Source organism: Sedimentibacter sp. MB31-C6, assembly GCF_035934735.1.
In the GTDB taxonomy this organism is placed as follows: Bacteria; Bacillota; Clostridia; order Tissierellales; family Sedimentibacteraceae; genus Sedimentibacter.
Genome location: NZ_CP142396.1, coordinates 403,701 through 634,386 on the forward strand (window position 1 = coordinate 403,701; position 230,686 = coordinate 634,386).

Sequence of the window (230,686 nt, forward strand, 5' to 3'; positions counted from 1 at the left end):
CTTTAACCTTATCAAGCACTGAGAAATTTTCAATATGTTCTTTTCCGGGATTAGAAGTTTTTTTAATTTCTATAGGATACAGAGTGCCATTTTCTTCTATAATAACATCAATTTCTTTAGCATCCTTATCCCTGTAATAATAAATTGATGGTTCTAAGATACCTGCATTATAGTAAGATTTAAGTATTTCTGCAATTACAAAACTTTCAAAAAATGCACCGGACATAGCTCCGGCTTCTATTACTTCCGGCGAATTCCATTTTGTAAGATAGGCTGCAAGTCCTGTATCCAGAAAATATAACTTAGGGGTTTTGACAGCTCTTTTCATAATGTTGTTATAATAAGGCTTAAGCAAATAAACTATATTAGATGAAATTAAAACCGAAAGCCATCTATCGGCAGTCGGCACGCTTATTCCAACTTCATTAGCAACAGATGTTAAATTTAGCATTTGGGAAGTTCTGCTTGCAATAGCTGTCATAAATTTAATAAATTTCAGCTCATCTCCAACCTGTGTAAGATCTCTTACATCACGTTCAATATATGTTTTAGTATATGAAGCGTAAAACATCTGCCAATCTAAATCATCAGCATACATGGCTGGCATGAATCCTTTATGTATATATTCCCAGATTTCCTTATAGCTTAATTCTTGGACTGTAGGTCTTCTTTTATCTATATACTCTATAGTTGGAATGAATGCTTCATTAAAATTTGCACCTTTAATTTCACGAAGAGATAAACCTAATAGATTAATAATACCTATTCTTCCCGCAAGACTTTCACTGACATTTTTCATCATCTTGAATTGCTGCGACCCGGTCAAATAGAATTGTCCCTTTTCACCACTTTTATCGGCTATCATTTTAATGTAAGTAAATAAATTTGGAGCATACTGAATTTCATCAATAATTACTGGCGGCGGCATAGTTTTGAAAAAGTTACCTGTTTCTTCAAGAGCACTTTGCAGTATTATTGGATCGTCTAAAGTTAGATATGGAGTATCCCTTTTGATATGCTTCAAGACTGTTGTTTTTCCTACCTGTCTTGCTCCTGTTACTAAAACGGCTGAAAACATCTTAGAAGCTTTTTCTATAGTGGTTTCGATATTTCGCTTTATATAACTCATTTCATCACCCTCCGACTAATTTAACATTCAATATTATTATAACCAACAGGTGAGAAAATATCAATAAAAAATTAATGAGCAAGATTATTATGTCAACAACCTTGCCCGTTTGCATGCTATTTAAATCCTACCTTCAGAAACTCTAATGACAGATTTTATATTTACTTGAATTGTTCCCTAACTTAGTTTACTTCAAATGTTTGAAGTGGGTTATTTTCCAATATGTCTTCAACTTCTTCAAATCCTGTTAAAAATTCATAATTATATCTGGCAGGCAATGTAAAAACATATTCTGAATTTTCACCTAATTTACTGGGCATAATAGGTGCAGCACCTACACTGAAATCTCCATTATTAAGTGACTTCCATTGTTCCTGAGTAAATAACATAACAGGAATATCCTGTCTTGGATTTTCTTCAGCCCACTCAGGATGCCTAATATAAATTATTGAACCAGATTGGTTTTCTTTTGAATCTATTAATGATACACCTTCCCATTTATCTTCTACAATACTATATCCTTGCCAGCTCTCAGGTAATGTAAAATAAAATCCATATTCTTTGTTATTATATATAGATGAATTAACATCAATATAATTCCCATATACTACATCATCTATAACCCATTTACCATCTATCATTTGTATTTTTAAAGTTACAGGTTTGCTGGCGGCTATTCCTCCTTGTGTCATTTCAACACTTGTCATTTCAATTATGTTTCCATTTACTTTATACTCAGAATCTGATAATTTCTCAACTGATAAAATATCTATACATTCAGGCCATGGACTGGAAGATACTCGCCCTGGAGCATTAACAGAATCATTTTGCCACTTTTCAAGTAATTTAGTTGAAACAAATTCCCCATAACTTTCTTTTAAACTATCTTTAATTATATCTTCCGGTGCCAACAGAGAAACCATTTTTAGATTTTCTCCAAACTCTTTAACCAAATTTTCTATTTGTATTTTTTCTTGTTCATCTATTTTAGATTCATCTACATCATCTGTTAAATCCCATAGAATGTCAATTATATCACCCTTATTGAACTTTACCAAAGTATTGGGATAAGTTAACACTTGCGTTACCATACTACCTTCTGCAGGAGAAGTTAAAGTTGCATGAATATATGCAGTACCCTTTGTAACTTCTGTAATACTGTCTACAGTTAAACCATATCCTCCTGTTGGTTTTTCGCCTGCTGATACTAATACATAAATCGAATCTCCATCAATCAATGAATAAATGCCTTTTATCTTATGATTATTGTCATATAATTTTTTTAGCAACTCATTATCCAAAATTGATTGATTATCTACAACTTCAAATTCAATTGGCCTTTCAACAGTTATATCAGATGCTACATCAATTATAACCGCACGTAATGTATTATCCCAGCTAACTTGTGCTCCCAATGTTTCAGCTAAAAAACGTATAGGAATAAATGTTTGATTATTAATTATTTTAGGTGATACATCTAAGTTATAAGTTTCTTCAGTCATTTCTCCATTAAGGGCTTTTATTACCTTAGCAGTTTTATTGCCTATAGTTAAAATAATTGTAAAATCATCGTTATAAATTTTTACTGTATTTGTTACAGAATCACTTTCGATTCTTAATCCAAATTTTTCTATTATACCGTCTATTGGAATCATTGTACGGTCATTTTCAATAAAAGGATTTTGTGCATCCACCCATTCATTATTTATTTGTATTCTGATTTCTTTATTTACATCAACCTTGTCTGTTAAAGCAAATACCGCACTTGTAGAAATAATTGTACAACATAATCCAACAACTGCAACTTTCTTAATATTTGATTTTTTCATGTCTTTTCCTCCTGTGACAATTGATATATAAATAAGACGTAAATTATCCAATTTTGTTCCATCTACTGACAACTCTCTACTGACAACTCTTATTTTAAGCGCCTAACATGTAGTATATACAATAACAACTGAACCGTAGCCTTGTTTCTGTAGATTATTTAAATTTAAACCAGAAGGCTGCACCATCTTCTTTGTTTTTTACACCATATGAAAACTTGTGCAATTCTAAAATTGAACGTGCAATTGAAAGTCCAAGTCCTGTGCCCTTTGTATTGCCTCGCTCTTTGTCCCCTCTTTTGAAAGGAAGCCAAATATCTTTAATAATATCTTCCGGTATATGACTGCCGCTGTTATATACTTCGAATGTATCTTCAATTATTTCTATGTTTATTTTTCCGCCCTCTAATGTATTTTCAATAGCATTAATAAAAAAGTTATCAACAACACGCTCTAATAATATTTTGTCTGCTTGTATAACTGCCTCTCCCGCAATGCTGACAGTTATAGATTTTTCATCACAAATACTTTTGTAACGATTTATAATTTTGCTGCTTATTTCACTCAAAGATACTTCATCAAATTCAATTTTGAAAGAATCTGACTCTAACTTAGACATATCAAGCATTTGGTGTATAATTTTGTCCATGCGTTCCACATTTTTTTGAATATTGCTTGCATAATGCTCTCTTTTCTCAGTATGAACATCTTCCTGCAAATTTTGAGCATAACCAGAAATTATGCTTAAAGGTGTTTTTAAATCGTGAGCTAAGGCATCTGTTGTTTCTTTTCGCTGTTTTTCAATTTTCTCTTTTTTCAAATATGTTTTGTATGTTTGATTAGAAAGTATAAGAGAAGCGATACCAAATACTATTAAGCATGATATCCAAACATATATTAGCGTAGAAGAAATGCGCTCCCATATGTTAATGTCAATACCTACAGCAGTATAAAATTCACTGTATAAACTTTGATCATCTAACATCCGAATTGAATTTTGATAAGGCACTACCAAGTAATAGCGATATGTTAATATATTTACTCTTTCAACAGGCTTAATGTAATTAGGAAACCACCATTTTTCCACTGGTTGTAAATAATTCATTAAATTTGATTCATCTGTAACCATTTCACGAAGTTCATCTTGATTTTTACTGTTTAAATTTTCGTTATACTCAGGAATAATACTGCCAAATTCATAATACGGTAAGTTCTTAATATTATTATAATCTTTGAAGTAGAAATTTCCTTTGCTAATTGTTCCGCTTCTTGAGGTTACATTACCTTCTTCATCAAACTCACAAGCATACATACGAGAAGCAGATATACTATGGGGAATAATCATTTCATCATCCACCCAAAAACTATCTATATGTATTGAATATCCAGCAAGGTCTCCAACATTCTCTGCCTTAGGTTTAGCATATAAGTAATTTTCAAGTTTTTTTATTTCTTCCTCACTAAACCAATCATCTATTTTTAATAACCCAACTCTGTCCTTTGATTGTTTCCCTTTTTCAAACTCTCTATAAATACATTTCCAATAATCTTTTGTACTATATGTACTGTAAATTAGCTCATAATCACTTGTAAATATTGCAGTTTCAGCACCATTTAACAAATATACAGGTGATTTCTCTACAAACTCCTTTTTTACATCAGCTAAATCAATAATTTGTTTGTCATTGTCAATATTATTATTTAATATTTCCTCCACCCTATCATTGATCTGTTGGGCCCGATTTCCAAATTCTTTTCCTGCAGCTTCCTTTTCCATAGATACTAAAAATGCTGTAAAGCCAATCATCAACACCATGTAAGTTAATAAAAACGTGCTAAATATACGAATATAAATTGAGTGCTTCATCTTATTTTTTTTCATTAATAGCCTCCAATTTATAACCCTTCTTAAAAATGGTTTTAATTTGAGTGGAAGATGTGTCTAAGGCTTTTCGTAATTTCTTTATATGGTTATCAACTACTCTGTCATTGCCATCAAAATCATATCCCCAAATTCTGATTATAAGACTGTCACGACTTACAACTTTACCTTTGCTTTCCATAAGAATTTTTAATATCGCAAATTCTATAGGGGCAAGTATTACCTCTTTATCGTTTACATAAACAGTGCAGCCATATGGGTCTAATGTTATACTACCTGACATCATTGTCTCTTTCCGTACCATTCCTTTTGAGCGTCTCAAAAGAGCAGTTACTTTTGCATAAAGCTCTGCCAAGGAAAATGGTTTAGTGACATAATCGTCGCATCCTAACTGATATCCGTGCAATCTATCGTGTTCATTATGCTTTGCAGTAATAAATATAATTGGAACATCGCTGTTTACTCTTAATTCTCTGCATATTGTAAATCCATCAACCTCAGGTAGCATAACATCCAAAAGTACTAAATCATAACCATTGTCCATGGATTTTAATTGACCTTCAATTCCTGTCTCTGCTGTATTAATATCTAAAGCTCCTTCACTTTTGTCAATAAAATAATCTATAATTATTTCCCTTATTTCCGGGTCATCTTCAACTAAGAGAAGTTTAAATGCCATGTTACCACCTCCAAGAGTATAATAACATATAAATATATCTTTTTTGTATCCAAATAAAAATTTTTAGGACTCTCTTAAGACTGTCCTAAAACATCCCCACTTACTTCAATACAATTCCATATCGGTATACCTGTTTATAATACTATTTCTGGTGCCAACATATGATACAATGATTAAGCCTAACAATATTATTACTACCGAGGCATCTAAAATTATGTCTTGCCCCAGCTGCAATTCTACATCCATATTAATAACTACTACAGCTTTTTAAGCTACTAATTAATTACTTAAATCTCTATTCATTTTTTCTAAGCATTTTTCTGGATTAAGATTTGTTAATTTCCAGTCTTGGTCTTCAATTTTTATATATTGAGCAATTTTGCCTGGCCTAGTGTTCCACACCCTGCAGATTTACCCTTTTGTGGATTAGCAGTTTCTCTTAATAAAGAGCCTGTAGAAGCAAAACACCCACAAGCAATTTTCTATTTATTATTCATATTTAATAAAAGCATTTTAAATTCAGAGCCTTTACAAGTTGTGCCTCATATCTATTTCTTAATATGCTGATAACAAAGCTGAACAACACCTGAAGAGAATCTCCTAGTGTCAACTAGTTTGAGCTCTTGTCTCTGCTTTATATCAACAAATAAGGGTTTGCCTGCTCCTAAAATAACAGGGTGAACCGAAAGCCTATACTCATCGACAAGTCTTAAGTTCATAAATGTTTTTATAAGACTGGCTCCCCCATATAGCCAAATATCCCTACCCGGTTCTTCCTTTAATTTGTTTACTTCTTCCGCTATATTGTCATTTATTATCATTACGTTATTATCTATTTTGGTTAGCGTTTTTGAAAACACATACTTCTTCTTACTATGAACCAATTCCCAAATCTCTCTTTCCATAGCAGAACTTTCTTTTCCTGGAATATATGTTCCCCATAAATCATAAGATTTCCTACCGTATAAGATTGCATCAACGCTACTTAAAAATTTAGTAAAGTTCATTTCTTCATCCATTATACACCAGTCAGTTTCTCCGTTTATGCCCTCAATAAATCCATCTAAAGAAACTGCCAAATCCAAAACTATTCTTCTTGACATAATGATTTACCCCCTTAAATATTGTCTATTTCCAATGCTTTCTTCGCCATCCGGACATATTCCTCAACACCAGATACCACTGCAAATTCAGCAATTGAAACCGGATACGCAGCTACCAGTTCAATAATATGTTCTTTCATCTTAGGCCAATAATATCCACCTGCTTCTTTATAAGCAAGAATCAGAGCTTCTAGTCCTTCTTCTCCAAAAGCCTTATAGTTGAAAACAAAGTCATTTGAAATATCTGTAACCTTAGCTTCAGTCCAGTCGATTAATCCAGTCACGTTAGCATCCTTATCAATCATAGTATGGCCGGCATGTACATCCCCATGAATCAGTCCAGTTTTCTTTGGCCACATATCATCATCATTAATCCATATCTGCCACCTGTTCCATAGATTATCACCCACACCATACTTTGCTTTTACCGCATCCATGCGCAACTTCATGGTCATTCTTACTTCTTCAGGCGTTTGAACAACTAGACCAAGTTCAGCGGCTTTATCACTAGGTATGCTATGAAGCTCTGCCAACACCCTACCTAGCGACTTGTGAAATGATTCTGGAACATTATTTATGTCTATCTCCCAAACATAGTTACCTATGTTATGATCTATCGTTCCTGCTGGCACACCATCTAACTTCTTATAAGCTATTAGTTCATCTGTGTAAATAATCCAGTTTGGTGCCTGAAAAGATTTAGCATACTGATTTACCAAATCCAAAGCTTGTTTTTCTACCTTTGTTCTAGGCATTACATCTTCCCTTCTAGGCAATCTTAGAACCCAATCAGTTCCATTTTCATCTTGTGCAAAAACAGTTTGAAAATCAAGCCCAGATTCATTAAATTGCATTGTTCCTTCTTTTAGAAAAAGATTTTTCTTTTTTATTATCTCAATAACTTGTTTAATATCTTTACTCATAAAAAATCACTCCTGACTTTAACTTTAATATATCAATTATGAACTTAATACATGCTTTGATATAGCATTAATAAGTTTATTCCAATCTGTCATAACTTATCACCACTTTTCTACCTTCAGTTTATAATATAATTACTTAATTATGTCCGCGCAATTTGATTGGCAACAGCTTCGAATAATAACTCTCGAATCCTCTCATAATTATATTGCTGCAAATCTCCTTTTTGAGAACCTATTAATAAAGTTGATCTTAAAACTCCAGCTATAACTTCTGGATCTTCATCGATAATCTCCTTGGAATCTTGACGTATCTTTATAAACTCAATAAGAGGGCGTATACTTCTAAGATTCTCTGAACCAACATACTCTGGGCTTAGCTTTCTAGATACTATTTTATACTCCTCAATATCGTAAACCAACCTTTGAGTTAAAATCTTAGATTCTAGTTCCAAAACCATTTTATTTAAGTACATCTTTATAGCTGAACGTATATCCTCAGTAGCTATCACCTCTGGCCAAACCTCTTTTTTAATCTGCTCTCCCTCGTGTGCTAACAAATCCATATATAACATCTCTTTTGACTCAAAAAACACATAAAAGGAACTCTTCGCAATCCCAACAGAAGAAGTAAGGTCTTCAATAGATGTACTTTTAAAACCTTTATCTATAAAAAAATGATACGCCACATCAAATAATTCTTCTCTAATTTGTTCTTTCTCAGCTTCATTGAATTTTGCCATTTTCAGTCTACCTCCTAGTAAAAAAACATAAAAACATATTATATATTTGTTTTTATAATAGCAAAAAATAATATAATTGTAAACAGTTATTTCTAAAATAAAACTTTTCTATTTTATCTAATTTTAATTTGTTCACTGCAATTATTGTAAAACCCTTATGCTCTTTCTATCTATGCTATATTCTCACTTCCTACTTCACTATATAACAAATTCCCCATGTCTTCATTTAATATTATTCATATAATTTAGATAACTTCTTTTTCAATACTATTATATCAATTTCAATTATCTCCCATATCAACTTTAGATTTACCCCTTCGTAATCATGTACTAAACGGTTTCTTAAACCTTTCATTTTAAACCATGGAATTTCCGGATTGTTAACTATATATTCTTTATCAAGTTTATTGACTAACTCACCAATTTGACTTAGATTAAACACGCACGCTTCTGCCATCATACTATTATTTCTAAATTCATCATATGTAGTATTACTTGTGTACTTTAATACTGAATCAATATAATTAATTATCTTTTGTATAATCTTCTGATTTTTCATATATTACCGTCCCTCCACTTTCAATCTCTTGAATAATTAAAGAATCAGGGTCAATATGTGACTTATCAATTAAATCTATATCTTTTCCAAAAGCTTCAACAAGTATTTCAAGCAATCCAACAAAATCCAGTCCCCTTAATTTATTATTTGAGTCTATGTATAAGTCAATATCGCTGCCTTTTTCAGCTTTTCCATTAACATATGACCCAAACAATATTGCCTTACTGATAGGATATTTTCTTAATATTGGATTTATTATTTCTTTTATTTCTTCAATTGAAATAGTTTCAAAGCTCATGGTTTTCACTCCTCATTGTTAAGACCTAAAGATAATTCAGTTAAACTTCTAATTTATGTCAATTTTATTATACCCGGAAAAGTTGTAATATTCAATAAAAATATCGTCCTTTAGAATTTTTATACCTCCCCTCCGGGTTGCAAATTTCAACTTTTAGGGACGTCAACTTTTAGCAACTTTTAGGGACGGTTAGGTTAGAGGCGAATTGTAGTTTGCCCACGAAGAGTGAAGCCACGTCTACTTGAGATTATATATGGACATTCAATAATTATCCCTGTCTTTATTTTGACACAAATTATTTATTTGTCAATGAAATAATCCCTAATTCCATAGCTTTTTTACTTCTTTTTATGCTATATTAGCAATTTTTTGTACACTAAATAAAACTGCACACTTCTTTATTTATGGTTCTTAAAAATATATTTATTTTATATGTATAACCTTGACAGGTCTCTTCTTTAAGACCGCTCATTTCTAAACATCTTTGTAACTTTTCTATTGGATCCATTTTTTCCTCCCATGATTTTTAATTTGTATTGATTAAAAATCATAAAAGGTGGCCCTCTTGTAAATTCTAGTATTGATTTTTTTTGATTTATATGATATATTTTTTTCATAAAAGTAGGTGGTTTAAATGTTTTTTTATATTTTTTTGTGGTGATTAAATATTAATTGAAAATTTAAAACTTGTCTACTTTTATTTTGTAAAAAACAAAAAATGTTGAAGTGTATTTTTGTATACCTCAACATTTTTATATATTATCTTAATATCTTCTCCATATGACCTTTTGCGGGATTTTGTTTAAATACAACATAAAGCCATTGAAAAATCAATGGCTTTATAAGCTTTCTAACGTCTTTTTATCAGTCTTGTTTTTTATATATTTTTTGGCGTTTTTCATGCCGCCGAATTCTTTGAACATAAGACCTGTTTACCCACAGCCTCAAGTGTTATAAATAAGAATATATTCTTAAAATAAAAGCAAGAATAAAATAAAAGCAAGAATAAAATAAAAGCATGCTGCTATTTTATTTTGCCTTTCAGATAACTCAAAAACACCAAACAATATAGTACATATAAACATTAATACCTTCCATATAGTGTCAAATACACGTCCTATATTTGTATTGTAATAAAATAGTGATAATATTCCAGTTAGCCCCAGAGCTATACCAAATATAATTATTATTTTTTTAATAGGTTTCATCCCAGAACCATCTCCCTTTTTATTATAATATTCTCTCGGAATCTCCATCCCTTGAATTTCAAGGGTTTAAAGATTCTTTTTTATTAAAATCCCCCACTTTTTTATCAAAAAACACTTGACAAAGTCTCCAAAATATGCGGCGCTTCTCGCCCTTTACTTGTAAGGTATATTTTTTGATTGGAGGCGATTTTCATTTTACCTGTTAACTCTGGCGGTCATGCCGCCTATCAAAATCTTGTTGTTGAAATGTTTCGTAAATATTATCCTAATCCCGATGCGCTTGCTCGTTCTACTTGGGATATTATTGATCGTTTCTGGAACCTCGACCTTTCCTATACCGATATTTGTTTGAAAAACAAGTATTCTGTTTATGGTCTGAAACCCAGAACTCCTTCTTGTATGCATCGTTCTTATCTTCTATCTATTGACTTTAAAGTTACTTCTGTTACTGATTGGGTAGCACAGCTTAAGATTAATCCTCTTTATGCTATTCTTAGTGGTTTTGAAGTTGGTGACACTCCTGGTGTCGGTACATTTTATGATTTCTTTAACCGCCTGTGGGATTTTGATGGTGATAATCTTTCTTCTCCTCTGCATCCTCTTAAGGTTTCTGTAAAAAAACAAAAAAGAAAGGTGATAACGCTGCTCCTGTTGATAAAACAACTGTAGAACAACTACTTAATGAATTGGCAGATACAACTTTTTCACTGGAGGAACAGCCTTATTGTTCTCTTTTCAACATCTTTAAAAATGAGTTCCTTAATGTCTCTATTCAAAAAGGTCTCATAAATTCTGATAGTCTTGCTCTTGCAGGCGATGGCACTCCAGTTGTTACTTCTGCAAGAGAACGAAAATATCGAGTTTGTGACTGTGTTTCTAAAGGTATCACCAACTGTAACTGTGATAGGTACTTTTCACAGCCTGATTGCGACATCGGTTGGGATTCCTCAAGAGACTGTTTTTACCATGGTTATGATCTTTACATGCTTGTTGCCTCTGATTCTGAGAGTGATCTTCCTGTTTTTCCTTTGCTTGGTCCGGCTTCAAGGCATGATTCTCATGCATTTGTACATGCTTTTTTTCGCATGCAGAACTTTGCGCCTGAGTTTACCGTGAATAAACTTCTTCTAGATTCAGCTCATGATGCAATGCCGTTGTATAAATACTTTAAACTAAATGGAATCTAATCATTCATTGACTTAAATGAGAAACGTGGCATTAAAGTAAAATACAAAAATGACTTCACCATTGGCAAGGATGGTGTTCCTGTCTGCAAAGCTGGACTGAAGATGAACCATGATGGTGTTGAAAAAAGCAAATACCGTATTAAATTTCGCTGTCCGCTGGCAAGCAGAAAATATGGCTGTTCTTGTGAACATCCCTGTTCTGATTCCAAGTATGGAAGAACTGTGCACCTTGCTATGAAAGATAACCCTCGGCTGATAAACATACCGCCAAGAGATAGTGAAGAATGGAAAGCTGAGTATAATGCAAGAACATCTGCTGAGCGTTCTAACAAACGCCAGAAATTAGACTTTCTATTAGAAAGCGGCAGGCATCGCTCTACTAAGATGTGGTACTGCCGCCTCTATAGCATCTTGATGCTGCAACATCTCGATGCCTGGGATCTGCCTTATCAGTCAGATCTCAAACGATTAATTTTACATACTGCTTAGTTTAAGCAGTACATTTATTTTAAAACATAGTGACGGCTATGTCTATTTCTTATTCTCATTTTTCTAAATTTTCCACTTTTTTATTTCATTTTAGATAATATTTACTTTTCTAAGTTCATTAGTCCTTTGGGCTTTAATAATCACTCATGATTCCGAGAGATCATTATATTTATATTATAGATATAATAAATCAAAAAGTAAAGGTCTATCAAGTGACAGACCTTTTTCTTAATCTTAATTCAATTATTACAACATTTCCCAACCAGCGGGATTTGTGCAATGTATGGCAACAACTTCGAAATTTATTGGTATTTCATATGTTTCGTTGCTATATACTACTTTTCTTATTGTTTCTTCAACTCTAATCATGTTGTAATCCGAATGATTTTGAAGGAAGTCTTCCATATCTTCTAATTCGGATATAGCGTTTGTACATAAATCTTCCAAATCCTGTAATTCACCCGCATAACCTCCAGATATTATACTCGCAGCCCAGATAGCCATAGCAGCCGGAGTTGCCATGAATAATATAGGTATCCCAACCAATGCGAAAAATTTGGACGCAATATTTGCTTCTTTTTCAATATCATCCTGGATACTCCTAGCTTCTTCTAACTCGCTTATCATATCTTGAATATCATTATAACTTAAATTTTCAGTTTTCTTATAAGTAGCCATTTTTATTTCTCCTTTATTTTATTTTTTGTTCGACACAATTCCCGGGTTAATTTTGTCTTACACTATATAGAAACGATTTTTAAAGAATAAATGTAAAGTGTTTTCAAAATTATTTTATTTTTTTATGTAATTTTTAATTTCGTTGACGCCAGTCCGTATATCTTCAACAATATCAAGCTTATCATTTAATGTGGCTATTATATTCTGATATGATTTTTCCCTTTCTTCTTGCTTTGCATCTCTTTTTTCTTGAGCTTTAAGTATATAAAATATCAGAATAATGGACAATAGTGCCCATATTCCCTGCGTTGTCGCAAGTTCATACAGATTCTCCTCCATATCAGTCATCCTCCAATTCTTTTTTTAACTTTTGCAATGCTTTTTTCTTCTGTGTATAAATCGTTTGCCTTGAAACATTCAGTATTTTTGTCAACTCTTTATAAGAGTAGTTATACATATATTTTCCTATGATTATTTTTTTCTGGATACTGTTCAGATTTCTAAGCATTCTGTAAAAGTTCTCCTCTTCCAGTCTTTCATAGCAATCATGACAAATAAAATCTGTTTCAAATGCTGTTATTTCAATATGTTTATTGATATTTTGTCTGACAATATCTATGTACTTGCTTCTAAAAAACCGCTTAATATAATTGATTATTTCGCCGTCTTGCCTGTTTTCAAATTTTTTCAAGTCCAAATTGTCTATAAATTCCAGCAGAAATATGGTAAGATCGGTTTGAGCCTCTTCATAATACAATTTCTTCCCATAATACTTAATACATGGGACAAACTTTTTTTATAATTCTTCCTTTGCCCCGATATCCCCGTTTTGGGCATTCTTTAAAAGTTCCAACACCCTTTTCATTTGTATATACCTCCCTATATAATAGGACCGTTTTTTTTGATGAAAATGTAACGGAGTTGGCGAAATTTATTATTAAGCTTATTTAACAATTTGGGTGAATCTGTAAATCTAAATATCAAATTTTCATTGAAAAACAGTGGTATTTTATAGGTATTCAATGGTTTAATATTTTGAAATCACCTTAATCCGTACCGCAAAATTCGACAAAGCAGTATAATTTTAAATGCTTTTTTCATTTATGGTACAATATAATTGCCACAAAGCTTTTTAAGAAATGTTCGGTCCAATTCACGGTTCAATTTTGCCTTATACCTATAGAAACAATTTTTTAATATCGAATGTAAACCTGTCTTAAAAATATTTATTCTTATACATTTACATTAAAGCAGTTATTTTTTATGTGAACTTTCCTTATTAAAATATAATATTGAATTTCTATAGCATGATATACTGTATTATTGTAAATTTAAGAAGATATAGTCTAGAATAAAAAAGTGTAAACAGGTCGTAAGACTTGTCTACCCTTTTTAAAAAACTGCTGAGTCACTGCGAATTTTTGTTTAAATACAATCGAGTAGGAGCTAAATAATTAATTTATTTAGCGTCCTCTCAGTCGAGTAGCAAAGAGGAGCTTCACCTCGATGCTCTCACAGAACCGTACGTGAATCTCTCGATTCATACGGCTCTTATCATTTTACCTTATGGTGTGAACCCAAAAGCCCAATGTGCAAACATGTTGGGCTCTCTTTTTGCAATTTCTTTTAGCCATTTATCAGCATTAGAACGATGATTTCTAAAGTGCTTGTATTTGGACATTGCCCATTTAACAAGTCTTCGATTTATACAGTCCATTGTATATTTCACAGCAGATTTATTATATTTGCTAAAATAATTCAACCATCCACGAATCATCGGATTAAGAATTTCAGCAACCTTTTCAATCTTGCTTCCTGACATAGAATGTATATTCTTTTCTTTTATTTTGTCCCTAAAGGACTTGGCTGATTTCCTGCTCACTTGTGGCAAAAAATTAAAATGTAATCTACCAGTTCTGTCTTTTATGAATATTCTTCTAAATGTGTAACCAAGAAAGTCAAACTCTGTATTCAGATATTCAAGTTTCCTGTCTTTATCCTTGCAATACACTATCTTAGTCTTTAGAGGATGTAATTCTAATTTACACTCATTCAGTCTTATATTCAATGCACTTAAAATTTCTTGAGCAACCTTTTCATTTCTACAATGAATAATCGCATCATCAGCATATCTTTCAAATGGTGCGTCCTTGTAGTTTCTTGTCAACCAAACATCAAAAGCATAGTGCATAAACAAATTCGCAAGAATTGGGCTTATTACCCCTCCTTGTGGAGTTCCACTAGTTCTTTCTATCATTTCCTTACCAACAATAAATGGTGCTTTTAGCCATCTTTCAATATAGAGCAAAATCCATGGTTCTTTAGTATGTAGCTTAACTGCTTTCATAAGTAATTTATGGTCGATATTATCAAAAAGTCCTTTTATATCAAATTCTATGACATAATCATATTTCCAACATCTTTGTCTTGCTTGCCCTATGGCATCAAGTGCCGATTTATTTGGTCTATATCCATATGAATCCTCATGGAAAACAGCCTCAATCTTAGACCCTAGATACATTTTAACAACCATTTGTGCTATTCTATCACTTATTGTAGGTATGCCAAGTCTTCTAGTACCTCCCGATTTCTTGGGAATTTCCACTGCTTTAACAGGCGGCGGAAAGTAGCTACCAGAACTCATCCTATTCCAGATTTTATACAAGTTTCCTTTCAGGTCTTTTTGAAAATCTTCTATATCCACTTCATCAATACCTGCACTTCCTTTATTTCTTTTCACACTTTTAAATGCTTCTAATACTACTAACTTTGAAATTTCATAAGGTTTGCTGCCTTTCATTTGTTCCTCCTGTTATTTACAGTTGTCATTTGAACTCAGCTAAAATGATACAATCCCTTCGCTCCATTGCCATTACAGCAACTTCTTAACTACTACGAATTGTTCCGCCCCTGTACTACCCATTGCTATTTCAGCCTTGCTTTTCTGTGACTTGTGCTTTTTCGCTTAACATTGTAGTGCAGGTTCCTGTGTTTCGCAACAGAGCCTATTGTACGCTCATGCCATCTTAATACCGGTTACCAAGTAAACAGCTATCAGGTTTCCTTTACTCTTATCCTTAGTTAGTGGTGAAAACTAAGTTTTGACAACTTCTTACGCTATCGATACTTCATCAATGGTTCACTCTCGTTCATCTTCGTACAACCCACATGACTATTTTTAGTATAGCCTTTTCCCTAATCGCTCACTACCATAGCTCTTTACTACAGCAGCATTAGGGCTGTTTGGAGAGTTTGCCTGTTCAATTCTCTCCGAAGGACCTTCCTTCATCTCTGCTGCAACTTGCACAGCACACCACCACCGTACGTACCGTTCGGTATACGGCGGTTCAATAGAATTAACATTTTGATGTGTATATTTTAAATAAAGACACTAATCCAGCTTTTTCAAGTCTTGCATTAGTGATGGAACATTGAAGAATAGGACTTTTGGCTGTGCGCCAAAAGCTCTTTCTTGTATTAGCAAATTCCCATGCTTTGTATTTTGACACGCCAAGTTTTTGTAGATTCGTAAATTTCGTACTAACTTTCTTCCACTGTTTCCAATAGCACATTCGTATTCTTCGCCTTAACCATTCATCAAGCTTTCTCATTGCAGATTTCATGTCAGCAAGTTTGAAATAATTTACCCATCCTACAACTAATTGCTTAATCTTTTTATAGGTTGTTTCGATATTACCAATTTTGCTTCTGCCAGTTAATAGTTTTAGTTTATACTTGAGTTTACGCACTGACTTTTTATGCACCTTCATTTTAATTTCATTATCTTTCCTGTAAAATGACCTCTGCTGACTTCTCATGTCCCAGCTATACATCACTGCATAGGTTGTTATTTCTAAATTCATATCCATAACTTGCACATGAGACCTCCCCAGGTAAGAACGACCGCCTTCATCTCATATATCTGCCATATTTACTGCATACACTTCGGGTAGTATTGGACTTTGTTTTGTGATGCAAACTCATCCAATGTAAATCAGCCTTTTATATGGTTCGTGTTCCTCAGACCGAGACTTTGCCTTAAGCTTCCTTCAGATTCCACCTCACGATGGACACCCTTGCTCTTGGCTAATGGTTGCTACTACCAAGCCCCATAACGGACTTTCACCGTCAAGCTGTCGCCCATGCTGGGCGCACATCAAAACCACAAGGAAATTAATCCTTGTGGTCGGATGCTTACAGAAGCACGAAAAATTTAGTTCGGAAGGAAAAATTTTTAAGTAACCCTTAAGAATATAAAAGAACTATCAAACACAGAGCTAAAACCACTCCAAAAATGTATATGGAATAAGTTATACTATTCATTTTATATCTTGCTTTTTTTGCTTCTATGGTAATATCAGTTGTGTATTCAATATTAGGATTATTTATATTGCTAATAGAATCGAATTTTTTAGCAATCATATCTTTAGAATTTTTTTTATATTTTAGCGGCATCTTTAGTAATGAACTCATGCTATTGTTTATTAAAATAATTAGCTTTAACAGTCCAACATCAAATAAATTCAATATAAAAGAACTTATTTAAAAGACCTTTCGATAATGCTGATGCGATAATAGAATATTTAGCGAGATATACACATAAAATTGCAATAACCAATAGCAGAATAGTTAAAATAGAAGATAATAAAGTAGTGTACAAAAAATTGCTAACATAGCATAAAAAGAAGTAAAAAAGCTCTAAGTCCTGATGAATACATGGTGTATAGCATAACTTTATATATTTCTTTCGGCATTAACTCAATAAATTCTATTACTTCTTCTTTACTTAATACTGATGGTAAAGGGTTGTATCCTTTTAAATGTGGTATCTTTTTATTTATCCATTGTTTTTCAAGTACAACTTCATAGAAATATTTAATTGCATTTCTATAGCTATTTACTGTTCCAATGCAATATTCTTTAACATATCGGAGATGTCTTAAATATTCTAATATATCATCTAATGTTATTTCATTAGTTTCTTTATTTATGGTTCTTAAAAATATATTTATTTTATATGTGTAACCTTGACAGGTCTCTTCTTTAAGACCGCTCATTTCTAAGCATCTTTGTAACTTTTCTATTGGATCCATTTTTTCCTCCCATGATTTCTAATTTGTATTGATTAAAAATCATAAAAGGTGGCCCTCTTGTAAATTCTAGTATTGATTTTTTTGATTTATATGATATATTTTTTTCATAAAAGTAGGTGGTTTAAATGTTTTTTTATATTTTTTTGTGGTGATTAAATATTAATTGAAAATTTAAAACTTGTCTACTTTTATTTTGTAAAAAACAAAAAATGTTGAAGTGTATTTTTGTATACCTCAACATTTTTATATATTATCTTTTTCCGCTTTAGCGTCAGATGTTAGAATCTCTATATCCTACTTATTTTGTTTTTGTTTGAATAACGCGAAGCGCCGCCACAAAGAACCGTCCCCGTTATTTCCCGTTATTTCCTTATTTCCTTAGCTGTATCATCTCCAACACCGGGTGCATAAAGACGTCCGTCTTTATTTTTTACTAGTATTTCATCTTCATCTCCAAAAACAATGTCCGTGTATGCCATAAAAACAATAATTTCGTCAGTAGATTCACAGTTAATTGGGATACTACGTTTTTTGCATCATCATTATATACATTTTCTGCACCTTTCTTTTCTAACCACTGTTTACAAAACTCAGCTCTTTTATCTTCTTTATGAGAAGGTGCTGGTATTTTAGCAAGACTAATTAGAAGCTTTAATTGCTCTTTTTTATCATTCTAAAAAATAATGGTATATATATTTATAAAACAATCTTTTCTACAAAAGGAGATGTCATTGATGAAAGTAAAGCAGAATAATTTAAATCAAAGGAAATAACATCTCCAACATTTACGTTGGTTTCATTTGTAGCGTTAATTAATAAATGGTCGCTTGTAGCGCCTAATATTTCTAAAGTAGATTTTCGAGGTATCAATCCATCTATATTCGTGTCTTGACGTCCAACATTCAGAATACATCTTTTCATAATGCCTTTGTCCTGAACGGATGGAATATTACCAAAGGCATCTTGACCAATTTCTCCAATTGGAATAGATGGTTTTAATTTCTTTTCAATTACTTCAGCTGATAAAGTGAATGCATCTTGATATGTATCAGGATATTTTTCTCTATAAATTGTTTCTCTTCCTAATAGTATTCCTTCCCCGATTCTAAAATGGTTAATTCTACTTGGTATTTTACCTGATTCAAGTAATTTTAAAGAACTTGAGTTACCTGCGGATAGGTACTCTAATTTTATATTAAATTTATTCTCAACTTCTTCTGCAAGTTCTACTAATTGATTATTGTTTTCTATGGTAGGTATAGTACCGTTTAAGTCAGTCAAATTAGTTCCCAGACCAATTATTTTTACACCTTTCATATTAATAGTCTCTTTAACTAGAGGAATCAATTCATTAGGCCAAATTCCTTCTCTTAAGTCGCCAAGATCAATCATAATAATAATTTTATGTATGACACCATTTTTAATACTTGCTTCAGAAAGTGCTTCAATTATTTCATACTCTGTATTTAAACTAACATCAGCAAGTGATATTACTCTTTCAATTTCTGATTTATGTGGAGATCTCATTAATAAAAACGGGACATTAATGTCATTTTTTCTTAATCGTTCTATATTATCAAGGCGAGACTCACCTATCCAGGAAACACCTCCACGAATCATAGCACTTGCGATCTCTGGCATACCTAATGCACCTTTTGTAACGCCTGCAACAGATATTCTATTTTTTTTACATAAATTCACAATAACACTGGTATTATGCTCTATCTTTTTTAAATCAATATAAATACATGGTGTTTTCAAATTTATTCTCCTTGCAAAGTTTATTAATTATTAATGTGTTCTTTTAAATCGTTGATAGTTATTTTTTTAAATTTAACTATATAAAGTTCCCTCTTAATATTTTCTAACCTCTTTACTCTCAAATTCATTTTTTACATTATATTACATTTTGCTGTTCTTTACAACGTCAAAATAATAAAGATAAAATAAAATTAACTATAGGCGACTTTTAGGAACGGGTCTAATTTTATACTACCTGACATCATTGTCTCTTTCCGTACCATTCCTTTTGAGCGTCTCAAAAGAGCAGTTACCTTTGCATATTTTAAAAATAGGAATATCACTTTGTTCCTTTAATAAAGTAACAAAGGTATCCTCTCTGTCATAAACACTCCCATCCCATTTATTCTTTTCTGAAATATATTCAATCTCTTTGTTATCGATAGATATTGATATGACTGGTGGCTCCTTCATGGTTGAAGAACACCCTGCTATAAAAAATGTCGATACCATGATTAATACAAATAGAAATATAGTTTTTTCATTATATCACCCCTCGTATAATATATTATTAATATAATATATTTAAAAAGAGAGTAAATAGACTCAGGTGTATTATTTGAACAGATTACTGAAAAAGAGGATACTAAAATATTTATTGATAACTCAAAAGTTATTTGTTATACTTTTATTATGTATATTTATTATAAATCATGTACAAAACAAAATAAATATAAATTAGCAAAGAATAAGGGAGGTAAATCAATGGAACAATTTTCGAAAAAGAAATTTTCATTAAAAGAATTTAATAAATTAGAAACTAATAATGAAAACAAATATGAGCTAATTGACGGAATTGTTTTAATGTCACCTCGACCAAATTACAAGCATCAAGAAATCATGAGTAAATTAACTCTCGAAATAGGAACATATCTAAAAGGAAAACAATGTATGATATTTACGGAAGCAGAATTAGAATTTAATAATGATGTTTTAATTCCTGACTTATCTGTTATATGTGGATTAGAAAACAGTAATTTTCAAAGATATAAAAGTGCACCTGAAATAGTAATTGAAATTATAAGCCCAAGCAGTCAATATACGGATACCTTTACTAAACTCTATAAATATGAATTATTTGGAGTTAAAGAATATTGGATTGCTAATCCTAAAACAGAATCAATTACAGTATACAATTTTCAAAACAAAACAAATAAGGATTATTGTAAGCATGAAAATTTAACTTCCTCAGTATTTGGTGACTTATTACTTGATTTGTCGAATATATTTTTGTAAACTTTAAGTATTGGTCAAAAAAAACCGCATAAGCATTATTACTATGCGGTCAATACCTTCATTCTATTCGATTTCAATATCATAGAATTCTACAATACTGTTCATAAGCTCTAAGTCAAGGTCATACAATAATTTTTTGTCAAGATTATCATTAAGATATGATTCTTTTATTTTTGCAGTAAATTCTCCATCCAATGAATTTAAGAATTCGTCAAACTTCTCATTAAACTCTTCCTTATATTCACGTGACTTTGCTGAATAATAAACATCGTCATGTCCTCTATCATCATATTTTACAAAGCTAAATCGCGGATTATTCTTGTAAATGTCATGAAATACATCAAAGCTCTTATCTTGTGAAATCATATCATCATCTGTGCTGTGAATAATCATTACTCCTGCATCAGTGTTTTCAAATCCGCTAATGCAGTTGTATGAGGCATACTTTCCAAATTTAATTTTTTCATATAATGATATGTATGGCAAAAGAACACTAATTCCATCGCCGGCAATTTTTCTACCCTCTTCATTAATTATATCCATAGACTTGTTAAAACCTGCAACCATAACAACTGCTTTAACATCAGGATGTAGGTTTAAAACGCTACCAACGGAATATCCACCCCAACTATGTCCAAATAGCACGATAGGTAAGCCATCAAAGTCAGGTGTCTGTTTTACGAATTGAATTGCATAATCTAAATCTATTAAGCCTTGAGGCATTCCTTTTACTGAACTGCCTTCACTTTCATCATTTCCTGTTGCATCATAAGCAAAAACAACATATCCGTTTATAGTAAAGAAGTCTGCTATATTCATATATGCGTTATGTCCACCTCCGCCAAGGCCATGAGCGATAACTACAACTCCTTTGATATTTTCAAGTTTTCTGTAATATTCATAACCAACAAGTATCTGACCTTCATTTGAAGTGAAAGTATATCTTTTTGAATTTAATCCCTCAAATTCATCAATGTGTCGAGCCATTGGCGCATATTTTTCATAGCGACTGCCAAAATTATCTTTGTAAATTAGTGCTGAAATAACAAAGGGAAGTATAAAAAGTAATACAACTAAGACTATACCCAGAATAATAATGATTTTTCGTTTGTTGCCTTTCATCAAGTTTGCACCTCTTCTTACAGATTGCATCTCTGCAAATATTTTATTTATCTCATAATACAAACGAAACAACTATTACAAAAAGGGTACTTATAAGAGTCCCTAATAAATAATATTCTGCAAAATCCTTTTCCTTAGATATTTTGTCATATCTGGCTATAGACTTTGCTGTTAATACCAAACCAATTGCGGAATATTGTTCAATAGATAAGAAAATCAACATGATTATTCGTTCCACTGTACCTATAAACCTTCCGGCATTATTAACTTCTTTCATATCACTATTATTGCTAACAGGCTTATATATTGACAATAATTTTTGTATCACTATATTAGCTGGTTTATGTATCAATAATAACGCAAACGTCCATGAAACAATCACAAATCCAGATACTCCGACAATATCTAAGATGTCAGTAATTAATCCCCATTCATTAATACTTATATTACTTTTTGCTAACCAATATGCAACTCCTATTAAACAAATAAAATGAAAAAATTGATCTGTAAAGAATAGATTTCTTTCTATAACTTGAGACATTTTACCTTTTTTGTTTATTGCTGCTATATACACAAATTTTATCAGGTCAATCAACAAATGAAATATAGCTGCCATTGTTACTCCTAATATAATCTTAAAAGAAATTATAGGCAAGGCGACCAATATCATCATCCCAAAATACGAAACACCATGAATTAATAGCCATTTTAAGCTTTTATCTTTTTTAATAGCCACTTTTTCTGTTTGTATATAAAAATCTGCAATGATATGTGCCAAAAGCAATAAAATAAGATATTCTTTAAACATTTTATCTCCTTATTTCTGCTAGTGCTTTCACTATAGTATCCAATGCATCTTTATATGCATAGTATTTTCCTTTTGATAAACTCTTTTGAACCGCCGGTTGCTTAATTTTAAACCTTTTAGCAACATTAATTTGACTATCTTGGTGTTTTAGCATGTCCCAGATTATTTCCCTCTGTCTATCACTCCAAGATTCCTTGATTACAGTTAACAATAATAAAATCGTATTAATCATTATTGTTATTGCTTGATTGTCACCTTCAACCTCAATTCTTATATCTGCAGCATTTGTCTGTTTTTTATTTTCATTATCTTTCAAAGTTTCAATAGCATTTCTTGCTTTATAATATGCCGGTCCATCAGCTCCTACGGACATTTCCTTGTTAACATCTGTTGTAATAGTTCCTACTCCAATTCCAAATCTTATTTTAACAGGATACATTTTTCTCTCAATTTCAGATATTATATCCATTATATTTGAACCATTACATAACAAACCTTGAAATTCATCACCCAATGTTATCATAAACTTAGATGATATATCATTAATATATTTTTCATTTATTTCTTCCAAAACTTGTTTTAGCTTTTTTTGCACTTCACTTCTGTTTTCAATTCTTTTTGACTCTTTAATATCGCCGATAACTGCAATATATGGATCATTTTTAAAAGAGAAAAACATAATTTTACCTCCGATTTTAATATATTCATTATATAACCCTATAGACGAATATGCAAACATTATTCATGTAATAGGTTATAATGTTAGAATATAACCGCTTAAAGTAAAAATAAAATTAAAATTCTAAAATCATATCATACCATACACTACCGCCGTGCTCAGATTTTGAAATGCCTTTATTTTTAAACCCAAACTTTGTATAATAGTGAATGAGCTTATCTTTACACGTTAGAATAACACCTTTTCGACTATTTAATCTTGATACTTCTATCATATGATTCATTAATTGTGCAGCAATTCCTTGTTTACGATAATCAGAAATTACATCAAGTCCAAAAATAGCCTGATAATCTCCATTGGGAATATGTAGGGTAGCATCACTAAACAGTTCATCAAAAATAGTCATTTCATTGGTTACACAACCATTGATGAACCCAATTATTATTCCATCAATTTCTGCTACAAAAAAACTTTCTGGAAATGTCTTAATTCGTTGTTCTATCGATGATTTCGTAGCTGCTTCTGCCTCTGGAAAACATCTCGTTTCCACTTCTGATACCGAATCTAAGTCTTCTATAGACACTCTTCTTATTTTAATATCCATTATACTTCTCCTTTTTGAATAAAATTTTTACACTAATATTTAAAATTCTCTAATAAGACTTTACCATTTTTATCTTTGATTTCTACCATACTTCCGTTAGTCCATTCAGGACGCATCCGTACTAATTTTCCAACACTGTCAATTTTATCAGCTAAAACTATATATTTATAATTTAGACCATATTTGTCTTGAACACTAATATATATTTCAATTTTATCATTAGCGGAAAGTTCAACTTCATCCTTTACAGAGTGCATTCTGTGCGAATCAAATTTTGACTTATTGCCATTTATATCTAATTCTTGTTCATCAATTAAATCACCGTTTACGTATTTTAAAATACTTATTTTTTTAGGATTTTCATATGTTGGTCCAGAAAAATCTATTATTATATCTCCATCATATTGATACTTGCCTGAACTATATTTAGTGTTACCTGCAAAGTGTCCATACAAATCCAATAAATATTTGTATTGCAAGTCGTTATATTCATCTATGGTTTCTATTTTTTCTGTTCCGTTATCATTTAATACAATCATTATTTTAAAAGGGTCAAATACATATGCGTTTACTTGAGTGATGAATGTTGTTTTATTTTTAATCATTGAATGTCTTTCATTGTTTATCAATAATTCGGCAGTTAAATTCTCTGAATTTTCTTTAGGTGTTACTGATATTTTAACGGGAACCGTTAGATTATCAGCATTTAATTCGTCTCCAAATGTTACATCATAGCTGTCAAACATACTTGCTTGTTTTTTAAGCTTTTCATCAACATTTGAATAGATATTGTTTATTTCATTACTTAGATTGTTCTGCTGATTAAATATTTGTTGTATATTTCTATCAATGTTACTTACTTTATTTAATGTATATATATTAAATAAAATTAGAGCTGCTATGATAATATAAAGATAATTTTTTTTCATTTTAATACCTCATTTTTAACCAACTTAGTATAGTTGGTATAATATTCACATAATTAGTTGCCATCTAGTGCTCAAACTTCGTACCATAATCAATGATAATTTACTATATAATTGTAACTTATTTACAAGTTAAAATCAAATCAATTGAGAATTAAATTTAGTATTGATTTTATTTTACCTATGTAATATAGTTATTTATATCTATAAGCAATCAGCAACACATTTATTTTAAATAATATTAAAAGTAAGATCGGTAGGGTTTATATGAGAAAATTACATGATATAAAAAAACAAAAACATATTGCTTTGATAGCTCATGATGGCAAGAAAATTCAACTTATTAACTGGATTAAAGCAAACAAAGAAATTCTTTCAAAGCATTTCCTTTGTGGAACAGGCACCACAGCCAGAATGATAATTGAAGAATTATCTCTGCCGGTTAGGGCATTTGAAAGTGGTCCTTTAGGCGGAGATCAGCAAATTGGAGCTTCCATCGTTGAAGGCAAGGTAGATTTTATGATTTTCTTTTGGGATCCCTTGTCATCACAGCCACATGATCCTGACGTAAAGGCACTATTAAGAATATCTGCACTTTATGATATTCCTGTTGCAACTAATGAATCAACAGCAGACTTTCTTTTAAATTCAAGCTATATGAATGATGACTATATAAGAAAAGAAAACAGTTCTATATAAGATTAAAATAATTGAAATCCATTTAACAAGGGAAGTCATTAGACTTCCCTTGTTTCGCATTTGTAAAAGATGCTTACATTCTTTGAGTCAAAAGTTGCACTCGTGAAGTCATAGCATAGCTATTTTCTACAGATTTTACATCAACGGTTATTTTGTCACCTACTACTAAATCTTCAAATTCTATATCAGTCACTTCCCCTGATGTATTGTCAACATAGATAAAATATGTATATGGATCTAATACCTCCAATAATAGGTAAGTCTCCCTCTAACTTATTTAACATTAAAAACATATTTATCTAATCTATCAAATGCTTCAATTACCTTTGATTTTGGTAATGCAAGGTTTATACGTATTGCATAAGGGTGATTGAAAGGACGTCCATCCTGCCACATTACACCTACATCAGTACCTGCTTTGTAAAGTTGTTCAAGCGTAATGTTATGTTGCTTACAATACTCTTCACAGTCCAGAAACAGCATATACGTTGCCTGAGGTTTTGCAAATTTTATTCCTTTATAGTTCTTTTGGATATGATTACTTACATAGTCAATATTTTCAGCAATAACCTGACGAAGCTCATCAACCCATTCATAACCTTCTGGTTTGTAGGCTCCAATCAATGCATGAATTGACAAAACATTTACATCATTGTAATGAGGTTTGCTGCTTTGTGCTCTTACACGGTCTCTTAAATATTTACTATAAATTATATGATATGATCCAACTAATCCAGCAAGATTGAATGTCTTACTTGGTGCATATACTGCGATTGTGCGGTTACGAGCATCTTCATTCACACTTTGAGTTGGAATATGTTTATTGTTATATAGTATTATATCACTCCATATTTCATCAGATATTACTATACAATCATTATTCTTGTAAATCTCCATAGCTTTTTCTATCTCTTCACGTTCCCATACACGTCCACATGGATTGTGAGGAGAACAGAATACTGCAACATGAATCTTGTACTGCTTTAACTTAGCATCCATATCTTCATAGTCCATACGCCAAATTCCATCATCATCATGAATAAGTTGTGTATGAATTATTTTACGTCCATTATTTTCTAATGCCATAGTGAATCCAATATATATAGGAGAATGAATCAACACGCAATCACCAGGTGCAGAAAAAGCATTAATTGCTGATACAACACAGCCAAGGACACCATTCTCATAACCAATATGTTCAGCTGTCAAACCAGATACTTCATTACGTGTTTCCTGCCATTTTATTATAGAATCAAAGTATTCCTTCCTTGGCACAAAATAACCAAACATCGGATGCTTTGCACGTTCAATAATTGCCTCCTGAATTGTTGGTACAGTAGGAAAATTCATATCTGCAATCCACATAGGAATCATATCAAATCCCTCTTTAGCTGGCTCAGGACCAAACCCCTGCATCAAATCAACAGCTATAGAATCTCTACCTCGACGGTCAATAATACTTGTAAAATCAAATTTCATATTAAGTCACCCCTCCTATTATAATTCATATACTTTATTTACGGAATCTACTTGGTTAAATCTCTAATTTTATCTTGAAATTTTTTATATAAGCTTTTTCTTATCCTCTGTTACTGTTATCTTATTTTAAATGTTTTTATTACCTTAACTTCTCGCCAAATAAATAAAAACTTTTCCATTAAAGAAATTTAATATTGATTCAGAATCTGCAGGATATCATCACCATATTTATTCGCCTTAATCTCCCCAAATCCAGACACAGTTTTCAATTCTTCTTTGCTTCTAGGCATCTTAGAAATTAAATCCTTTAATTGATTATCATTATAGATAAAATAAGGCTTTACCTTTTCTTCTCGGCTTTTTCTTAATCGGTATGCCCTTAATTCTTTGAATATATTTGTTTCCTCCAATGATGATACAACATCTACTGCATCACTACTTTCTCCTTTAGCTGGAGTTGCTTCTTGTGGGCTCTTCGATTTGTTAATTTTATACATCTCATATTTTTCTGTATAGTCTTTTACGACTTCCTTATGTAAATCTATGTAGTATTGTGCCCATTCAAGCATTCCCTCATCCGAAAATGCTGGTTCTTTAGACTTTTCGTACATAGTTTTTATATATTTAACTAATTGATCAGCACGTATCACTTTATTACTTATTTCTTTTTTTGCAAATCTAGCATCAAGGACCGTCTTTGGATTCGCAAGTACCACTAGTGATTTAGTGAAATCTTCAAAGTATTTGTCCAACATAAACTTGGCAAGAATATTATTTTTATTATCTATCCTCATTTTTTTCATCAGCTCTAAGTGTCGTTGGTTCTGTGTAATAGGTGAATATATACCTTCCCTCTTCTTCCTTCCACTAAATTCAATGGTACGTATAAAATCCCCCACACTGTTGATTTCAATATCCCCATATAAATTTTTACATTCAATTACAAAACAGATTTTCTTTGTAAACACAAGATAATCTATCTGTGCACTTAAATCTCCATCTTCCAAATAAATATCATGTATTATGTACATAGGCATGTGACTGTTTTTTAGTTCAAATGCTATATTCTTCTCTCCAATTATTCCATATTCCAAGTACTTTATATCTTGTCTTATTATACCTTGTCCTTCTATATTTAATAATGGCTCCAAAGCTTTAAGCTTTTCTAATTGCTCCTCAGCGTTACTATTCTCTTTAAGAAAGATAGGTTCTTTCATTCTATTTAATAGACCCATATGGTGGCTCCTCCTGTAATGTTAATTATAATAAGTTACGTTATTGTTCTTCTGGATAAGTAGAAGTGCTTTCAGTTATAACCTCATCTACTATATTAGAAATTATATTTCTAATAACTGTCTAAGCATACTTTCAAGTATTTCTTTTTCTTGACTACCGTTTGTCTTAAAGCGCAATATTGGAATATTATATTTCTTTAAAATTTCATCTTTCATTATATCCCTATTTGATTGTATAGTTCCTTCCTTATGAAATTGATATCCATCAACTTCTACAGCTAGAACCGGTAACTTATCTAACTTATTAAAAATTAAAAAGTCCAAATGTGTAGCGCAATTCATTGCGTATTTGCATTCATCATCAGACAGTTTCTTTGGGTCATGAATTAACATATTTAATGGTTGATGAACAATAACATCTAATTTTTTAAAACAATCCTTATTTAATACATCTTTAATTAATCCATACATTAAATTTTCAGAATCATATTCAGAAATTCTATTATGTTTTTTTAAATATTTTTTACGCTGCTCTGTATAGTCTGAATATAGCAAATCGAAAACGGAATAAATATCTCCATTAATTATTTCAAAGTTATTATATTGAATATACTTAACAAGATCTCCTATGTTGGTATTTTCATTTTTTTCATTATCAGATACTACTAGTCTAAGTCTATTCTTCGCTCTAGAAACAGCCACATTTAGCATATTTGGATTATCTGTAAAATCAGTAATTTCATTATCAACAGAAGAAATAATAATATCATCTTTTTCTCTTCCTTGATATTTATGAACTGTAGAAATATCTATATCATTTGATAAATCATTTTGCATAGCTACAGTTTGTTTTCGATATGGTGAAATAATTCCAATATCCACTTTTTGTTGACCATTTTGTAGTTCTGGAATAACTTCTTGTTTAATTTCATCAATTTGACGTTGATTATAATGACCTCTTGCATGATTTCCCGCTATAGTTTTATATACTTTAATTACATCTCTCTCATTATGATCCTCTGTCATTATAACAAGCTGATTATCATAAAATTTTCTATTACAGAAATCTATAATCTTAGGATGACAGCGATAATGTTCTCTTAACATAGTCCTAGGTACATTAGGAATAATTGAACATATTGATGATAGCAGACTATTATTATCGTAATTATATCCCTCTTTTAAAATATAATGTTTAGAAATTGGTCTTGTCATTAACTTTACTTGGTCTGGAATTACATTTGGTAATTGCATTAAATCTCCTACAATTACAATGTTTTTAGCGCATGATAACGTAAGAACACCAGTAATTAAATCTACTTGTGATGATTCATCTACAATAACATAATCATATATGTAGTCTTTATCCAAACAATTTTTCAATGAATAGGTTGTACTTAAAATTATTGGGTATTCATTATTAAATTTTTTTGAATCTCTCCATAAATCATTCTCGTTAAATTTAATTCTTTCTTTATTTTTTGAGTATTTTTTATACAAACTATTTTTAAATACAATATGCGATTTGTCTGTTAATTCTGTTAATTTATCTTTGAATTTATATGTTTCTAAACTTTTTTCAATTCTTTTAATTTCTTTTTCTAATTCATCAACTTTAAGTATATAAAATAAATTTTGAAATGATGGTATTATATCACTTATAGGTTTCTTTAAAAATTCCATATCAAATATACCATAAAAGAATATACATCTCAATTTAAACCATAAACTTATCTTTTTATTTTGTTCGCTTAACATCTGACATTCGTTCCACAGCTCAAGTATTTGATTTGACTTAAGTTTTGATATATTTCTTATTTTAATGTTATCATCGTATGTTTCTTTAAAAAAATCTTCGAAATATTTCTTTTCAACTGTGTATTCTGATAACTTTGATTTCAAACTTGCTATTCGATTTTTATCACTTAACATTTGTTTTAATTCGCTTTGAAGCTTTATGATTTCATCCAATAAAAAACTTAATTTATCAGTATCATATTTATATTCATTAAAATCAGGATAATCTGATTGCTTACTTTTAATAAATTCTTTCTTATTATCAGATTTGCCCAAAGGTGCTGCAATAAAATCAAAACCATATTTTTGTAGTTTTTCGTACACATTTTCCGTTGCAGAATTATTATTAGAAACAACAGCAACTGTTTTATTATTTATTATTGCATTTGCAATAATATTAAGTATAGTTTGCGTCTTGCCTGTTCCAGGCGGACCTTCAATAACACTTATTTTATTAGACATAGCATTAGATACAGCTTGCATTTGACTTAAATTACATCCAAAAGGAAAATATACTGTGGATGGTGAAGAAACTTTTAAAACTTGATTATCTGGATTTAAATATGTTTCTAATGCTGATTTTGAACTAATAAAATTCATTTTTTCAAATTGATTTGATAGTACTTTTTTACCCTCATCAGTTACAATGCTAACTTTATCAGCAATACATTTAAAGTATTCAAGACAATTGCTTGTCCCCTTATTTAATAGACTATTTTTCTCTATATCAAGATCACGTATATTATATAAACTTGTTTTTCCATTACCAAAAAAAATACGATAATAATCATTAAACTGTAATATCTGCTTAATATCAAATAAAACCTTACCACCATGTGATATCTTTATTGAGTTTGCATCTATATTTTGCGGGTTTCTAAACCATTTTACACTTAAGTAAGAATATGTATATACTTGTTTTGAAGTGTTAAAAATCACTTCGTACTTTCCATACAAGTAATTACATCTAACTATATCTTTAGTAACATCTTTATCTTTAATAAGAACTAAATTATTTAATATGTTCATTTGTTCCACCTAATTTAATTTTTAACAGCACAGGAGTTTAAATTCACTCATATAATTGTCAATATTTAAATCCCAACCTTTTATAAAACTTTTTCTCTCAAATATCCTAATATTAATTTCGTCAATCATCTTTTTAACAATTCCAAAGATATAATCAGCTTTTTTTATGCTATCGATAATTAAGTTAGCTCGTTGATTGTCCTTTGTATAAACTTTTTCAAGTTCATTAACATTATAACCGCCCTTTTTCCATTCAATTTCTTTTAAAGAAGCTTCATCTGTTACAGCAAAAATATGACTTGGAATGAAGTCGAGTTCTATTTATATCATATGAGATTTTGATTTCTGTATTAGGTAATTTTGACAATTCTAATATAGCCTTATAATCTGTTGCTCCCATATAGGATGTGGTTATAACACGTAATTTTTTATCTTTTGTGAATTCTTTTAATGCTTCTAATATTTGAACTAGCCCACTCCACTTTATAAATGAAACAAGCATATCGATTCTATCTGCAGTATTTATTTCCTTAACTAACTCACTACCAAGAGATGGTTCATTTTTTGACCCTGTAAATAAAGAATTAGCTGCAATTGATGTAATTGGTCTTATTTTATTACTTTTATAATCACCAATTAATGTATTATCCATGCTGATCAAGACAGCAAACAATAACTCTGCATTTTCATTAATATGAAATACATCAAAATCTTCTAATTGTAATTCATCAATTAAAAGATTAATCATCTTATTGCAGATTTCAACTTGTTTATTTAGTTTATCTTCACCGGAAATTCTATTTAACGATTTGTTTATGACATTAGACATGTATTTACTAAGAATTGAGATTCCTTCTTCTTTGTCAATATCTCTTTTATCTATATATTTATCTTTTTTTGAATAGAATTTTTGTATTTCTTCATCTATAAGCTTATTTATTACGGACTCATAGAAACCATTATTAAGTGTCATACCCCTGTACCCCTGACTTATAATATGTTTCTTTTTTATTAATAATCTTTTTTAATAATTTTATTTATAATTTATTATATAAACAAATTATACCATATTATTACAATGCTTGCAATGGTGATTACGTTTTAAGTTTCCCCATTTTCAATTTTTAAAAACTTATGAAGCCACTAATTTAAAGTAGTTGAAGATATCAAATTGTTGTGATTTAATGTTTTTAGGTATAAAGCTTTGAATTCCAACTTTAGTTTTAACTAAAATGCTTTCTATAGCATAGCCAATGGCATAGTAAATAAACTTAGGAATGTCATAAATTCTCTTTGAACATTCCTTAAGTTCTTTAAAAAATATACTATCAGCTTTTTCAGATGTCATTATACCAATGTACCCAACAGTAATAGTTGCAAATAGATTAAAATTACGTATAGATTTTAAAGACCAAACTCTAATATCTTCAAAATCAAACTGCTGTTTTTTGAACTTAAAATATTCTTCAATACGCCATCTCGTTAAATACACTTTAGTTACTATAAGCGATATCTTTTTCTTTTCAGATGATTTTAAATTTGTAAGTAACATCATAGGAATCTGTCCAAAACCGTAAACTACTATTAAGGTTAATTCTTGTTTTGGAAATTCGCATAAACTAACAGGGATATAACTAATTTTACAGTCAATATTTTTTTATTTTTTCCCTTGAATTTTAAACAATAATTACCTTTATACTTACTAACTACATCAAGAACATTTTGAGTTTTATCATTATAGATAACATTACGATTCATTTTTATACGTATTACAAAACGTTCTTTATTCTTAATAAAATATCTAAAATATTCATTTGCATCAAAGCCTCTATCTAATGTCCTTATGCATTTGTTTCCAAAATTTTCGCTAAGTGACTTTAAACATTTAATATTTTCATGAGTTTCACTGATAAATCCCTTTTCTTCTGCTGAAAATACTTTTTCATAAACGGGAAGAGGCATTTTTCTATTAGAAGTTAATACAGCAGCTTCGATTGTTTGGTACCCCTTTACTATTTTACCGGTACTACCGTCACGTACGTCAGCTAAAGCTTCTAACTTTTTACTGCATGGTTTTGCTATGTCTGAATTATCAACGACAATTACAGAATAATCATCTTTAATATTTTGTTTAACTATATCAACATAATTTTCCATAACCTGATCACCATCATCAAAATCATGAAGATTTCTTGACAAACGTTCAATAGTTTTTTTAAGAGTTATAGATTCTTTTAAAGAACGTGCAATTTCACTTAAATGAGTTTTATTTCCTTCGAGTAAACCGTAAATCATCTGTGTTAAGAACTTTATTTTAGGACGTTTTAAACCAGTAGAAATTTTATTTGAAAAATTTGAAATATCCCGTTTTAATTCATAAGCTAATCTGTTATAATTAATCATGCAAGAATGCTCCTTTGTTTAGTTTTTGGTTGCACATTAATTATAACATATAGGTGAGCATTTTTGCATTTTTTATTGTAAAATCAACAAATCTGTGTTTAACATTTTATTTTTTTTCTTAAATTGTGGATAACTAATATTATTTTCATTCTTTTATTTTAATCATGGTCTTGAAAAAATGGGGAAACTTAAATGATTACGTATACCCTAAAGTGATAAAAATACAAACATAGAAAGTAAAAGTACAGATTGAGGTTAAAGGAGCAGTTCTATAGTGTCTTTTTATGTAGGATATTGTGGACAAGGATAACGTTTATTGATATACTATATGAGGTACTTAATTTTACTTTAATTATTAATGGAGATAAAGATGGATAATGTAAAGAGTATAAACTCATTAATGGCGTATATGAGAGACAAACATAATATTGCTATAAATGGAAGCTCACAAAAAATTAAACTTAAGAATATAGGGTATTACCATGGATATAAAGGGTATCGATATATTACAAATCCATCAAACAGAATACCATACACCGATTTTAATGAGATATTGGCGATTAACAACTTTGACATGAAACTAAAAGCTAATATATATTCTCAGATAATGTTTATTGAAACAGCGTTAAAAAATTATGTATTGGAAGTGGTATTAGATAAATCAAACAGCAGTAGTTTTAATACTATCTATAATAAATTATTAACGGATTATAAAAGCTACAGTGTTGGATCTAATAATTATAAAGATTCTTTATCTCGTAGACTTAGACTGCAAGATAAAATTTACAGCACCTTAACAAAAAGCTATAGTAATGACAAAAAAGTTGTTGTCCATTTTTACAATAAGGATGCGAATGTACCAATATGGGCAATTTTTGAAGTTTTAAGTCTCGGAGAGTTCGGATCATTTGTTTCTTGCTTAGATAGAAGTGTTAAAAAACAAATATCTATGAACTTAGGACTAAACCAAGCGTGTGACTCTAATGGTAAGCTAACCCAATCAATAATATATACATTAAAAGACCTAAGAAACTCTGTAGCTCATAATGACGTTATTTTTGACACTAGATTTAAGAGTGGTTATATAAACGGTTCTCTTACTTCATGCGTGCAACAATCTACAGGAATAACTAATATTACTTTTGACAGTATTGTCGACTATATTATTTTAATTTCATATATGTTGAAGATATTAAATGTGTCTAAAACTGAAATAAACAATTTTATAAATGAGTTTGTTAATTCGGTTGAAAACCTAAGAAAACTAATTCCGATAAATATATACAATAGAATCATTCATACAGATACTAGAAACAAGATAATTGCTTTAAAGCAATATATTAAGTTATAAAAAGCAAAAAATTATTGCATATTTTAATTTATGTGGTATACTATATATAGTGAATAGCGGTGAATGTCTTCGGACATCACTTAAGGGAGTCGGATGCGTCCGGCTTTCTTTTTTTATAGGCTATGTAAATGTTATTCTTATTCAATGCAATTACAAACTATTCTGTAGGACAATAAACCAGGTGTAAACGAAAAAGCAACAAATACTATATTACTATCCTTTATCTTTGTTAATATAACGTCTTTTCCCCACAGTGTTCTTCCCATACTCAATCGCTTGTTTCGGACAGCGATGAATACATTTAAGACAGTGTTGGCACTTGTTCTTTATCCATTGTGGTTTTCCATCTATTAAATGGATTGCTTGATCTGGACATCCAATTTCACAAAGCTTGCAAGATATACATTTATCAGTTGTATAAAATAGCTTTGTTCTTCTTTGTTTTTCATATAATGTTTTAAATATCTTACCAAGTGGCATTAAGTAAAAAGGACTATGATAAGTTGAAATAGAGGACTTAATTTGTGATGCTATTGATTCTAATTCAACATCCGCTTTTTCTAATTTATCGCACACTGTTTTATCATCATCTAATTTATGCCAAACAATATAGTTTGTTTGCATAGGAAGTTGATAAACTAACGAATTTGCTGGATGAACTAGGTTTTTCACATCTCTATCGGCTGTTCCAATATAACCACCACATGTAAAAACAACAATCACTTCTTCATTATAAACCCAAGAATTTCTGTCAAAAAGATTCCGCACTATAATTGGTAAGGTCCAAAAATATAAAGGGATTACAAAAATCATCTTAGAATTCTTTTCTATTTCTGTATTATGATTAATTTCTATAGTTATTTCATTTAACAATTCTGCCAAACGCATTGCTATATGTTCACTGTTCCCTGTAGAACTAAACCAATAAATCATTATTGTAGTTCACCTCACATAAATTAGTATATTTTGATATTTATTTTATATTTAATTTAATTATATATTACAATTCCACAAATCAAAAGAAATATATGCTCATAATCCATAGAATTTTAAAAGTATATTATATAATAGTATGCAAGGTGGTGGTGTTATGAATTATAATAATGTTGTTATATAAAAGATTGACATCCTTGTAAATTCAAAATGGTATATCCACAAAAGACATGTTATATAAAGGGAGTTTATTAAATTATGGAGATTAAATTCGAAACATCTAAAACATGTTGCTTCACTGGACACAGACCGCAAAATTTACCTTTTTGGTATAATGAGAATAGTATCAATTATTTGAAAATGAAAAATATTCTTAAGAAATCAATTGTGCAGTTAATTAAAACTTATGATGTTAATCATTTTATTAGTGGTATGGCACTGGGAGTTGATCAATATGCTGCTGAAATTGTTTTAGAACTAAAGAAACAATATCCACAGATAACCTTAGAATGTGCAATACCTTGTGAAACTCAAGCAATAAAATGGACAGAAACTCAACGTGACAGATACTTTTCTATTATTGAACATTGTGATAAAGAGACTCTACTTCAAAAGCATTACACTTTTGACTGTATGGAAAAACGCAATGAATATATGGTTAATAGTAGCAGCTTTGTGATTGCAGTATGTAGCGGAAAACCTAGTGGTACTTACAAAACTATTATATTAGCTAAATTTTTAGGTAAATATATTATAGTTATTGACCCGTTTACATTAGAAGTTACTACAATTAATAGCTAATTAGCCTGTTTACATCATTCATATGTTTAAATAAATATTCCTTGGGTAGAATTTAAATATATTTAAATGAGGTAGGATGAATGATGAAAAGATTTTTTATAATACTATTTGTGATGACTATAATTTTGACAGGGTGTAATATGGATAATAATAAAACAGGTTTAAAAGACACAGCTTATAAAAAAATTAGCGCAGAGGAAGCAAAAAATATAATTGACAGTGAAGATGTTATTATATTGGATGTTCGAACACCAGAGGAATACAATGGTGGTCATATTGAAAATGCAGTATTGCTGCCAGTAACAGAAATCCCAGACAAGGCAGAGGAAATTCTTCCTGACAAAGACTCTAAAATACTTGTATATTGCAGAAGCGGAAACAGAAGTGCTACTGCAGCTAAGGATTTAATTAACATGGGTTATACTAATGTATATAATTTTGGGGGAATAATGTCCTGGCCATATGATATTGTAAAATAAATATTGAAAATAAATATAACTACTTTAACTTTTCAGTAACTTTTAAAAAATGGTATGCATATTAAAATTAGCATACCATTTTACATGTTTACTAAACTTATTTTAATATTTCTGTCTAAATCCCTAATAACAGAATCTGAAACAATAATATTATAATTCATATTTACTCCTCAGATCATTTATAACTTTGAATCCGTCTTTTGTTTTTCCTTCTGCTATTTCACTTTCTGCGACTTCTAATTTTTTATATACATTATTCATAAACATAGTCTTCTCATAAGTTTCAATACTCATTATTACCATATCTCCATAACCATTTTTAGTTATAAAAACTGGCTAAACATAAGGGTCTTGTTTTGAAGGTCATTCTACAGATTAAATATCACATGCATTTCTGTATTTTTAATTTATATTTTACAATAAAAATAATGCTATTAACTTAACTTCATATTATGCCATACCAAAAGGTTACTCTAGATCTTGGACATTCATTTTTTCAAGTTCGCTTTTTCTTTTTATATTTTCCCTACAAGCAAAATATATAGCTATTAAAATTATGGTAGGAATATTTGATATTAAAAACACTGGAGTGACCATAGCAAGCATTTCACCAATGCTTGGTTTTACTATATTATCTTCAACTTGTACTTCTTCAATTAACACCCCTTCAGCGGTTTCTGTACTAATTGATGTACTTAATGTTGTAAACATAGATATTGACAGCACAGACATAAATGAAAATATAAAACAAATCAAAGGAATAACTAAACCAAGCCATTTATTTCTTTTTTTTGATAAAAAGATTTGTAACAAGATGATACCTGCTAATATTAGCAAAAATACTATAATTATGATTGAACTATTTTTCATTTATTGTCATCCTTTCTTGCTTTTTTATATTCACTAATTAAAATCTTTGCAGTATCAAAATCAACCTTTTCGTTTACTGCAAGTCGCTTAATTAAGGCAATATATGGTTCACTTGCAGTATCTTCACTAATTTGAATTTTTTGAATTAGCTTATCAAGTCTAAGTCGTACAGTAGGATATGTAACACCATATTGTTTTGCAATCTCTTTTAAAGAACCAGATGCCATTATAAATTTTTTCATAAATGAAATATCTTCATCATCAAGATTAACCATCCATTCTGGAACTACTTCTATTGACATATTAAACCCTCCTTTAATAAAATTAATTATACCCTTTAATATTGTTAAAGTCAATATTAAAATATTTTTAAACAAAAAGTGTAAGCATTGAATTTTATCCATAATAAAAGAATGCAAAACTTGTTGTGATTTTGCACTCTTAATTCATTATAATATCACTTGATTCTAAAAATGGTGAATACATCATCAATGCATGATTTTGAGTTATATATTCTTCATCCATTAAAATTCCATCAATGGAATACCTTCTGCGATAAAGTTCATTGTGCCTGCTACACCCACCCCAGAACTCGCTCTTAAACTGATGATTTTTTTCTAAAATTTCATATTTATAAATAGGTTTACTATTACTTAACCAACTTCCTTCTAGATAAAACTTTCCAACTTTAACTTTTAATTGAAAGCACTCATCGGTATCATTTCTTATCATTAAATCTCTATATGGAAAAACACATGTAGCTCCGCTTCCAAATGGTTGAGTACGGTTAGAATCAGGAAAAACATCAAAAGAATGTCTATAACGTTCAACAACTGTCAGTGGAGTATGCAGAGTCATCCAATAAATCAAATTAGAAAGCTGACATAAACCGCCTCCTATTCCCATAGTAAAGGTACCACAATATAATACCATACCAGGAACATATCCTTTTTTAGCAGAAGGTTTCCCAATAAGTTTCCAATAACTGAAAGTTTCTCCAGGTCTAATTACAATACCATCAAGTTTATTTACTGCCAACTTAAGATTAATAATTTTATTATATTGATATTGCATATCTACATCTTTTAGTTCTCTCAATAGTGGAGTTTTATGAGAAAAATAAACACATTCTAAATTCTTTTCACTTCGGTTATCAGCAAACTTAAACTTTCCTGAAAACCATAGAATATATCGAGCTAAAGAATAATATATTTTACCGGCTATTAATCGAATTTTACTTCGTTTAATTGGTTTTAAACTATTTTGAGTATCAGTATTATTCAAGTTTTGCTCCTCCTATAATTGTCTAATTATTATTATTTTATTTTCTAACATATAAAGATTCAGCTATCTTTATTATTTCTTCCCTGGTTTCATAGCCGCTAATCAGGTGTACATAACGGTTGTCATTAATGATTATTGTGGTGAGTCCTCTTTTAGTATATATTATTCCATTCATTTTGTTTATTGTTATATCTTCAGTAGTTATTCCCTCTGTATCGACTGCCATGCTAACACTTAATGTAAATTGCTCAACCATAATTTCCTGTTCATTTTCATTGGAGTAAACCATAAAATGCATCAGTTTCATATCTTCTTCTTCTAACAGAGTATATCCGTCAGGAATATATGAAGGTACGTAAACATCTTCAATTGTTTCAGGTACTTCAATATTTTCTTCATTATTGAATAGAATTTCCGAAAATTCAGTATATATTTTTTCCGTCAACTTTATTACAGGAAGTCTTAACGCTTCAACACTCATTGACGCTGCTATAATAATTATAATTAATGATGCTGCCACAATACTTCTTCTAACTCTGAATTTATTTATATTTACATATTTTATATTTGCTTTCCTTATTAAATGCTTCATTTTTTGTTTAAATTCAGAAGAAAAATTGTGATAATCTTTTAAATCCGAAGGAATGGCTTCTAATTCTCTTTTCATTGATATTTCTAACGCTTCTGTTAATAATTCATTAGCCATGTCGAACCACCTTTCTAATATTTTAAATCAGTTTCTTTCAGCATTTCAAAAGCTTCAAAGTTCTCAAGACTAATATAATCTTTCAATTCTTTTCTTCCACAAATAAGCTCCCTAAGCAGCTCATCATAAGAATAATCTACTATAGGTATATTATCTGATACTTTATATCCTAACATATCTTTCCAAATAATTACAGCTCTGTTTATAGGTTTAAGTTTTAATAAGGCATTTTGAATTCCTTTAAAATTATCATTATAATGTGAGCTTGGTGTATTAAGGAATATTCTTATTAATTCTAAAATTGTTAACTTAAAACTACTTTCTATAACCTTATAATCTTCGCTCAATTCTATAATAGTATTAATAATTGCTGATGTAGCTATTTCCCCGGCAATTTCTTTATCACCAGTTAGCCTAAAAGCAATTGTATAAACTTTTCTAAAAAATATTTCCATTTTCATAAGCTCCCCTATCTAATATATTGTTAAGAAATTCATAATAATATTTTCCCTATACTATATAAACAATTTAAAAGCAGTTTTGGGGACAAAATTTATTAAAAAATTTACAATTATTTTCTAGTTAAGATAGCTCTTAAAATTATGTTACCATCTATTGAAATTAGTATATAAATAAAAAAGACATTTCACTTGCCTATCGACATCAGAAACATCCTCTATTTCATACCTATAAACTCATCCTTTTAGGAAGTCATATATGTTAAAACACCACATTAATATTCTCAAGTAACTTTTGTCTTCCTCTTTGAAGTCTTTTTTTTACTGTTTCATTTGAAACGTTTATCAATCCCGATATTTCCTGTGTTTTTAAATCCTCAACATATGTTAAATATAAAACATCCTTATAAATTATTGGCAAACTCATAATTTTTTCAACAATGAAATCAAAGGATAATTTTGATAGTACCTCATCTTCAAGATTTAAATCATCTTTTGTATTTTCTACAAAACCATCAATATCTACAATGTTTTTTTGTTTTTTCAGCATATTTAAAGAAATATTTCGAACTATAATAACAACATATCCCTTAGTTCTATTACTATTAACTTCCGATATGTTGTCCATATTTTTGGCGATTTTAATAAATGCATTATGAACGGCATCTTCTGATAAATAATCATCCTTTAAAATGCTTTTCGCCACATAAAACATTATATGCCTATAATAATTATATATTTGTTCAAATTTGCTTTTCTCTTGTTCTGTGTCTAGTAGATTTAAATAAATAAGCATTTCTACCTCTTTTGTTTACTTAATACTATTCAGCACTAATCTAATAATAAATTTATCAAGTATATGTAATATTACTTTTGTATTATACTTCATTTTATCCTCTTCTTTAATTATATTACTATTACAACTATATTATATAATTTTTCATTGTATCGGTCAATACAATATTTTCCAATTCATCACACAACCAACATTTTCCTAATGTGAACAAGGTAATTTAGAGGTGGGGCAATCCTTGAAAAGGCAAGTACTTTTTCATTTGATTTCTACATTCAATGGAATTCTATTTTGTTTTTCTTTCAATTAATCTAAAATTGATTGTTCCCATAATCCATGATGATTACAATATGCATAAAGTTTGCCATTGCCGCGCATTATAGGAAATCTTACTGCAGAAGTTTGTTCTGGATATAACTTATTCAAAAAAACCTTATCATCTGCAACATAGGCTACAAAAGAAATATAATGAGATTTTCGCATCTCATGGTCAAAGGAAATATAGTAATCAATATCCATCACCTGTACATCCATACTATGTTCCTTTACTTCCTTTGGAATCAATGCAGTTAACTTCCTACCGCAACAGAAGATAGAGGCAGGACTTGTGCTAACTAAAATATTGCCACATAAGGGACACACATAGAATTTAACTTTGCGTATATTTCCATGGTCAGGTGAATTTGGGTTAAGCTCTCCTTCTAGCATCTTCTGAATGTCTGCACCAAGGATACTTGACAATTCAGACCAAAGTGAAGCATCAGGACAACCCATACCACATTCCCATTTAGATATGGTTTTGTTACTAATATTTAGTGCATCTGCTACATTCTTTTGTGTTAAACCCTTCTCTTTACGTAACTGTAGAATTAGTTTTCCAACTTTTGCACAATCCATCTAATTCACCTCCATTAATGAACAACTTATATCTTAATTAGAATATCATCTACTCAAATATCTTGCAATTATTTTTACCAATTGTATAGGAAATTGACTTAAATCAGTTATATCAAGAAAAGATTCTTTACCATAAATATCACAGATTGTATCTTTATCCTGTCCAATAGCAGCTGCCAAAAATGTAATTCCTTTTCGTCTATATTCCTTTAACACCATTTGCATATCACTAATCGCCACATCACCCGAATAATCTGGCATGGCTTTGGGCTGCCCATCACTGATGCTTATCATTAACTTCGTTTGTTCTTTTGCCATTAACAATTTTTCAGCCAAAATCCGTATAGCCATTCCGTCACGATTATTACTTCTACCTTTTATATTCATTAATCTAAAGCGATCATCCTGTTCTAAATGTACGAAATCACAATAAGCATATAGTGACATCTGTTCCAGTGATGAACGATCAGCTGTATCCCCATAAATAATTATAGGAATCTTACACCATTCACAAAACTCATAGACAGCTATAGCAGCACATTTTGCCGCTTCTAATCTCCCAAACGCAGACATAGATGCTGATTCATCAATACGTAAGGCAACCACCAATGATGGGGATTCATCAGGAGGGAGTTTTTTTGTAAAGTATCTGAAATCTTTCTTCGCAATACTATCAGCATTGAAATGACTACCATATAAATGATTTTTAGAAACAGAAGTTGAATTTTCATGTATCAATAATGGCATTGTTTTTCGGACAAGTTCACTGACTACCGGCATTAATTCACTATACAACTTATAATATTTTTCTTTCAATTCTGGCGAAATCTCCGGTCGATGAACGATTAATTTAATTCCCTGATGATTCGTACCTGAAACTATATCACGAATACTCTTGTTTAGCTGTTTTCTGAAAGCTTGTTCCTCTTGTTTCTTTTCTTGTTCCGTGGTTTCTAATTGATGATAATAAGGATTGCCATCTTCACCCATATCAGTACTTATAGTAGTTTGTGTATCCTCTGAATTTTTATTATAATGCCCTTCACTATCGGCTGACTTTCTAAGTGGAATTGCATCTTCACTTATTGGAACATCATCCGTGTCACTTATTGTTCCATCATCCCAAGTATGAATCTCTATAGCATCTTTATTCTGTTTTTTTTTTCGTGGTTTGAAATCTCATCTAACTCTTCCATTATCCCTTGCTTTGAAAGCGACTCTTCTAATATTTTAATTTCATCAGAATCTGTTGTTATTTTATAAATTACTTTTTGGTACAAAGATTCTATTATATCAATACCATTAGCTACGGAATCTATCCAGAAAAAATATGAGCGCATTCCAGCAACTCCTTTAATTGCATTAGCTCTTGCAGTTTCATCCAAAATAATTATGACATTTGCCAACAATTTTAAAACTTGCTCATCTTTATATCCTGTCTTAGCTATAGCACGCTCTATCATTACCTCAATAGAAGGCAAATCCATTTTTTCAACATGTTGAATACGATCTCGAAGTGCTTCATTAAGAAGACGGGTTCCATTATATCCTCTATTTGTAGTAATTACCGCTATAAAGTCAGGGTGACGCTTAATTATGCGTGTTGGTAGATTTATCGTTCCATCCGGCTCCAAAGCAGAGTTTAATGCCATAAGAACAGCAGCATCACGAATAACAGTTGGTTCTTGAATCTCCAATAGATATCCATTTTCAAAAGCTCGCACAATTTCTGATGGATAAAAGTTGTACGAAACATCTTTCTCATCTATTTGAGATTGTTCTTCTCCTGAAAGGACTGGTAAAATAGCGCCGATGATATCTGACTTATCCATATCAGCAAAACATGTAACCTTTGTATATGGTAAACCAAAATTGGCCGATAATGCCTTAGCCATCTCAGTCTTTCCTGATCCTGCATCTCCTTCTAATAGAATATTTGTTATTTTCATCTCTGTATTATTCCAATTTCTCTTTATTTCATTGCTAACACGAATTTCTTGTTCACTAATTTTATGTGATAATGGTTTTTTCCAGACAAGCTTTTTCTCTTCTTCTGTCAACTGTCTACTTGGTGATAAAATCCATTGCCTGTTCATATTATTTTCCATTATTTAATTCTCCTTACGTTAGGTATGCTCCTAAATTTACGTTCATAAAGTGCTTCTAATTCCTCAGTATAGTCATCTTTATCTTTGTCTTTTTCGTCATAAGGTAAAACTTCAAGTACCCCTACTTCAAAGCTATTTTCTTTATAATCATTCCATAACTTTTGCATTATTGGGTTAGGGTGTAAGTTTCCTCTCAACTTAAAACTATTGCTATTAATACTAGCTTTTGTATCCTTTGAAATATCTATAAATATATCCCCTGTTAATTTACATTTAAAATATATAATTCCCATTTCAGGTTTTCTATACTTGTATTTTAATAAAAGTTTCTTTTTCATATTTTCATTCATTTTTTTCACCTCCATGTTATTATAGCCACCTTCTTTTTTAATAACAATCCACGCTCCGTAGACTGACCTAGTTAACTGATATACGTGAACTCGTTCAGCTAAAGCTAAACATCGAGGCTTCAGAAAATGACTTACCTTTCAAAAGTAAGTCATTTACATAACAATTGATGTATTTTTTGATTTATTTCAAAAAAATACGGAGCAACTTATCCTTCAACTTCGAATATGGCCTGTATCGTATTGGAATATCAAGCCAAGTTGCCTTTTTTACAATACTTCTATAATGAGTAAATGTATCAAAACTTCTTTTTCCGTGATAGCTTCCCATACCTGAATTTCCTACGCCACCAAAACCCATGTTAGAATTGGCAAGGTGAATAATGGTATCATTAATACAACCTCCCCCAAAAGAACATATATCTAACACATACTTTTCAACAGAGGAATCGTTGGTAAACAAGTACAGTGCCAATGGTTTTGGGTTGTTCATGATGTAATCTGTGCATTCTGAGATATGGATGAAGGAAATCATAGGGAGAATAGGGCCAAATATTTCTTCCTGCATAATAGGCGAATCAAGTGGCACCTCATCCAACAATGTGGGTTCCACAAACCTTCTTTCCTGATCGGTATTTCCACCTGAAACAATCTTTCCGCTCTCTAATAATCCTGATACTCTCTTAAAATGTTTCTCGTTAATTATTGTATTCATATCCGTCATCCTACCATTAGGAAAAAATTCTTGCAAAGCAGACTTATACCATTTTATAAACTCATCCTTTACATCTCTGTGTATAAATAAATAATCCGGTTCCACACAGGTCTGCCCCGCATTAAGTACTTTTCCGAATGCAATCCGTCGTGCAGCAACCTTTAAATTTGCTGTTTTATCAACAATAACCGGACTTTTTCCGCCAAGCTCCAGTGTTATTGGTGTAAGATACCTTGCTGCGCTCTCCATTACAAGACGTCCAACCGCTGGGCTTCCTGTAAAAAATATATAATCAAACTTTTCTTCCAACAATGCCCTGTTCTGATCTCTACCACCTTCTACAACAGCTATATATTCTTCAGGAAATATCATTCTTAAAATTTGGGCAATTGCCTTGCTTGTGGCTGGAGCATATGCTGATGGCTTAACTACAGCGGTACATCCAGCTGAAATAGCACCAATTAATGGTAGAAGACATAACTGTATAGGATAATTCCATGGAGACATAATCAATGCTACTCCATAGGGCTCCGGAGATATAAATGATTTAGCTGGAAACTGTGCAATAGATGTGGAAACCCTTTTATTACGCATCCATCTAGACAGATGTCGAATATGAAAACTTAACTCTTCTAATACCATCCCAATTTCTGTCATGTAAACTTCCGTAGGGCATTTATTCATATCATTTTTCATTGCTTCATTAAATAAGCTTTCATATTCTTTAATCACACTTTGTAATTTTTGCAGCATTGATAATCTAAACTCATAGCTTTTAGTACTGCCCTTTTGAAAATAATTCCTTTGCTTTTCAACTAAACTGCGAAAGTTCATTTTTAGACACCTCAACACTCTTATGTAAATCTTTAAAGTTTCTTTTATTGCACTTATAAAGTCTCTTAAATACCTGAAAATTCCTATCATACATGACTTTTGTTCTTCTTTGAGGAACAAAAATGTGTTCTGCTGTAACATAGTCTTTTATAGATTTTAGGTCTGGAATAATTCCCAAACTAACTCCCATAACTGCTGCTGCACCTACAGAACCCACGTTCTGTGGATTTGTTGTAACATCAATTTTATGACCTGTTATATCAGCCAAAATTTGACCAGTTATAGTTGATAGAGCTCCTCCTCCTACAAACCTTATTGTATCAGAAACCTTTATTTTTTTCTCCTGACACTCAAGCATCCATCTCAAATGATAGCAAATACCTTCTACCACAGCTCTAATAAGTTCAGTCTTTCCTGTATTAATTGTAATATTGAAAAACATCCCAGAGGCATTAGGGTCTTCAAAAGGACATCTATTTCCGTGAAGCCAAGGTGTAAAAATTACGCCTCCAGCTCCTGGCTCAACCATGTTTATGGTCTCCATCAGATAGTCATATAAATTAGTATAAATTGTTTCTTGGCTTTCTGCCACATTTTTCTTATCCAAATAAATACCTATTTCATCCAAAGCAAGATGATCCTTAACCCACTCAAGACATTTTCCGGCGGTTTCCATTTCAGCAAAATAATTAAAATTTTCACTTTGTGCTCCAACAATTGCAGCAATCATATTGAATACATCAACTTTTTGTTTGTCTACAATTGTTGAAACCCATCCAGAAGTTCCCAAGTATATATGAGTATCTCCAGTCTCAACACATCCAGCTCCAATTCCTATAAGAGATGCATCTCCTCCACCGCCAAAAACGGGTATGCCTGGTACAAGACCCAAATCTGCTGACGATTTTTGAGTAAGACATCCTGCTTGGTCTGTGGATTTTATTACATTAGGTAAATGCTGCATATTGATGCCATACATTCTGCACAGTGATTTACTCCAACCTCTTTTTCCATTTCTGGTATCATAGAGAAGTGATGCAAATGCTGAATCTTCTGTCATAACAAATTGTCCGGTGCACCTATAAATTAAGTATTCTTTTACATCCAGCCATTTATATATTCTTTCAAAATTTTGCGGTTCGTTATGCTCTACCCATTTGTACTTCCAGACAGGATCTTTCACGCTAGTAGATGCTGCTCCTGATATTATAAGACTTTTTGCTAGCTTAAAAACATTGCCTCCTGCAATTTGGATTCCATGTGTTATTCCTTCTTTTATTTCTTTAACTGCACGTTGGTCCATATAGCTCATTGGTTTTCTGACAGTTATACCGTTTTCATCAACTAAAACAAGCCCCTGCATTTGAGAGCAAAAAGATATCCCTACTATTTCCGATGGATTAATGCTAGTGATATCAAACAATTTTTTTGTGGTAGTGCACATAGCACTCCACCATTCACCTTCATCTTGTTCTGCTCCACCGTTCTCGACAATATAAAGGCCGTATCCTTCATGAACACCGGCTATCAGCTCTATTTTTTTGTCAATACCAAAAAGGCAGGTTTTTACACCTGTAGTTCCTATATCATAAGCAATTACATATTTCATAATTTATCCTTTTCTACGTGCATCTGCACGTTAACTACTTTTATGAACAATCTCAGACTTAGAAAAAGTAAATGCTGATTCCAAAAATTTTAGTAATTCAGTAACGACCTTTTCTTCATCATTCAAAAAATCTTCTCCACAGTATATCTTTGCCCTTTCTAAATAATAATCACAACAGTATGAAAACTGTAGCATAGTAAGCAGATTATCAAAGAAAAATGCAAACATTCTTGGATTAATATCACTTCTTATGTCTCCGTCCTTTATAGCCTTTTCGATAAACTCTGTATATACTTTTGCTGTCAGACTTTCTATTTCTTTAGCATAAAGCAGTGCATATTTTTTACCACTACCGGAAGTAATAGCATTATACATTTTAATATAATTATTATATTCTCTTGAACAACGCTGCACTGCTCGTATCATTTTTTCCGCACGAACCAAAATCTTGTCCTCACATACAACAACGTCATGCAATACTGATTCTAAGACACTGAGACTTTTTTTAAGGCAAGCTTGAAAAAAAACTTCTTTATTTTCATAATACTTATAAAGTACTCCTACACTAATATTGGCTTTCTTGGCAATCAAATTGACATTTGCACCATCCAAGCCTTTCTCAGCAAATTCTTCTATTCCAACTTCAAGAACCTCTGCCAATTTATCTTCTGTCAGTTTTTTTAACATACTTAACCTCTCTATCTTTTCATCTTCGAATATTTAGTTATATAGAAAAATCGTTGAACATATGCATCAGCTATGCTTATATGGTCTGTAATATTCAGTGCTGAAGCATATAAATCTGCCGCACACCCTTTTCTTAGAATCATGGACGCTGCTTCTGTATCGCTTTTTGTCGCACCTGTGCAAAGAGCACCTTCATTCTCCAATAAAACAGCATTTTTATTCTTTAATTCTTTTGAGATAGCTTTCATATTTATTAATCCTTTTTTCACTGTCTTTATATTTACACCAACAATCTGTGCAAGGTCATCTAAAAATGGTCTTAAAACCTTTCCTGTACTGCTAACTTTTACTACCTCTTCATCAGTAGAATGAATAATATGACCTGCATTACCTAATTTATAAATGTCAGCATGCAATAAAGCCACTTTTGGGGTATCTTTAGGCAGTTCATCTATCCTATATTCAAAAGTCTTACCGTCGCATTCCAAAATAAATGTGTCTTCTTTTCGCCAGCTCTTTCCGTAATCAAGAATTTGTGTAATTTGCTCTTTATCATCTCCACATGCAGTTTCATACATCTCTTTTGCCATCTTTTCAAGAGTCAGTGCAATTTCAAAAGAATGTTCAAGGTTAAAGCCCATACAAATTGTTCCGTGATTCTTCATTAGTATAGATTGACTTTCAGGATAATTACTTATAGCTTCTGCCACTCTTTTGCGCAGTTTCTTCGTTGACGATATTCCGTAAGCCGCACAGTGAACTTTGTCTCCCAAAATTCTTTTATATTCATCATTATGCACCTCAATATCTTTTCCTTCTATGCTGAGTACAGATGCCATTACTTGATGAGTATGAATTATAAAGTTAACTTCTGGACACAACCGGTAGATATCTGCGTGTATTCCTTTTTCGCTTGAAGGTTTTATGTTTCCATCATAGGAGCAATCTGCAATATTTACCACAACTATTTGTTCCGGTGTCAACGTTTCATAAGCCAAACCGCTTGGAGTTATTGCAAATTTTTTATCTGAAGTCCTTGCACTAATATTCCCCCATGTCCTTGCTATAAGACCGCTTTCTGCCAGCATTTTTCCAGCGCTAATTACTAGTTCTTTTGCTTTTTCTATTGAATATTCCATATTTACTCCTATCTATGTTTTTAATCACATCTTCAAGAAATATCTATAGGTCCACATTTAGATAAAACTCTGTCAAATCTCACTAATACATCATCAATCATTTCTTCTGTATAAGCGGCACTTGTATATAGTCTTGAACCAGCTAATGTTACAATTCCTTCTGCCATATATGCGGCTCCCATATGCTCCATTTCTTTTTGACGGATACTTGTTTCTTTTAAAACATTTGGTATTTTCCACGGCCTTTTCCATTCTACGCAAAAATGCATGGTTCCTGCATTATCCAAATGACAAATAGAACCTTGATTAAAAGCCACAAAAGGCAGATTATATTTTTCAATCATTGCCTGTAGACCATTAGTCAGACGATCACCCATACGTCCAGCAACTTCACAGGCATTAGTCTTCTCAATCTCACATAGTGTATAATACCCTGCTACACAAGATATAGGAGTTGCCGCCATTGTACCACCACACATGGCCTTAGGCACTTTTTTGCCTGATGAATCAAGTCCTGCACCCAAATGAGCCATACAATCCTTGTGACCTCCTACTCCACCTGCACCGGGATAACCTCCAGCTATTATCTTCCCAAAGACTGTCAAATCAGGGTCAACGTCAAAATATCCTTGAGCTCCACTCATTCCAATACGAAATCCAGTAACTACTTCATCAAATATTAAAAGCGCTCCATATTTATGAGCTAATTTCTCCACTCCCTTTATAAACTCCTTAGAAACAGGTCGAGTTCCACTTTCTGGCCCCATAGGTTCAATATATACGGCTGCAGTACCTCCAAACATTTTATTCTTTCTTAATTTTCTTTCTAAGTCCTCAAGGTCATTAGGGAAGAATTCATCTGTATGCTTAAATACAAAATTAGGTACACCCTTTGACATAAGACCTTTTGTCCCTGGAACGCGCATGCCGTATGCAAGCTGGTCAGACCATCCATGATATGCTCCTCCCATTTTCAATATATTTTTCTTTCCTGTTTTCAACCGTGCTATACGAGCAGCACACATACATGCTTCAGTTCCAGAACCCAACATACGAAACATTTCAACAGACGGCACCATCTCTGACATTTTCTTTGCCAACTTATATTCATATTCATGAAAAAGTCCAGTTGAAGGACCGCATGTGTTCAATAGTTCTATAACCTGCTCTCTTACAGCAGGAGGGTTGCTGCCTAAAATCGTTGGTCCACCAGCCTGTAATAGGTCGTAATACCAATTTCCATCAACATCATACAATTTTGCTTTTTCAGCTTTCGTTATTACAATAGGAAAAGGATAATTAAACGCCAGATTATGTTGTACTCCACCAGGAATTATTTCTCTAGCTTCATCAATCATAGACTTGGATTTAGTACATTTCTTATTAAAATAGTTTTCAACATAATCATTCAGAGATGATTTCTGAATTGAATACACCGGCTTTCTGATTAATTCATCAAGTTGTTTGGTAACCTTTTCCGCATCAAGATAATTATCAATAGCAAATCCGTTGTAAGCCATTGTTATACGCCTCCTTTTCTCGTGAATTTATATTCACGTCTTATATATATTATATGATTCCATTAATTTCCTGTCAATAAGAATTTCATATTATTAAATTTAATACCTTTTATTTCTATCGTAATATAAGATAACCTTAATATTTTTTATTATTAGCCGATATAGTTTTTAAGGAGGAGTAAATTATGATAAATAAAATAAATTCAGTTAAATCATCATTAGCTGAAAAAGCAAATAACAAAAATGCTGTAGATAACGCTGAAAATGACATAAAACGCTCTGACTCATCAATAAAAGGATATAAAAAATATGAAAAGTATGACAGTATAAAAATAAATAAGCTTATCTCAGACAATGAAAAAAGAATAAATGAATTTAAAGAAACAATACGCAGAATGATTGTAAAACAAGGTGAAAAATCCAACTTAACCTTGTTTGGAAAAAACCTAAATGTTTCTATTGAAGATTCACAAAAAGCAGCAAAATCCATAGCAGATGGCGGAGAGTATTCTATTGATGCAGTGGCTACAAGAATAATTGATATGGCAAAAGCTTTATCTGGAGGAGATAAATCTAAAATCGGATTATTGAAATATGCTGTTAAAAAGGGTTTTAAAGAAGCAGGATTAGAATTTAATAATGGAGCAGGACTTCCTGATATATGTAACAAAACCTACGACGAAATCATGAAACGATTTGATGAATGGGAAAAAGAATAATTATTAAAAAGGATGCCTCGAAACTATAGACTAAGGGCATCCTTTTTTAATTTTAAAATTTTATCTTCTTCTATTTCTAATTAAAATCAATCTCATAAGTTGTGCTAATCCACTCGCCATAGCTGCCACGTAAGTTAAAGCTGCTGCTCTAAGTACATTCTGTACTCCCCTTTTTTCTTCATCAACAATAAATCCATTATCATCAAGCATCTCTAATGCTCTTCTACTTGCATTAAACTCTACTGGAAGAGTAATAAGTTGAAAGACGACGGCTGTTCCAAATAGAAAGATTCCTATATCCATTAAACCTCCAAGGTTAGGGATTAATAACCCAATCATAATAAAACCCCAAGCAGCTGAAGAACCAAATCTTGCAACAGGAAAAACCATATTCCTTAAGGATAATGGTATATAGCCATTTGAATGCTGTATAGCATGCCCTACCTCATGGGCTGCCACACTAGTAGAGGTAATAGAACTTCCTTGATATACTTCACCTGATAACCTTAGAACACGTTTTGTAGGGTCATAATGATCACCTAATTGTCCCTTTGCAAATTCAATAGGTATATCCCGTAAACCATTTCTATCTAAAAGCATTCTGGCAACTTGCGCTCCTGTGTAACTCCTTCGTGTTGGTACATTTAAATACTTCCCAAAGCTAGATTTTACTTTACTTTGAGCATACAAGGTAAATATTATTGCTGGTATCAAAATAATCATTGTTGGATCAAATGGGAAAAAACCATATTGATTAAACATTTTATATCACTCCTTTTTCTATATAACAAAAACCTTAAAAGTAAGTTTGTTTACACCACCATAACAAAAATTCCCTAAACTACCCTTAAGAATAAAATTAGTTCTAGTATTCATATGCATAATATATCATAACCTCTAATTGCTCAACTGAATAAATGCTAACTTTAATTAATTGTATGCATATAATTCTCTGCTTCATACCAAGGTACAGTAAAAGAAGTTCCCTTTGTACAAAATACAGATGTTGAAGTATTCTCCACATCTCTTTCTTTATCATATCCTATTCTTGGAATTACATCATTTGCGTTTTCACATACATCGTATCCATCATACATTAAACTTATGCTCCCGGTTCCTTTTGTAAATGAAATTAACTCAACACTATAATCCATAAAAGATTCTACAGGACCTCTGCCTTTTATAAAAATATTTCCACAATTAAGAACAGGTGGTTCACATGTACCCCTTAATTTTTGTATATCAGACATTATTCTTCCCATATAAGTTTCTTCGGCATAAATTTCAAAACTGTAAAATGGTTCTAGTAAAATGGACTCAGCTTTTTCTAACCCTTGTCTTATTGCTCTGTAGGTAGCCTCTCTAAAATCACCACCTACAGTATGTTTAATATGAGAACGTCCATCTTTTAAAATAATATTTATATCCGTTATAGGCGAACCGGTTAAAATTCCTTTATGAACTTTTTCAAACACATGATTTTCTATAGTATTTTGATAATTTAATATTAAATTGTCAACGTGGCATTGACTCTCAAATGTAATACCGCTACCACGGACAGTTGGTTCTAGCTGTAACTGTACCTCTGCATAATGACGAAGTGGTTCAAAATGCCCATAACCCATTACTGCTGATGATATTGTTTCCTTATATTCAACTTTTGGCTTTTCAAAATTAACCGATATTCCAAATCTTGATTTTATAATTTGTTCTAATATCTCAAGTTGAATTTTGCCCATTACATTAATTAAAATATCTTCAGTTTCTTTTATAAAAGAAACTGATAACATAGGATCTTCAGATTCTAATATACGTAGCTTTTCCATTAAAATTGTAACATCTGTTTTATCTAATATGTTTATTTTAGACTTAAGAGCTGCATAATGTCGTTGTGTGAGCCTGAACACCTGAGCTACCACTTATGATTAGAATTGCATAATCAAGTGCAGACATAGTTCTTTCAGTCTCTGCCGAAAAATCCATATGCCCAGGTGTATCTATTATATAATAGATATCATTATTATATTGAAAAATACCTTGATCAGCAAAAATTGTAATTCCTCGGTTCTGTTCTATTTCATTAGTATCCATGCTTGAAGATTTATGATCAACTCTTCCGAGATTTCGTATACTGCCTGTAGAATAAAGAATTTGTTCAGTGAAAGTAGTCTTCCCAGCATCAACATGAGCAAAAATTCCTATTGTTTTTTTCATAATCGCTCCTTGTATAGAGGGACAAGGTTATAATGTTTAATAACCCTGCCATTTTTGTTTGATTACTTAAATTTAACTGCAGTTCCATAAGCCATTACTTCGGCGGCACCCTGCATAACTGCTGCAGAGGCATATCTAATATTAATGACAGCATCTGCATGCAACTCTTCTGCTTCAGCAACCATACGTTTTGTTGCAAGAGCTCTAGCATCATTCATCATTTCCGCATAAGATGTTAGTTCTCCACCTACTAGTGTCTTAAAACCTTGAGTAATATCACGACCAATGTTTTTTGACTGTATCGTGCTGCCTTTAACAATACCCAGCATTTCAAGTTCTTTCCCAGTAATGTAATCAGTATTTACTAAGATCATCTTCCTCACCACTCCTTATTTCTTTGATTCGTTCAACAAGAACGTATATACAAACTCCCGCTAATATCAAAGGGATGACACCACCCAATAATTTAATAAGCAAAGGAATTCCTTCCACAAAAGCACACAAAACAGCAAATCCTATATAGTACAATACAATAACAGTGGTTATCACTATCGGAGCAATTAACTTTTTTTTGTTCATATTTTTTCACCTCATACTATTATATCTCAAAATTCCAGCAAAATTATTTTCAGCTGTTTAAAACAATCATAACTTATTATTACAAAAATCTCCATATGTTTTTGTAACTTATTATATTATTAATGTAAAATATGCTTCTAGCACTTACTATTACAACGTTCATCTCATTGATTAAATATATTATTAGTCAGGATATTATGGAGAGTTTAAAATTCAGATTTGCAGAAAGTTATTTCATAGTTAAACATAGATTTCCATGATATTGAAGATAAAACAATCTCCTCACTGCCGATTATGGTAATGAGGAGATTACATGTTTTATTTCTTCTTTACTGGAATCCAAATCTCAGAATAATAGTTTTCATCCTGTGTTCCATTTGGATATTTATCAGGTGCATCATACATCTCAACACAATAGCCAGCAGCAAATTCGTATTCTTTAAGTGCCGGAAGCCATTCTGAAAAGATCTTTGTATTTACATTTTGCAGTGCAACTGGCATAGGTCCAACACAAGGAAATACAGCCCATGTGAATGCTGGAATTGTTTTTGTAATTAAACATTCAGGAATTTCATTCGTTGGATTGTAGATATCGGCAATCAGGTATTCGAAACTTTCATTTCCCATTTGCTCGTCAATATTAATCCCATACATTCCACATACATACTTACCATTCCCCTTAGCAAAATGTTCCTGCCAGAAATGAGGAACTTCTTGTTTCGCGTTTTCATACTTAAACTTTTTTGATGCAGCAAGTACAGTGAAACTGTCTTTCTCAATAATTTTATAATCCATAAGATAACCACCTTTCAAAGATATTTCTAATTTAAGCGGTGCAAAAGACTTTATTAGTATTCCGTCCTTTTTAACCATGGAAGGTGCAATTCCATGAAACCGAGTGAATGCTTTTGTAAAGCTATCGGGTGAATCATATCCGTATTTCATCCCTACATCTATGACCTTGGCATCAGTTGTAGCAAGTTCTCCACCTGCAAGCGCGAGTCTCCGATTTCTTATATATTCCGTTACAGTTAAACCACATAACATGCTGAATCCTTTTTGAAAATAGAAAGATGATATACATACATGTTTTGCAACATCATCAGCCGATATATCATCTGTAATATGACTTTCTATATACTCAATTGCCTCGCTAATAGAATTCATCCATTCCATAACTATCACCTCCTGCTTTATTGTCATTATATCTCATTGAAAGTAATTATTCCCGACATTGCTTGCTTTCTTTTGTCAATGAACGACTGCCTAATAGAGCTTGCCAGCTGCTTTTATAATCTTTTTTCTTTAACATATTTACCTAATGTTCTAATCAAGATTAATTTCGAAATATGGTTCATCCACAAAGCCAGTGTCTTCATACTGCCTGTAACCATTTTGAACAAAGCCACATTTTTTCACCATATTTAGTGAAGAATGGCCTGAGCCTACTATACCTACTATTACAATTTTAGCCGCACCAACAAGTTTATGCTTAGCTGGATATATGAACTCATATGAAGCTAAAGGCACATTTCTTGTATATATCTTGCTAATTGTTTCTCAAGTTTTATATTGGGGAGTAATACTTTATTTGCCAAAGATACTAAGGTTGAAGTTTTATCCAAGCTACTCTGGATTAACTTTCCCATTAGTTATAAGTGGAATATCATTAAAGCTGACAAATGGATTCTTTACAAAATCCGGAAACCCTATATCTTTTCTTCCTACATTAGTAACTATTGAAGAAGTAATTGCTACAGCTGCATGTGTATATACACTAATAAGATATATTAGATTCTTATTTGTATCTGAAAAAACACAATTAAATAAATAAAAATATAAGATTTGAATTTACTTTATCCTTAAAAAATTTGAAAATTAATAGAAAATTATTTTATTTTGGAGGAAAAATATGGATATTAAAAACAGTGTAGATCTAATTGAATCATATTTAGATTTAAATCGAAAACCAGTAGGGATTAAATTATTCTTTGATAAAGCTGAATTTGAAAACTTCGATGTTACTCAAAAAGATCGTAAAGTAACATATTGTAATTCTGTGCAGCTTGCAAGCAAAGGAAAATCAATGAAACTTACACAAGAAAATCAAGCATGTCCTAATGGAGCAATGGCTCTAAAAATGAAAGAGATACCAGAACCAATGACAACTGGAAAGTCTAGATTTAACAAACATATTTATAAAGATATAGAAACATCAAAAAATATTAGTGATAATATGCTTTTCTTAAAAGAAGTACCGGTAGGTATAGCAGTAATGCCTCTAGAAAACTACAATGAAGCTCCTGATGTTGTCATAGTTGTTGGCAGCACCTATAATATTATGAGAATGATACAGGGACATGGCTATTTTAATGGTTATACAAATAACTTAAGAACTGTTGGACTACAAGCGGTATGCCAAGATTTAACAACCTACGTTTATAATACTCAAGATATTAATATCTCTTTATTATGTCCAGGAACACGTTTAGTTGCAAACTGGCAGATTAATGAAATAGGAATTGGTGTCCCTTTTAATAAATGGTATGAAGTTGTACAAGGAGTTATTGAAACAACTAATCCTTTTGAAAGAGATAAAAATAAGAAAGCTATTAAAAAAAGATTAAATGAACGTGGATTAGATACAAGCGGTATCAAATTTGGTCAAAATTATGATGATGGATCATATACAGGTGGAATAATAAAAGCAATATAAATTTTAAAGCATTAAATTTTAAACCCTGAAATAGCTTTAACGAGCCATTTTTCAGGGTTTTTAAATTAACACATCCTTTGCCTCTTTCTTATCAATTAACCTTGCATGCTGTCCATTTTCTGCAAGGGAACGGGCAACATTTCCAAAGGTGAGACAAACATCCAACGGCGCATTTATTTCACATGGGTGCCCTGCATGTAACATCTTATGTCTACAATAACAAGTTCCAACACCTATATGAGTTGCTTCCTCAATAATATGGCTTGCTCTTTCATAATCTAAAATATGAATAATATTTTCATTGGTCAAAATAGGTTCCTGTACATAAACTCGTCCGAGATGCGTCTCTGTTGCAAAAAATAAGTCCTTAACAAAATCTTCTTCTACATTCATGTATTGATAGTACAATTCACTTAAATATTTCTGATCAATATCGCCTCTTGTACGCATCAATGCAAATTCAATAAAACCTGCCATTGGTGGTGGCATTACAAATTGACGTACCCCCTTATAAAATGAGTCCACAAGTAACGCCTTAGCGCAAAGATGCTCTAAAAAAGCTTCTGCTTTTCCTTCATCGATACTCCAAATTTTTGCTGCTTTCTTTAGTCACACTAGGTTTGTATCCTTTGTCTATTAATCCAAGCCATATATGACATGCGCAAATACCTATATCTACGTTTTAGTGTTCCCATCCTAGAAGCGTAATACATATTACTCGTCTATATCCGTAACCCAAATAATTCCCTGTCCGCCGTCAACTACAACTTTATCGCCTGTTTTAAGTCTAAGTGTAGCATTACCACATCCTACAACCGCAGGAATACCAAGTTCTCTAGCTACAATGGCAGCATGAGATAGTGGTGCACCTACGTCAGTAATCACCGCGGCAGCTCTTGGGAAAAGTGGAGTCCACCCAACATTAGTAGTCGTAGCAACAAGAATTTCGCCTGGTTCAAGCATATCTCCATCTTCTGGATTCATTAATATACGAACCTTGCCCTCTATTCTTCCAGCCGCTCCTGGAAAACCCTTAAGTGTCTCACCGTCTGATGCAACATCTATTGGCATATTTGAGTCATAATAATCCATCCTTCGGTTCGGATCATTAACCCATTCTAAAGGGTTGAAACGCCCACTAATTAATGATGGGAAAGGAGGTAAGGATTTATATTTTTCATAGTTCTCTTTTCTAGCAGGAATAAACTTTACTGCTGATTTATCGCCTGAAAGTAAATTTATAACCTCATTAATGTAAAGCAAAAATACATCGTCGCCTATTCCTGTCAATTCTCCCGTCTTAAGTGCAAAGACACGAATAACTCTAAACACTCTTACAAACTCCGATCGAACTGCTTCTCTAACACGCGCATTTTCTGCTGCTTTTTCTATTTTTTTCTCGAACCATTTTATCTTGCTTGGAAATTGCTTCTGAAATTTCTTCAAAGCATCTTCATATTGAATGTGCTGTTTCTTCAAAAGTCCTTCAACATCTGTATCTGACTTTTTATACTCTTCTATCTGTTTATCTAGCCAACTTTTATCTTCTCCTGGATCAGGTATCGATAATTCGAATTCATGTGGGCCACGATGACCGTACTGCTTTAAGTATTCTTCTCTACTCATATCACCCTTAATAACATTAGATATACCCACAACTGGTCCAAGACTCTGTAAATCTGAGTTTCCTCTAAGATTTGATAGTAATGTACTCGCATCTTCACTTCCTACCATTTCAGTCAGTTTTTTATTGATAGGTGTCAAAGTAAGACCAGCTTTACTACCTCCTACCAATAAGCCCCACCAAGCTTTTGTGTTCTGAGGTTCAATATGATTTTTCCACAACAACAGTAGTTCTTCCTTTGACTTTGCTTTCTTAACTTGTTCTGTCATTCTCACACACCAATCAGGTGTATCCTTTATAAACTGTGGTATCTCTTTCGAGGTTTTCATTGTTTTACGGCTATACTGTATTATACGCGGTATCATCAACTTAATTAGTTTTAACCGCGAAAATGGATAAGTAGGAATATTTATCTCCTCTGGAATACGGCCAAAGGATTCACCAATTACTCTCATTACAAATTCTGGCCCCGTTCCGTATAGTGCGGAAACAGCAGAAATTCTTTGACTAATATTTGAATATATTCTTCCACAAATATTACCAGACCATAAATAATACCCTGGAACAAAGCTAGATTCTTCATCTAAATCTCTAACTATGCTCCAAGTTAGCGGAGTTACAACATCTGGAATAGCTTCTCCCACGTTTGTATTTACCCAAAGAGCATCTCCCGTTAAGCTTTCGTTTATTTCATAGGTATCTAAATTACCAAATGACAATGTAGTTATTGGTCTTGCTTGTAAAATGTATAACTTTCCTTTTGCTACAGCCCATTCAATATCCTGTTCACATCCAAGTTCATCAGACAATTTTGCAGCATATTTATATAAGCTAGATGCATATTTTTTAAAATCTTCAGGTCCCTCATATTTTCCCTTAGGCCGTAAAAGCTTAAAGTCATATGCATTAGCTTCTCCAGACACCAGTTGTTCTCCTAAACCAAATACATAATTACCTATCATACTTTCATAACTGCCTGTTATAGGATCCGCTGTGAATAATACACCGGAAATTTCAGACTGAACCATAAGCTGTATTACTACAGCTATCTTGTGGGAATGATCCATACCTTGAACAGAACTATATGCTTTAACTCTCTCTGATTCCTTTGATTTAAAAACTGTATCAATTGCTTTTTGTATTTCTATATCTGTATTTACATTAAGAACACTTTCAAACTCGCCCGCAAATGATGCTTGAGCTGAATCTTCACTTAAGCCAGAGGATCTTACAGCAAACATGGCACCTTGATTATTACTACGAATTTCATTCAGTAGAGCTTGTATTTCTTTCCAAGCTTTATCATTTAACTTTTCATTTTCAAATGCAGAAGGTAGAATGACAAAACCATCTGGAACTGGATATCCTGACTGATACATTTTTGCTAACATACTGCCTTTTCCTCCTGCATATGCCTGTAACTCAGGAGTTAATTCTTTAAAGCTTCTAACCATATTTTCCATTACAAGCCCTCCTTTATTTTTGAATTCCAAATCGAATCATATTAATAAAACTATTTCTTTCCTTAATTATGTTTTCAAGAATACATTCATTTAGTTCCCTATTATCTACTAATTCGTATACGTACTTATTTTCAAAATAGTCAAGTGCTAGTTTAATAAGTTTATACGCCTCTTTTCGAACCACATTTTCTCTTAGCGGCACATTCTCAAACAACCGTTCTTGAACCTTGTCTCTCTCTTCGATTAACCTTCCATACTTTGTATCAATTTCCAATTTTAACTCATCTGGAGTATTGTAAAATGCCTCTATAATAACTTTATAAAGATCAGGATTTTCTTTGTAATATTTAAACTTTATCGCACTTATCCTATCTTTAACCTCAAAAAAATTTTCATCTTCCGATACACTTTCAAAACCCATTACCATGTTCCCTCTTTCAAAACACCTATCTAATAAAGATAGATATAAATCTTTTTTACTTTTAAAATGATGAAATATTAAAGATCTGGAAATTCCCGAAGCCTTTGCTAGCATTGCAGTAGAGGTTTTATTATATCCATGTTCTGCAAATACTTCTAAACATGTGTCTAGTATTTCTTCTTTATCATATATTTTTTTAGGCATAATATCTCTCCTTTAATTTACTGACTGTACGGTTAGTATAACATATACTGACTAGTCTGTCAATAAAAACAAGTAGATGTTATTACAAACGATCTATTCGCTGATGACATTGGGCCTTTAGCACTTCTAGCAAATGTATGCATTTTTCTTGTATCCTCATATATGCTTTCCCTTCAATAAAATAATTTAATTCTTTCTCAAATTCCTATTTAGCTATCTACTATTTAATATAATGGAGTTTTTTCATTTATTCTTATTGATTTTCTTTAATACCGTTCTTCCAGTATGATTTTTAAATAAAGATAAGCTTATTTTACTTTATCTGAAACCATTCACTACTAATTCGCTTTCTATAAATTCTTTTAAAAATTCTAAAACAAAATCTTTAGTGATAATTGAAGCTTGAGCACAATTTTCCTTAAATTTTTCTATCCCAGAATGTGTTGCAGTGTCTGTTATTGTTCGTACTGAAATAAAAGGTATCTCATTTACATAACATACATGGGCAATACTTGCAGTCTCCATGTCAACTGACAATGGTGAATATTTTTGATTTATTCTATCACGCAGATTATCTTCAATAAACCTTTCTCCTGTTACCATTCGTCCAAAATACACATTAATTATATAAATTTCGCATATAATACTGCGTCATAAATGTTTGAACCAACTCTTGTTCTAGGAGACAGTCCATCTTAATATTCCTGCAAATCCTAATCCAATAATTCCATAACTAACAACCACAGAATACCCCTTCCCGAAATCAAAAGGAAAAAGCTCATTTCCAAAAGGAAATACAAAACATCCTGCAAATATGATATATCCTAAAATAATTCCTTTAGTTAATTTTGGGTACTTCTGTAAATTTGATTGAAATTTATTCATATTACCCTCCACTCCAAGCTCCCAATTCTAATCAGACACACAATTAGCAAATGGTAACATATTTGTTTTGGTTATTATTCCATATTTTGCTAATTCTGTTAACAGATTGCCTATAAATAATTTTCATATCCTCCAGTAAAAATTCTGTAATTTATATAATTCATATAAAACTCGTCATTTACCGTATTAATTCACTTTTAAAAAGAATTTTTCCGCTATTTTGCTATCTTGGCTTGCAAGTTCTGCTAAATAACTTTTTAATTCATATGACAATGCATCAACTAACTCAATTAAACCACTCAAACCATTATTATCATCAACATCAATATTGTACATTTTCATATTAGGTTGATTATTAATAAGACCTTTTTCTGTAACAACATGGACAAATTTCTCACTTAAACTATGAATGTAACTAAGAATTAGTTTTTCATCTTTATTCAATTCATATATTTCATCATTGTACAAATGAGGATAATAATTACCTATCCCCTTAAATACATCCATACTAATAAACAATGAAACACCGTCAAAATAACTTATTATTGAATTGAAATTTTCATTGTTATAATTCGGTACTTTTTACACTTTGGATTATATCTTTAAAGTTTCTATTAAGAAAATCAATATTTGACGGATTCATTAACATTTCTTTACTCTTTTTAAAAGATATTTCCATTCAGATTCATCTAATAATTCTTCTTCTGTTTTATCTTTTTTATTCAATAGAGTCTCATTATATTTACCATTATATTTATTTTCAAAAAATTCTATTTCATCTTTAAGAATCTTTTGTTCTTCTTCTTTAGATACATTTTCAACTTTATGTTTTTCATACAATTCAGTTATTTCTTTTATAAGAATTTGTTCTCCATTTGAACTTTCCCATAATGTATTTTCACTTATTCTTGATTGTTTATTTTTCTCCTTAGATTCGACGCCTACAAATCTTCCTTCACGAATCCAATTATTAATAGTAGTAATTGAAACACCAAATATTCTTGCCAATTGTCCAGTTGTATAGGTTATATTAGATTTAGGTTTCATTGCAACATCAGCCATATATTCAATGATAATTTTCGAATATGTTTGCATCTTGTATTCATCCGAAAAAATAGATTCATTAATATCTTTAAGTTTGTCTCTTAATTCAGAAGTATTTTCTAAATAGTTAGAAATAATTTTGAATAGCAATTTTCCTTGAGTTCCACTAAAATAGTTTTGAGAAGATTCAATAGCTATTTCTTTTTCTATTACACTTAACATCATCATCCCTCCTTACACCTCCATTCTATCATACGTTATTTTGTATTTATCAAGTTCTTCTATGAACTGATCTATTGTAACACCAGTCCATGAGTAACCATAAAACATCTCATTTTTAAGCCAGCCAAAAAAGCCCTCACAGGCGGAGTTATCCGGTTATAGATTACCTCAGATGATATTTTGGCATCCTGATTTACATATCCGACATAATCACGTGACCAAACAGGAATATTGTTATCCTTCTCAAAGTATTAATTTATTACGCTTACTTTTATGTGATGCTACATTAGAAAATATGAATTACTCAAACTTCATTTCAACTCCAATAAAATCGTTCACTTTTTCTATTAATTTAGGCTGAATTTCTGGATAAGTCCAGTTTTCAGGAAGACTATCAAAAAGTTCAATTTTCTCCATTTCAAAATCTGGTAATCTTTCAAACTTAGAAATATCAGCATAATATAGCATACCGAAAGTCTCATCTTTATTTTCAATCACATCATCATTACCGCAAACTGAATATACACATATCTGCTTTATTGAGTAATCAATTGCACCTGTTTCTTCATAAAGCTCTCTCCTAGCAGTTGTTAGAATTGCTTCTCCATCCTCTTTATGACCACCAGGACATTCATAAGTATTTCTCTTCCTATGTTTGCATAATACCCATTTCCCCTGACTCTTAGAAACAATCACAGCATATTTCAGCAAATTATCCTCAATATTATTATAAAAATTAACTGTTATCATAACGGTTTCCTCTCACAAACAAATTGATTTTGTATTCGTTTTTCTACTGTTGTGTCACAATGTTTAAACCAAATCTTGCTCTTTATACTATCCAACAAAAACACCTAACAACAAATAGTATACCACAATTTACTAGTTTGGTAAATAATGTTAAATATTTAAATTACAAGGAAAGCAAATGGTTGCAATCAGAATCTTTATGGTTTATGGATAAAAAAAGACATAGTCATAATTTCATTAATATGTTTATTTGTCATGAAATTTACTTATATATAAATTAAATAGCATAACAAAAGGTTATTGGACAATAGTTTGAGGTATAGTGTATTCTAATAATGATTTTATAAAATAAGTGGGTAAGGTGGTGTAACTTTGAAAAGGAATAAAAAAATGGTTTTGTTAGCGCATTGTTTATTAAATATTAATGCTAAAGTTTATGGTATTGCCACTGAACCTGCGGGATGTATGAAAATTATTTCTGGACTATTAGAAAATGGTTATGGAATTATACAGTTACCATGTGTAGAACAAAGTTGTTTCGGTATAAAACGTTGGGGACAGGTAAAAGAGCAGATTAACTTTCCCGGATTTAGAGCAAAGTCCCATGAATTACTTAAGCCGATTGTTGGACAAGTTTTAGACTTTCATCAAAATGGCTATGAAATATCAGCAGTAATTGGCTTGGATGGAAGTCCATCATGTGGTATTAACTATACCTGTACTGGTAATTGGGGTGGAGAAATTGGCGATGGCTATGACATACAATCTAAAATAGATTCTTTGGATAAACTGTCAGAATATGGAGTTATGATGGAAGTTTTGAAGGAAATGCTTGATGAAATTGGTATTGTTACTAAATATTTATCAGTTGATGAATGCGATCCCGAAGCAACTTCACAAGAACTTATTATTAAATTATCAGAGTAATTACATAACGATAATTTAAAAACTATAAATAGTTTTTATTATTATATAAAAAACATTAAGGGAGTCAAGAAAATTGAATAAAATATCTAAATTTTTAATCATTGTATTAATAATTGCATTGTCATTATTTGCAATAACTGCTTGTAGTTCAAATGTAGAAACTGATTCAAAAAACAACGAAACAGTAGATAAATCTTTACAATTAGTAATTGATCGCGGAGTTTTACGTATAGGTATGTGTCCAGAGTATCCTCCTTTTGAGAGTATTAATGAGAAAAACGAAATTATAGGATATGACCCAAGTTTAGCTGCTGCTATAGCTAAGGAAATGGGAATTAAAGCTGAGTTTGTTAATGTCCCTTGGGAAGGATTAATAGCTGGAGTTAACAATGGAGATTTTGATATTATAATGTCTGCTATGTCGCCTGAAGAAGCGACTGCTGCAACAGATGCAGTTGAAATAAGTGAAAATTACTATACTTTGGCTGATGTTATAGTAGTTAAATCTGATAATGAAGACATAAAAAGCAAAGAAGATCTGGAAGGAAAAATAATCGGTATTCAAGATTCTACAACAGCAGCTCAGGCAGCAGAAGGATTACCTGAAAAGGGTATTAAAGTTGGAGAAATTAAACATTACAATAGAAATGCAGACGCTTATGCAGAACTTGCTAATGGCAGAATAGATGCTATTGTAGTTAGTGTAACTTATGCTAATGAACAAGCTAAAAACAACCCTGAGTTTAAGGTTATAAATGATCCTATTCACGAAGTTGGTATAGCAGTTGTTGCTAAAGATGGCTCTGTTGCTTTAATAGAAAAAATCGAAGAAGTTCTTGGCAAATTACGCGAGAATGGTACTTATGATAGTATAGCTGTAGAATGGCTTGCTGCTGAATAGTAAAATATAATTAACTATGAGCCAACTGTATAAACGGTTGGCTCATAGTTTTTGAGGAGTTATTTATGAGAAATTTAGACTTTAATGTAATAAAACCATTTTTACATCTTATGCCTTCTGCTATTACCATTACATTGAAAATTGGTATTGGAGCCTTTATTTTAACATTAACTATAGCTATAATAGTGGGAAGCTTACGTACTAAAAAGCTATATAAGCCAATACATTTCCTACTTTCAGCATATGTTGAATTTTTCAGAGGAACTCCTCTAATGATTCAGCTTTTTGTTGTATATTATGGCTTACCATCCTTTGGAATAAAAATAGGAACTATTCCAGCATCTATACTAACTATGGGTTTGAACAGCGGAGCATATTTATCAGAGGTAATTAGAGCATCTATTTTGTCAATAGATAAGGGACAGTATGAAGCAGCTACAATGCTAGGTTATAGCAATTTTCAAACTAATATTCACATTATTTTACCACAAGCATTAAGGATAGCTGTTCCCTCTTTCATGAATGGATTTTCTTCAATAATCAAAGAAACTTCCATTACATCAGTTTTGCCTATTGTGGAACTTACTAAGCTTGGAAATCAAATTTATGCAAAAACATATCATCCTTTTGAAATATATATTACAATGGCTATTATGTATTTCGCTATGACATATTTTGTAACCTTTTTTGCTAAATGGTTAGAAAGGAGATTATCTGTATGGGTAAAATAATTGAAGTAAATAATTTATCTAAAAATTATGAAGATGTTCAGGTTTTAAAATCGTTGAATATGCAGGTCGAAACTGGAGAAGTTGTTGCTATAATCGGCTCTAGCGGTAGCGGTAAAAGCACACTAGTTCGTTGTATTGCTGGTTTAGAACAAGTAAACGAAGGCGATATTTTACTAAATGGAGTAAAAGTTAATGGTACTAAAAGCATAAATGGTAAAATTGGTATGGTTTTTCAAAATTTTAATTTATTTCCTCATTATAAGGTAGGAGAAAATATAAGTATGCCTCTTAAAAATACTTTAAAAATTAAGAGTTCTGAAGCTGATAAAAAAGCTATGTTAATGCTTGATAAGGTGCATATGATGGATAAATATAAACAATATCCTAATAATTTATCAGGAGGCCAGCAACAAAGGGTTGCAATCGCAAGAGCATTTGCTATGGAGCCTGAAATAATGATTTTTGACGAACCTACTTCATCTTTAGATCCCGAGCTTTCCCATGAAGTTTTCGAAACAATAAGTGATTTAGCAAAGGAAGGTCAGACTATGCTTATTGTAACTCACCAAATCAATGCTATAAGGCGATTTGCTACTAGATTAGTTTTTCTTAATAAAGGAAGAATTGAAGTTGAAGGTACACCTGATTTCATTTTTAATCAATCCAACAATTGCGCCTTAAAGCAATTCTTGAAACAGGTTTCTTTTGAAGATATTTAATACAACAAATTACTGTGAGGACAGCGGTATGATGAATACTGTCCTCCAAATTTTTATTGTGTGTCATTCTATCAATGTTCAATTATTGTACTATTTACATTATATTCTAATACTGCTAGATTTCAACACAAAAATATTAAAGAGAGAACTAATAGTCCTCCCCCAATTAAATTACTTTATCAAATTTTTAAATTCTACAATAAACTTCTCGGCTTTTTCACCATCGTGATAATCATTTGGAACGTCAATAAAACTTAAATTGATATTTTCATCATTTAAAATGTTTATGAGCTCTTCCATTAATATTCCCTTATTACCATTGATACTGCATGTAGGACTTTCATTTATACCTACGATTCCTAAAACCTCATAACCATTACTTAAATATTCTTCTATAATATTTACTGTGTCAATTGCAATGTTTTTATTGATATTTCTGAAATCTTCAATATCATATTGCTCTTTTGTCATAGGTTCTCTTTTTAATCCTAAAAATCTGTATTCAGGGCATGGAAGCTGATGAATTCCTATGTCATTGTTAATCAGTTCTCTTATTATGTCTTTGTATGCACCTTTGGCTCTTGCTAAAGGATATACAACTGTGTTCTGATTTAATATACAATGTGAAACTAATATTATACGTTTACTTCTTTCCATTTAATTAGATCCTTGAGTATATTTTACAGGTAATTTACTTATTAATAATGAAACAAGTACACAACTTGCAATCTTATCAACGATGTTGCTTGTAATTCTAGGTATAAAAGCTGCAGTAAATATAGATTGTCCAGATTGAACTAACCATGTAAAAAACACATCGTTAATATCTCCTGTAATGCCTCCATATACATATGTAGCAATAGGAGTTCCAATAAGAGGAGCAACCACTGACAAAATAACCCCTGTTATAATTGATGTTACAATGTTGAATTTCCATTTTCTTGCTATTAAACCTACTATAATACCTACTGCAATATTAACCAATGCAAATGGAATATTCTTTGGGTTTGTCAATATACCCTGTATTACGTTTGTTAATCCTCCAACTACTGCTCCGTACCAAGGTCCAAACAATGCAGCAGAGAAAATTGTACCTACTGTATCAAGAAACAGCAATGGAATATTCAATAATCCAATTACAGTTCCCAATACTATATTTATTGCAATTGCTAATGCTGAAAAAACCAATTTAAAATTTGTATTCTTACTGTTCATATACTCTCTCCTTGTATGTTTATTATCCATACTCAGAATATCATGATAGCTGAAATCAAGTCAATTTCATGTTTTTCATACATTAGCTATCTATTATGAAAATAAGTTATAATCTTGATAAATTCTTTAGGTTTATCATAAACAATCTCCTTAACTTATAACCTTTTAACATTTTTATTTGACAATAACTTAAGATGCCGATATCAATATCTGAATCCTCTGTATGGGTACCCCTTACACATCGACACGCGCAAGATGGCTAAACAGATCATATCAAGCTTTTATCTTGCTTCTATTTTCAAGATATAGTCCTTAAAGTACAGTCCAATTTCAACCATACGTTCATCACTTAATTCGATTATTTTTTCGCTATACTTAATAGAATCAGGGTTAATATGTTCAGGATAAAGTTCAGCAGCTTCCGCATAATTTGGTGCTGGTATAAACTCTTTTTCAACAATTTCATTAGTATCAAGATTCATTTTAAAACGTACCTCTGGACCAGGAATAGATCCGGTAGCTAAAAAAGGACCTGTGGAATATGTTATATAAAATGTCAAAACATTTTCAGAATTTAAATTGACGCTACCTTCATTAATATAACCAAATTCTTCTGTGCCGAATTCATTAAAAATTTCCAATCCAACAATATACATTGACCTATTCTCAAAATTATAGGTAATATAATCTGCAATATCATTCTCTATTAGTACATTACGATTTTTCTTAAGAAGTTCATTTATCTCAGAAACTTCCTCTGGACTTTTAAGCATAAAATTTGATATTTCTACTTCTTCCCATTCACTATCTATTGTAGGATTTTTAGAATATAAAGTTATCTCCCCATTCTTGTCAATAACAGCTTTGAAATAAAAATTGCTTTCTTTTGGCTTCAAATATTCATCATATAATAACTGATAGTTTTTGTCACCTCGTTCCTTGGCATCTTTTATGTACCCTACAGTGTCCGGGTCTCTATCGTAATTCTTATTTATCATTTTATAATTAAAAACTGCTTCAACACTTCCATTTACTACTTCTTCCTTATAATCAGAGATTATGAAATCTATTAATTCATAATAAGGTGAGAAAACATTTATGAATTCTTCTTTCAAGTACTCACTTATTTTATCATAGCTGACATTCTCGGAGACTTCCTCATTTTCATCCGCTGTTTCCTTCTCAAAAAGAACCCATTCATTGTTAATAAGAACAACAATATTATTTTCAAAATGAGCATACTTTAAGCCTATGCTTCCAAAGTTGGTTTGGCCTTCTACAGTTGGTTTTTCTGACGGGTCAACCGAAGAATTAACCTCACAAATTATTGCACTTTCATCTATCTCAACAGGTATTTGTTTTCCGGTATCAAGATACAACTCGCCGTTGACCATAATCATTGGTCTTAAATCTATAATATCATTATTTAGTGCGTCAGTTTTAGGATTTGTTATTAGACCAATTCCAACTGCTATCACAACAATAATTGAGATAACAACAACCCAAAACTTTGGTTTTTTGTAATTTAACACATTTTTTATCCTCCACTTTACATTACCCTCACCGAAGGCAAGAGGACTTCCATTCAGGATACGTCTTCCGGTTGCAAGTGTCAATAATGAATTTGCGTAAGATTTTTTAATTTCAACATTCATCTCTTTTAATACTCGTTCATCACAGGAAAGTTCCATATCCATGTTCATTAACATGAATGCAATCCATACAAGAGGATTGAACCAGTGTATTGTCAATATTATAAAAGCTGTTATTTTAATGATGTGGTCTTTTCGACAAATGTGTGTCTGTTCATGCAATAGAATGTATTGCCATTCCTCTTTGTCTAATCCAACAGGTAAGTAAATCTTAGGATTTATAAAACCGAGTACAAATGGTGTTTTCAAATTATCAGCTTCATAAATATTTTGCTCAATTAATTGTGCACTTTTTAATATCTTTTTTAAGCGAAAGATAGAAACAAGACTATATGCAAGCAATGCAATAATACCTATCATCCAAATAGATGCGCCTATTTCTAAATAAATCTCCATAGGATTTACACTATCACCTATAATCGGTGAAGGCAGTACTTCGTTAACCATTGTATCAACAGATAGTACTCCGCTATTTATCTGTGGCTTTTGTTGATAAACTATATCATAAGGAATAGAAGTAGCAGTCTGTGGCAATAAACTGAACATACTCTCAAATGAAAATGGGGTTACAAGACGAAAAGCTACCACAACCCACAATGCATAGGAAATAACCTTTGGAGTTTTTTGAAGCGCCAGTCTGATGAGTATAACAAAAATAATTACATAACTAGCCGTAAGACTCATATTTAAAACGGTAAGAAATAACTCACTCATTGCTACACCTCCTTGTGGTCATCAATCAGCTTTTTCAATTCTTCTGCTTGATGATTACTTAATTTTTTACCTCCAATAAAAGCTGTTAAAAATTTAGGCAATGATCCCCCAAAAGTATCTTCTACAAAACGTATGCTTTGATTTGCATAATACTCTTCCTTTGTGCTTATAGATGTAACAACAGCATTTTCATTCTGGAAAATGCCTTTCTCACATAACTTTTTAAGTACTGTATATGTTGTTGATTTTTTCCAATTCATTTCTTTTTCACATATCTTCACGAGATCACCAGAACCTATCGGCTCATTCTGCCAAATGATATCTGCAAACTTTTCTTCGCTTTCAGTAAGTTTATATACTTTCATAGTAAACCTCCTCGGTCTATACGATATCGACTTTACACTATTAGTCTATTCCTTATAGACTAATATGTCAATAGTAATTTCATATTTTTTACTTGTAGATGATAGGTAGAACCCCCAGTATAATAAATAAAAAACTCTTATGGTCACCCCTATGGCCTCTATGTTTTATTTTTGCCAAACTAATAAATATCTCCAAAAGATTTTACGTTTAATTTTTGCTGTCGGTATATGCTTTTCAGCCAATAATTTTATCTCATCTATTGTCATATATGTATCACCTCACTTTAAAAAAGTAATTTTACTTCAACATAAAACACCTTTTTCTAAACCATTTAATTTTATTATAAAATCTGCGGCTTCCATGATTTATATATATCTGTTACATCAACGATATACAATCTAATTTCACTATTGTTTGTTAGCAGTTTTAATAAATTATTCTTCATGTTGATTACCTCCTTGAAAACATCATATATCATGATGTAACGTGAGGTTCAAGAATTCTTTATTAATCTACTAAATGCTAACTTATTCTATATATAGAATATATTATAAAACATAATTGTCAACTCTATCTCTAAACACTCAAAAAAGGCGATAGAATAAAATCTTCTATCACCTATAACTTATTAATTAGCTTTACAATCGGAACCCATAACTCCATCTCATAGTCAGAGCTATACATATCTCCTTCACTGTACGCTCGAAGTCAGGTGTTCCAGCATGTTTATATCCTTGCTCTGGAAAAAATACCTCCATTACATATTTCCATCCTTCATAATCCATAAATTTTTCTCACTATTTGTATGCTCTAACGCTTCTTCAGTGAATTCCTCTCCTGGATAAAAAATAGGACCTTTCCTTAAATAATCTGTGAGCATTAGTCATATTAATACCTCATTCTTTAATCCCGAATCCAATCCATCTTCCATCACAGTCTTCTATTACAAACTCTTGATTATGATAATCAGTCTTTGCTAAGTATCTTGCAATTTTAACTCCTTTAGATTGAAATTCATCTTGTAATTCCTGCTGAATATCAGTTATAAAATAAGCATCATATCCATACCCGTATAATTCCCTGTTACTCATTCCATTCTTTAATATACAGTTTAATCGACCTTATCATTTCTTTAAAAAATGGGGCGTCCATTTTTCTTTTATAAAATTTTACAGCAAAGTCTTTGTCTTTGGATTCTTTCCTTGAAAACATATTATCGATAAATTCTTCAGTTATTATTGGATAGGACTCATCAAACACCACATATGATTTGTCAAATCTTTCTCTTGTTTGAGGTTTTGTATCATAGTTTCCCATTACTACTAAAGCTACGGGCATTGAGTATTTAGGCAGATTAAAAAGCTCCTTATGATATTCATAATTTTCCATAATATCACCTATATAGCATGTTCCTATACCCAGGCTTTCTGCTGTTATTACAGCATTTTGTGCTGCAATCATTGCATCCTCGACTCCTAGCATGAAATCACTTATGCATGGTCCTTTATAGTCAGAGAATGTTTCAAAAATATTTCTCTGCTCGTAAAATCTATGCCATTTGTAGCTATCAGCAACAAATAACAGTGCTACATCTGCATCCGCTATAAATGACTGGTCATCACAGCTTTTAGCAAGCTTTGACAGTGTCTGCTTTACTCTAATTTTAATAATACTGTAAGCCATCATATTTCCTGCAGTTGCTCCTTGCATAGCTGCTTCAAGAATATGCTGTATTTGTTCATCTGTAATTTTTTCATCATTGAATTTTCTAATTGAAGTATGTGATTTTAATAATTTTATAAACTCGTTCATAACCCCTCCATTTTTTTATTGTGTGTCATTCTATCAATGTTCAATTATTGTACTATTTACATTATATTCTAATACTGCTAGATTTCAACACAAAAATATTAAAGAGAGAACTAACGTCCTCCCTCAGTTAAAACTGCAAGCTGAATATAAACTTACTATACTTCTGCTCTATGAAAATATATAATCATAGTAATTACATTTAATATTATCGTAACCACCAGTAGAACCACTGAAAGAAATGTAGAAGCACCTGTTGTGTCCATTAGAGCGGATGCATCCCAAATTTCAACTAAATAATTGTTATATAAAATTTGAAAATATAATGTAATAGCACAAGCACTAATACTCAAAAAGGATAGAATCACCCAGTTATTATTGTTACTTTTTTTAAATCGCATGATATTAATAACAGGTAATATCCATGCAATTAAACCCAATACTAAACTACCCAACATAAGAAAACTAATCATAAAACCTTCCTTGGACTAAATCGAAAAATTCATTATGTATCAAATTCTAAATAGTATAATGTATTATTATCAACATCGTACATAGCAATAGTAAAATTAAACGAATGCCTGTCAAATAGTTCGGCATCTTTTTCTGGATGCATACTTTCAGAATGTCTATCATTGAAATACCAATATCCACTTTTAATCTCTGGTATCTCCGACTTTTCTGCTAAATTATAACTATACTCTACATTATCCTTAACTCCCCCATACATAATGAGATTAAGGTTTTTTGTTAAGGGTAGTTTGTTCCATCTATTACTTTTTTCTATTTGGGATAATATATTTAAACCATTTTTATTATCAAATATTATTTTAGCAAATTTTTCTCCATCCCCATGAAATCCACCATGATCATCCATATATTCAATATTTAAAACATCTGGTATCTCAATGTTAATTTGCTTTGCAATATAATCTTGATTCGTTTCAATTGAACAACCGGAAATAATTATAGTAAGCAACAAAGCTGCAATTGATAAAATTATCTTTAATTTTTTCATAATAATTGACCTTTCAATATTTAAAATCTAATTTATCCTTATTAACTGCCAACAAATCCTTTATTCTTTCCACTGATAAATTGTAGCTTTGCCAGTTGTATTCCATATAATACAACTATCAAGAAGTTAGTGGTAATCCACATATAATTTGCACTGATGAAATTTTTCAATGAAATAATAAAAATTGGAATCAGTAAAAAATAAAATATCAACACAAATTTCAGTTATATAATGAACTATACTTTTTTAATACATAAGTCTCTCCAAATGATAATTTATAATTTTATTATATCAGAATTTTTATCTAAGTCAATAATTATTTATTGTTTTACAATAAATAATTATTGATTATTAAAAAATCACTATATTTTCGTCCGCCCTTACATGAATTTATGGACCGTAATTTACTCATTGTTTGTTTTGTAAGGTACTATACTTATAACAACTAATAAGATCATAAGATTGTATAGAGAAATTCTTCTATCCCTTAATTCTTGTAAGTGTTCTTGGCTTATTTCTGTAAAAATTGGTCGTTTTGTTATATCCCAAGCCATTTAACTTTTAACTGTACTTATTATAAACATAGGTTATAATTTCTTATAAACTCTCATTGCAAATGTATACGCAACAACAATTATTGCTATACACCAAATCAAAGCAGTCCATATCTCATTTCCTACTGGCTGGTTTGCTAATAAGTTACGAATAGCTTCTACAATAGGAGTTACAGGTTGATTTTCTGCAAAGACTCTTACTACTGAAGGCATAGTATCTGTTGGTACAAAGGCAGAACTTATAAATGGTAAAAATATGATTGGGTAAGAGAATGCCCCTGCACCATCTGGTGTTTTAGCAGCAAGTCCTGCAATTACAGCAATCCAAGTCAAAGCAAGTGTAAATACCCCAAGAATTCCAAATACTGCTAACCATTCTAATATTCCTGCTGTAGAACGGAAACCCATTAGTAATGCAACAAGTATAATAACTACTACCGAAATTCCATTAGAGATTATTGATGTTAATACATGTCCCCATAATACTGTAGAGCGAGCTATAGGCATAGAATGAAAACGTTCAAAAATACCACACTCTTTATCTATAAACAAACGGTAAGCTACATATGCAATCCCACTAATACATAAACAAATAATAGCATCATCGCAATTGGTGTGATACAAACCGTAATAATTGTATCCATACTTCTTAAAAAATGACGCATCGAACGCCCAAACATAACACTCATATCTTTAAAAAAATACTTATTTGTTGATTCCATTTATTTCTCCTCCTTTTTACCAATGATTGTTAGGAATATTTCTTCTAAAGTAGGTTGTTTTTCAACATATTCAACTTTTGCAGGTGGAAATAATTTTTTTAATCCTTCTAATGTATCTATAGCAATGATTTTTCCACCATGAAGAATAGCAATTTTATCTGCAAGTTGCTCTGCTTCCTCTAAATATTGAGTGGTTAAGAATATGGTAGTTCCATCAGCTGATAGCTCTTTTATGATTTTCCAAACTTCTAAACGTGCTTCTGGATCAAGGCCTGTAGTTGGTTCATCTAAGAAAATAATCTTTGGATTTCCCACAAGGCTCATTGCAATGTCAATTCTTCTTTTCATCCCTCCTGAATAAGAAGCTACTCTCCGATCTGCAGCCTCTGACATACCAAAACGATTAATTAACTCATCTACTATTTGATTTGGATTTTTAAGATGTCTAAGTTTTGCTATCATTTGAAGATTTTCACGCCCAGTCAAAATTTCATCAATAGCAGCGAACTGACCAGTAAGACTGATAGAACTTCTAATATTCCCTGAATTTTTTTCAATATCATAGCCATTGATCACAACACTTCCTGCATCTGTTTTAATTAAAGTAGCCATGATTCTAATCATAGTTGTTTTTCCTGCTCCATTGGAACCTAGTAGTGCAAAAATACCTCCCTCCTCTACTTCAAAATCTACTCCTTTGAGTACTTCTACATCTTTGTAGGCTTTCTTTACCCCTTTAATTTGTATTATATTTTTTTTCATTTTCTTTTCCTCCTCTACAATAAAGTACACTTACTCAAATATGGTCTAATCCTTTCAATGCATCTTGAGTAATTACCTAAAAAAAGAGCCGACAACTGTAATTTCACTTACATGTTATCGGCTCTGCGTCTCAGCGTCTGGCTCTTTAATAACTGATATATTCAATTGTTTTACATTGATTATTGTTTCCTGTTTACACTTGGGACAAAATAGCGGGAAGTTTTCAATCACCGTATCATCACGTATCTTGACCCTTGTTTTATTGCCACAAACCGGGCATAATATCCACTCGTATCTACTCACTCTACCATCCCTTTTACTTTGTTTTATCCGCGTCCCTTTTAATAGCATTGTTAACTTCTTGGTTAACAGATTCTTGATAGATGTCAGCGTAAGTTTTTGAATCTTTGATTAGATCGTCGCAGAAAGCTGCTACGTCAATGCCCGTCACTTCGAGCACGCCTTTTCCCAAGAGCGCGCCTTCTTCAAAAAGATCGATAATCCCCGAGAGTAAACCAATCCCATCAGTTAGCTCAACAGGGCCGACCTTATATAGATATTTTTGAATTTCTTTATAAACAATCTGATAATCTTTCGGAAGTGCCTTGACACGCGCCATGTGAGCTCGCCACTCTTTTTTGCCTTCTATAATATCTTGTATTCTCATTTTATCCTCCTATTTACCTAATTTTTTAGCGATATTATTGTTGAGTTGCTCACGCCACTTATCACGATAAGACTTTGCCCCTTCCTCGCCAACCAGCGCTGAACAGAAGCCTTTGATATCGTCACCCAAAACATCTTGTATACTCTGACCATCTGCAACTGTTTCTTCGAGAAGACCAAGCACACCGTCAAGGATTGGCATAATGTTACGCCCAGTGAAATCTGAGTACATCCAAAGATTAGTATTAATTTTTTCCCATGCATCTTGATAATCAACTGGTAGCTTTTTGGCTCGCGATTCAAAAGATTTCAATTCTTTAGTCATGTCGCTTCCTGTAATTTTTTCCCAGAAATTCATTATTCCTTCTCCTTTAACTCATTAATTTTTGATGATATGAATTCCCATCTTTCCCAAAACCTCCTCAACTCTTCACGCCCTGCATCATTGAGCTTGAAAAACTTTCTCGGCGGTCCCATATCAGATGGCTTTTTTGTAATTTCTACAAGCTTATTTTTCTCAATCCGCACCAAGATGGTGTAAACTGTCCCATCTACAACATCTGAAAATCCGAGTGAATTTAACCTCCGCGTGATTTCGTATCCATAGGTTTCCTCGTGGCTGATAATTTCAAGAACACAGCCTTCCAACACACCTTTGAGCATTTCCGTAAGGTTCTTCAACGTAACCCCTCCTAGCTATTCTGTATGACTTGTATTTAGTATTACTTACTACTAGTATATAGTAACACATAATAGCGTAATTGTAAATAGTTTTTTTAAAAAACTACTTTTCATAATGAGCCCTGTAAAATCAGAAACAAATATATATAATTAGCATATTATAATTAATATATTAAATAAGAAAGGATATTTAAATGAGTCGATTGAATCCTGAAAAACTATATGTTGAATTTACTGATGTTACTGCTACTGAACCAATTATACCTAGACGATATACATTAACCCATTCAGATATAACCGCTGATCTTTTTTTGACAATAGGTTCGGATTTTGCTTATTACAAACTTAATCCAATGAGAGATGAAGTAATGGGTGAATGGATGGAAGACGACGCAAATGGTAACGCTTTTTATGTTTATTTGTATGTGGATGGACAATTTGTTCCAGAGATTAAAGCTATACGTGAAGCAATTTTTAGAAAGGAACTTCCCCTTGCTTTAGAAGCAATACGATATGGTGATAATGATTTCTTTAATGCTCATCCCAATTTGAATTATATTCCTATAATTGTTTATTTCTTGTCAACCGATCCAATGTTTTATAAAATTGAAAATTGGGGTACTTTTTCGGATTATATTATTAATGTTTCTTAAAGCTTTTAAAAAAAATTGCTCGAATTTAATTCGAGCAATATATCAATATATAAGTAATATTTTTCCTTTTTTTATTATTATGGCATGTCTTGTGATAAAGGTTGCTATTTAATATAAATCCAATATCTTTGAAATATTTCACCATTATCTATATCTTCAGATTCAAGAATTCCTCCGTTATTAAGAATTGTTTTTGCTGAACCTAAATTGCTTTTTAAGCAAGTTATTAATACTTTTGATAATCCTATATCTTTACATTCTTTCATTGCTAATGACAGCATTAATGAAGCATAACCTTTCTGTCTCTCACTTGGTCTTATACCATAACCAATATGACCACCTCTAAACAATAAATAATCAGTGAGTTTATGCCTAATATCAATAGCTCCTAAAATTTTATCATTTTCATTTATCAGCCAATATGTAGAATTCTCAATAAAGCCTTCTGGCAAGCCTATTCCTTTGCTGTATCCATTCAATTTTTCTACCATCAAATTAAAATCAATGTCATATAGATTTAAACTCCATGGTATTAATTCTTCTTCAGATTTTTTCCACTCTGTAATCATATCTAAGAATTCATATTCTAAATTATAGCTAGGCTTAATTAATCTAATTTTCACCATATTTACCACTTTTTCTATTATTATTTTCGCAAAATCTTTTCCATTGATTTTCCCTTTGCTAACTCATCGATAAGCTTATCTAAATAACGAATTTCCTTCATAGTTGATTCTTCAATGTCTTCCACTCTGACACCACAAACCACACCTTTAATCAAAGCACGCGAAGGATTCAGCTGAGGTGCTTCCGCAAAGAAAGTCTCAAAGTCTGTCTGTTTTTCCAATTGAGCTTCTAGCTCTTCATGGGTATATCCTGTCAACCAACGAATTATTTCATCAACTTCAGTTTTAGTACGTCCTTTTTTCTCCGCCTTCGTAACATAATGTGGATATACACTTGCGAAACTCATTGTATATATATGATGTTTAGCCATTATACTTCCTCCCTTATATATTTTTCTTTTATAGCATGAAAAAATGTCAAAATAATATTCTGCATTTACTAAGTTATAAAACAATTATATAATAAGATATGTACCTGTCAAATTAAAATTAAAATATTTATGATACAAGTCAACGGAAACAACGTTCCCGTATCTTTACTATCTCACATTTTCCGACAATTCCTTATTTCTAAAACTCTTATTGAGCCATCTACGCATAAAAGCTATCTGCTGCTCAGTGTGAAACCAATGCTCGCTATTTTCCATTACAGTTAAATCACAACCAAATTTTCGAGTAAACAGTTCCACTTCTCCACGTTCGATAAGGTTGTCTTTTCCACCATACAAAATTTCAGTGGGAACATCCCATTTTACAATCGGATGTTCTATAGCATACCTCCAATATTCCCAAGAAAGAGTCTGTCCAAAAGAAGTAGGGATAATAAGCTCTTGCTTTAAACGAACTTCAGAAACATTCTCCCATCTCAGCATCTTGGAAATGAGTTGCTCCATATCCAGAACAGGCGAAACAAATAAACACTTTTCTAATCGCTCGTTACAGAAACTAAGCATACTAAACCAAGCTCCAATACTATTTGCAAATAATGAAATATGTTTCCAACGGGATTTAACGTATTCCATTACTGAATTCAATTCTGGTACGATATGCCACGGGACAAAAGAATATATTTCACCTTTTCTATCGCCGTGTTCGGGTAAATCAATACTTAAAACCTGCCAACCATGGCGACAAACAATTTCAGATAAAGTGGCAGCTTCTTCCTTATTACCGTCTTGACCATGGATATAGAGATATAAACGTTTTGACGATACTCCCCAAAGAATTGCAGGTATCCCGTTAATACAAATTTGCTGTGTGTTCATAAAATTCTCCTTTATTCTCCAAAACTATTTATGGTAGTTAAAATACTAACCTAATTAGTATTTTATATTATAACATGCCCTTTGTCAATATAGTTAGTACTTTTTCTAATATAATTATTGACGATACTAATGTAATTAGGTAAAATGGTGTAAAACCATTTTAAGCGAGGTAAAATTATGCGAGTAACCAAAACAGCAGTAGTGCAAGCTGCGTCTGATATAGCTGATGAAAAAGGGCTTAATAATGTTTCTTTAAAAGCCGTTGCTGAAAAACTAAATATTCGTACTCCCTCCCTATATAATCACATAGACAGTCTGGACGACTTACTTAGAGAAATGGCCCATAATGGTATGAGTAAGATGAACGAAAGAATGACAAAAGTATCTATCGGCAATTATGGAGATACTGCAATAAAGTCCGTCGCAGTTGAATACCTCAACTATACGATTGAACATTCTGGAATTTATGAAACTATCCAATGGGCAACTTGGCACGGCACAGAAAAAACAGAAGAGATATTTGGAAATTACACATCACTTTTATTAACACTTATTCGTTCCTGTAACTTCAAGCAAGAGTATACAAACGAAATACTTAATTTGTTAACAAGCATTCTCCACGGCTATACAACCTTACAACTAAGATATGCGTTTTCCGATCCTGATAAAGTAAGAAAAGAGTTATGTAATGCCATTGACACCTTACTATTAGGTATACATCAAAAATACGACCAATAATTCTATTAAAGAAAGAGCCGATAATCTGTAACTTTTAGGGGTCACATCAAAGTTCAACGGCTCTTTATCTTAACATCTGATTCATAAAGACTGATATATTCAAATATTAATTCGTTAGATTTTCCTTAACTACTCTTGGGCTTATCCAACGTAAAATATTTATTTTTGAACCTGCCTTATCATTAGTACCTGACAATCTGCTACCTCCAAACGGCTGCTGTCCTACTACAGCACCAGTAGGTCTATCATTTATATAAAAATTGCCAGCAGAGTTTACAAGAACTTTTTCAGCTTGTTCAATTATAAATCTATCCTTTGCAAACACAGAACCAGTCAATCCATAAACAGATGTATTATTGACTAATGATAATAATTCATTAAATTCTTCATCTTCGTAAACATAAATTGTCAATACAGGTCCGAAGATTTCTTCCTCCATGGTTTTAAATTTAGGTTCAGTTGTTACTGCAATTGTAGGTTCAATAAAATAACCCTTTTTGTCATCACAGTCACCACCAAAAATTATTTTAGCTTCCTCAGAATTTTTTATATAATCAATATATCCTTTAATAGTATTAAATGATTTTTGATCTATTACTGCCCCCATGAAAGTATCAGATTCTTCTATATCACCAACTTTAAGACTACTTGCTTTATTTAAAAGTAATTCTTTTATTTCTGGCCATACACTTCTTGCCACATAAGCTCTTGAAGCTGCAGAGCATTTTTGTCCCTGATATTCAAAAGCTCCTTCAATTAATCCGCGTACAGCAGATTTTAAGTTCGCTGATTTGTGTATTACTATATAGTTCTTACCACCAGTTTCCCCAACAAGCCTTGGAAATGTTTTATAACTTGAAATATTATTTCCTACTGTTTTCCACATATCTTGAAACACTTTTGTAGAACCAGTAAAATGAATACCGCAAAGTTCTGGTCTATTAAGAATCAAACTACCTATATCATCTGAATTGCCAGGTAAAAAATTTATAACTCCATCCGGCATACCTGCTTCCTGCAATAGTTGATATACAACATAAGAAGAGTATACTGTGCTGGATGCCGGCTTCCATACTACGGTATTGCCTGCAATTGCCGGTGCCGATGGTAAATTAGCTGCAATTGACGTAAAATTAAAAGGAGATACTGCAAAAACAAATCCTTCCAAAGGTCTATATTCTGTCTTATTCCAAATTCCTTTAGCAGAAATAGGCTGTTCCATATATATCTCTTTCAAGTATTCTACATTGTATCTAAAAAAGTCAACAAGTTCACAGGCTGAATCTATTTCAGCTTGCTTATAAGTTTTACTTTGAGTTAGCATAGTAGAAGCATTAAGTTTTGCTCTCCATGGACCTGCTGCAAGTTCAGCAGCTCTTAAAAATATTGCTATCCTCGATTGCCATGGCATGTTTTCCCATTCTTCCTTAGCCTTTAAAGATGCCTCAACTGCCTTCAAAGCTTCTGTTTTTCCAGCTTTATGATATTCTCCTATGATTTTATTTTTGTTATGTGGAAGTAAACACATACCCTTATTTCCAGTACGAATTTCCTTACCGCCAATTATAACTGGTATATCTATAAATGAATTTTTCATTTTAGCCAGTTCTTTTTCTAACTCTTCCCTTTCCCTACTACCAAGTTCATATGATAAGACTTGCTCATTAATGAATTGATTTTTCTTTATTAAACTGTTATTCATAAGACTCCTTCCATTCTTTATACCAACAATTATTATTAGTAATGTATTTTTTTATATTTATTACTAACATTATTACATAACAGTAAATTATATGCAATAATAAATTGGTTATTTTAAAAATTTCTACTATTAGTAAAAAAATGCTTATAAATAAATTCTAATTTTCATTATGTCTATCAAAATACTTATACCTTGATAAACTAAGTATACATCTACATAGTTCATCAAGGTATATTAAGCTACTAAATAATCAATTATTAATCATATGTTAAAATGAAAATAGTTGCTATTGACCTTGGTATAAATGGATAAGGTTTCTGTTCTGTCCTCTGGCAAATACATCTGTACGATTTGGGCCCCAAGAAATTGCAGCTGGTCCAGAGTCTAAATTTCCGCCTAAGTCTTCCCAATCTTCCCATCGAGAGCCATTCCATGTTCTCTTATATAATCTATTATTTCTTCCTCTAACAAACACATCTAGGTGATTTGCACGACGAGACGAAACAGCAGGTCCAGATGTAAGTGTACCTCCAAGGCTCTCCCAGTTGCTCCAACTTCTTCCGTCCCACCATTTATGGATTAAGTTATCATTTTCACCTCTGGCGAATACATCTATTCTATTTGGTCCCCAAGATATAGCCGCTGGTGCTGATGTTAATGTTCCGCCAAGATTTTCCCAATCATTCCAACGCGTTCCATCCCACCATTTATGATAGAGGCTGTTATCTGTACCTCTAGCGAATACATCAAGACGATTTTGTTGCCATGAAGATACTGATGGTGCAGAAGTCAATTCACCACCAAGACTTTCCCAATCGCTCCACCTTGATCCATCCCACCATTTATGGTAGAGACTTTGATCTGTTCCTCTTACAAATACGTCAATACGATTAGGTCCCCACGATACAGCTCCTGGTGCAGATGTTAATGTTCCACCAAGATTCTCCCAGTCGCTCCATGCTCTCCCATCCCACCATTTGTGGTAAAGGCTATTATTTGAACCTCCTGCAAATACATCAAGACGGTTTTGTTGCCAAGAAGATACTGCTGGTGCTGTAGTTAGAGCTCCTCCTAAATCTTCCCAACCTATCCATCCATTACCTGGTTCTGGTTGACCATTGCCATTTCTCATTGCATCTAAAGTTATTTCAATTACTCTAGTTAGTACTCTATCTATTTGATTTCGCGGAATATTAAATTGTCTTAATATTAATCCAAACCATGGAACCTGATTTTGGAATCTACTGTATATTTGGTTAGCTGTTAAATTGCTATTTCCTTGTTCAAGTGTAAAGCTTACAATAAGTGTAAATAAATAATCAATGACCATACGGCCAATAGTTGCTCTTTGCAATTGAGAATATAAATTACTATGCTGTGAGCGAATTGTTTGCATAATTTCTTGTACATCAGGCTGTTGAAGAGCATACATATTATTATTCACAGGAATAAATGGATATTCTCCATATGGATATCTGTACATAAATAAACCTCCTTTAATATTATAATGTCAGTATATGCAGATGCTAAACATTTTTTACCAATTTTTACATTAATCTATTGTAAAAAATATTTCTATGTGATATAATTACAATAATATTTAATATTTAGGAGAAAACATGGAAGTTGAAGTCAAGTTGTTTGCTTCTTTCAGAAATGGTCGTTGGAAAGGCAAACGTTTATCCTTCGCTTATGAAGTAAGTATAAAAGACATACTTAAAATTCTTAATATAAATGAAGACGAACTAGGAATACTCTTGGTAAATGGAAGTTATAGCAAAATAGATACTATTTTAAAAAATAATGATGTATTGGCAATATTTCCTCCTGTAGCAGGAGGATAAAGATATGATGTCCCGATTTATAATGGACCTATCTTAGGCCTTTATGAACGTTAGGGCGTAAAAAGTAATTTTTACACCTGCCATTGAGCAAAGGGATACAAATTAATCAATAAGATTAATTTGTATCCCTTTGCTTATTTACAACTAGTGAGTAAAATTTAATTAAAATAAAGGAGGTGAACCTGGCACCTATTGGTGACCAGAGGTTTATGTCAAAAGGAATAGTTATTTCTCCAGACAAATGTACAGGATGTAGAACTTGTGAACTAGTATGTTCATTTACTAAAAACGATACTTTTAATCCAAAAGATTCTGCTATTTCTGTACAATTTTTTGACGAAGTAGGTATACAAGTACCTATGACTTGCTTACAATGTGATGAACCCCATTGTATGACAGTTTGCACAGTTAATGCACTTACAAAAGATGAAGAAACAGGTATAGTTCATTATGATAGTGAAAAATGTATTGGTTGTAAACTGTGTGTTAGCGCATGTCCATTTGGAAATATGACTTACAGTTCTAGACTAAAAAAAGTAGTAAAATGTGATTTATGTGATGGATATCCTCAATGCGTAAAATTATGTCCTAGTGGAGCTTTAGAGTATAAGGAATTAGACAGTAATTTACAAAAAAGGAAGGACATTGCCAGCCAATTTGTTGAAGTATTTGGAGAGGGGGCAAAATAATGAAAGGATGGACTGGAAAATTAATTAGAGTAAATTTAAGTGATAGAACTATAAAGCTTGAAAAACTAAAAATGGATGATGCCAACTTATATCTTGGAGGTAGAGGTTTAGGCTCTAAATATTTATATGATGAAATTGATCCTACAATTGAACCCCTAAGTCCTGAAAATAAGCTAATTTTCATGACTGGACCTATGACCGGAACATACGCTGCCTGCGCTGGAAGATTTAACGTAGTAGCAAAAGCTCCATTAACAGGTACAATTGGTGCAGCAAACTCTGGTGGACATTTTGGGCCAGAATTAAAATTCGCAGGTTATGACGGTATTATCTTTGAAGGAAAATCCGACTCTCCTGTCTATTTGAATATTAACAATGATGTTATAGAACTTAAAAGTGCAAAACATCTTTGGGGTAAAAACGTTTTTGAAACGACAGACATTCTGCAACAAGAAAATGATGAAAATTCAAAAGTAGCTTGTATTGGTCCTGCAGGTGAAAAATTAGTACTATTTGCTACTGTTATGAACGAAAAAGACAGAGCTGCTGGAAGGTCAGGACTAGGAGCTGTTATGGGTTCTAAAAATCTTAAAGCGGTTGTTGTAAAAGGAACTAAAAGTATAGGTGTAGCTAATAAAGCTGAATTTATGAAATCTGTACTTGATGCAAGAAACAAATTAAAAGAAAACCCTGTTACAGGTGCTGGACTTGGTGCATATGGAACTCAAATTTTAGTAAATATATTAAACGAATCTCACGCTCTTCCAACTAACAACTGGCAAACTTCATATTTTGAAGACGCAGAAAAAATAAGTGGTGAATTTTTAGCAGAAAATTATCTTGTACGTAACAAAGCATGTTTTGCTTGCCCCATTGGCTGTGGTAGAGTAGTAAAAATACCAGATGGTAAGTATAAGGGAATTGTGGCAGGTCCAGAATATGAAGCAGGATGGTCTTTTGGAGCTTCCAGTGGTGTAAATGACATGAACGCCATAGACAAAGCAAATCATGTATGTAATATGTTAGGCATGGATCCAATTACAATGGGCTCTACTATAGCCTGTGCAATGGAACTTTATGAAAAAGGATTTATTACTAAGGAAGACCTAGATGGGAAAGCTTTAGAATTTGGTGATGAAGAGGGAATAATTGAATGGGCAGAACTTACAGGAATTAGAGAAGGTTTTGGAGATACTCTAGCTTTAGGTTCTTACAGATTAGCAGAGAAGTATGGACATACTGAACTATCTATGAGCGTTAAAAAACAAGAAATGCCAGCTTATGATGGTAGAGCTATTCAAGGAATGGCTATTTCATATGCAACAAGTAACAGAGGCGGTTGTCACGTAAGAGGTTACTTAACATCTCCAGAAGTTTTAGGTATACCAGTAAAAACAGATCCATTAGAAACAGAAGGAAAACCTGAACTTTTAAAAACTTTTCAAGATTTAACTGCCTTAGTTGATTCATCAGATATCTGCTTATTTACTACCTTTGCATTAGGACTACCAGAAATATCTGCCATGCTAAGAAGCACAATTGGAATTGATTTGTCTGACGAAGAAATGTTAAAAATTGGTGAAAGAATTTGGAATCTAGAAAAACTATTTAACATTGAAGCAGGTTTTTCTAGAGCTGACGATACCTTACCACCTAGACTTTTAAATGAAGCATTAACCAGTGGTCCTGCGAAAGGTAGAGTAGCTCAAATAGATAAAATGCTTGATAAATATTATGAAGTCAGAGGTTGGGATAAATACGGTATTCCAACTATTGAAAAGCTTGAAGAACTTTCAATACAAGAAAAAGCTACCGAAGCAAGCTTTTAATCAAATAATTATTGAACATCCATTACTAGTTTGATAATGGATGTTCTAAATATTTTAACGAAGGTGATATATATGAAAATAGATTCTTCTATTGATTATAATGAAACAATTAAAATAATAAGAAAATATCCTAATGAAAAAAAGTTTACCCTAGCCATACTTCAAGATATACAAAAAGAATATGGTTTTATTCCTAAAGAAGTAATGACTAAAATTTCAGATTATTTAAATATACCCTTAAGTGATATCTACAGTATGTCTACCTTTTATAAAGCCTTAAGTTTGAAAGAAAAAGGAAAATATATTATAAAGGTTTGTAACGGTACAGCTTGTCATATTAGAGGTTCAAATTCATTAATCGAAGAATTAACAGATATTTTAAACATTGCTCCTGAAGAAACGACAGAAGATGGCTTATTTTCAATTGAAATTGTAAACTGCTTAGGTGCTTGCGCTCTTGCTCCAGTTATGATGGTAAATGGTAAATATTATGGCAGTATGACAAAAGAAAAAGTTAAAACTGTAATCGATGAATATAGGGGGCTAGAACATGAACAATAGTAACAGAAAAATATTAGTATGTTGCGGTACTGGCTGCTTAGCAAACAATAGTTTTGAAGTATATACAAAATTAAAAGAAAAATTAAAAGATACAAAAATTGCCGTGCAACCTTTAGTAAAAGCTACTGGTTGTAATGGATTGTGTGAAAAAGGTCCCGTCGTAAAAATATTGCCAGATGATATATCTTATTTTAAGGTATCAACAAAGGATGTTGATGCAATAGTTGAAAAAACTATTCTGAATGGTGAAATAATTGACAAGCTTCTATACTATGATACAAATGAAAAAAAGAAACTTATATCACACAAAGATGCAACATTTTATAAACATCAACAAAAAATTTCACTTAGAAATATAGGTGAAGTAGATCCTTTATTAATTGAAGATTATTTAGAGAGAGATGGCTATAAAGCTTTAAGAAAAGTGCTATTTGAAATGACTTCAGAAGAAATAATTGATGTAATTGAAGCTTCTGGGTTAAGAGGTAGAGGTGGAGCAGGATTTCCTACAGGTAGCAAATGGAGAACCTGTTATAAGTATAATAACTTTCCTAAATACATAGTTTGTAATGGTGATGAAGGTGACCCCGGTGCTTTTATGGATAGAAGTATTATGGAAGGTGACCCTAATACTGTTATTGAAGGTATGATTATTTGCGGATATGCTATAAAATCTCATAAAGGATATCTTTACATTAGAGATGAATATGAACTTGCTAGAAAAAACATGCAGATAGCAATTGATAACGCAAAAAAACATGGATACTTAGGTGAAAATATAATTGGTAGCAATTTTGATTTTGATTTAGAAATTGTAAGAGGCGGAGGAGCCTTTGTATGTGGTGAATCTAGTGCTTTAATGGCTTCTATTGAAGGAAATGTTGGCGAACCTAGAGCCAAATATATAAGAAGTGTTGAAAAAGGACTATGGAATCAACCAACTATACTAAACAATGTTGAAACTTGGGCTAATATACCTCCTATTATTAGCAATGGCGCTAAGTGGTTTAAAAGTATTGGTATAGAAAATAATTCCGGCACGAAAGTATTTTCTCTTGTGGGAAAGGTTAAAAATACTGGTCTTGTTGAAGTTCCTATGGGTACGAAATTAAGAGAATTAGTATTTGATATTGGAGGAGGTATTATTAAAGATAGACCTTTTAAAGCAATACAAACAGGAGGTCCGTCAGGAGGCTGTATACCAAAGGAACATTTAGATATTTCTCTAGACTTTGATTCATTAAGCAATATTGGTTCTATGATGGGCTCAGGCGGAGTCATAGTAATGGATGATACTACCTGTATGGTCGAATTAGCCAGATACTATATGGAATTTCTTTCTGAAGAATCATGTGGTAAATGTACAACCTGCCGTGAAGGTATAAAAATTATGCTTGAAATATTAACAAATATCACCAAAGGAGAAGGTGAGCTTGAGGATATTGAATTGCTATTAGATTTATCAGAAACCATTAGTAACGCTTCTTTATGTGGATTAGGTAAAACAGCACCAAATCCTGTTATAACAACTATAAAATATTTCAAAGATGAATATATAGATCACATTGTTAATCAAAAATGCAATGCAGGCATTTGTAAAAAATTAACATCCTACTATATTGAAGAGGAAATATGTATTGGATGTGGACTATGTGCCAAAAAATGTCCTACTAATGCTATAACTGGAATAAAAAAAGAACCTCATATTATAAATGCAGATATATGTGTCAAATGTGGTGCATGTTTCACTAATTGCCCTACTGGTGCTGTTAAGATTGGGGGTGTTGTTGTTGAAAGTAAAAATTAATGGAAAACTTTATAATGGTAATACTGGTGAAACTTTAATGGAGTTAGCAAAAAGAAACAATATTTATATCCCTAATCTCTGTCACAAAAAAGGATTTGAAGGTCAAGGAAGATGCCGATTATGTATAGTTGAAATAAATGACGGAGGAAAAACTAAAATCGTATCTTCATGTGTTTATCCAATTAAAGATGGTATTGAAGTTTCAACAAACTCCGATAAGATTATAAAAATAAGAAAAAATATAATTTTACTTCTTTTATTAAGAACTCCAAACAATGATACAATCAAATCTTTAGCTAAGGAATATAATGTTGATATTCATTATAAATATTTAGATAATAAAAAGAAAGAAAACTGTATTTTATGCGGTTTATGTGTTGAAGCATGTGATAAACTAGGTACAAAAGCCATATCATTAGTAAATAGAGGTACAACTAAAAAAGTATCAACTCCATACGATGATGCTTCTAAAGATTGTATAGGATGTGCAGCTTGTGTGGAAGTATGTCCAACTGATGCAATTAGTATTGATGATAAGAATGGCAAAAGAACAATTTGGAACAGAACATTTAATTTAGTTTCTTGCTCAATATGTGGTAAATATTTTACAACTTATGAAGCTTTAAAATATACAGATGATAAACTTAACATAGAAAAAGAAAATCAAATTTGTAACTCTTGTAAACGAAAAGAAATTAGTAAAAAATTTAAGGAATCATTTAAAAACACTTATTAATGATATGAATTTCAGACATGTTGTAACATATAACAATTTGTCGAATATTATATTAATGAGCTTGGCTCTAAATTATATAAATAGGGTGTTAATATGAGTTATAATAGATCGAATAATGTTATGGGTACAACAGGTAGAAGATGTAATGATTATGATGTATTAGGTGAAACTGGTAGAAGGTGTAATGGAAATGACGTATTAGGTGAAACTGGTAGAAGGCACGATAGAGACAGCGTAAGGGGTATACAAAGAATAGCATTAAGAGGACCTGGATGTATAAGTGGAACTGGACGATGTGGAAATTTTACAGCTAGCTTTGTAGAATCAAATGGTGAATTTGCAGAAGGTTATGGTAATGTTAGAAGAGATTCTGATGATGATTTTTGCGGTCAGGTAAGTCCAGCTGGAAACGCACAATTCAATAGAAGAAGACGCAGACGTAACGACTGTGAATGTAATCTAGAATATATATATTATCTACTTCGTCAGCTTCTAGAAACTACATCTAATTGTCCTAGGTAATCCGTTTTACTACTATATCAATATAAAATAATAGAATTTTTAAATTGAAAAAAATATATATTTTTACAAATTTTAATTTGTTTATTTTTCAAAATTAAGAATATAATAATTGTATAGCTTCAATATATGAAAGGAGCTGTACAGTATGAGTAGCAGAAATAAATTAGTAATACCTGAAGCACAGCAGGCTATAAATGATTTAAAGATGGAAATTGCCCAAGATTTAGGCATTCCGACATTAAATGGTATGACATCAAATATGTATCCTGCTTTAGTGAATGGTTTAAGCGTTAGAGAAATGGTTCGCATGGGTGAACAAATGCTCATTAACAAAAACACTTCTAAAGAACGCAGTATATACTAATGTTACAATACTATAAAAAGCGCCTCCTCTGAGGCGTTTTTTATTGAATTTCTAATATCTGATAAACTAAATCTTTTGTGCCTTCAAAATCCATTATATAAAACGAAAGTCCATTTTTTGTTTGAGTATCTCCTGGCAATATATGAAAAGTTATATTTTCTGAAGAAATTCCTAGACTATTGACAGCTAAAGATGTTACCTCCGACAAGGAAAAATCTGTATTAACATATGGATAAACATCACTTACAACTTTTGGTAATTTAAAGCTTAAAGATTTTTTAATTGCAGATTTTACAAAATTTTGTTGAGCCTGTATTCTACCTATATCTCCTTCTGGATAGCCACTATAACCAGAATAATTAGTTTTTCTAAATCTCAAAAATTCCATCGCAGTATCGCCATATATTGTTTGATTACCTGCAGGTATATTAATATCCAAAGGTGGGTCAGAATATGGATCTGTATATCTCATATGAAATGGTACATCAACCTCAACACCATCAACTGCATCAACGGCTGCCCTTACTCCATCATAATCTATAGTTACATATTTATCTATCTTAATCCCAGTTATGCTTTTTATCATTTTTTCTAGTCCTTCAATTCCTTTTACAGTATAAACTGAATTAATTTTGTTATTTGCGCTATTAACAAAACCATCTCTGTCCACATATGTATCTCTAGGGATTGATATAATATCTGCCGACTTATTTTTCACATCATAACTAGCTATCATTATAGTATCTGAACGTTCATGTTCTAATCCTAATAATAATACATTTATCCTTTTATTATCATCTTTTCCTGTTATATTATTAATAATATCTGTTGCTTCCGCATTTCCCGTATTATATAGTTCATTAAATAAATATATGCCTCCCATAATAACTATTAAAAAACAAATAAGGGATGTAAAGAAGACTTTTATAAAATGCTTCAATTTTTTTCCTCCATAGCTTGTATCATTCATATGATACCATAAAAAAAATTTTTGTAAAGAATATATAATTGACAAATTTATTAACTTTTTCTTACTTATTTTGTTAAAAATCAATTATAACGTTGAAAATTTAAGTAATTTAATATATAATGTATCTACTAAATAAACAGAAGGAAAAGAAAATGAAAAATAAAAAATCAGTAGGCATAGTTTTTTTTCTAACAGGCTTTCTTTTATTATTAGTTGGTCTTGGAATGTTACAAAATGCTGAAAAAAGATGGATTCCTGGTATCATTATACTAATATCAATAATAATTCTAGGCGGTGCTTCTAAATCTATTACTAATGATATTATTTTAAAGAAATATTTAGATGATAAAAGAAAAAAGAATATTAAAGTTGATAAAGTAAGAGAAAACAAAGTAGCTCACAAAGCATCATCAAAAGCTAATTTAATTGTTTCATTATTGTTGATAATTGTACTAATAATAATTTTTCTAACAGAAATAAATTATATAGTTTTAGCGTTAATAATTGTTATATCAATATTCATGCAATCATCACTAAGTGCAATTTTATATATTTACTATAACAAAAAAATTAAAGAAACTAATAATCAGTAATAAACATGGTTTATCAATAAAAAGAACCTCAACTGCTAATGAGGTTCTTTTGTTTATTCATTTATATTTTTTCATTATACGAACTTTCAAAGTCCATTATTGTTAAGTCAGTTTCTAAATATCTTGCGAAAGTATATAATACATCAGATAATCTATTTACAAATTTAATTAGAATATCACTTACTTCTTCTTCTTTTTTAAGACTTAGAATTCTACGCTCTGCTCTCCTGCATATAGTTCTAGAAACATGAAGCGCTGCAGATGCCCTAGATGTCCCAGGAACAATAAACTTATCAAAACCACTTATTTTAGGTAAATATTCATCTATTATTCTTTCAAGTCCTTCAATATCTTCTTCTCTAACTTTAAATTTGAATTTTCCTTCTTCAACAGTTGCCAACTCTCCTGCTACAAAGAATAAGCGCTTTTGTATTTTTAATAACTTACTACTAATGTCATCATCTTCTACAAACTTAGATGCAAACCCTATAACTGAATTCAATTCATCAACTGTACCATAAGATTCTACTCTAAGAGAATCTTTATCAATTTTAGTACCATCATATAGAGATGTTTTACCTTTATCACCTGTTTTAGTATATATTTTCATAGAAATCCTCCCTAATCATTATATATATAATTATACCATGTTTTCATCATCTAAAACATTTATCATTTCATTTGATATATTTCCAAACTCTTTTAATGTTAATGTTTCTCCTCTTATACTTGGACTAATATTTACTTTATCTAACACTTCTTTAACTAACTCTTTAGGTAAATGTAAATTATTACTTAAGCCGTTCAGTAATGTTTTTCTTCTTTGCCCAAATGATCCTTTTATTACTTTAAAGAGTACTTTTTCATCTTCAACCACTATCCTTGGCTCTTTTAAAACATCTAAAGAAATTACTGCTGAATCAACCTTTGGCCTAGGCATAAAAACAGTATTAGGAACAATCATAGATACATTTGTATCAGCCCTATATTGTACAGCAAGAGTAATTGCACCATATTCTTTAGTGCCAGGTTGAGCATTTAACCTTTGAGCAACTTCCTTTTGAACCATAACAACTATTTTTGATATTTTATATTTTTCCTCTAATATTTTCATTATAATTGGTGTTGTTATATAATAAGGAAGATTTGCAACTATTTTTACATCTAACCCCTCAAATTCCTCTTCGATAAGCTTATCTACATCTATTTTCATAAAGTCTTCATATATTATTTTAATATTATCATAATTAAGAGTTTCCTTATGAACTTGTTTCAAGCTTTTATCAATTTCTATTGCAACAACTTTTTTTGCTTTTTTACAAAGACCCTGAGTCAGTGTACCAAAACCAGGTCCTATTTCTATTACTCCAGACTTTTCATCTACACCTGCTGCTTCCACTATTTTACTAATTATATTTCCATCAATAAGAAAATTTTGTCCAAGTCTTTTGCTGAATTTAAAACCATTCTTTTCAAGAATATCCTTCATTACTTTAGGTGAATATAGTTTTTTTTCATCCATTATCAATCTATTCCTTTATTTCATATATGCTATTAATTGCTTTTTCTAATTCTTCTCTGGTTATTCCAAAAGAATTTAATCTTTTCAAAAATTGTTTTGCACTACAATATCCTATTCCCAATTCGTCTCCAAGTTTCCCCCTTAATTTAGAAGCATTGTCATTTCCAATAATATTATAATATACCAAGTCTTTAATAGTAAATTCCTGTCTGTTATCTGAAAATTCTGCTTTTGCATTTTTTAAAGCTATTCTAATTTCTTCTGGAGAAGCATTTTCTACACCTATATTACCATTTTTATTAGCTTTATCTCTCGGAATAAATGCATGCTTGCAATTCTCTATCTCTGAAGATAATATATTTCTAATTTTTTTCCCTGGGTAATCTGGATCAGTTAATATTATAATACCTCTGTTTTTAGATGCTTTTTTAATTAAGTTAATTATATTATCATTTATTCCTAAACCACTAGTTGAAATTACTTCAGCTTCAACAGCTCTTTTAACTGCTGATATATCAGATTTACCTTCAACTACTATTATTTCCTTAATCAATTAAATATTCTCCTTTTTATTTATTAAAGAGTTTTGTTGATTCATCTTCAACAGTGATTTTATTTTTGTTACCATTAAATCTACGGCAACTAAATTATTTCCACCTTCAGTTACAATAATATCTGCATATTTTTTACTAGGTTCAATAAACTGTTCATGAGCAGGTCTAACTGTATTCATATATTGAGTTATTATAGAATCCAAACTCCTCGCTCTATCATTCATATCCCTAATTATCCTTCTTAAAATACGTATATCTGAATCTGTATCAACATAAATTTTTATATCAAGCAATTCTCTAATTTTTTCTTCATAAAAAACTAGCAATCCTTCTACTATTATAATCTCTTTTGGCTCTACAGTAATAGTATCTATTTTTCGGTTATGTACCTCATAATCATAGATAGGTTTATAAATAGGCTCTCCCTTTTTCAATTTATTTATATGTTCTACAAATAAATCAGTATCAAATGCAAAGGGATGATCATAATTAGTTTTGCACCTTTCTTCATATGTTAAATCACTTTGATCTTTATAGTAAGCATCATGTTCAATTATGGCTACACTTTTTTCAGGAACTTCTGAAAATATTCTATTAACTATTGTTGTTTTGCCCGAACCGCTTCCTCCAGATATTCCAATGAATATTGGTTTCTTCATAATAACCTCCGTTAATAATTCACATTAGCTTTTAATTCCTATTACAATATACACCATTTTTTGCATTTTGCATATAATTATTAAAATTATTTAATTAAATTAAAAATAAAAATTGCCTCAAAAGGCAATTTTTATTTTTGACTTATGGATATTTTATTCTAAAATATAGACTTTAACTTGTCTAATTCCAAAATTTAAAGCATCTGTTCCACTTTCCATAAACAGGTCTATCCTGTTACCCTTTATTGCTCCTCCTGTATCAAGAGCTGTTGCATAACCGTAGTCAGGACTGCCATCTATTGAAGCTATGTATAGCTTCGTTCCAAGAGGTATTACACTTGGATCTACTGCAACTGTACCTGGCTGAGCTTTTGTGCCAGATGCTGTAATCCCATAATAGGGATCTCCAGGATATTTATTTGTACTTTCATAGGATAAATCATAAGCTGTAGCAACCATATCTAATTCATTAGTAAATCTAAATCCACCACGAGATGTTGCAACTTCAAATTCTTTTGTTCCTATCTCAATTACTTCATCTACTGGTTCCTTAAAAACAAATTCTTCTTCTAAAGATTTAGATATTAATTCACCATCTTCATAAAGTTCTTGATAAACAGATTTTTTCATACCATCAGAACCCTTTTGAACTACTTCTTCATAGTCAGTAAATTGATTCTCATTGTATACTATCTTTGTATCATGTTCTACACCACTATGTTGAATTTCATATTTCACTTCTTTTATTGGGGATTCAACAGAATCAACTTTTTTTATAGTGCTACCATATGTGTAATTTTTATAACTATTTTCATTAATATCATAAGTTACAATAAAGCTCATTATCAATATTGAAACAATTAAAAATGGGTATATTTTATTTATTTTCATTCTACCACCAACCTTCAATAATATATCTAAAATAGATTACCTTTAAAGTTATTTAAAGGTATAAATTTTTTACTGGAAAAATTTACTTTTTGCATAGTTATGAAAAACTATACATTATTGGCAATCCTTAAGCAAACACATAAAATTTGCACAAAGCGTATTATATATCATATTTACAAAATTTGCAAGTTTTTTTCTAAATATTTAATATTTAATAAGCTTTTACACATTTTATTACTATTTCCAATCCTTTTAAAGTAAATATTTCTAGTAAATATTCATATTATTTACAATTATTAAAAAAATATACCACTTTTTCTATAATATACTCATCAGTCCTTATAATGGAACTTTTTTTATATTTTTGTATATTTATAATTTTCTACTTCTTCGTATAGATTTTTTATTACTTTTTCAAATAATACTCCCTCTGAACTAGAAGTTTGAGCTTTATGTGTAACTAATACAGCGTTAGATACAAATCTTGAAGACTTTTCTAAAGCTTCTGGTAATTTTTTATCATTAAACAAGTACCCAACAAATAGTGCTGTAAACAAGTCTCCTGTTCCTGGATATCTGGTTTCAACATAATCAAATGGAATTTTCCAAAATTCATTACTTTTTTTATCAAAACAAACGTTAATATGCTCGCCTTCTTCTGTAGTTACACCAGTTATAACAATTATTCTAGGCCCCATATCACCTAGTTTTTTTAAATATAATTTGAGATTTTCAATGCTCATATGTTCATTACAGTATCTCTTTTTAAGCAAAATACTTGCTTCTGTTAAATTTGGTGTTATTATATCTGCTTTACGTACAAGTTGATTCATTTTATTTATCATATTTTCTGTATAGGTTTTATAAGTTAAACCATGGTCTCCCATTACAGGGTCAACAACTATAAGAGCATCATTTTTTAATTTAACATTTTCAATTATATCCATCATTATATTGATTTGTTTCTCTGAACCTATGAATCCACTATAAACGCAATCAAATGTTTCATTGTTTTTTTCCCAGGCATTATAATATTTTTTCATATGCTCAGTAAAATCATAGAAATAAAATTCTTTATATTCTGAATGATTACTAAGAATCGCAGTAGGCAAAGGACATACTTGACACCCTAACGCTGACATAATTGGTAGTATCACTGTCATGGAGCATCTGCCAACGCCTGACATATCATGAATTGCAGCAACTTTCGGTATAATCCTCATTTATTTTTCTCCTCATATAATTATGATATTAATATACCCTCTTTCAAGCATAAAAAAAAGGGACAGTTTTTTAAAACTATAAAGCTACAGCAAAAAACCACAGTTCTTTAAGTACAACTGTGGTTTAAATATACTTTCTTAACTTATTGATTTTTCAAAATTACATCATGTGCTGAACCTTCTGATATACTAGTTGAAGAAACTAAAACTAGTCTACCTTTTTCCTGAAGATCTTTAATTGATATTGCTCCACAATTACACATAGTTGACTTAATTTTATGAAGAGTTGTTCCTAAACCATCATCAAGTTTACCAGCATAAGGTACATACGAATCTACACCTTCTTCAAATTGGAGTCCTGCTTTACCACCTAAATCATATCTAGTCCAATTTCTTGCTCTGTTAGATCCTTCTCCCCAATATTCCTTAACGAATCCATTGCCATATCTAATTTTCGCAGTTGGACTTTCATCAAAACCAGCAAAATATCTACCAAGCATAACAAAATCTGCTCCCATAGCTAATGCTAAAGTCACATGATAATCTTGTACAATGCCTCCATCAGAACAAATTGGTACATATATGCCTGTTTCCTCAAAATATTCATTTCGTGCAGCTGAAACATCTAATACAGATGAAGCTTGACCTCTACCTATACCTTTTTGTTCCCTGGTAATACAAATAGAACCACCACCAATTCCTATTTTCACAAAATCAGCACCAGCATCTGCCAAATATCTAAATCCTTCTCTTTCTACTACATTTCCAGCTCCTACTTTAACCTTCCCATTATATTCTTGTTTAATCCATTTGATTGTTTCAGCCTGCCATTCACTAAATCCTTCAGATGAATCAATACACAAAATATCTGCTCCTGCTTCAACTAATGCTGGGACCCTTTCCTTATAATCTCTTGAATTAATTCCTGCTCCTACTACGTAACTTTTTTGTTTATCTAATAATGATCTTGGATTTTCCTTATCTTCAGAATAATCTTTTCTAAAAACCATATAAACTAAATTAAATTCATCATCTACAATCGGTACAGAATTCAATTTATGTTCCCAAATAATATTATTTGCTTCAGTTAATGTAATTCCTTCTTTTCCAACTTTAAGAGAATCTGCCTTTGTCATGAAATCCTTGACCTTCTTATCAAGAGGGTCTCTAGTAGTTCTATAGTCCCTTCCTGTTACAACGCCTAAGAGTTTACCTGTAGCAGTACCATCCTCAGTAATAGCCATTGTGGAATGGCCAGTTTTCTCCTTTATCTCAAGTACATCCTTAAGAGTATGCTCTGGAGTTAAATTCGAATCACTGATTACAAATCCAGCTTTATATTTTTTAACCTTTCTAACCATATCTGCTTCACTTTCAATTGACTGAGAACCATATATAAATGAAATTCCACCGTTCTTTGCTAATGCAATGGCTAAATTATTATCTGAAACTGATTGCATTATAGCTGATGAGAATGGAATGTTAAGTTTCAAATCAGGTGTTTCACCTTTTTTGAATCTTGTTATTGGTGTGCTTAAATCTACATTTTCAACTACACATTCTTTAGTAGTTAGATTTGGTAATAGTAAATACTCTCCAAAAGTTCTGGAAGGCTCATGTATTATTTTTGCCATTTAGAAATCTCCTTTTCCTTTGTATTATCAGTTCTACGAACGATTTAAATTATTCTTGATAGATTATCATAATATCCATACAATGTCAACTATTTTAAATAATTGTATATAATTAAAATACAAACATATAAACATATATTAGCTTTATATTAAATAAAAAAGACAGTTACAAACTGTCCTCTTTATATTACCCTTCGTCTTCATCAAATAATTCGTCAAGCTCTGCTTCATCCAGAATTACATCAAATGCTTTTGTTACTGCATCATATTCCTCATCAGATTCTATGCTTATTAAATCAATACTACCATCATCATATTCCTTAAATCCATAAAGGAATACTTCTCCCTCTTCTATATTATCTAAAGGTAGTAAAGCTATATAATCCTTTTCTTCTACTTGAAATACAGAAATAACTGCGCATTCAATATCAGTTCCGTCTTCTAAAGTCAGAGTAATGATTTCTTCTCCATCATGATCATGACCACAATCACATCCGTCGTCTCCACATTCACAACCACATAAATCTTTATCTTCACTCATATTTTATACTTCCTTATTCTTATTTTATCCAAATTATAGGATATTTCAACTTTATCAGAATAGTATATAAAATGCAAGGTGAAATTTATATTTTTAAAAATTTTTACTCTTTACAGAACTTTATTTATCATTTATAATTTCTATATCGGGATGTAGCGCAGCTTGGTTAGCGTACAAGTCTGGGGGACTTGGGGTCGCTGGTTCGAATCCAGTCATCCCGACTATTTTTATTCAAAATTATTCTTCAATACATTTTCTTATGTTTTTTGCGAACTCTGCTGCTTTTTCTTTTATATTGTCGACTCCCTTTATTTCACCAATATCATTTGCAGTTTCCATTAAAGCAAATTTAGGTGGTAACATGAAAGTTTTATTAATATTTAAGGCACTTATTAATTGTTGTGCCAATATATCACTTCCACTATGACCTGATACTATAATAGAAAATATATACTTGTCATAAAATTTAACCTTTCTAAATAAGGCAGTCAATCTATTTATAGCAGCTGACATATTTGCACTTATTGCGTCATTATAGTTAGGACACAACATAATAAGTATGTCACAGTCAATTATAGCAGGATATATTTCTTCTACCATAATCCCACCATAAAAACAATTTGTACTTTCTGAATAATGCTTACATGCCTTATATGAACATGCTTTACAATCATGAATAGAACCATTTTCTATATGTATTTCATTTATATTATAATCCTTCAAATTATCTTTAACCATTTTCCACAAAAGTAAAGTATTAGATGTTGTATAATTGCTTGAATGTAATGTAAGTATATTAGGATTTCTAATTTTTTTAACATTATAATTCATAAGGGCATTAACAGTTTTTTTGCAATCTTGCAAACAAATTTCATATAAGCTCATATCATGTATTTTTTTATATGTATTGTAATTTTTCAGAGAGCCTGTTGCTTCAGACAATGGTCTGCCAGGAAAAATGCATCCAGCATTATTTGCATGAAAAATTATTTTTCGTCCAATATCTCTAGAATATAATTCATTTTTGACATTAACGATTACTGAACCTACAGAGTTTTCCATAAAGTTATCCCCTGACTTTATTATTTTTTCTAAAAATCTGTATAGTTCAATATTTATTCCCGATTCACCTAATTCCACTACAAATAAAATTTTCTTGTTTTTTAAATTTACTATTTCATTACTAGTTTTAATTAAATCATATTCATATCCTTCTAGCGCAAACAGTAGCATATTATGAAGTCGTTCTGACACTTCCCCTGGCATCAATACAGTTAAATTTTCCATCAAAAGCCCCTTCTTTTAAAATTATAAAAACTAAGTAGAACTAATAACAATTATTCTGCATTTTCAATTGACTATTATATGTCTTTTCAATCCTGTTATACAATTCTTCAGGCATATTAATTTTTTCAATTTCTAGCCCAATTGGCAAATTTCTATTTTTAGATCCCATATAAACACCACCTATATAATTAGAACTGTAGTGCCACTTTCCCTCCAATGTAGATATAATTGATATAGCCCCTGATGATAAAGCTGGAGCTACAAATGGTTTAAAACCTGTTTTTCTGACTTTAAGATTTGCCTCAACTGTGAGTTTTGTCAGCTCTTTAGATATTATATCATTATAATTAGTTATACTATCAGCTATTACTAATTCATTACCATGAGGTCCATATGCCCTCCCCTCTAACAAATATTGAGAATATTTATTATTACTTCTAGCATAATAAGCTGCCCTAGCATTCATAACCCCTAATCCATATCCTTTAATTTGTTCAGGTGCCAATTTACCTTTACTTGCCATTAATACTGAATTACATAACAAATCAACTGGATCTGATACAACAGAAAATATACCCTTAAAGTTACTCTCAGCAGCCATGACGGCATATTCTTTAATAAGCTTGGAATTTTCTTCGAATTGAACCATCCTAACATCTGAAATTTCCGAGCCAACTGGTGGAACACCTTTTGAAGCACAAAAAACGAACATATCACAATCAAACAATTCATCTTTTTTAATTCCATGTACAAGTGGTAATACTTCATAGTCTATAGGTAGACATGTTTGATTCATTTCGTATTCCCATCTTTTAATTTTATCTGAACTTCTGTCAAATATGCCTATTGATTCAATGCAATTTCCTCCTAATAATTTAAGTCCAATAAGTAAAGTGCTTCCTACATCACCTAAAGCTAATATGTTAATCCTTTTTTTTCTCTTTTCTCCTACAAAAAACGACTTCTCAAAATCATCGAATTCAGTGTTAACTGCTTTAATTTTCTTCTCTTTTATAAGTATTTTTATATCTTTAGGTATATCTAAATTTATATCTTTCAACTTAAGAACTTCTAAATTTTCTTCATCTATTAATAAATCTGACTCATGAGTAACAGCAAATGTTCTTTTCGATTTATTTTTTCCTAACTTAGTCAAGAAATAAATCTCATTACAGTTGCTAAATACTTCACTTTCATTTGCTTTTTCCATGGAATATTTATCTTTTAGTGATAATAAATATTTATCTTTATATTTATAATAAAACATTATTTTATTATCCTTTCAAGTTTACTTAAATTTTCTATACTTACATTCATATAACTAGAGGCTTCTGTATTAAAATCATAATATATATTTTTACCTAAATACGGTAACCTTGGTGATACTAGAACTTCGCCAAGTCTTTTTACAGTGAGATTTTTTTCATAAATATTCTGATATTCTGATTCCAAAGCAAGTAATATATTTTTAGCATTTTCAAGGCATACCATTGATAAATTATAAATAGCTTCCTTTGAAGTCCCTCTAATGAACATTGGGGCGTAATATGGTAATATGAGGTTTAATGATGGTATTAAATTAAGAGTATTCTCCAAATCTGAATCAATGCCATCTCCTCCTAAAAATGGATACATGAGATTCTCGTTGAACCATAACCTTAAATTAGGTATAAAATAAGCACTGTCTATATCTCTTTCTTGTATATCCATTAGATCCTTACCTCTGCCGGACATTATTCCAACAATAATTTTTTCAACTTTTATATCATGTTTTTTTAGAATAGGATCAATTTCCTTAATTCTATAACCTTTATGAAGTATATCATCTACTAATATAACAGGTCTATTGAAAGATTTGATAGTTTTAACTTGATTATCTATAGGAGAATAAAAAGGGTATTCATTTATTTTAAATTTTTTCGTGTCAGTACTATATACCTTTTCTGTATGTAGTGATTTAGTTACTGTATTAGGTATTACTGTCCCCTTTAATATATTACCAAATGGAACACACATATATTCCCCTAATATTTTCGGATTTTCCAACATATCATCATTAATATTATTCATACTTGAAATTTTATCTATTAATGTTTGATTTATCATATCATTATCAAAGGTTAGTACTAAACTTCCAGGATATAGCTCAGTTAATGACATCTGTAAATCTTTTCTAGCTTTAATAATAGCTTCATGAATATTATCATTAGTATTAAAAGGCTCCTTAATAAAGCTTTTAAGATCTAAAGTAAGGCATATTGGGAACTTCATATCTACTGCATAGACTGTTTTTTTGGAATCATTTTCAATAATTTTTTGAAAACCTTGAAGTTCTAAAGTTTCTATTACTTCATCTGAACTTAAATTAGACATATTATTATAGTATAAGGCGTATGTAAAATCATTTTGTAAACAATAAGCTAAAGTTTCAGTAAGTAAAACTTGCTCCATATAATCATAAATCTTACTTGGATTTACAAAAATACCATCTAAAACTATAATTCGTCCAGCTGTTTTTTCTCTTACATAGTCAGCAATATATTGACTTTTAAACTCTGAATAAACTTTTGATGAACTTATCTTATGGAATGCCGTAAAACCTAATAATTTATTAGAATTTCTACTATCCCTAATTACTAAGAGTTTTATATTTTTAGAAATAAGTTCCTCTCCTATATTTTCATAAAGATTTGTATGCATAAAAATATAATGTCCTATTTCATCTACAATACTTTTACTTAGGTCATCTATTATTTCTATATTAAATGGTCTTGACTTTAACACGCTTTTATACTGAGGTTCTCTAATATATAAGTTTCTTTCATAAATGAAACTTTGCGCTAAAGGATCAATCAAATTGGTAATATCTCTATTATTATCAATATGATCTCTAATTTGTGTTGAACTTATATCCTCTAAATAAACTGGTAGCTGTAACTCAACAACATTACCTTTAATTTTATTTTTAGTTTCTTCTGCTTTCTTAATATAGTTTACTGATAAATCATCTAATGCCCTTTTGAATACTATATGATTAAAGCTGTGAATGGAATTTTTAGTAGGTCTTGCTTTATAGGCAGATGCATTTAATATTACATCACTACCAGCAACCATAAAAATATTATTATTAGGGAATAAAGCTTTCAGCTTTTTTAAATCTTCTGAACTTGATAAGTTAACAGGTATATTGTCTGGAAACAAATAAACATCAAGTTCATCTGCAATTGACATATTAATAATTTGTCTTCTAATCATTCTTGGCTGAACTCTTTTAGACCATGAAAATTCATCTACTGCCAAGTATACTATAAATCCTAAATTTCTGATTTCAGTAACAATACCCTTATGACTTAAGGAAAAAGGGTCAAATGTTCCAGGGAAATATGCTATATTTTTATGTTCCATAATTTCAAATTCTCCATAAAAAAATGCATAATCACTAATAAATCTATAAATATGATTAAAGGAAGCTGAATTGTTAAAGAAAAACAAATCACTTAATTCTTTTTCATTAATTAATGTCAAGAGTTTCTTGGAAATACCCATGAAAATTTTATTTTTTTGTTTTAAATCCAATTTCTTTGAGTTAAAAATATATTGCCCTATGACCAAAAATGTCTCTAATTTAACTTGAATATTATAATTAGCTAGTCCGCTTAATATTATCCCTAACACCTTTACTAATCTCTTATTATAATCTTTTTCAGTTTCTTCAAATTTACCTTCATACTCTGGATAATACTGAATCATAATACCAAAAGTATCAATAGCTAAAGCACTTGCTCTTTCATTCGAGCCCTTGTAAATATTTTTTAAATCAATAATAAACTCATTTAACTCTTTCGGATGTAAAAGCATTACAAAGCGACCTAAATATTCAGGAATATATTTTGCATACTGCAGCTCATCAATTTCTAAACCTTTAAGCAATTCTAAAGATATTTCATTTCTTTGGTCATTTGTTAATAAAGACCCTATTTCTACAAGTGCATTTCCTGCTTTATTCCTTACAGACTCCTTTGCACTTACTTTTACTAAATTAGTTAAATGTGTCGCAGTTTGAAGTAAAGTAACTTTATTTTTATCAGTTATATTATCTATAATAAAATCAATGCTTATTGTCTTAAAATTCCAAGGCGTAGCAGCTTTTAAATTGTTTAAAAACAATTCTGATGTCTTATTTATATTTCCATTAATTAAATTGTTATATTTAAGTTTAATTTCTTCTGACATATTTAATTTTTGTCCTATTTTCCCCTTTAAAAAATTTATACATAAATCATCTGATTCAGAAACATTATTTATAAATTCTCTAATTGGGTTAAAGGAAATAGCTACATCATCTTTTTGTTTAACTAAACAATACAAAAACTGTACTGACATAAGTCTTACATCTTCAGCAGGATTATCTATTTCCTTTAAAGCGAAATTCATTAGTTTGCCAACTTGAACAGACTCGCAATCTTTCATAGGTACACTAAGCAAACTATTTAATAAATTAAGAGTAGCTATATAATCATTTTCTTTGTTGTTAAAATAATTAAACAAAATATCTAAATAACATTTTTTATCTTTACCAATACAATTAGTTAATAGCGAATCAACAAAGATTCTCAATGAGTAACCAATCCATTCTTTATGTTGATCCGTTACCTTATGGTCAGGTTTTAAAAATAATCCCAAGTATTTATCCCATAAATCTAAGCTATTTATTTCCTCATTAAATGACAACTTTACATCTTCAGGTAATTCCTTTTTAAAATCAACATCAAAAGATATTATAATTTTACCCATTATACTTGCAGCTTGGCGACGAATATCCCCTTCCCTGTTTATCAACAATTCATATAAAAAGTTTAATGTAAATAATTTTTGTTTTTGAGATAAGTAAGTAGAGTATTCTTCGATAATGTTAAGATATGACCTTACATTCTTCCAATTCTTTTCACTTCTTGCAGCTTCAATAATATTGGCAAAGGAAACATCATTATTTAATTTACTCATTAAAGATGTATTATGTTCAATTGCCATATATCTAAAACTATCAATAACCTCATATCCATCAACAAGAGCATAATCAGATTTGCCATTAGGATTAGGTTCATTTGAACTAAAATCTATGTTTATCCCTTTAAAAATAAGGTAATTTTCAAAGTCTTTAAGTTTAGAATAAACTCTAATATATCTTTTTTCTTTAGCTTCATCAACATTATCTAATTTATCAAGAATAATTTGAAATGAGTCATTTAAATCATATATATTCATTTCTATTCCATGCTTTGTAGTTTTATTTTTAACTCTAAAATCTGCATATATTAAAATCAAAGTTTCTAATGGCAAATTTTCCAGTTCTAAATCCCATGTTGAATGATTAGCTGCTATCAATGCAAGACTTGGCATGTTATTTTTCATTAGCCACTGGTCTGTATAATAATAATGTAAGTATGCTACTCTTGTTTTTTCCAAACCTTTGCACCCATATTTTCCTATATCATGTCCAGCAGCTGCTCCAGATACTAACCCTAAATTAACATGACTTCCCACCTTATGAAGTTGTCTACCAATATGCATTGCTACATAATGAACTGCAGCAACATGATTTAAAGTGTTGTAACCATTTACTTCAGCATCTATCATCATAAGTTCATATATATACTTTTTATTATAGGTTTCAATAAAAGTTAAATATTCCTCTGGATTTGTAAGTTCTTTTATCTCATCTTCAGATAAAAATTGGAATTGTGAAAATTTATCAAAATTTCGGCTTTTTTTCTCGTGTATAACTATAGTTCTCAATATTTCTAAATAAATTTGAACTGCATTTTCATATTTAGGATTTAATCTTATTGTAACGGCATCTGGAAAAGATAAGTGTAATGTATGTTGAAATATGTAAAATAACCAATCTTTTGGTTGTTCGGCACATAAACTGTTAAAAATATCTGAGGTTAGATTTAACACATCCTTACAGATAGATTCCTTGCTATTTATAAATATACGCAAGTTATTTACAAATTTCTTATTAATAATAAATGATTGTATTTTTTCTTCAGAAATCTTTATACGTTTTAAAAAATCTTTATGTGTTAATCTTTGGAGTATATCTTTATGTAATTCATTTAGTAATAATCTACTCATTTTACACCTCTACTCTATTAAATTAATTCCAGTAACTGCCTATATTATAGCATAATAGCCATTGCACCGCAATATAACTGGAATTAAGTATTGCAAAAAAATAGAAATTATACTATATTAAAAGAAACATACGAAGGAGGATTTTATGTATTTTTTAACTTATATCTATAAAGGTACTGAATCAATTGGATTATTAAACAAAGACCATACTTGTGTTATACCTGTTCAATCAGTTTTTTCAAATTTAAAATGTGAAATTCCTACCAATATGATACATTTAATCGAAACTTTTAATCAATTAAACATTAAAGATTTCGAAAATACTGTTCATCAATGTAAAGATTTAATAGATTTAAATAAAATTAAAATAATGGCTCCTATACCTTTCCCTAAAAGAAATATAATATGTCTAGGTAAAAATTATTTGGATCATATTAATGAGGTTAAAAGCTTAAAAAATGTATCATCTGATATTCCAAGTAAACCAATATATTTTAGTAAAATCGCCTATCCGGCAGTAGGTCATATGGACTATATCGATTCTCATTCTGATATAGTAAAAGAACTAGACTATGAAGTTGAACTTGCAGTAATAATCAGTAAAAAGTGCAAAAATGTATCTAAGGAAAATGCAGAAAAGTATATTTTTGGATATACAATAGGTAATGATGTATCTGCAAGAAATATACAAACTGAACATGTTCAATGGCATAAAGGAAAATCTTTTGATACATTTAGCTCATTAGGACCATATATTGTACATAAAAATAAAATATCCTTTCCTCCAAAACTAGAAATAAAGAGCTATATAAATGGAGAACTGAGACAAAATAGCAATACTGATTCCTTAATTTTTGACATACCTACTATTATAAATGATATAACGTCCGGTATTACGTTATACCCTGGAGACATAATCCTCACTGGTACACCAGCTGGAGTTGGTGCAGGATTCAATCCTCCAAAGTACCTTAAGCAAGGTGATAAAATAGATTGTATTATTGAAAATATTGGAACATTAACTAATATAGTTAAGTAGATTAAAAAATATTATCTAAAGTTAAACATTCATTATCTTTTATAATATTAAATAGAATTCTTAGGTGCTCAAGCTCTGCTTGAGCCATTGTTTTATCATAATTCTTTATATATATATCTAGTTTCTTCATTGAGATATCTACATTATCAATATCATCTTGATTTAAAAAATAAATCCAAATCCCTCTCATTTCCTCCCACTTTTTATTATACAATTCAATATCTGATTTTGCTTTATCCCAATCTCCCTTTTTTATAGTTTCAGATAAATAATTAAATTCTTCAAAATAGTAATCTGTTGTGGGTTCTATATAAGCAAAGTGAAACCATGCCCAAATACCTATCATTATTAATAAAAATATTAATGAAATAACAACCATTCTCATTACAAAGCCTACCTTTTATAAAAAATGTATTTATCATCTTCATCTACAAAACCATAAATAACCTGTTTTAATTTCAATCCTTTTTGTTTTAACTTTTTTCTAACATCTTCTTCTTTAATATTAAATTGATTTAAATTATCATACATTATTTTACCATCTATTATTACTGCAATTGGTATTCTATTACATCTTATATCTGGCTTTTCAACAGGTCCTATTATACTTACTTCCCCATTAGTTTCCATAATCAAATAATCAATATCTTCTACATTATAAAAACCTTTTAAACGCATTTGACCTAATATATCATTAGTATTAACTCTTAATTTATTCATTTCTTTAATATTAAACTTGCCATGATCTATTAATATAGAAGGCCTTCCACATATTATTTTTCGGGCAGTATTATTTTTTAATGAAATATAGGAAATTAAACATTGTAAAAACATAATAGCTGCAATTGCCGTTAAACCATGGGATAAGGGCGCTCCTAAATCCTCAACAGGCATTACAGCCAATTCTGCAAGCATCAAAGAAACAACTAGATCAAAGGGCTGTAATTCTCCAAGATCCCCCTTCCCCATTATTCTCATTGAAATCAAAAGCATCCCATACAGTATTGTAGCTCTTAAAAGTACAATAATCATATTTTACCTCTTATAATTTTCATTTAAATCTTATTTTATCCTTTACATATAAAATTATCCTAAATAAAAAGAGTTGCTTCGCAACACCCGCTAGGGGGACCTATGTCCCCCTTCGGCGTAAAAATGCTTTATTAAAGCATTTTTACTGAGCACCCTCCTTAACGGCAAGGACGTTCCGTCCTTTGCAATCCTCGTTTTTTATTATATAGGAAAGGAGAACTTTCCTATATAATAAAAAAGTGCTCATTGAGCACTATTTATTATTGCATTATTTATTATTTTTAAACTGCTTTATTTATTATGTTTTTTAATTTAGCAAAAATCATTCTACCTGCTGCTGTTTGAAGTACGCTTGTAACGGTTACTGAAACAGAATCTCCAATACATTTTTTACCACCTTCAATAACTATCATAGTACCGTCATCTAAGTATGCCAAACCTTGACCAGATTCCTTACCATCTTTAACTATAGTTACTGTCATTTCTTCACCTGGTAACACAACAGGTTTAACTGCATTAGCCAATTCATTGATATTTAAAACTTCAACTCCTTGAAATTCTGCTACTTTGTTTAAGTTAAAATCATTAGTTAATACTTTGCCTCCAAGGTCTTGTGCTAACTTTAATAGCTTAATATCAACCTCTATGTTATCTCCATAATCTCTAGACTCAATAAAAACATTTATACTATCATCTTTTTGAAGAATATTTAATATATCAAGTCCTCTTCTTCCTCTATTTCTTTTCAAACTGTCAGAAGAATCTGCTATATGTCTTAATTCCTTAAGTACAAATTCTGGTATTACTAAAGTTCCTTCGACAAATCCAGTTTTACAAATATCAGAAATTCTACCATCAATTATTACGCTTGTATCTAGAATTTTAGGTGAAACAATTTCTTTTCTTGAACTTTTATCTTGTTTGCTCTTGGTTGTTTGTGACTTTCTAAGGTTTATATTTGGCCATATTACATCGTCTTTTTTTCTTGTTGCTATTTTAATTCCCAAATATCCAAAAATTAAATATAACAATATAGAAACAATTGTTCCAACATATCTAATTGAAGATAATGGCTGACTTATAAGAAATGCAATTATGAAACCAACTATTAATCCAACTGCGCCCCACATTATGTCTGTTGTAGAAAACTTCAATAATTCATTTTCAAAAGCACCAACAATATTAAGACCAAACCTTTTTATTTTTGTAGAAAGAAAATAAAATATTATTCCAAAAACTAAACTTATTCCAACGATGATTAATGTATTCTGAAAAGTAGAAAATTGCAAAAATTCATTTTGATTTAAAATTAAACCAACAACTGCGCCTAAGGAAACCCCAATAATTGTAATTACAGCTTTTATTAGCTTGTCAATCATATACTCACCTCCTTTACATTATACCCAATTAATGCTATTTTATTTAGTTTTTTATATAATTTATTCCATTATAAATAATAATCATTAAATGAACCTTAACTCTCAAGGGCTTCTTCATTAATAATTTCATCTATAAAATCTTGAATTCCATCCCCATCTTTATTAGTAGAAAGGGCTACTTCACTAATTAACATTTGTCTTGCGCTTATAAGCATTTTCTTTTCGCCTGTTGATAAACCCTTTTCTTTATCTCTATAAGTTAAATCCCTTACAACCTGGGCAACAGCAAATATATCACCAGTTTTCATTTTTTCCATATTATCACGATATCTTTTATTCCAGTTTGAATCATTTATAACTGCTCTTTGTTTTAAAATATCAAATACTTCTTCAACTGATTTTTCATCAATAATATTTCTCAAACCAATATTATCTACATTATCTACTGGTATCATAAGTTTCATTTCACCAATAGGCATTTTCAAAACATAATATTTTTTTGTTTCTCCTAAAATTTCTTTTACTTCCATGGATTCAATAATACCCGCTCCATGCATCGGGTATACTACTTTATCTCCTAAATTAAACATACTAATACCTCCTATAGGTATAGTATACAACAATCATAAGCAGATGTCAAATCCGTTATTATACCTTGATGTAGTATTTTTGTCAACACATTTTATTATAAAATATTTTAATTTTTTATAATATTTATAAAATAAATAGTTGAAATATTAAGAATTATAGCATTATACTTATTATGTGTCGAAAAATTAATTTTTCGACACATTTTGCTATAATCTATTCTTTAACTTCATTACTTTTCTGCATCCTTCAATAATATTCTCTTCTGTTAAACCATACTTCTCTAAAAGTTCATTAGGTTTTCCAGACTCACCAAATTCATCCATAATGCCAATTCTTTTTAATGGAACTGGATATTCATCAGACAAAACTTCAAGAACAGCACTTCCAAGACCACCAATTATGCTATGTTCCTCAGCAGTAACTATAGCACTTGTTTCCTTAGCTGCTTTTATTATAATATCTCTATCTATAGGTTTAATAGTATGAATATTGATAACTCTAGCAAATATATTTTCTTCTTTCAATTTTTTTGCTGCTTCTAAAGATTTCTGAACCATTAAACCAGTTGCAATGATTGTGACATCTTTCCCTTTTCTTAGTTCTACGCCTTTACCTAATTCAAATTGGTAAGTTTCATCATATATATCTTCAACTGCTGCTCTGCCTAATCTAATATATACAGGACCATAAATTTCTGCTGCTTTCAAAACAGCCTGTTCAGCTTCTGTAGAATCAGCTGGATTAATAACAGTCATATTTGGTATTCCCCTCATTAAACTTATATCTTCTATTGATTGATGGGATCCTCCATCTTCTCCTACTGTTAACCCAGCATGAGTAGCAGCAATTTTTACATTAAGCTTTGGATAAGCGACAGTGTTTCGAATTATTTCAAAAGCTCTGCCAGTCGCAAACATAGCAAATGAACTAGCAAATGGTACTTTACCTGCTATAGCCATACCTGCTGCTGTGCCAATTAAGTCTTGCTCTGCAATTCCAACATTGAAAAATCTTTCAGGGCAAACTTTTTTAAATTCTACTGTTTTAGTTGATCCTGATAAATCTGCATCTAATACAACTATATTTTGATTACTTGCTAACTTTTTCAATGCATTTCCATAAGCTTCTCTAGTTGCCTTAGCCATTATTTGCCACCTCCAACTTCATTTAATGCTTTCTCTAATTCTTCATCATTTGGAGCCTTTCCATGCCATGATGCCATATTTTCCATAAAAGAAACGCCTTTACCTTTTATTGTTTCTGCTATAATTATAGCAGGTTTTCCCTTTATAGTTTTTCTTTCTTCGAAAGCTTTTTCTAATGAAACAAAATCATGTCCATCAGCTTTTATTACATGCCATCCAAAAGCTGTCCATTTATCTGCAATTGGTTCTACCTTCATTACATCATCATTCTTTCCGTCAATTTGCAATCCATTATGATCCATAATAACTGTCAAATTATCTAATTTATAATGACTTGAAAGCATTGATGCTTCCCAAATCATACCTTCCTGAATTTCTCCATCACCTAAAAGTGCAAAAACTCTATTATCCTTTTTATCTAGTTTAAACGCAAGAGCTATACCATTTGCTATAGCTAATCCTTGCCCTAAAGAACCAGTAGAAGCTTCAACTCCCGGTAACTTATTCATGTCTGGATGACCTTGAAGTTTACTATTAATCTTTCGAAGAGTTCCAATTAAACTATCTTTATCAATAAATTCTTTTTCCATAAGAACTGAATAAAGAGCTGGTGCCCCATGTCCTTTAGATAGTATGAATCTATCCCTTTTGTCATCAGTTGGACTTTCTATATTCATTTCTTTAAAATATAAATATGTTAAGATTTCAACTGCAGATAAAGAACCACCTGGATGTCCTGACTTTGCAGTATGAATCATCGTTAAAATGTTTTTTCTCATATTTTGAGCAATAAGATTTAAATCATCAAATTTCATATTTCCTCCTTTGTGTTTGCCATTGTTTTCAGAGAACGCATGTATTCAAAGTGTATCTCAAACGTTCACACATTATTATATTATCTAGGAACAGTTTCCCAATCTTTTAAAAATTTTTCGATACCACTGTCTGTTAAAGGATGCTTTGTTAATTGTGTTATAACCTTATATGGAATCGTAGCTATATGACAACCAAGTCTTGCTGCTTGTGTTACATGCATTGGATGTCTTATACTTGCAGCTATTATTTCAGTTTCAATATCATAATTATCGAATATTTCTACTATTTCTTCAATTAACGCCATTCCATCGTTGCTTATATCATCAAGTCTACCTACAAATGGACTTACATATGTAGCTCCTGCTCTAGATGCTAAAAGTGCCTGCCCAGAAGAAAATATCAATGTTACATTTGTTTTAATTTTTTCCTTATGTAAAATTTTTACAGCCTTTAAACCTTCAACAGTCATAGGTACTTTTATTACTATATTTTTATGAATTTTGCTAAGTTCTACAGCTTCTCTAACCATTCCTTCTGCCTCTAAACTAATAACCTCCGCACTAATTGGTCCATCTACTATAGAAGTTATCTCTCTTACTACTTCTTCAAACTTTTTACCTTCTTTAGCAATTAAGGATGGATTTGTTGTAACTCCACATATAACACCCATATCATTGGCTTTTCTAATTTCCTCAACATTGGCTGTATCAATAAAAAACTTCAATTTCAGTTCCTCCTCTATTTTATTTCTTTGACAATATTTTTATTGCCAAATAATATTTTAATCATAAAAATAGGTAACACTATTTGTCTTGATATTCGTTTTGGTTCTTTTAACAATCTGTACAACCATTCTAGTCCAAGATTAATAAATATTTCTGGGGCTCTTTTGACATTTCCTGCAAGACCATCCAATGTGCCTCCATTTCCAATTATTATTTTAGCATTTATTTTATCTTTATTATATCCTATCCATTGTTCTTGTTTTTTAGCACCAAATCCAATAAATAAAATATCAGGTTCTTGTTTGTTTATTTCTTCTATTATTTTTAACTCTTCTGCACTTCCTCCTTGCCCTAAGTGAGCACCTTTAAAGTATCCATGATGACAACCAGATATGTTTATATTAGGATACTTTTTACTTACATTTTTCATAGCAGTATCTGCTACACCTGGTTTTCCTCCTAATACATATAGCTTTAGTTTCTTTTTATTTGCCATTTCTAATAAATTCATTGATAAATCATAACCTGCTACTTTTTCCTTTAAAGGTAATTTTCTTATTTTAGATGCATGAAGAAGTCCAATACCATCTGGAATATTAACGTCAGAAGAATTAATATAATTTAGAAACTCTTCATCGTCTTGACACATCATAATAATTTCTGTATTAGGTGTAAAAATTATATATTGTTCATTTTTACTTAGTTTATCTTCAACTATATTTAATACTTCATCCATAGTTTTATTATCTATTCTTACATCCATTATACTTATTTTATCCATTGTTTACTCCGTTAGATTTTCTTTAGTATTTCATAATTAACATTGATAGATTCCCTAAGGTTAATAACTTCATTATACAATAATTTCTTCTCTTCACTTTCATTCTCAAGTTTTTCCATTATCTCTTTAAATAATAAATCACTATCAATATCATCAATATTGCATGATACGTTCATATTTAAACTATTTGCAAATTGATCAACTTTTTGATCATATGACACAGCTACAAAAGGCACGTTAGCTGTAGCAGCAAATATCAAAGAATGAAGCCTTACACCAACTAAAAGGTTCATTTCTTTAATTATATCGTATGCTTCATTTGTTGAAAGCTTTTCCTTGTAATAGATTGCTCTATTCCCAATTTTCTTTTCTATATTAAAAATCAATTCTAAATCTTCGTCATAATAAAATGGTATAAAGTAACATTCAATGCCATTATTTATCAGCATTTCTGTAATACTGCTTATCTTTTCTCCAACATCAGATCCCTTCCAATTTCGAAGAGAAAAACAAACCCTCTTTATATTATCATTATTGTTTTCATAATTTTCATTATCTCTTAGACAAATAACAGGGTCTGCTGATAAATAAACTTTATTAATATCAACACCAATACTACCTAAAAACACCTTGGAATATTTATCTCTAACAGTAATATAATCTACCATATTCAAAGTTTTTGCCACAGACTTCTTGCTATTTTCACTGACTAAAGGACCAATTCCCTGGCTCAACATGACAACTTTATTACCCATTAACTTTGCAAGCCTTATAAGAAAAAGATAATAGTAAATACTTCTTTTGCTCGTTACATCTTGCAATAAACTGCCGCCTCCAAATACTAAAATATATGAAGCTTTTAATTTCCTAATAATAGAGATAACATCATAGCGATGTATCGTACCAATATTGTATTTCCTGTTTGTTGTAGCTTTATTTCCTGATAAAACCGTAATATTATCTTTATTTGTTATCTCTAACACTTGTTTTAAAACCATTTCTAATATAGCTTCATCACCTAAATTACCAAAGCCATAATAACCAGCCAACAATATTTTTTTCACTGTAACCTCTCCTGTACCTTGATAAATATTCTGTAAATCCAGTTAAATAGTAAAATGATAATACAGCCAATAATAATTCCAAATCCCAAGGCAATTATTGTTCTTGCTAAAGATAAATAAATAGGCGTTCTTATATGAGAAAATGTATTTATAACCGATGATGTTCCTATCGCAGCAGCTAACATAAATAACCCAGCAAAAAATTCTGACTTTTTATTAGCTGCAAAAACTGCTGCAAATATTGCTGGAAAAGCTATTAAAAACTCCTTTGTCCTAGGTCTAGCTAGCAATATATATTCCATAAAGTTTCTAGAAATCATTTCGATATTTGTAGGCTGAATTTCTGTTTCATGTCCAGTTCTAGATATATAAATAAAACCAACTAGTCCAATAATACCCACAATTATTGCATAATATATTTTTATTTCCTTGTTTAATATTCTTATGGTTGTATTAACAACACTTTTTAATGAATCGTCTTCATTATTATTCATAAAGTATATTAAATACATCATGGCAAAAATCCCAAAAGGAAGTAGTTGAGCAATTTTAACTCCCCTAAAAATATCCATCTCAAGTAAATACTTTACATCACTGAGTATTGCATCTAAAAAAACAGCACCAACAAGTGATATTGCTATACTTATTGTTAAAATTATTATTGAATGAACCATCATTTGTAAATTAGTTAAAGTTTTTGAAGAATGCATTATCTTCTTAATTTGCATTATTAAAAAGTATATCGACAGCCCTGAAAAAGCAACAGCTGCTGCTAATGCAAATCCTTTTTCTGCAATATTGTGCATTACAAATGGCACTAATGCTCCAGGCAAGGCAAGTAAATACAAGAAATTGCTATATCTATGCTTAATGTTAAACATTTTTATAAACAATAAAACTGATGCTAATGTAACACCAATAGACAGTATAGCTAGTCTTTTTGAACCAATATGAAATTCTTCAATTGAACGAGCTTTACCTAATTCAATATTATGTTCATTTAGCCTGTTACTTAAGCTCAAAAACGTTCTTTCATATTCATCTACATCTGTCATATATTTAGTACTGCCTTTTTCTTCAAAAAATGGCTTAAAGTAAATTACCCTTATGTTTCTTTCTGTTATAGCTCTGAACATAGTATTTTCAATTTCTTCAGCACCTTCGTAATTATAATATTTATTTCTTTCTCTAATGAAATCCCACATTGTGAAGACCCTAACACCATTATAATTTGAATCTTCAACAAGTTTATTTAATCCATCTTGCTCTAGATGCTCTCTTTGAGTAGAACTTTCAATTAACCCTATAGCCATATTATTTTCCTTTATGTAATTTAAAAGAAACTCTTCATTTTCAGGGTAACCTAATACATCTTTACCATGAGCAAGGTATAATCTTGGCTCTAAGTCATATTTCTCATTTGAAGCTTTATAAACATCTGCTAATTTTTCATTAAATGTTGGAAAATTTATAGGTCTTAATATTACATCAAGGTTAGCATTTTTTACTAAATTTATTTTTTCTTCGTCATACCCAATACCTATATTAAAAAGTCTTGAATCGACTACCTTTTTTTCTTCATAAACACCGTCACCTTTTTGATTAATAACTCTCTCTAAATTTCCATAATAAACATCATCAAATGTACCATTTAATACTATGTAATATGTATTTTCAAAATTATATGTATAATAAAAATCATTAGAATATCTTTCTCTTATACCTGATAAAATATAATTATATAAGCTTTCACTTTCCGTTGAAATTATAGCATCAGTCGAGTCAATACTTCCATCTTTAATATTAGTGATTATTTCATTACTATAATTATCTTCCCAATTATAATCTTTAATAAGCTCTGATACTATTTCTGCCTTAAGTGAATACCCTTGCTTAATAAGAAGGTTTATAGTTTCTTCCTGAATTGAAACTGATTGCACTCCAAATTCTTTAAACTTTTCAAACCACCAACTTAATTCTTTGTCAGAACTATCAGAAAATTTATTTATTTCTGCAAAATCAAGAACAACTTCAGCAGTTTTGTATTGCTTTTCAATATTAATACGTTGATATATGGTAACCAATCCTACAATTAAGGATAGGCAAATTAGCACAAGTACTATTCTCTCAATTTTTATTTTACTCATATTATCTCCTCTTCCTATGTATATTGCTACTATGCTGATAAATACAAATTAACAATAGCATATTAATTATATAAAATCAATAATTTTAATTATACAATCCATAACATTCATTCTTAGTAAAACAAGGAATTTGCAGACTTTGCCTCTTTTTATATCGGATAAAAGTCTCCTTTTATAACTATCAAAGTCAACAAGCATTATAATCTACTTTACAAGAACACAAACTACCATTTTAACAAGAAATTCCTTTAGCAAAGGTAATTTAGCCGGATGTTTAAAAATATTTCTCAATGGTTCTTCTTTATAGTATTCTATATTGAAATTACTATTTCCCATTATTTTATTAAATCTTTTTATAGTCATTTTATTAATATACGAAAAATAATCTGTACCATCAGGTCTTGTTGCAATTCTAAATTCAATTCTATCTTTTCCATCAGGCAAATCCTTTACTAATTCTTTATATGTATTAATAAGAGTTTTTTCACTAAAAAATACATGTACCCAAGGCATTCCTATAGCATCACTTAAGTGTGCTCCGTAGGGATGATTGTATGGAGGAAAATTCAAATAAAGTTTTCCATTTTTCTTTAAAATCCTGTAACATTCCTTCAACACTTTTTCCGGTTCATCTACATGTTCCATTGCATCATTCATTATAATAGTATCAAAAGTTTCATCTTCAAAAGGTGTATCAGAAGCATCAGAGCAAACGAATTCAAACTTATTTTCCATTTTATACTTAATAGCTAAATCTTCTGCTTCCTTTTTATATTTTCCTAAAATTTCTACACCAATAATTTTTTTAACTCCTTGTGAAGCATAAAAAACAGTCTTACCACCTGCTCCACAACCTATATCTAAAACAACTTTATCTTTGAACATATCATCTAAGTTAGTATGTTTTAAATAGAATTTTATTGTATCAATTCCCTTTTCATACTGCCATTCTGCATATGTTTTTTTTCCTTCGTTATTTAAATTAAAAGGATGTATAGGAAGTTTAAACAGCTTGTTAGCTGTCTTACATAATTTAACCATATCAAGTCTCTACTTTCTATAAAATTAGTTTTTCTTTGCAATTATAACATTAGACAAAACTAAATTCAATAATTTATTGTAGTAATATGGAAATGCAACAATATATATTACACTATGTAAAAAATATCTTAAAATTTTACTAATAACTTATTGTCATATAAATAAATTTTCTTGTCAATTTTTGTTGAAATTAATGATAATATAATATAAAATAGGATATCGATATTATTAAGGGAGTTGTTAAATTTGAAAAAAGTCCTAATTTTTACAATGATAATTGCACTTACTGCTACAACAGTTATTTTTGCATCACCAGGAGATACTTCTGACCCAATAGTAGTTCTAAGTTATCTTAATCAAAGAATTGAAAGTTTAATTGATGATTATAAGTTAGAAGAAATTGAAGACATGAAAACTCAAATTGATGAGTTGGAAAACAAAACAAGCTCGTCAGAAAAAGGTACTACGGCTAGTTTATCATTAGATATTGTTGAAATTCATGAAGGTGAAAAAATAATAGCTAAAGAAGGAACTGAACTTATTTTAAGAGGTGGAGAAGCATTTATAATAGGAAGTGAGCTAGGTGGTATAACTAATATAACTCTTGGCAAAGATTTTGTTTCTGACATGATGGTTCCAGCTAATCATCTTTTAATAGTACCTAGAGATGATGGAAGAGGTGTCTATACTAACGATTACGCCATATTTATGGTCCGTGGAGAATACGAAGTAATTGATAATTAAGAAGTAAAAATGTAGCATACATAAATAAGGATTTGAGCAAATAACATCAACTCAAATCCTTATTTTTTACATTGAACATTGTCATCCTGAGTCTACAAGACGAACAATTTAAATATTCATACTAAATTATCTATCCTCTATTGTTCGTATAGAAATTTCCCCGGAAATGATTGAATCAATTTTTCCATTTTCATATTGAACAACCAATTCTCCATCACTTCCTAAATCAATTGCCTTTGCTTTTTTTACTGTTTTATTATTAATTAAATTTATAGGTTTACCTATTACATCTGATTTTTTTTTGCAAATATCTAAACTCACATTAAAATTACCATTAATGAATTCCTCGTACAAATATTCGAAATTATTCATTATTCTAGCAGCTAAACTACTTCTATTAAGTTTTTTACCTGTTTCAACAAATATCGAAGTTGCAACTTTTTTTATATCTTCAGGCGACTCTTCAAATACATTATAAACATTTAATCCAATTCCTATAGCTACAAAAAGAAGATTATTATTTTCAGTTTTCATTTCTGTTAATATACCGCAAATCTTTTTATTTCCTAACTTTAAATCATTTGGCCATTTTATTTGTACTTCTATCCCATATTCGTTTAAGGCTTCAGAAACAGCAGCAGCACAAACCTGGGTTATTTTCGAGACATGGGATATATTTATATTAGGTCTTAGAACTATAGTCATACATAAACTGCCCTTTTGTGATTCCCACTGTCTTCCCAATCTACCCCTTCCCATTTCTTGTTTTTCACAGGTTATTACAGTTCCTTCTTCACATGTTTCACCAATTCTCTTAGCATACGCATTAGTAGAATCAATTGTATCAAAGTAAATGATTTTTCTACCTATATACTTTGTTTGTAAATCATCATCTATATTTTCTGCTGTTAAGTACATTATTGTCTCCCTGCTAAATCTTCAATCAAATTTACAAATTCTTCATTAGCTTTATACCCTTGAAGTTGAAGCTTATTATTCTTCATATTAAATTCATCATAATATTTTTCCTTAACATAAATATTTCTCTCAGCTATATCATAGTATAAATCTAAATTAAATTCTTCTTCATCTTTAAAAATTAAAAATTTATCATCAACTATTATATTAATATCCAACCAGTAATATCCATCTTTCTTTTCAGGTAATTCCGACACTAACATATATTCTTCAGATTTCACTACATTCTCTAGTAAAAGTTTAGTAGTACCAACCTTGTCTAAATCTTCTGATAATGAACCGTCAAAACTATTTATTTCATTTAAGTCGTTGTGCTGATTGGTGTATCTGATTCCTTCTTTTTCATAAATTATTGTATCAATGTTAGAAGCACTACTTAATATGCCTGATATCATCGTTATATCAGAATTCAGTATATCGTCTATTTGAGTTAAGTAGTTATCTTTTTGAAATATTTTCATAACTAAAGATAAAAGTAGGATAAATAATACTACTATAACAATTAGTGGTATGATATTTAATTTTCTTTTCTTACTATAAACTCTTCTTTTTCTTCTTCTAGCCATGACGCACCTTCCTATGTACTCCTTTTCTTTTTAGAAGATTTATTAGTTGAAAATTCAGGTCCTCTATTGTGCCTTCATTATTAATAACTTCATTAACCATAGAAACTTTTTTTTCTATAGGTATTTGTTTATTAATTATTGTCAATACATCCTCTGGATTCTTATTTTCTATTAAAGCTCTATTAATTAACCTTTTTCTTTGTAATTCTGAGTTAACATAAACTAGCCATATTTCATCGTAAATTATACCATTTTTCTTTAAATGCTCAGCTTCTTCTAATGCCAAAGGTATATCTAAAAATAATACATCATCTGTTGAAGTTTTAACACCTTTCATTAATTCCTTAACTACAGTTTTGTGAACTATTTCGTTTAATTTTTTAAGGTTTTTTTCATCATTAAATACTATTTTGCCTAAAACCTGCCTGTTTATTGTATTATCAAAATTCAAAATATCTTTTCCAAAATAATTAACTACATCATTGTACATATCTTTCCCAACATTATAACCTTCATGTACTATTTCATCTGAATCCAGTACAGTATATCCCATTTTCCTTAAAATATTAGTTACAGTTGATTTGCCTGTTCCTATACTGCCTGTAATTATAATTACTTTAGACTTATTTTGCTTCATACCAACTACCACCTACATTTACATCAGCTTCAAGGCGTACCTTGAAATTATCAATAACATTTTCCATTTCATCTTTGATAATTCTTTTCACAAACTCTAACTCTGGCTCAAAAGCTTCCACTATAAGTTCATCATGCACCTGAAGTATAAGCCTTGATTTCATTTTATTAGTTTTTAACTTCTTATATACATTAACCATTGCGGCTTTAATAATATCTGCTGCTGTACCTTGAACAGGTGTGTTAAGAGCTATCCTTTCTCCAAAGGAGCGTATATTATAATTCCTTGAAGATAACTCTGGTATATATCTTCTACGACCAAAATAAGTATCAACATATCCATCTCTTTTGCCTTGTTCAACAATGTCTTTCATATACTTATCAATATTACTATAAAAAGTCAAATAATTTTCAATATATACTTTTGCTTCTTTACGAGGAATATCTAAATCCCTACTTAATCCATAATCACTGATACCATAAACTATACCAAAATTAACTGCCTTAGCTCTACTTCGCATTGTAGATGTTACTTCATCTAACTTTACATGAAATACCTCTGATGCTGTTTTTGTATGAATATCTATATGATTTTCAAAGGATTCAATAAGATTTTCTTCATTTGCAAGATGAGCTAATACTCTCAACTCTATTTGCGAATAATCTGCATCACATAAAACAAAACCTTCTTCGGGTACAAAAGCCTTTCTAAGTTCCCTTCCTTCATCAGTTCTAGTAGGAATATTTTGCAAGTTTGGTTCTGTACTACTTATTCTTCCAGTAGAAGCTATAGTTTGATTAAACACTGAATGAATTCTTTCAGTTTGCTTATCAGCCACATTTCTCAATCCTTCAACATATGTTGAATTAAGTTTTACCATTTGCCTATACTCTACAATAAGGCTAACAATTTTATGTTCAGATTTAAGTTTATCTAATACTTCTGCGTCTGTAGAAATTCCAGTTTTTGTTTTTTTAATAACAGGAAGTTCTAATTTCTCAAATAGTATAACTGATAGCTGCTTTGGAGAATTAATATTAAACGTTTCACCAGCAAGTTCATAAATTTCCTTTTCCAAACCTGAAATTTTCTCTTCAAAATGCTTTCCAAGATTGTTAAGCATGTTAATATCTACTTTAAATCCTATATATTCCATATATGCTAAGACTTCAATCAATGGTAATTCTATGTTTTCATATAAGTCTTTCATATTTAATTCTTTTATTTCTGAACATATTTTTTCCTCGGACTTTATTATCGTATTTAGATAATTAAATAAATATTCTTTTCTTTTTTCCAAGTTAATTTCTTTAAATGACACTCTTTTTTTTCCTGTTCCTAAATAATCATTTTCTGAAGGATATTCTGCATCTAAATATTCATATGCCAATTTATCTATGGAATAAGTACTTTCCGAAGGATTTAATAGGTATTTCCCAATCTCAGAATCAAAATATATGTTAGTCAACTCAATATTTTTTTTCATAAGCATAATTATTTCATTTTTTAAATTATGCCCAACTTTCATAATACTAGATGATTCAAAAATATTCCTTAATGAACTTAATATTATCTCTTCATCAATCTTTTCAAAATCTATATAGTAAATATTTTCACTACAATCAGATATTCCTAATGATATTATATCGCTATATAGAGCTCTTTCTCCGTCTAATAAAAACTTTATTGCAACTTTTTTAGTTTTATTAATATTATCAATAATTTCTTTTATTAAATTTTCATTATCAACATAAATTATATTATTGAAATTAAACTTATCATCAGCATTATTTTTTGTATCTTTATCAAATAAAGAAATTTGAGAGTCAGTAGTTTCTGTTATATCCATAGTGTCCATAAGTTTTTTCTTTAAAGATCTAAATTCCAACTCATCATATAATTCTATCAAATTTTTCTTATTTGGTTCTTGAACTTTATATTCCTCAATTTCAAATTCCACAGGAATATCTTTTATAATAGCAGCAAGAGTTTGACTCATATATGCTTGCATTTTATCTGTTTCAAGCTTATCCTTAAGTTTTCCCTTAATATTCTCTATATTTTCATATATATTATCTAAACTTCCATATTCTTTTATAAGTTTAATAGCTGTTTTTTCTCCAACACCAGCTACTCCCGGTATATTGTCAGATTGGTCACCCATTAAAGCTTTTAAGTCAACAAATTGCGTTGGACTTATACCATAATCTTCTTCAATAGATTTAATATCCATTTCATTAATATTTGTAACTCCTTTTTTTGTTAAAAGGACTTTAATATTGTCATCAATTAATTGCAAATAGTCTCTATCACTTGTAACAAGATATACTAAAGCTCCTTGTTTTTCAGCCATGTTTGATAAAGTACCAGCTACGTCATCCGCTTCGAAACCTTCTATTTCTACGCACTTAATATTATGTAAACTCAATACATCTCTTATAAGTTTAAATTGTTCTACAAGCTCATTTGGTGCCTTTGCTCTATTAGCCTTGTAATCCTTGTACTTCTCATGGCGAAAAGTCGGCTTTTCAGGATCAAAAGCAACGCATATATAATCAGGAGAATATGTATCCATAAGCTTATACAACATGCTTAAAAAACCATAAACAGCATTTGTATATTGACCTTTTTTTGTTTTTAAAGGTGGCATAGCATAAAACGCTCTAAAAAGCAAACTATTGCCATCCAATATCATTAATTTATTCTTCATTTTTTCTCCTTTTAGATTTATTAATTTAATTATAACAATTAATATTATTAGGGTAAAGGTATTTTTTCATTTAATCTATTTATGATACATATAATTAAATAAATAGATTAGGAGGTAGTTATGAAACAAATGGAACCAAAAAATTATGATTTCTCTAATGTTAAATTTTTTACACCAGCTCAACTTAGTCAACACTACGGTCTTTATACTAATTATATAGACTGCTACAATAATGTAAGCACCAATTTGCAATCAAGCACTATTTATAATTATTGCAACTCAAATTACAGTGAAATACGTTCAGCTGAAAAATCTAAGACATTTTGCCTTGATTCAATTAAACTTCATGAGTTATATTTTGAAAATTTAACTGGAAATAACACAAGAATTTATGGAAAAATAGAAAATATAATTACAAATAAATTTGGAACATACTCAAGCTTCCTTGATAAATTTAAATGCATAGCTAGATCTATGAGAGGTTGGGTAATTTTTTGTCATGATAAGTATAGCGATGATTATTACATTTATGGCCAAGACTCCCATGATGATGGGGTTATGTTATGTGCAGAACCATTGATAGTTCTTGATGTTTATGAACATGCTTATATGATTGATTACGGAACAAATAGAAGCCTTTATATAAATGTATTTTTCGAGAATTTAGATTATAGTATAGTTAATCAAAGACTTGAATAGTCAGACCAAAAGTTTTTCAAAATCCCTGTAACAGTAAAAGACCCAATACATATAATATGATAAACAACACTTTAAGGAGGTTTATTTCATGGGATTTTTTCATAGAGGTAATGATGTAGGGGGAGCAGGCGGTACAAATTTATTATTCTTCTTCTTGTTGTTAGTAGCACTGTTTTCCTGCTGTGATGACCTAGATTGTAATTAAGATATATTATTAAAGTCCGAAGAGGAATCTTCGGACTTTTTACTCTGCGCCTTTGCTGAACTTATTTGTTATATAATCTTTAAATTTATTTTCTGTTTTAGAAAAATATCTATCTTTATTAAATACATAATACAATCTTCTTTTTAATTTGAGTTCTTTTACATTAACAAGTATTAAAGTTCCATCTTGTATTTCTTTTTCTACTGCTTTTTTAGGTAATATCGCTAATCCCATATTGCATTTAACAAATTTTTTAATTAGTTCATTGTCTTCTGCTTGAATTTTTATATTCAAATCTTCAAGTTTTAGTTGATTTTCTTTTAAATATTCTTCAAATATTTGTAAGGTTGCAGAACCTTTTTCTCTAATAATAAAGTCTTGTGACATTAACATTTTAATATCTATACTTTTATCCTTAAATTCTTTTTCTCTTTTCTTTGAAGTTACAATTACTACTTCATCTGTTGCTATACAAATAGTTTGTATTTTATTATTTTTATACTTATTACCTGTGAATCCAAAACTTGTTAAACCATTTTCAATAGTACTATATACTTTTTTTGAATCAACTTTTTTAATACAAAATGTTACATCTGGATAAATTGTACTAAATTCTGAAACTAAATCATGTATATAATAGTCAGCTGGCAAAGAACTTGAATATATTGTCAATTTACCTGTAATTTTATTTTCATTTTTAAACAATGAATATATTTCTTCTTCTTCATTTAAAATGCTTTTAGCATATTTGTATAAAATTAATCCTTCTTCAGTAGGCATAATTTCTCTGCCATTTTTTTTAATAAGTGTAGTTCCAAAGTCCTTCTCTAATAATTGTAATTGCTTTGATACTGCAGGTTGAGTAATAAATAACTTCTCAGCTGTTTTAGATATGTTTCTCATATTAATAACTTCAATAAAAGTTTTAAGATAAGATGTATTCATTAGAAGACTCTCCTTAATATATATTAGCGTCTATATTCAATCAATAATATGATTAATTTATCCTATAGGTTGTATGCCCATGCCTATGGCTTCATGTTCAAAGCCTCTCCTTGGAGAACCTATTTGACCATATAATACAACAGCTATCCATTTTCCACTAGAAAGGTCATCTTCTATTAGTGTACCTCTCACTATAGTAAAGGTTAACCCTGCACTTCTTAATACTTCGCCTAAAGTAACCTGTCCCCTGCAATAACCACTTAAAGCTTCTATTATTGCATGATATAAAGCATGCTCTTCATGATAATTTTCTTTGATAATATCTTCTCTTGATGCTGCCGTTTCAATTGCTGCTACAATTTTTTTCGCATCCATAGAACCAGCTTGACCTTTATAAATTATATAATTTTTACTTTCGTAATAATTCTTTAAGTTGTCAATATCTCCAGAAGTTAGCGCAAGCATAAGTGCAATTTTACCAATTCCTCTTTTTTCCATTGAGTACTCCTTTACATAATTTTAAAATAAATAAATATAGGGAACGCTTCTGCGTCCCCTATATTATACATTATAATTGAGATAAACCCAATATTTTTTTCTCATATTCTATAGTTTTTGTTTCAATTTCTTTTACTTTTCTCCACAAATCATTTCTAAAATTTTCATCTTTTATTGAGTCAAGGTTAATCTTTACATTATATAATGCTGCTAAAACTGCAGTCCTTGCTAACATACCAGCGATTAGTCCATCTGTAACAGCATTTGCATTACCCCTTGCAACAACTGATTCTGCTAATGGTAAGATTTCAAAAGCAGTTTTAGCTATCTCAAATGGAACTGATGCAGCTATTTTTAAACTTTCCTGTATTACATTTTTTCTTTTTTCTTTTTCATCTTCAGTTTCTTTAGGTAACTTGTATGCTTCCATTACCTTGTTATAAGAAAAACTGTCTCTTTCTATATCATCCAATAGCTTTTTTCTTAAAACCATAGCTTTTGAACAAACTTCTTTCATTTCAGGTTCTGCTTCAATATATTTTTTCTTACCCTTTGTGAGGTTAGCTACCATTTCTGCTAATGCTGCACTAAAGGCACCACAAACAGCAGCCATACTTCCACCACCAGGAACTGGGGAATCAGAAGCAACTTGTTCTGCGAAACTAGTTAATGTTAAATCTTTCATTTCTTTATTCTCCTCTTATTATTTTTCCATTTTTTATTACTGTTTCAACAATATTCACTGCGATATGATACGGTAAAAAATGTATTGATGGATACTCCAAAATTATTATATCTGCCTTTTTACCCTTTTCAATACTACCAATTTTATCATTCATTCCTACAGCTGCTGCAGCATTAATTGTCAAAGCAGTTATAATTTCTTCTATAGACATATTCATATGTAAAGCTGCTAAAGCAATGATTAATGGTATAGAATTTGTAAAACAGCTTCCAGGGTTGAAATCTGTGGCTAAAGCTACTGCACACCCAGAATCAATCATATATCTGCCCCTTGCATATTCTTCTTTTAAACTAAAAGCAGTACCAGGAAGTAAAGTTGCTATTGTATTTGACTTTGCAAGTTTTTTTATACCTTCGTCTGATGCTTGTAAAAGATGATCAGCTGAAGTACAAGATAGTTCTACTGCAAGCTCAGTTCCACCTAATTGAACCATTTCATCAGCATGAATTTTTAAATCTAATCCAGCTTCTTTAGCTGATTTTAAAAACTTTCTAGACTGTTCTACTGAAAAAACATTCTTTTCACAAAATATATCTGCAAATTTGGCAAGTTTTTTTTCTGAAACACGAGATAATACATCATTAATCATAAAATCGATAAACTCATCTTCTTTACCTTTATATTCAGGTAATACGCTATGAGGTCCAAGAAATGTAGGTACTATATCTACTGAATGTACTTCATCTAATTTCTTCATTGCTTCTAATTGCCTTATTTCAGTTTCATAATCTAAACCATAACCACTTTTACCTTCTATAGTAGTTACTCCCATAGCAATGACTTTGTCTAACCTTTTTTTTCCAACTTCAATAAGTTCCTCTAGGGATGTATCTCTAGTAGCTCGAACAGTACTTGTTATGCCACCGCCTCTTTCCATAATAGACATATAACTGTCCCCCCTAAGTCTCCAGGAAAACTCATCTGCTCTATATCCTCCAAAGATTAAGTGAGTATGAGAATCGATAAAGCCTGGTAAAACAGCTTTATTTGAAGCGTCTATAACTTTATAATCCTTTAAATTGTAATTTTTTAAAATATCATCAGTTTTGCCAACATCAACTATAATATCATCTTCTATAACAACACATCCATTATTAATTAACTCTATATTTGACATGTCTTTTCCATGTTTTGGACCATTTCCCTTACATGTCACCAATTCTGATGCATTTTTAATTATCAATTTACTCATGTACCTTCTTCCCCTTTCTTTATCCAGTTTAACCCCTACTTATAAGTAGGGGTTATTTTTTCATATTTGACATGTATATTTTACTGAAGTCTAGTTTCTAAAACCTGATCTATATTAAAATTCTCAATTCGTAAATAATAGTCTGCGGCATCAACTAAAGCTTGCATAGGCACTAGTCCTATTACTTCACTACCTACTACATTAACACCATATCTTGATGCTTCCATTTTAATTGTTTCAAATACTCTGTATAAAGAAGTTTTTGTATAATCAGTCATATTCATAGATACTTGAACTATTCCTCTATCTTCCAGTTCAATACCAATAGCCTTTACATATCTAAATCCACCACTTAAATGTCTTACTTGTTTAGCAATTTTATTAGCAATTTCAAGATTGTTAGTAGAAAGATTTACATTAAATGCAACTAGCGGCATCCTTGCACCAATAGCAGTTACACCAGCAGTAGGATGAATAGTATTTGGACCAAAATCAGGTTTCCACATATCATCTTTCATTTTTTCAGCCATACCTTCAAACTGACCTTTTCTTATTTTAGCTAAATTTTCTCTATGTAAAGCAGTTGCTGATTTTTCATAAAGAAAAAAAGGTAAATCAAATTTTTCTGAAGCTTCTTTAGCAACTTCTTTTGCTAACTTGTCTGCTTCTTCAACTGTTACATTTTTTATTGGAATAAATGGAACTACATCAACTGCACCCATACGAGGATGTTGACCTTCATGTTGATTCAAGTCGATTAATTCAACTGCTTTTCCTATTGCTTCAATTATGGTCATTTTTAACTGCTCAGGTTCACCTACAACAGTTACAACTGTTCTGTTATGATCTTCGTCACTTGAATAATCTAAGAGTTTAACATTTTTCTTTCCTCTAAATACGTCAAGTATCTTTTCTACCTTATTTAAATCTCTACCTTCACTAAAATTAGGTACACACTCTACAATGCTGTTCATTTTTACTCTCCTATTGATTATAATTATTTAATGTTTTTTCGATTAAGTCATCATTTGCTACAAATGGAATAGTTATATGATCTTGTCCATCGAATTTCTTGTTGTATTCAATTGTAGTTTCTATTGAATGTTCATTTCTTGCCCAACTTCTTCTCGATACACCAACCATTGTATCCCAAGGAATAGATTTTTTAAGAATATCATCAACTCTTTCACTACCATCTAGAACCATTCCGAAACCACCGTTAATAGACTTGCTTATTCCAACTCCACCGCCGTTATGAAGTGCAACAAGACTCATTCCTCTTGCTGCATTTCCTGCATAACAATGAATTGCCATATCGGCTGTTACATTACTTCCATCATATATATTTGATGTTTCTCTAAAAGGAGAATCAGTACCGCCAGTATCATGATGGTCACGGCCTAACATAATAGGGCCTACTACCCCTTCTCTAACCATTTCATTAAATTTCAAAGCAATGTCTCTTCTTCCTAAAGCATCTTGATACAATATCCTTGCTTGTGTTCCAACAACTAATTGATTTTTTTCTGCATCTCTAATCCATATATAGTTGTCTCTATCTTGACCTCTTCTATTTGGGTCTATTACAGACATAGCTGCCTGATCAGTCTTCCTTAAATCCTCAGTCTTTCCACTTAAACATACCCATCTGAAAGGTCCATATCCGTAATCAAATAACATTGGCCCCATAATGTCCTCTACGTATGACGGAAATATAAAGCCTTCACTTGTATCAACACCATTTTTAGCTATTTCCTTTACACCAGAATCAAAAACAGCCTTCATAAATGCATTTCCATAGTCAAAGAAATATGTTCCTCTTTCTACTAAAGTTTTAACTGCTCTAAAATGCTCACCTAATGATTTATTAACATATTCAGCAAATTTTTCTCTATCATTATTTAATAATTCAGTTCTTTCATCAAAAGTAAGTCCCTTTGGACAATAACCACCATCATACGGTACATGACATGAAGTCTGATCTGATAGTAAATCTACCTGTATGTTATTATTTACCGCATATTCTAATAAATCAACAATATTACCGTGATAAGCAATAGATATAGTTTGTTTCTTATCCATATATTTTTTAGCTATTTCAAATGCTTCCTCTAAATCATCAGTTATTTTAGATACCCAGCCTTGATTAAATCTAGTTTCGATTCTAGAATAATCAACTTCTGCAATTATACCAACTCCATTAGCAATTTCAACAGCCTTTGGTTGGGCACCACTCATACCACCAAGTCCTGATGTGATAAATAAATGTCCTGCTAAATCCTTATCTCCTGGTATTCCAAGTTCTTTTCTTCCAGCATTAATCAAAGTATTAAAAGTCCCATGTACAATACCTTGAGGTCCTATATACATCCAGCCTCCTGCAGTCATCTGCCCATAACTAGAAACTCCCATGGCAGTAGCTTTTGCCCAATCATGTGGATTATCAAACATACCAATCATTAAACCATTTGACAAAATTACTCTTGGACTTGTTTTATGAGATTTAAATAATCCTAAAGGATGTCCTGACATAACTGCAAGGGTTTGTTCATCAGTTAATTCTTCTAAATACTTCTTAAGCAACTGATATTGCATCCAGTTTTGACACACTTGACCAGTTTCACCATATGTAACAAGTTCATATGGATACAGAGCTACTTCATGATCCAAGTTATTATCAATCATAACTTGAAAAGCTTTGCCTTCAACACATTTTCCCTTATATTCATCAATAGGTTTACCATAAATTCTTTCTTTAGGCATAAACCTATATCCGTAAATTCGTCCGTGTTCCATTAATTCATCTAAAAATTCAGGTGCCAATATCTCATGTAGGTTTTCAGGTACGTATCTTAAAGCATTTTTAAGCGCAAGTTTAATTTCTCTATCATTTAATGTAAGATCTCTTTTAGGAGCTCTTCTTACTTTTTCCTTAAATTTTGGATATTCAGGAAGTTTGTCATCTAATTTTATTGTCATAGCACTAGATATGTCTAAATTATTAACCATAATATACCTCCAATTTTTTATTTATATTATATATTATTATCGTCGAAAAATCGTCTAAGTACTTAAGATAACTTAAAGCTTGCTGTTTTATAATTCTATTATAAGCTAAATAATTTAGCTTATGAAATACCCTCTCCCCCTTGTTTTTTATAAATATTTTAATTATGCCGCAAGGCATAATTTTTTTGTTTAAGAGGCAAGGTGCACTGGAAACTTTCCAGTGCATTTTTTTAATCTATATTAGAATAATCCTGTTATTTTTCCATCAACATCTACATCAATTTTTTCTGCAGCAGGTACTTTAGGCAAACCAGGCATTTTCATTACATCTCCTGTTAAAGCTACAATAAATCCTGCGCCAGCAGAAATTGTTAAATCTCTAATTGTTATATTAAATCCTGTAGGTCTTCCCAAAACTTTTGCATCATCTGTTAATGAATATTGATTTTTAGCCATACATATAGGTAATTTATCAAAACCTAATTTTTCAAAATTAGCAATTTCTTTATTAGCTTTCGATGTAAATTCTACATCATCTGCACCATAAAGTTTATTAGCAATTGATTTAATTTTATCTTTAATAGATAATTTTAAATCATATGCATATTCCATGTTGCTTTTATTTTCAGTAAGTTTCAATATTTCATTTGCAAGGTCGATTCCACCTTCTCCACCTTTTGCCCAAACTTCAGAAATAGATACATTAACGCCTAATTCTTCACATTTACTTTTTATTAAATTTAACTCAGCATCTGTATCTGTTGGAAATTTGTTTATAGCTACAACTGCAGGTAATTTAAATACCTGAGTTATGTTTTCAACATGTTTCAAAAGATTTGGTAATCCTTTATCAAGTGCATTAATATTTTCTTCTCCTAAGTCTGATTTAGAAACACCACCATTATACTTTAATGCTTTTACAGTTGCTACAATAACTACAGCATCTGGCTTTAAACCTGTCATACGGCATTTTATATCAATAAACTTTTCAGCTCCTAAATCTGCTCCAAAACCTGCTTCAGTAATAGTGTAATCTGCTATTTTACTAGCCATCTTAGTTGCTATAACACTATTACATCCATGGGCGATATTTGCAAAAGGTCCACCATGAATGAATGCTGGCGTTCCTTCTAAAGTCTGTACAATATTTGGTTTAATAGCTTCCTTCAACAAAGCAGCCATTGCGCCATGAGCATTTAACTGTCCAGCAGTTACAGGTTCACCATCTCTGTTATATGCAACAACAATCTTTGATAATCTGTCCTTTAAATCTAATATATCGTTTGAAAGACAGAATATGGCCATTACTTCTGAAGCAACAGTTATGTCAAAACCATCTTCTCTAGGTACTCCATTAGCTTTTCCACCAAGACCATCAATAACATTTCTTAACTGTCTATCATTCATATCAACTGCTCTTCGCCATACTATTTTTCTAGTATCAATATTTAGCTTGTTACCTTGATGAATATGATTATCTAGCATTGCTGCTAATAAATTGTTTGCTGCACCTATAGCATGGAAGTCTCCAGTAAAGTGAAGATTTATATCTTCCATTGGTATAACTTGGGCATAACCACCTCCTGCAGCTCCACCCTTAACCCCAAATACAGGTCCTAAAGACGGTTCTCTCAAAGCTATTGCTGCTTTTTTACCCAATTTTGATAATGCATCTCCTAATCCTATTGTAGTTGTTGTCTTGCCTTCACCAGCAGGAGTAGGATTAATTGCAGTAACAAGAATTAATTTAGAGTCTTCTTCATTTTTTAATTCATTCTGTAAATATTTAAAGTCGATTTTTGCCTTGTACTTACCGTAATTCTCTACATATTGACTAGGCACACCAAATTTATCGCATACATTATTAATTACTTCCATACGTGCTTGTTGAGCGATTTCGATGTCGCTTAAGAATTTTTTTGACATAAAAGCCTCCTAAAGTATATTTTTTTCTATGATATATAATAGCCGTCTAAAAAACGTCTACAGATATCATTTTCATATTGTACATAAATTGCTTAATACCATTTGATTTTGTCTTAATAATAATATATCATTATATAGTATTGATTGTACATAGAAAAATATTAATTCTTTAAAGGAGGTTAAGAAATGAGTAATATTTGTTTAACACCTAAAGAAACTACTGAAGCTCTTATCAATTCTTCATTAAATAAAACTTCCATGTCTATAAGAAAAAAACTATTATTGAGTATTATGGCAGGAGTTTTTATATCTCTTGGCGCTCAAGGTTTTATGACTGCATATGATAACACCTTCCTCAGAGCAGCGATTTTCCCAATAGGTTTAATGCTTATTGTAATCGTAGGTGGAGAATTATTTACTGGAGATTGTTTAATGACATTTGGTCTTGTACATAAACAAATTAAAGTTAAAGATTATTTGCAAACTATGGTACTTGTTTATTTAGGTAACTTCATAGGTTCATTAATTATAGTTTATCTTATCTATAATGGAGGGGTTTATAGTAATCAATCATTAATAAATGCTATTATTGCTTTATCAAAAGCCAAAATTTCTATGCCATTTGTTGAAGCATTAACTAAAGGAATACTATGTAACATACTTGTTACATTAGGAGTTTGGTTTGCAACATCAGCAAAAGATACCTCTGGTAAAATTTTAGGTTGCTGGTTTCCAATATTACTATTTGTTTTATGTGGTTATGAACATTGTATTGCAAATATGTTTTTTCTACCAATGGGCGCAATTTTTGATTCTTCTATATCTTGGGTAAATATTTTAATAAATAATTTATTACCCGTTACTATAGGAAATTTCATTGGAGGCGGAATAATTATACCCCTAATTTACTATAAAGTATATTATTAATTAAAAATATAAAAGTAGGTGCACATGAATACTATAATTGTTAATTTACTTGGTTCTCCGATAGTAAAATTAAATGATGAAGAAGTATATTTCCCTTACAAAAAAGCAGAGGGCTTATTTTATTATGTTTGCATTAATAAAAAAATCACTAGAGAAGAAGCTATAAATATTTTTTGGGCAGATAATGATGAAAAAACTGCTAGGAAAAATTTAAGAGATGCTATTTATAAAATTAAAAAAACACTTTGCGACAATTTATTTTCATCTATATCAAAATCTATTATAGAATTTAATAATAAAGTTAATATAATTATTGACACTGATGATATAACACTTTCTAACATTCTTAATAAATATAACGGCGATTTCTTAGATAATTTTACTATTAAAAATTGCTATGAATTTGAAAGTTGGATGTTGGAAAAGAAAAATGATTTCAAAAACATCTATATTAAAGCTATATCTGAAAAGGTCAATGAACTCGTAAATATGGGAGATTTTAAAAGTATCCAAAAGTATAGCAATATATTAATAAGTAATGACCCTTTCAACGAGAAAACATATAGATATTTAATGAAAATTTACGCATTATCCGGAGATTACAATAAAGCTGTAAAACTATATTATGATTTAACTGATACCTTGAAAAATGAATTAGATATAGAACCAGAAATACATACAAAAAAAATGTTTGAAGAAATATTAAAATTAAAAGACTCATCTGTATTTTCAAAAAATTCACAATCTTATTTTTATGGTAGATATAATGAACTTTATAGAATAAACAATAACTTAAATAATTTTTACAATAATTACGGCTCTTCCATGTTAATATCAGGCGAAGCTGGCATTGGTAAAACGGCATTATTAAACAAAATAATATTTTCAATTGATAAAACTAAAAATATTATATTAAAATCTACTTGTTATAACGCTGAAGAAGACTTTTTCCTTAAACCTTGGCATAATATATTTAAAATTCTTGGAAACTATGTAAAAGATAATAAAATTTATATTAATCCCGCTCAAGAGCAAGTTATAAGTTATGTATTTCCTTCGTTTAATAAAAAACTAAGCAGTAAAAGCGTTGATAATATTGAACAAATTGACACTACAAGATACGAATTAGCTGTTGAAGCAATTTTTCAGTTATTTGAAAAACTATTGGAAAAGAAAAAAATTATAATCTTTTTTGATGATATACAATGGATGGATAAAATGAGTAAAATTCTGTTACTAAATATAATTACTCATTTTAAAAATAACAATATTATTTTAATTGGTGCATATAGAGATGATTATGAAAACAATTTATCTAAATTTATTACACCCTTACTTAATCGAGATTTGATTATAAAAATAATGTTGAAAAGATTCTCTTTTGATGATGTTAAAAATATTGTTTCTGATTACCTCCCTCATATGGAATCTAACAGCGATTTTTTAAGTAATATATATAATGATACTGAAGGTAATGCATTATTTTTAATTGAACTTTTAAAAGTTATACAAGAAAAGGGTTATACTAAAGAGTTATCATCTAAAGCTACTAATATTATTAAAAGCAGAATTGTAGATTTAACAAAAAATGAAAAATTAGTTTTAAATAATATATCTTTATTTTTTGATAAGGTCAGTATTGACTTTCTTAAAATGCTACTTCCTTATGATGAATTGCAAATTTTCGATATTATCGAATCCTTACAAGAAAAAAATTTAGTAAGAGAAATAATCACAGAAAAAGAGATTTTTTATAGCTTTACTCATCAAAAAATAAGAGAATATATTTATGATAATCAATCTGTAGGTAAAAAACAAATATTACATGAAAAAATAGCACTTTATTTTGAAGAACGTTTCAAATCTTCAGGTAATAAACATTTATATACTAATTTAATATACCATTTTAATAAATGTGGTAATAAATTTAAATACCTAAAATACAAAGTAGAAAACTTAACAAATTTTTATACAATATATCATGAAACATACCCTGTCTTTACTTCAGATTCAAGTAACGCTACTGAGTTCAATAGTATATTTAATGTAGAAAAAAATCTTTTAGAAATATCAAATGAACTAAATACTCTGAATCAAAATGATACAGAATATTTCAAAATTAAAATGGAAATTACTTATTTATCTGGTAGGTATTATATAACAAAAGGAGAGTATGAAAAAGGACTTAAAAATATTGATAGCAGTATGCGAATAGCTGAAAAACTTGATAATAATATTTATTTGTTAAGCAATTATAAACAAATGATTTTTTATAGTATACAGATAAACAATATTCCAGTAATGTTTAAATATATTAACAAAAGTCTTAATTTGTTAGAAAAAAATGATAATATCGAAGAAAGAGGTATAATTCTAAGATTAAAAGGCCTATATTATATTAAAATCAAAAAATATGATGAAGCAACTAATCTTTTACATGAGTCAATAAATATATTCTCAAGTTTAAATAACATAAATAATAAATATAATTTAAGTATTTCTGCATGCTATAATTATCTTGGTCAAATGAATAAGGACTTAAAAAGATATGATTCTGCATTAGATTACTTTAAGAAATCTATAGATTTGTGTACTGAAAATGGAATTTTAAAAGGAATGGAAATCTTCTATTCTAATGCAGGACAAATTTTATATGAAAAGGGAAAATATGATGAAGCAGAGATATATATAAATAAATCAATTGAATTATTTAATAAATTTGGAGCCATTTGGGGTAGAGATATGGCAGAGTGTTACTCTGCATTAATTAATATTAAGAAAAATAATTTAATAGAGGCAAAAAAACACTTTGACATTGCTTACGAGCTATCTCAAAAACTAAATAATCCTAAATCAATGCGCTTAGTAAACAACGTAAAAAAGAAATTGAACTAACTATTTCTATGATATTTTTCATATTTTTCAAGAACAAATTTACTAATCACATTTATAATAATTATAATTATTATAAATGTGATTGACTTTATTGGGTTATAAAAAAATGATCTTACATTTTGTCCAATAAATGCTAGGGACAACAACATAACAAACTTTCCAGGTAATAATGTTATTAAAAACAATCTAGTACTCATATTAGTCAATGCAGCCGCTCCACTTATTAAAAAAGAAGGAGTAAAAGGAAAACAATAAAAGAAAAAAAGCACAGTAAAATTTTTTCTTTTTATTTTTTCTAAAGTACCTTTATATTTACTTTTATTAATTCTTTTCTCAATTCTTTTTCCTCCTACTTTTCTAAGAAATAAAAATAAGAAAAATGAGCCTAAACAATTACCAATCCAAGAGTAAATATATCCTGCAAAAAATCCAAAAACACTAACATTAATTATAACAAATGCTACTAATGGCAAAAATGGTAAAAATGCTTCTATTATAGGAAAGGCAATCCCTAATAAAGGACCACCTTGCTCAACATATTTTAAAATTAAATTTGTAAAATCCGTAAAATCCATATAGTCCATAATAATTCACCGTAAAAAAATAAATTTTCTTGATTAAAATATAATTTTATATCTTGACTTTTTTTATAACTTATACTATATTAGTATATCACAGAAAGGATTATTTATATGAAATATTTCATCGGTATTCAAATTCCGCTAAAATACAAAACTAAAATTGAAATGTTACGTGCAGAATGTAGATTTTTTACGACTGAACCTCATATAACATTAATTCCACCACCTGCATTGCCAGATGATGACATATTTATTAATAAGGTTATCGATATCTGTAATAAAACTAAACCCTTCCAAATTGAACTAAATAAACTAGGACAATTTGGAAATAGGGTTTTATTTGTTAACGTTAATTCTCCTAATCTCATAGACTTACATGAAAGCATTTATAAAGGATTGAATATTCAAAAAGAAAATAGAGAATTTATACCGCATTTAACTATTGCAAAACAACGTCCGAAAAAACATATAGATATTAATGCAATTAATGAAAGGGCAGGAAAAGTATTATCTCCCTATCTTAATTTTAAATTGAAATCAATAGTTGTCTATTATCAGCCAAAAGAAAGATCCATCTACATACCATATATGCAAATACCTTTTAATTTTTAAAAAACAAGCTCAACTACTACTTATATATTCTAATCTATTACTATTTTAATCTTTCTTCTAATAATTCTGCCAGTTCATTTGCATAACGTTCTATTTCTTCTTGATTTTGACCTTCTATCATTACCCGAACTAGGGGTTCTGTTCCTGATGGTCTTATTAAAACCCTACCAGTTCCATGAAAATGATTTTCTATATTTTCAATTTTATTCTTAATAACTTCATCATATAAATATTCATTTTTCTTTTCCTCAACTACTGAAGCGTTAACAAGAATTTGTGGCATATCCTTCATAACTGATGAAAGTTTTGAAAGTTTTGTATTTTTTTCCTTAACAATACTTAATATCTGAATTGCTGTTAATAATCCATCTCCAGTAGTATTATGATCTAAAAAAATTATATGACCAGATTGTTCTCCACCTAAGGGATGCTGGTTTTTTAACATTTCTTCAAGAACATATCTATCTCCAACTTTCGTTTTAACTATATCAATATTTTTCTCTTTCAAACATAAGTCAAGTCCCATATTAGTCATAACTGTACCAACAATAGCGTTATTTTTCAATTGTCCTTTTTCTTTTAAATGAATACCGCAAATGGCAAGAATATGATCCCCATCTACAATATTTCCGTTTTCATCAGCTGCTATTAATCTATCAGCATCGCCATCAAAAGATAATCCTACATCTGCTCCTGTTTCCAGTACTAGTTTCTGTATTTCCTTAGTGTTTGTTGACCCACAATTTACATTAATATTAATACCATTTGGATCATTATGCATTACATATACTTGAGCACCTAGTTCATATAAAAGTTCTGGAGCAGCCTTATAAACAGCACCATTCCCACAATCAACAGCTACTTTAAGTCCTTTAAAATCTACATCAATAGTTTCTTTTAAATAATCCATATATTTTCTAACAGGATTTTCAATTTTTATTTTTCTGCCTACTTCTCCAGCAGTTGGTATATAATCTATATCTAAATCATTTAATATATATTCTTCTATTGAATTTTCAGTTTCATCTGTTAATTTAAATCCATCTTCATTAAAAAACTTAATACCATTATATTCTACAGGATTATGAGATGCAGATATCATAACCCCGCCATCAGCATCTAATATCCTTATCATACACGCTACAGCAGGAGTTGGTAAAATCCCAAGATACAATACATCAATTCCAGCTGCATTTAAACCAGCTGACAATGCCCCTTCAAGCATATCTCCAGATATTCGTGTATCCATTCCTACCACCATTTTGGGTCTTCTTTTTCCTTTTGTAAGAAAATATCCTCCAATCCGACCTAATTTATATGCTAAATCTGCTGATAAATCCTTGTTCGCAATACCTCTAACTCCATCTGTACCAAATAATTTTCCCATAAATTCCTCCTAAAAAATTCATTCTATACTATTTTATACAATAGTTTAGTAGTTAACAAGTCTTTTTTTTAAATACATAGTCTTTAACTCAATTATAACATATAAAAAGAGTCACTTCGCAACGACGCTAGGGTGACCTATGTCCCCCTTCGGCGTAAACAAATTATCGATGTCCTCCAATTTCGTTTATATCAAATGGTGTTTCTTGGTAAATAATGTTAATCCAATTTTTAAAAAGCAAATTAGCATGGCTCCTCCATTTTACATAAGGAGATTTTGTTGGATCATTTCCAGGGTAATAATTAATAGGTATATTAATTGATTTACCTTGACTAACATCCCTATCATATTCATTTTTCAAAGTTAATGAATCATATTCAGAATGGCCCATAACAAAAATTTTACTGTAGTCATCCGTAGTAGCAATATGAACTCCAGCATCTTTAGATTCTGCTAATATAGCAAGTTCACTAACTGATTTTATATCTTCTTTAGTTACCTCTGTATGCCTAGAATGAGGTACATAAAAAATATCATCAAAACCATTTAAAAGCATGCAAGTTTCATGCTTTTTTTCATGTTCAAATACACCAAATATTTTAGCATTAAGCATCTTTTTTTGTAGTTTATAAAAGTGATAAAGAGCTGCTTGTGCACCCCAACATATATACATTGTTGAAGTTACATTTGTTAAAGAAAAATCCAATATTTCCTTTATTTCTTCCCAATAATCTACTTCTTCATATTCCATTAACTCAACAGGCGCTCCAGTAATTATCATAGCATCATATTTGTTATATTTTATTTCCTTAATATTCTTATAAAAATTATTCATATGGCTCTCAGAAATGTTCCTTGCTTTATGAGTTACGGTATGAACAAATTCAACATTTATTTGTATTGGGGAATTTGATAAAAGTCTTACAAATTGAGTTTCTGTCTCAATTTTCGTTGGCATAAGATTTACAAGAGCAATTTCTAAGGGTCTAATATCCTGACCTTCAGCTCTATTTTTATTCATGACAAAAATATTCTCATTTTTCATTATATCGTAAGCAGGTAGTTCTGTTGGTATTATAACTGGCATATATGCTCCTTTCTATTTGTCGCGGGTGCGGACGTGTCGCGGTATGCATGCAATGCATACCCTACGTTGGGGTCGTAACGTTCTGCGGTATGCATGCAATGCATACATATTGTAGGGGACGCATTGTATGCGTCCCGTGACACTTATTTAAGCGCTTGTTCTAAATCCGCTATAATGTCATCTATATTTTCAATTCCTACATTTAATCTTATTGCTTCAGGCATAACTCCTGCTGCTATTTGTTCTTCTTCAGACAGCTGTCTATGTGTTGTACTACCAGGATGAAGTACACATGTTCTAACATCCCCTAAATGAACTACACTATTTATCCATTTCAACTTTTTAGTAAACTGTCTTCCACCTTCAGCTCCACCTTTGACTCCAAACAAGATTATTCCACTTCCACCCTTTGGAAGATATTTATTTCCTAATTCAAAATAAGAACTACTTTTTAACTTTGGATAATTAACCCATAGAACATTTTCATGATTTTCTAAAAACTCAGCTATCTTTAATGCATTTTCACTATGTCTATCCATTCTGATATGAAGAGTTTCAAGTCCTCTCAAATATATAAAAGCATTAAACGCACTCATAGTAGAACCAAAATCTCTTAATATATGGGTTCTAGCCTTAGTTATATAAGCAGTTTCCTTAAATTTCTCAAAATAACTTAGTCCATGATAGCTTTGATCAGGTTCAACCATATTTGGAAACTTTCCATTATTCCAATCGAAATTTCCTCCATCAACTACTACTCCACCAACTGCTGTAGCTTGACCATCAATATATTTTGTAGTCGAATGTACAACTATATTAGCACCATATTCAAACGGCCTACATAAATATGGTGTAGCTATTGTATTATCAACTATTAAAGGAACACCTACTTTTATAGCTATTTTAGAAAATTTAGAAAAATCTAATATGTTCAACCCTGGATTTCCTATTGTTTCTGCAAAAATTGCCTTTGTATTCTCCTTACATGCAGCTATTATTTCATCCTCTGTATTATCTGGATTTATAAAAGTTGTTTCAATACCTAAATTCTTCAAACTTGAAGCTAGTAATGTAAAAGTTCCTCCATATATTGTAGAAGCAGCAACTATATGATCACCGGAGTTACAAATAGTTAATATAGCCATCGTTGTAGCAGCCTGCCCAGAAGAAACAGCTACAGCTCCAACACCCCCTTCCAATTGAGCTATTTTATTCTCAAAAGCAGCTACAGTTGGGTTGCTAATTCTTGAATACATATGTCCAGTTTCAGTTAAATCAAATAAACCAGCAACATAATCTGGATCTTTATAATTATAAGTAGTACTTTGGATTAATGGATATACTCTAGATTCCCCTTCTTCAAATTCTTCTAAAGATTGCACTAATTTAGATTCAATGTTTTTAAAATTACTTTTCATATTTCCTCCCTGAATAAATTATATTTAAAGGAATATCGCTTCTTGCACAGCAAAATAAAAAATCCCCTTGAAGAGAGGATTAATATAATCATCTCCTCATCTCTCAAAGTTATACTTTGTCGGAATTAGCACCTTTCAGTAAACTGTAGGTTGCCGAGACTTCAAAGGGCCGCTCCCTCCATCTCTCTTGATAAGAAGTAAATATTCATTTATTAGAAAGTACTTTATACTAATTTTTTACTTATGTCAATACCTTTTAATTAATTTCTGCAAAATTTATCAATTAAATCATTTAACAATAATTGATATTTATTTAAATTATCATTATCCTTAATATTCCCTGCCTTTTTAATATCTTCTTTTATAGCATATAACAATATTTGAAAGTTTTCTTTTAAATAGTCCTTATGATACTTATCATAAAGAAAATCTGAATTCTCATTATGTCCATGCCATAAGTCAAAATATTTAATTATAAAATCATTTAAATCACTATTAACTTTTATATTATTATAAATACTGGACAAAATGTAATTATCACAATCTATTTTATCTTTACCATCAATATTATATCCATTGAAATACATATGGAATGAATTATTTTGCAACTCCAATTGTATATTTCCTTCGATACATCCAATTATAGTAATTAATAGATGCTTATTATAAATTTCATCTTGTGTTGTGTTTTCATGAATATAATTCAATAATAACTCAAAATTAGATATACTAAGATAATTATCAACGATGAATTCCAATTTAATACCCCCCGTATTAATATTCAATTCTTCTATATAAAAAAACTTATATTGTATTATTAAATAATAAAACATACTTTGCATTTTGTCAATAATTATCAAATATATTTACTTTTTGCAATTTTTTGTTGTTTTTTATCAAAGTCTACATTATAATTAGATTAACACTCAAAAAGTTATGAGGTGACTTTTTGTAATCAATTTGCAAAAGGAAGTTGGCGATATTATGAATTATAATGAGAGGATTCGTCAAATACGTATTAAAAACAAACTCACCGCAAAAGAATTTAGTAAAATCTTTGGCATTTCAGAATCAACAGTTTCACTATATGAAAGTGGCAAAAGAAAACCAGGAATTGAATTAATAATTAAAATATCCAAATATTTTGATGTTTCAACGGATTTTATTTTAGGTGTAACTGACCTCCCGAAAAGCTTATCCCAAGAATTTGAATTAGATTATAAAAAGTATTTAGAATACGTTATTTTTGAGTTAGATAATAATAACATTATTTACTTTGGAAAAGAAGAAATGAATGAACATACAAGGAGAATTTTAATAAATTCTCTTTTAAACATTTATGATACTTTACTTTTATTATGTAAGAGCAATTATTAATTAACTACGATTATATTTTGTAAGTAGTTTCATACAAAATCGCTTATCTTTATACATCGTTATAATGCAATTGATAAGTATCAATAAAATTGATATAATCAAATAGTCAAATTTAAAATATAAAATTATATACAATAAACTTATTCAAAATATAGAAAGGACTGTTTAAATGATAGTTTTATCTTGTAATGATGTTACGAAAGCTTATACAGTTGAAAATATAATAGAAAATATTTCTTTTACTATAAATGATAATGAAAATGTAGGATTAATCGGACTGAACGGTTCAGGCAAAACTACATTATTTAATATATTAACAGAAAATTTAGAACCAGATTCTGGTACCATTTTTAAAGCAAAAGGTAAAAAACTTGGGTATTTAAAGCAAAATACTACAATAGAAAGTAACAAAAGCATAATAGATGAAATGCTCACTATTTTTAGTGAACTTATAAAACTAGAACAAGATATGCGTAATTTAGAAAATAAAATTAGTACTTTTACAGAAGAAGATGATTCTAATGAGCTTGAAACTTTAATGAATACTTATGCTAAATTGAATGAACGGTTTGAAGAAGCTGATGGTTATAGTTATAAAAGCATAATTAAAGGTGTACTAAAAGGACTTGGTTTTTCAGAAGTTGAGTTTAATCAGCCTATTAATTTATTAAGCGGAGGACAAAAAAGCAGGGTTATGCTTGCAAAGCTTTTATTAGAAAGAGCTGATATAATATTATTAGATGAACCCACAAACCATTTAGATATTAATGCCATATCATGGTTAGAAAAATATATAAAAGACTTTAAAGGAACAGTTATTATAATATCTCATGATAGATATTTTCTTGATAATACTGTTAATAAAATATTTTTAATGGAAAACAAAACATTAAAATCATATAATGGAAATTACTCAGAATTTATGAATAAACGCAAAATAGAAATTGAATTAGAAACAAAAAAATATGATGAATATGAAAAAGAGATAGCAAAACAAGAAGAAATGATTAAACGCCTCCACTCCTATGGAAGCAAAAGGAATATTAGACAAGCATTTAGTAGGCAAAAAACTTTAGATAAAATAAAAAGGATGGACAAACCTAATATTGAATCTAAGAAGGTTAAATTAAGGTTTACACCAAAGCTTAAAAGCGGTCAAGATGTTTTAAAGGTGAACAATTTGGGAAAAAGTTTTGGTGAACATATTATTTTCAAAAATATAAATATGAGTATATTTAAAAAAGACCGAGTAGGAATAATAGGTCCAAATGGTATCGGTAAATCTACATTATTAAAGATAATTGCTAAAAAAATAGATGAATATTCTGGTGAATTGACATTGGGTCATTATGTAAACATTGGATATTATGATCAGGAACAAACTAATTTAAACAATGATAAAACAGTTATTGATGAAATATGGGACGACAATCCTATGCTTAATTATTATGACATACGAACAATGTTGGCACAATTTCTATTTACTGGAGATGATTTATATAAAATTATTGGTGACTTAAGCGGAGGCGAAAAAAGCCGATTATCACTTTTGAAGCTCATGACTTCAAAAGCTAACTTTTTATTGATGGATGAACCAACAAACCATTTAGATATAGATTCAAAGGAAGTACTAGAGGATTCATTAGTGAATTATGAAGGTACACTTCTTGTCGTATCACATGACAGATATTTTCTAAATAAAGTTGCAAATAAAATATATGATATGTCTAATGATGGAATTTTCGAATACTTAGGTAACTATAATTATTATCTTGAAAAAAAGGCTGAGCTTGATGAAGTTGAAGAAGATTTAGAAGTGACAAAAACTAAAACTCAAATCAACGCAGAGAAAAAAAAAGAAAGAGAATTGATTAGAGAAAGACAGCAACAAGAAAAAAATTTGAAAGTCCTAGAAGAACAAATTGAAATGCATGAATATAAAATTTCTGAATTAGAACTTGCATTATGTCAACCTTCGACATATGACGACAAAAATTTATTTATAGAAATAAATGAAAAATTAAACATAATAAAAATGGAATTAGATGAATTATATAAAAAGTGGACCGAAATTCAAGAAATTTAAAAGAAGTTATCCACCTATTGTTAATAACTTGTGAATAACTTCTTTGCTATATTACTGTATCAACAGCTTTATCCACAACTGTTGATAACTTTTTGTTATTTTTGTGTTTACTATTTTGCAAGTTTTAAATTCGGAGTTGCATTTAATGATGAATTAGCAAATTCACTTTTTAAATATTTATAATATCCTGCGCTCCCTATCATCGCTCCATTATCAGTACAAAAAATTGATGACGGCTTAGTAAATTCATAATTATGCTTAGTAGATTCTTTTTGCATTAACTCTCTTAATCGACTATTAGATGCTACCCCTCCTGCTAATACTATAGTTTTACATTTTTTCAATTTAGCTGCTTTCATTGTTTTGTATACAAGTACTTCTACTACAGCTTCTTGAAAACTTGCAGCTATATCTTCCGGAATTACAGCAATATTTTTTTGTTCATTGTTATGAATATAATTTAAAACGGCTGATTTTAAACCACTAAAACTAAAATCCAACGTATCGTCATCAATTACAACTCTTGGGAACTTAATTGCCTCTTTATTCCCCATTTTAGCTGCTTTATCAATTAGTGGACCTCCTGGATAACCAAAACCTATTGCTCTTGCTATTTTATCATAGGCTTCTCCAGCAGCATCATCTCTTGTCTTACCCATTATTTCATATTCACCATAATCTTTAACATAAACTAAATCTGTATGGCCTCCAGATACAACAAGACATATATATGGAGGTCTTAATGTCTTATTTTCAATATAATTGGCACATATATGACCTTCAATATGATTAACCCCAATTAAAGGTTTTTCCCAAGCATAAGATAATCCTTTCGCAAAATTAATTCCTACTAATAAAGCTCCAACTAAACCCGGTCCATATGTAACTGCAATTGCATCTATCTCATTATGAGTTATATTAGCTTCTATTAATGCCTCTTGTACTACTTGATTTATATTTTCTATATGTTTACGAGAAGCAACTTCTGGCACAACACCACCAAATTGCTTATGTATTTCTATTTGAGATGATATTATATTTGATAAAACATTTCTGCCATTTTCAACTATAGCTGCAGCTGTTTCATCACAGGATGATTCTATTGCTAAAATCAATATGTTATCTTTCATTTATTTCCTCCAAACTTTAAGTTTCTCTGATTATACTACTCAGTTAAAATTTATGCAAGTTATAGAATGATAATTGAAATGTTATTATAAATTTAAAAGATGGATTTGAGTTTGAAACTCAAATCCATCTTTTATTCTACATTGATATATATTTTATTATTCTTCTCCGTCTAATGTTATCTTACCTTTTTTATTCGATCTCCATACATGTAATCCTAATGCAAGACCTATTACTCCGTAAACCATAAACGTTCTGAAATATTCACCTAACAATGCATTACCAAATAATGATTGACCTATTTCAGGCGACATTATAAACATCGAATTAAATAGTATTGTACCTAACAGTGCATTGCTTACCTTTGCATTTTGCGTAGAAGCACCACCAACTAATATTGATGCAACTGAAAACATACCTATTTGCGTATGGGCGTTATATGTATTTAAAGTCCCCATATTTTGTAAAAACATAATTTGTCCCCATGAGGCTAAAACTGTAGACATAATAGTAGCAATTATTCTTGTTCTATCTACATTTATACCAGATACTTCAGCTATTTGCTGACTTTGCCCAACACTTCTAAAATCCTGACCTAACTTGGTCTTCAAAATCAATTCATTAAATATACATAAAGCTACAATCAACAAACCAGTTACTACAGGTACATCTCTTACCATCATAAGACTTGATTCAGTAATGATAGCATGTATACTAATTATCATTAATATAATACATATAACAAAATTTATTATTGTCATAAAATTATTTGATTTATTAACTAATTTATTTTTATTTCTAGTAACCCTTAAAATCTGCAACCCTAGCACTACTACTGAAATCATTAACACTGCCCACATAAATGGTATTTCCATTATATTGTCTAATGCGTACTTAAGTCCACCATCTTCAACAGGAACTAAGTCAACAGTCATTCTTACACCGACACCATCAGGTTTTATCATAGGATGACTTGATGGTACTTTAATAATTATACCTACTACAAATAGGAATAAAAACTGATATATCCCATTAGCAAAGAATCCAACTATTAAGCTGGCTATCATTTCCTGCCCTCTTGTCTTATTGTATAAAAGACCTGTAAAATAACCAAATATACCAGCTATAGGTAAGGCAAGTAAAAATGTCAGAATCAATCCTGAAAATCCGCCTAAACCAAAATATCTAACTATTGCTATAGAGATTTGACCTGCCATAGCTCCAACAACAATACCAAAGTTTAATCCTAAACCAGCAACAACTGGTATTATCAATGACAATACTAAAAATGCATTTCTAAAAAATCTACTAGATAGTTCAGTTAAAAAGTAATTAACTGATACTCCATCTGAAACGAAAAAACCAAATATTGTAAATACAATAAATATAATTGTTACAATATTATTTAACATCCATTCTGATTTTTTTTGAACTCTCAATCTTTCACCAGTAACATTATTCATCATTTGTCGCCTCCTTTTACTTGTGTTAAAGCATAAAGGATTATACCATTTTGAATTACCATACGCATTATTTCAGATAAATCTGTTCCGGCAAACACTTGATTTGCAACTGGTAAAGCTGTTGTTAACAATCCTTGAAATAATATTACACCTATTATAACATGAGATACTTTTGCTTTAGAAGCTGTAGCGCCACCAATCAAAACTGCTGCAACAGCAGGAAATGCCATCATTAATGGTGCATTATATAACTGTGCATATCCATAACTTTGAGAATATACTATTATACCTACTGCTCCAAATATCGTTGATATAACATTTGCTAAAATTCTATTTCTATTTATATTTATACCTGCAGCTTGTGAAAATCTCGGACCTGATCCACCAGCCGATATTGCAATACCTGATTTCGACTTAGAAAAAATCCAAAACAATAAACAGAAGAACAAGAAAGTCAGTAGTAACCCTGTAGGTATTATAACACCAGCTATTTCAAATCTAAGGAAGTTATTTAAGATCTGCGCTGCTCCTATAACGTCTAATTGTACTGTTTCTCTTAAACCTTTTCCCATAAACCAGCGCATATTAGGATGTTTAAATGGAAGCATAAGCCAAAACAAACACATAAAAGCAGCTATTGAGAATCCCGTATATGTTGCTATTGTCATTTCTGAACCCTTAACAGCATTTAAAAGTTTACCATACAAATATCCTACAACACTTGCAAGGAGTATTGCAAAGGAAATTGAAACTAATAACCAAGATAGACCTGTAAATCCTAATTCAATAGAACAAACTATTGCAAACAAACCACATACTATTCCAACTGGTAAAGCAAAGTTTGGTCCTGTACCTGATTGGATTGAAGGCACCATTGCAAGTACTAAAACACCATTCATTCCAGCCCTTTTCAATGTATCACTCAATAATGTAGCCATAGAAATTCCTAAAAATCCTCCGGAAATAAGAAGTCCTACCCAAAATACAGCAATTATAATTGTTGGTAACCCAATTTTACTAACTATATCTTTTAAAAATGAACTACTTTTTTTATCTACTTGAGTCATTATGCTTCACTCCTTTCCGTATCATTTCTTTGGCTTCCAGACATCATCAAACCAAAATCAGCATCTGAAGCATTTGGTTGAAGAACGCCTTCAACTTTACCTTCACATATTATTACAATTCTATCACATATGCTTCTTAATTCAGCCAATTCAGAAGATGTCATAATAATTGTCATTCCATACTCTGTATTAAGTCTCAATAATAAATCAAGAATAAGTTTTTTAGCACCTATATCTATGCCTCTTGTCGGTTCAGAAACCAATAAAAGCTTAGGATTCAATGCTAAAGCTCTTGCTACACAAACCTTTTGTTGATTACCTCCACTCAAGCTTCCTGTTCTTTGAAGTGAAGATGTGCATCTAATGTCTAAATCTTTAATTGATTTAAGAGCATGTTCCCTTATTTCTTTAGAATTTTTAAAACTGAAAGGACCATATTTATTTAAAAAATTATCATTTATCTGCATTGCATTAAAAACTATATTTAACTCTATAGATTCATCAAGTAATAAACCTATACCTTTTCTATCTTCGCTAACAAAACCTAATCCAGCCCTTGCAGAAGCTTTTGGACTGTTTAAATTCAATGGACTACCATCGAAGACAACTTCACCCTTTGAAGGAAATACGCCCATTAAACCATTAGCTATACCAAGTTTACCTTGTCCAGCTAATCCACCTATGCCAAGTATTTCTCCCTTTTTAACTTCTAAGTCAATACCCTTAACTCTTTCACCAGGCATCGCTACCTGTAAATCATTAATACTCAAAATAACTTCATCAGAAACATTTCTTTCAATACTTTCATCTCTTTCGATTGTAACTTTTCTACCAATCATTAATTGAGCTATTTCGATTTTGTTTGTATCTTTAATTGCTTTCGTGGCAACGTGTTCCCCATCTCTAAGTACAGTTACTGTATCTGCAACATTCACTATTTCATCAAGCCTATGACTAATAAAAATTATTCCAATTCCTTTTTGTGAAAGCTTTTTAATTGCAGCCAATAAATTTTTAGCTTCTGCTTCAGCTAAAACTGCTGTAGGTTCGTCAAAAACTAATATTTTAATTCCAGTTTTATCAATTTCCCTTGCAATTTCAATAAACTGCATATGTCCAACTGGCAACCCAGCCACAGGTAAAAACTCGTCAATATTCATGTCTAGAGTATCTAATGCTTTTCTTGCATCTTTGCTCATACTTTTAACATCTAGAGTTTCAAGTCTCTTACCTAAAACACTGCTTACAATATTTTGTTTTGTAATTTCTCGATTTAACTTTATGTTTTCTAAAATTGTAAATCCCGGGATTAACATAAATTCCTGGTGCACCATACCTATACCACAGGCCATAGCATCATGTGGTGATTTTATATGAGTAGCTTCCCCATCTATTTCTATTGTACCTTCATAACCACCAGTAGTATGGATAACAGGCATGCCGAATAATATATTCATCAATGTTGATTTTCCAGCACCATTTTCCCCAATTAGGGCATGTATTTCACCTTTTTTCAGCTCTATATTTATATTTTTTAGTACTTTGTTTCCCGAATATTCTTTAGAAACATTTTTTAAGCTTAGAAGGTTATCACTCAAATTATTACCTCCTTTGTAATAAGATTATTATTCTAAATTCAAGTTTCTTCAGAATCGTTAATCACTTCTAAAACTTGATGATAATCAGGTAAAAGGGAATGTGACAGAAGTTCCTGTACAAAGAAATTCTGAAGCATTCCCAACTATAAATTTAATTACATTGTTTTTTTCATTAATTTAATTGCTTATTATTCACCATAAGTCAAGAAGTCCATAATAACCAATCTAAATGTTGGATATTCTACTGAAGTTCCATCAGCTGTTTCTTCTATGTAAGGACTTGTTTCAACTGCAACACCAGCATAATCAGTCATTAAATCAGCTAAAACGTCTGGTTCTAATTCTTCACCAACTTCACCATTAATCCATTTAATTGCATATTCAGTTGAAGAAACTGTATTCATCATAGCAACTGGTACTGGCCAAGTTGAAAATCTTCCTAAAACACCATTCTCATCAAGTATTCTAGTAGTTTCATCAATTACATGCTGCATACTGTTTTCGTCAAATCCTGATGATTCTATTCCAAGAGCTGTTGGGAATCCATGATATGGAGAAGGACAACATGGTTGTGGATAAATTGCTCCGGCATCAACACATGCTTTAATCAACGGAACTTGCATTGCGCAGTTAGTTGAGAAGAAAGCAGTATCCTTACCATACTTATCTACCATCTTTGGAACATCTTCTAATATAAATTGTTGTGCACCAGGAACACCTGCATCACCAGTTGGATCCGGAGCTGTTGCATCAACAAATTCAAGACCTATTTCTTCACAAGTTTCAATCATAAGTTCTCTTCTTTGTGAAAGAAGAACAACTGACATATGTCTTGGGAATGAATAGTGAACTAATGTTTTAGCACCCATTTTTTGTGCCTGTTTAGGAATATTTACACCCATTTTCAATTCATCTGGTTGTAAAATTAAGTCCGCTCTATCTGCAACATCAGGTGGATTTTCCTGAGGAGCACAATATGCAATAAACATATCATCACGAGTTTCCAATAATTTATCAACAGCTGCATTAGTTCCAGGAACAGCTTGATTAATAATTAAAGCTTTTATTTCTGGATTAGATGCTACTTTTGTAATAATACTTATCATTTGCTCTTGTTCAGTCATAAAGTTATCTGGCCATAATACATGCTCAATCTTATCTTCACCATATTTCTCAACCATTAATTGAGCTGAACGATACTCCTCTTCATTTTGAGATAGAGTATTGGTAACAATAGCAACCTTGCCTTCGAAAGCTTCAGCTTGTGTTTCCCCTGCTGGAGTTTCTTCACCTGGAGTTTCTTCAACTGGTGTTTCGTCAACTGGTGTTTCGTCAGTTGGAGCATCTGTTTCTTGACCACATGCTGCCAAACTTAAAACCATAGTTAGTACTAATAAAATACTAATAAATCTTTTCATTTTAATTGTCCCTCCTAATTAAATTGTAAATATTGGTATTACTTATTCATATATTATAGTTGAATATATATAAATTGTCAAATATTATTTAATTATGCATGTTATGTTAATTTTATTATTGCATGTGTATTTATCGCCTAAATGCAAACGATTCACAATTGCCAATTATACAACATTTCTTATTTTTTGATTTAATTCAAACATTGCATTGGAATAGCTCGAAAGACGGATATCGTTTTCATGTACTGTTTATGCGTACAGTGCAAATTTATGCGAAAAAGCGACTGTAATGATAACCCAAAAACATATTATACTTATGCAGTATTTTGTTTTGATTGCATATTTATGTAAACCTTTATTTTTAGTTTTCCTAAATCTGAAAAAAAGCGAGGTGTTTACCTCACTCTTTTACTTATTTATATCATTTTAAATTATCCAAAAATTTTTTCATTTTCTTTTTTTGTTCTGGATTTAAAAACATTTCAAAGTTCTTAAGATCTTGAAGTTTTTTGTTATATTCTTCTTCCCCATACTGTTCCTTTAATTTTTTACTAAATTTCTTAGCTTCTTCAAGAATTTCATCATCAGATTTACCCTTATATTTATCTTTAAATTCTTTAAACTGTTTGTTATTAACAAAATCTTTTACATTGCTATCATTTGCTGCCTTTTTAAATTCTTCACTTTCAGTAATTTTGTTTATATCTTTGTCATCAAAATTTTTAAAAATATTTGCCATAATATACCTCCATTCCATAATACATAATATGCTCTCTTATAAAATAAATTACACTTAATTCGTACGTAGATAATAGGTATTAGTAACAATATTTGGGTTAAGGCATAAAATATAATAATCTAAATGTTTGTAATAAGAAGGTGATATTATTCCAATTTCAATATTATTATACGCGATGGCTGCAAAATATCTTTTTAGTAATAACAAGGCTTCCGGAATGATTTCTAAACTATCCGGTGCAACTAGAGGTATAACATCTGGTCTGTTGACAGATCCACACAGTATAGAAAATCTTATAAGTTTTGTCAGAGTAACTGCACCTCTAGCATCAACACAAACAGTATCAAAAGTAAATACATATTTACCAACTTTTGAAAAAATGAGCACTTTATTAGGAATGTACTCTTTTCTTAATAGAGCCCAAAATTACGCACCAATTGAACCAATATCCGGAAGCAGTGCCATGGATAAAGTTAGTGCATTAATAAAAAATGGTAATATTCCAATAGGAAAAATGGTAGCAAAACCACTTTTATCAAACAATATGGAAAAAATGATGTCAGAAATGGCAATGGAAATGTTTAAAAACGGAAACTTTAATGACATTTTATCAACTATGGCTAATCAATTTAATTCAAATCAAAATTCAGAAAAAAGCAATGAATCATCCGAAAATAATAACATGGATTTTAGCAGTTTAATAGAAACTTTTATGCCTTTATTAAACAACATGACATCAAATAGCACTTCAGAAAATGAAAAAGAAATCAATGAAGAAAATGACGACTATGAAAATGACAATTATCAACAAAATGATAATGAAGATATGAATTTACTTACAAAGGAAATAGAACCAGAAATAACCGAACTCGAAATAGAAAATCTAGAATATGATGAGTCTTCATATGATAAAAACCAATACCCTCAGCATGAAAACAATAAACCAATTCGAATAAAACAAAGAAGAAGACGTTTATAAATTGTAGGGGACGCATTGAATGCGTCCCGCTGTAATGTCGCTATATCGTCATTCTATAATCTCCACTGCTTCACCTAAATCAAACAAATATAAATAACATGCTTTTACTTTTTTATTTGTAATTTTTTCTACTGCCTCTTTATAATATAGTATTTGTAACTTGTATTCATTCTTGACTTTTTCTACGCCAAATTGAGATATATCATCTGTTTTATAATCAACGATAACAACCTCTCCATCTTCATAAAAAAAGCAGTCAATTATTCCTTGAATTAAAATTATATCTTTTTCATCTAATGAACACAATATTTCTTTGGCTTTCTTTTTAATAACAAATGGAACTTCTCTCTTTACATAATTAGAATGTAACATTCGTTTACCAATATCTGTATTGAAAAAATGTACAATCTTTTCTACTTCAACAATAGCAGCTTCTTTATCTGTAAGCATTTTTTTTGCTACCATATTATTTATTTGAAATGATATTTCTTCGAAAGATAATCCCTTATTTAATAATAAATGTTGCATTACAAAATGTACAATAGTACCAATTTCAGCCTTAGTAAAATCTTCTTCCTTAAATTGAGGAATATTTCTTAAGGTAGGTATTTTATAATTAATCCTATCTAACTTTTCTTCTTGTAATACTTTTATGTCAGTGACTGAAAGTTTAGTTGGTACATTAATAGATTTGTTAAAAAAATACTGGAAATTTAATCGATTGTTTATTTCTTCCGTCATCTTACTATTTTTATTAACTTTAAAGTCCATTATTTCTTTTAATCGCTGGTCTTTAACATTTATTGACCCATTATCTTTCTTCTTAATATTAAATAAATCAATTTTGTTTATCTTCCACTTAGAAAAGTTTTCATTTTCTCCAATTTTATAATTATTGTCATCCTTAATTATTTCCTCAACATCATCTAAAGTCTTTTCCTTAAACAAACAGGTACAAATCCAATCTAAATATGAATCCTCAGAATAAATGTTGTATAGGGATGGACCTTTTTGCCATTTTTTTACCTTTGTCTCCAAATTATCAATAGTTCCTATTAAAAGAAGTTTATCTACAGCTCTTGTCATAGCAACATAAAGCACCCTCATTTCTTCAGACAAATTTTCTAATTTTATTACATTTTTTATAGCAATCCTTGAAAAAGTCTCTTTATATATACGCTCTGTAGGATTTATATACTTTGGTGCTACACCATAAATTTTATGCTTTAAAATGTTTTTAGTAGTATCTGTTTTATTAAATCGTTTATTAAGACCACACATTATTACAACTGGAAATTCTAAGCCTTTACTCTTATGTACAGACATAAGTCTTACTACATTATCATTTTCTCCCAATGTTTTTGCTGTACCCATATCTCCTGATGAGATATTTAATTTTTCAATATATCTAAGAAAATTAAACAATCCACTCATTGATGTCTTTTCAAATTCATAAGCTTTATCAGTAAGTAATCTTAAATTTGCCTGCCTCATATTTCCTCTTGGCAGAACTCCAACAAAATAGTAATATCCAGTTTCCATTAGAATTTCCCATATAAAATCACTTAAATGAGCATATCTACTTCTTTTTTTCCAGCCTTCCAGTTTTGAAATAAATTTATCTAACTTTTCAGCTAAAGAATCATTTACTTTATTTTTATAATCATACACTGCATCTATATAATTATATTTAGGATTTAAAACCCTTATTTTTACAAGATCCTCAGTTGTAAAATTACCTATTGGAGACCTCATAACGCTTAACAAAGGTATGTCCTGCCTAATATTATCGATAATTTTCAATAAATTTAGCATCACCTGAATTTCGATTGTTTCTAAATAACCTGCACCACCATCATAGTAAAAAGGAATTCCCTCATCACTGAAAATTTCTTCGAAAATTCCAGCCCAATTTGATACAGACCTCATGAGAATCACAATATCTTTAAGTTCAATATCTCTAGATTCCTTTTTAATTGGATTATATGTTTTTTGTTCAAGTAGTTCTTTAACTTTTTCAACTGTAAAGTATGCTTCTAACTCAGCAGTTTTTAAAGACTTAATTTCATCGTCTATTTCTTCATCAGATTTAGAATTTTTGTCAATCAAATAAATCTCTGTACTTTTATCATCATCTTCATTAAATACTGCACCTGAATTTAAAAATACTTCCTCTGTATAATCCACCTCCCCTAATTTTCGAGACATAATATTACAAAAAATATAATTAATACTCTCTAAAATTTCCTTTCTGCTTCGAAAGTTTTGATTCAAATCTATCCTTATATTTAAACTATTATCTTCAAAATTTGGATAACTATTACTTTTTTCATTAAATATACTTGGGTCAGCAAGTCTAAATCGATATATACTTTGCTTAACATCACCAACCATGAATAAATTATTTTCTCTCTTAATTTGACTTATTAATTCTTCTTGTAAACTATTGCTGTCTTGATATTCATCTATAAAAATATATTTAAACTTCTTTTTATATCTTTCTCCTATTTCAGGGTCCCTTAAAATTTGCAAAGCATAATGCTCAACATCATTAAAATCTGCTATTGCTTTATCTAATTTTTTATTTTTAAAAGTTTCACTTAAATCAGCAATAATATTATATAAAGCATTCATAGGTTCATACATATAATTTATATCTTCTGCAAATTCTTTTAATTTTTTATTTGGAATATATTTTTTTATACTACCAATTATTTTTTTATAATCATCCCTTAATGATTTAACTTTCTCCTGCTTATCTGGACTTATATCTTCCTTTGTTTTTCCTCTTATTTGTTTTAATTTAGGAAACTCAACATTATGAACTGCATTAATAAAACTTTGAAAGTTAGATTCTACTAAAGATTGTAAACTATTTAAGTTTCTTATATCTTCATCTATCGCATCAACATAGGGATATGGACCATCTATATCATCACAAATATATTTTGCTGATAGCAAAGCTTCAGTTGCTCCTCCTAAAAGCAAATTAGCATAATCTTTAACAGCTTTTAACCACAAACTTTCAGATATATCATCCTCAGATACAGTAAGCATATTAATTGAATCTTTTAACCAAATTAATGGGTCTGGAAAACTTAATATAAATTTATAAGCATCCTTTATAATGTCATATAACTCAGAATCTCCTCTATTTTTGGTAAATCCTTCAACTAGCTTAATAAAATCTTCTGATTTTTCAACATAAGCCTTTTCTAAAACTTCATCTATAGACTCTTGCATCAAAATATCAACTTCATTAATATCTCCTATTCGAAAACTAGGATCTATCCCTATAACATGAAAGTTTTTCCTCACAACATCTATACAAAACGAATGTATTGTAGAAATATTGGATTTATTCAATTGATTTATCTGATTTCTAAGATGTTCTTTTTTTCCTTCACCTTTTTGTAATGATTCAAGTAGTGATTTTTGAATTTTTTGTTTCATACCATTGGCAGCAGCATTTGTAAATGTTACTATAAGAAACTTATCTATATCTTCTTCTTCGTTAATTACTAACTTAATAATACGTTCTACTAATACGGATGTTTTACCTGAACCAGCAGCTGCAGATACAAGTATATTTTTATTTCTTAAATCAATAATCTTTTTTTGATTAGGAGTCCATTTCATCACTTGAATCGCCACCTTCCATCATTAACTGCAACAATATGTCATCTTTAGTTTGCTTCTTAATTTTTCTATACTTATTACCATCAACTGATACATCAAACTGACATATCCCAGTATAATTACAGTAAGAACAAGGGGTTTTATTACCTGCTTCTTTTCTATAAGGGTTTATATCAATTGCACCATCTAATATTTTACCTGAAATTTCCTTTGCAATATTATCTGTCTTATTTAAAATTGCTTGAAATTGATTTTTAGCCAATGTATGAGATTTTTTCGAAGTACTTCCGTCCTTATTAAATGACACAGGTATTATATCAGAAGATTTTTTCTCAATTATTTCATTATCCATATTTGATATAACTTCTAAATCATCTACAATTATGCCTTTTAAAGAAAGTTTGCCAAATATCTCATCTTCTGGATTTTTATCTCCAAGATTATCACCATCAATCATTGGATCATCTATGCAGAAATAGTAGGCTCCACCAATTTCAGGATGAGACATCATTAACTTATCACCTTTTTTAAGAACTGCTGACATATATACTAGAAGTTGTAACTGAAGTCCTTCAATGGCATCAGAAAAATCTATATCTTTATAAGATGATTTATAATCTATTATATTTATATAAGTTTTGTCCTCTTTATTATAAACGTCTACTCTATCTATTCTACCTTGTAAATAAATGCTCATTTCATCAGAAATTTTTATTTCAACAGATTCAATTGAAGTTTTACCTTTTTTACCAATGGAAAGTTCTGTGTATACAGGTCTGAAATTACCTCTCTTAAGCTGTTCTATTATTGTATACGCACCTCTGTTTACTAATCTTTTGATTTTTTCCTTCATATATTTATTTCTTTCATTAGCATCAAGAGCAGTATAGTCTAGTTTACCTTCTTGTAGTACCTTTTCTGTGCAAGATTGAGCTAAAACATAAATACTATTCTTATCTAATTTATTAATATCAATTTTATTAACTGCTATTTCATTAGTAAATTCTTCAACTGCCTTATGATAAATGTTTCCTAAATCATAAAATTCAACTTTTTGTACAATCCTAGGCTGAGGTTTAATTATATTTTCCATAAAAAATTTAAATGGACATTCTGCAAAACTTTCCAATTTAGATACTGACATACTTACAGGAATTTCATAAATTTTTTGCAAATTTTTATTATTTATTTTTTCCGTCTTATTGTCGTATGATATTCCCTTAGATATTAATTGACACGCATTATTGTCATTAGTTTCATACCATACATATACATCCTTCCATATATCATCTATTTTTTTACCCTCTATATAATCTCTAATTTTTGATACTAAAAAATCCATAGTTCCTTTGGAATTAGATATCTTTTCAATTTCTTCTATACAACTTAAATCTGTTTCTTCGCTTAATGTAGGGAATATTTGCTTTAACCGCTCTATATACATTGAAGGCTGTAAAGTTTTACCATCTGTCGTACCAAGAGCAAAGCTAACATATAGCTTGTCCATAGAACTAGTAAAAACTTTATATAATAAATGTTTTTCTTTATAGAAATTAAATTTTGAATTTAATAGAAGTTTCATACCACTATTAATAAGAGTATCTCTTTCATTATCTAGTAGCAATCCACCTTCCATTTTTTTAGAATCCAATTTCCCTTCATTTGCCCCCATAACAAACAACGCCCTTGATTTTATAAAGGAAATTCTATCTATGCCACCTACAGTTACCTTATCTAAAGTTGGTGGAATAATACTTATCATGATTTCTCTAAATCCAGCCTCAATCATTTTTCTATATTCTATTGGTGTAATTAAAATATCTCCTCCAGCTAAAATTATTTGTTCAAATATATCCATAACATAATTCCAAACTTGAGCATTTTCACTGGACTTTTCAAACATTTCATTTTTTTTAAAAACACCTACTTGTTTTTCTATCTTGTCCTGTACTTTATGATTGTTTAAAAATTCAAAAATAAATAAAGTTATATCAAGTGCACTTCTCAAATTTAAAAAACTCTTTCTACTGTCCTTTAAATCCTTTGAAAAAACCAACCTTAATTTCTCAAAATATTCAATGTCATCTGCATTAAATTCAAATGGTTTAAACCACTTATATCCTTCTATGCCATATTGAAGTGCAAAATTTTCTAATTGACTTACTTCATTATAATTAAGGGATGTAAATCCTGTTTTTAAATATTCAAAAACACTATCATGTTTAAAATTAAAAATAAACATATCAAGTAGAGATAAAATAAATTTCGTAAGAGGATTATTCATTATGTCCCTTTTTACATCTAAAAAGAAAGGTATCTCATATTGGGTAAACACTTTATTAATATTAATTCCATAACTATCCATGTCCCCTACAGCAACACAAATATCTTTCCACCTATAATTATAATCTCTTACTAAAGATATAATTTTTGTTGCAGTTTTTTCTGTTTCAGTGTAGGGATTCATTGAAGAGTAAATGTTGATATTATTTGCTTTACCTTTGAATTGATATGAAATTATAGAAAACATATTTTTTTCAATTGCTTCAATTTCATTATTATACTTATTATATGAAGTAGGAATAATTGATAATTCATCTTTAAAATCTTGAGATATCAAATTATATGTATCATAAGGTACTTTAAATGCTTCCCAATCATCCGTACTTTGTAAGTTCTCAAGTAAATTTGCATCAATATTTAAAGATATTGTAACTTCCTTTGCATACTTTATCAATTCTTTAATCAAATCATACCTTTGCCCATTAAAGCTGTCAAAACCATCTATCCATATTTCTGAATTTTTGATGTAATTGGATTTTTCAATAGCACTTATAAATAAATCCATCTTATCTTCTTCATCGTAAAATTTATTCTTCGTTTTATTATTTAAATCATTATATATTTTAATAACATCGGTTAACTTTCTATTAAGGAGTTGATTTTCTCCATCATCTAACTTAAACTTTTTTATATTTTCCAAAAATTCAGTACTTACATGATTTTGTTTAAACTCACTTATCAATTGATCAAATTCCCTTAAAAACCCATCTTGTTTAGATGCCTTTTTAAACACTTGAAGATTATCAAAGTTTTCTTCGAATATTTGTTTTAATAGCATTATTTTTCCATAGCTATTGATTTCTTGAATCTTAAGTCCTCCAACTTCTTCAAATACTTTATATGCAAGACGTTTAAAGCTAAGAATTTCAACATCCATAATACCAGAGTTATTAATTCTATCTATGAATTCATATTCTGATAAATAAGTCATTTGTTCAGGAACTATAAGAATTAAATTATCATTAGAATTATTTATTATTTCATTGTTTATTTCATCATATATATATGTTGACTTTCCTGACTTTGCACGTCCTGCAACAACCTTTAATCCCATAAATATCTCCCTCTTAACATAAAAAATTTAGTGCATTTAACTTTTTTAATCCTGCATTTTATAAATATTTCTATTATCTAAAAGCCAAATTCTATCAGAGAACTTTCCTGACTCTACTCCTTCTAAAGCATGTTCGAAATCAAACATTCGAGTGTCAATAATATCTAAAAAATGTAATAATTCAGCTTCAGGAGTCATAGGCTTTTTAGGACTTCCAAATTCAGGTTCATAATGATGAGATAAAACCATATGTTGAAGAACTATACTTTTTTCTCGATTTAAGCCGATTTTTTCTCCTTCAATTTCTATTTCCTTAATACCTTGAATAATGTGCCCTAACAGTTTACCTTCCATAGTATAATCAGATACTACACCATATTCATCAGAGTCCATTTCAAGAATTTTACATATATCATGTAGTAAAACACCTGCATATACATAATCCATATTCAAATAATCATAAACTTGACCTAATTTTTCTCCAGATTGAATCATTCGCAAAGTATGATACAACAGTCCACCTAAATAAGAATGGTGGTTTTTCTTTGCAGCTGGATAATATAAAAGTTTGTTGTTATATTTATTCATAATATTCTCAACTAAAAGTTTTATCTGTACATCCTTGATTTTTTTAACATATGATTTTACTGTATCCAACATTTCCGAAGTTTCTATTGGAGCAGAAGGAATAAGCTCTGAAATTTTTATATTTTCAGTTGATAATTTAGCTCTTATTTTATTTATTTTAACTTGCTTTGAACCACTCCATTCAAGTACTTCTCCTCTAATCTTCACAATGCTATTTTCTATAACTATTTTCTCTGTTTCCTTAGAATACTCCCAAATTTTTGCGTTTACCTCTCCAGTTTTATCAACTAAATTAATATCTATATATTGCTTGCCAGCTGTAGTTTTTCTCACTTCAAAACTTTTTATCAAATAAAAGCCTTCTGTTTTTTCTCCTGCTTTTAATTCTGCTATATTTTTATGCTCATAAACCATACTTTTAATTTGTTCTCTTTCTTTTGAATTTATTAAATCTCCGATACTTGTCTGTCCCATATTATAATTCTCCTAACATACTTAATTAAAAATGTTTTATGTTTATAGTTTATTATATCATACTCTATATTATATATAAAATATAAAATTATTCGCTATATAAAAAGAGTTGCTTCGCAACGCCGCTAGGGGGACCTATGTCCCCCTTCGGCGTAAAAATGCTTTATTAAAGCATTTTTACTGAGCACCCCCCTTAACGGCAAGGACGTTCCGTCCTTTGCAATCCTCGTTTTTTATTATATAGGAAAGGAGAACTTTCCTATATAATAAAAAAGGAAACAGTTTTATGCTGTTCCCAAACTACGGGACGCATACAATGCGTCCCCTACAATATGAATGTTATGTGGAATAAATACAATTGCGTCCCCTTGTTATAGTTTATTTTTTCTGTGTTTTTTTATTCTAAATATCACTATGATGAAAACAATTATTATTGGTATTAATATAGGTGCAAGTGAAATAATAGATATAATTAAATTTTCGCCTATTTCTATTATGATGTTAACAGTATTAATAAAACCTTCCTTTGACCTTTCCCATAAACTATCTTTATTAGCTAAAGTAAAATTAGTAGGTAAAACTTCTTCTATATCTAAATTTATTGTTGACATTGAAGCTCTATCATCAATATCTTTAAGACTAATGTTTAAACTATCTATTTCAGTTCTTACTCTACGTAATTCATTTTCAATTAAAAGCGTTTCTTCTACTGTTTGGGCCTTATCAAAAAGTTCTCTTAAATGTTCTTCTTGAATTTCTAGGTTTTTAACTCTATTATCCTTTTCATAGTATTCCTTGGTAGCATCTGTTTCTTTAATATTCTTATTAAATACTTCACTACTTTCCTCTAAATAGTTAACGAACTCATAGAAATGTTCTTGTGGTATACGGATTTTTAAATTTCCGTATTTCAACTCTCTATTGTCATGAACATTGTGAACACTTGTATTGTTTTCCTCTATATAACCCTCTAGAGAACTTACTTTACTAATTAAATCATTGACAAATTCGTCATAATTTTCAGTTTGAGATACAAAAGTGCCTGTTTTAATTATTTTCATTTTTCTTTTTTCAGGCATCGCTGTAGTCATAAGCATCGAATTTTCTTTTGCTTCGTCACTCATATAACCAATTGCTGTACTCTCTTTTCCCGCACTCCTGCCATCACTTTGATTATAATCTGGAGAAGGTTCCCCTGCATCCTCTTGGGGAGCTTCGGTAGCCGCCATATCATAGTTAATATTTTCTGATTTAGAACCTCTGCCCATTCCCATATTTGATATAGCATAAACTGCAAATATAAGAACAAAGGCAGCTGCAATACTTCCGTATTTTACCCATCTCCTATTAGTTCTTTTAAGAGATTTTTCTTTTAAGAGTTTTTCATGAAGTCTGTTACAGTAACCTTCAGGTGGTTCTTCTTCAGGTAGACTTTGTAACAAGTTTTTTATATCTTTATATTCTTCCAATTCTTTTCTGCATTTATCGCAACTTTGAATATGCTTTTCTACCATTAACTTTTCAGATTCATTTAATTCATCATCCATATATAATGAAAGCATATCTTTTATCTCGTTACAATTCATTTTCTCACCACCTTAGTTCTGAAATTTTAGTTCATTTTCTAGAATATCTTTTAAGCTTTTTCTCGCCCTGCTTAAGCGAGATTTGACCGTCCCCAAATTACAGGATAATATTTCAGAAATTTCTTTATAAGAAAATCCTTGGATATCTCTTAAAATTATTATTGTTTTGAAATCTTCCTCCAGCATATTTACTGCATCGTTTACTAATTTACTGGTATAATTTTTTTCTATTATAACATCCGGGTTGTTTGAATTATCGACAATTTCTCTTTGTACTTCTTTATTTCCACCTAAATCAATATTTTCGTTTAGTGAATAGGTAACAACCTTTTTCTTGCGCTTGAAATCAAGGCATGTATTTACAACTATTCTGTACATCCAAACCTTAAAAGTAGATTGCATATTAAAATTACGAATATTTTTATACACCTTTATTAATGCTTCTTGAGAAATATCCTCTGCATCTTCTACATTACGAAGAACCCTAAAGGCAATATTATATGCGCTTTTTTTGTAATCCTTAATTAGCTCTTCAAAAGCGTCTATACTTCCTAGCTGGCTTTGCTTTATAAGCCATTGTTCATTGTCTTTCATTATTCCTCCCCGTTCTGTTATATTATTAGACGACAATTATTTAAGTAAGTTCCATTAAAATTAAGTTTATTTAATCACAATATGATTTTATATGCTGAATAGCCGTCCTGCCCATTCTTCCCCTAATTCTTCATTAATTTATTTTATGACATTATTAATTCTTTCATTTGAAATGAAATATATACCATTATTATATCATTATAAAAAAGGATAATCAATTGAAATGACAAAATATACTAAAAGAGTTGCTTCGCAACGCCGCTAGGGTGACCTATGTCCCCCTTCGGCGTAAAAAAAAAGGACGTATACAACACGTCCTGACGTATGGGACGCATTTCATGCGTCCCGCGGTATGCATGAAATGCATACCCTACAATGTAAAGTCCCGAAATATTAGAATAATATTTCTCCTGCTTCATTTTCACAAACTTTAACTATAGTATTATCTATTAATAAATCTTCACATTTATTTATATCTTCATACAATGGTCTGTCTTCAGTTAGCGTTGGAACACATTTTCTAATTGCATTGTATGCAGGTTTTGTTCCTTTTCCAAGGCCTTTGTTTCCTCTTAAATCAATGCCTTGACACGCACACATTATCTCCATAGATAATACTCTTCTAACATTTTCCATTATTTCTTTTGCTTTTCTTGCAGCAATGGTACCCATAGAAACATGATCTTCTTGATTTGCAGAAGAAGGAATACTATCTACAGAAGCTGGGTGAGCAAGAATTTTATTTTCTGATACTAATGCAGCCGCTGAATACTGAACTATCATAAATCCAGAATTCAATCCACCATGTTCTACCAAGAATGCTGGAAGACCACTTAAAGATGGATTAACCAATCTTTCTAATCTTCTTTCAGAAATATTTGCAAGTTCTGATAAGGCAATACCTAAAAAGTCAAAACTTAAAGCCATAGGTTGACCATGGAAGTTACCTCCTGATATTCCTTCCTTTGTATCAGAAAAAATAATAGGATTGTCAGTTACAGAATTAATTTCAATTTCTACTCTTTCTTTTACATAATTTATAGCATCTTTACTTGCTCCATGAACTTGAGGTGTGCACCTTAATGAATATGCATCTTGTACTCTTATATCACCTTGTTTAGTTATCATTTTACTTTCATTTAAAAGTTGTAGTAAGATTTTCGCTGTATCAATTTGACCTTTATGAGGTCTTACATCATGAACCCTATTATCTAAAGTTGTTACAATACCATTTTGAGCTTCAAAACTTAAAGCAGCTGCAATATCTGCAGTTTTAACTAAATTAAGTGCATCATACACTGTTAATGCTCCAACAGCTGTCATTACTTGAGTTCCATTTATTAATGCTAGTCCTTCTTTTGAAGTTAATTCAATAACAGGCACTCCTGCTTTTTTCATAGCAGATTCTCCTGATAAAACTTCGCCCTTATATTCAGCTTTGCCTAATCCAATCATTGGCAATACAACATGAGATAAAGGTGCTAAATCTCCACTTGCTCCAAGAGAGCCTTTTTGTGGTACTATTGGATGAACTCCCTTATTTAGCATATCTATCATAGTATTAATTGTTTCTAGCCTTGCTCCTGAATAACCCTTAGCCAAATTATTTATTCTCAAAAGAATAATTCCTCTGACTACCTCTGTTTCAAAAGGTTTTCCTGCTCCGACAGCGTGAGTCACAATTAAATTTTTTTGAAGTAATTTAGACTCTTCCTTAGAAATGGAAACATCGCTAAACTTACCAAAACCAGTTGTTATACCATATACTACATCACCATTTTCAACAAAGTTATCTACTGTTTTTCTAGATTCAATAATCCTTTCAATAGCAGATTCAGATAACTCAACCTTCTTGTATTCTCTACATACCTCAACAACTTCTTCTAATGTTAAGGTATTCCCTGTAATTAAAACCTTTTCCATATTATCCTCCTTTTTTTAAAAAAATAAGGCGAATTTTAGCATACCTTAAGTATACCAAAATTCGCCTCCTCATATCTATTGTCTGTAGGCTTATATTTTACTAAATTCAGTATACATCAAACTAATAAAAATGTCAAGAGTCTATAATGTAATTTGCACATTTTTACCATTTTTAATCTTCGTCTAGAATTATTAATTTTGCATCTACAACTGCTGGAATGTCACCACTTACATTATCAGGATATACTACAATTTCTTCTTCTGTATTAAGTGAAGAATGCGCAAAATTAGTTATAGTATCTAATCCTACAAAAATATCATACTCCTTTTTATCACCGTCTATACCATATAATCTCATCATTCCTGATGTATCTCTAGAAATTTCCTTTACTGTAACATGTATCCTTGAAGCTTCAATATAATAAGATATCATTTGATTTTCATCATTTTTTTCAACATAATCAACTATAAACTGATCTCCACTTTTCAAATCTATATCACCTAAATTACTTAATTTTACATCTCCCATTTCAGTTAAAGCTAATAGGTAGTCATCTGTTATTTCACCTACAGTGCCAGATATTCTTCTAATAGGTTCTCCTGAAGATGTATGTCTAGAATTATAATCATAGTACTCATCAGAGACTGCTTCATATTTATCTCCATCAAGTTTATTTAATCCTACATATTCACCAATATAATAATTATTTATTTGTTCTTGATCAACACTGTATACATCAACCTTATCATTATTTTCTACATGCAAACCATCTTTGTCAATTTTGACAATTCTTCCTTGCGCACTGTACCTTCCAGGTGTTTCATTAATACTTTGATTATTTGTGTTTCCATCATTTACATTATTATCTCCATTTTCGTTGGCGCATCCTATTATATTTAATAGTAATGTAAAATATAATATTAATAATAACCTCTTTTTTAAACTCATAAAGACCTCCAATAATTATTGTCAATTTTTATGTATTTTTTCCCATAATATTTTAATTATTCCACCAACTGCAAACACCCTAAATTTATATTGTATTTTTTACAAAAGTTGTTTACAATTAATATATTATTATGGTATATTAATACTGAATGTAAAAAATATAATAAAAATAATTACGATATGAAGATAAAGGATGTATATTATGGATTCAATAGATATTAAAATTATTTACAATATAGAAAGAGAAGGTAGAATTTCTCATGAAGAATTATCCAAAAGATTAAATTTGTCTAGACCCGCTATACATAATAGAGTTAACAAGTTAGAAGAACAAGGAATAATATCTGGTTATAGAGCAAATATTAATTGGGTAAAACTCGGTTATACAACAAACGCATTGATATCACTTAGAGTCAGAACTACGAATTATGATAAATTATTAAAGGAATTAAAAAATCTTATAATTCCAAATTTAGTAATAGAAGAGTGCCACATCGTAACTGGAACATGGTGTATAATGATGAAAGTCCGATGTACTAGTCCTCTTGAATTAAAAGCACTCCAAGACGAATTATATAAAATAGATTGTATAAAGGAATCTTCAACTTCGTTAATTTTATCTTCAATTTATGAGTAAAATATGAAAACCAACAATTCTGCAATTGTTGGTTTTTAATTTTTTACTTTATCTTTGATCTAATGCTTTATTTACAGCTTCTTTTATAGCATTACTTGTCATAGTTGCACCAGAAACGCTATCTACATCAGTAGAATCTGCTTCAACAATTTTATCGGGTAATTCTTCTAATGCTAATGTACCAACACCTTCAGTTTCATCTTCACCAACTGCATCCACTGAAACTATGTCTTCTCCATTTACTACTACTGTAACAGTCACTTCACCGCCATAACCTTGTGCAGAGCCAGTCAATGTTTCAGAGTCTTCATTGTCAGTACCATCATCTATGATGTCATCATCCAAATTTTCTTCTATATCATCACCTACATCTTCAATATCGTCACCTGCTTCGTCAACAATATCACCACCATTATCTCCAACATCACCAACATCACCAGCATTATCATCCTCGGCACATGCAACCATACTAATGCACAATAATATGCATAATAATAATGATAATTTTTTCATTTTTTACCTCCAATCATTTTTGAATGTTAAAACTCGTTATTTATTATAACCAATTTAAAATTTATAATTAATTAAAGCAAAAAAAACTGTAGGAAGTTATCCCACAGTTCCAATAATATCACCCTCCACCAAGTATTGGCAAAATGTAAATTAGAGAATTATCTTTATTCTTTTCAGAGAGTTTTTTTGGTACACCATCTACTAACACAGCACCAACCTGACTTTTATCTATATTTAATTCAGAAATAATTTCCCCCAATGTAACATCCCTAAAGTCCATATCATACGTTTTAACTTCATTATCGTCAACAGCTATCTTTATTGTCACCATGATTTCATCATCTCCATTGAATCTAAACTTTCCTTTTCAATATCGAATACAGCATTTAACTTAGGTACAGTTCTTTCTGTAAAGGATTCTGGCAATCTATAATTTTCCTTGGAAAACCCAGCTAATTTATTAAAAGTATATTCATCTTTTATAGTATCCTTAGACATTTTCTTCAACCATTCCATATTTAGGTTCCATCCAAATCTGGCATTTACAAGATCTACTAAGATTTGTTGATTTGAAGCAATGGCATTTCTTGTAAACATACATAAACCTAAACTGTCAAGAGTAGCCATAAGTATCTGCGCTTCATTAGAAGCTTCTGTCCAATCTTTATCTGATTTAATTAGAGGTCCATAAGTATGATCAGACCCCATTGGAGATGTAGCATAAGTTACTCCCATTCCTTTTATTGTCCTAGGATCATAAGCTGGCATTGACTGACCATTGACAGCAGGTATATTAGTAATTCCAAGAACTTTACCTGTTATCGTTGTACCGTTTCCAAGAACCTTCCCTAAGACAGTTCCTTCTTTAACTTCTCTCAATAATTCAAAGGCAGAATCAGTATCTCCAAATTTAGCTAATCCTGATTCCATTGCTACACCGATGGCACCACCTATTTCTATTGTATCAATTCCTATATCATTACAAATAGCATTCATTCTCGCAATAACATCTAAGTCGCTAATACCTAAATTCGAGCCTAACAATCCTATCGTTTCATATTCTAAAGGAGATACTATAGTATTTCCTTCTTCATTTGGTACAACGTTAGAACATTGAATAATACATCCAGGCATACAGGCGTGAGCTGTCTTCCCTTCTCCACCTCTTAGTTTTATAAGTTCATACAGTGTTTCACCATAAATATTATCAACATTTTCTAATTGCTCTCCACTAAAATTTCTCACTGGCAATCCTGTTAATTCATGGGTTACCCTTACCGTAGAAGCTGTACCAAGGGTTTTATAATTTTGCGTACTAGGTGCCTCAGATAAAATTTTAGTATATTCCTTTAATGACTTTGTAAAATCACCTTTATTTTCAATATGTAAAGATTCTTTATCAGTCACGACAATACCTTTAATCTTTTTAGATCCCATTACTGCCCCTAAGCCACCTCTACCACTATATCTATTTGGTTTTTTTTCTTTATCCATTGTCGCAATACCAGCAGCATTATACAATCTTTCGCCAGCAGGTCCAATACAACTAACACCACAGTTCGGATATTTTTCAAGCATTTTTTCACAAAATTCAAATGTGCCCATACCAATATATTCATTTGCTGACTCTAAACTGCCTCCACTTTTATCTATCCTTAAATAATACCAATTATTATCATTTGGTATATCTTCAATAATAACTGCTTTTAACCCTAACCTAGCAAGCCACATAGCAATTATGCCGCCACCATTGCTTTCCTTAATACCACCTGTTAATGGACTTTTAGCTCCAATACTAATTCTACTTGCACTCGAAACATTAGTACCTGCTAAAAATCCATTTGCAAAAATCAATTTATTATTTCTTCCTAATGGTTCACATGTAGGTTTAACTTCCTGTAACATAATTTTTGCTATTAGACCTCTTCCACCAGTTTTCAAATAATTTTCTGGAATATCATCAAATACAACATCTTTTGTTCTCATATTCACTCTAAGAATTTTTTTCAATATATCACCTCTTATTAAATTTATATACTTAAATTAAATTTTTGCATATTTCAACAATTATAATTAAAATTATATATTATTATTTGGTAATTTTCAATATTTAATACCACCTTACTTTATTTATTCATATTTTATATTACGTGACTTAATCACTGATGTAAATATCAAATGTGTTATAATACATACATAATAAGAAATTAAAAGGAGATATGATATATGAGTACAATAAAAATTACAAAAGAAAATTTTGATGAAGAAGTTATAAAATCTAATAAACCAGTATTATTAGACTTTTGGGCAGAATGGTGTACACCTTGTAAAATGGTTTCACCAATAGTAGATGAAATAGCAAAAGAAACAACTAATACAAAGGTAGGTAAGGTTAATATTGATGAACAGCCTGAACTTGCATCTGCCTTTGGTATAATGAGTATTCCAACATTAGCTGTAATGAAAAATGGAAAAATAGTAAAAACAATGGTAGGAGCTAGACCAAAATCTTCTATAGTGTCAATGCTAGCTTAACAATTTTATTGCTTTCATAAAAAACCTATATAAAAATCAAACAACTATTAAAAAGGCAATGTATTAATACATTGCCCTTTTAATAAAATCATATTCATTATGTTCTAGATATTCGCCATATAACTCCAGTGTTAGGTATATTAAGTTCACTCTCTGATAAAGTACCTGCAATACCATAATCTAAAATATACATAGCACCATCAGGACCAAATTCAACGTCAACAGGTCTTTCAAAGCCACCTTCATTAGTACGAATTGCACTAATACCGCTTCTATTAATAGCAAAGGTGCTTAAACTTCCATTATTTATATTAATTCTTGCAATTCTACGGCCGACTCCTACATAAGGATACCCTCCTGTCTCAGTCGGATAAAAACTCCCTGTCTCAGCCATATATACATCACCGTAAGGCCCAAAATTTGAATTGTAATTAAAATCAAATCCAGAAGCATTACTATGTGGTGGTATAATAACTGTAGGTCTAGATGGAATCATAGGGTGACTTTCCAATAGAAATTCAGGCTGTTCACCAATATTCGGAGCAAAAATAGGATCTGTTATAGGAAATCCTCCCGAATAATCAGGAAATCCATACCAATATCCATGATTTATCTCTAAAAATTCATCTGGGCTGTTGTTAATTGGTCTACTGCCTCTTTCATCAAATCCACGATTCACAGCATACAATCTATTAAATCGGTCAAATTTTATGCTAACTGGTGCCCTTATACCCCAAGCGTACGCTTCTAAATTCGAACCATCTAAATCAGCTCTATATATACAACTTGTTGGTCTTGGTCCTCCACTTATCAAAGCATTTCGCCTATTAGTAAATCCAAATGGCCTAAATGCTCCAGTAAATGCAAAATCTTCAATTGCATACGATAAAAAGTTAAAGGTAACAAAATTTTGACCAACTAATCTAATATCCTCATTTGGAAAGTCATGAAAATATGGATGATTACTAACCCACAAATTATCTAATCCTACAACTCCAGAATTAGTAGCTGATCCCTGTCCAAAATATATTTTTCCATCTGGCCCAAATTCAACTCTATAATTACTATAATCTCCATAACCAGGAAGACCAGTAATTATATCTTGCATACTTCCATCTTCTTTAATAACAATTATTGCTCCTTTTAGAGAAACATATATGTCTCCATTTAAAACATTTATTCCAGTTAGTGGAGAGTTAAATCCTTCAGCTACTAATTCATATTGATTATCTCTCAGACGCATAACCCTTGGATTTCCATTTAGTTCTCCTGATTCTCCTATAAGTATATTCCCATTTTCATCAAAAACCATACTAATCGGAGCATTCAAACCTGCAACAATTGCTTCTATTGTATACCCTGGTACAATAAGAATATCTAAAGGGTTAATATATCTTTGTGTGCCATTAGGTTCATTAACACTCATTTATAAACCTCCATAAAAGTATTTATAAATAGTGTATTCCTCAATTAATCAGTAGTTACTGATTAATAAACTAATAATTTGATGAATCTGTTCCTTGTGAAAAATCAATAATTTCAGATTGAGATAAAATTTCGCCTGTTTCTGAAAATTCTACAATCTCATCATCTTCTAGCCCTTCACCTGCAGGTATTTCATCAGCACTAGGACTCGAAGTTTCTTTATTTAAATAATTTGCGCTAAAGTTACCATCTTTATCAACGACGGGAAATCTGCTAAATGGTGCAAAAGTACCTAATTTCAAATTATACTTTTCAACTTTTTCTTTTGAAATTGGAATTAATCCATTTTCTGTTTTTAAAAATAACTCACTCATAATTAAATTCCTTTCATTTTGTTATTATATTAGTATTACCATCTAATCACAAATCATATTTCTTTTTTTAAATATATATATAATACTTCTTTTTAATAAGTAATACATTTTATCGAATTATATTGTCAATACAAATTCATTTTGCATATATTGAATATTATATACACCAAATTTTAAGGAAAGGTGTGACAAATTATAATGGATAAAAAAAAGCGCCAATATTTAGATAATTCTAATTTATCAAATGGCCACAAACCTTATCGCGTAAATAACAAAATATTAAAAACTTCAAGCTCTAAAGAAAATAAAAAAAGTTCAGTACTGTTTCAACAACTTCCATCAGAAGAAATACCTGCTGAAGAAACTCCTATAGAAGAAGCTCCATTAGATGAAATACCTACGGAAGATATTCCCATTGAAGAATACTTGGAAACTTTTCCAGTAGAAACTGGATATGTATCAGTTAGTGTATTTACAGCATTAGGAGCATTACCTGTATCTAATGCCGTAGTTATTATTTATACCCTTAATGATGATAATGAAGAAGTTGTTTTATACAACCTAATAACAAATGCTAATGGTAAAGTGCCTACTATGGAATTACCGGTAGTTTACAATCCTTCAGACCCATTAGTAAGTAGTGAATATTACTTTAGCACTTATAATCTAAGAGTACAAGCGACAAACTACTATGATTTTAACGTTTTAGGTATCCGCATTTTCCCTGATATAACAACTAGTTATAAGGTAGATTTAGTTCCAGTTGCTGCAGGAGATACTAGTGAAGCAAGACCATCGCAAACATTTTTCATACCTCCTAGCCCAATAGATATATCAAATGATTAGGCGGTGATGATATGAGTGTTTCGATTCCAGGATTAACATCAGTTATAATACCTAATGCAATTACTGTTCATTTAGGTGCTCCTCAAGAACCTGCAGAAAATGTTACAGTATCTTTTTTAGATTATATAAAAAATGTAGCATCAAGCGAATTATATCCTACTTGGCCAGAAAGTGCACTTAGAGCAAACATATATGCTATTATTTCCATTGCATTGAATAGAGTATTCACTGAATGGTATAGATCTCGTGGATATAATTTTGATATAACAAACACAACTCAATACGATCAGGCTTTTGTACGTAATAGAGGATTTTTCGATTCTATTTCAGCTATTGTAGACGATATTTTTAACAGTTACATTACAAGGGAAGGTCAATTAGAACCTTTGTATGCACAATTCTGTGACGGACGTATTTCACAATGCGATGGTATGTATCAGTGGGGAACAGTAGATTTAGCAAATCAAGGTTATATTCCTTATGAAATACTCCAATATTACTATGGAGATAATATATCACTAGTAACAGATGCTCCCATAGGAGAAGCTTATGAAACATTTCCAGGTACGCCGCTTCAGTTAGGTGATAGCAATGAATACGTGTTACTTATTCAGCTTGGTTTAAATACAATATCAACAAACTATCCAGCTATTCCAAGAATTCAACAACCAGATGGAAACTTTAATTCAGCTACACAACAGTCTGTAGAAGAATTTCAAAGTATTTTCAATTTACCCGTTACTGGTATAGTAGATAAAGGAACATGGTATAGTATTAGAAATATTTATACAGCTGTTACTAACCTGGCAGAATTAACGTCAAGAGGAATACCGATAAGTGAAATACCAGAATATACACCAGTACCTGAGCCAGGAGAAGTAGTTCCTCGAGTTCAATTAGTTCAATACTTTATTAATGTTTTATCCGCTTATTACGACACAATTCCTGCTGTAGATATTAATGGAATACTTGATGCTACAACAAGAACAGCAATAATGGAATTTCAAAAAACAATTGGTTTACCTGTTAACGGTAACATAGATGAACAAACATGGAATGCAATGTATAATAGTGTATCAGGAATTTTAGACACATTGCCTCCTTCTGCAATTGCATTACCAAACTTAATATATCCAGGTATTGTATATGAAGTTGGTTCTGAGGGACCTGGAGTTTATATTATCCAACAATATTTATCATATATATCTTCTGTTTTAGAAGGTCTTCCTCCAGCTGACCCAGATGGAATTTATGGTCCTGTAACAGAAAATGCAGTAAGGCAATTTCAAGAATACTTTGGAATTGATGTTACTGGTGTTGTTGATGAATATACTTGGAACAGAATTGTTACTATATATAGGGGATTAAGATTTGGTAACATTAGAAATTCTATATAGCATTAAAAGTAGGAATGATTATTTCTTCCTACTTTTAACTTTTATAACTTATTCAAATATATATTTCTTCATACAGTATGTTTTGCGTTTGCCTATTTTAAAATATTATTATATAATTATGTTTCAGATAAATAAAAATTCTACCCCACCTTAAGTTAAAAAGGAACCATCACTTATAGAAGTGGATATCTAATAACTTGATAAAAATTAACATGTAAAAGGAGAAAACCGTGAATAAGAATATATTATATTTACTTTATTTTACTGTTTATACAATAATATTATTATTTTTTGGCAAGGGCGGTTTTAAAAAAACAAATAACACAAGAGATTTTTTTGTAGCAGGTAATTCATTAGGATTAGCTATAAGTGTATTTACTTTTAGTGCTACATGGTTTAGCGCAGCATCGATGCAAGGAGTAACTGGTTCTGTATTTAGCTACGGTTATAATACAGTATTATATTCAATTTTACCTTGGTTTTTAGGTGCAATACTACTTATTATACTTGCTCCAAAATTAAGGTCATATGATATTTTAACCTTACCTGAGTTTTTCTATTTAAAATATAAAAGCAAGTGGTTGCAAGCAATGGGTGGAATAATGATAGTAATAACTTTCACCCTCTATATAATTATTCAAGTTAGAGGTTTTGGAATTGTTATATCAGAATTATTAAATATTAATTATATGTTTGCAATTATTTTAGTGTATATTTTTGTTATATATACTACCTTTGGAGGTTTATTTTCCGTTGCAAAAACGGATGGATTAAATATTATATTAATTGTTATAGGAATTTTTCTTGCAGCAATATTAATATTAAATGAAGTTAATGGTATTAGTATCATGCACGAAAGAGCAGCTTCAATAAATACAAGGCCATTTCCTAATTTCCCACATGTTACTGAAAAAGGTGGACTCTTAGATCCTTTTGCTAATGGACAAATGCCCCCAATTGTTACTTTTACCTCTCTATTTGGATGGGGTTTAGGTTTAGCATCAAATCCTCAATATGCAACACGTATTATATCTGCAAAGAGCAACAAAGTAGCTATTAAAATGATATGCTACTCTGTCGTTTTGTTAGCATTTTTATATATGGGACTAATTATTATTGGAATAGGAGGAAGAGTTTTAGAACCTACTATTGAAGCTATTACGACTGTTGATGAAGTTTTTCCATATTTAATAAATAATGTAATTTATTCTCCATTAAGTGCTTTAATACTCATAAGTATAACAGCAGCAGCAATTTCTACTGCAAACTCTCAGCTATTAATTGCAGCTAGCGGATTTACATATGACTTTTACAAGAATATAATAAATCCAAGTATAAAAGAAGAAAAATTTTTAAATTTAAATCGAGTGTTTATTTTCTTAATTGGAACTGTATCATTGATTATGGCTATAAAGCCACCAGAAAGTTTGTTAGTTTATGGTGGTTATATTTGGGGTTTTTACTCAGCTTCTTTTCTTATCCCATTATACGGAGGAATATTCTGGAAAAAATCGACAAAAGAAGGCGCAATTGCAGCTTTTTCTGTTGGACTTATTTCCATTATTATTTTTATTATTAAAGACTTTAATACTATGATTCATCCAGCAATGCCAAGTGTTTTTGCATCTGCATTAACTTTTTATATAGTAAGTAAATATTATTATAATAAGGTAAATAAATAACATAACACTATAAGTCTGTACTGCTAATAATATTATAAACGAGGAGAAAATTGTGCGAATCGACATAGAAAATAAAATACTAATTCCATATATGATTTTATTGATATTATCAATTATTATTATAGGAATAGTATCCTATTGGAATGGATATCGTTTACTGTTAGAAAACGAAATAAAACATTCATTACAAAATTTAGAAGAAATAATTTTATTTATTGAAGAATCTAATAATAATTTTATTGATGAAGATGAAGCTAAATCTTATGTTATAGATTATTATAATCAATTAGAAAAAGATAATTTAGTAATATTTAATAATGAGGATGTTCTGATAAATAATTATAATAATGATAATGATTGGATTTTAAATATAGAAAATGAAATTTTAAATTCTAATAAACAATCAATATATATGGAAGATTATATTTTTACTTATGAAGATTATGAATATTGGAATTGGACTATAGGATATCGTCTAAATAAGGGTATTTTTTCTAATGAAGTTTTGGAAAGCCAAAAATATATGATTTTAATTGCAATTGTTTCTTTAGTACTTTCTATGCAAGCAGCCATATTTATTTCTTATAACATATCTAAACCAATAAAAATATTAGCAGATGCTTGTGATAAAATAGTAGACCAAGGAAGTTTTAATGAAAAAATTAAAATAAACAGAAAGGATGAAATAGGTACACTTTCTAAAGCTTTTAACAATATGCTTTTTAGACTTCAAAACAACACTAAAAAATTGATTGAAGTAACTAAATTTAATGAAGACATATTAAAAAATATCTCTGCAGGTATAATTACGACTAATTATAATGGACAAATACTTTCAATAAATCAAGCTGCTGAAGATTTTTTTTCTCATAATATAGATAAAAATATTAAAAAAGAAATAAAGGAAAGCTTGTCTAGCCAGATAAATGAAACATTAGATAGCAACAAAAAAATAAATCGAGTTATTAAATTTAATAATATTGAAAAATCTAATGAAGTGTATTTAGATGTGACAACTTCATTATTAAAAAGAGATGAAAAAACTATAAGTGGCGCAATTTGTAATTTCTATGATATTAGTGAAAGAAAAAAAATTGAAAATAAAATGGATTCTTTAGATAGACTAACCTCAATTGGTCAATTTGCAGCTGGCATAGCCCATGAAGTGAGGAATCCACTAGCTGGTATGAAAACAAGTATTCAAGTATTAAAAAACCGGTTATGTAAAAATGATATAGCTAATAAAAAACTTTTTAATGGAGTATTATATGAAATAGATAGAATAAACAAGTTAATATCTAGTTTGTTGGATTTTGCTAAACCAAGAATTGCTAATAAGGAAAAAACAAATTTAGTGGAAATTTTAGATAACTCTCTGGAATTGATTAAAAAAATAGCAAGTGAAAGTAATATTGATATAAAAATAATTAATAATTCAACTAATTCTACAGTTTTTGTGGATAAAGCACAAGTAGAACAAATTTTTTTAAATATTATTAAAAATGCACTTTCTGCAATAGATAAGAACGGAAATTTAAATATAATTTTTAAAAATTATATCGAAGAAAATATATGTTTTATACAAATAGATTTTATAGATAATGGATGTGGTATACATCCAGAAAACATTGAGAAAATATTCAATCCCTTTTTTACAACTAATCCAAAAGGAACAGGATTAGGATTGTCAGTTGTACATGAATTAATTAAAAGTAATGACGGGGAAATAAAAATAAAAAGTATTATTAATGAAGGTACAAAAATAGAGATAAAGTTTCCTACAATTGGAGGTATTAATGATGAAGTTTAGAGTTTTAATTGTTGATGATGAAGAAATAATAAGATTGTCGATGAATGAAGGTCTTAAAGATTTAGGATACAATGTATGCACTTCAAAAGATGGTACAGAAGCCATAGAAAAATTAAAAGATTTTAGACCTCATGTTATATTTTTAGATTTAAGACTTACTGCAGAAAACGGTTTAGAAGTACTAAAAAATATAAAAAAATTCGACAGCGAAGTAGAAGTTGTAATAATGACAGCATATGGTGATATAGAAAGTGCTGTAGAAGCTATTAAACTGGGAGCTTACGATTATATAAATAAACCTTTTGATTTACAAGAAATAGATATTATTATAAAACGAGTTATACAGAATTTAAAATTAAAGAAAAAAGTTTATATATTAGAAAATCAATCTGAAATAGAAAGCATTATTGGCGAAAATGATAAAATGAAAGATGTTTTTAATAAAATTAAAATACTCTCAAAGAATGATAATGTAACTGTTTTAATTAGAGGTGATTCTGGCACTGGAAAAGAGCTTGTAGCAAATGCAATTCACATGAATAGCAATAGAAAATCATCAAATATGTTGAAAATTAATTGTGGAGCTATCCCTCAAAATCTTATTGAAAGTGAACTTTTTGGATTTGAAAAAAACTCTTTCACTGGAGCAAATAATAGTAAAAAGGGATTAATGGAAATTGCTGATGGTGGTACATTATTTTTAGATGAAATTGGTGAACTACCTTTAGAAGTACAACCTAAACTATTAAGAGTTTTAGAAGAACGAAAGTTTAAAAGAATTGGCGGTTTAAAAGATATTGAAATAGATATTAGAATTATAGCTGCAACAAATAAAAATTTAGAAGAAGCGATAAAAAACAAGGAATTTAGAGAAGATTTATACTATAGATTGAATGTTGTTCCTATACATCTTCCCCCTCTTAAAGAAAGAGGAACGGATATACTAATATTATCTAACAACTTTCTTAATGATTTTAATAGAAAATTTAATAAAAAGATTAAAGGATTTTCAAAAGAAGCAGAAAAAGCTCTTATGTCTTACCCCTGGAAAGGTAATGTAAGAGAACTTAGAAATATTATGGAAAGAATTGTTTTATTAGCAGAAACAGAATATATTGATATAAAAAATTTACCCTATGAAATATATAAAGGCAAAACTAATATCAATGATTTTTCTAATAATCTTTTTGATACCGAAGAAATTGAAAACAAATTTATAAATAAAAATTTTTCTCTGGAAAAAAAAATAGAAAAAATAGAAATATATTATATAAAACTAGCCTTAGATTATTGCAACAATAACTATTCTAAAGCTTCAAAAATGTTAGGTATGAGCAGGTTTGCTTTCAAAAGACGGTTAGAGAAATATTTTGAACATGATATGAGCGATTTATAAAAAAGTGCTAAATCGCTCATTTTTTATGTGCATTATTGCTCAATTATATAAGAATTAATATTTATTTTAAGGAAATATTAAGAAATATAAGCTCTAATTTTATGGCATTAAAATTGCATATATTATAATAAAAATAAAATGGAGGTATGAAAATGTATCAAGTAGATTTAAACAGTGATATAGGAGAGAGTTTTGGAAACTACAATCTTGGTCTAGATGAAGAAGTTGCAAAATATATTTCTTCTGCTAATATTGCATGTGGATTTCATGCAGGTGATCCTAATGTAATGGAAAAAACAGTTAAAACCGCCATAAGGGAAAATGTTTCCATCGGTGCCCATCCTGGATACCCTGACTTGATGGGATTTGGAAGAAGAAATATAAATGTTTCGGCTAATGAAATAAAAAATTATATAAAATATCAAATAGGAGCATTATGGGCTTTTGCTCAAAGTTCTGGGATAAAGCTCCAACATGTAAAACCACATGGTGCTATGTATAATATGGCTGCTAAAAATAAAGAATTAGCTAAAGCTATAGCTGAAGGCATTTATGAAGTGGATAGTGATTTAATTTTAGTTGGACTTGCCAATAGTGAATTAATTAGAGCAGGATTGGAAGTTAATCTTAAAGTAGCTAATGAAGTATTTGCTGACAGAGCATACAACACAGATGGTACTTTAGTACCTAGAGGTAAAGAAGGTGCTGTAATTCATGATACAGATATAGCAATTAATAGAGTAATTAAAATGGTCAAAGAAGAAAAAGTTAAAACTATTTCAGGTGAAGAAATCAATATTAAAGCTGACACAATATGCGTGCACGGAGATAATCCTCAAGCAGTAGATTTTGTCAATAATATTAAAAAGACTTTAGAAAATGAAGGTATTCAAATAGTATCTATGAAAAACTTTATTTTATCGTAAAACGCAAACAATTACTTCAAACAATTTAAATTAATAATGAAATAAGGGAACTTCATTATAAAATAAAAATCTAAAGGAGACAATATGAATAATATAGGAAAGAAATCAAATATAGGTGTTCTTTTAGGGGCAGCCTTTTTAATGGCTACTTCTGCAATTGGACCTGGTTTTTTAACACAAACAGCGGCATTTACTGAACAATATCAAGCAAGTTTTGGATTTGCAATTTTAATTTCAATTATTTTAACAATTGGTGTTCAATTAAATATATGGAGAATTATTGGTGTATCTGGTATGAGAGGCCAAGATATTGCTAATAAAGTTTTACCTGGACTAGGGTACTTTATAGCATTTTTAGTTGCATTAGGTGGACTTGTATTTAATATGGGTAATGTTGGTGGTGCAGCATTAGGCTTAAATGTTTTATTTGGTATAGATATAAGTTATGGTGCAATAATAGGTGGAGTTATAGGAATATGCATATTCTTATCTAAAAATGCGAAATCTATCGTAGATAAACTAACTAATGTATTAGGAATCATAATGATTTTGCTAGCAGGATACGTTGCTATTGTTAGTAAACCACCTGTTACAGAAGCAGTTGTTAGAACTTTTAATCCTGTAAATTTAAAAGACTTAATTTTCCCAATAATAACATTATTAGGTGGTACTGTTGGAGGATATATCACTTTTTCTGGTGGTCACCGTTTAATTGATGCTGGTATAACTGGAGAAGAGAATTTAAGTGAAGTTAACAAAAGTGCTGGTATGGGTATAGGTGTTGCTTCTATAATGAGGGTTTTATTTTTCCTAGCAATATTAGGTGTAGTTTCAAAGGGTAATGCTTTAGATCCTGGAAATCCTGCAGCAGATGCCTTTTTACAAGCAGCTGGTCCAATTGGATATAAATTCTTTGGTATAGTTTTATTTTCAGCTGCAATTAGTTCTGTTATTGGTGCTGCATATACTTCAGTATCATTTTTAAAGACATTAAATAAAACGATTGAAAAATATGAAAATTATTTTATAATTGGTTTTATCGCTATATCAAGTTTCATTATGGCATTTTTAGGTCAACCAGCTAAACTATTAATATTAGCCGGCTCTGTAAATGGACTTATATTACCTATAACTTTAGCTACAGTACTTTTAGCATCACGTAAAAAAGAAGTTGTTGGTGAAAGTTACAAACATCCTACATGGTTAATTATTTTTGGAATAATTATCGTTATAGTTACTGCATATGCAGGATTTAATTCACTTACTAACATTACAAAATTATTTATGTAATTGATACATGATGATGTGGGACGCATACAATGCGTCCCCTACAATATCGAAGTATAGGTAAGAACAAATGGAGGAATAAATATGTATGAAAAAACTAAGTATCTTTTAGCAGGAGACAAAGCACTAGATATTGAGTTTGGAAATAGCATCTCAGAAGAAATTAACAGCAAAATAAGATCCATGACAGTGGCTATTGAAACTCAAAATGTATTAGGTGTGATAGAGGCAGTACCTACCTATCGTTCCTTAATGATACATTATGATCCTTTAAAAACAGACTTTAACAAACTTAAAGATACTTTAAAAACATTAGAAGAAAACTTAGATAACATAGACTTACCTGAACCAGAAGTTATTGAAATACCAACTTTATACGGTGGTGACTACGGACCTGACATAGAAAATGTAGCAAAACATAATAATATGTCCGTTGATGAAGTAATAAAAATTCACACTTCAGAAGAGTATTTAATATATATGCTAGGATTTACACCAGGTTTCCCATATTTAGGTGGTATGGATACTAAAATTGCTACACCTAGGCTTCAATCACCAAGAACAAAAATACCTGGTGGTTCTGTTGGAATTGCAGGTGAACAAACAGGAATTTATCCAATAGATAGTCCGGGTGGATGGCAGTTAATTGGACGTACTCCACTTGATTTATTTGACCCCAAACGTGAGATTCCCATTTTGCTAAAAGCTGGAAACTATATAGCATTTAAAAGTATAAATGAAACAGAATATATAGAAATTAAAAATGCAATGAATAATGGAACTTACGAATACAAAAAATATCCTAGAAAGAATTGGGGTGATGATAATGGGACAAATTAAAATAATAAATCCTGGATTTTTAACTACAGTACAAGATTTAGGTAGATATGGCTATCAACAATATGGCGTATCTGTATCAGGTGTTATGGACCAGTTGTCAGCTAAATTGGCCAATATATTAGTAGGAAATAATGAAGGTGAAGGATTGTTAGAAGTAACAATGATGGGTCCTCAAATTGAATTTAAATCTTCTATTCTAATTGCTATAACTGGAGCTAACATGCAACCTGTGATTAATGGAAACACTATAAACATGAATAAGTCTATCATAGTTAATCCTGGTGACAAATTATCATTTAAGGGATTGAAAAACGGATGCAGAAGTTATATTGCATTTGCCGGAGGAATTGATGTTCCTATAGTTATGGGAAGTAAATCCACTTTCCTTAGGGGGAAGTTAGGTGGATTTGAAGGAAGAGCTTTAAAAGCTGGAGATACTTTAAATATAGGCCAACCCTCTACTTCATTATATTTACTTGAAGGAAAAGAAACAAATGAAAATTTTTATGATATGAATAATAAAACAGTTGAATTAAGAGTTGTTTTAGGTCCTCAAGATGATGCTTTCACTCAAAAGGGATTAGAAACATTTCTTTCTAATGAATATCATGTAACACCAAATTGCGATAGAATGGGATATACTTTAGATGGTGAGAAAATAGAGCATAAAGATAAAGCAGATATAATCTCAGATGGTATATCAATGGGAGCTATACAAGTTCCAAGTAAAGGTAATCCAATAATTATGATGGCAGACAGACAAACTACTGGTGGTTATACTAAAATTGGAAATGTAATAACCTCAGATTTGTCAAAAGTAGCCCAAGCTAAACCTGGAGATAAAATTATTTTTAAAAAATCTTCTCTTCAGGAAGCACATGCTTTAATTAAAGAAATAGAAAATAAATTTGAACAAATAAAGTTTGAATTAAGCAAACAAGTTAAAATAGAAGTTTTAAGAACAAAAAAATTCAATGTACGAGTTAATGGTAATATATATGATGTGAAAGTAGATGAAATTAAGTAAACTAAATAGGAGGTAAAAGATGTTAGAATTAGCAAACATGAGTCCAAAAGAAGTGAGAACATTAATTAGAAAAGGTGAATTAGTACAACCTACATCTGGTATGTGCAGAGGTCATATACAAGCGAATTTAGCTATTGTACCAAAAGATTTGGCTTTTGATTTTCTTTTATTTGCACAAAGAAATCCAAAACCATGCCCCATTCTTGATGTTACAGATATAGGTGATCCAGAACCAAAATTAATGGCAAAAGGCGGCGATTTAAGATACGATATTCCAAAGTATCGTATTTATAAAAACGGTGTTTTAACAGAAGAAGTTGATAATTTAAAAAACTACTGGAGAGACGATTTAGTTGGATTTTTAATAGGTTGCAGTTTTTCCTTTGAATCCGCCATGTTAAATGCATCTATTCCTATAAGACATATTGAAGACAATCATAATGTACCTATGTATATTACTAATATAGAGTGTGAACCAGCAGGTAAATTTCATGGAAATATGGTTGTAAGTATGAGACCTATACCTTATAAGTTAATAACAAGAGCCGTTCAAGCTACATCAAGATTTCCACAGGTGCATGGTGCCCCTGTTCATATAGGAGACCCAAATTTTATAGGTATAAAAGATATTAACAAACCAGATTTCGGCGATCCTTCATTAATCAAAGAAGGTGAAGTACCTGTATTTTGGGCTTGTGGTGTTACCCCTCAATCTATAGCTATGACTAGTAAACCTGAATTAATGATAACACATTCACCAGGACATATGTTTATATGTGATCCCGTTGATGAAGATTTAGCTGTTCTATAACGTAGGGTACGCATTTTATGCGTACCGCGGCACCATCATGTGACCATTTGGTGGACACGACATTATATACGTACCATGTAGGGGACGCATTTTATGCGTCCCGTGGTATGCATGCAATGCCATACCCTACAACCATACAACAAAATCGTAAAATTAATTATAACTAACTTTACTCTTTCCTTTTCCTCTTAACAATATTTTTTCTTGAATATGCTGAACCTTCTCTATTATATTAGGAACATCTGCCTTTAATTTTCCATCATATTTTAAAAATTCACCCTGTACCATCGTGTATTTAATATTATTAGAATCAGAACTATAAATTATTGATGTAAGCGGATTGTAAATAGGAGAGGTGTTAACACTGTTTAAATCCCAAATGAGCAAATCAGCATCATAACCTTCCTTAATCTTTCCAGTATTAAATTTAAAAGCATTATGACCATTCATAAGACTCTTCCAAATTTCTAATATATCAAAATCAGAAGCATTACACTTTAAAAGTTTACCATTTAAAGCAAAATATCTAGCTTGTTCTAAAGGATTCAATGTATTAGAACTAGCTGCACCATCAGTACCAAAGGAATAATTCAATTTATTTTTAAGGTCATATATATTTCCTTCTCCCATACTCAACTTCATATAAGTTTTTGGACTAAAAGCAAATGTTGCATTATTATTAATATACTTTAAATCCTCTTTTGTTGTCCAAAGCCCATGTGCTATTATAACATCAACCTCGAATCCTCCACTTTCATAAAGAATTTCTATTGGAGTTTTTCCAGTAAGTCTTATACTTTCTTCTACCTGATTTTTAGTTTCTGATACATGTAAATGTATACCAACATCAAGCTTTTTTGCTGAATCAATAATTTCTTTTAGTATATCTCCTGGACACGTATATGGTGCATGAGGTCCAAGTCTAACACTAATTTTTGAATTCTTTCCATTATATTTTTCTACAAATTTAACAGATTCTTTTAATTGTTTTTTATAATCATCCGCCAAACCAAATATTGTTGGTGCTATATCTCCTCTTATACCTGTATCCTCTATTGCCTTGTATACTGATTCTTGATAAAAATAATGATCAGCAAAAGCAGTAACTCCATTGTTAATCATTTCAACAGCTGCAATAACTCCTCCCCAATATACATCCTCTGCTTCTAGTTTACTTTCATAGGGGAAAACTTTTTCATTGAACCAATTATCTATAGATATATCTTCAGCAATACCTTTCATAATATTCATAGGTGAATGTGTGTGAAGATTTACAAAACTAGGTGTAATATAGAAACCTGTACAATCAATTTCTTCATATTCTTTTATACATTCTTTATTTTCATAGTTCACTAACTTTTGGATTTTCCCATTAGTTATATATAAATTAATATTTTCTTTTAATTCTCCATTTTCATCAATTATTTTTGCATTTTTTAATAAATATTTATTCATGAATAATCCTCCTGTCAATTTTAAGGCCTATCTTTTTCTCTATATCTAATAGAATATTCATATCTTTCTGTGCTACAAACAAACATGTATATCCTTCTTCTCCTGCCCTTCCAGTCCTTCCAATTCTATGTATATATGATTCAGCATTTTCAGGTATGTCATAGTTGTATATGTGACTTACACCTCCAATATCAAGACCTCTAGCCGCTACATCAGTAGCTATTAAATACTGAATATCCCCTTTTCTAAAAGACTTCATTATTTTCTCTCGTTTAGATTGAGGTATATCACTATGTAATTTTTTACAATTATAACCTTTCATATATAAATCTTCATCTAATTTGTCTACTCTCACCTTTGTTCTGCAAAATATTATTCCCATAAAAGGTCTATCTTCATCTAAAACTTTACACAAAGCATCTTGTTTTTTTCTATCTGTTGTCTCAACAACTTGCTGTTTTATGTTATTTAATGTCATACCTTCTTTAGGTACAGTAACTATAACAGGGTTATTCATATATTTATATGCCAATTTTTTAACATCTGAATCTAATGTAGCAGAAAAACATAAAGTTTGTCGTCCCTTATTTGTTTCCTTTATTATGGCTTCCACTTCTTTTTTAAACCCCATTAAAAGCATTTGATCCGCCTCGTCTATAACAATTGTTTTCAAGTTACTTAAATCGACAGTTTTTCTTTCAATATGATCTAAAAGCCTTCCAGGTGTTGCTATAACCATATGTATATTTTTCTTTAATTTTCTCACCTGACCTGCAATGTCCTTCCCACCATAAGCAGCCAGAATATTTATATCTTTAGCCTTTTTTAATTTCAGGGCTTCATTTGTTATCTGTATAGCTAATTCACGCGTTGGTGTTATTATCAAAGTTTGAATCGTGTCAGTTTTTAAAGAAATTTTCTCGAAAATTGGTATAAGAAAAGCAAGTGTTTTTCCTGTACCTGTTTGTGCTTCCCCTATAACATCTTTACCTTCTTTAATAACACTTATGCTATTTTGTTGTATTGGTGTTGGATCAGTAATTCCAGAATATTTTAATACATTTATAATACTTTCGCTAATTCCGAGTTCTATGAAATTCATATAGTTAATACCTTTCATTGTTATAAAATTTTTATTATTATAACACAATATGTTAGATTTTACTAATATTCATTATTCAAACTGTAGGGGCGCATTGCAATGCGCCCCCTACAGTTTGAATCAAATACTATTAATTTTAACTATTTTTGTAAAACCTTATTTATAAATACATTAGTTATATTAGAATCAAATTGAGTCCCTGAGCATCTATATAATTCTGCAATTGCTTCTTTTAAACTCATTCCTTTTCTATAAGGTCTATCACTTGTCATTGCGTCAAATGCATCTGCAATTGCTATGATTCTTGATTGTAATGATATTTCTTCACCCTTAAAACCACCTGGATATCCCTTTCCATCCCACCGCTCATGATGTTTAAGAACATATTCTGCAATTTCTGAAAAATCATTTGATGAACTAAGTATTCTATATCCTATTTCAGTATGTCGTCTCATTTCTTTCCATTCATCACTATTTAACATTTGAGACTTATTAAGTATTTTCTCATCAACTCCAATTTTTCCTATATCATGCATGAGTCCAGCTATTCTAATTTGGTTTGATTTATCTCTATCTAAACCCATACTAATTGCAATTGCCTCACTAAGTTTACTTACTCGCTTTGAATGCAACATCTCTCTATTACTTTTTTCATATAAAGTATTCATTATTAAATCTATTGTTTTATTCCTAATACTAGCACTTTCATAAAGCTTGTTTCTATACATATTATCTTCAGCATTTTTGAATATTTCAAGCATATTATCATTTTCATTATATTTGGTTTCATATCCTAAGGATATGGAAATGTCGACAGCTCCTATTTTTTCTTCAAAAGCAAGGGCATTAATACGTTTAATAATTTGTTCTGCTTGATAAGAGTCGGTATTAGTTAATATGACTACAAACTCGTCACCGCCAAGCCTAGCAATAATATCAGAGTTTCGACATCCTTGTTTTAAAATATCTGCTACCCTTTTAAGCAACTCATCACCAAGTGTATGTCCAAATGAATCATTAATAAGTTTTAAACCATTTACATCAGCCATAATAAGAGTAATTGGCAAATTTTCCTTAATATTAAGTCTATTAACTTCTTCTTCAAAAAATCTACGATTATAAAGTCCTGTTAGTTGGTCACAGTAACTTAAGTAAAGTATTTCCTCTTGTTTTTTCTTTTTATCTGAACAATCTCTAAATACTAATACTACTCCAACAATGTCTCCATTCTCTTGAACAATAGGAGCAGCTCTATCTTCAATAGATATTTCCATACCTTTTTTTGAAATAAGAATAGTATGATTTGCAATTTCAAGTATCTTTTTTCTTTTCAATACTTTTTTTACTATATTCTCACATTTTTCTCTAGTTAATTCATTTACAGTATTAAATACTTCCTTAAAAGGTTTATTTTTTGCTTCCTCTTGTGTCCAACCTGTTAATAGTTCTGCAACTTTGTTAATAAAAACAATTTTACCTTTATTATCAGTTGAAATAACACCATCACCTACAGATATTAATGTTGTTTTTAAAAGGTTTTTCTCATTTGCCAATTCAATTTCCAATTTTTTTCTTTCTGTTATATCAGTATGTGTTCCACTTATTATAAGAGGTTTACCATCATCTGACCAAGAAATAACCTTGCCTCTATCCTGAATCCAAACCCAACTACCATCTTTGTGTCTCATGCGATATTCATCATCATAATACTCTATTTCTCTGTTATAAAGTTTATTATCTCTATCAAGTTCTACAACTAAATCATCTGGATGTACCATGTTTTTCCATGTATCTCTAGTTATCGGATACAATTCTTCAAGTGTATAACCTAAAATATCAGCCCAACGTTCATTACGATTAACTTCTCCTGTATCCATGTTTAGTTCCCATGTGCCTACATTTGTACCTTCTAAAATGTTTTCCATTCTCCTGCGACTGTTTTCCAACTCAATAAGCTGGTCTTTTTCCATGGTTATATCTATTAGATGAATTATCAAAAAATCCTTTTTAGGAGAATATACAATTATTTTATACCACTTCTTTAATTCCTTTAAAAATTGCTCAAATTGTTTTTTTTCAATATTTTCATTTTTTAAATCATTGCAAATCTGATTGAACACACTAATTTCTAAGTTTGGAAATAATTTAGAAATTCTTTTGCCAACAATCCTTGAACTTTCCATTCTTGCAATTTCCTCAAAAATTTCATTGACTTCTATAAATTCGTAATCGTATGGACAACCACTATCATTATTAATAACTTTAATAAATGCATATCCTATAGGCAATTTATCAATTAAATGTTTGTAAAAATTATCATTCATATTATAGCCTTCCCACTTACAAGTATACGTTTGCCTGAATAGTAGTACCTCAATACTTAAACTATTAATTCGATTCTCTCTATAATATTATATTGTAATTTGACAAAAATTTCAATAATTAAGTTATATTTTTACATTAATTGTATATTTATAATTGTAGGGTATGCATTTTATGCATACCGCGGGACGCATGCAATGCGTCCCCTACACGTTATCCCATCCATATAGAACTATTGTTCTTTTATAAAACCAGATCTATATGCATCCAAAAGCATTTCTAAATCTTTGATTTGATGTATTAATTTTTCTCCATCATCTGTATCACGAACTCTTTTTCTTTCTACTTCTTTTTCTAACACCATTGTAGTGGAATGAATATCCTTTTCTTCTTCAATAGCAACTTGAGTAGATTCAAATGGGTCATGAGATACTAACAAAAGTCCATAGGAATTATATATAAGTGTGTATCCAGCTATTCCTGTAGTACTTTGATATGCCCTAGAAAATCCTCCATCAATAACTATCAGTTTGCCATTTGCTCTTATAGGACTTTCTCCTTTTTTACTTTTTACAGGAACATGACCATTTATTATATGAGATGTATCAGGATTTAACCCAAATTCCTCAAAAATTATTTTACACATTTTTTCACTGTCTTCTAACTTAAAATAAGGATTTTTCTTTTCAACATGAGTTTCTTTATCATCAATAAAATATCTTTCAAATGTTGTCATTTTATCTTTTCCAAAAAGAGGCGAATCTGGTCCAGTCCATAAATACCATGTTAAATCCATACCATACAATTTTGCTTCTAGATTACTTTTATGGAAATACCCTTCCCTTACTAAGATTTCAAGTCTGTCAAAATATGATTTACCACTATACGATTTCCCTGATGATCCTATCTTAACCTTTTTAAAGCTACCATCTTCATTTACAGGAATACATCCATGATACAATAAATTGGAATTAAATTTTAAATACATACTACCATTTGAAAATAGAAATCTAACATGTTTTTGAAGTTTTTCACTATTTAAAAATGAAGACTTTAATTTATCTATTAATTCCTTTTCTTCGTTATTTAATTCATAAGGATTTTGAGGATTTATAGTTGGAAAATTTTTATCAATCAATTCATAAGTCTTACCATCAAGGTTTATTGTACCATCCTCATAATTAATTTTATTCAATAAAAGTCTGTCATCCATACAAAAATGAGGACGTCTTTTAATTATTTTTCCTTCTAATTTAAATTGTATTATAGAGATAGCTTTGTGCATTTTTGATATCAGTTTAATATCATTTTCACTACAAATTATATCATTTTCCATTTTAGGTTTAAATGCAACGCAATCATCATTACTATAAGTTTCTAAGGCAAAGGTTGCTAAAGGAAGTATATTTATTCCATAACCATCTTCAATTGTATCTAAATTTGCATATCTAGCGCATATTCTAATAACTGTTGCGATACATGCTTCACTGCCTGCAGCAGCACCCATCCATAAAATATCATGATTTCCCCATTGTATATCAACAGAATGATAATTTGTAATTGTTTCCATTACAATATCTGCACCAGGTCCTCTATCAAATATATCGCCTACAATATGAAGCCTATCTATTACTAATCTTTGAATAAGTTTTGACATTGCTATTATAAATTCATCAGCTCTTTCAATTTTAATAATAGTTTTTATTATCTCACTATAATACTCTTCTTTGTCAATTTCTTCAGGACCTCTATGCATTAGTTCTTCAATGATATATGCAAATTCCTTCGGCAAAGCCTTTCGAACCTTCATACGAGTATATTTAAACGCTGCCTTTCTACTAACTTCTATAAGTCGATATATTGTTATTCTAAACCATTCTTCAATATTTTCTTCTTGTTTATGTATAATTTCCAACTTTTGTTCTGGATAATAAATTAGTGTTGCAAGACTTTTAATTTCATTTTCACTTAATGTGTCTCCATATACTTCCTTAATCTTTCGTTTTATGTTACCGGAGCCGTTTTTTAGTACATGTTTAAAAGACTCGCACTCTCCGTGAATATCTGACAAAAAATGTTCAGTTCCTTTAGGAAGATTTAATATTGCCTGTAAATTTATTATTTCTGTAGATGCTGAAGCTATAGTAGGAAATTGCTTAGATAATAGTTTTAAATACCTTAGTTCATCTTCAAATTCTTTAGTTGAATCATCAATAGAATAATTCATTATTACAGCTCCTTATTAATAAATTTATTAATGTAAAATTGAAAGTAATTCGTAAACACATCACACCGTTTCAACTAGACGTATAATATACGCCACTTATGAATTTATTATACTACGACAAATCATAATTTTCAATAAATTATAAAAACACTCCATGTAATTATATAAATATTTAAGAATAAATAAATCGAAATAAATACTTTAAATTAATTTCAAATATTCTTGAAATTTCAGTCAAATTAAGGTAAAATTATTAGTGGATATAATTGATATATAATAATTATTATTATTACATATATAAAAGCTATTCGAAAGGGGTTCACTCATGTTTACAATAGATAAATATATCGTGGTTGATAGTTTAAAACAAGCTTATGAGTTAAACCAAAGCAAGAGAAATACAATAATTGGTGGTATGCTTTGGCTTAAAATGGGAAGAAAAAATATTGGAACAGCAATTGATCTTACTTCCTTAAATTTAAATAAAATTGAAGAAAGTGAAGAAAGTTTTAAAATTGGATGTATGTCAACATTGAGAGATATTGAAGTCCACAATGGATTAAATAGTTATTTCAATGGTTTGTTTTCAAAGTCTGTTGAACATATAGTTGGTGTTCAAATGCGAAATATGGCAACAGTAGGTGGAAGTGTTTATTCTAAATTTGGATTCTCTGATATTTTAACATCTCTTTTGTCATTAAATTGCTATGTAGAATTATATAAAGGCGGTACAATTACCTTAAAAGAATATGTTGAAATGCCTCTAAATAATGATATCTTAGTTAGTATAATAATTATGAAAGATAAAAGAAACGCTAGTTACTCTAGTCATAGAATAAGTTCAACTGATTTGCCAGTTCTTACATGTGCAGTTTCAAATATAGAAAAACAATGGAACATTGTATTAGGTGCTAGACCAATGAAAGCAAAACTTACTCAGTTTACTTTAAATGAAAAACCAAATGAAGAAAATATCAAATCAATGATATCTAATATAATAGACTCTACTTCTTTTGGGACAAACTATCGTGGAAGCGAAAAATACCGTCAAATTTTAGCGGATGTTCTTATTCGAAGAAACATCGAAGAAATATTACATGGAGGAAAATATGCAAGTTAAATTATGGATTAATAACAAAGAATTCAGTGATGATATTTCGCCTGATACAATACTTCTTGATTATTTAAGATCTAAAGGTTTCCTAAGTGTAAAACGCGGGTGTAACACTTCAAACTGTGGTTTATGCACTGTATTGTTGGAAGGCAAACCAATACTTTCATGTTCAACCCTGGCAGTTCGAGTAAGTGGTCTTCATATAACAACTATAGAAGGATTAGAAAAAGAAGCGGAAGAATTCGGAGGGTTTTTAGCAGATGAAGGTGCTGAACAATGTGGCTTTTGTAGCCCTGGATTTATAATGAGTGTTTTAGCTATGAAAAATGAATTGAAAAATCCAACTGAAGATGAAATAAAAAAATACCTTGAAGGTAACTTATGTCGCTGTTCTGGATACATGGGACAATTAAGGTCTATCAAGAAATATTTAGACGTTAAAAGGGAGGCTTAAAATGAATATAGTTAATAAAAAAGTTAGAAAAAAAGATGCTATGTCACTAGTTACTGGAAAGCCAGTATATACAGATGATATAGCTCAAGATAATTGTTTAATCGTTAAAGTGTTAAGAAGCCCCCATGCTCACGCCTTAATTAAAGATATAGATATTGAAGTTGCAAAAAAAGTACCTAGTATAGAATGCATTTTAACGTATAAAGATGTTCCAAATTCAAGATTCACAACAGCAGGTCAAACATATCCTGAGTTTAGCCCTTACGACAGACTTATACTAGACAAATTAATTAGATGCGTTGGAGATCCCGTTGCAATTATTGCAGGTTGGGACGAAAAGTCAGTAAATAAATCTATGAATTTAATTAAAGTTAATTATGAAGTACTTGAACCAATTTTAGACTTTAAAGAGGCTAAAGATAACCAAATTGTTGTTCACCCAGAAGAAGATTTTAAAGCTTTAGTTGATATTGGAGCTGACAACAAAAGAAATATTTGCGCTTCAGAAAGTTTTAAATATGGAAATATTGAAGAAGAATTAAAAAATTGTTCTCATGTAATAGAACAAACATACCATACTAAGGCTAATCACCAGACAGCAATGGAAACTTTCAGAACATATACTAGCATTGATACATACGGAAGACTTAATGTAGTTACTTCAACACAAGTACCATTTCATATAAGACGTATATTAGCAAATGCTCTTCAAATACCAAAGTCTAAAATTCGTGTAATAAAACCTAGAATAGGTGGTGGATTTGGCTCAAAACAATCAGCAGTTAGCGAAATGTTTCCAGCTATAGTAACTTTAAAAACAGGAAAACCTGCTAAAATGATTTATTCTCGTAAAGAAAGCTTAACAAATGGTAGTCCTCGTCATGAAAGTGAAATTACAATACGTTTAGGTGCAGATGAAAATGGAATAATAAAAGCTATAGATATGAACACCCTTTGGAATGCAGGAGCCTATGGTGATCACGGACCAACTACAGTTGGGTTAGCAGGACATAAGGCTATGACTATTTACAATAAAGCTAAAGCTTATAAATTTGATTATGAAGTTATTTATTCAAATACTATGGGAGCAGGTGCTTTCAGAGGTTATGGTGCTACGCAAGGATTTTTCGCTCTTGAATCTGCAGTTAACGAGTTAGCTGCAAAACTTAATATAGATCCTACTATATTAAGAATGAAAAACATGTTAACACAAGACCAAGTTGAAAATGTTATGCCAACATATTATGATGAAAAATTAAAAAGTTGTACCCTAGATAAATGTTTAATTAAAGCAAAAGAAATGATTAATTGGGATGAAAAATACCCATGTAAGGATATAGGAAACAACAAAGTAAGATCCGTAGGAGTTGCAGTTGCAATGCAAGGATCAGGAATATCCTATGTAGATGTAGGAGCCGTTGAAGTAAGATTAAATGATGATGGTTTTTACACTTTGATGATTGGAGCAACTGATATGGGAACAGGTTGCGACACAATACTTGCACAAATGGCAGCTGACTGTCTAGACTGTGAACTGGACGATATAATAGTTCATGGAGTAGACACAGATTTATCCCCTTATGATACAGGATCCTATGCTTCAAGTACAACATATATTACAGGTATGGCAGTAGTAAAAACATGTGAAAAACTTAAAACAAAGATAAAAGCCGAAGGTGCAAGGCTTTTGGGATGTACTGAAAATGATGTGGAATTTAACGGCAAAGAAGTTTTTTCTTTAGAAACTAATAAAAAAATCACATTAAAAGACATTGCAAATATGAGTTTAGTTGGAGAAAACAACTACTTAACAGCAAGCGAATCTCATTATTCGCCTACATCACCTCCCCCTTTTATGTCTGGAATTGTAGAAATTGAAGTTGATAAATTAACAGGAAAAGTTGATATTATAGATTATGTTGCAGTTGTAGACTGCGGAACAGTAATCAACCCAAATCTTGCTAGAGTTCAAACTGAAGGTGGAATCGTTCAAGGTATTGGTATGACATTATATGAAGACATTGTATATGATGAAAATGGACGTATGATAAATGACTCATTCCTGCAATATAAGATACCTACCCGTATAGATGCTGGTAATATAAGAGTTGAATTTGAAAGCAGTTATGAACCGACAGGTCCTTTTGGAGCAAAATCAATAGGTGAAATAGTAATAAATACACCTGCACCAGCAATAGCAAATGCTGTTTACAATGCAACTAAAGTAAACATAAGAACATTACCTATTACAAGTGAAAAAATAATTATGGGAATGATTAACACCGTTGGATAAAGACGACGCCGTGGTACAATAACACCGTAGGGGGCGCATTGCATGCGTCCCGCGGTATGCATAAAATGCATACCCTACAATTCATAAAAAATAGCATTTTTTAATGAACTAATGCAAATTTTAAAATCAAAAGGATTCCCCTTAATATAATCATTTAAATAATTTGCCAAATAATGTGCATTTTTTAAATCTTCATCACTATCTGCCTTATTTATTAAAAGGTATCGCTTCCCCATTGAATTCTTAAAAATTCCAACTTTACTAGAACATATCCTTCCAATTATTTCTTTGTTAACAATATCCTCATTATTTACAAAATTCTGAAACTCTTCATATCCATAAATATTTTCTTTGCTGATTTTTTTACCTAAAACATCTATAGGTATTATTCCTATCGTTTTATTAGTTTTAGAAAGAATTGGAGGTTCATGATTTTTCCAACCTTTTAAAGGTAAATTTCTTGACCCGTCAGCTTCTATAACCGTTACATCAAAATCATTTATAATAGATTTTAAAATATTATCATCAATTCCAAGTAGTTTATTATTCTCATAATTATAGTCTTTAGAAACAACTGTAATGCCACTTTTATATTCCACTTTATTATTTTTATAATCATCAAATGAAGTATAAATATAATCGTACTTGTCAACTGATGGCCTAAATATTTTTGTACTAGTAGTTATTAACACTCTATATTTATTTTTTAGGCTATTAGCAAGTTGAAACATTAAAGTTGTCTTTCCTCCACTACCGACAATCGATATAACATCGCCTTTTTCTATTGCAAATATTTTTTCTATATTTTTAATTTTCATTTTCTAATTATTCTCCTTAATATAAATAGGACTCAGTTGTAACCAATAAATCACAGGTTTTAACTAAGTCCTATTATATCATAATCATATTCTATTATCTATCTTCTCTAAAATAATTCACTCCACAGCTCGCTGGCTGTGAATTCTCTTTTGATTTTCGAATAGAAGTTATTACTAACACAAGTGCGGTTATAATAAATGGTAGCATATCGTAAAAAGCATTAGGTAAAGTAAATAAAGTTTTTGGAATATAATATTTTAGTATATTAAATGCTCCAAATATATAAGAACCAAAAATTGCTTTCATTGGACTCCATGATGCAAAAATAACAAGAGCTACTGAAATCCATCCCATTCCATTAACACTGTTGCTCATCCAAACACCACCATTAATTATCATAGAACAGTAGGCTCCACCAATACCACAAATTCCTCCACCTATTAATACATTTATATATTTTAATTTGTTAACTTTAATTCCTGCTGCATCAGCAGCTCCTGGATTTTCACCAATAGCCCTTACATTCAATCCTGTTTTTGTATGATTTAAATAAAAGCTACATAAAATTGCAATTATGATTCCTAAATATACAAAAGGATTATATTGAAACAATAAAGGTCCAATAATAGGTATACTGCTTAAGCCAGGAATATTTATATTACTTATTTGAGTTGTAATCAGTTCCGGTAATTTCAAAGAATTTGTTTCTAAATTTGTTAACATAAATTCCCCAATAAAATTCGAAATACCTGTCCCAAATATTGTAAGAGTAAGTCCAGTTACATTTTGATCTGCCTTATAAGTAATTGTTAAAACCGCATAAATCAATGCTCCGAATAAACCAGCTACAAAAGAAGCTAATAATGCAATTATCAAATTATTACTTAAAAATCCACCCATAAATCCTGCACATGCGCCCATTGCCATCATACCTTCTACACCTAGATTTAAATGGCCTGCTTTTTCATTCATTATCTCCCCAAGTGTACCAAACAAAAGAGGTGTTCCTGCAAATATTGCTGCAACTAAGAAGTTCAAAAATATGTTCATGCTTGAGTACCTCCTTTATGACGAAATACAAATTTATAGCGAATAAAAAATTCACATCCTAATATAAAAAATAAAATAATTCCTTGAAGAACGCTAGCTGAGTAAGTAGATAATCCATAAGTTGACTGCATAACACTACTTCCCTTTTCTAATACACTAAATAAAAATGATACTAACAAAATACCGAATGGATTTAGATTTGACAGCCATGCAATGGCAATAGCAGTAAACCCAACGCCTCCAGCAACAGATGATGCTAAAGTCATATCTGAACCTGCTGACTGAATAACTCCTGTAACGCCGCAAATTCCTCCACTTATAATCATTGTACGAAGAATTACTTTTCTTACATTCATACCAGCATATCTAGCTGTAGCCTTACTCTCACCAACAACACTTATTTCATATCCTTGTTTTGTATATTTGATATATATAAATACTATGGCCACTAATATTAAGCCAATTATCCATCCAAATTGCACACCAAACACTTTGTCTAATTGAGCATTTATATCGAACCTTGCAATTTTAGGGAAACCAGAAGAACCAGGATCTTGCCACGGTCCATCACGTAAAAAGGATATAACATGAAGTGCTATATAATTTAACATTAATGTAAATAACGTTTCATTTGTATTATACTTTGATTTAAAGTATGCTGGAATTAGCCCCCACAAACTTCCTCCAACAAATCCTGCTATAAACATTGCTAGTAATAATAAAACATGAGGCCAATCGCTATGAAATAATGCGAAATAGGAAGAAAAAATTGCTCCCATTATTATTTGACCTTCTGCTCCTATATTCCAAAACTTCATTTTAAATGCTAATGTAACTCCAAGAGAGGACATAAGTAATGGAATCATAATTTTTATAGTTGCTTGAATTGCCATTTTGCTACGAAAGGCTCCCGAAATTATGGTAGCATATACGTGAAAAGGGTCATAGCCTATCAATAAAATAAATAATCCCCCTGCAATTAAAGAAAGGCCAAAAGCAATAATTCTTAATTTTAATATATCCATTTTTGAGCGTTCAGAATTTTTTACAGTTCTAATAAATGGTTCCTTAGCCTTTTTATTTATATTATTCATCTATATCAACTCCCTCCAAACTACGTCCAGCCATCATAAGTCCTATTTCTTCCTTTGTTGTATTTCGGGCATCAACTATTCCCTTTACTTCTCCATGGCATAACACCATAATTCGATCTGAGAGTTCTAATAATACGTCTAAATCTTCTCCAATAAATAGTATTGCTACACCTTTTTCTTTTTGTTCATTTAGTAAATCATAAATCATATATGAAGAATTAATATCAAGACCTCTAACAGGATAAGCAGTTATTAATACATTAGGATTCGATTCAATTTCCCTACCAAGCAAAACCTTTTGTACATTACCTCCTGACATCATACGTACTGGCGTGTCAACATTAGGTGTCACAATATCTAATTTCTCTACAAGATTTTCTGATAACTTTTTGGCAGGTTTTTTTACTGTAAAAAAACCTTTATTTTTTTTATAGGATTTTAACATCATATTTTCTACCATACCCATTGAACTAACTAGTCCCATTCCAAGACGATCCTCAGGTACAAAACTCATACTAATTCCTAAATTTATTATTTCATCAGGTGTTTTTCCAATTATATTTTCTTTGTTGCATAATATAGCACCATTTTTGATTTTTAGAAGTCCAGCAATTGACTCACACAATTCCTTCTGTCCGCTTCCTGCTATTCCTGCTACACCTAATATTTCTCCCCTTTTAAGCTTAAAGTTAACATTCTTCAAACTTTCTGTACCATCTTCGTTAACAACTGAAAGATCTATAACTTTTAATATTGTGTGTTTTTCCTTTACTTCAGGACGATTAATTTTTAAACTTACCGGTCTACCTACCATCAATTCAGTTAATTGATTCTCATTTGTTTTAGATGTTTCTACAGTATCTATTAATTTACCTTTACGAAGTATAGCAACACGATCACTAATATTTAAAACCTCATGAAGCTTATGTGTAATAATTATGATAGCACTTCCTTGTTCCTTCATTTTACGTAATATTTCAAATAATTTTTCAGTTTCTTGAGGTGTTAATACTGCTGTTGGCTCATCTAAAATTAATATATTAGCTCCACGATACATTACCTTCATAATTTCTACTGTTTGTTTTTCACTAACAGACATATTATATATTTTTTTCTCTGGTTCAACTTCTAATCCAAATTTATTACTTATATTTAATATTTTTTCTTTCAATATTTTAGGCTTCATATACTTTTCTTTTGTACCTAAAACAATATTGTCCATTGCATTGAAAATTTCAACAAGTTTAAAATGTTGATGTATCATTCCTATCCCAAATTCAATAGCCTCATTAGGTGAACTTATAGTTACATCTTTCCCACCAATGGATATAGTCCCAGCGTCTGGATAATAAATACCCGCCAACATATTCATTAATGTTGTCTTGCCTGAACCATTTTCTCCAAGTAAAGCAAGGATTTCGCCATGCTTTATATTAAGATTTATATTGTCATTAGCAACTACACTTCCAAACATTTTAGAAATATTTTTAAGTTCAATTGCATATCTAGTTTCACTTGAATTTGACATACTAACTCCTATCTAAATAATTGTACAAACTCACAATCATACTCAATTAATAATAATAGGTTAGCTTCACTTTTTTCTTAAATAAAGCAAAGCTAACCAATATTTTTTTATACTATATTATTTAACTGTTACTGTTTTAAAATACCAGTTAATTCCTCCAGTTATTGTAGCATCATCTAAAGTTTTACCTTCTTCACCAACTGTATTCCCATCATTTGTTTCAATTACTCCATCAAATACATTGAAACTTCCATCAAGAATAGATTGACGTACTTCTTCAACTGCTTCTTGAGTACCTTCTGCAATAATAGCTTCATTTAAAGGTGAGATATCAACTAATCCTTCTTCCATACCACCATAGTAGTTTTCACCTGTCCATGTTCCATTAATAACATTTTCTACCGCCCAAGTATAATACGCTGACCAATCCCATACTGCAGATGTTAAAGTTGCCTTAGGTGCATCCTTTGACATATCAGAATTATAACCAATACCAAACACACCTGCTTTTTCTGCTTCCAACTGTGGATTAGGAGTGTCACAATGTTGAGCAATTACGTCACATCCTTCAGCTAATAAAGCTTTAGCTGCATTTGTTTCCTCTGCTGGTGAATACCAACTATTTGTAACTTTTACATATACCTTTGCATCTGGATTAACAGAATTTACTCCCATTGCAAATGCATTAATACCTCCAGTTACCTCAGAATTTTCCTGACCCATAGCTGCAACATATCCAATCAAGTTAGATTCTGTTTTTAAACCAGCTACAATACCAGATAAATATCTTGCTTGATAAATTCTACCAAAATAATTGTTAAAATTTGTTTCATTACTCTTATATCCTGTACCATGTGAAAAGATAACTTCTGGATATTCTTCTGCTAATGCTGCCATTGTATCCATGTAACCCCAGCTTGTACCAAAAATAACATTAGCTCCTTCTTCAATACATTCTAGTATAGCAGTTTCTGTAGCTGTAGGATCAGTATCATCTACATTATTTTTACGAATAATTTGATTGTCTTCAAGACCAAGTGTTTCTTGCATTCCAACAATTCCTTGATCATGTGCATATGTATAACCAGATCCATCTGCAGGATTTCCTATATGAATTACACCTACCTTAATATCTGATGACTCCTGTGGAGCAGATTCCCCTGTTGAAGTATCATCTGTTGCATTTTGTTCAGATCCACATGCAGTTAGTGAAAATACTAATACAAGTGCTAAAAAAAGCATAATAATTTTTTTCATGTTTGTCTCCTTATTTTTTATAAGTATGTTTTATATATGATAAAAAGTTAAAATATATTATATTCAGATGTCATAAAACTGAACATGCTTTTATATTTTTCCTTTTCATACCAAGTAAAAAAGTTATAAAATAAGCACATTATATAAAAACATAATGTGCATCAATTATTAATAGTTTCACCCTATCAAAATAAAGATTAGTATTTATTGAAATAAAAATGCGACTAGTAAAAACTACTCGCATCAATTTAACAATAAAATAATAAAATATATCAATAGTCAAACAATTTACGGTTGTTTGGTAGAAACTCAGGACCCATATTATCCACATTATATTGATGCAAAAATATTCGATTTATATCGTATTATATCTTAAAAAAAAATATTAATCAATAGGTTTTTCTAATTTATTTAAAACATTTTTATTGCTTATTCTTTATATTCTTATTTCACCTTGCGCTAGAATAGTGGCCATTCCTCCAACTTGAATCTTTACGCTGTTGCCAGTTTCATATAATTTACTCATAATTTTTGACGGACGATTCATAGCTTCTCCTTGAATAAATAAGTTATCTGTCCCTTCATGTAAAAGTCCATTCTTATATAAATAATATGTTAACGCTCCATTTGAAGTACCCGTAGCTGCTTCTTCATCTATATCGTATAAAGGTGCAAAATTTCTACAATGAACTGCTTTATCATCTGTATTAATTGTAAAAGCATGAACACCTACAACTTTATAATTTTCAGACAATTTTGAAAGCTTTTCAAAATCTGGTTTAATTGCAGCTAACTCATCTTCATTCCTTACTGGCATCATTATGTCCGGAAGTCCAGTTGAAATCATTTCAGGTATTAAAACTTCACCTTTTTTTTCTCCAGTTAGTATTTCACCTTGTCCCTCAAAAGATAATCCCATTATACAATATAGCTCTTTTAAATCTTTTGTATCATCAATTTTATTAATAGCTTCAGGTAACCCCATATCCATGAGAATAGAATTTTTTGATACATTAATATTCAATTTGCCCGCCTTATTATTATTAATATATGTGGAACCACTTTCTACAAGTTTTAAATCAGCTAAAGCATAAAAAGATCCAATAGTAGCGTGACCACAAAGGTCTACCTCTGAAGCTGGTGTAAAATATCTAATATTAAATTCTTTATCTCCAGTTTGTTTAATAAATGCAGTCTCAGAATAACGAAGTTCTGCTGCAACTTTACGCATAATTTCCGGCTCTGGAAAATCTGCGTTATTATCTAATATTACAACTCCAGCTGGATTTCCACCAAATAATGTATCTGTAAAAGCATCCACTATGTAAAATTTCATTTTCTCCTCCATCAAAACAGTTATTTCTTTTAATAAACATTATATAGTAAATTATAAAAGTATTCAATGATTTAGCTAAATTCATCTTTGTTAAAAAATTAAATCATTCACTTAAAGGACAATTACTCTTACTTTACATATTCTGACGTTGTATCTAATTTAATAGTATTAGAATTATCATCCCAACCTATAAAAAAGTTCAGCGCCTTACCTAAATCTCTTAACTTAAAATAATTACTATTATTGATATTATAAGCAGTAAGCTCTAACTCTACACTATCTAAATACACCTTTGAATCAGTTTCTAAAGCATCTACATTATTACTATTTTCCATAGTAACAAGTTCTCCTCCTATTGGAGTATATTTCACATTTGATGCAAGAGAAATGGCGTTATTACTATCGTCCCAACCAACTTGAAAATTCTTTTCTGTGTCATTTAATGCCATAGCCAAATCTCTTAACTTAAAATAGTTGTTTCCACCTATATTATAAGCCTCCATAGCTACTTGATTACCATTTATTAAAATAGTGGCAAAATTAGGTGTTGCATTTATCTTTTCTTCAACACTTCCACTAGAAGTAGATTCTATGAAACCTAAACCGTTATTAATGTCCCTACCTTCAGTTGCTATTTTCATCGGGCTATAATAAAGAGCTGATGACCATCCTCCATCTAGACACATTGCATTAACAAGATCAAGGGACTCACAAATAGCTGCTGCTTCCTTTAATGTTGCCGCACCAATGTTTCCCATTAAAATTTTACCTTCCGAAGTCGCTCCAATAAATGATCTGCCTGCGCTGGCTGTGTTTATCTTATCTTCAAAAAAACCTTCATTTTCTCCATTTGCTGTAACTTGCCCATTTATAACTAAACTCGGACCTGCACCTAATCCGCAAATTACATTATCCCAATCTTCTGAATTTGTATGTTTAGTTACAATTTCAGATGTGAATTCAGCTTCCATACCAATTTGATATCTATCATACATAAATTCAACAGCACCTGGATTAAATAAAATAGCATAGCCATTAGAAGGAACTTCAAAATTATTTACTGCAAAACCAGTTATTACACCATTATCAACGAGAACTGCCTTGCCACCTGTTTCAACTGATACTGTTCCATACTCTGGTGTAAATACTGTAATAGCTTCATTTTCTGTACTTGGATGATTAATTCTCCATATATAATTAGCTAATTTTCCATCTGCATAACTTACAAATTTAAAGCTTAGATTATCAACTAAAAACTTATTATCTGAAGTAATACCAAATTGAGCACCACCTCCTGCATGAAGTAACTTGCCATCTTTTATAATCATTCCCCAAGGTACAGGAACTCCTTCATAAGCCTCAAAATATGTTCCATTAACTGCTGCTAACACCCCTACTGATTGAGCCATATCCGATAAAGACTGAGTACTGTTAATTTGGTTATTAGCTTGTAAAATTACCGGTTTCAAATTTTCATCATTTATGTTTACTGTTACATAGTTCACTGCAGTACCATTAATACCATTAGAAGTATATGCTGTCGAAGCTCCATATGCAAATGTTACTGTTGAAGTTATTATTATTGCAATAATAATTAAACTTGTTACTTTAGTTTTTCTCATATTTTTCTCCCCTTGATGTTAGAATTTAAGTATTAAGAAAATAATATTCTAAAAAGAATATTATTTTCTTAAATATATATCGACTAATATGAGAATTTTTTTACCGCTATATTTATCTTAAATGTAATACTCTTGGAATAAACAAAAAATTTGAGGGAAATATATAAATACTACAACACAAGGAGGTTTTTAATGAGCAAGGGAAATGGCAGAAAAAATAAAAACAACATGGGTAACGGTATGGACAAATTCCGTGGCTCATGCAACGGCATATCATCAGAAACTCAATCTCCAGATCCATTAGATTTTGATACCCTCAAACAAACTGCTGAGTCCGATATTATTTCAGGAAATATCAATCGAAGTAATAAAGGCAAAGGATATAAAAGCAAGTTGAAATAATCAATTCATCATATGCTTGCTACATGGATTCTAAGCCAAAAGCAAAAAATACCTACTTTAATCATTTAAGTAGGTATTTTCAATGCTTGGTCTTGACATCATAACAATTCCGTCAATCAGTTCACAAATTGCACCATCTTGAGTCTTTGTTTTTTCAAATTCTTCAATAGTAACTGGTTTTTTCGCAAATTCCTGCACGTCATCACCCTCCTATAAATATTATAACTAATTATAATATATTACAATATTTTATGCAAATTCTTTCTTTACCCTTATATTTTATTAATCTGATAAATTTATTTCAAAGTCAATAAAACAATCCGAATCCAAAACAATTTTTTCTTCTTTGTACATATTACTGATTATTTCATATGCTTCCTTTTCATCAGTAGCTTCAATGTCAACTGTTTTTTGAAGTGTTTCTATTATTTCAAATTTATAAGTATTCAAATCAAACCTTCTTTCTAAATTTAAATTATTAGAATAACTCCCCTTACACCGCCCCTTGGATTTTCAATATCACCTGTGTATCTTGGAATCAAATGTATATGTGAATGCATAACCGTTTGACCAGCAACTTCACCACAGTTGATTCCTATGTTATATCCATCCGGATTAAATTCTTTATCCACTATTTTTTTACATTCATCAACTAATTGCCATAATCCGACCTTATCTTGTTCATTAATCTCAAAATAATCCTTAATATTCTTCTTAGGAATAATCAGCATGTGCCCTTTGTAACTGGGAATCCATCATATATGGCATATGCTGTTTCATTTTCTGTTATGATTCTATCTTTTTCCATATTACAAAATATACAGTCCATAAGTCACCTGCTTTCACAAACTTATTCTTCTTCATACTTATTAATTATTTCTTCAGCTTCTTTAATTATTACATCTGGTTTTTCATAATATTCTTCAACTAATTCTCTACATAATTTACTTGAATTAGTAAAACCTATGCCTTTATAATCCTTGTCAAGATTCTTTAAAGTTCCGAATTGCATTTCTATTCCTGGTGTATTTCTAAATGTATCATCTATTTTATATCCTAGTTTCTTAGCTCGAATTCTGTAAAACTTGCTTAAATCCTCGCAAACTTGATTCTGATTACTTCCATTATTCTTAGTCATAAAATACTTATATACTAAAACAACACATTCTTCTCGCTGAAATTTTGGTTGTCTTCTTTTAGCAGAATTCATGATTTTATCTCCTCATTAGATTTTATGGAATTCTAAACAAATATCATGCAATGAAATTATATCACATCGTAAGCATAATTTCTATGATATCATTTTCCTCGTAAGCAATTATCTATATATTTGAAATTTATAAGAAAGAAATTTTTTAGAAAAATAAAAAAACTCTTTACAAACTCGCAACTTTAATGTATTATAAGATTAACGAGAACGATCGTTCGAATAAATGTTTGGAAAGTAGGAACCCTTATGATAGATAAAACGTTATGTGAATTATTCGCAGGTGTAGGTGGTTTTCGATTAGGACTAGAAAAGGCATCTAAAGACTGGAAAACAGTTTGGGCAAATCAATGGGAGCCTAAAAAAAAGCAACAACATGCTTTTGATTGCTATTGTGAGCATTTTGGTAAGAAAGAAATATATATAAATGAGGATATTGCCTCAATTGACAAATCTAAAATTCCTGATCATAATTTGCTTGTCGGTGGTTTCCCTTGTCAAGATTATTCTGTTGCAAGAACAGGTGCAAAAGGAATTAACGGAGTAAAGGGAGTACTTTGGTGGGAAATACGAAATATTCTAGAAATTAAAAAGCCTAAATTCGTTTTATTAGAAAATGTCGATAGATTACTAAAATCTCCAGCTAAACAACGTGGGCGTGATTTCGGTGTGATGCTAGCCTGTTTTAATGAATTAGGATATAATGTCGAATGGCGTGTTATTAATGCTGCAGAATATGGTTTTGCGCAAAGAAGACGTCGAATATTTATTTTTGCTTACACTAGAGAAACAAAATTTGCTTCAATGCAAAGTTCAGCAAACGCTCAATGTATAATAAATACAGCAGGGTTTTTTGCAAGAACTTTTAAAATAAATCCTATAAATAATATCCAAAATACAAATCTGATTTATAAGGACTTAGCAGATGTTTCTGAAAATTTTAAGTATGAGTTTGGTAATTCTGGCTATATGAATAATGGGCAAATTTATACTAGTAATGTAACACCTGTATCTATAAAGCCTATACCTCTGAGTCAAATTCTAGAAAAAAATGCAGATAATAAGTATAATATAAACGAAAGTAATTTGGAAAAGTGGAATTATTTAAAAGGTAGCAAAAAAATCGAAAGAACTAGTAAAGCCGGACATAAATATATATTTTCAGAAGGTCCTATAGCTTTTCCAGACCCAATAGATAAGCCTGCTCGTACAATGTTAACTAGTGAATCCAGCTTAAATAGAAGCACTCATGTAATTAAAGATCCTACAACCAGCAAATTAAGACTTTTAACACCTGTTGAAGCTGAACGACTTCAAGGATTTGATGAAAATTGGACAAATACTGGAATGCCAGAAAAATTCCGTTATTTCTGTATGGGAAATGCTTTAGTGGTAGGTGTAGTTGAGAAAATGGGCCAAACACTTAATAAAATATTCTCAATCGAAGAATCAGACTATGTAATTGAAAATGAGGAAAGGAAAGCTATTTAGCTATCCTTTCTATTATATTAAGTTAAAATCTAATTTTTCATTTTCATAAGTATATTTAACTAACTTAACGTAATTCCAAGTACATGATTTTGGGTCTATATCCTTTGGTAAAATTTCTTACACAATGGATATTCCCATAATAACAACCCTTTCAAGAAAATCAGCAGCAATTATATATACCTCAACCATAAAATAATCTCCATTGTTTCTTTATAACCAGACACTTATACACCTTCCGACTATTAATTTATAAAAACTTTTTATTTAATTGACTAAGTATATAATTACTATTTAACCAGAAACATTGTTTAGGATATTGTCTACCGTCGGGTAACTCATATGTATCGTTAGCATTTTGTGCGTGTGGTCTTACGTGACATACGGGATTTTCAGATGCCTTTGGAAAATTATTATAATTCCTACCATTTCTATTTATAATTTGCAATCCGTCTACTATCACTTGTTTAGTTTTTTTCCATACAGAATATACTTCTTCATTTAAATCTCTATATGGAACATTCCAAAACTGACATCCTCTTAATCTAAGCACTTGATTTTCATCAAACTTATATACTACAAATAAAAATCTTGTTTCACGCAAATAATTACCAAAACTAGAATCCTCCCAATCCTCTTTTACCAGTTCTTTAAATTTAAACGTTGGAAATGACATACTTTCTTTAATTTTATTATTAGAATTCAATCTTATAGTTTTTATAACAATATTTGCCTTTACAAATTCTTCTGCTTGATTTCCCTTAATTCCTAAAATTCTATATATTAACATAGCTTCTAAGTTTTTCGGTTTTCTTTTGTATTTAACCTCAAATACCTTACATAATTCATCCACACTAAAATTACTAAAACTCTCAATTTTATTAACTACATAGTCTTCAAAATTAACATCCACAACATCTTTCATTATTGTTTCATATGTTGTTACATTTGGAACTATATAGTTATTTAAAACGTATGTCATGTATGAATTCTTATATGCAAAAGCTCTAGGTTTTGCTAATTCATCACTAAATGGTTGTCGTCTTCTATCTTTAGATGTTGCAGCCTTAGGAGCTGCACCTAAATAAAGCGTATCACTCTCAGATAATTCATGAGCTTTTCCAGCTTTTATTTTATTAATAATTTTTTCATAGTCTTGCTTAATAATCCTAATGTCTTTATTAGGTGGAGAAAATAATTTTACATAATTGATTCTATAATTTAATCGATTACTTATTTCCTTCTCATACAAGTAGTATACAAGTAAAATCAAATTACCCTTAGACCATAAATGACTTTCTTCAAATTTTTCATTTATAACAGAAAAATAATCAATCATTGTAATTATTAGTCGTTCTTTAGCAGACAAACTTTTGTTTTTATTTATTTTATAAGGTGTAACTTTTAATTCTACTCCAGCTTTATCAAAATCAGGCTTAGAATCATTATTACACGCATAGTGGAAGTGACACTCTTCTATGAGTTGACCTAATCCACCCTTACGCTTTTTGTTTTCATAATTATATGCAAGTTCAGTTTCCTTAAAAATTTGTGTATCTACTTCAACATAATCTTTTACAACGTCATAAAACGTTTTTCCTATTAATTTTTTAGCATGATTTTCTATACTTATAGGATTCGATTCATCATAATCATTATCATGTTTATATACCAAAATTCAACCTCCCATCTATTGTTTTTATGTCAATTTAAATAGTCTCACTCAAACTTACTACACTATATTCGTCTTCAAAATACTTATCTATTAGACATTTCACTTCTTCTTTTGCTAAACAATCCAATATTGTAACTGCACCCGTACTATCAGGAAAATCTTCGTTTTCCAATATAAACTGACAAAATTTCATTATTACTGGTATTCTGCCTAATGCGTTTTTTGCTTCCACAACCATAAATATCATGTCATCAAAGTATGTTAATTACTGATTTTTATCTTAATCCATCAATTTATAGTACACTTTCCATGTAAAAAACGCACGTTATTCACAATTTCTTGATAATTAATTTTGACTTCCATTATTTTTCTTATATATAATTAAAAGCTTGTACATTGTATAAACATAATGTGAAAATCAACGAATTAATGGCATATTAGGATTACTGAATACCTTTCATTTCATCATTTTTTTATAATGCTCTTCATATCCACATTCTACAAACATCAAGCGAAAGGCCTCTTTAAAATTATTATAATCGAACTCTTTTATATCAAAAATATTCTGGCCTAGTGAATGAGATTCTCGGTTAATATATCTACGAAAAGCTTGGTATTTTGCAGCTTTAAGTTCAGGTTTTTGGAATACATTATTCAAATCTCTTTTTTCTATAAAATTAAAAAAATACTCGATAATATTTCGCATACAATTTGCAATCAATGCTGGAGGCTGCTTATCGTCTTTAATTATGAACCAATATGAGTGATAGTCATTTTGAATTTCCTCGTATTTCATTTCATAGAATTGACTGCCTTTACAGTTTTTGGTTAAACGAATTAGTTTTTGAACCTCTTCTCTTTTGTTGTGATTCGTTAAAGTCATTTCATAAAAGAAATATAGGCTATGTGTTAATAGAAATACCTGTTCATAGCTTGGAGATTTAAAATAATCATTTTTAATCATTTGTCCAATGTTAAAAATGTAAATATGTGATAGACTTGATATAGGATCATCAATCACGACTATCTTTTTGCCGGAATGGCCAGTGACCGTCTTTTTTCCTTTACACAATTCCCTAAAGTAAAGAAAACTAATAATCATTTTTTCACCTTCACTTAAGGATTCAAATGTGTTTTCACATTTCTCGCTTCTTACAATCTTATATAGAGTATCTGTATATTTTTCTATATGAAAGCCATCTATTCCGAGTTCAAGGAGGCCGCTATTAATGTTTGCAATTGCTTCTTCAATATTTACTGTTTTCTTCTGCTGATCAACAATTATTTGTTTTTGCATTGATATTTGATTATCAACTTTTTTAATTTCTTCACGTAGTTGTTTCAATTTTTTTTCGCTTACGGCTCTGTCAGTATGGTAAGCTGATATCGTCTGGTCGAATTCCCAACGCATATTAGCCCAAAACTGCTCTTTAATTGTATTAAGTGAGGCATCTTTATTTTGCATTTTTTCATTATGTTCATTTATGAGATTATTAATATCCTCTACAAAGTTATTGAATTCTGCAATTACCTGAGTAGAATCCTCGAGTACGACAATTTGACTAGGTGTTTTTATTTTTTCAGAAATTTTCTCTTTGTTTCCACTCAAAAGATAAATCAAAGCATTATATAGACTATCAAAACTCGATTTTTTGTCTTTAATAAATGGATTAGCATTGTAGGTTTCTTTATTAGGTAGTGTATCGATAAATAATCCATAATCCGATAAAAGTTTTTTTATTTCGTCAAGATCATTCTCATAAGTTTTATCGAAGTAATTTTCTATGCTTTCAACTAAAGCAACAGTAATTGTCCTTTCTTGGCAAAATGGGCATGGTTCAACTTTATTTTCTGAATTTAACAAGATATATTTTAGGCCTTCTTTTACCCAATCGGAATTATCTAGTTTTTTAATTAATGTTGCAACAGTGCTATTTTCATTACCCACGATGGGTTTGTTGAAAATCTGGTTTTTCTCAATATCTGAAAAAACTGATTTAATAGTTGGAAGTAGCTCGTATTTTTGCGCAGTACTCCCTTTAATTGCGTCAACTTCTTTTTTTAGTTGATCAATTGTCTTTTGCGGCTGAAGTGCAGGCTTTGCAATATTATCTAAATATGTAAATAAAGTTCCTCTACTGCCTTTAAGTCTATCAAGGCAGTATTCTAAGACCCCGCCAGCAAATTTAGTTTTAATTTCCCATGTCTTGTTTTCGGCATTCTGCTTATTAGTATCAAAATCATTTATTTTATTAGTTATTTCAATATTTTTTGTTGCCTTATCTTTACCCAGTTTATCTATTTCTTTCTCAGCATTTCTAATTTTTTCCTCAGATTCTTTATTTTCCTTTGAAAGTGTAAATATGCATTTGAGATTTTCAGGCTGATAAAAGTAATCCTTTATGAAACGCTGATTATAGACAAGAATTTCGTTGTCTGATAAACCATCAATAGAACAATTGGCAAAATTAGCACATGTCGGATTATATAAGAAATCTGATATGGTACTTTTGCCAGTTCCATTTAAACCATAAATTAAGTTGATTTTTTTATCTGTCGTAAGAGAAGCTGGGCTTTTAAAGCTATTTACACTATTCATATTGATTTTTACAATCATTACATTACCTTGTATAATGAATATATAGGAAAATTCATTATACTTTCCTTTCTAGATTATTTTCTATTAAAATCTTTAATTGGATTGTTTCAAATCTTTTATAATCAAGGACTGAAACAACAGTTTTTTCTGTTCCTGTTACTGCCATATTTATTTTGTTTTAATATTGTAATTAAATTTTGACAATCATTTGTATCGTCTTTATTGAACAGATAAAACTCTGAGTCATGCCAATAAGACTCAAGAGTAGCATTGAATTTACGAATCATATCTTTTGAAGTGTATTCTGAAATGATAGTATCATTTATTAAATGGAGTGGGTTAGTTCAATTATAAACTCACCAAAATCTTCTAATTGCTGTTCGTCAATTAGAAATTCTATTATCTTGTTACATATTTCAATTTGTTTGTTTAATTTGTCTTTACCGGAAATTCTATTTAAAGATTTGTTAATGACTGTAGACATGTATTTAGAAAGAATTGAGCTTCCTTCTTCTTTGTCTATATCTCTTTTATCTATGTAAGTATTTTTAGACTGTAGCTTTTGAATTTCATCATCTATAAGTTTGTTAATTACTGACTCGTAGAAACCATTATTAAGTGACATTCCCCACACCTCTGTCTTTAATTATGTCTCTCTAGTTATATGTAAATCTTTCTTTTTATGAATTGAAATATAAAATTATGACTTTGTTTATACATTAACACTAATTATAACATAATATTACAAAATATACCATATAAATGTTTTGTTTTTAATAATTTTTAATAATTTGCCAATCAAAAGCAAATGAAGTATGAATTTTTCAAGTTTTCGATATAATAAAAATAACTAAAGTACTTGGTACTTGCAAACCAACCCATTCTATGTTACAATTTTATAAACTATAGCTTATAATTTAAACAAGTGCTCATTAGGAGGAATCTATGACCAACAGAGAACAGGAAATATTTGATTTAATAAAAAAAAATCCTATGATTTCTCAAAGTGAATTAGGAGAAATTCTTGGAATAACAAGATCATCTACAGCAGTCCATATAACAAATCTAGTAAAAAAAGGTAAAATATTAGGCAAGGGTTACATAGTTCAGGACAAACCCTATGTGACTGTAGTTGGCGGAGTTAATATGGATATACATGGTTTTCCGAAAAACCGATTAATTCCCGGTGATTCTAATATTGGAACAGTCAAAATGTCCCTTGGTGGAGTAGGTAGAAATATTGGTGAAAATCTTATAAGACTTGGCATAGAAACTAAACTAATTAGTGTATTGGGGGATGATATTTATGGGACAAAACTCCTTGAAGAGTCAGCTCTTATAGGATTAGATACTAAAGACTGCCTAATATTAAAAGGCGAAAACACTTCAATTTATCTTGCTGTTTTAGATGAAACCCATGACATGTCTGTAGCCATATCCAGTATGGATATTTACGAAAGAATGACTGTCAATTTTATTAAAGAAAAAAAACATGTATTTGAACACTCGAAGCTTTGTATTTTAGATACAAATATTCCTATAGATGTAATTGAATACCTACTAAGCAATCATAGGAACACTGATTTTTTTCTTGATACTGTTTCAACAGCAAAGGCAAAAAAAGCAAGACATATTGTAGGCAATATTCACACACTTAAATCTAATAAAATTGAAATTGAAGCCATTACAGGCATAGAAATTAAAAATGAAGATGACTTAAAAAGAAATTGTGAATATTTAATGAATAAAGGAGTTAAAAAGGTATTTATAACTCTTGGCAAGGAAGGTGTATTTTATTGTGATAATACTACAATGAACAAAATTAAAGCAAAAAATGTAAAACCTATTAATGCAACTGGAGCAGGAGATGCGTTCATGGCAGCATTAGTTTATTGTTATGTAAACAATATTGACATTAATAAAAGTGCAAAAATAGCCATAGCTGCATCCATAGTAGCACTATCACATGAAAATACTATAAACCCAAACATGTCTATAGAAAATATTAACTTAACAATGAAGGAGTTAAAAATATGTTAGAAAAATATTTAGAAATAAACCCTGAAGTTAAAGATGCAATTGAAAACGGCAAACCTGTTGTTGCATTAGAATCAACAATAATTTCACACGGCATGCCTTATCCACGAAATGTAGAAACAGCACTTATTGTTGAAAAAATTATAAGAGATAACAATGCAATCCCAGCAACTATTGCAATTCTAAATGGAAAACTTAAGGTTGGATTGACTAAAGAAGAAATTGAATACTTAGGTAAAACTGAAAATGTTATTAAAACATCTAGAAGAGATATTCCTTTTATTATTTCTAGAAAGTTAGATGGAGCTACAACAGTGGCTTCTACTATGATAATTTCAGCTCTTGCAGGAATTAAAGTATTTGCAACAGGTGGTATTGGTGGTGTTCATAGAGGCGCTACCGAAACTTTTGACATATCTGCAGACCTAGAAGAGCTTGCTAACACAAATGTTGCCGTTATATGTGCAGGTGCAAAATCTATTTTGGACATTGGTTTAACTCTTGAATATCTTGAAACTCACGGAGTACCTGTCATTGGGTATCAAACTGAAGAAATGCCAGCTTTTTATACCAGAAAAAGCGGTTTTAAAGTTGATTATAAGGTTGATACTCCTCAAGATATCGCAAGCGCATTAAAAGCTAAATGGGATTTAGGGCTTAAAGGAGGCATGGTTATTGCAAATCCTATCGAAGAACAATATCAAATGAATTATAACACTATTACCGAAGCCATAGAAAAGGCACTTAAAGAAGCAGATGAAAAGGGTATAAAAGGAAAGGAATCTACACCGTTTCTATTAGCTAAGGTTAAGGAAATTACTGGTGGAGACAGCCTTGAATCTAATATACAGCTTGTGTATAATAATGCAAAGCTTGGAGCAAAAATTGCTGTTGAGCTTTCAAAGATTTCTTAAATATAGTAAAAAGGCGAATTCATAGGATTCGCCTTTTTTCATCAATCAATTAGCTCATTACTTCCCCACCGTATTTATATCAGCTCAAATTGCTCAAAACTCTAATCAAATCACTGAATACTCCATAAGCTGTTTGTTCTATTTCGGGTTCGTGTTCTACTATGGAAACTGTTCCCATCAGGTCTGTTGTTATGCTTACTATGGATGTTGTACCGGTTATACTTGCAAGAAGAGAGTTTTTACTTACTTCTTCTGGTCTTACTCTTGCAACTACTTTACCGTTTTCAATTCCTCCATAGCAAATAAGCTTAATAACATTTCCTCGGTTTTCTGCTTCTTTGATTTGTTCTTATGTTATGTCTCCTACTCCTTTTCTGTCAACGTCATTAGGAGTGATATTTGCTTTCATGAGGACATTTAATAGAGCAGTTGTTTTAGCTGCTGCATCCCATCCTTCTATATCCATAGAAGGGTCTTCTTCTACGAAACCTCTTTGCTTTCCTTCTTTTATAACTTCATTATAAGGCTTTCCCTTTGCAATTTCTTCTAAAACAAAATTCGTAGTGGAATTTAATATTCCTTTTACTTCTGTTACTTTACAGAACTTTAATGTTTCATCTACAAGATTGAATATTGGTGTGCCATCCATTACAGTTGTTTCATAGTAAAATAGCACTTTGTTTTTCTCTGCTAAATCACGCAATGATTCATAAGCCCAAGCGATTGGTCCCTTGTTTGCACTTACTGCATGTCTTTTTCTATTAAGTGCTGCTTTTATATGATTGATTGCCGGTTGACCTGAAAATATTTGAAGAGGAGTTAATTCAAAAAGAATATCGTAGTCTATATTTCCAGCAATCTCTATTGAGCTAATTTCTTTATAATCATTTCTGCTTTCATCGAAATGATTGAATTTCTCTACATCATTTAACGTTTCTTTTAAATCGATACCATTTTCATTAACCAGACATCCTTTTGACCTAGTTGAAATAGCTACAACATTAACATTTAATTTAAATTTATTATATATTTCTTCTTGTTTTTCAATCAGCAACTTAGCAAATGATTTTCCTACGTTGCCGAATCCAAGTATTGCAATTTTAATATTACTACTAGTCATTGTACACTCCTATTTTAAATTAATTTAGCGTTTTCATTATACCACAGTTTTACATTGGTTAAAAGAATGTATATAATTATAAATCATTTCAACAGAGTAAATATTATGATATAATTGCACATAAATTATAAATTTAAAGAGGTGCGTAATGATTCATGATATAGAACCAAGAATATTTAATAATAATTTTGAAAACAAAAAAGCTGAATCAAAAGATTTGTTTCTTTCATATGATGGAGATACTGTGCTTGTCAGAGAGGATAAGGATAAACTCTGGTATCCTTCTTTTTCTGATTTTAAAAATGAATATCCACATCTCATTGATAATTCGCAGTTTCTTTTCACTATTGATGATATTAACTACTATTTAGTAGAGAAAAAAGGTCTTGATACAGTGAAAGGCTGGGGCTATATAAGTACAAACAGATTCAGGAGTGAAATTAAATACTGGCGTTCATTTGCAGGAGTTGTAGGATGGCAGCTAAACCGTTGGTATGAAAATCATCGTTTCTGCAGTAAATGTGGTAAAGAAATGAAACGTTCAGAGAAAGAAAGAATGCTTTATTGTGAATCTTGTGGATTCCAAGTTTATCCTACTATATCTCCATGTGTAATAGTTGCTGTACATAATGGTGACCGCTTGCTTTTAACCAAGTATGCAGGACGAGCTTATACTAATTATGCTCTTATAGCCGGTTTTGCTGAAATTGGTGAAAGTTTAGAGCAAACAGTAATAAGGGAAGTTAAAGAGGAAGTTGGACTGGATGTAAAAAAATTTAAAATTTTATAAAAGCCAACCATGGCCATTTACTGATACACTACTTGCCGGATTTTATGCTGAGCTTGATGGGGATGATACTATCACTCTTCAAGAAGAAGAGCTATCAATGGGGATTTGGCTTAACAGAGAGGACATACCTCCTGCGAAACTGAATATAAGCCTAACCAGTGAGATGATGGAAGCATTCAGAAATAATGTTGAGGAATTGTAGATAATTAAAAAACTTGCAGATAAACCTCAACTGCAAGTTTTCTTCACACTTAATGTACATTACAGAACTGATTGGGTTCAATGTGTGAGTTGAAAACAATTTATTTGGTTTAAGAATTTAATAATTTTTCATAAATAGCATTAAAAATTATATTACACCTGTTTAAAGCCTCTTCTGGTGCTTTTTCTATAAATTCATACTGTCTATCACTCAAATTCAAAACTTTAACTTGATCCATTAGTATGTCACCTTTAGTTTGGATATTGTATTTATCTAAATTTACCCTTGTGAAAAACGTACTAATTGAATTTGTTATTGGTACTACTGTTACTATACCATTCAATTCTTTTTGAGTAATTGGATCTGATATTACAACTCCAGGTCTATAGCCTTTCTGTTCGTGTCCTTTAGATGAGGAAAAATTAATTTTTATTATGTCGCCAAATCTCAAATTATTATAATTGTTCTTATCTAATTTAGTCATAATTATTACCACTCTTCTTTTCCAGTGGGATTACCCCAGTCTATATCTACTTTTGGATTTAATTTTTCTCCATTAGACTGTTCTGCTAAAAGTTCGAATTTAGTTTTTTCTTGTTTCTTTTTTAATATCAACTTATCACCTTCTATATCCATACTAAAACTTATCTTTTCAAAATTATTACTATCTATATTTAATTCTTCTAATATGGTCTTTGGTATACGAATAGCCGCACTATTTCCCCACTTAGATAAATTAGTTTTCATTTAAACCACCTCTTTTTAAATTAGTAATCTCTTTAGTATAGTATATACTCGTATATACATATTGTCAACTTATAATATTTTTCGTTATAGATACTTATTCTTTTTTAATTACAAGAAGGCGGTTAAGCAATTTTTAGCTTAACCGCCTTAGTTATACATGAACCTAATTAAATCTCAATACATTGTATTAGTCCTTCTGTATATACTTTTGGATTTGTAAATAAACCTTCATGGTCACATTCTATCTCCACAACAGCATTTTTGCCTTGTGCTTTAAACATATTTAAAAAGGCACCTGGCTCAACAGATTTGTCTTTAGTACAATACAATAATACTTGAGGTATATTTAATTGACTAAAATCATTTGCATTTATTTTTGTTTCCATTATTACTAGTGGTTGAGTAACAAGCTTGTCCATCAATGCTTCTATACGTTCTTCAGAAGCTTCTGTAGCTAACATTCCCTTTACAAATGTAATATCAATAGGAATAGCACCATCTCCACTTTCTTTTGCCATCATCCTCATACCTTCTTTTACTTCATCAGGAACAAAATCAAATTGAGACTTTCCATGAGGAAGTAACCATGCATTATTAAATATAATTTTTTCAACTTTTTCTTTTACCTTTGGAATAGCCATCTGTAAAATGTGTCCTGCACTAGAGTGTCCTACAACAATAACAGGTTTTTCTTGTTTGTTGATTGCTTCAGAAACATAATTTACATAATCTTCATATGAAACGTTTTTATTGTCGTTTGCTTTATTCCCAGGTAATGTTAATGCTTCTGATTCATAACCTTTTTCCTTTAATAATTGTTGAACCTCCATCCAACAGCTTCCATTATGCCATGCACCATGAAGTAATAAAATTTTACTCGCTTTACTCATTTTACTTTCTCCCTTCATTTTATAGTACCGTTTAAATAAAAATATCCACTTTGCATTGGTGTGCAAATTACTGCAGAACTATTTTGTTTTTTATTAAAATAACTTTCAGATAAAGAGGATATTTTTCTACATATAAGATCAATCTGATCTTTTTGATTATCCTCGGAAATATGTACAAAAATAATTAAATTATTATCTAATTTTAAAAAATCTTTATCCTCATAATAATCCACCATAATAGAAATTCGGTTAATATCAATTCCAGTGGATTTCGATAAATCTTCACTTAATAATTTTAAATTTACAGTGGTATTCGTTTTTTTTGTTTTTATTACAATACAAGGCAAGTAATCACCTCCTCATCATTCTATTTCACGTAAATATCGATATATACTTGTTTCTGAAACATCGAGTTGTTTAGCTACTTCTCTCACCACACCTTTTATTCTAAAAACTCCCTTTTCTTTTAATAATCTCAGAATCTCTATTTTTTCTTCCATATTCATCCTGTCTACTGGAACATCTGATTGATTAACAATTTTTTTCATAATACGATATGTATATTCCTCTATAGTTTCTTCTTCCTCATTGACTTTATGATTGTTATTCAAAGTGTTATTCATAAACTCTGAAAGAAATTTTTCAGTAATTTTGTTAAGCGTTATTATGGAGGATAGGTCTATATTGACACATAATATTCCAATTAATTCACCTGAAGAATCTTTTATAAAAAAACTATTAGATTTCATGTCGCCACCTTCTATTGTTTTATGAAATCTATTTGCGGAATAGCTATTACCTTTAGAAATTTCAATTTGTTTTTTTAAAACATCATCTTTTTCAATCCCAATTGCGCGATTACTAATGTGTCCATTTTTTATAGCAATAATAGATGACCCTTCTTCTGTTATTTCGTGAAGAACTATTTCACAATTCTCTCCATATATTTCTGATAAAAAATCAGTAAAAGTCATAAAGATATTCATTATGTATTTTCTTTCTATATTTTTAAACATTTTTTTACCTCAACTATATTTTTCGTAACGTTTTCCTAAATAGCAGTTAATATAAAATGTTCAGTTTATATTAACTGCTATTTAGTCAATGATAGAAATTTTTCCATCATGGTAATTATATCACCACAATTGATATTTGTCAATTTATAACATTTATTTGATTAATATTTACGGGACGCATGCAAATGTACTCCTACAGTAAGGAAATTGTAGGGTATGCATTTTATGCATACCGCGGTACGAATTGCATGCGTCCCCTACATGTTGGTGAGTATTTCTTTTTTAAATTCTATTGTTGTTAAATCTCCTCCAATATCTCTTGTATGCATTTTTTTGTTTTTTAAGACATTTCTCAATGCATTTTCGATTTTTAACGCAGCTTCATTTTCATTTATATACCTTAATAACAAGATGCCTGATAAAATTGCAGATGTTGGGTTGGCAATATTTTTACCTGCTATATCAGGTGCTGAACCGTGTACAGGTTCAAATATTGCCATTTCATCTCCTATATTAGCGCTTGGAGTCATACCAAGACCTCCAATTAAACCTGCTAACATATCAGAAAGTATGTCACCGTATAAATTAGGAGCTACTATAACCTGATAATCATGTGGATTCATTACTAACTTCATAGACATTGCATCAACAATAACATCTTCAAATTCAATATCGAGATATTTTAACGCTACATTTCTGCCGGATTCTAAAAATAATCCATCGGTTAATTTCATTATGTTTGCTTTGTGAGTTAATGTGACTTTATTTCTGTTTTCCTTTTGAGCTAATTTAAATGCAAAATCAGCTATCCTTTCGCTTGCTTTTCTTGTGATAACCTTAATGCTTTCGGCAGCATCTTTATTTACCATATGTTCAATTCCTCTGTATAGATCTTCTGTATTTTCTCTAACTATAACCAAATCTAAATTTTTATGAAGGGACTCGATACCTTCATATGATTTTACAGGTCTTACATTGGCATATAAATTAAATTTTTGTCTTAACTCTACATTTATACTTCTAAAACCTTTACCAACAGGTGTTGTTATAGGTCCTTTTAAAACCACTTTATTTGTTTTTATGCTGTTTATAGTTTCTTCTGGCAAAAGAACTCCGCACTTTTCATATGCGATGTTACCTGCTATTACTTCTTCCCATTCGATATTATCTGTTGCAGCATCTATAATTTCTCTTGCCGCATGCATTATCTCCAAACCTATCCCGTCTCCAGGAATCAATGTAATTTTTCTTTTCATTTTACCCTCTGCTCTTTTTCATAAAATTTAAAAGTCCACCTGATTTAATTATATCAGTTTGCCTTTTTGACAATGTAAGTCCCATTTCAAAAGTTTTATTTTTTGTTTTATTTTTAACCTTAACTATATTGTTTTCTACCTGTTCTAAAATATTGTCGATAATTATTTCATCCATCATATCAATGATTTCGTAGTCCTCTTCATTTACAAAAGTTAAAGGAAGTATGCCGTTATTGACTAAATTGCTTTTATGAATTCTTGCAAAGGATTTAGCCATTACTGCTTTTATTCCCAAGTATAATGGAGCTAATGCAGCATGCTCTCTGCTGGAGCCTTGTCCATAATTTTTACCTGAAACTATTATTCCGCCATTATTTTCTTTTGCTCTTTTAGAAAAGTTCTCATCTATTTGTGAAAAACAAAATTCTGATAAATATGGAATATTTGATCTATAAGGAAGAAGTTTTGCATTGGAAGGCATTATTGTATCTGTTGTAACATCTTCTCCAACCTTTATTAATACTTTTCCCTTTATGGTATTTTTCATAGTTTTGTTCTTTGGAAACGGCTTTATATTAGGTCCTCTAATAATTTCAATATTTTTGCTATTATCTGAAGGGCTCACTATTAAGTTGTCCTTTATAAGGAATTTTTCCGGTATTTCTATATTTAAATCAACTTCATCATCGAAATCTTCACTACCTGCTATATAACCTTTTATTGCAGAAATTGCAGCAACTTCAGGACTTACTAAATATACATCTGCTGATTGAGTTCCGCACCTACCTTTAAAATTTCTATTAAATGTTCTAAGAGATACACCATTACTACTTGGAGCTTGTCCCATTCCAATACATGGACCGCAACCACTTTCAAGAATACGGGCACCTGCAGATATTATTTTAGCCAATGCTCCGTTTTGTGCAATCATCGCAAGAACTTGCTTTGAACCTGGCGATACTACCAATGATACATCTTCATGAACAGTATGACCGTCAAGTATATTAGCAACCTTCATCAAATCCATATATGAAGAATTTGTGCAGCTTCCAATGGCAACTTGAGTAACCTTTTTGCCGCGTACCTTACTTACAGGTACAACTGCATCCGGTGAATGAGGAAGAGCTATATTTTGACTAAGCATATTTAAGTCAATAGTTATTTTTTCCGAATAAACAGCTTCTTCATCTGCTTTCAACTCTGTAAATTCCTTTTCTCTTCCCTGAGCTTTTAAAAACTCCAAAGTTCTTTCATCAGAAGGAAAAATAGAAGTTGTTGCCCCTAATTCAGCACCCATATTTGTAATTGTTCCTCTTTCGGGAACAGATAAGGTTTTTACACCTTCGCCTGTATATTCAAATATTTTATTCACTCCACCTTTAACTGTAAAATATTTCAACACTTCTAGTATTATATCTTTCGCAGTTGAAAATTTATTGAGTTTACCCTTTAATTCAACATTTACGATTTGTGGCATTACAATATTGTATTCTCCTCCTGCCATAGCTGCTGCAACATCAAGACCACCTGCACCGAATGCAAGCATACCCATCCCTCCGCAAGTTGGAGTATGACTGTCAGAGCCAAGAAGTGTATCTCCTGGAACCGAAAACCTTTCTAAATGAACCTGATGGCATATGCCATTTCCAGGTTTGGAAAAGTGAATTCCGTGTTTTTTTGCAACTGTTTGAATATAAAGGTGATCATCAGCATTTTCAGGTCCTGACTGAAGCATGTTATGGTCTATATATGCTACTGATAGTTTCGTCCTCACCTTATCAATTCCCATAGTTTCAAACTGTAGGTAAGCCATTGTTCCTGTAGAGTCTTGGGTTAGTGTTTGGTCAATTTTTATTCCAATTTCCTGTCCAGAAATCATTTCACCTGTAACTAAATGTTTTTTAATAATTTTTTCAGATAACGTTAATGCCATGTTGCCTCCTATATTGCCTGTTCTGTGTTGCTAAAACTAAAAATAAATAAATTTGCCAATTTTTTCATTTCTTCGCTTGATATATTAGTTGTTCTTCCATTTTCATATTCTTCATCTATTTTATTTTTTATGGATAATAACCGTTCATCATTTTTATGTATTTTCTTATCGTCTTTTAATTCAAAATAACTGTTAATCCAATAAGCAATGCTTGAAATTCCTGAATATAAGTTAATAGCAACCAATGGTGGTTTATTAAGTATCTTTCTTGTGTCAAAGCTATTATATATTTCCTCATTCTTCAAAAGACCGTCCGCATGAATTCCTGCTTTTGTTACATTAAACTCGCTGCCTATATAGGGTGTTTTTGGGGGAATTTCATATTTAAGTTCTTTTTCAAAATATTTTTCTATTTCATTTATTACTTTTAAATTCATTGACTTCACATTACCTTTAATTTGAGCATACTCTATAATCATTGCTTCAAGAGGTGTGTTTCCAACTCTTTCTCCTATTCCAAATAATGTTGTGTTTACAGATGAACCTCCATACAACCATGAAGTTGTTGAATTAGTTACTGAAGCATAATAATCATTATGACCATGCCATTCTATAAACTCTGAAGGAACTTGTGCATAATACTTAAGTCCATGAATAATTGCAGGAACAGATCTGGGCAGTTCAACGCCAATATGAGACACTCCCACACCCAATGTATCGCAGGCTCTAATTTTTACATTTATTTTACTCTCCATACTCAATTCCATTAGATTTTTAGCCAATGGTACTACAAAACCGTAAAAATCAGCTCTTGTAATATCTTCAAAATGACATCTTGGAATAATTCCATTTTCCAATGCAACATATACAATATCTAAATACATTTTCATTGCTTCTGATCTTGTTTTATTTAATTTGCTAAATATATGATAATCTGAACAAGACATCAATATCCCTGTTTCTTTTATTCCCATTGATTTAACCAAGTTAAAATCTTCCTTGTTAGCTCTAATCCAAGATGTAATCTCAGGAAATTTATAGTCCTTTTTCATGCATTCTTCAACGGCTTTTCTATCTTTTTGCGAATAAAGAAAAAATTCCGTCTGCTTAATTATTCCTGAATCATTATCTAATTCATGAAGAAAATCAAACAATTTTACCATCTGTTCAGTATTCATGCTTGTCATAGATTGTTGTCCATCTCTGAAAGTTGTATCGGTTATCCATATATTTTCAGGAGTATTTATAGGAAGCTGAATATTGTTAAATTTAATTATAGGAATTTCTTCATACGAAAAAATATCTTTATAAAGTTTTGGTTTAATTACATCTATTGAATTATATTTCATCTTGACCTCCCTACATGCAACTATATGAAAGTTATTTTTTATTAGTTGCATTTTGTATTTATTATTTTTAATTTCATAAGGCATATTATAATATCGTTTTGAGTCTAAGTCAAGATTAAATTTCATTTTTATTTAATTATTCGCTATTTATTTTATATTTATTGAGGATTTTTGCAATTATTTATTCCATGCTTGCAATTTCGAAATACCTCGTTTAATCGATTTTATGCAATTTTCTATTTTATTCTTGCATTGTAGGGTATGCATTTTATGCATATCGCGGGACGCATGCAATGCGTCCCCTACATGTTAGTTTAGCGTTATGATACACATGTAATATGCCCACCACATGTTAGTTAAATGCATCTTCAACATTCCATTCTCGCCATACATTTCCTACAAGTTGCGGTCTAGGTTTTAATGTTTTTTTACCAGGCTTCCATCCTGAAGGTGTTACTTCTGTTCCACCAGATTCTCTTACATGTTTAAATGCTTTTAATTGTCTTAATCCTTCAGCTACATTTCTTCCTACAGGTGGAGAAAGCACTTCATAACCTTGTATAATTCCATCTGGATCTATAATGAATCTACCTCTTACTTCTGTTCCAGATTCTTCATTATAAACACCGTACATTCTACCTATTTCTCCATTTCTGTCAGATAACATTGGAAATGGAATATTGCCACCAATCATTTTTGATAGTTCTAAGTCATTCCACATTTTATGAGTATATACAGAATCTACACTACAGGATAAAACTTGTGCTCCTAATTCTTCAAATTCGTTATTTTTAGCAGCAACTGCTGCTATTTCAGTGGCTCAAACAAATGTGAAATCACCCGGATAAAAGCAAAGATATACCCATTTACCTCTATAATCCTCCAAATTAACATTAACAAAATTACCATTGTAAAATGCTTGTGCTGAGAATAACGGAGCCGGTTTACCTACATTAGCAGTTTTTTGTTCTTCTCTCAATAAACTTTCATTTAGTAAGGTGCTTATTTTATACATATTATATTCTCCTCCTTTTACTTAATAATCAATATACTATTATCATAACATTCTATGAAATGCGAAAAAGCATTGTTACTATAGGGACCTTGATATTAAATAAGTATAATAAAACCGCTCTGAAATTATCAGAGCGGTTATTATATTATGCTATTTTAATTCTATTTAACTTGTGATGCTTCTGCTGCTGCTTTTCCAGCTTGGATTCCCATTGTTGCACTCATTTGAATTGATGATCCTGAGCAAGGATATTGTCTATAAAACAATTCTCCATTGGCTACTTCTCCTGCAGCATACAGCCCAGATATTGTATCACCTGATGTTGATATTACTTCTGAATTTATATTAACTTTAGGTCCGCCAAATGTTCCAGTAACATAATTTGTTGGAAATGATATTGCATAATAAGGAGCTTCATCAATAGAAGTCAATAAATTTACTTCCTGAGCAAATTCCGCTCTATTTCCTATCATTCCTACAGCTGGTTTACCAAAGTCTGTATCCACTTGATTTATACACATTTCATTATAACGTGAAACTGTTTGAGATAAAACATCTGGTTCTATTCCAATTGCTGTTGCAAGTTCTTCTATTGTATCTGCTTTAAAAGCTGTCCCGTTATTTATTGCTTCTTCTAACCCTTCATTTTCTGTTTTTGAATCTAAGATTCCATAGTAATTATTGAATCCTTCCTCAAAATACAAATTAGCTGTTCTTTTAAACCAATAATCATTTTCATTAGCAAAACGAGTTCCTTCTGGTGTTACATTAAGAAAAATTCCACCAGCATCAGAATATCCGGTAGCACCCATATCCATTGGATTTGCAATCGCACCACCACCAGCAACTATTTCTGCTCCTGCGTCTCTAGCCATAATCAATCCATCTCCTTGATGAGCTTCCCCAAGGAAAGTACCAAATGCACCTACTGCTGGACTATATTCTTTCATAAGTTCTTCGTTATTTGCATATCCACCTGTTGCTAATATTGTGCTTTTAGCATTAATTGTTATTTTACTTCCTTTATGTTCAGCAATAACACCTTTAATCACTCCATCTTCATTTATTAATGATACAGCCGGTGTTTCAAGTCTTACATCTACACCATTTTTCTCAGCTGTTTCTAGCAATGGCATTATAAAGTCTTGACCTGTTCCGCTAACTGTTGAATGATTTCTATAAGGTGATTGTGCAGGATAATTGTAAGAAAATGTAACGTCGCCAAATGTTACTCCTCTTTCTTTCAACCAATCTACAGTATTACCACTGTTTTCAGCTACAAAGCTTATTATTTCTTCATTAACTTTTTCTTGTCCTACTTCTAACCAATAATTTTTCAAATCTTCAGTAGAATCTTCGATTCCTTGATTTTTCTGCATTTCTGTTCCTGCTGCGATAATTTCTCCACCACAAACTATAGAAGCACCTCCGACGCTTGCCATTTTTTCAAGAAGTACTACTTTAGAACCTTCTTCAGAAGCTGCAACAGCTGCAGAAAGACCAGCAATACCACCGCCAACTACAACAACGTCTGTTTCAATTACTTCATCTTCAGTAGCTGTTTCTTCTAAACCTTTGTTTTTAAGATTATCAATATCTCCTCCTGCTTGTTCTAAGCAAGCAGTTACTGCTTCAATAATTGCATTACTTGTTAGCGTTGCACCAGACACAGCATCTACTTTTAAACCTTGTGCACTTATTATATCTGCAGGTATTTTTTCAATTGCAGGATCTGATAATCCTGGTGTTTCATTATGATTCAATACTTTGACTGATTCAATTGAATTATCTGATACAACTACCTCAACTTCAACATCTCCTCCCATACCTTGTGCCTTTGATGTATAAGTTCCCTTACTAAACAAAGCTGACTCATCAGTAGATGAAGTATTGCTACAGCCAGCTATACCAAACATCATTGCAAAAACTAATATTACTGATAAAATTTGTTTGATTTTTTTCATGTCTTCTCTCCCTATTTTTTTTATATGAAGGTTTTACCCATTCACAACATTATTTTCTAATACTATCAACAGTTGCTTCTATCATTTTTTCTAAAAGTGCTTCATCTTTCAATACATGTTTATTATTTTTAACATATGTAGAGATTCCTTCAACCGCACTAAAGAAAACATTACATAAGAATTCTAATGGTAGTTGTTTAAATTCTCCCATTTCTACTCCTGTCTTTACAAATTCCTTATTAATTTCATACGACCTAGAAAATGCCACATTTTCTGTTCCAACAACATTTACAGGTTTATAGTATGCTCTGGCAATTGAAGATTCCTTTGGAAATTCTATATTCCATAATAATATATTCTTAACTCTTTTTTTCAACTTGTCGCTACTGCTTTTTTGAACTTCTACATCTTTCATAGAAGCTTCGATATGTAAATTAAAACAATAATTAAAAATATAAGAAACTAAATCATCTCTGTTTTTAAAATACAAATATATTGTTCCCTTGGCTATTCCTGCCTCATTTGCTATTTGTTGAATGCTCGTATTATCTATACCTTGATTATAAAATAACGTAATTGCTGCATCTCTAATTTTAATATACTTTTTTGGATCCAAAGACGTATAACGAGCCATTTAAAGCCTCCTATAAATTAATGACCGCACGGTCATTAATAGTCATTAAAAAAATTCCTTTTTTTTAATATAAATTTATTTAGGAATTTTGATATTATTATAACAATACTTTCTATAATTGTAAATGATTTATTATTAACAATTAATGGAAATGGTTTTATGATAAAATAATAAAACTATATTTTTTTTACATATTCACCACAATAGATTCAGGAAAATAAAAAAATATCACAAATTATATTATTATCATAATTTGTGATATTTTAGCTCAGTTATTGAATTTCTTATTTTTCAAGAGCTTTAAGCAAGGAATCCACATATTCTTGTCCTATTTCTGCACCTATTGAATCATATACTCCCTGCGCCTTAGTTAATACTTGTTCTATAAAACTTGCATCAAATTCAACCAATTTCATTCCACCATCTATCAATTTTTGCTTATTAGTAACATCGATTTCTGCAAGCTTCGCCTCAATTTCTACTGCAGCTTCATCAACAGCCTGCTGAAGTGCATCTTGGTACATCGGGTCAAGGCTGTCAAATTTTTCAGCACTAATAAGGAACTGATTGCAATACAATATATGATGGGTCATGATCAAGTAATCCTGAACTTCCTGAAGGTTTGCTCCTATACAAGTATCTGTAGCATTTTCCTGTGCATCTACCAGACCTTGCTGCAAAGATACGTATACCTCTGACCATGCAAGAGGCGTAGGTGCTGCGCCCATTAACTGCCAAAATGCCATGTGATTCTTATTCTCCATAGTTCTTATCTTCAATCCGTTAAAGTCATCAATCGTTGAAATATTTTTGTTAGAAGTTGTCTCTCTGAATGTTCCTCCTTGAAGAAAGTGAAGACAGTACATGTTTTTTGCTTTATAAGCCTCGTTAATTTTTTCTGTGAATTCACTTTTGTTAAGTGCATAGTCAATAGTTGCTGCATCATACTTCGCAAACACCATCGGAAGATCAAAAATAGCAACCTCTGGAACAAAAGATACTGTTTGTGCAGTCTGTGCAATTACAAAGTCAATATCTCCCGCAAGCATCTGTGCCTGAAGTTCTTGGTCATTTCCAAGCTGACTGTTTGGGAAATAATCTATTGTCAATTTTCCTCCAGTGATTTCTGATACCCTTTTTGTTATAAGTTCCCCATAAAGCTGTGCTGCAGCACCAACACCGGCATTATCAGCACCTATAAGAACTACCGGTTCTAGTGATTCATACCCTCCTTCTTCTAATTCTGGCTGTTCAGACGGTTGTTCAGAAGGCTGTTCTGACGTAGGTGCAGGTGTATTTTGTGTACATGCAACAGGCGCTAAAACCATTGTTGTTGCCAATAATATAATTAATATTTTTTTCACTTTTATTCCTCCCTTTCTCATTTTTTATTTTTCCTTGAATCCATTTAAAGAAATGCAAGACTTATCCATGGTATATATGTAATGATAAACAACGTTATACCAAATGCAAAAATAAAAGGTAATGCTCTTTTTGCCACGTTCATTGGAGGGGTGTCAGACAATGTTCCTGCTACAAACAGATCCAGACCAAATGGCGGTGTTGCTAAGCCTATGGATAGGCAACACACCATAATAACCCCAAAGTGAACAGGATGCACACCCATAGATTGAACTGCAGGCAGCAATATGGGTGATAAAATAACGATTGCAGGACCAGTATCCATGACCATCCCAAGTAACAGAAATATTACAGCTATACCTGTCAGTACCGAAAAACTTGATGTGAAATTGTTCAAAATGAAGCCTTCAATGAGATTCGGCGCCTTCGCCAATGCCAAAACTCTTCCAAAAGCAGTTGCAAATGCAAGCACAAAGCACAATGGTGCATATGTTCTTACAGCTTTTGCTAGGAAGGGAATTATTTCTTTAACTGTAAATGACTTGTATACAACCAATGAAACAAACAGAGAATAGAATACTGATATACAAGCAGCCTCAGTAGGTGTTACAAAGCCAGAATAAATACCACCCAACACAATAACCGGTGAAAGTAATGCCCAGAAACTCTCCTTAAAAAGCTTTACAAATCCATTACTTCTAAGCTCTTTCATTTTATGGTTAATCTTTTGTTTATCTTCTCCCTTTTTTTTGCAATATAATACCGTGTAGATCATCATTCCAATACCTATAAGAATTCCTGGCAATATACCTCCCAAAAAGAGAGCTCCAGTAGAAACCCCCGTTGCAAGCGAGTAGAGGACAAAAGGTATGGATGGTGGGATAATTACTCCAAGACCACCTGAAGTAGCAACCATGCCCGCTGACCAGGTTTTATCATAACCCATCTCAACCAAGAATGGAATAGTCATGGAACCAACAGCCGCCGTCGTTGCAGGACCAGAGCCAGAAATTGCTCCATAGAACAGACAGGTCAATATAACTGCACAGGGAAGCCCTCCGGTTAAATTGCCTACAAAGTAAGCAAAGAAGTTAAATAACCTTCTGGATATTCCTCCCTCAGCCATAAGAACTCCTCCCAATATGAACAGAGGTACTGCTAAAATAGGGGTTGTGTCTGACCCTGAAAAGCTGTTTGCAATCAACTGTTGAATTGAGCTCCCGGTACCGCCAAGTACAAGAGGTGTCATTGCACCAATCACCATACTAATAGCAATGGGCACAGCAAATACCAAACCTACCATAAATACCATAAATATACACAAAGCCATTACACATCACCTCCTGATAAATTTAATCTGTCATCAAGCTCAACACCTGTGGCCTGTACTTCCTCTTTGGCTTCCTTGAGAGTAGCTTCCAAAGTTGTTTCAACTTTTTCGTTAAAATTCCTAATGTTATTTACTATTTCTTGCACCATCCTTATTGAAGATAACCCAAATCCAATTACAGTAGACAGATACATAATCCACATGGGTATGTTCATTGCCGGTGAAAACTGCCCTGTCACCCGAATTTTATTGGTATAGACAATCGCATACCTAAATAAAATCA

221 protein-coding genes, 1 tRNA gene, 10 pseudogenes and 2 riboswitches (2 of these 234 only partly in view) are annotated in these 230,686 nt (G+C 30.5%); of the genes and pseudogenes, 56 read left to right on the plus strand and 176 right to left on the minus strand.

What is annotated here, in order from left to right:
• The 11 genes from U8307_RS02010 to U8307_RS02060 all read right to left on the minus strand — a co-directional run.
• Positions 1-1,129, minus strand: the 5' portion of a protein-coding gene (locus U8307_RS02010; RefSeq protein WP_326909763.1) for an ATP-binding protein. Its footprint begins 95 nt before the window's first position; the window shows 1,129 of its 1,224 coding nt (coding positions 1-1,129); it begins with the start codon at positions 1,127-1,129; its stop codon lies off the left edge, out of view.
• A gap of 182 nt (positions 1,130-1,311) precedes the next feature.
• The gene (locus U8307_RS02015; RefSeq protein WP_326909765.1) at positions 1,312-2,958 is read right to left on the minus strand and encodes a stalk domain-containing protein; all 1,647 of its coding nucleotides are present in this window, start codon (positions 2,956-2,958) and stop codon (positions 1,312-1,314) included.
• Positions 2,959-3,112: 154 nt separating this feature from the next.
• Complete coding sequence (locus U8307_RS02020) at positions 3,113-4,837, minus strand: sensor histidine kinase (RefSeq protein WP_326909766.1); 1,725 nt, start codon at positions 4,835-4,837, stop codon at positions 3,113-3,115.
• Positions 4,824-5,516, minus strand: coding sequence for a response regulator transcription factor (locus tag U8307_RS02025; RefSeq protein ID WP_326909768.1), 693 nt, complete (start codon positions 5,514-5,516; stop codon positions 4,824-4,826). Before U8307_RS02025 ends, U8307_RS02020 begins: the two co-directional genes overlap by 14 nt.
• A 548-nt stretch (positions 5,517-6,064) precedes the next feature.
• Positions 6,065-6,619, minus strand: a complete 555-nt coding sequence (locus U8307_RS02030) for a dihydrofolate reductase family protein (RefSeq protein ID WP_326909770.1) — start codon at positions 6,617-6,619, stop codon at positions 6,065-6,067.
• 14 nt (positions 6,620-6,633) lie between these two features.
• Positions 6,634-7,542 (minus strand): Mph(B) family macrolide 2'-phosphotransferase, encoded by a 909-nt coding sequence (locus U8307_RS02035; RefSeq protein WP_326909772.1) that lies wholly within the window; start codon positions 7,540-7,542, stop codon positions 6,634-6,636.
• Between the two features lie 140 nt (positions 7,543-7,682).
• The gene (locus tag U8307_RS02040) at positions 7,683-8,282 is read right to left on the minus strand and encodes a TetR/AcrR family transcriptional regulator (protein WP_326909774.1); all 600 of its coding nucleotides are present in this window, start codon (positions 8,280-8,282) and stop codon (positions 7,683-7,685) included.
• 232 nt (positions 8,283-8,514) lie between these two features.
• Complete coding sequence (locus U8307_RS02045; RefSeq protein ID WP_326909776.1) at positions 8,515-8,841, minus strand: HepT-like ribonuclease domain-containing protein; 327 nt, start codon at positions 8,839-8,841, stop codon at positions 8,515-8,517.
• Positions 8,807-9,139: a nucleotidyltransferase family protein gene (locus tag U8307_RS02050; protein WP_326909778.1), complete on the minus strand. Its 333-nt coding sequence runs from the start codon at positions 9,137-9,139 to the stop codon at positions 8,807-8,809. Before U8307_RS02050 ends, U8307_RS02045 begins: the two co-directional genes overlap by 35 nt.
• A 376-nt stretch (positions 9,140-9,515) precedes the next feature.
• Positions 9,516-9,647, minus strand: a complete 132-nt coding sequence (locus tag U8307_RS02055) for a hypothetical protein (RefSeq protein WP_326909779.1) — start codon at positions 9,645-9,647, stop codon at positions 9,516-9,518.
• 463 nt (positions 9,648-10,110) lie between these two features.
• Positions 10,111-10,347, minus strand: a complete 237-nt coding sequence (locus U8307_RS02060) for a hypothetical protein (protein ID WP_326909780.1) — start codon at positions 10,345-10,347, stop codon at positions 10,111-10,113.
• A gap of 177 nt (positions 10,348-10,524) precedes the next feature.
• Between U8307_RS02060 and U8307_RS02065 the strand changes: the two genes are divergently transcribed.
• Positions 10,525-11,016: a hypothetical protein gene (locus U8307_RS02065; protein ID WP_326909781.1), complete on the plus strand. Its 492-nt coding sequence runs from the start codon at positions 10,525-10,527 to the stop codon at positions 11,014-11,016.
• Between the two features lie 103 nt (positions 11,017-11,119).
• Here U8307_RS02065 and U8307_RS02070 read toward each other — a convergent pair whose 3' ends face one another.
• Positions 11,120-11,281, minus strand: coding sequence for a hypothetical protein (locus tag U8307_RS02070; protein WP_326909784.1), 162 nt, complete (start codon positions 11,279-11,281; stop codon positions 11,120-11,122).
• A 355-nt stretch (positions 11,282-11,636) separates the two neighbouring features.
• Here U8307_RS02070 and U8307_RS02075 point away from each other — a divergent pair, with 355 nt between their 5' ends.
• Complete coding sequence (locus U8307_RS02075; RefSeq protein WP_326909786.1) at positions 11,637-12,023, plus strand: hypothetical protein; 387 nt, start codon at positions 11,637-11,639, stop codon at positions 12,021-12,023.
• A gap of 246 nt (positions 12,024-12,269) precedes the next feature.
• On the opposite strand, the gene U8307_RS02080 is transcribed toward U8307_RS02075, so the two are convergent.
• The 6 genes from U8307_RS02080 to U8307_RS02105 form a co-directional block, all read right to left on the minus strand.
• Positions 12,270-12,701 (minus strand): hypothetical protein, encoded by a 432-nt coding sequence (locus U8307_RS02080; protein WP_326909787.1) that lies wholly within the window; start codon positions 12,699-12,701, stop codon positions 12,270-12,272.
• A gap of 114 nt (positions 12,702-12,815) precedes the next feature.
• Positions 12,816-13,040 carry a BhlA/UviB family holin-like peptide gene (locus U8307_RS02085; protein ID WP_326909789.1) on the minus strand — a complete coding sequence of 75 codons (225 nt, stop codon included), beginning with the start codon at positions 13,038-13,040 and terminating at the stop codon, positions 12,816-12,818.
• 1 nt (position 13,041) lies between these two features.
• Positions 13,042-13,398, minus strand: coding sequence for a sigma factor-like helix-turn-helix DNA-binding protein (locus tag U8307_RS02090; protein WP_326909791.1), 357 nt, complete (start codon positions 13,396-13,398; stop codon positions 13,042-13,044).
• Between the two features lie 867 nt (positions 13,399-14,265).
• Positions 14,266-15,501 carry a group II intron reverse transcriptase/maturase gene (ltrA, locus tag U8307_RS02095; RefSeq protein WP_326909793.1) on the minus strand — a complete coding sequence of 412 codons (1,236 nt, stop codon included), beginning with the start codon at positions 15,499-15,501 and terminating at the stop codon, positions 14,266-14,268.
• A gap of 556 nt (positions 15,502-16,057) precedes the next feature.
• On the minus strand, positions 16,058-16,570 hold the full coding sequence (locus U8307_RS02100; protein ID WP_326911522.1) for a group II intron maturase-specific domain-containing protein: 513 nt from the start codon (positions 16,568-16,570) through the stop codon (positions 16,058-16,060).
• Positions 16,571-16,946: 376 nt separating this feature from the next.
• Positions 16,947-17,156 carry a hypothetical protein gene (locus U8307_RS02105; protein ID WP_326909795.1) on the minus strand — a complete coding sequence of 70 codons (210 nt, stop codon included), beginning with the start codon at positions 17,154-17,156 and terminating at the stop codon, positions 16,947-16,949.
• A 101-nt stretch (positions 17,157-17,257) separates the two neighbouring features.
• On the opposite strand from U8307_RS02105, the pseudogene U8307_RS02110 reads away from it, so the two are divergent.
• A pseudogene (locus tag U8307_RS02110) lies at positions 17,258-17,377 on the plus strand (transposase); the annotation flags it as partial.
• Here U8307_RS02110 and U8307_RS02115 read toward each other — a convergent pair.
• The 3 genes from U8307_RS02115 to U8307_RS02125 all read right to left on the minus strand — a co-directional run bounded on the left by U8307_RS02115 (position 17,369) and on the right by U8307_RS02125 (position 20,008).
• Entirely contained in the window at positions 17,369-17,794 is a 426-nt protein-coding gene (locus U8307_RS02115; protein WP_326909797.1) for a phage integrase N-terminal SAM-like domain-containing protein, read from the minus strand. The pseudogene U8307_RS02110 and the gene U8307_RS02115 overlap by 9 nt on opposite strands.
• 696 nt (positions 17,795-18,490) lie before the next feature.
• Positions 18,491-19,555 carry an alanine/ornithine racemase family PLP-dependent enzyme gene (locus U8307_RS02120; RefSeq protein WP_326909798.1) on the minus strand — a complete coding sequence of 355 codons (1,065 nt, stop codon included), beginning with the start codon at positions 19,553-19,555 and terminating at the stop codon, positions 18,491-18,493.
• A 231-nt stretch (positions 19,556-19,786) separates the two neighbouring features.
• Complete coding sequence (locus U8307_RS02125; protein WP_326909799.1) at positions 19,787-20,008, minus strand: hypothetical protein; 222 nt, start codon at positions 20,006-20,008, stop codon at positions 19,787-19,789.
• Between the two features lie 291 nt (positions 20,009-20,299).
• Here U8307_RS02125 and U8307_RS02130 point away from each other — a divergent pair, with 291 nt between their 5' ends.
• Complete coding sequence (locus U8307_RS02130; protein WP_326909801.1) at positions 20,300-20,830, plus strand: Uma2 family endonuclease; 531 nt, start codon at positions 20,300-20,302, stop codon at positions 20,828-20,830.
• A gap of 63 nt (positions 20,831-20,893) precedes the next feature.
• Here the strand turns inward: U8307_RS02130 and U8307_RS02135 are convergent, their stop codons facing one another.
• From U8307_RS02135 to U8307_RS02155, 5 genes are all read right to left on the minus strand, one after another.
• On the minus strand, positions 20,894-21,952 hold the full coding sequence (locus U8307_RS02135) for an alpha/beta hydrolase family protein (protein WP_326911523.1): 1,059 nt from the start codon (positions 21,950-21,952) through the stop codon (positions 20,894-20,896).
• A 52-nt stretch (positions 21,953-22,004) separates the two neighbouring features.
• On the minus strand, positions 22,005-22,760 hold the full coding sequence (locus U8307_RS02140) for a DUF3307 domain-containing protein (protein WP_326909803.1): 756 nt from the start codon (positions 22,758-22,760) through the stop codon (positions 22,005-22,007).
• A gap of 1 nt (position 22,761) precedes the next feature.
• Positions 22,762-23,439, minus strand: a complete 678-nt coding sequence (locus tag U8307_RS02145; RefSeq protein ID WP_326909805.1) for a SatD family protein — start codon at positions 23,437-23,439, stop codon at positions 22,762-22,764.
• Positions 23,440-23,554: 115 nt separating this feature from the next.
• Complete coding sequence (locus U8307_RS02150) at positions 23,555-24,043, minus strand: GNAT family N-acetyltransferase (protein ID WP_326909807.1); 489 nt, start codon at positions 24,041-24,043, stop codon at positions 23,555-23,557.
• A gap of 32 nt (positions 24,044-24,075) precedes the next feature.
• Positions 24,076-24,972, minus strand: a complete 897-nt coding sequence (locus tag U8307_RS02155) for a hypothetical protein (RefSeq protein ID WP_326909809.1) — start codon at positions 24,970-24,972, stop codon at positions 24,076-24,078.
• Positions 24,973-25,236: 264 nt separating this feature from the next.
• Between U8307_RS02155 and U8307_RS02160 the strand changes: the two genes are divergently transcribed.
• Positions 25,237-25,668, plus strand: coding sequence for a methylglyoxal synthase (locus U8307_RS02160; protein WP_326909811.1), 432 nt, complete (start codon positions 25,237-25,239; stop codon positions 25,666-25,668).
• Between the two features lie 73 nt (positions 25,669-25,741).
• On the opposite strand, the gene U8307_RS02165 is transcribed toward U8307_RS02160, so the two are convergent.
• From U8307_RS02165 to U8307_RS02195, 7 genes and pseudogenes are all read right to left on the minus strand, one after another.
• Positions 25,742-25,918 carry a hypothetical protein gene (locus U8307_RS02165; protein WP_326909813.1) on the minus strand — a complete coding sequence of 59 codons (177 nt, stop codon included), beginning with the start codon at positions 25,916-25,918 and terminating at the stop codon, positions 25,742-25,744.
• A 23-nt stretch (positions 25,919-25,941) separates the two neighbouring features.
• Complete coding sequence (locus tag U8307_RS02170) at positions 25,942-27,147, minus strand: MalY/PatB family protein (protein WP_326909814.1); 1,206 nt, start codon at positions 27,145-27,147, stop codon at positions 25,942-25,944.
• Between the two features lie 188 nt (positions 27,148-27,335).
• The gene (locus tag U8307_RS02175) at positions 27,336-28,382 is read right to left on the minus strand and encodes an HRDC domain-containing protein (RefSeq protein ID WP_326909816.1); all 1,047 of its coding nucleotides are present in this window, start codon (positions 28,380-28,382) and stop codon (positions 27,336-27,338) included.
• Positions 28,383-28,484: 102 nt separating this feature from the next.
• Positions 28,485-31,208: an AAA domain-containing protein gene (locus tag U8307_RS02180; RefSeq protein ID WP_326909818.1), complete on the minus strand. Its 2,724-nt coding sequence runs from the start codon at positions 31,206-31,208 to the stop codon at positions 28,485-28,487.
• Between the two features lie 292 nt (positions 31,209-31,500).
• A pseudogene (locus U8307_RS14600) lies at positions 31,501-31,710 on the minus strand (hypothetical protein); the annotation flags it as partial.
• 630 nt (positions 31,711-32,340) lie between these two features.
• The gene (locus tag U8307_RS02190) at positions 32,341-32,763 is read right to left on the minus strand and encodes a hypothetical protein (RefSeq protein ID WP_326909822.1); all 423 of its coding nucleotides are present in this window, start codon (positions 32,761-32,763) and stop codon (positions 32,341-32,343) included.
• A 35-nt stretch (positions 32,764-32,798) separates the two neighbouring features.
• The gene (locus tag U8307_RS02195) at positions 32,799-33,611 is read right to left on the minus strand and encodes a hypothetical protein (RefSeq protein ID WP_326909824.1); all 813 of its coding nucleotides are present in this window, start codon (positions 33,609-33,611) and stop codon (positions 32,799-32,801) included.
• A 370-nt stretch (positions 33,612-33,981) separates the two neighbouring features.
• Here U8307_RS02195 and U8307_RS02200 point away from each other — a divergent pair, with 370 nt between their 5' ends.
• Positions 33,982-34,962 (plus strand): Abi family protein, encoded by a 981-nt coding sequence (locus U8307_RS02200; protein WP_326909826.1) that lies wholly within the window; start codon positions 33,982-33,984, stop codon positions 34,960-34,962.
• 213 nt (positions 34,963-35,175) lie between these two features.
• Here the strand turns inward: U8307_RS02200 and U8307_RS02205 are convergent, their stop codons facing one another.
• Positions 35,176-35,895 carry an EFR1 family ferrodoxin gene (locus U8307_RS02205; protein ID WP_326909828.1) on the minus strand — a complete coding sequence of 240 codons (720 nt, stop codon included), beginning with the start codon at positions 35,893-35,895 and terminating at the stop codon, positions 35,176-35,178.
• Positions 35,896-36,153: 258 nt separating this feature from the next.
• Here U8307_RS02205 and U8307_RS02210 point away from each other — a divergent pair, with 258 nt between their 5' ends.
• Positions 36,154-36,696 carry an SLOG family protein gene (locus tag U8307_RS02210; RefSeq protein WP_326909830.1) on the plus strand — a complete coding sequence of 181 codons (543 nt, stop codon included), beginning with the start codon at positions 36,154-36,156 and terminating at the stop codon, positions 36,694-36,696.
• Positions 36,697-36,836: 140 nt separating this feature from the next.
• A complete protein-coding gene (locus tag U8307_RS02215) occupies positions 36,837-37,175 on the plus strand; it encodes a rhodanese-like domain-containing protein (protein WP_326909832.1) in 339 nt (112 codons plus the stop codon).
• Positions 37,176-37,325: 150 nt separating this feature from the next.
• Here U8307_RS02215 and U8307_RS02220 read toward each other — a convergent pair whose 3' ends face one another.
• The 16 genes from U8307_RS02220 to U8307_RS02295 all read right to left on the minus strand — a co-directional run bounded on the left by U8307_RS02220 (position 37,326) and on the right by U8307_RS02295 (position 51,142).
• Positions 37,326-37,469 carry a hypothetical protein gene (locus tag U8307_RS02220; protein ID WP_326909834.1) on the minus strand — a complete coding sequence of 48 codons (144 nt, stop codon included), beginning with the start codon at positions 37,467-37,469 and terminating at the stop codon, positions 37,326-37,328.
• Positions 37,470-37,643: 174 nt separating this feature from the next.
• Positions 37,644-38,045, minus strand: coding sequence for a hypothetical protein (locus U8307_RS02225; RefSeq protein WP_326909836.1), 402 nt, complete (start codon positions 38,043-38,045; stop codon positions 37,644-37,646).
• Positions 38,042-38,347, minus strand: a complete 306-nt coding sequence (locus U8307_RS02230; protein WP_326909837.1) for a DUF2089 family protein — start codon at positions 38,345-38,347, stop codon at positions 38,042-38,044. Before U8307_RS02230 ends, U8307_RS02225 begins: the two co-directional genes overlap by 4 nt.
• 139 nt (positions 38,348-38,486) lie before the next feature.
• Positions 38,487-39,329 carry a VanW family protein gene (locus U8307_RS02235; protein WP_326909839.1) on the minus strand — a complete coding sequence of 281 codons (843 nt, stop codon included), beginning with the start codon at positions 39,327-39,329 and terminating at the stop codon, positions 38,487-38,489.
• 37 nt (positions 39,330-39,366) lie between these two features.
• Positions 39,367-40,035: a DUF4367 domain-containing protein gene (locus U8307_RS02240; protein WP_326909841.1), complete on the minus strand. Its 669-nt coding sequence runs from the start codon at positions 40,033-40,035 to the stop codon at positions 39,367-39,369.
• A 14-nt stretch (positions 40,036-40,049) separates the two neighbouring features.
• The gene (locus U8307_RS02245) at positions 40,050-40,496 is read right to left on the minus strand and encodes a hypothetical protein (protein WP_326909843.1); all 447 of its coding nucleotides are present in this window, start codon (positions 40,494-40,496) and stop codon (positions 40,050-40,052) included.
• Positions 40,497-40,755: 259 nt separating this feature from the next.
• Complete coding sequence (locus U8307_RS02250; RefSeq protein ID WP_326909845.1) at positions 40,756-41,289, minus strand: RNA polymerase sigma factor; 534 nt, start codon at positions 41,287-41,289, stop codon at positions 40,756-40,758.
• A 303-nt stretch (positions 41,290-41,592) separates the two neighbouring features.
• Positions 41,593-42,183, minus strand: coding sequence for a helix-turn-helix domain-containing protein (locus U8307_RS02255; RefSeq protein ID WP_326909847.1), 591 nt, complete (start codon positions 42,181-42,183; stop codon positions 41,593-41,595).
• Between the two features lie 45 nt (positions 42,184-42,228).
• Positions 42,229-42,963 (minus strand): vWA domain-containing protein, encoded by a 735-nt coding sequence (locus U8307_RS02260; RefSeq protein WP_326909848.1) that lies wholly within the window; start codon positions 42,961-42,963, stop codon positions 42,229-42,231.
• Between the two features lie 356 nt (positions 42,964-43,319).
• Positions 43,320-44,291, minus strand: a complete 972-nt coding sequence (locus U8307_RS02265; protein ID WP_326909850.1) for a MoxR family ATPase — start codon at positions 44,289-44,291, stop codon at positions 43,320-43,322.
• A complete protein-coding gene (locus tag U8307_RS02270) occupies positions 44,291-44,641 on the minus strand; it encodes a GIY-YIG nuclease family protein (protein ID WP_326909851.1) in 351 nt (116 codons plus the stop codon). Before U8307_RS02270 ends, U8307_RS02265 begins: the two co-directional genes overlap by 1 nt.
• A 181-nt stretch (positions 44,642-44,822) precedes the next feature.
• The gene (locus U8307_RS02275) at positions 44,823-46,187 is read right to left on the minus strand and encodes an aldehyde dehydrogenase (protein WP_326909853.1); all 1,365 of its coding nucleotides are present in this window, start codon (positions 46,185-46,187) and stop codon (positions 44,823-44,825) included.
• Complete coding sequence (locus tag U8307_RS02280) at positions 46,165-47,796, minus strand: xylulokinase (protein WP_326909855.1); 1,632 nt, start codon at positions 47,794-47,796, stop codon at positions 46,165-46,167. Before U8307_RS02280 ends, U8307_RS02275 begins: the two co-directional genes overlap by 23 nt.
• A 30-nt stretch (positions 47,797-47,826) precedes the next feature.
• Positions 47,827-48,483 carry a TetR/AcrR family transcriptional regulator gene (locus U8307_RS02285; protein ID WP_326909857.1) on the minus strand — a complete coding sequence of 219 codons (657 nt, stop codon included), beginning with the start codon at positions 48,481-48,483 and terminating at the stop codon, positions 47,827-47,829.
• An 11-nt stretch (positions 48,484-48,494) separates the two neighbouring features.
• Positions 48,495-49,622, minus strand: a complete 1,128-nt coding sequence (locus U8307_RS02290; protein ID WP_326909858.1) for a class II aldolase/adducin family protein — start codon at positions 49,620-49,622, stop codon at positions 48,495-48,497.
• A 32-nt stretch (positions 49,623-49,654) separates the two neighbouring features.
• Positions 49,655-51,142: an aspartate aminotransferase family protein gene (locus U8307_RS02295; RefSeq protein WP_326909860.1), complete on the minus strand. Its 1,488-nt coding sequence runs from the start codon at positions 51,140-51,142 to the stop codon at positions 49,655-49,657.
• Between the two features lie 185 nt (positions 51,143-51,327).
• On the opposite strand from U8307_RS02295, the gene U8307_RS02300 reads away from it, so the two are divergent.
• On the plus strand, positions 51,328-51,861 hold the full coding sequence (locus U8307_RS02300; RefSeq protein WP_326909861.1) for a hypothetical protein: 534 nt from the start codon (positions 51,328-51,330) through the stop codon (positions 51,859-51,861).
• Between the two features lie 60 nt (positions 51,862-51,921).
• On the opposite strand, the gene U8307_RS02305 is transcribed toward U8307_RS02300, so the two are convergent.
• The 6 genes and pseudogenes from U8307_RS02305 to U8307_RS02330 all read right to left on the minus strand — a co-directional run bounded on the left by U8307_RS02305 (position 51,922) and on the right by U8307_RS02330 (position 56,184).
• A complete protein-coding gene (locus U8307_RS02305) occupies positions 51,922-52,623 on the minus strand; it encodes a zinc metallopeptidase (protein WP_326909862.1) in 702 nt (233 codons plus the stop codon).
• Positions 52,624-52,787: 164 nt separating this feature from the next.
• A pseudogene (locus U8307_RS02310) lies at positions 52,788-54,075 on the minus strand (GTP-binding protein).
• A 62-nt stretch (positions 54,076-54,137) separates the two neighbouring features.
• Positions 54,138-54,449: a YbjQ family protein gene (locus tag U8307_RS02315; protein WP_326909864.1), complete on the minus strand. Its 312-nt coding sequence runs from the start codon at positions 54,447-54,449 to the stop codon at positions 54,138-54,140.
• Entirely contained in the window at positions 54,430-54,654 is a 225-nt protein-coding gene (locus U8307_RS02320) for a hypothetical protein (protein WP_326909866.1), read from the minus strand. The genes U8307_RS02315 and U8307_RS02320 overlap by 20 nt, the downstream gene beginning before the upstream one ends.
• A 318-nt stretch (positions 54,655-54,972) precedes the next feature.
• Positions 54,973-55,830, minus strand: coding sequence for an AraC family transcriptional regulator (locus tag U8307_RS02325; RefSeq protein WP_326909867.1), 858 nt, complete (start codon positions 55,828-55,830; stop codon positions 54,973-54,975).
• 150 nt (positions 55,831-55,980) lie between these two features.
• A complete protein-coding gene (locus tag U8307_RS02330; RefSeq protein WP_326909868.1) occupies positions 55,981-56,184 on the minus strand; it encodes a hypothetical protein in 204 nt (67 codons plus the stop codon).
• Between the two features lie 61 nt (positions 56,185-56,245).
• Here U8307_RS02330 and U8307_RS02335 point away from each other — a divergent pair, with 61 nt between their 5' ends.
• Together U8307_RS02335 and U8307_RS02340 are read left to right on the plus strand one after the other, a co-directional pair.
• Positions 56,246-56,488: a hypothetical protein gene (locus U8307_RS02335; protein ID WP_326909869.1), complete on the plus strand. Its 243-nt coding sequence runs from the start codon at positions 56,246-56,248 to the stop codon at positions 56,486-56,488.
• A 78-nt stretch (positions 56,489-56,566) separates the two neighbouring features.
• Positions 56,567-57,370 (plus strand): DUF169 domain-containing protein, encoded by an 804-nt coding sequence (locus U8307_RS02340; RefSeq protein WP_326909871.1) that lies wholly within the window; start codon positions 56,567-56,569, stop codon positions 57,368-57,370.
• A 66-nt stretch (positions 57,371-57,436) separates the two neighbouring features.
• On the opposite strand, the pseudogene U8307_RS02345 reads toward U8307_RS02340, so the two are convergent.
• The 8 genes and pseudogenes from U8307_RS02345 to U8307_RS02385 form a co-directional block, all read right to left on the minus strand.
• Positions 57,437-57,976, minus strand: a pseudogene (locus tag U8307_RS02345) ((Fe-S)-binding protein); the annotation flags it as partial.
• Between the two features lie 108 nt (positions 57,977-58,084).
• Positions 58,085-60,457, minus strand: coding sequence for a PEP/pyruvate-binding domain-containing protein (locus tag U8307_RS02350; RefSeq protein WP_326909873.1), 2,373 nt, complete (start codon positions 60,455-60,457; stop codon positions 58,085-58,087).
• 13 nt (positions 60,458-60,470) lie between these two features.
• A complete protein-coding gene (locus tag U8307_RS02355; protein WP_326909875.1) occupies positions 60,471-61,082 on the minus strand; it encodes a TetR/AcrR family transcriptional regulator in 612 nt (203 codons plus the stop codon).
• 318 nt (positions 61,083-61,400) lie between these two features.
• Positions 61,401-61,700: a 5'-methylthioadenosine/S-adenosylhomocysteine nucleosidase gene (locus tag U8307_RS02360; RefSeq protein WP_326909877.1), complete on the minus strand. Its 300-nt coding sequence runs from the start codon at positions 61,698-61,700 to the stop codon at positions 61,401-61,403.
• A gap of 60 nt (positions 61,701-61,760) precedes the next feature.
• On the minus strand, positions 61,761-61,967 hold the full coding sequence (locus tag U8307_RS02365; RefSeq protein ID WP_326909879.1) for a hypothetical protein: 207 nt from the start codon (positions 61,965-61,967) through the stop codon (positions 61,761-61,763).
• A gap of 186 nt (positions 61,968-62,153) precedes the next feature.
• The gene (locus U8307_RS02370; protein ID WP_326909881.1) at positions 62,154-62,486 is read right to left on the minus strand and encodes a hypothetical protein; all 333 of its coding nucleotides are present in this window, start codon (positions 62,484-62,486) and stop codon (positions 62,154-62,156) included.
• A 123-nt stretch (positions 62,487-62,609) separates the two neighbouring features.
• Positions 62,610-63,233, minus strand: a complete 624-nt coding sequence (locus U8307_RS02375) for a helix-turn-helix domain-containing protein (protein WP_326909884.1) — start codon at positions 63,231-63,233, stop codon at positions 62,610-62,612.
• Between the two features lie 300 nt (positions 63,234-63,533).
• Positions 63,534-63,983, minus strand: a complete 450-nt coding sequence (locus U8307_RS02385) for an NUDIX hydrolase (RefSeq protein ID WP_326909886.1) — start codon at positions 63,981-63,983, stop codon at positions 63,534-63,536.
• Positions 63,984-64,355: 372 nt separating this feature from the next.
• On the opposite strand from U8307_RS02385, the gene U8307_RS02390 reads away from it, so the two are divergent.
• The 4 genes from U8307_RS02390 (at position 64,356) to U8307_RS02405 (ending at position 67,261) form a co-directional block, all read left to right on the plus strand.
• Positions 64,356-64,910: a CD3072 family TudS-related putative desulfidase gene (locus tag U8307_RS02390; RefSeq protein WP_326909888.1), complete on the plus strand. Its 555-nt coding sequence runs from the start codon at positions 64,356-64,358 to the stop codon at positions 64,908-64,910.
• A 73-nt stretch (positions 64,911-64,983) separates the two neighbouring features.
• Positions 64,984-65,811: an ABC transporter substrate-binding protein gene (locus U8307_RS02395; RefSeq protein ID WP_326909889.1), complete on the plus strand. Its 828-nt coding sequence runs from the start codon at positions 64,984-64,986 to the stop codon at positions 65,809-65,811.
• A 65-nt stretch (positions 65,812-65,876) separates the two neighbouring features.
• On the plus strand, positions 65,877-66,542 hold the full coding sequence (locus U8307_RS02400) for an amino acid ABC transporter permease (protein ID WP_326909892.1): 666 nt from the start codon (positions 65,877-65,879) through the stop codon (positions 66,540-66,542).
• Positions 66,530-67,261, plus strand: a complete 732-nt coding sequence (locus tag U8307_RS02405) for an amino acid ABC transporter ATP-binding protein (protein WP_326909894.1) — start codon at positions 66,530-66,532, stop codon at positions 67,259-67,261. The genes U8307_RS02400 and U8307_RS02405 overlap by 13 nt, the downstream gene beginning before the upstream one ends.
• 171 nt (positions 67,262-67,432) lie before the next feature.
• On the opposite strand, the gene U8307_RS02410 is transcribed toward U8307_RS02405, so the two are convergent.
• From U8307_RS02410 to U8307_RS02480, 16 genes and pseudogenes are all read right to left on the minus strand, one after another.
• A complete protein-coding gene (locus U8307_RS02410; protein ID WP_326909896.1) occupies positions 67,433-67,918 on the minus strand; it encodes a CD3072 family TudS-related putative desulfidase in 486 nt (161 codons plus the stop codon).
• Positions 67,919-68,476 (minus strand): CD3073 family putative ECF transporter S component, encoded by a 558-nt coding sequence (locus U8307_RS02415; protein WP_326909898.1) that lies wholly within the window; start codon positions 68,474-68,476, stop codon positions 67,919-67,921.
• A 106-nt stretch (positions 68,477-68,582) separates the two neighbouring features.
• Positions 68,583-68,711: pseudogene (locus tag U8307_RS14605) on the minus strand (hypothetical protein); the annotation flags it as partial.
• Between the two features lie 46 nt (positions 68,712-68,757).
• On the minus strand, positions 68,758-70,842 hold the full coding sequence (locus U8307_RS02420) for a M56 family metallopeptidase (protein ID WP_326909900.1): 2,085 nt from the start codon (positions 70,840-70,842) through the stop codon (positions 68,758-68,760).
• Positions 70,843-70,844: 2 nt separating this feature from the next.
• Positions 70,845-71,207 carry a BlaI/MecI/CopY family transcriptional regulator gene (locus tag U8307_RS02425; RefSeq protein ID WP_326909902.1) on the minus strand — a complete coding sequence of 121 codons (363 nt, stop codon included), beginning with the start codon at positions 71,205-71,207 and terminating at the stop codon, positions 70,845-70,847.
• Positions 71,208-71,826: 619 nt separating this feature from the next.
• Positions 71,827-71,987, minus strand: a pseudogene (locus tag U8307_RS02430) (GyrI-like domain-containing protein); the annotation flags it as partial.
• Positions 71,988-72,104: 117 nt separating this feature from the next.
• Positions 72,105-72,299, minus strand: a complete 195-nt coding sequence (locus tag U8307_RS02435; protein WP_326909903.1) for a hypothetical protein — start codon at positions 72,297-72,299, stop codon at positions 72,105-72,107.
• Positions 72,292-73,020, minus strand: a complete 729-nt coding sequence (locus U8307_RS02440) for a nitroreductase family protein (protein WP_326909905.1) — start codon at positions 73,018-73,020, stop codon at positions 72,292-72,294. Before U8307_RS02440 ends, U8307_RS02435 begins: the two co-directional genes overlap by 8 nt.
• 155 nt (positions 73,021-73,175) lie before the next feature.
• Positions 73,176-73,490, minus strand: a complete 315-nt coding sequence (locus U8307_RS02445) for a hypothetical protein (RefSeq protein ID WP_326909907.1) — start codon at positions 73,488-73,490, stop codon at positions 73,176-73,178.
• A gap of 32 nt (positions 73,491-73,522) precedes the next feature.
• Positions 73,523-74,035, minus strand: a complete 513-nt coding sequence (locus U8307_RS02450; protein WP_326909909.1) for a hypothetical protein — start codon at positions 74,033-74,035, stop codon at positions 73,523-73,525.
• A 587-nt stretch (positions 74,036-74,622) separates the two neighbouring features.
• Positions 74,623-75,311, minus strand: a pseudogene (locus U8307_RS02455) (ABC transporter permease).
• Positions 75,312-76,073: an ABC transporter ATP-binding protein gene (locus U8307_RS02460; RefSeq protein ID WP_326909911.1), complete on the minus strand. Its 762-nt coding sequence runs from the start codon at positions 76,071-76,073 to the stop codon at positions 75,312-75,314.
• Positions 76,074-76,187: 114 nt separating this feature from the next.
• Positions 76,188-76,376, minus strand: coding sequence for a cysteine-rich KTR domain-containing protein (locus U8307_RS02465; RefSeq protein WP_326909912.1), 189 nt, complete (start codon positions 76,374-76,376; stop codon positions 76,188-76,190).
• A 13-nt stretch (positions 76,377-76,389) separates the two neighbouring features.
• A complete protein-coding gene (locus tag U8307_RS02470; RefSeq protein WP_326909913.1) occupies positions 76,390-76,740 on the minus strand; it encodes a DUF1048 domain-containing protein in 351 nt (116 codons plus the stop codon).
• A 9-nt stretch (positions 76,741-76,749) separates the two neighbouring features.
• Positions 76,750-77,097 (minus strand): DUF1048 domain-containing protein, encoded by a 348-nt coding sequence (locus U8307_RS02475; RefSeq protein ID WP_326909916.1) that lies wholly within the window; start codon positions 77,095-77,097, stop codon positions 76,750-76,752.
• Positions 77,097-77,420, minus strand: a complete 324-nt coding sequence (locus U8307_RS02480; RefSeq protein ID WP_326909918.1) for a PadR family transcriptional regulator — start codon at positions 77,418-77,420, stop codon at positions 77,097-77,099. The genes U8307_RS02475 and U8307_RS02480 overlap by 1 nt, the downstream gene beginning before the upstream one ends.
• Before the next feature lie 194 nt (positions 77,421-77,614).
• Here U8307_RS02480 and U8307_RS02485 point away from each other — a divergent pair, with 194 nt between their 5' ends.
• On the plus strand, positions 77,615-78,073 hold the full coding sequence (locus tag U8307_RS02485) for a staygreen family protein (RefSeq protein WP_326909920.1): 459 nt from the start codon (positions 77,615-77,617) through the stop codon (positions 78,071-78,073).
• Between the two features lie 104 nt (positions 78,074-78,177).
• On the opposite strand, the gene U8307_RS02490 is transcribed toward U8307_RS02485, so the two are convergent.
• The 3 genes from U8307_RS02490 to U8307_RS02500 all read right to left on the minus strand — a co-directional run bounded on the left by U8307_RS02490 (position 78,178) and on the right by U8307_RS02500 (position 79,964).
• A complete protein-coding gene (locus tag U8307_RS02490) occupies positions 78,178-78,699 on the minus strand; it encodes a GNAT family N-acetyltransferase (protein ID WP_326909921.1) in 522 nt (173 codons plus the stop codon).
• Positions 78,700-78,719: 20 nt separating this feature from the next.
• Positions 78,720-79,070, minus strand: a complete 351-nt coding sequence (locus U8307_RS02495) for a DUF2200 domain-containing protein (protein WP_326909923.1) — start codon at positions 79,068-79,070, stop codon at positions 78,720-78,722.
• Between the two features lie 168 nt (positions 79,071-79,238).
• Positions 79,239-79,964: an alpha/beta hydrolase gene (locus tag U8307_RS02500; RefSeq protein ID WP_326909926.1), complete on the minus strand. Its 726-nt coding sequence runs from the start codon at positions 79,962-79,964 to the stop codon at positions 79,239-79,241.
• 177 nt (positions 79,965-80,141) lie between these two features.
• Between U8307_RS02500 and U8307_RS02505 the strand changes: the two genes are divergently transcribed.
• Positions 80,142-80,702, plus strand: a complete 561-nt coding sequence (locus U8307_RS02505; protein WP_326909928.1) for a TetR/AcrR family transcriptional regulator — start codon at positions 80,142-80,144, stop codon at positions 80,700-80,702.
• 106 nt (positions 80,703-80,808) lie between these two features.
• Here U8307_RS02505 and pruA read toward each other — a convergent pair whose 3' ends face one another.
• Together pruA and U8307_RS02515 are read right to left on the minus strand one after the other, a co-directional pair.
• Positions 80,809-82,404 carry an L-glutamate gamma-semialdehyde dehydrogenase gene (pruA, locus tag U8307_RS02510; protein WP_326909930.1) on the minus strand — a complete coding sequence of 532 codons (1,596 nt, stop codon included), beginning with the start codon at positions 82,402-82,404 and terminating at the stop codon, positions 80,809-80,811.
• 286 nt (positions 82,405-82,690) lie between these two features.
• Complete coding sequence (locus U8307_RS02515; protein ID WP_326909932.1) at positions 82,691-83,887, minus strand: sialidase; 1,197 nt, start codon at positions 83,885-83,887, stop codon at positions 82,691-82,693.
• A gap of 136 nt (positions 83,888-84,023) precedes the next feature.
• Between U8307_RS02515 and U8307_RS02520 the strand changes: the two genes are divergently transcribed.
• The 8 genes from U8307_RS02520 (at position 84,024) to U8307_RS02555 (ending at position 90,756) form a co-directional block, all read left to right on the plus strand.
• Positions 84,024-84,248, plus strand: a complete 225-nt coding sequence (locus U8307_RS02520; RefSeq protein ID WP_326909934.1) for a MoaD/ThiS family protein — start codon at positions 84,024-84,026, stop codon at positions 84,246-84,248.
• A 209-nt stretch (positions 84,249-84,457) separates the two neighbouring features.
• Positions 84,458-84,937: a 4Fe-4S dicluster domain-containing protein gene (locus U8307_RS02525; protein ID WP_326909936.1), complete on the plus strand. Its 480-nt coding sequence runs from the start codon at positions 84,458-84,460 to the stop codon at positions 84,935-84,937.
• Positions 84,937-86,766: an aldehyde ferredoxin oxidoreductase family protein gene (locus U8307_RS02530; protein WP_326909938.1), complete on the plus strand. Its 1,830-nt coding sequence runs from the start codon at positions 84,937-84,939 to the stop codon at positions 86,764-86,766. The genes U8307_RS02525 and U8307_RS02530 overlap by 1 nt, the downstream gene beginning before the upstream one ends.
• Positions 86,767-86,838: 72 nt before the next feature.
• Complete coding sequence (locus U8307_RS02535; RefSeq protein WP_326909940.1) at positions 86,839-87,327, plus strand: NADH-quinone oxidoreductase subunit NuoE family protein; 489 nt, start codon at positions 86,839-86,841, stop codon at positions 87,325-87,327.
• Positions 87,317-89,134, plus strand: a complete 1,818-nt coding sequence (locus U8307_RS02540) for an NADH-quinone oxidoreductase subunit NuoF (protein WP_326909942.1) — start codon at positions 87,317-87,319, stop codon at positions 89,132-89,134. The genes U8307_RS02535 and U8307_RS02540 overlap by 11 nt, the downstream gene beginning before the upstream one ends.
• Positions 89,118-89,870 carry a 2Fe-2S iron-sulfur cluster-binding protein gene (locus U8307_RS02545; RefSeq protein WP_326909944.1) on the plus strand — a complete coding sequence of 251 codons (753 nt, stop codon included), beginning with the start codon at positions 89,118-89,120 and terminating at the stop codon, positions 89,868-89,870. The genes U8307_RS02540 and U8307_RS02545 overlap by 17 nt, the downstream gene beginning before the upstream one ends.
• A 93-nt stretch (positions 89,871-89,963) precedes the next feature.
• The gene (locus U8307_RS02550) at positions 89,964-90,392 is read left to right on the plus strand and encodes a hypothetical protein (RefSeq protein ID WP_326909946.1); all 429 of its coding nucleotides are present in this window, start codon (positions 89,964-89,966) and stop codon (positions 90,390-90,392) included.
• 145 nt (positions 90,393-90,537) lie between these two features.
• Positions 90,538-90,756, plus strand: a complete 219-nt coding sequence (locus U8307_RS02555; RefSeq protein WP_326909948.1) for a small, acid-soluble spore protein, alpha/beta type — start codon at positions 90,538-90,540, stop codon at positions 90,754-90,756.
• A gap of 40 nt (positions 90,757-90,796) precedes the next feature.
• On the opposite strand, the gene U8307_RS02560 is transcribed toward U8307_RS02555, so the two are convergent.
• Complete coding sequence (locus U8307_RS02560) at positions 90,797-91,696, minus strand: LCP family protein (protein ID WP_326909950.1); 900 nt, start codon at positions 91,694-91,696, stop codon at positions 90,797-90,799.
• A 182-nt stretch (positions 91,697-91,878) separates the two neighbouring features.
• On the opposite strand from U8307_RS02560, the gene U8307_RS02565 reads away from it, so the two are divergent.
• On the plus strand, positions 91,879-92,319 hold the full coding sequence (locus tag U8307_RS02565) for a hypothetical protein (protein WP_326909953.1): 441 nt from the start codon (positions 91,879-91,881) through the stop codon (positions 92,317-92,319).
• A 61-nt stretch (positions 92,320-92,380) separates the two neighbouring features.
• Here U8307_RS02565 and U8307_RS02570 read toward each other — a convergent pair whose 3' ends face one another.
• The 8 genes and pseudogenes from U8307_RS02570 to U8307_RS02605 form a co-directional block, all read right to left on the minus strand.
• Positions 92,381-92,929, minus strand: coding sequence for a cob(I)yrinic acid a,c-diamide adenosyltransferase (locus tag U8307_RS02570; protein WP_326909955.1), 549 nt, complete (start codon positions 92,927-92,929; stop codon positions 92,381-92,383).
• Positions 92,930-92,959: 30 nt separating this feature from the next.
• The gene (gene rsmA, locus U8307_RS02575; protein WP_326909957.1) at positions 92,960-93,841 is read right to left on the minus strand and encodes a 16S rRNA (adenine(1518)-N(6)/adenine(1519)-N(6))-dimethyltransferase RsmA; all 882 of its coding nucleotides are present in this window, start codon (positions 93,839-93,841) and stop codon (positions 92,960-92,962) included.
• A 7-nt stretch (positions 93,842-93,848) separates the two neighbouring features.
• Complete coding sequence (gene rnmV, locus U8307_RS02580) at positions 93,849-94,394, minus strand: ribonuclease M5 (RefSeq protein ID WP_326909960.1); 546 nt, start codon at positions 94,392-94,394, stop codon at positions 93,849-93,851.
• Positions 94,395-95,060 (minus strand): annotated as a pseudogene (udk, locus tag U8307_RS02585) (uridine kinase); the annotation flags it as partial.
• 147 nt (positions 95,061-95,207) lie between these two features.
• Positions 95,208-95,945, minus strand: coding sequence for a G5 and 3D domain-containing protein (locus U8307_RS02590; RefSeq protein WP_326909962.1), 738 nt, complete (start codon positions 95,943-95,945; stop codon positions 95,208-95,210).
• A 356-nt stretch (positions 95,946-96,301) separates the two neighbouring features.
• Positions 96,302-97,168 (minus strand): pyridoxamine kinase, encoded by an 867-nt coding sequence (locus U8307_RS02595; RefSeq protein ID WP_326909964.1) that lies wholly within the window; start codon positions 97,166-97,168, stop codon positions 96,302-96,304.
• Positions 97,169-97,311: 143 nt separating this feature from the next.
• The gene (locus tag U8307_RS02600; protein WP_326909966.1) at positions 97,312-98,802 is read right to left on the minus strand and encodes an IMP dehydrogenase; all 1,491 of its coding nucleotides are present in this window, start codon (positions 98,800-98,802) and stop codon (positions 97,312-97,314) included.
• A gap of 187 nt (positions 98,803-98,989) precedes the next feature.
• Positions 98,990-99,343 (minus strand): DUF1292 domain-containing protein, encoded by a 354-nt coding sequence (locus U8307_RS02605; protein ID WP_326909967.1) that lies wholly within the window; start codon positions 99,341-99,343, stop codon positions 98,990-98,992.
• Positions 99,344-99,489: 146 nt separating this feature from the next.
• Here U8307_RS02605 and U8307_RS02610 point away from each other — a divergent pair.
• Positions 99,490-99,564 (plus strand) — tRNA-Pro (locus U8307_RS02610).
• 16 nt (positions 99,565-99,580) lie between these two features.
• Here the strand turns inward: U8307_RS02610 and U8307_RS02615 are convergent.
• The 3 genes from U8307_RS02615 to U8307_RS02625 are packed head-to-tail and all read right to left on the minus strand — an operon-like array spanning position 99,581 to position 106,768.
• Complete coding sequence (locus U8307_RS02615) at positions 99,581-100,630, minus strand: flavodoxin family protein (RefSeq protein WP_326909969.1); 1,050 nt, start codon at positions 100,628-100,630, stop codon at positions 99,581-99,583.
• A 40-nt stretch (positions 100,631-100,670) separates the two neighbouring features.
• The gene (locus U8307_RS02620; protein WP_326909971.1) at positions 100,671-101,897 is read right to left on the minus strand and encodes a lactate dehydrogenase; all 1,227 of its coding nucleotides are present in this window, start codon (positions 101,895-101,897) and stop codon (positions 100,671-100,673) included.
• Positions 101,897-106,768 (minus strand): cytidyltransferase, encoded by a 4,872-nt coding sequence (locus tag U8307_RS02625; protein ID WP_326909973.1) that lies wholly within the window; start codon positions 106,766-106,768, stop codon positions 101,897-101,899. The genes U8307_RS02620 and U8307_RS02625 overlap by 1 nt, the downstream gene beginning before the upstream one ends.
• A gap of 145 nt (positions 106,769-106,913) precedes the next feature.
• On the opposite strand from U8307_RS02625, the gene U8307_RS02630 reads away from it, so the two are divergent.
• Entirely contained in the window at positions 106,914-107,807 is an 894-nt protein-coding gene (locus U8307_RS02630) for a fumarylacetoacetate hydrolase family protein (RefSeq protein ID WP_326909975.1), read from the plus strand.
• Position 107,808: 1 nt separating this feature from the next.
• Here U8307_RS02630 and U8307_RS02635 read toward each other — a convergent pair whose 3' ends face one another.
• From U8307_RS02635 to U8307_RS02685, 11 genes are all read right to left on the minus strand, one after another.
• Positions 107,809-108,192 carry a DUF4363 family protein gene (locus U8307_RS02635; RefSeq protein WP_326909977.1) on the minus strand — a complete coding sequence of 128 codons (384 nt, stop codon included), beginning with the start codon at positions 108,190-108,192 and terminating at the stop codon, positions 107,809-107,811.
• A gap of 8 nt (positions 108,193-108,200) precedes the next feature.
• Positions 108,201-108,839 (minus strand): DUF421 domain-containing protein, encoded by a 639-nt coding sequence (locus U8307_RS02640; protein WP_326909978.1) that lies wholly within the window; start codon positions 108,837-108,839, stop codon positions 108,201-108,203.
• A gap of 281 nt (positions 108,840-109,120) precedes the next feature.
• The gene (locus tag U8307_RS02645; RefSeq protein WP_326909980.1) at positions 109,121-110,218 is read right to left on the minus strand and encodes a PIN/TRAM domain-containing protein; all 1,098 of its coding nucleotides are present in this window, start codon (positions 110,216-110,218) and stop codon (positions 109,121-109,123) included.
• Between the two features lie 95 nt (positions 110,219-110,313).
• Entirely contained in the window at positions 110,314-110,808 is a 495-nt protein-coding gene (locus U8307_RS02650; RefSeq protein ID WP_326909982.1) for a CarD family transcriptional regulator, read from the minus strand.
• 207 nt (positions 110,809-111,015) lie between these two features.
• Positions 111,016-111,954, minus strand: a complete 939-nt coding sequence (locus U8307_RS02655) for a transketolase family protein (protein WP_326909984.1) — start codon at positions 111,952-111,954, stop codon at positions 111,016-111,018.
• Entirely contained in the window at positions 111,954-112,769 is an 816-nt protein-coding gene (locus U8307_RS02660; RefSeq protein ID WP_326909987.1) for a transketolase, read from the minus strand. The genes U8307_RS02655 and U8307_RS02660 overlap by 1 nt, the downstream gene beginning before the upstream one ends.
• An 80-nt stretch (positions 112,770-112,849) precedes the next feature.
• Entirely contained in the window at positions 112,850-113,494 is a 645-nt protein-coding gene (gene fsa, locus U8307_RS02665) for a fructose-6-phosphate aldolase (RefSeq protein WP_326909989.1), read from the minus strand.
• Between the two features lie 14 nt (positions 113,495-113,508).
• Positions 113,509-114,276, minus strand: coding sequence for a WecB/TagA/CpsF family glycosyltransferase (locus U8307_RS02670; RefSeq protein WP_326909991.1), 768 nt, complete (start codon positions 114,274-114,276; stop codon positions 113,509-113,511).
• Positions 114,277-114,287: 11 nt separating this feature from the next.
• Positions 114,288-115,340, minus strand: a complete 1,053-nt coding sequence (gene csaB, locus U8307_RS02675) for a polysaccharide pyruvyl transferase CsaB (RefSeq protein WP_326909992.1) — start codon at positions 115,338-115,340, stop codon at positions 114,288-114,290.
• Positions 115,337-117,487: a DUF5693 family protein gene (locus tag U8307_RS02680; RefSeq protein WP_326909993.1), complete on the minus strand. Its 2,151-nt coding sequence runs from the start codon at positions 117,485-117,487 to the stop codon at positions 115,337-115,339. Before U8307_RS02680 ends, csaB begins: the two co-directional genes overlap by 4 nt.
• Positions 117,488-117,691: 204 nt before the next feature.
• The gene (locus U8307_RS02685) at positions 117,692-118,528 is read right to left on the minus strand and encodes a class I SAM-dependent methyltransferase (protein WP_326909994.1); all 837 of its coding nucleotides are present in this window, start codon (positions 118,526-118,528) and stop codon (positions 117,692-117,694) included.
• Positions 118,529-118,774: 246 nt separating this feature from the next.
• On the opposite strand from U8307_RS02685, the gene U8307_RS02690 reads away from it, so the two are divergent.
• On the plus strand, positions 118,775-119,272 hold the full coding sequence (locus U8307_RS02690; protein WP_326909996.1) for a hypothetical protein: 498 nt from the start codon (positions 118,775-118,777) through the stop codon (positions 119,270-119,272).
• A 126-nt stretch (positions 119,273-119,398) separates the two neighbouring features.
• On the opposite strand, the gene U8307_RS02695 is transcribed toward U8307_RS02690, so the two are convergent.
• From U8307_RS02695 to polA, 4 genes are read right to left on the minus strand one after another with little or no spacing between them, the layout of a single operon-like run.
• On the minus strand, positions 119,399-120,190 hold the full coding sequence (locus U8307_RS02695; RefSeq protein WP_326909998.1) for a biotin--[acetyl-CoA-carboxylase] ligase: 792 nt from the start codon (positions 120,188-120,190) through the stop codon (positions 119,399-119,401).
• A complete protein-coding gene (locus U8307_RS02700; protein ID WP_326910000.1) occupies positions 120,190-120,816 on the minus strand; it encodes a hypothetical protein in 627 nt (208 codons plus the stop codon). Before U8307_RS02700 ends, U8307_RS02695 begins: the two co-directional genes overlap by 1 nt.
• A complete protein-coding gene (gene coaE / locus U8307_RS02705) occupies positions 120,809-121,453 on the minus strand; it encodes a dephospho-CoA kinase (RefSeq protein ID WP_326910003.1) in 645 nt (214 codons plus the stop codon). The genes U8307_RS02700 and coaE overlap by 8 nt, the downstream gene beginning before the upstream one ends.
• Positions 121,440-124,163, minus strand: coding sequence for a DNA polymerase I (polA, locus tag U8307_RS02710; protein ID WP_326910005.1), 2,724 nt, complete (start codon positions 124,161-124,163; stop codon positions 121,440-121,442). The genes coaE and polA overlap by 14 nt, the downstream gene beginning before the upstream one ends.
• Before the next feature lie 120 nt (positions 124,164-124,283).
• Here polA and U8307_RS02715 point away from each other — a divergent pair, with 120 nt between their 5' ends.
• Entirely contained in the window at positions 124,284-124,862 is a 579-nt protein-coding gene (locus U8307_RS02715) for a Fe-Mn family superoxide dismutase (protein WP_326910007.1), read from the plus strand.
• Positions 124,863-125,106: 244 nt separating this feature from the next.
• On the opposite strand, the gene U8307_RS02720 is transcribed toward U8307_RS02715, so the two are convergent.
• From U8307_RS02720 to U8307_RS02750, 7 genes are all read right to left on the minus strand, one after another.
• Positions 125,107-126,012: a selenium metabolism-associated LysR family transcriptional regulator gene (locus tag U8307_RS02720; protein ID WP_326910008.1), complete on the minus strand. Its 906-nt coding sequence runs from the start codon at positions 126,010-126,012 to the stop codon at positions 125,107-125,109.
• Between the two features lie 57 nt (positions 126,013-126,069).
• Entirely contained in the window at positions 126,070-126,510 is a 441-nt protein-coding gene (locus U8307_RS02725; RefSeq protein ID WP_326910010.1) for a HutP family protein, read from the minus strand.
• Positions 126,511-126,580: 70 nt separating this feature from the next.
• A complete protein-coding gene (locus tag U8307_RS02730; protein WP_326910012.1) occupies positions 126,581-127,195 on the minus strand; it encodes a cyclodeaminase/cyclohydrolase family protein in 615 nt (204 codons plus the stop codon).
• Positions 127,196-127,199: 4 nt separating this feature from the next.
• The gene (gene hutI, locus U8307_RS02735) at positions 127,200-128,447 is read right to left on the minus strand and encodes an imidazolonepropionase (protein WP_326910013.1); all 1,248 of its coding nucleotides are present in this window, start codon (positions 128,445-128,447) and stop codon (positions 127,200-127,202) included.
• 80 nt (positions 128,448-128,527) lie between these two features.
• Positions 128,528-129,421 carry a glutamate formimidoyltransferase gene (gene ftcD / locus U8307_RS02740; protein ID WP_326910015.1) on the minus strand — a complete coding sequence of 298 codons (894 nt, stop codon included), beginning with the start codon at positions 129,419-129,421 and terminating at the stop codon, positions 128,528-128,530.
• A 10-nt stretch (positions 129,422-129,431) separates the two neighbouring features.
• Positions 129,432-131,456, minus strand: a complete 2,025-nt coding sequence (locus tag U8307_RS02745; RefSeq protein WP_326910017.1) for a urocanate hydratase — start codon at positions 131,454-131,456, stop codon at positions 129,432-129,434.
• 240 nt (positions 131,457-131,696) lie between these two features.
• Positions 131,697-133,382 (minus strand): formate--tetrahydrofolate ligase, encoded by a 1,686-nt coding sequence (locus tag U8307_RS02750; protein ID WP_326910019.1) that lies wholly within the window; start codon positions 133,380-133,382, stop codon positions 131,697-131,699.
• 186 nt (positions 133,383-133,568) lie between these two features.
• On the opposite strand from U8307_RS02750, the gene U8307_RS02755 reads away from it, so the two are divergent.
• A complete protein-coding gene (locus U8307_RS02755) occupies positions 133,569-134,309 on the plus strand; it encodes a formate/nitrite transporter family protein (protein ID WP_326910021.1) in 741 nt (246 codons plus the stop codon).
• Between the two features lie 24 nt (positions 134,310-134,333).
• Positions 134,334-137,204, plus strand: a complete 2,871-nt coding sequence (locus tag U8307_RS02760) for an AAA family ATPase (protein WP_326910023.1) — start codon at positions 134,334-134,336, stop codon at positions 137,202-137,204.
• Here the strand turns inward: U8307_RS02760 and U8307_RS02765 are convergent.
• Positions 137,201-137,788 (minus strand): TVP38/TMEM64 family protein, encoded by a 588-nt coding sequence (locus tag U8307_RS02765; protein WP_326910024.1) that lies wholly within the window; start codon positions 137,786-137,788, stop codon positions 137,201-137,203. The two genes, U8307_RS02760 and U8307_RS02765, sit on opposite strands and share 4 nt — an antisense overlap.
• A 108-nt stretch (positions 137,789-137,896) precedes the next feature.
• Between U8307_RS02765 and U8307_RS02770 the strand changes: the two genes are divergently transcribed.
• The gene (locus U8307_RS02770; RefSeq protein WP_326910026.1) at positions 137,897-138,397 is read left to right on the plus strand and encodes a 2'-5' RNA ligase family protein; all 501 of its coding nucleotides are present in this window, start codon (positions 137,897-137,899) and stop codon (positions 138,395-138,397) included.
• A gap of 40 nt (positions 138,398-138,437) precedes the next feature.
• On the opposite strand, the gene glmM is transcribed toward U8307_RS02770, so the two are convergent.
• From glmM to U8307_RS02790, 4 genes are all read right to left on the minus strand, one after another.
• Positions 138,438-139,784: a phosphoglucosamine mutase gene (gene glmM, locus U8307_RS02775; RefSeq protein WP_326910028.1), complete on the minus strand. Its 1,347-nt coding sequence runs from the start codon at positions 139,782-139,784 to the stop codon at positions 138,438-138,440.
• 163 nt (positions 139,785-139,947) lie between these two features.
• Positions 139,948-140,871 (minus strand): homoserine O-acetyltransferase MetA, encoded by a 924-nt coding sequence (gene metA, locus U8307_RS02780; protein WP_326910030.1) that lies wholly within the window; start codon positions 140,869-140,871, stop codon positions 139,948-139,950.
• 143 nt (positions 140,872-141,014) lie between these two features.
• A complete protein-coding gene (locus U8307_RS02785) occupies positions 141,015-142,289 on the minus strand; it encodes an O-acetylhomoserine aminocarboxypropyltransferase/cysteine synthase family protein (RefSeq protein ID WP_326910032.1) in 1,275 nt (424 codons plus the stop codon).
• Positions 142,290-142,382: 93 nt separating this feature from the next.
• Positions 142,383-142,486: riboswitch (SAM riboswitch) on the minus strand.
• 63 nt (positions 142,487-142,549) lie between these two features.
• Positions 142,550-143,047 (minus strand): hypothetical protein, encoded by a 498-nt coding sequence (locus tag U8307_RS02790; RefSeq protein WP_326910034.1) that lies wholly within the window; start codon positions 143,045-143,047, stop codon positions 142,550-142,552.
• Positions 143,048-143,273: 226 nt separating this feature from the next.
• Here U8307_RS02790 and U8307_RS02795 point away from each other — a divergent pair, with 226 nt between their 5' ends.
• Together U8307_RS02795 and U8307_RS02800 are read left to right on the plus strand one after the other, a co-directional pair.
• Entirely contained in the window at positions 143,274-143,666 is a 393-nt protein-coding gene (locus tag U8307_RS02795) for a helix-turn-helix domain-containing protein (protein WP_326910036.1), read from the plus strand.
• Between the two features lie 169 nt (positions 143,667-143,835).
• Complete coding sequence (locus tag U8307_RS02800; RefSeq protein WP_326910038.1) at positions 143,836-145,752, plus strand: ABC-F family ATP-binding cassette domain-containing protein; 1,917 nt, start codon at positions 143,836-143,838, stop codon at positions 145,750-145,752.
• A gap of 110 nt (positions 145,753-145,862) precedes the next feature.
• Here the strand turns inward: U8307_RS02800 and tsaD are convergent, their stop codons facing one another.
• From tsaD to U8307_RS02830, 6 genes are all read right to left on the minus strand, one after another.
• Positions 145,863-146,882: a tRNA (adenosine(37)-N6)-threonylcarbamoyltransferase complex transferase subunit TsaD gene (gene tsaD, locus U8307_RS02805; RefSeq protein ID WP_326910040.1), complete on the minus strand. Its 1,020-nt coding sequence runs from the start codon at positions 146,880-146,882 to the stop codon at positions 145,863-145,865.
• Positions 146,883-147,038: 156 nt separating this feature from the next.
• On the minus strand, positions 147,039-148,346 hold the full coding sequence (locus U8307_RS02810) for an ABC transporter permease subunit (protein WP_326910042.1): 1,308 nt from the start codon (positions 148,344-148,346) through the stop codon (positions 147,039-147,041).
• A complete protein-coding gene (locus U8307_RS02815) occupies positions 148,343-149,410 on the minus strand; it encodes an ABC transporter permease (RefSeq protein WP_326910044.1) in 1,068 nt (355 codons plus the stop codon). The genes U8307_RS02810 and U8307_RS02815 overlap by 4 nt, the downstream gene beginning before the upstream one ends.
• Positions 149,410-151,008 carry a sugar ABC transporter ATP-binding protein gene (locus tag U8307_RS02820; RefSeq protein ID WP_326910046.1) on the minus strand — a complete coding sequence of 533 codons (1,599 nt, stop codon included), beginning with the start codon at positions 151,006-151,008 and terminating at the stop codon, positions 149,410-149,412. Before U8307_RS02820 ends, U8307_RS02815 begins: the two co-directional genes overlap by 1 nt.
• A 188-nt stretch (positions 151,009-151,196) precedes the next feature.
• Positions 151,197-152,426 (minus strand): DUF3798 domain-containing protein, encoded by a 1,230-nt coding sequence (locus U8307_RS02825; RefSeq protein WP_326910048.1) that lies wholly within the window; start codon positions 152,424-152,426, stop codon positions 151,197-151,199.
• A 421-nt stretch (positions 152,427-152,847) separates the two neighbouring features.
• Entirely contained in the window at positions 152,848-153,165 is a 318-nt protein-coding gene (locus U8307_RS02830; protein ID WP_326910051.1) for a hypothetical protein, read from the minus strand.
• 217 nt (positions 153,166-153,382) lie between these two features.
• Here U8307_RS02830 and U8307_RS02835 point away from each other — a divergent pair, with 217 nt between their 5' ends.
• The gene (locus U8307_RS02835; RefSeq protein WP_326910052.1) at positions 153,383-154,144 is read left to right on the plus strand and encodes a hypothetical protein; all 762 of its coding nucleotides are present in this window, start codon (positions 153,383-153,385) and stop codon (positions 154,142-154,144) included.
• A 48-nt stretch (positions 154,145-154,192) separates the two neighbouring features.
• On the opposite strand, the gene addA is transcribed toward U8307_RS02835, so the two are convergent.
• From addA to U8307_RS02870, 7 genes are all read right to left on the minus strand, one after another.
• Positions 154,193-157,783 (minus strand): helicase-exonuclease AddAB subunit AddA, encoded by a 3,591-nt coding sequence (gene addA, locus U8307_RS02840; RefSeq protein WP_326911525.1) that lies wholly within the window; start codon positions 157,781-157,783, stop codon positions 154,193-154,195.
• Complete coding sequence (gene addB / locus U8307_RS02845) at positions 157,767-161,180, minus strand: helicase-exonuclease AddAB subunit AddB (protein WP_326910053.1); 3,414 nt, start codon at positions 161,178-161,180, stop codon at positions 157,767-157,769. Before addB ends, addA begins: the two co-directional genes overlap by 17 nt.
• Positions 161,181-161,225: 45 nt before the next feature.
• The gene (locus U8307_RS02850) at positions 161,226-162,242 is read right to left on the minus strand and encodes a 3'-5' exoribonuclease YhaM family protein (protein ID WP_326910055.1); all 1,017 of its coding nucleotides are present in this window, start codon (positions 162,240-162,242) and stop codon (positions 161,226-161,228) included.
• A gap of 371 nt (positions 162,243-162,613) precedes the next feature.
• Positions 162,614-163,828 (minus strand): DUF4349 domain-containing protein, encoded by a 1,215-nt coding sequence (locus U8307_RS02855; protein ID WP_326910057.1) that lies wholly within the window; start codon positions 163,826-163,828, stop codon positions 162,614-162,616.
• 12 nt (positions 163,829-163,840) lie between these two features.
• On the minus strand, positions 163,841-164,422 hold the full coding sequence (locus tag U8307_RS02860; RefSeq protein ID WP_326910059.1) for an RNA polymerase sigma factor: 582 nt from the start codon (positions 164,420-164,422) through the stop codon (positions 163,841-163,843).
• A 393-nt stretch (positions 164,423-164,815) separates the two neighbouring features.
• Positions 164,816-166,345: a histidine ammonia-lyase gene (gene hutH, locus U8307_RS02865; protein WP_326910061.1), complete on the minus strand. Its 1,530-nt coding sequence runs from the start codon at positions 166,343-166,345 to the stop codon at positions 164,816-164,818.
• Positions 166,346-166,517: 172 nt separating this feature from the next.
• Positions 166,518-167,294, minus strand: a complete 777-nt coding sequence (locus tag U8307_RS02870; protein ID WP_326910062.1) for a hypothetical protein — start codon at positions 167,292-167,294, stop codon at positions 166,518-166,520.
• 202 nt (positions 167,295-167,496) lie between these two features.
• Here U8307_RS02870 and U8307_RS02875 point away from each other — a divergent pair, with 202 nt between their 5' ends.
• Complete coding sequence (locus tag U8307_RS02875; protein ID WP_326910064.1) at positions 167,497-167,931, plus strand: Lrp/AsnC family transcriptional regulator; 435 nt, start codon at positions 167,497-167,499, stop codon at positions 167,929-167,931.
• Positions 167,932-167,979: 48 nt separating this feature from the next.
• Here the strand turns inward: U8307_RS02875 and U8307_RS02880 are convergent, their stop codons facing one another.
• The 3 genes from U8307_RS02880 to U8307_RS02890 form a co-directional block, all read right to left on the minus strand.
• Complete coding sequence (locus tag U8307_RS02880) at positions 167,980-168,444, minus strand: FMN-binding protein (RefSeq protein ID WP_326910066.1); 465 nt, start codon at positions 168,442-168,444, stop codon at positions 167,980-167,982.
• Positions 168,445-168,562: 118 nt separating this feature from the next.
• Positions 168,563-168,775 (minus strand): hypothetical protein, encoded by a 213-nt coding sequence (locus tag U8307_RS02885; RefSeq protein ID WP_326910068.1) that lies wholly within the window; start codon positions 168,773-168,775, stop codon positions 168,563-168,565.
• Complete coding sequence (locus tag U8307_RS02890; RefSeq protein WP_326910070.1) at positions 168,769-170,454, minus strand: aldehyde ferredoxin oxidoreductase C-terminal domain-containing protein; 1,686 nt, start codon at positions 170,452-170,454, stop codon at positions 168,769-168,771. Before U8307_RS02890 ends, U8307_RS02885 begins: the two co-directional genes overlap by 7 nt.
• 216 nt (positions 170,455-170,670) lie before the next feature.
• Here U8307_RS02890 and trxA point away from each other — a divergent pair, with 216 nt between their 5' ends.
• The gene (gene trxA / locus U8307_RS02895; RefSeq protein WP_326910072.1) at positions 170,671-170,979 is read left to right on the plus strand and encodes a thioredoxin; all 309 of its coding nucleotides are present in this window, start codon (positions 170,671-170,673) and stop codon (positions 170,977-170,979) included.
• A 97-nt stretch (positions 170,980-171,076) separates the two neighbouring features.
• Here the strand turns inward: trxA and U8307_RS02900 are convergent, their stop codons facing one another.
• Positions 171,077-172,405 (minus strand): PQQ-dependent sugar dehydrogenase, encoded by a 1,329-nt coding sequence (locus tag U8307_RS02900; RefSeq protein ID WP_326910073.1) that lies wholly within the window; start codon positions 172,403-172,405, stop codon positions 171,077-171,079.
• Between the two features lie 70 nt (positions 172,406-172,475).
• Complete coding sequence (locus U8307_RS02905; RefSeq protein ID WP_326910075.1) at positions 172,476-172,778, minus strand: hypothetical protein; 303 nt, start codon at positions 172,776-172,778, stop codon at positions 172,476-172,478.
• A gap of 198 nt (positions 172,779-172,976) precedes the next feature.
• Between U8307_RS02905 and U8307_RS02910 the strand changes: the two genes are divergently transcribed.
• From U8307_RS02910 to U8307_RS02955, 10 genes are all read left to right on the plus strand, one after another.
• Positions 172,977-173,624, plus strand: coding sequence for a hypothetical protein (locus tag U8307_RS02910; RefSeq protein WP_326910076.1), 648 nt, complete (start codon positions 172,977-172,979; stop codon positions 173,622-173,624).
• 11 nt (positions 173,625-173,635) lie between these two features.
• Positions 173,636-175,021, plus strand: a complete 1,386-nt coding sequence (locus U8307_RS02915) for a peptidoglycan-binding protein (protein WP_326910077.1) — start codon at positions 173,636-173,638, stop codon at positions 175,019-175,021.
• A 230-nt stretch (positions 175,022-175,251) separates the two neighbouring features.
• The gene (locus U8307_RS02920) at positions 175,252-176,703 is read left to right on the plus strand and encodes a sodium:solute symporter family protein (RefSeq protein ID WP_326910079.1); all 1,452 of its coding nucleotides are present in this window, start codon (positions 175,252-175,254) and stop codon (positions 176,701-176,703) included.
• Positions 176,704-176,755: 52 nt separating this feature from the next.
• Positions 176,756-178,513, plus strand: coding sequence for a sensor histidine kinase (locus U8307_RS02925; protein ID WP_326910081.1), 1,758 nt, complete (start codon positions 176,756-176,758; stop codon positions 178,511-178,513).
• Positions 178,500-179,909 (plus strand): sigma-54-dependent transcriptional regulator, encoded by a 1,410-nt coding sequence (locus U8307_RS02930; protein ID WP_326910082.1) that lies wholly within the window; start codon positions 178,500-178,502, stop codon positions 179,907-179,909. Before U8307_RS02925 ends, U8307_RS02930 begins: the two co-directional genes overlap by 14 nt.
• A gap of 152 nt (positions 179,910-180,061) precedes the next feature.
• Complete coding sequence (locus tag U8307_RS02935; protein ID WP_326910083.1) at positions 180,062-180,835, plus strand: LamB/YcsF family protein; 774 nt, start codon at positions 180,062-180,064, stop codon at positions 180,833-180,835.
• Positions 180,836-180,928: 93 nt separating this feature from the next.
• Positions 180,929-182,125, plus strand: coding sequence for an NRAMP family divalent metal transporter (locus U8307_RS02940; protein WP_326911526.1), 1,197 nt, complete (start codon positions 180,929-180,931; stop codon positions 182,123-182,125).
• An 81-nt stretch (positions 182,126-182,206) separates the two neighbouring features.
• Entirely contained in the window at positions 182,207-182,962 is a 756-nt protein-coding gene (pxpB, locus tag U8307_RS02945; protein WP_326910085.1) for a 5-oxoprolinase subunit PxpB, read from the plus strand.
• Positions 182,949-183,989, plus strand: coding sequence for a biotin-dependent carboxyltransferase family protein (locus U8307_RS02950; protein ID WP_326910087.1), 1,041 nt, complete (start codon positions 182,949-182,951; stop codon positions 183,987-183,989). The genes pxpB and U8307_RS02950 overlap by 14 nt, the downstream gene beginning before the upstream one ends.
• Before the next feature lie 19 nt (positions 183,990-184,008).
• On the plus strand, positions 184,009-184,800 hold the full coding sequence (locus tag U8307_RS02955) for a putative hydro-lyase (RefSeq protein ID WP_326910089.1): 792 nt from the start codon (positions 184,009-184,011) through the stop codon (positions 184,798-184,800).
• Positions 184,801-184,953: 153 nt separating this feature from the next.
• On the opposite strand, the gene U8307_RS02960 is transcribed toward U8307_RS02955, so the two are convergent.
• From U8307_RS02960 to U8307_RS02975, 4 genes are all read right to left on the minus strand, one after another.
• A complete protein-coding gene (locus U8307_RS02960) occupies positions 184,954-186,255 on the minus strand; it encodes an amidohydrolase family protein (protein WP_326910091.1) in 1,302 nt (433 codons plus the stop codon).
• On the minus strand, positions 186,248-187,357 hold the full coding sequence (locus U8307_RS02965) for a DEAD/DEAH box helicase (RefSeq protein WP_326910093.1): 1,110 nt from the start codon (positions 187,355-187,357) through the stop codon (positions 186,248-186,250). The genes U8307_RS02960 and U8307_RS02965 overlap by 8 nt, the downstream gene beginning before the upstream one ends.
• Positions 187,358-187,497: 140 nt before the next feature.
• Positions 187,498-189,681, minus strand: coding sequence for an HD domain-containing phosphohydrolase (locus U8307_RS02970; RefSeq protein ID WP_326910095.1), 2,184 nt, complete (start codon positions 189,679-189,681; stop codon positions 187,498-187,500).
• A gap of 230 nt (positions 189,682-189,911) precedes the next feature.
• Positions 189,912-191,906, minus strand: a complete 1,995-nt coding sequence (locus U8307_RS02975; protein WP_326910097.1) for a fructose-1,6-bisphosphatase — start codon at positions 191,904-191,906, stop codon at positions 189,912-189,914.
• Positions 191,907-192,231: 325 nt separating this feature from the next.
• On the opposite strand from U8307_RS02975, the gene U8307_RS02980 reads away from it, so the two are divergent.
• Genes U8307_RS02980 through U8307_RS02990 form a run of 3 tightly spaced genes read left to right on the plus strand, consistent with a single transcriptional unit; the run spans position 192,232 to position 195,767 of the window.
• On the plus strand, positions 192,232-193,026 hold the full coding sequence (locus U8307_RS02980) for an FAD binding domain-containing protein (RefSeq protein WP_326910099.1): 795 nt from the start codon (positions 192,232-192,234) through the stop codon (positions 193,024-193,026).
• On the plus strand, positions 193,016-193,474 hold the full coding sequence (locus U8307_RS02985) for a (2Fe-2S)-binding protein (RefSeq protein ID WP_326910101.1): 459 nt from the start codon (positions 193,016-193,018) through the stop codon (positions 193,472-193,474). The genes U8307_RS02980 and U8307_RS02985 overlap by 11 nt, the downstream gene beginning before the upstream one ends.
• Position 193,475: 1 nt before the next feature.
• Positions 193,476-195,767 (plus strand): xanthine dehydrogenase family protein molybdopterin-binding subunit, encoded by a 2,292-nt coding sequence (locus tag U8307_RS02990; RefSeq protein ID WP_326910103.1) that lies wholly within the window; start codon positions 193,476-193,478, stop codon positions 195,765-195,767.
• A 74-nt stretch (positions 195,768-195,841) separates the two neighbouring features.
• Here U8307_RS02990 and yqeC read toward each other — a convergent pair whose 3' ends face one another.
• From yqeC to U8307_RS03025, 7 genes are all read right to left on the minus strand, one after another.
• Positions 195,842-196,585 carry a selenium cofactor biosynthesis protein YqeC gene (gene yqeC / locus U8307_RS02995; RefSeq protein ID WP_326910105.1) on the minus strand — a complete coding sequence of 248 codons (744 nt, stop codon included), beginning with the start codon at positions 196,583-196,585 and terminating at the stop codon, positions 195,842-195,844.
• Between the two features lie 94 nt (positions 196,586-196,679).
• Positions 196,680-197,636, minus strand: a complete 957-nt coding sequence (locus U8307_RS03000) for an ABC transporter permease (protein ID WP_326910107.1) — start codon at positions 197,634-197,636, stop codon at positions 196,680-196,682.
• Positions 197,633-198,730 carry an ABC transporter permease gene (locus U8307_RS03005; protein WP_326910109.1) on the minus strand — a complete coding sequence of 366 codons (1,098 nt, stop codon included), beginning with the start codon at positions 198,728-198,730 and terminating at the stop codon, positions 197,633-197,635. The genes U8307_RS03000 and U8307_RS03005 overlap by 4 nt, the downstream gene beginning before the upstream one ends.
• Positions 198,723-200,258, minus strand: coding sequence for an ABC transporter ATP-binding protein (locus U8307_RS03010; protein ID WP_326910111.1), 1,536 nt, complete (start codon positions 200,256-200,258; stop codon positions 198,723-198,725). The genes U8307_RS03005 and U8307_RS03010 overlap by 8 nt, the downstream gene beginning before the upstream one ends.
• Before the next feature lie 117 nt (positions 200,259-200,375).
• On the minus strand, positions 200,376-201,515 hold the full coding sequence (locus U8307_RS03015) for a BMP family ABC transporter substrate-binding protein (protein WP_326910112.1): 1,140 nt from the start codon (positions 201,513-201,515) through the stop codon (positions 200,376-200,378).
• Between the two features lie 256 nt (positions 201,516-201,771).
• Positions 201,772-201,873, minus strand: a riboswitch (purine riboswitch).
• A 78-nt stretch (positions 201,874-201,951) separates the two neighbouring features.
• A complete protein-coding gene (locus tag U8307_RS03020) occupies positions 201,952-202,851 on the minus strand; it encodes a PhzF family phenazine biosynthesis protein (protein ID WP_326910114.1) in 900 nt (299 codons plus the stop codon).
• Between the two features lie 128 nt (positions 202,852-202,979).
• Positions 202,980-204,473 (minus strand): phosphodiester glycosidase family protein, encoded by a 1,494-nt coding sequence (locus U8307_RS03025; protein WP_326910116.1) that lies wholly within the window; start codon positions 204,471-204,473, stop codon positions 202,980-202,982.
• A gap of 192 nt (positions 204,474-204,665) precedes the next feature.
• On the opposite strand from U8307_RS03025, the gene U8307_RS03030 reads away from it, so the two are divergent.
• Entirely contained in the window at positions 204,666-204,875 is a 210-nt protein-coding gene (locus U8307_RS03030; protein WP_326910118.1) for a hypothetical protein, read from the plus strand.
• 57 nt (positions 204,876-204,932) lie between these two features.
• On the opposite strand, the gene U8307_RS03035 is transcribed toward U8307_RS03030, so the two are convergent.
• From U8307_RS03035 to U8307_RS03050, 4 genes and pseudogenes are all read right to left on the minus strand, one after another.
• Positions 204,933-205,073 carry a hypothetical protein gene (locus U8307_RS03035; RefSeq protein ID WP_326910120.1) on the minus strand — a complete coding sequence of 47 codons (141 nt, stop codon included), beginning with the start codon at positions 205,071-205,073 and terminating at the stop codon, positions 204,933-204,935.
• Positions 205,074-205,157: 84 nt separating this feature from the next.
• Positions 205,158-205,325: a DpnD/PcfM family protein gene (locus U8307_RS03040; RefSeq protein WP_326910122.1), complete on the minus strand. Its 168-nt coding sequence runs from the start codon at positions 205,323-205,325 to the stop codon at positions 205,158-205,160.
• A 20-nt stretch (positions 205,326-205,345) separates the two neighbouring features.
• A pseudogene (locus tag U8307_RS03045) lies at positions 205,346-205,704 on the minus strand (HIT family protein).
• 21 nt (positions 205,705-205,725) lie between these two features.
• Positions 205,726-206,085: a hypothetical protein gene (locus tag U8307_RS03050; protein WP_326910125.1), complete on the minus strand. Its 360-nt coding sequence runs from the start codon at positions 206,083-206,085 to the stop codon at positions 205,726-205,728.
• Positions 206,086-206,334: 249 nt separating this feature from the next.
• On the opposite strand from U8307_RS03050, the gene dcm reads away from it, so the two are divergent.
• On the plus strand, positions 206,335-207,573 hold the full coding sequence (dcm, locus tag U8307_RS03055) for a DNA (cytosine-5-)-methyltransferase (protein WP_442985537.1): 1,239 nt from the start codon (positions 206,335-206,337) through the stop codon (positions 207,571-207,573).
• Between the two features lie 247 nt (positions 207,574-207,820).
• On the opposite strand, the gene U8307_RS03060 is transcribed toward dcm, so the two are convergent.
• The 4 genes from U8307_RS03060 to U8307_RS03075 form a co-directional block, all read right to left on the minus strand.
• Positions 207,821-209,245 carry a Sau3AI family type II restriction endonuclease gene (locus U8307_RS03060; RefSeq protein WP_326910129.1) on the minus strand — a complete coding sequence of 475 codons (1,425 nt, stop codon included), beginning with the start codon at positions 209,243-209,245 and terminating at the stop codon, positions 207,821-207,823.
• A gap of 34 nt (positions 209,246-209,279) precedes the next feature.
• Positions 209,280-209,477 carry a hypothetical protein gene (locus U8307_RS03065; RefSeq protein WP_326910131.1) on the minus strand — a complete coding sequence of 66 codons (198 nt, stop codon included), beginning with the start codon at positions 209,475-209,477 and terminating at the stop codon, positions 209,280-209,282.
• A 225-nt stretch (positions 209,478-209,702) separates the two neighbouring features.
• The gene (locus U8307_RS03070) at positions 209,703-211,862 is read right to left on the minus strand and encodes an AAA family ATPase (RefSeq protein ID WP_326910133.1); all 2,160 of its coding nucleotides are present in this window, start codon (positions 211,860-211,862) and stop codon (positions 209,703-209,705) included.
• Positions 211,863-212,169: 307 nt separating this feature from the next.
• On the minus strand, positions 212,170-212,469 hold the full coding sequence (locus tag U8307_RS03075; RefSeq protein WP_326910135.1) for a hypothetical protein: 300 nt from the start codon (positions 212,467-212,469) through the stop codon (positions 212,170-212,172).
• Positions 212,470-212,789: 320 nt separating this feature from the next.
• On the opposite strand from U8307_RS03075, the gene U8307_RS03080 reads away from it, so the two are divergent.
• Positions 212,790-213,884 (plus strand): PfkB family carbohydrate kinase, encoded by a 1,095-nt coding sequence (locus tag U8307_RS03080; RefSeq protein WP_326910136.1) that lies wholly within the window; start codon positions 212,790-212,792, stop codon positions 213,882-213,884.
• The gene (locus U8307_RS03085) at positions 213,878-214,795 is read left to right on the plus strand and encodes a pseudouridine-5'-phosphate glycosidase (RefSeq protein ID WP_326910138.1); all 918 of its coding nucleotides are present in this window, start codon (positions 213,878-213,880) and stop codon (positions 214,793-214,795) included. Before U8307_RS03080 ends, U8307_RS03085 begins: the two co-directional genes overlap by 7 nt.
• 79 nt (positions 214,796-214,874) lie before the next feature.
• Here the strand turns inward: U8307_RS03085 and U8307_RS03090 are convergent.
• Positions 214,875-215,915: pseudogene (locus U8307_RS03090) on the minus strand (homoserine dehydrogenase).
• A gap of 148 nt (positions 215,916-216,063) precedes the next feature.
• Here U8307_RS03090 and U8307_RS03095 point away from each other — a divergent pair.
• Positions 216,064-216,705: an NAD(+) diphosphatase gene (locus U8307_RS03095; RefSeq protein WP_326910140.1), complete on the plus strand. Its 642-nt coding sequence runs from the start codon at positions 216,064-216,066 to the stop codon at positions 216,703-216,705.
• A gap of 311 nt (positions 216,706-217,016) precedes the next feature.
• On the opposite strand, the gene U8307_RS03100 is transcribed toward U8307_RS03095, so the two are convergent.
• From U8307_RS03100 to U8307_RS03165, 14 genes are all read right to left on the minus strand, one after another.
• Positions 217,017-217,391 carry a type II toxin-antitoxin system PemK/MazF family toxin gene (locus tag U8307_RS03100; RefSeq protein ID WP_326910141.1) on the minus strand — a complete coding sequence of 125 codons (375 nt, stop codon included), beginning with the start codon at positions 217,389-217,391 and terminating at the stop codon, positions 217,017-217,019.
• A gap of 5 nt (positions 217,392-217,396) precedes the next feature.
• Positions 217,397-217,654, minus strand: a complete 258-nt coding sequence (locus U8307_RS03105) for an AbrB/MazE/SpoVT family DNA-binding domain-containing protein (protein WP_326910143.1) — start codon at positions 217,652-217,654, stop codon at positions 217,397-217,399.
• A gap of 167 nt (positions 217,655-217,821) precedes the next feature.
• The gene (locus U8307_RS03110) at positions 217,822-218,544 is read right to left on the minus strand and encodes an alpha/beta fold hydrolase (RefSeq protein WP_326910146.1); all 723 of its coding nucleotides are present in this window, start codon (positions 218,542-218,544) and stop codon (positions 217,822-217,824) included.
• A gap of 14 nt (positions 218,545-218,558) precedes the next feature.
• Positions 218,559-218,891, minus strand: a complete 333-nt coding sequence (locus tag U8307_RS03115) for a hypothetical protein (protein WP_326910148.1) — start codon at positions 218,889-218,891, stop codon at positions 218,559-218,561.
• 15 nt (positions 218,892-218,906) lie between these two features.
• A complete protein-coding gene (locus U8307_RS03120) occupies positions 218,907-219,560 on the minus strand; it encodes a helix-turn-helix transcriptional regulator (protein WP_326910150.1) in 654 nt (217 codons plus the stop codon).
• Positions 219,561-219,817: 257 nt separating this feature from the next.
• On the minus strand, positions 219,818-220,816 hold the full coding sequence (locus U8307_RS03125; protein ID WP_326910152.1) for an isocitrate/isopropylmalate dehydrogenase family protein: 999 nt from the start codon (positions 220,814-220,816) through the stop codon (positions 219,818-219,820).
• 1 nt (position 220,817) lies between these two features.
• On the minus strand, positions 220,818-222,749 hold the full coding sequence (locus U8307_RS03130; RefSeq protein ID WP_326910153.1) for an aconitate hydratase: 1,932 nt from the start codon (positions 222,747-222,749) through the stop codon (positions 220,818-220,820).
• Positions 222,750-222,757: 8 nt separating this feature from the next.
• Positions 222,758-224,098: a 2-isopropylmalate synthase gene (locus U8307_RS03135; RefSeq protein ID WP_326910154.1), complete on the minus strand. Its 1,341-nt coding sequence runs from the start codon at positions 224,096-224,098 to the stop codon at positions 222,758-222,760.
• 352 nt (positions 224,099-224,450) lie between these two features.
• Entirely contained in the window at positions 224,451-225,113 is a 663-nt protein-coding gene (prxU, locus tag U8307_RS03140; RefSeq protein WP_326910155.1) for a thioredoxin-dependent peroxiredoxin, read from the minus strand.
• Between the two features lie 161 nt (positions 225,114-225,274).
• Positions 225,275-227,077 carry an FAD-dependent oxidoreductase gene (locus tag U8307_RS03145; RefSeq protein ID WP_326910157.1) on the minus strand — a complete coding sequence of 601 codons (1,803 nt, stop codon included), beginning with the start codon at positions 227,075-227,077 and terminating at the stop codon, positions 225,275-225,277.
• A gap of 49 nt (positions 227,078-227,126) precedes the next feature.
• Complete coding sequence (locus U8307_RS03150; protein ID WP_326910159.1) at positions 227,127-227,711, minus strand: TetR/AcrR family transcriptional regulator; 585 nt, start codon at positions 227,709-227,711, stop codon at positions 227,127-227,129.
• Positions 227,712-227,995: 284 nt separating this feature from the next.
• Positions 227,996-229,075: a TRAP transporter substrate-binding protein gene (locus U8307_RS03155; protein ID WP_326910160.1), complete on the minus strand. Its 1,080-nt coding sequence runs from the start codon at positions 229,073-229,075 to the stop codon at positions 227,996-227,998.
• Between the two features lie 44 nt (positions 229,076-229,119).
• Complete coding sequence (locus U8307_RS03160; protein WP_326910161.1) at positions 229,120-230,403, minus strand: TRAP transporter large permease; 1,284 nt, start codon at positions 230,401-230,403, stop codon at positions 229,120-229,122.
• On the minus strand, positions 230,403-230,686 hold the 3' end of the coding sequence (locus tag U8307_RS03165) for a TRAP transporter small permease (protein WP_326910162.1). The gene runs 295 nt beyond the window's last position; the window shows 284 of its 579 coding nt (coding positions 296-579); its start codon lies off the right edge, out of view; it ends in the stop codon at positions 230,403-230,405. Before U8307_RS03165 ends, U8307_RS03160 begins: the two co-directional genes overlap by 1 nt.

Bases quoted from the DNA above. Each gene is read 5' to 3' on its own strand.
- U8307_RS02445 (WP_326909907.1), bottom strand. From the start codon at position 73,490: ATGATTAGTTTTCTTATGTTGGGTAGTTTAGTATTGGGTTTAATTGCA.
- U8307_RS02885 (WP_326910068.1), bottom strand. From the start codon at position 168,775: ATGGTGACAATAAAGATAGCTGTTGACGATAATGAAGTTAAAACGTAT.
- U8307_RS03145 (WP_326910157.1), bottom strand. From the start codon at position 227,077: ATGAAAAAAATCAAACAAATTTTATCAGTAATATTAGTTTTTGCAATG.
- U8307_RS02930 (WP_326910082.1), top strand. From the start codon at position 178,500: ATGATGAAGTTTAGAGTTTTAATTGTTGATGATGAAGAAATAATAAGA.
- U8307_RS02295 (WP_326909860.1), bottom strand. From the start codon at position 51,142: ATGGCTTACAACGGATTTGCTATTGATAATTATCTTGATGCGGAAAAG.
- U8307_RS02015 (WP_326909765.1), bottom strand. From the start codon at position 2,958: ATGAAAAAATCAAATATTAAGAAAGTTGCAGTTGTTGGATTATGTTGT.
- U8307_RS03015 (WP_326910112.1), bottom strand. From the start codon at position 201,515: ATGAAAAAAATTATTATGCTTTTTTTAGCACTTGTATTAGTATTTTCA.
- addA (WP_326911525.1), bottom strand. From the start codon at position 157,783: ATGAAATGGACTCCTAATCAAAAAAAGATTATTGATTTAAGAAATAAA.
- U8307_RS02485 (WP_326909920.1), top strand. From the start codon at position 77,615: ATGAGTCGATTGAATCCTGAAAAACTATATGTTGAATTTACTGATGTT.
- U8307_RS02850 (WP_326910055.1), bottom strand. From the start codon at position 162,242: ATGGGACAGACAAGTATCGGAGATTTAATAAATTCAAAAGAAAGAGAA.
- pruA (WP_326909930.1), bottom strand. From the start codon at position 82,404: ATGAATAACAGTTTAATAAAGAAAAATCAATTCATTAATGAGCAAGTC.
- U8307_RS02170 (WP_326909814.1), bottom strand. From the start codon at position 27,147: ATGAAATTTGATTTTACAAGTATTATTGACCGTCGAGGTAGAGATTCT.
- U8307_RS03030 (WP_326910118.1), top strand. From the start codon at position 204,666: ATGAGCAAGGGAAATGGCAGAAAAAATAAAAACAACATGGGTAACGGT.
- U8307_RS02355 (WP_326909875.1), bottom strand. From the start codon at position 61,082: ATGCCTAAAAAAATATATGATAAAGAAGAAATACTAGACACATGTTTA.
- U8307_RS02515 (WP_326909932.1), bottom strand. From the start codon at position 83,887: ATGTACAGATATCCATATGGAGAATATCCATTTATTCCTGTGAATAAT.
- U8307_RS02900 (WP_326910073.1), bottom strand. From the start codon at position 172,405: ATGAGTGTTAATGAACCTAATGGCACACAAAGATATATTAACCCTTTA.
- U8307_RS02225 (WP_326909836.1), bottom strand. From the start codon at position 38,045: ATGAAAAATAGTTCAATCATAATTATAGTATTTTTGCTAATATTAGCA.
- U8307_RS02800 (WP_326910038.1), top strand. From the start codon at position 143,836: ATGATAGTTTTATCTTGTAATGATGTTACGAAAGCTTATACAGTTGAA.
- U8307_RS02725 (WP_326910010.1), bottom strand. From the start codon at position 126,510: ATGGAAAAAAGAGGAATTGGTAAAATTGCACTTATGCTTGCGCTAACT.
- metA (WP_326910030.1), bottom strand. From the start codon at position 140,871: ATGCCAGTTATAATACCAACAGAACTACCTGCTTACGATATAATGAAA.
- U8307_RS02475 (WP_326909916.1), bottom strand. From the start codon at position 77,097: ATGAATTTCTGGGAAAAAATTACAGGAAGCGACATGACTAAAGAATTG.
- U8307_RS02440 (WP_326909905.1), bottom strand. From the start codon at position 73,020: ATGAACGAGTTTATAAAATTATTAAAATCACATACTTCAATTAGAAAA.
- U8307_RS02115 (WP_326909797.1), bottom strand. From the start codon at position 17,794: ATGGATCCAATAGAAAAGTTACAAAGATGCTTAGAAATGAGCGGTCTT.
- U8307_RS02460 (WP_326909911.1), bottom strand. From the start codon at position 76,073: ATGAAAAAAAATATAATACAAATTAAAGGGGTAAAGAAAGCCTACAAA.
- U8307_RS02855 (WP_326910057.1), bottom strand. From the start codon at position 163,828: ATGAATTGTAACGAGATAAAAGATATGCTTTCATTATATATGGATGAT.
- U8307_RS02550 (WP_326909946.1), top strand. From the start codon at position 89,964: ATGAGTTATAATAGATCGAATAATGTTATGGGTACAACAGGTAGAAGA.
- U8307_RS02860 (WP_326910059.1), bottom strand. From the start codon at position 164,422: ATGAAAGACAATGAACAATGGCTTATAAAGCAAAGCCAGCTAGGAAGT.
- polA (WP_326910005.1), bottom strand. From the start codon at position 124,163: ATGAAGAATAAATTAATGATATTGGATGGCAATAGTTTGCTTTTTAGA.
- U8307_RS02685 (WP_326909994.1), bottom strand. From the start codon at position 118,528: ATGGTTAAATTATGTAAGACAGCTAACAAGCTGTTTAAACTTCCTATA.
- U8307_RS02300 (WP_326909861.1), top strand. From the start codon at position 51,328: ATGATAAATAAAATAAATTCAGTTAAATCATCATTAGCTGAAAAAGCA.
- U8307_RS03160 (WP_326910161.1), bottom strand. From the start codon at position 230,403: ATGGCTTTGTGTATATTTATGGTATTTATGGTAGGTTTGGTATTTGCT.
- U8307_RS02080 (WP_326909787.1), bottom strand. From the start codon at position 12,701: ATGGCTACTTATAAGAAAACTGAAAATTTAAGTTATAATGATATTCAA.
- U8307_RS02425 (WP_326909902.1), bottom strand. From the start codon at position 71,207: ATGAAAGTATATAAACTTACTGAAAGCGAAGAAAAGTTTGCAGATATC.
- U8307_RS02785 (WP_326910032.1), bottom strand. From the start codon at position 142,289: ATGAAAAGTAATTTTAAAAACATTGAATCTAAATTAGTGCAATCTTTA.
- U8307_RS02565 (WP_326909953.1), top strand. From the start codon at position 91,879: ATGAAAAATAAAAAATCAGTAGGCATAGTTTTTTTTCTAACAGGCTTT.
- U8307_RS03025 (WP_326910116.1), bottom strand. From the start codon at position 204,473: ATGAGAAAAACTAAAGTAACAAGTTTAATTATTATTGCAATAATAATA.
- U8307_RS03075 (WP_326910135.1), bottom strand. From the start codon at position 212,469: ATGTCACTTAATAATGGTTTCTACGAGTCAGTAATTAACAAACTTATA.
- U8307_RS02670 (WP_326909991.1), bottom strand. From the start codon at position 114,276: ATGGATAAAATAAGTATAATGGATGTAAGAATAGATAATAAAACTATG.
- U8307_RS02085 (WP_326909789.1), bottom strand. From the start codon at position 13,040: ATGGAGGAGAATCTGTATGAACTTGCGACAACGCAGGGAATATGGGCA.
- U8307_RS02405 (WP_326909894.1), top strand. From the start codon at position 66,530: ATGGGTAAAATAATTGAAGTAAATAATTTATCTAAAAATTATGAAGAT.
- U8307_RS02320 (WP_326909866.1), bottom strand. From the start codon at position 54,654: ATGAACAAAAAAAAGTTAATTGCTCCGATAGTGATAACCACTGTTATT.
- U8307_RS03085 (WP_326910138.1), top strand. From the start codon at position 213,878: ATGTTAGAAAAATATTTAGAAATAAACCCTGAAGTTAAAGATGCAATT.
- tsaD (WP_326910040.1), bottom strand. From the start codon at position 146,882: ATGAAAGATAACATATTGATTTTAGCAATAGAATCATCCTGTGATGAA.
- U8307_RS02615 (WP_326909969.1), bottom strand. From the start codon at position 100,630: ATGGAAAATTTAACTGTATTGATGCCAGGGGAAGTGTCAGAACGACTT.
- U8307_RS02075 (WP_326909786.1), top strand. From the start codon at position 11,637: ATGAACCATGATGGTGTTGAAAAAAGCAAATACCGTATTAAATTTCGC.
- U8307_RS02060 (WP_326909780.1), bottom strand. From the start codon at position 10,347: ATGAAACCTATTAAAAAAATAATAATTATATTTGGTATAGCTCTGGGG.
- U8307_RS02530 (WP_326909938.1), top strand. From the start codon at position 84,937: ATGAAAGGATGGACTGGAAAATTAATTAGAGTAAATTTAAGTGATAGA.
- U8307_RS03130 (WP_326910153.1), bottom strand. From the start codon at position 222,749: ATGGCATTAACGTTATCTGAAAAAATTATTAAAAAACATTTAGTTACA.
- U8307_RS02950 (WP_326910087.1), top strand. From the start codon at position 182,949: ATGGGACAAATTAAAATAATAAATCCTGGATTTTTAACTACAGTACAA.
- U8307_RS02645 (WP_326909980.1), bottom strand. From the start codon at position 110,218: ATGATTGACAAGCTAATAAAAGCTGTAATTACAATTATTGGGGTTTCC.
- U8307_RS02245 (WP_326909843.1), bottom strand. From the start codon at position 40,496: ATGAAAATGGAAATATTTTTTAGAAAAGTTTATACAATTGCTTTTAGG.
- U8307_RS02135 (WP_326911523.1), bottom strand. From the start codon at position 21,952: ATGAAAGGCAACAAACGAAAAATCATTATTATTCTGGGTATAGTCTTA.
- U8307_RS02970 (WP_326910095.1), bottom strand. From the start codon at position 189,681: ATGAATGATAATTTTTACAAACATTTAATTGATAAATTGCCTATAGGA.
- U8307_RS02340 (WP_326909871.1), top strand. From the start codon at position 56,567: ATGGATATTAAAAACAGTGTAGATCTAATTGAATCATATTTAGATTTA.
- U8307_RS02195 (WP_326909824.1), bottom strand. From the start codon at position 33,611: ATGATTAATTATAACAGATTAGCTTATGAATTAAAACGGGATATTTCA.
- U8307_RS02220 (WP_326909834.1), bottom strand. From the start codon at position 37,469: ATGAGTATTGAAACTTATGAGAAGACTATGTTTATGAATAATGTATAT.
- U8307_RS02625 (WP_326909973.1), bottom strand. From the start codon at position 106,768: ATGAGTAGATTATTACTAAATGAATTACATAAAGATATACTCCAAAGA.
- U8307_RS02495 (WP_326909923.1), bottom strand. From the start codon at position 79,070: ATGGCTAAACATCATATATATACAATGAGTTTCGCAAGTGTATATCCA.
- U8307_RS02420 (WP_326909900.1), bottom strand. From the start codon at position 70,842: ATGAGTGAGTTATTTCTTACCGTTTTAAATATGAGTCTTACGGCTAGT.
- U8307_RS02700 (WP_326910000.1), bottom strand. From the start codon at position 120,816: ATGGCTAGAAGAAGAAAAAGAAGAGTTTATAGTAAGAAAAGAAAATTA.
- U8307_RS02815 (WP_326910044.1), bottom strand. From the start codon at position 149,410: ATGACTCAAGTAGATAAAAAAAGTAGTTCATTTTTAAAAGATATAGTT.
- U8307_RS02155 (WP_326909809.1), bottom strand. From the start codon at position 24,972: ATGAAAAAAAATTATCTTTATATTATCATAGCAGCTCTAATTTTATTT.
- U8307_RS02915 (WP_326910077.1), top strand. From the start codon at position 173,636: ATGAGTGTTTCGATTCCAGGATTAACATCAGTTATAATACCTAATGCA.
- hutI (WP_326910013.1), bottom strand. From the start codon at position 128,447: ATGAGTAAATTGATAATTAAAAATGCATCAGAATTGGTGACATGTAAG.
- U8307_RS03005 (WP_326910109.1), bottom strand. From the start codon at position 198,730: ATGAATAATATAAATAAAAAGGCTAAGGAACCATTTATTAGAACTGTA.
- U8307_RS02680 (WP_326909993.1), bottom strand. From the start codon at position 117,487: ATGAGTAAAATAAAAATTGAGAGAATAGTACTTGTGCTAATTTGCCTA.
- U8307_RS02315 (WP_326909864.1), bottom strand. From the start codon at position 54,449: ATGATCTTAGTAAATACTGATTACATTACTGGGAAAGAACTTGAAATG.
- U8307_RS02140 (WP_326909803.1), bottom strand. From the start codon at position 22,760: ATGTTTAAAGAATATCTTATTTTATTGCTTTTGGCACATATCATTGCA.
- U8307_RS02160 (WP_326909811.1), top strand. From the start codon at position 25,237: ATGAGAAAATTACATGATATAAAAAAACAAAAACATATTGCTTTGATA.
- U8307_RS02720 (WP_326910008.1), bottom strand. From the start codon at position 126,012: ATGAATACATCTTATCTTAAAACTTTTATTGAAGTTATTAATATGAGA.
- U8307_RS02795 (WP_326910036.1), top strand. From the start codon at position 143,274: ATGAATTATAATGAGAGGATTCGTCAAATACGTATTAAAAACAAACTC.
- U8307_RS03070 (WP_326910133.1), bottom strand. From the start codon at position 211,862: ATGATTGTAAAAATCAATATGAATAGTGTAAATAGCTTTAAAAGCCCA.
- U8307_RS02240 (WP_326909841.1), bottom strand. From the start codon at position 40,035: ATGGCTAATGAATTATTAACAGAAGCGTTAGAAATATCAATGAAAAGA.
- U8307_RS02100 (WP_326911522.1), bottom strand. From the start codon at position 16,570: ATGGATATGAATTTAGAAATAACAACCTATGCAGTGATGTATAGCTGG.
- U8307_RS02435 (WP_326909903.1), bottom strand. From the start codon at position 72,299: ATGAGTAACAGGGAATTATACGGGTATGGATATGATGCTTATTTTATA.
- U8307_RS03050 (WP_326910125.1), bottom strand. From the start codon at position 206,085: ATGAATTCTGCTAAAAGAAGACAACCAAAATTTCAGCGAGAAGAATGT.
- U8307_RS02400 (WP_326909892.1), top strand. From the start codon at position 65,877: ATGAGAAATTTAGACTTTAATGTAATAAAACCATTTTTACATCTTATG.
- U8307_RS02030 (WP_326909770.1), bottom strand. From the start codon at position 6,619: ATGTCAAGAAGAATAGTTTTGGATTTGGCAGTTTCTTTAGATGGATTT.
- U8307_RS02880 (WP_326910066.1), bottom strand. From the start codon at position 168,444: ATGAAAAAATTATCATTATTATTATGCATATTATTGTGCATTAGTATG.
- U8307_RS02205 (WP_326909828.1), bottom strand. From the start codon at position 35,895: ATGATTTATTGGTTTAGTTCTACAGGGAACAGTGAACATATAGCAATG.
- U8307_RS02200 (WP_326909826.1), top strand. From the start codon at position 33,982: ATGGATAATGTAAAGAGTATAAACTCATTAATGGCGTATATGAGAGAC.
- U8307_RS02980 (WP_326910099.1), top strand. From the start codon at position 192,232: ATGTTTACAATAGATAAATATATCGTGGTTGATAGTTTAAAACAAGCT.
- U8307_RS02525 (WP_326909936.1), top strand. From the start codon at position 84,458: ATGTCAAAAGGAATAGTTATTTCTCCAGACAAATGTACAGGATGTAGA.
- U8307_RS03135 (WP_326910154.1), bottom strand. From the start codon at position 224,098: ATGAAATATAATTCAATAGATGTAATTAAACCAAAACTTTATAAAGAT.
- yqeC (WP_326910105.1), bottom strand. From the start codon at position 196,585: ATGAAAATTAAAAATATAGAAAAAATATTTGCAATAGAAAAAGGCGAT.
- glmM (WP_326910028.1), bottom strand. From the start codon at position 139,784: ATGGGAAAATTATTTGGTACAGATGGAGTTAGAGGTATTGCGAACAAG.
- U8307_RS02190 (WP_326909822.1), bottom strand. From the start codon at position 32,763: ATGATGTTACTTACAAATTTAAAATCATCTGAAAAGAAAAAGATATCG.
- U8307_RS02255 (WP_326909847.1), bottom strand. From the start codon at position 42,183: ATGGATTGTGCAAAAGTTGGAAAACTAATTCTACAGTTACGTAAAGAG.
- U8307_RS02410 (WP_326909896.1), bottom strand. From the start codon at position 67,918: ATGGAAAGAAGTAAACGTATAATATTAGTTTCACATTGTATATTAAAT.
- hutH (WP_326910061.1), bottom strand. From the start codon at position 166,345: ATGGAAAAGGTTTTAATTACAGGGAATACCTTAACATTAGAAGAAGTT.
- U8307_RS02655 (WP_326909984.1), bottom strand. From the start codon at position 111,954: ATGGCTAAGGCAACTAGAGAAGCTTATGGAAATGCATTGAAAAAGTTA.
- U8307_RS02450 (WP_326909909.1), bottom strand. From the start codon at position 74,035: ATGAAAAAATTAAAGATAATTTTATCAATTGCAGCTTTGTTGCTTACT.
- U8307_RS02305 (WP_326909862.1), bottom strand. From the start codon at position 52,623: ATGTTTAATCAATATGGTTTTTTCCCATTTGATCCAACAATGATTATT.
- U8307_RS02715 (WP_326910007.1), top strand. From the start codon at position 124,284: ATGAAACAAATGGAACCAAAAAATTATGATTTCTCTAATGTTAAATTT.
- U8307_RS02385 (WP_326909886.1), bottom strand. From the start codon at position 63,983: ATGATAACAGTTAATTTTTATAATAATATTGAGGATAATTTGCTGAAA.
- U8307_RS02040 (WP_326909774.1), bottom strand. From the start codon at position 8,282: ATGGCAAAATTCAATGAAGCTGAGAAAGAACAAATTAGAGAAGAATTA.
- U8307_RS02960 (WP_326910091.1), bottom strand. From the start codon at position 186,255: ATGAATAAATATTTATTAAAAAATGCAAAAATAATTGATGAAAATGGA.
- U8307_RS02755 (WP_326910021.1), top strand. From the start codon at position 133,569: ATGAGTAATATTTGTTTAACACCTAAAGAAACTACTGAAGCTCTTATC.
- U8307_RS02325 (WP_326909867.1), bottom strand. From the start codon at position 55,830: ATGGAATGGATGAATTCTATTAGCGAGGCAATTGAGTATATAGAAAGT.
- U8307_RS02745 (WP_326910017.1), bottom strand. From the start codon at position 131,456: ATGGTTAATAATTTAGACATATCTAGTGCTATGACAATAAAATTAGAT.
- coaE (WP_326910003.1), bottom strand. From the start codon at position 121,453: ATGAAGCAAAATAAGTCTAAAGTAATTATAATTACAGGCAGTATAGGA.
- U8307_RS03150 (WP_326910159.1), bottom strand. From the start codon at position 227,711: ATGGCTCGTTATACGTCTTTGGATCCAAAAAAGTATATTAAAATTAGA.
- U8307_RS02230 (WP_326909837.1), bottom strand. From the start codon at position 38,347: ATGTCAATAGAAGTAGTTCCAGAATGGATGGTTAATCTTGATGATGAA.
- U8307_RS02955 (WP_326910089.1), top strand. From the start codon at position 184,009: ATGTTAGAATTAGCAAACATGAGTCCAAAAGAAGTGAGAACATTAATT.
- U8307_RS02280 (WP_326909855.1), bottom strand. From the start codon at position 47,796: ATGAAATATGTAATTGCTTATGATATAGGAACTACAGGTGTAAAAACC.
- U8307_RS03100 (WP_326910141.1), bottom strand. From the start codon at position 217,391: ATGACTAAATTAGATAAGAACAATTATAATAATTTGAGATTTGGCGAC.
- U8307_RS02175 (WP_326909816.1), bottom strand. From the start codon at position 28,382: ATGGGTCTATTAAATAGAATGAAAGAACCTATCTTTCTTAAAGAGAAT.
- U8307_RS02595 (WP_326909964.1), bottom strand. From the start codon at position 97,168: ATGAGGATTATACCGAAAGTTGCTGCAATTCATGATATGTCAGGCGTT.
- U8307_RS02415 (WP_326909898.1), bottom strand. From the start codon at position 68,476: ATGAACAGTAAGAATACAAATTTTAAATTGGTTTTTTCAGCATTAGCA.
- addB (WP_326910053.1), bottom strand. From the start codon at position 161,180: ATGGGATTAAAGGTTGTTGCAGGACGTGCAAAGTCAGGAAAGTCAACA.
- U8307_RS02035 (WP_326909772.1), bottom strand. From the start codon at position 7,542: ATGAGTAAAGATATTAAACAAGTTATTGAGATAATAAAAAAGAAAAAT.
- ftcD (WP_326910015.1), bottom strand. From the start codon at position 129,421: ATGAACAGCATTGTAGAGTGTGTACCTAATTTTAGTGAAGGTAGAGAT.
- rsmA (WP_326909957.1), bottom strand. From the start codon at position 93,841: ATGGATGAAAAAAAACTATATTCACCTAAAGTAATGAAGGATATTCTT.
- U8307_RS02965 (WP_326910093.1), bottom strand. From the start codon at position 187,357: ATGAATTTCATAGAACTCGGAATTAGCGAAAGTATTATAAATGTATTA.
- U8307_RS02540 (WP_326909942.1), top strand. From the start codon at position 87,317: ATGAACAATAGTAACAGAAAAATATTAGTATGTTGCGGTACTGGCTGC.
- U8307_RS02505 (WP_326909928.1), top strand. From the start codon at position 80,142: ATGCGAGTAACCAAAACAGCAGTAGTGCAAGCTGCGTCTGATATAGCT.
- U8307_RS03110 (WP_326910146.1), bottom strand. From the start codon at position 218,544: ATGAGTAAAGCGAGTAAAATTTTATTACTTCATGGTGCATGGCATAAT.
- U8307_RS02265 (WP_326909850.1), bottom strand. From the start codon at position 44,291: ATGGAAAATAATATGAACAGGCAATGGATTTTATCACCAAGTAGACAG.
- U8307_RS02600 (WP_326909966.1), bottom strand. From the start codon at position 98,802: ATGGCAAAAATAATACATGAGCCTTCCAGAACTTTTGGAGAGTATTTA.
- U8307_RS03080 (WP_326910136.1), top strand. From the start codon at position 212,790: ATGACCAACAGAGAACAGGAAATATTTGATTTAATAAAAAAAAATCCT.
- U8307_RS02870 (WP_326910062.1), bottom strand. From the start codon at position 167,294: ATGAGTTTAAAAAAGAGGTTATTATTAATATTATATTTTACATTACTA.
- U8307_RS02500 (WP_326909926.1), bottom strand. From the start codon at position 79,964: ATGAACACACAGCAAATTTGTATTAACGGGATACCTGCAATTCTTTGG.
- U8307_RS02020 (WP_326909766.1), bottom strand. From the start codon at position 4,837: ATGAAAAAAAATAAGATGAAGCACTCAATTTATATTCGTATATTTAGC.
- U8307_RS02520 (WP_326909934.1), top strand. From the start codon at position 84,024: ATGGAAGTTGAAGTCAAGTTGTTTGCTTCTTTCAGAAATGGTCGTTGG.
- U8307_RS02050 (WP_326909778.1), bottom strand. From the start codon at position 9,139: ATGAGCTTTGAAACTATTTCAATTGAAGAAATAAAAGAAATAATAAAT.
- U8307_RS02535 (WP_326909940.1), top strand. From the start codon at position 86,839: ATGAAAATAGATTCTTCTATTGATTATAATGAAACAATTAAAATAATA.
- U8307_RS02490 (WP_326909921.1), bottom strand. From the start codon at position 78,699: ATGGTGAAAATTAGATTAATTAAGCCTAGCTATAATTTAGAATATGAA.
- U8307_RS02835 (WP_326910052.1), top strand. From the start codon at position 153,383: ATGATTTCTAAACTATCCGGTGCAACTAGAGGTATAACATCTGGTCTG.
- U8307_RS02210 (WP_326909830.1), top strand. From the start codon at position 36,154: ATGGAGATTAAATTCGAAACATCTAAAACATGTTGCTTCACTGGACAC.
- U8307_RS02215 (WP_326909832.1), top strand. From the start codon at position 36,837: ATGGATAATAATAAAACAGGTTTAAAAGACACAGCTTATAAAAAAATT.
- U8307_RS03000 (WP_326910107.1), bottom strand. From the start codon at position 197,636: ATGAACATATTTTTGAACTTCTTAGTTGCAGCAATATTTGCAGGAACA.
- U8307_RS02130 (WP_326909801.1), top strand. From the start codon at position 20,300: ATGGAACAATTTTCGAAAAAGAAATTTTCATTAAAAGAATTTAATAAA.
- U8307_RS03010 (WP_326910111.1), bottom strand. From the start codon at position 200,258: ATGTCAAATTCAAGTGAAACTAGATATGCAATTGAACTTAAAAATATT.
- U8307_RS02275 (WP_326909853.1), bottom strand. From the start codon at position 46,187: ATGAACTTTCGCAGTTTAGTTGAAAAGCAAAGGAATTATTTTCAAAAG.
- U8307_RS02470 (WP_326909913.1), bottom strand. From the start codon at position 76,740: ATGAGAATACAAGATATTATAGAAGGCAAAAAAGAGTGGCGAGCTCAC.
- U8307_RS02875 (WP_326910064.1), top strand. From the start codon at position 167,497: ATGGATTCAATAGATATTAAAATTATTTACAATATAGAAAGAGAAGGT.
- U8307_RS02630 (WP_326909975.1), top strand. From the start codon at position 106,914: ATGTATTTTTTAACTTATATCTATAAAGGTACTGAATCAATTGGATTA.
- U8307_RS02985 (WP_326910101.1), top strand. From the start codon at position 193,016: ATGCAAGTTAAATTATGGATTAATAACAAAGAATTCAGTGATGATATT.
- U8307_RS02290 (WP_326909858.1), bottom strand. From the start codon at position 49,622: ATGGAATATTCAATAGAAAAAGCAAAAGAACTAGTAATTAGCGCTGGA.
- U8307_RS02650 (WP_326909982.1), bottom strand. From the start codon at position 110,808: ATGTTTAATTTAGGAGATAAAGTAGTATACCCGATGCATGGAGCGGGT.
- U8307_RS02770 (WP_326910026.1), top strand. From the start codon at position 137,897: ATGAAATATTTCATCGGTATTCAAATTCCGCTAAAATACAAAACTAAA.
- U8307_RS02250 (WP_326909845.1), bottom strand. From the start codon at position 41,289: ATGCTTATTTATTTAAATCTACTAGACACAGAACAAGAGAAAAGCAAA.
- U8307_RS02260 (WP_326909848.1), bottom strand. From the start codon at position 42,963: ATGCCGGTAGTCAGTGAACTTGTCCGAAAAACAATGCCATTATTGATA.
- U8307_RS02590 (WP_326909962.1), bottom strand. From the start codon at position 95,945: ATGAAAATAAATAAAATATACCCATTTTTAATTGTTTCAATATTGATA.
- U8307_RS02730 (WP_326910012.1), bottom strand. From the start codon at position 127,195: ATGAAAGATTTAACATTAACTAGTTTCGCAGAACAAGTTGCTTCTGAT.
- U8307_RS02765 (WP_326910024.1), bottom strand. From the start codon at position 137,788: ATGGACTATATGGATTTTACGGATTTTACAAATTTAATTTTAAAATAT.
- U8307_RS02905 (WP_326910075.1), bottom strand. From the start codon at position 172,778: ATGAGTGAGTTATTTTTAAAAACAGAAAATGGATTAATTCCAATTTCA.
- ltrA (WP_326909793.1), bottom strand. From the start codon at position 15,501: ATGAAAGGCAGCAAACCTTATGAAATTTCAAAGTTAGTAGTATTAGAA.
- trxA (WP_326910072.1), top strand. From the start codon at position 170,671: ATGAGTACAATAAAAATTACAAAAGAAAATTTTGATGAAGAAGTTATA.
- U8307_RS02635 (WP_326909977.1), bottom strand. From the start codon at position 108,192: ATGAGAATGGTTGTTATTTCATTAATATTTTTATTAATAATGATAGGT.
- U8307_RS02070 (WP_326909784.1), bottom strand. From the start codon at position 11,281: ATGTCGCAATCAGGCTGTGAAAAGTACCTATCACAGTTACAGTTGGTG.
- U8307_RS02825 (WP_326910048.1), bottom strand. From the start codon at position 152,426: ATGAAAAGATTTATTAGTATTTTATTAGTACTAACTATGGTTTTAAGT.
- U8307_RS02935 (WP_326910083.1), top strand. From the start codon at position 180,062: ATGTATCAAGTAGATTTAAACAGTGATATAGGAGAGAGTTTTGGAAAC.
- U8307_RS03120 (WP_326910150.1), bottom strand. From the start codon at position 219,560: ATGTTTAAAAATATAGAAAGAAAATACATAATGAATATCTTTATGACT.
- U8307_RS02810 (WP_326910042.1), bottom strand. From the start codon at position 148,346: ATGATGAATAATGTTACTGGTGAAAGATTGAGAGTTCAAAAAAAATCA.
- U8307_RS02045 (WP_326909776.1), bottom strand. From the start codon at position 8,841: ATGAAAAATCAGAAGATTATACAAAAGATAATTAATTATATTGATTCA.
- U8307_RS02570 (WP_326909955.1), bottom strand. From the start codon at position 92,929: ATGAAAATATATACTAAAACAGGTGATAAAGGTAAAACATCTCTATAT.
- U8307_RS02145 (WP_326909805.1), bottom strand. From the start codon at position 23,439: ATGTTTTTCTCTTTTAAAAATGATCCATATATTGCAGTTATCGGCGAT.
- U8307_RS02375 (WP_326909884.1), bottom strand. From the start codon at position 63,233: ATGTTAAGTGTAATAGAAAAAGAAATAGCTATTGAATCTTCTCAAAAC.
- U8307_RS03020 (WP_326910114.1), bottom strand. From the start codon at position 202,851: ATGAAATTTTACATAGTGGATGCTTTTACAGATACATTATTTGGTGGA.
- U8307_RS02180 (WP_326909818.1), bottom strand. From the start codon at position 31,208: ATGAACATATTAAATAATTTAGTTCTTATTAAAGATAAAGATGTTACT.
- U8307_RS02640 (WP_326909978.1), bottom strand. From the start codon at position 108,839: ATGATTATTGTACTTTTAAGAGCTACAATACTGTATGGGATGCTTTTG.
- U8307_RS02150 (WP_326909807.1), bottom strand. From the start codon at position 24,043: ATGGATATTAAAATAAGAAGAGTGTCTATAGAAGACTTAGATTCGGTA.
- U8307_RS02555 (WP_326909948.1), top strand. From the start codon at position 90,538: ATGAGTAGCAGAAATAAATTAGTAATACCTGAAGCACAGCAGGCTATA.
- U8307_RS02055 (WP_326909779.1), bottom strand. From the start codon at position 9,647: ATGGATCCAATAGAAAAGTTACAAAGATGTTTAGAAATGAGCGGTCTT.
- U8307_RS03095 (WP_326910140.1), top strand. From the start codon at position 216,064: ATGATTCATGATATAGAACCAAGAATATTTAATAATAATTTTGAAAAC.
- U8307_RS02285 (WP_326909857.1), bottom strand. From the start codon at position 48,483: ATGTTAAAAAAACTGACAGAAGATAAATTGGCAGAGGTTCTTGAAGTT.
- U8307_RS02760 (WP_326910023.1), top strand. From the start codon at position 134,334: ATGAATACTATAATTGTTAATTTACTTGGTTCTCCGATAGTAAAATTA.
- U8307_RS02750 (WP_326910019.1), bottom strand. From the start codon at position 133,382: ATGTCAAAAAAATTCTTAAGCGACATCGAAATCGCTCAACAAGCACGT.
- U8307_RS02990 (WP_326910103.1), top strand. From the start codon at position 193,476: ATGAATATAGTTAATAAAAAAGTTAGAAAAAAAGATGCTATGTCACTA.
- U8307_RS02660 (WP_326909987.1), bottom strand. From the start codon at position 112,769: ATGAAATTTGATGATTTAAATCTTATTGCTCAAAATATGAGAAAAAAC.
- U8307_RS02350 (WP_326909873.1), bottom strand. From the start codon at position 60,457: ATGGAAAATATGGTTAGAAGCTTTAAAGAATTAACTCCTGAGTTACAG.
- U8307_RS02620 (WP_326909971.1), bottom strand. From the start codon at position 101,897: ATGTTTTATTATAAATATAAAGATAAATATTTATTATCACTAAAAGAT.
- U8307_RS02695 (WP_326909998.1), bottom strand. From the start codon at position 120,190: ATGTACTTAACAGCAGAAAATATAGATGATGATTTACAAACAAAGTAT.
- U8307_RS02830 (WP_326910051.1), bottom strand. From the start codon at position 153,165: ATGGCAAATATTTTTAAAAATTTTGATGACAAAGATATAAACAAAATT.
- U8307_RS02365 (WP_326909879.1), bottom strand. From the start codon at position 61,967: ATGAATAAATTTCAATCAAATTTACAGAAGTACCCAAAATTAACTAAA.
- U8307_RS03125 (WP_326910152.1), bottom strand. From the start codon at position 220,816: ATGAAAAGAAAAATTACATTGATTCCTGGAGACGGGATAGGTTTGGAG.
- U8307_RS02605 (WP_326909967.1), bottom strand. From the start codon at position 99,343: ATGAGTGAAGATAAAGATTTATGTGGTTGTGAATGTGGAGACGACGGA.
- U8307_RS02125 (WP_326909799.1), bottom strand. From the start codon at position 20,008: ATGAAGGAGCCACCAGTCATATCAATATCTATCGATAACAAAGAGATT.
- U8307_RS02975 (WP_326910097.1), bottom strand. From the start codon at position 191,906: ATGAATTATTCTATTGATGATTCAACTAAAGAATTTGAAGATGAACTA.
- pxpB (WP_326910085.1), top strand. From the start codon at position 182,207: ATGTATGAAAAAACTAAGTATCTTTTAGCAGGAGACAAAGCACTAGAT.
- U8307_RS02910 (WP_326910076.1), top strand. From the start codon at position 172,977: ATGGATAAAAAAAAGCGCCAATATTTAGATAATTCTAATTTATCAAAT.
- U8307_RS02025 (WP_326909768.1), bottom strand. From the start codon at position 5,516: ATGGCATTTAAACTTCTCTTAGTTGAAGATGACCCGGAAATAAGGGAA.
- U8307_RS02270 (WP_326909851.1), bottom strand. From the start codon at position 44,641: ATGAATGAAAATATGAAAAAGAAACTTTTATTAAAATACAAGTATAGA.
- U8307_RS02105 (WP_326909795.1), bottom strand. From the start codon at position 17,156: ATGCCGCTAAAATATAAAAAAAATTCTAAAGATATGATTGCTAAAAAA.
- U8307_RS03105 (WP_326910143.1), bottom strand. From the start codon at position 217,654: ATGAAAACTAATTTATCTAAGTGGGGAAATAGTGCGGCTATTCGTATA.